We start from the raw sequence: 228,887 nt of genomic DNA, 5'->3' as shown, positions 1-228,887 counted from the left end.
GCGATCCGCTCTGATGGCCTGCTGCGTGCTGGCGACCCCGTTGGCGACAGGGGGCGCCAGGGCGGACGATGTCGAGGAGCTCGCGCCCTTCAAGATGATCCGGTCCCTGCAATATGTGCAGGACTCGGTCGTTCTTGGCGACCATTCCGCAATCGAAATGCAACGCTTCATGCTGGGGGCGATCGACAAGCGCCTGCGCGCGGCCGACGCGACCGTCTTCCGCGACCCGCGCAACGTCGATGCGGCGTTGGTCTATGCCATGAGCGGCGGCAATCCGGAGACGCTGAAGTACCTTTCGGATCATGACGTCGCCGGCAACTTCGATTCCCGCGTCACCGACGCGCTCCGGCAATATCTGGGCGGCAAGGGCGGCCTGATCGTCGAGAACCTGTCCAAGGCCGCGCCCGAATACCGCAGCGCCCGCATCGGTCCCTATCTCTATCTCATCCTCGGCAACGCCACGTCGCAGCAGGATCCGGTGGGTGCGATGAAGTATTATGACTGGGCCCGCCTTGCGGCCCCGGGCACGATCATCGAAGAGGCGGCGCTGCGTCGCTCGGTTTTCCTGGCGGTTCAGGCGGGCGATGCGGACAAGGGATTCCGCTATGCGCTGGCCTATGCCCGCCGCTACCTGACATCCCCCTATGCCAGCCAGTTCGCGGACGTCTTCGTCGAGCTCGCGGTTGCTCATTTCGATGGTGAGGCGCAGGAGCGGATCTCCGAGATTCTCAGTTTCATGGATGCGCCGCGCCAGCGCGAGGTCTTTCTTCGCGTCGCCCGCCGCGCGGCGATTGCCGGCAAGCAGGAGCTTGCGAAGCTTGCCTCGGAACGTGCCGAGGCGCTGGGTGCGGACGGCGCCACACAGCCGAAACTGCTTGCCGGCTTCTATGCCGGCCTGGCTGCGGTGCCCTCCAATGACGTCTTCGCCGCGACGGCAAGCCTGGCGGCGATATCGGATGCGGAGCTTTCGCCGCGCGACCGTGCCTTGCGCGACGCTGCAAAGGCTGTGGCGGATGCCGTCGTCAGACCACCGGCCGATGAAAGCCTCACGCAAGCGTTTGCGTCTAAACCCGACAGACCGGTCGAAGCGGGTGCGTCGGCCGCGAGCGAGGGAACCGGCAGCGGCATGAGCCCCTTCGGAAGCGGGCAGACCACGGCGGCTGAACAGGCGGCTGTGGCGGCTTCCGGCACTGATGAGGCGGGGGATCCGCAGCACGATGGCTTCGTGGCCAAAGGACGATCGAAGATCGAAGAGATCGACGCGCTCCTGAAGGGAGAAAACGAATGAGGGCTCTTGACGACACCCTGCGCATGCCCCCGGCACCGGCCGGCAAGGGAAGCGAGCGAACGGGCGGCAAGGAGCAGGCCGGTGGTGCATCGGCCGGCGCGTTTGAAGATGCCGTGACCAACGCCGGGCGGCAAAAGCCGAATGATCAGCCAGGCGCGGGCAAAGGTTTGAACGACGCCGCTGCCGGCGGCGACGCGGAGGCGGGAGCGTTGATCGACAAGGACAATATAGCCAAGACCGCGGGCAGGGTCGCGACGCGCAGCATCAGCCTCGGGCGCAACGAACAGTTTGACGAGCATGCGTTGCGCGACCATTTCGCAATGGCTGAGCGCGGCGTCGGCGGCAAACGTGCCGCCGACAAGACCGATCCGGCGCAGATGGCCGCCGGGGCTGACGATCTGGCGCAAGCGGCGGTCGATGACGAACTCGCTGAGCGCATTGCCGCGCTTACGAAGGGTCTTGGCAAGGCGTCGGCGGACGACGCCGCTGTCGACGGCGACGTCAACGCCGGTGGCGAAGGCGCGGAAACCCAGCAGCCCCAGACGGCAATGGACGACCTGCTGACGCTGCTTGGCGGCGCGCAGGCGGCGCAGCCTCAGGGCCGGATGGCGGCTGCCCATCAGGCGGCTGGCGTTCAGGGCGAGGGCGCGGCAGCGGTTGCCGGCGGTAGCGAGCATGGCGCGAAAGCCGAGGCGCAGCCGGGCGAGAACGATCCCGATCGGCTCTTCCGTTTCGCCCGGGCCGACGGCAAGGGACAGGCCGTTTCCATGAGCCTCTCGAAGGACGGTGACGCGGCGTTCGAAGCTGCCCGTTCGCAGGCCACTGCCAAGGCTGAAAACGTCACGGTGCTCGAGGCCCGGCGGTATCTCGGCATTTCGGTGAACCCGAATACCACTGCGGTCGCCGATGCGATCGCGGGCGAGGCGACCACCCAGTCGCTGCAGCCGAGCGCCGCACTTGGCCAGCCGGGTTCGTGGACGCAAGCGGGCAAGACGCTCAACACCCTGAAGATCCAGCTCCATCCAATCGAGCTTGGCCTCGTCACGGCCACGCTGCGCCTGAAGGATGACGAGTTGCAGGTCGAGCTGAAGGTCGAGACCGGCGACGCCTTCCGGCAGATGCGCGACGACCAGAACGACCTGGTCAAGGCGCTGCGCGCTCAGGGCTTTGCCGTCGATCAGGTGAACATCGTGTTCAATTCCGGCGGAGACACGTCGTCTGGCGGCGGTTCGCAGCCCCAGACCCAGGCCCAGGCCGGGCAACAGGGTCGGGACCGAGCCGAAGGCAACGGCCAGGGACGGCAGCAGCGACAGGACGACAGCCAGTCTTCGGCGGCGGAAAGGTGGGTTGGCAATGGCGGGACGGACGATGCGGCTGCCGGCACTGAGCGCTCTCGTACTGGCCACGTCTACATGTAGCGCCCTTGCCAGTGCCGACGCGGGCGTCTGCGAACGCGAGATCATCAGCGCGGCGGCAAAGTACGACATCCCGGCCGGGATCCTCTATTCGGTCGGGCTGACCGAAACCGGCCGCAAGGGATCGCTTCAACCCTACGCCATGAACATCGAGGGAAAGGCCTATTTCGGTAGCAGCGAGCAGGATGTTCTGACCCAGTTCGGCAACGCCCGTGCACAGGGTGCCAAGCTCATCGATCTCGGCTGCATGCAGATCAACTATTACTTCCATGGCGAGCATTTCAGCTCGCCGCAGGAGATGCTTGACCCGCGCAAGAACGTCGAGTATGCCGCGCGTTTCCTGGCCAATCTCCATGCCAGGCACGAGACCTGGACGATGGCCGTTGCGCGCTATCACGCAGGCCCGAACAACGACCCGGCGCAGAAAAAATACGTCTGCCGGGTGATCGCGAATCTTGTCGCGACCGGCTACGGCAAGTGGACGCCGAACGCCACGCAGTTTTGCCAATAAGCAACCAATGAGTGTATTAGCGTCGAGTTTGCCGCATTGTGGCGACAATGCGCGGACAATGTGACCGCAAGCGAATTGTCGTAGTCCGTTAACTTTTCCACATTATTTTAGTGTCGATTTGGGATGGGTGCTACTAGATATAGATCAAATCGGCGAAACATGGTTAATCAATTATTAATTCCACCCAGTAACTTCCTCTAGTTGTTCATGAATCCCTCGATTCGTACCTCTCAATCAGTGCGGAGCCATACTGATTCGGAGGCGGGCGAATGATCGTAGTGGTTGATGAAAGAGAGCTGGTGAAGGACGGGTACGCGTCCCTCTTCGGGCGCGAAGGTATTCCCTCGACGGGGTTCGATCCCCGCGAGTTCGGGGAGTGGGTGAATGCGGCTGCTGATTCGGATATCGATGCGGTAGAGGCCTTCCTGATCGGGCAGGGCGACACCACCTTCACGCTGCCGCGGGCCATCCGCGATCGCTCGATGGCGCCTGTCATCGCGATGAGCGACACGCCGTCCCTTGAAAATACGCTTGCACTCTTTGATTGCGGCGTCGACGACGTCGTGCGCAAGCCTATCCACCCCCGCGAAATTCTCGCCCGCGTCGCTGCGATCCGCCGACGTCTGAAGGCGATCGCCAACTTTACCGACATCGGTCCGATCCGCGTCTTTGCCGACGGCCGTGACCCGGAAATCAACGGCGAAGTCTTTGCGCTTCCGCGCCGCGAGCGCCGTATTCTCGAATACTTGGTCGCAAACCGCGGCCGTCGCGTATCCAAGTCGCAGATCTTCAATGCGATCTACGGGATCTTCGACGAGGACGTCGAGGAAAACGTCGTCGAGAGCCACATCAGCAAGCTGCGCAAGAAACTGCGCAAGAAGCTCGGCTTCGACCCGATCGATTCGAAGCGTTTCCTTGGCTACTGCATCGACTGGAACTGAGCGCCACGCCAATGGGCGGGCGCTGAGCCAAGACAGGTTCACGCAAGGCCCGCTTCCTAGTGTCGCCGTAACAAGGAAATGAGGATCCGATATGAGTCTCTATGGCAGCATGAGAACGGGTGTGTCCGGTATGAACGCCCAGTCGAACCGTCTGGGCACCGTCGCCGAAAACATCGCGAACTCCAACACGACCGGCTACAAGCGCGCCTCCACTGAGTTTTCGTCGATGATCCTGCCTTCGGGCGGCGGCAACTACAATTCCGGCGGCGTCGAGACCCAGGTGCGCTACAGCATCTCCCAGCAGGGCGGCTCCAGCTACACGACGTCGGCAAGTGATCTGATGATCAACGGCGGCGGCTTCTTCATCGTCTCGGGCAATGGCGGCCAGAACTTCCTGACGCGCGCCGGCTCCTTCGTGCCGGACAAGAACGGTAACCTCGTCAACACCGCCGGCTACACGCTGATGGGTTACGAGTACAAGGCCGGCGTCGACCCGACCGTTGTCGTCAACGGTTTTGACGGCCTGGTGCCGGTCAAGCTCGCGGACGACGGCGTGGTGGCTTCCGGCTCCACCAAGGGCTCGATGGGCGCAACCCTTCCAGGCAATGCCGCGACCGGCGACCAGCATAAATCGTCGCTTTCCGTCTACGACAGCCAGGGCAACTCGCGCCTTCTCGACTTCACCTATACGAAATCGGCCGGTAACGGCGCGTGGTCCCTGACGATCGTCGATCGTCAAAGCAACACCACCCTGGCAACGCAGAACTTAACGTTCGATGCCGCCGGCAAGCTGACGCCGGCGAACCCGGCACCGCTGTCGACGCTTCCTCTGGGCCCCTTCGCCGGTAGCGGCGCCACGCTCGCCCCGCTGAGCATCGACTTCTCCAAGACGACGCAGGCGGGCGAAAAATTCGAAACCGATGGCGGCACCATCAACGGTAGCAAGCCTTCGAAAATGACGGGCTTCGAGATCGACAAGGAAGGCATCGTCTACGCCAAGTACGGCGACAACCTCGTGCCGAAGTTCCGCATCGCGCTCGCCAACGTGCAGAGCCCGGACAAGCTGCAGCCGGAATCGGGCAACGTCTATACCCAGGGCGCGGATTCCGGTGTCATCGTCACCGGCTTTGCGGGTTCCGGAGCCTTCGGCGACATCAAGTCCAAGGCGCTCGAAAACTCCAACGTCGACATTGCCAATGAGCTCACCTCGATGATCGAGGCGCAGCGCAACTACACGGCAAACTCCAAGGTGTTCCAGACCGCCTCGGACCTGCTTGACGTGCTGGTCAACCTGAAACGGTAATTGAAAGAGATACGGTCCGCGTCATGTCGCTGTCCTCCGCAATATCCATCGCACAGCAGGCCTTCAGCAACACGGCGCAGCAGACCGCGATCGTGTCGAAGAACATCGCGAATGCGGGCAATGCGGATTATTCGCGTCGCCTCGCGCTGCTCGGGAGCACCGGCAGCGGCGCGCAGGTCGTATCCATCTACCGTGCCCAGAACGAGGCGCTGCTCAAGCAGAGCATCGCCAGCATCGGCGAAGCCTCGGGCCAGGCCCGGCTTCGCGATGGACTGGAGCTCCTGAAATCGGCACTCGGCGGGAACAACTACGAGACAGCGCCGTCGAAGCTGCTGTCGGAGTTCCGCACCAGCCTGCAGACCCTGGCGTCGACTCCCGGCAACAAGACGATCGCGGCGTCCGCCGTCACCAGTGCGCAGGATCTCGCCAACTCGCTCAACAAAACCTCCAGGTCGGTTCAGGATCTGCGTGAGGATGCCGACAAGGAAATCGCGCTTGAGGTCGACAAGCTGAACAGCCTGCTCGCGGACTTCGAGAAGGCGAACAACGAGATCAAGGCGTTAACCGCCCAAGGCGAAGACGCCAGCGATGCGCTCGACCAGCGCGACAAGATCCTGAAGCAGGTGTCGGAGATCATCGGCATCTCCACCGTGACCCGCGGCAACAACGACACGGTGATCTTCACCACCGACGGCACGGTGCTCTTCGAGAACAGCGCGCGCAAGGTCACTTTCGCTCCGACCACGGCCTATGACGCCGCAACGGTTGGCAACAAGATTTTCGTCGACGGTGTGCCGATCGCGCCCGGAAGCGGCGCCGACACCACGGCCAAGGGCAAACTCGCGAGCCTTGTGCAGCTGCGCGACGACATTGCACCGAAGTTCCAGTCGCAGCTCGACGAAATCGCGCGCGGCCTGATCGAACTTTTCAAGGAAGGCGATCCCGGCGCGGCGACCCCGATCCCCTACAAGCCCGGCCTGTTTACGACGGATCCGGCTTTGGCGGCGATGCCGGCGACGGGGACAGTCGTTCCCGGCCTGGCGTCGAAGATCACGGTCAATGCGCTGGCCAAGGCCAACCCGCTTCTGTTGCGTGATGGCGGCTTTAACGGCGTGGTATCGAACCCCGGCGGCGCTGGAAATCCCAGCCCCGGCTACACGGGCCTGATCGATGGCTTCATCAACAAGATGGGCGAGAACATGTCGTTCGACCCGTCGACCGGCCTCGACGGCACCAGCAGCCTGCTGAACTTCGCGACCGGGTCGGTCGGCTGGCTCGAGCAGACGCGCAAGATCGCATCGACCGCCGACGACAATAAGAAGGCGATGCTGTCGCGCACCCAGGAGGCGCTCAGCAAGCAGACGGGTGTCAGCATCGACGAAGAGCTGTCGCTGCTGCTCGATCTCGAACAATCCTACAAAGCATCGGCCAAGCTGGTGAGCACCGTGGACGCCATGATGGCGGCCTTGATGGAAGCTGTGAGGTAATCATGAAGACGTCCTACGTTTCTAATCTGGCGATCCAGACCGCCATGCGCATGACGATCGCGCAGAACCAGATGGATTTGCTGAAGGCGACCCAGGAGCAGACGACCGGCCGGCACTATGACGTCGGCCTCACGCTCGGCGCGTCGGCCTCGCGCTCGCTCAACCTTCAGCGCGAGATCGACCGGCTGAACTCGATGAAGAGCACCAACTCCGTCGTGACCCAGCGCCTCTCCGGCTCGCAGGGCGCGCTCGAGACGATGGCGAAGGCGGCCGAGAAGGTGCGCGACACGCTCGTCACCTACAAGGGCAACGATGCCGCAAGCCAGCTGAAGATCCAGAAGACCGAGATCATGGGCGCGCTGCAGACCTTCACCGCGGCCGCCAACACCTCCTTCAATGGCGAGTTCCTGTTCTCGGGCATCAATACCGATGCCAAGCCTTTCGCCGACTACACCGCCACCTCGGCGGCAAAGACGGCTTTCGACACTGCGTTTGCATCGTTCAAGTCGGCCAATGGCATCACCTCCGATGACCAGATCACCGCCGCGCAGATGACGACGTTCATCACCGGACTTGAAGCGAGCTTCATGGATACGACCCCGGGAGGTTACTGGGATACCAACTGGTCGAACGCGTCCAGCCAGAACATGACGAGCCGGATCAGCGCCAGCGAAGTGATCGAAAGCTCGACCAACGCCAATACCAAGGGCTTCCGGATGTTCGCGCTTGCCAGCGTGATCTCCGCCGAACTGATGGACAGGAATATCACGCCCGCAGCGCGCGCCGCCGTCGGCACCGCGGCGCTGGACTACGTCGAGAAGGGCATCGCCGGCCTCAACGGCGAACGCAGCTCGCTCGGCATCGGGGAATCGCGGGTGAAGAAGGCGAACACGTCGATCGACGATCAGCTCAAGCTCATGAAGAGCCATGTGGCTGACCTCGAGGGTATCGACGTCGAGGAAACCGCGACCCGGATCAATACGCTCAAGGTGCAGTTGGAAACGTCCTATACACTAACGTCGCGACTACAGCAGATGAGCTTGCTCAATTTCCTCTAATGTGAGGAGCCGGACAAACATGAAGGATGTCTGAATGTACCAATTTTCCTATGCCGAGATTATGGAGGACGGCGTTGCCGACTCCAAAAATCGAGAACGGCAGGTACTCGATCGCTCGATCGCGCTCATGGAAGCAGCGAAACAGCAGAAAGGGTATTCGAGGGAGGCCATCGAGGCCATCTATTTTACCCGGCGCCTGTGGATCCGTTTCATCGAGGATCTGCGCGCTCCGGAGAACCAGCTGAACGAAGAGCTGCGCGCCAATCTGATTTCGATCGCCATCTGGATACTCAACGAGACGGAGAAGATCCGCAAACGCGAATCCTCCAACTTCCAGGGCATAATTGACATTACCACCATCATCAGGGATGGACTGAAATGAAGAGCACACTGCGTATTTCGCTGAAGTCGGGCGAACGGATTTTTGTAAACGGCGCGGTGCTGCGCGTGGACCGCAAGGTTGCGGTCGAGTTCCTGAACGATGTGACGTTCCTGCTCGAAAACCATGTGCTGCAGCCGGAAGATGCGACGACGCCGCTGAAGCAGCTCTATTTCATCGCGCAGATGATCCTCATCAATCCGGAAGGCGCCGAACAGTCGACCGCGATGTTCCGCAAGTCGGTCGTCATGCTGCTGAACTGCTTCAAGAACGAAGAGGTTCTGGCGGAGCTGAAGCGCGTCGACGGCCTCGTCACCAACGGCCGCGCCTTCGAAGCGCTCAAGGCGATCCGCGGCCTCTACGCCATCGAAGACCGCATTCTCAACACGCAGGAAATCACGCCGGCGACAGTCGAGCAGATTCGCAAGGAGATCGCACCATGGCGGTAAGCGGCGTCAGCAATAACGGCTACACCCCCAACGTTTCCGCACAGGATTCGGGCGGCGACGCCGCGAAGGCATCGCTCAACTACGAAAGCTTCCTGAAGCTGCTTGTCGCCCAGATGAAGAATCAGGACCCGACGCAGCCGATGGATGCGACGCAGCAGATTGCCCAGCTTGCGACGTTCTCGCAGGTGGAGCAGACGATCAAGACCAACAAGAACCTTGAAAGCCTGCTGCAGCGCACGTCGCTGAGCGAAGCCGACGCCGTCATCGGGCGCACCGTCACCAGCGAAGACGGCAAGACCACTGGCGTGGTCAAGGAAGTGAAACTATACTCTGACGGAATCATTGCGGTGCTGGATAACGGCAAGGAGCTTGTTATCGGCCCGGGCGTCAAGGTGAAGTGATAACTCCATGAATGAGGCGGATGCCCTCGATATCGTGCAGGCCGCGATCTGGACCGTGATCGTGGCCTCGGGGCCCGCCGTTCTCGCCGCCATGGTCGTCGGCGTCGTCATCGCCTTCATCCAGGCGCTGACCCAGGTCCAGGAAATGACGCTGACCTTCGTCCCGAAGATTCTCGCCGTCATGATCACGGTCGCCGTGTCCGCGCCCTTTATCGGCGCCCAGATTTCCATCTTCACCGACATCGTCTTCTCGCGCATCCAGTCCGGATTCTGATGCGGCAGCGCCAAGGCTTGTTCTCAAGCTGCGGTGTGAAACCCTCGCGCAAGCTTGGACCGCTATCTCCGTCTCTATAGTGGGGCAGCGCGTGTGAATGCTGCCTTGATCTCATGATGAGACGGAAGAGACATGGCACAACAAGCAGCGCTGATCATCCCGAAAGTGGCACCGAAGGGCCGGGACGTCGGCTTCGCGCTCGGGATCGTGGCGATCCTGTCGATCCTCTTCCTGCCGATCCCGCCGTTCCTCATCGACATGGGACTGGCCTTCTCGATCGCCTTTTCCGTGCTGATCCTGATGGTCTCGCTGTGGATCCAGCGGCCGCTCGAGTTCTCCTCGTTCCCGACCATCCTGCTGATCTCGACCATGGTGCGCCTGGCGTTGAACATCGCCACCACCCGCGTCATTCTTTCGCACGGCCACGAGGGCCACGGCGCTGCCGGCGGCGTCATTTCCGGCTTTGCCAGCCTCGTCATGTCCGGCGATTTCGTCATCGGTCTGATCGTCTTCCTCATCCTCATCACGGTGAACTTCATCGTCATCACCAAGGGCGCGACGCGTATCGCCGAAGTCGGCGCGCGCTTCACCCTCGATGCGATCCCCGGCAAGCAGATGTCGATCGACGCCGACCTGTCGGCGGGCCTGATCGACGAGAAGGAAGCACAGCGCCGCCGGCGTGAGCTCGAAGAGGAAAGCTCCTTCTACGGCGCCATGGACGGTGCCTCGAAGTTCGTACGCGGCGACGCCATCGCCGGCCTGATCATCACCGCGATCAACATCTTCGGCGGCATCATCATCGGTTACCTGCGTCATGGCATGCCGATCGGCGAAGCGGCCGACGTTTTCGTTAAGCTGTCGGTCGGTGACGGCCTCGTTTCGCAGATCCCGGCCCTCATCGTGTCGCTGGCGGCCGGCCTGCTCGTGTCGCGCGGTGGCACCGCCGGCTCGACCGACCAGGCCGTCGTCGGTCAGCTCGGCGGCTACCCGAAGGCGCTGATGGTCGCCTCCGGTCTGATCATTCTGTTGTCCGTGGTCCCGGGCCTTCCGTTCCTGCCGTTTGCCGTTCTCGGCGGCGGCATGGCGTTCCTGAGCTGGCTCGTGCCGCGCCAGATCGAAGCGGCGAACGCTGCCCGGCGCGCGGAGGAAGCCGCGAAAGTCCAGCAGACCAAGGAAGGCGAACAGGACTCCGTCAAGTCGGTGCTGAAGACCGCCGAGATCGAACTGCTTCTCGGCAAGCAGGTCTCGACCCGCCTGCTCGGCGCGCACCAGGAACTGGCCTTCCGCGTCGGCAAGATGCGCCGCAAGTTTGCCGGGCAATACGGCCTGGTCATTCCGGAAATCAAGGTCTCCGACGATATCAGCATCCCGGACAAGGCCTACCATATCCGCATTCACGGCACGACGATTGCGTCCAACACCGTGCGCGTCGGCGAAGTCCTGGTGGTCACCGGCGGCGGCCGCCGGCCGAGCGTGCCCGGCGACGAGATCCGCGAACCCGCCTTCGGCATGCCGGCGGTTTCGATCCTCGAGACCTTCACCGAGGACCTGAAGCGCGAGGGCTTCCACCCCATCGACAACGTCTCCGTGGTGCTGACGCACCTGAGCGAGGTGATCCGCAACAACCTGCCGCACCTGCTTTCCTACAAGGACGTCAAGGTGCTGATCGAGCGGCTTGATCCCGAATACCGCAAGCTTGCCGACGAGATCTGCACCTCGCACATGTCCTATTCCGGCCTGCAGGCCGTGCTGAAGCTGCTGCTGGCCGAGCGCGTCTCGATCCGCAACCTGCATCTGATCCTCGAGGCGGTCGCCGAACTCGCGCCACATGTGCGCAAGACCGAGCAGATCGTCGAGCACGTGCGCGTGCGCATGTCGCAGCAGCTCTGCGGTGACCTCGCCGACAACGGGGTCCTCAGGGTCCTGAGGCTCGGCAACAAGTGGGACATGGTCTTCCATCAGGCGCTCAAGCGCGACGCCAAGGGCGAGGTCGTCGAGTTCGACATCGACCCGCGCCATCTCGAGGAATTCAGCGAACAGGCGACGAAAGTTATCCGTGAACATCTCGATCGCGGCATGCCCTTCGTACTGGTAAGTTCGCCCGAATCCCGTTCTTATGTGCGCATGATCATCGAACGCCTCTTTGCCACCTTGCCCGTGCTCTCGCATGTCGAGCTTGCCAAGGGCCTCGAGATCAAGATCATCGGCTCCATTTCATGATCACCGACCCGGAGGGCACGGTGCTGGCGCTGTTCGCGGCCTTCTGCCGGATCGGCGGCTGCATCATGATCATGCCCGGGTTCTCCAGCGCGCGCGTTCCGATGCAGGTGCGGCTGTTCATCGCCGTGGCGGTTTCCATGGCGATCCTGCCCGTCATGTGGACGGACATCTATCCGCAGGTGACCGGCAAGGGGCACACCTACATCTACCTCATCGCCGCCGAGACGGCCGTCGGCGTGGTCATGGGCCTTGTCGCCCGCTACTACGTCCTTGGACTGCAGTTCGCCGGCACGGTGATCACCACGCTGATGGGCTTTGCCTCGCCGCCCTCGCCGGACGTGATCGAAGACACGCCCGAAAACCAGGTGACCAGCCTGATCAGCTTCGCCGGCCTGATGGTGCTTTTCATGCTGGATTTCCATCACGTGATGATCGAGGCGATCGTGCAATCCTATCGCGCCATGCCGATCGGCACCGCCTTCGACCCGCAAGGGGTGCTGATCACGCTCACGGATTCGCTGGCCCAGACCTTCATGATCATGCTGAGGCTTGCGAGCCCCTTCGTCATCTATGGCCTGCTTTTCAACGTGGCGATCGGCATGGTGAACAAGCTGGCGCCGCAGATCCCGATCTACTTCATCTCGCAGCCCTATCTGATCATGGGCGGCATGTTCCTGCTCTATCTCGGCATCGCCGCCATGCTGCGTCTCTTCGGCGACGGTTTCGCCCCGGTCATGCAGGGAGGATAGCCGCATGAAGACCCGCTCGCAGAAACTCAAGCGCCTGGTCGCGGTCCAGCGTCATCTCGAACAGATGGCGGAGGCCGACTACGTCGAGATGGTGCGGCAGCGCGAAGCCCTGGCCGAGACGATCGATGTCGTCGTCGACGCCATGGGGTCGGCTCATCCGATGCATCGCATGTTTTCCGGCCACTATTCCTCGCAGATCGGGCGGCTCGTGCAGAAGGACCAGATGCTGCACGGTATCCAGCAAACGCACGAGGCGCGCATGCTGAGGGAGCGCGCGAAAGCCGACCGGCTCGAGGAAAACATGAAGGAGGCGCGCCAGTCCGAGGACCGCGAAGAGGCCGACAACTCCATCTACGACCTGATCGATCAACACGTTACGGGCAACGCGCCAGCTTCCGGTAAGCTTGACGGGCGATAGTGCGTCATTGCCGGTCTGCTCCGATGGCGGAGCTGACCCGGTCCGACCAATGCCCAGGCTCGATTTTGAGAGGATTCGTCATGGCCATCTCTCCGCCCAGCGATCTGGTGATGGATGTCGTGCGCGCCGCCGACCCCGCCGAAGTGCAGGAAGCGCAGGCGCGCCTGAAGGCCAACCGTGCCGCGTTCAAGGCGACGAGCCTGGCGGAAAACGGCAATGGCTTTGCTGCCGCCGTCAACGTTCTCAATCTCTCGCCCGAAGGATCGAGCGGGCTCGGCGACATCAACAACCGCGTCGAGCAGAAGAAGATTCCGGAAACCTATCGCAAGTTCGAGGCCATGGTGCTGCAGAACTTCGTGAAGTCGATGCTGCCGACCGACAGCGAGAACGTCTTCGGCAAGGGCAACGCCGGTGACATCTGGAAGAGCATGATGGCCGAACAGATCGGTGACGTGATTTCAAAGAGCGGTGGCATCGGTATCGCCGACCAGCTCGCGGGCGCAGATGCGTCCGAGCGGGTCCAGGCATCGCTCGACGGCAACAGCCTGAACCTCGCCGCAAGCCTCGTGCAGGAATACGAGCGCAAGACGCTGACCGGCTTTACCACCGAAGACGACAAGAACAAGCAAGCCTAATTGGGAGTTGATCCATGGAAGCTTTGGCATCCAATGACGTCCGGATCCAGAACGTGCTCGGCCGCCTGGAAATGATCCTCGACAACGAGAACAGCCGCATCGGCGTCGACCCGGAATTCGATATCAAGACATCGAACGCGCACAAGAGCCGCTGCCTCTACGAACTGACGATGCTGCACCGTGACATGCTGCCGGGCGAATCTTCCTCGGCCTTCTCCTCGCATGCACTTCACCTGCGCGAGAAGCTGTCTGTCAATTCGCAGAAGGTCGAAGCCCATCTCGAGGCGGTTCGCGCCGTCGTCGACCTCCTGAAGACCGCCGCCCAGGATGCCGATGCGGACGGCATCTACTCGGAAGCGCAGTTCCGCTATAGCGATTTTTGATGCTGAAGCTCGTTTTCACCGGGATCTGGGTCTGCGCCGTCACGCTCGGATCGGTCTATTTCTCGATGCAAAGTGCGTCGGCGCCCGCCGTCCCGGACGGCGAGGCCGCCCGGCGCGCATCGGAGCAATATGTTCCCGGTGAGATGATCACCATTCCGGTCATCAGGGATGGTTCCGTTCAGGGTTATTTCCTGACCAAGCTCTCCTTCTCCGCCACCAAGGAGGGGATCAACAATCTCCGCGCGCCGCTGCGCCAGTTGGTCACCGACGAGCTCTATGATCTGCTCGTCGGTTCGAAATTCATCGATATCGCCGACACCGGTACGTTCGACCTGCCCACCTTCAAGACGACGGTGAAGGACGGCCTGAACAAGAAGCTTGGCGAAGAGGTGATTACCGAAGTGCTCGTCGAGCAGCTCGAATACCTGACCAAGGAGGACGTCAAGCGCGTCGCCAACAGTCAGAACGTGCCGCGGCAAAAGCCGGTCCCGATCACCGACAAGAACGGCAATGTCGCCAGCGACAAGCTGCCGGAAGGCGCCGTCAAGGCAAGCAGCTCGCACTGATGAGCATGGCGAAGGGCGACCGGGCGGGTCTCCGCTCGGCCGTATGCCGTCGGCGGGAACGCTCCGTCGTCAGTTCTTCTCAGGGGTGCGGTATTGCTCGTTGACGAGGCCGAGTTCGGCCATCAGTCGGCCGATCGCCACATAGAAGTGGTATAGTCCCGCCGCCGCCAGCCCGCTCTTGTTCCACAGTTCCAGGCCGCGCGGTACCGATGCGCCAAGCAGCGCCAGCGATTTGCCGAAGGTCCTCAGCCGTCCTTTGAAGCTGGGGTCGCGGCGATGTTCGAGCATCGTCGAGATGGCGCCGTTCCGGAGGCTGCGCGCCCTGATCCAGGACGCGCTGGTGCGGCGGGCCGGCACCGTTTCGGCAACCCAGGCGTCTGTCGCCCAGCCGAAGGAAAAGCCTTGCTCCTTGCAGCGGCTGTAGAAATCGGCATCGCCGCCACCGATGAAGTTGAAGGCCGGGTCGAGAAAAGGTCGCGGCATCGCGTCCAGCACCCTTCGCGTGACCAGCACGTTTCCGGAGGAATAGAGGATGGGCACGGGGCCAGTCGCATCATAATGGGGCGTGAAAACCGGGTGACGCTTCCACTTCTGCCCGCCATCGCCCTCGAAGACCGGTAGCTGCGGGCCGCCGATCATGTCGGCGCCCGTCGCCTCCTGTGCCGCGATGAGGCAATCGAGCCATTCCGGCGCCGCCACTTCGTCGTCGTCGATGATCGCGATGGCCTTCAGGTTCGGATAGGTTTCGAGAGCGGTCGACCAGCCGGCATTGTAGGCGTGGCAGTTTCCGCGCTGATGCGCGACGATCACGACGGAGTCCGAAGGATGCCCCAGGAAGAAGTCCTTTGCCGCCGCAGCACCGGCCAGCCCCTCGGCGTCGTTCTCGACGACGACCGTGGCGTAGGAGATGTCAGGCCTCTGGGAAACAATGGTTTTCAGAGTCTTGACGACATGTTCCGGCCTGCGGAACGTCGGCAGCACGACGACGAGTTCGATGTCGCCGGCGTCTTCCAGCTCCGTGCGGAAGTAGACGGAAATGTCCTGGCCGGTCGTCGTCATGGCGAAACCTGTAAGAGCAAAATTGTAGCGCAATACAGCAAATCTTCCTAAACAGATGCTGAACCCTGGCGGCAGATTTTGAAAGGGGTCTTTAAGCGCTCCTTCACCCCATGCTGTTAAAGAAGGCCCAGTTCCATTCATGACGCGTGGCAAAATGCATCTGGTCCTGGTCTCCTCGCTCGTTCCTGTCGCCAGTCCGGCGTCCGGTTTCGACATCGCCAACCGGGCTGTGCTCGACGGCCTGCGTGCGCTCGGTCACCGGGTCAGCGTCGTCGGCTTTCTTCAGCCGGGACACCTGCCTGCGCCCGATTGCGACATGCATTTGCTCGGCGAACTCGAGGTGACCAACGCCAAGGTGGGGACGCTCCAGAAGCTGAGCTGGCTCGCCACCGCCTTCCTCAACCGGACGACGGTCTCGTCAGGCAAGATGCTTGTGGTGCCGGCAAGCCGGATCCAGTCTCTCCTGGAGAGCCTCGCCCCGTTCGATGGCCTCGTGCTCAACTCGGTGCAGTTGCCGGCCGCCTTTCAGCAGGTCTTCCGGCCCTATCCGTCGATCTATGTCGCCCATAATGTCGAGGCGGATTCCGCCTTCGAGAGTGCCGAACGGGCAGGCGGTACGGTCGAGCGCTTCCTGTTTCGGCGCGAAGCGCAATATCTTGAACGCTACGAACAGAAGCTGGCGCAGAATGCGGTCGCCGTCTGGACGTTTGCCGAAGCCGATCGCTTCGGTTTCGGCCGCGCCGTCAGCGATCGGGCCTTCGTGCTGCCGCTGGTGACCGGTTGGGAGGCGGCCGCAGCACCGACCGTCGAGCCTGACCTGCGTCAGGATCTCGGCCTGATCGGGACCTGGAGCTGGCGGCCGAACCGATTGGGGCTCGACTGGTTTCTCGCCGAGGTCGTGCCGCATCTGCCGCAGGACTTCTCGATCGCCGTTGCCGGCCAGATGGACGGCATGCCCGCGGTTTCCCATCCCGGCGTTCGTTTCGTCGGGCGGGTCCCGGACGCCCGCGCCTTCGTTACCGAAAGCGCCGTCATACCGCTCATCAGCCGTGGCGGCACGGGCGTGCAATTGAAGAGCATCGAGACCTTCGAACTCGGTATGCCTTCGGTGGCGACACAGGCGTCGTTGCGCGGCATCGAGGCGCTTCCGGAAAACTGCTCGGCGGCCGAAGATCCGGCGGAGTTTGCGCGCCTGTTGATCGACAAGGTTGCCCGGGTGCGCGGCGGCGACCGCCAGCGTCTCGACGGGGCGCTCTTCCATCGCGCCCAGAAGGCGCGGCTGATGCGGGTCATGCGTAATGTGCTCGCTGGCCTTGGCCACAGCGCGGCAGCCGAGCCACTGTCGGTTCCGCCCGAGCTGAAGCTCCATGACGGGGGGCGATCGTGACCAGGACGGCCGCCGGCGCGAACGCCGCCATTTCCAGGCGCCTTATCCTGGGCATGCCGGTGGTCGATTTCGACTGGGAGAACGCGTTTGCCTTTGCGGCCGACATCCTTTCGCGGCCGGGCGGGCAAACGACCCTCGCATTCCTCAACGCCAACAATGCCAACCTGATGATGCGCGACGGCGCGTACCGCGAGGTCCTCAGCCGGCAAGTCGTCTTTCCCGACGGTCACGGCGTCGATATTGCCTCCTTTCTCTTTTACGGCAGCATGTTTCCCGCCAATCTCAATGGCACCGATTTCGTGCCGGCGCTGCTGACCTTCGTCGAACGGCCGCTGCGCGTCGCGATGATCGGCGCGCGGCCGACGGTGCTGGCGCGCGCGGCCGAAAATTTTCGCAGGCATGCGCCGTGGCACGAGTTTGTTCCCGTTTCGGACGGGTTCTTCGATCGTGACCGCTCCGAGCAGGTGCTCGCCGATCTTCGGGCGCTGGACGCCGACATCCTGCTGGTGGCGATGGGAAGCCCCAGGCAGGAGAAATGGGTCGATGCACATGTCGGGCCGCAGGACGCCCGATTGGTCATAACCGTCGGCGCGCTCTTCGACTTCGTCGCGGAAGCCTTTCCGCGGGCGCCGAAGTTCCTGCGCCGGATGCGGCTGGAATGGTTCTTCCGCCTGGCGGTCGAGCCGCGGCGCATGTGGCGTCGCTATGTCCTCGGAAACCCGCTTTTCCTGTTTCACGTCCTCTGGCACAAGCTGTCGGGGCGGGCGCGGGAAAGCGCCGCCGACACCAGCCTGCGGACGGGAACATCGTGAACGGTCAGACCATGCGCACAGCCATTGTCACAGCGTCCTATTCGAACGACTTCGAACGCTGCCGGCTGATGTGCGAAAGCATGGACCGCCAGCTTCTGGGCGATTGGCGCCACTATCTGCTGGTTGCCGAGTTTGACGTTAAGCTGTTCCGGCAACTGGAAGGCTCGAGGCGCCAGGTGATCAGCGAACGCGATCTTCTGCCCTGGTGGCTGCACCCGGTTACCGATCCGTTGTCCGGCGGTCGCCGCAAGCTGTGGCTCAGCCCCTTCGGACTGCCGCTGCGCGGCTGGCATGCCCAGCAGCTTCGCCGCCTGGCGCTCGCCCGCCACATCGACGAGCCGGCGATGTTCGCGGTCGACTCCGATGTCGTCTTCCTGCGCCCCTTCGATCCCACAAGCCTCTGGCAGGCGGACCGGCTGACGCTCTACCGCAAGGACGGGGCGATCGATCGGCATATGCGCTCCAACCATCTCGAATGGCTCGCCCATTCCGACCGGCTGCTCGGGATCGGCCCGTATACACTGCCGGCCAACGACTACATCAACACGCTGATCGCCTGGCGCACCGATACCTGCCGCAAGCTGCTTGAGCATATCGAGGCGCGGCACGGCAGGAGCTGGATACGGGCCGTCACACGCACGCGCGCCTTTTCCGAATGCACGATCTACGGCCGTTTCGTCGACGAGGTTCTGGGCGGGGAGGGGCATGTTCCCTCCGATGCCGCGCTCTGCCATGTGCTCTGGTTCGAAGACAGCTACCGCCAGGATCTCTCCGGTCTGAGGGCGTTTCTGAAGGATATGGCGCCCCACCAGATCGGCATCGGTGTGCAGTCCTTCGTCGGCCACGACCTCGACGATATCCGCCGGGCGGTGTTTGAACTCGCGGCCTGAGTTAGGCGTTCATCTTTCAGATGACCCGTTCGGTCGGCTTCCTGAGCGCTGAGTAGGTCAGCCCGAACGAGAGCGCGTAGAGGACGAGGAAGATCCCGTTGAGCGCCGGCGCCCAGGTCGCGACGTCGGTCGTCGTCTGCAACAACAGCACCAGCAGACCCACCTTGACGATGCCGGCAATCATGAGGTTGAGCATGCGCCGCACCGTGCGGCCGGTCGCGTAGAGCAGTTCGGAGTGGTACTCGATCAGGTTGCGGAACGAGGGCACGAGCAGGATCATCGCGACGATCGGGGCAGCGGCCGAAACATTGCGCCCGAGGCCATCCGGGAAGACCCATAGGTAGAATGCCATGGCCGCGATGGCTGCGAAGGATGCAAGCGCGACCAGGAGTTCGATCGCCAGCCGGACACGCCAGCGGGCAATCGCCTCGGGTGTTCGCATGATGCGCTGGACAAGCAGGGTGTTGAACGACCGCACGGGCAGCGCCGTCAGGTCTGCGAGCCGCATCAGGATGGCATAGAGGCCCGAGACGGCCGGCCCGCCGATCGCAAGCACGGCGATCTTATCGAATTCCGATTGGATGTAAAAGAGCACTTCGGCACCGGCGACCGACACGGAATCCGCCCACCGCCGGAAGTAGAGCCGGGGCTGCCAGCGCAGGCGAACGCGCGGATAGAACCAGAGGAGTGCGACCGCGAGGCCGAGCGCATTCGCAAGCAGGTAGAAGTAGGACCAGGCCTCAAGTGTACCCCAGGGAAGGAAGGCAAGGAGGAGGGCCGCGCCGGTGCGGATCGCCGTTCCGATCACCACGAGCAGAGCCCCGCGCCCGAAGCGGCCAAGGCCGTTCAGCACGATGACCGCGGTCTCCAGCCCGCGCCAGCAGAGGATTTCGGCAAGCATGAAGGCCGCGAAGGTGCCTGCCGCCATGTCGAGGGAAAAGAGGGCGAGGAAGGTGATCGCGCAGATGATCGCGATCAGCGGCAAAGAAAGTACTGCGCCGACCAGGAAGCCGGCGCTATAGGTGCCGACCAGCAGCGGCTTCACGGTCGCGACGCGATAGAGCGGCGACATGAAGCCGAAAGCAAGCACGCGCGATATCATGATGCCGGCAGCGGATGCCGTTGCGAACAATCCGAAGTCGGCGATCGCGAGCGTGTTGGCGACGGCGATGAAATAGACCAGCGAAAGCACGAGCCGGCCTGCCGAGCCTCCGGTCATCGAGAGGTAGGCGTGGATGAGCGCCCGGTGGCGGAGATAAAGCGCTTTGACGCGATGGGGCACGGCCGACGTTTCCGGTAGCGCGTCTCCTCGTCACTGTCGACGGAAACGCTCTATCTCCTTGATTTCTCACAGTTCCAAGGAAAGGGCCTGCAAAGCGGTCTCCTGGAATTGCGCTCGTCCTTCCGTCATAGGCGGGAAAGCTTAATAAGGCGTGAGATCACGTCGTCCGCGCCCGCGTTTGCAGGGAAGTTAACGATTTGTTTTCCATGTTTCCTTAGGTTGGCTTCACTATTCGGAATTCGCCGTTTCGGCAGCCGCGGGATCAGTCATGTTCAACATCGACGACGAGAAACGCCCGGTTCCGCGTGCATCGTTGCTCGATTTTGCAGCCGACGACGCGCGTGAGCAGGCGCGTGCGCGAGATACGCGCGCCGGTTCGTCCTTGCTCGACCGACTGTCCGGACCCGCAGGGTCAGCCGATCGCGCAGCGACGCGTGGCGAAGGCCGCTTCGAGGGGCAGCAAACATCCGGTGAAACGACGCGGCCGAAAGGCAGGGCTTCGGCTGCACGCGGCCAATCGGGCCTCGACGGCATGCGTGACAAGTTTGCGCGCTGGCTGGCCGATAGACCGCCGGACCGTGCCGCGGCGACAGCTGCGGCCGATTTGCAGGCCGCCGGCGACCGCCCGCTCGTGGACATCAAGACCGTGCTGCGCGCGGTCTGGCAGCTTCGCAAGATCATACTCGCGACCACGGCGCTTGGCGCGGTCGGCGGCGTTCTGCTGGCGCTGTCGACGCCGAGCGTCTTCGTGTCCGAGAGCAAGCTCTATGTCGATCCGCGCGAGGTGCGGCTGACGGACTCCGACCTGTCGAAGCAATCGCTCGCAACCGAAGGCATTCTCGCCCTGCTCGACAGCCAGCTCGAAGTGCTGCGCTCGCGAACGGTCATGGAAAAGGTCGCGGCCAGCCTGGATCTGGAAAACGACGCGGAGTTCGCGGGCAGGACGTCCGGTGGCGATGCGTCCGCGCGCGTCCTGAAGACGATGGGCGAGGCCATTCAGGTCTGGCGCGATCCGAAGACCTTCATCGTCACCGTCGAGGCGAAGACCAGGGATCCCGAGAAATCGGCACTGATCGCCAACCGGCTGGTGGAGACGTTCCTCGGCGAGGAGGCGGCGGCACAATCCGGCTTCTTCCAGAAGACGACCGTTGCGCTCGACGCCCGCATCAAGGAGCTGAAGGCTGAGCTCGACGCGGCCGAAAAAGCCGTCGAAGACTACAAGGCGAGCAACGATATCGTCGGCGCCGGCGGTGAACTGATCGCTGACAAGCAGCTCTTGAGTCTCAGTGACCAGGTCGCTGCCGCGCGCAATCGCATCGCCGAAGCGAAGGCCAAGGCCGAAGCTTCCGGCAAGGTGCAGCTCAACGATGTCCTGACGGGCGCCTATCCGGAGGAAATCAACTCGCTGGCGCTCTCCGAACTGCGCAAGCAATATGCCGCGACCCGGGCGCAGCTGAGCGCCCTCGACGCGAGCCTCGGGCCACGCCACCCGCAGCGCATCGCCGTGCAGCAGGCGCTCGAGGCGTCGCGCTCCGAGATCGCCAACGAGCTGCGCCGGATCGCGGCAGCGGCCGGAACCGAGCTCGACCGCGCCCAGCGAACGGAACAGGATCTGGTGCGGCAACTTGCCGTGCAGAAGGCACGGCAGATCGATAGCTCCGCCGAATTCGTCGAGCTGCGCGAGTTGCAGCGAAAAGCGGCGGCGACCCGCGAAATCTACGAATCCTTCCTGAAACGCGCCGGCGAAACGCGCGAAGAGGAAAAGCTGACCGCGAAGAACATCCGGGTGATCTCCAAGGCCGAGCCGGCGCTGCAGGCAAAGGGCCCCTCCCGCAAGATCATCGTGATTGCCGCCACGATGGCGGGCTTCATTGCCGGCCTTGGCCTCGGCGTGCTGCTCGGCATCTATCGCAGCTTGAACGGATTGTTCCCCGCAGCCGGCAAGGCCGAGGACGATCGGGCGCCCGAGCCGCCGGAACCCGATGGCGGCCCCGAGCCGGCGCGGCGCCAGCCGCCGCAAACGGATCCGGCCTCAGTCAAGCTCGAACTGCCGCCGCAGTTCAGTCCCGCTGCGCACCATGCGCAGTCGCTGAGCGCTGCCTACGCCGTCGCGCGCCGCAGCGTAGCGCCGGAGCCGCACGCGGCCCGACCGGTGTCGCAGGACGCAGACGAGGATGACGCCGACATCGCCAAGGTCCAGGAAGGCCTGCGCGCGCTCAGGTCCCGGGTCGAGCACTATTCCCGCCAGAAGCTCGCGCGTCGCTGATACGACGGGCGGAGAGGCACGCTCCATTCGCGAACGGCTTGTGAGGCTGAGACCTCACGGCTTTCGGCGAAACCACGTTCACCCCTCAGTCTTGAGAGGAAATATCGTCGGGGCACGCGAAACGGCAGCCAACCTCGCCGCCGCCTCTTGCATTTATGCGTTTGGGACAGCATAGGGCGCTTTGAGGCCATCGCCTTTTCCCGGGCGAACTAGAGTGTGCCGCGTGAACAGGAAGCCAGGAGGAACATGCCGTGACGACTGTGATTGATGGCAGGCAGGTCGCTGCTTCGGTGATCGAAAGCGTGAAGGCCGCGACCCGTGCGCTCGAAACGGATGCCGGCGTTCGCACAGGTCTCGCCGTCGTGATCGTCGGCGACGATCCGGCAAGCCATGCCTATGTTTCTTCCAAGAGCAAGATGGCCAAGGAATGCGGCTTCCTGTCGATCCAGCACACGCTGCCGGAGACCACCACGCAGGAGGAGCTTGCCGCACTCGTCGCCGAACTCAACGCCGATCCCTCCATCCACGGCATCCTCGTGCAGTTGCCGCTGCCCAAGCACCTGAACTCCGAGCCGATCATCCAGTCGATCCTGCCGGAAAAGGACGTCGACGGCCTGCACGTCGTCAACGCCGGCAAGCTTGCAACCGGCGATCTCGAAGGCGGTCTCGTTTCCTGCACGCCGGCGGGTGCCATGGTCTTCGTGCGCCAGACCCACGGCGATGATCTTTCGGGTCTCAACGCCGTCGTCATCGGCCGCTCGAACCTGTTTGGCAAGCCGATGTCGGCCCTGCTGCTGGCCGCCAATGCGACGGTCACGACGGCCCATTCGCGCACCAAGGATCTGCCGGCCGTCTGCCGCAATGCCGATATCCTGGTCGCCGCCGTCGGCCGTCCGGAGATGGTGAAGGCCGATTGGGTCAAGCCCGGCGCGACAGTCATCGATGTCGGCATCAACCGGGTGCCGGCGCCGGAAAAGGGCGAGGGCAAATCCAAGCTGGTTGGTGACGTCGCTTTTGCTGAGGCGGCCGCGGTAGCAAGCGTGATCACGCCCGTGCCGGGTGGCGTCGGACCGATGACGATCGCCATGTTGATGGCAAACACGGTAATTGCCGCACACCGCAAGGCCGGCCGCAAGCCGCCGCGCTTCTGATGCCGGCTCGGATCGAATGACGAGACGCGTCGCGATTGCGGCGCGTTTTCATTTTTGCGGGGCCGGCCCGGTCGAGGCGCGCACGATGAGTTCGGCGCGCCAGAGTTCCTGTTCCGGATAGTCGCCGCGTTTCAGGATGCCGCCGATCAGGCGGGTGGCGATGCGGGCGCCGGCGGCCCGAAGCGACGAGCGTGTCGTCGTCAGGGGAACGCTGAAATTCTCGGGCTTCAGCATCGGCAAGACGTCGTCATGGGCGATCAGCGAAATATCCTCGCCGATCTTCAATCCCGCCTGGTTGATGGCCCTGACCGCGCCAAGGGCCAGCACCGTACTTGAACAGAGCACCGCCGTCGGCGGGTCGGCATGCTGCAGGAAGGGCTGCATGCTGCGGTAGCCGTGTTCGTCCGTCATCAGCGAATGCTGGACCAGCGCCTCGTCGAGCGAAAGCCCGTGCTCTGCGAGTGCCCGCACCATGCCCTTCTTCCGCCGAATGGAAAAAGCCAGATATTCCGGGCCGTTGATCAGCGCGATCCGCTGGTGTCCGAGCTGAATGAGCAACCGCGTCGCATCGTAGAAGGCGCTCGTGTTGTCTATGTCGAGGAACGGATAGTCGCGGCTTTCGCCGATTGACCGGCCGTGCACGACGAAGGGGATCGACAGCGACTTCAGCATGGCGATGCGCGGGTCGTTGGCACGCATGTAGGCAAGGAACAGGGCGTCGACATTGCCGCTGGCCGCAAGCCGCCGGAACGTCACCTCCTCGTCCTCGGGCGCGCTCGGATTGAGCACGAAGTGGAAGTCGTGCTTGACCGCCTCTTCCGCGAGCCCCGCCAGGAACTCGCCGAAATGCACGTCGGAATCGATGCCGGGGGCGATCGGCATGACCATGCCGATCGAATAGGCCCTGCCGGTGGCAAGCCGCTGGGCGGCGCGGTTCGGCCTGTAGCCGGTCTCACGCACGGCTTGCAGCACACGCTGGCGGGTCTCTGCGTTGACTTCCGGAAAGCCGTTCAAAGCCCGGCTGACCGTCGTCTGCGACAGTCCGAGCAGTTCCGCAAGTTGCTTGAGATTGACCGCCATGGTCAGGATTCCTCCCAAAGCGCTTTGGATATCCGTATGATTTTTGGTGTTTGGTCCCAGCGCCAAGGGTTTGTGTAGCATCCGTTTTTCGAGCAACAAAGCGGAATTCAACCATTGCGCGGTGCAAAACGTTACCGCAGAGCACAAAAATGTCGCCTGGAGACCAGGTTCCGGGAAAGCTCTTGACTCCGCGCGTGTCGCAATGGTTTGTTAGCGAACTCAAAGCGCTTTGAATTTTTGCGCATTGTCGACTGCCCGGCGGGATCCGGGTTCATCCTGGGAGGAGAAGGACGTGAAGAGATCATTGCTGTTGGGCGTGGCGGCGTTTGCCCTCATGGCGGGCGCTGCCGGTGCTGCGGACCTCAAGTTCAAGCCGGGCGAAGATACGAAATTCAACTGGGCGAGCTTCGAGGAGTTCAAGAAGGGTCACGACCTGAAGGGGCAGACGCTGACGATCTTCGGCCCCTGGCGCGGCGAGGACGAGGCGCTGTTCAAGAGCGTCTATGCCTATTTCATCGAAGCGACGGGCGTCGAGATCAAGTACTCGTCCTCTGAAAACTACGAACAGCAGATCGTCATCGACACTCAGGCCGGCAGTCCCTCCGAAATCTCGATCCTGCCGCAGCCGGGGCTGATCGCCGATCTCGCCTCCAAGGGCTACCTGACGCCGCTCGGCGACGACACCCAGAAGTGGCTGCTCGACAACTACGCCGCCGGCCAGTCCTGGGTCGACCTCTCGACCTACAAGGGCAAGGACGGCAATGCCGCCCTCTATGCCTTCCCGTACAAGATCGACGTGAAGTCGCTCGTCTGGTACTCGCCTGAAAACTTCGAGGACGGCGGCTACGAAGTGCCGAAGACCATGGAAGAGCTGAAGGCGCTGACCGAGAAGATCGCCGCTGACGGCGGCAAGCCCTGGTGCATCGGCCTTGGCTCCGGTGGTGCCACCGGCTGGCCGGCGACCGACTGGGTTGAAGACATGATGCTGCGCACCCAGCCGGCCGATGTCTACGACAAGTGGGTCAAGAACGAGATCCCGTTCACCGACCCGGCCGTCATCGGCGCGCTCGACGAGTTCGGCTGGTTTGCCAAGAACGACAAGTTCGTCGATGGCGGTGCCGCAGCCGTTGCCTCCACCGACTTCCGCGACAGCCCGAAGGGGCTCTTCGCCTCGCCGCCGAAGTGCTACCTGCACCACCAGGCGTCGTTCATCCCGTCCTTCTTCCCGGAGGGAACCGTAATCGGCGAGGACGCAGACTTCTTCTACATGCCGCCTTACGAGAGCAAGAAGGAGCTCGGCAATCCGGTGCTCGGCGCCGGCACGCTGGCGATGATCACCAAGGATACGCCGGCAGCGCGCGCCTTCATCGAATTCCTGAAGACGCCGATTGCGCATGAAGTCTGGATGGCGCAGACGAGCTTCCTGACGCCGTACAAGAGCGTCAACGTCGATACCTACGGCAACCCGCCGCTGAAGAAGCAGGGCGAGATTCTTCTGAACGCTACCACCTTCCGCTTCGATGGTTCCGACCTGATGCCGGGCAAGATCGGTGCCGGCGCGTTCTGGACCGGCATGGTCGATTTCGTCGGCGGCAAGTCGTCGGCCGACGTCGCCGACGGCGTTCAGAAGGCCTGGGACGCCATCAAGTAACAACTGATGGCGGGCGGCAGAAATGCCGCCCGCAGTCGATCCGGGTTCGCGGCCAGCGCGGGACGAGGAAAAGCGTATGGTTTTTTCCGTTCGTTTCCCGCACTGAACCTACGAGGCGCGCGCCCCAATGAGAACGGCGACAATCGCCAGCCCTGCACGGGGACGTGCACCCAAGGGGAGGGACATGTCATGTTTTATCAGCTAGCCGCCGCGGCGGGATTCATGCTGGCGGGGGTGCTCGGCTGTGCCGCCTACTTCTGGGGCACCAGTTTCGTTCTCGACCTGATCTTCCCGTCCAAGGGAAAATCAGGTGCCGTCGCGTCGCGAAACCTGCGCATCACCAATGCCATCCGCCCGTGGCTGTTCCTGGCGCCGGCGCTCTTTGCGCTGGCGACCTACCTCATCTATCCCGTGATCATGTCGCTCTGGTACAGTTTCCACGACCGTGCCGGGCAGAGTTTCGTCGGCGTCAGCAACTATGCCTGGATGGTCAACGACGGCGAGTTCCGCCAGTCGATCTACAACAACTTCCTCTGGCTGCTCGTCGTTCCGGCGCTTGCGACCTTCTTCGGTCTCGTCATAGCCGCGCTGACCGATCGCATCTGGTGGGGCAATATCGCCAAGACGCTGATCTTCATGCCGATGGCGATCTCCTTCGTTGGCGCCGCGGTCATCTGGAAGTTCATCTATGATTTCCGCCCCGAGGGCGCCGAGCAGATCGGCCTTCTGAACGCCATCGTCGTTGCCTTCGGCGGTGCGCCGCAGGCCTGGATCACGCTGCCGTTCTGGAACAATTTCTTCCTGATGGCGATCCTCGTCTGGATCCAGACGGGTTTTGCCATGGTCATCCTGTCGGCGGCGCTTCGCGGCATTCCCGAGGAGACGATCGAGGCCGCCGTCATCGACGGCGCCAATGGATGGCAGATCTTCTTCAAGATCATGGTGCCGCAGATCTGGGGTACGATCGCCGTCGTCTGGACGACGATTACCATCCTCGTTCTGAAGGTCTTCGATATCGTTCTCGCCATGACCAACGGCCAATGGCAGAGCCAGGTGCTCGCCAATCTCATGTTCGACTGGATGTTCCGAGGGGGCGGCGACTTCGGTCGCGGTGCGGCCATCGCCGTCGTCATCATGATCCTCGTCATTCCGATCATGGTCTGGAACATCCGCAATGCGGCCAAGGAAATGAAGGGGCACTGAGATGAATCCAGCGACACGCTCACCCCTCATGTGGGTCGTCCACCTCTCGGTCTTCCTGATCGTCGCGCTCTGGACGCTGCCGACCGCGGGCCTCTTGATCTCGTCGCTGCGCGACAAGGACCAGCTTGCCGTCTCCGGCTGGTGGACGGCGCTTTCGACCTCGTCGCAGAACATCGTCGTTCGTGCTCCAGGCCCCGACGCCCAGGTTGAGCGCGACGGCAAGTTCGTCATTTCCGGCAACCTGCTTGACGGGCAGGCGGGGCAGATCTCCGCCTTCGGTTTTAACAGCCGTGAGCCGACCGCATTCAAGGTAGGCGAAACCGCCGAACTCAACGACGGCGAAAAGCTGACCGTGCAGGCCGACGGCAATTTTGAGATCGTCTCCGACAGGAAGATGGAAGGTTCGCGCGGTCAGCGCGTCTTCGTTACCGCCTCGTCGCCGCCGCGCTTCACCTTCGACAACTATGTCGAGGTTCTGAGTGCCGAGGGTATCGGGCGATCCTTCATCAACTCGCTGACGGTTGCCGTGCCCGCAACGATCATCCCGATCATGATCGCCGCTTTCGCGGCCTACGCGCTCGCCTGGATGCCGTTTCCGGGCCGGGCGATCCTGATCGCCGTCGTCGTCGGCCTTCTCGTCGTGCCGCTGCAGATGTCGCTGATCCCGCTTCTGAAGCTCTATAACGGCGTCGGCGCCTTCTTCGGCGTGCCGGCCAAGACCTATGTCGGCATCTGGCTCGCACATACCGGTTTCGGCCTGCCGCTGGCGATCTATCTGCTTCGCAACTATATGGCCGGCCTGCCGCGCGAAATCATGGAATCTGCCCGCGTCGACGGCGCCAGCGATTTCGATATCTTCGTCAAGATCATCCTGCCGCTGTCCTTCCCGGCACTCGCTTCCTTCGCGATCTTCCAGTTCCTGTGGACCTGGAACGACCTGCTGGTGGCGATCGTGTTCCTGGGGGCCGGGCCCGACGAACTGGTTCTGACGGGCCGGCTCGTCAACCTCTTGGGTTCACGCGGCGGCAACTGGGAAATCCTGACCGCCTCCGCCTTCATCACCATCATCGTTCCGCTGATCGTCTTCTTCAGCCTGCAGCGCTATCTCGTGCGCGGCCTGCTGGCGGGCTCGGTCAAGGGCGGCTGACAACCTGGGACTACTTGAGACAATGAGCATGACCGAAATGAGCACTTCCACCTTGCGGGCCGATCGGGACTGGTGGCGCGGCGCGGTGATCTATCAGATCTATCCGCGCTCCTACCAGGATTCCAACGGCGACGGTATCGGCGACCTCAAGGGCATCGTTGCCCGGTTGCCGCATATCGCCGCTCTCGGTGCCGATGCGATCTGGATTTCGCCGTTCTTCACCTCGCCGATGAAGGACTTCGGTTACGACGTCTCCAACTACAGCGATGTCGACCCGATCTTCGGCAGCCTTGCCGATTTCGATGCCGTCATCGCGGAGGCGCATCGCCTCGGCATCCGGGTGATGATCGACCTCGTTCTGTCGCACACGTCGGACCAGCATCCCTGGTTCGTCGAGAGCCGGTCGAGCCGGACCAATGCCAGGGCCGACTGGTATGTGTGGGCCGACTCCAAACCGGATGGCACCCCGCCCAACAACTGGCTGTCGATCTTCGGCGGCTCGGCCTGGGCCTGGGATCCGACGCGCCTGCAATACTACATGCACAACTTCCTGACCTCGCAGCCGGACCTCAACCTGCACAATCCGGACGTTCAGGACGCGCTGCTCGGGGTCGAGCGCTTCTGGCTGGAGCGTGGGGTCGATGGCTTCCGCCTCGACACCATCAACTTCTACTTCCACGACAAGCAGTTGCGCGACAATCCGGCCCTGGCGCCGGAACGTCGCAACGCCCAGACCGCGCCGGCGGTGAACCCGTACAACTATCAGGAACATCTCTACGACAAGAACCAGCCGGAGAATCTGGAATTCCTGAAGCGCTTCCGTGCGGTCATGGACGAGTTCCCGGCGATTGCTGCGGTCGGCGAGGTTGGCGACAGCCAGCGCGGGCTGGAGATCGCCGGCGAATACACCTCCGGCGGCGACAAGATGCAGATGTGCTACGCTTTCGAATTCCTGGCGCCGGACCCGCTGACGCCGGCGACCGTCGCCGAAGTGCTGCGCAATTTCCAGAAAGCGGCACCCGAAGGCTGGGCCTGCTGGGCCTTTTCCAACCACGACGTCGTGCGTCATGTCAGCCGTTGGGGCCGGGGCGTTGCCGATCGCGACGCCCACGCGAAGCTGCTGGCAAGCCTGCTGATGTCGCTGCGCGGTTCGGTCTGCATCTATCAGGGCGAGGAACTCGCGCTGAGCGAAGCGGAACTGGCCTATGAGGACCTGAAGGATCCCTATGGCATCCAGTTCTGGCCGGACTTCAAGGGACGCGACGGCTGCCGCACGCCGATGGTCTGGGACGCCGGCGCGGTCAATGGCGGCTTCGGCAGCGCCAGGCCCTGGCTTCCGGTGCCGGCCGAACATCTGCAGCGCGCCGTATCGGCGCAGCAGGGGGATCAGGCGTCGGTGCTGGAGCACTACCGCCGCTTCCTGCATTTCCGCAAGGCATATCCGGCCTTCGCCAAGGGCGAGATCGAGTTCCTGGATACGGACGGACAGGTGCTGGCCTTCGTCCGGAGCTACGGCAACGAGAAACTTTTCTGCCTGTTCAACATGAGCGGCGAACGGGCGACGGGCATCCTGCCGAACGAGCCGGTGTCGGCGCTCGAGGGCCACGGTTTTACCGCCGAAGTGAAGGACAGAACGGTCAATCTGCCCGCCTGGGGCGCGTATTTCGCACGGTTGGTCTGATAGGTCGGCCGAACCAAAATGAGAGCAAGAACTGACGGGAAGAACCGAAGGGGAGGGTGCAATGACGGGTCTGCTGCTTAAAGATATCCGCAAATCCTACGGCGCGGTCGATGTCATCCATGGCATCAATCTCGACATCAAGCAGGGCGAGTTCATCGTCTTCGTCGGCCCGTCCGGCTGCGGAAAGTCGACGCTTCTGCGCATGATCGCCGGTCTCGAGGAGATCACCGGCGGCGACATGTTCATCGACGGCGAGCGGGTCAACACCGTGCCGCCGTCGAAGCGCGGCATCGCCATGGTGTTCCAGTCCTACGCGCTCTATCCGCACATGACCGTCTACGACAACATGGCCTTTGGCATGCGGATCGCCAAGGAAAGCAAGGAGGAGATCGATCGCCGCGTGCGCAACGCCGCCGATATCCTCCAGCTCACCAAGTACCTCGATCGCCTGCCAAAGGCGCTGTCCGGCGGCCAGCGCCAGCGCGTCGCCATCGGCCGCGCGATCTGCCGCGACCCCAAGGTCTTCCTGTTCGACGAACCGCTTTCGAACCTCGACGCGGCGCTGCGTGTCGCCACCCGCATCGAGATCGCCAAGCTCAGCGAGCAGATGGCGGACACGACGATGATCTACGTCACCCACGACCAGGTGGAGGCGATGACGCTCGCCGACCGCATCGTCGTGTTGTCGCAGGGCCATATCGAGCAGGTGGGCGCGCCGCTGGAACTCTACGAGCGGCCTGCCAATCTCTTCGTCGCACGCTTCATCGGCTCGCCGGCGATGAACATCATCCCGTCGACGGTGACGGCGACCGGCGCGCAGACGACGGTGAAGCTGACTGGCGGCAAGAGCGTGACCCTCGATATCCCGAGCGACGCAGCGCAAAACGGCAAGACGGCGAGCTTCGGCGTTCGGCCCGAAGACCTGCAAACGACCACCAGCGACGATTTTCTGTTCGAAGGCACGGTCTCGATTGTCGAGGCGCTCGGCGAAGTGACGCTGCTCTATATCGAGGGTCTGGTCGACAAGGAGCCGATCATCGCCAAGATCCCCGGCATCCTGCCGGTTCATCGCGGCGACAAGGTGCGCTTCACCGCCGACAAGGCCAAGCTGCACCTTTTCGACGCCGACGGTCGCACCTATCGCCGCTGACACGAACAGGCCGCTCCAATCGAACCCGCCCCTTAAAATCGGGCGGGTTTTTTCAATGCAACCTGCAGATCAAACCCTCTGTTAAATCTCTGCCGCTAGTCTGTCTCAAAAGGGGATACGGAAAGGCATTTCGATGAGAGGCGCGGCGCCGGTGATGTACCAGCACTTCCTGAACAAGGAAGAGTCCTTCATGTACGACCGGGAAACAAACTTTCCGATGGAGGACACGCGGAACGAGGCACGCATCGAATACACCGAGAAGGGCATGACGCAGCTGAGCTCGCGCCGCTGCGAGATCATCAAGCTTTCGAAGAGCGGCGCGTTGATCAGTATCCTCACGCAATACCAGCTCCCGCAGAATTTCTACCTGGATATCCCGAGTGCGCGCATCCAGATGATCGGCTGCCTCCTGAAGCGGGTGCATGCCAATGATGTCATCGAGGCGCGGTTCCTGCGCATGCTGACTGACCGCGACCTCAATCGCATCTTCGTCTACAGCACCCATCCGAACCACCGCAATCGGACGCTCGACATCTACCGTTGAGCCGTTGCGCCGGGCTTGACGATCCCGCGACGCTCAATGAATGGTTGTGGTCTTCATCAACGGATTCGGACCCGAACCATGCAGCGACCCTATCGGCTTTCCTGCCATTGCGGCGATATCGCCGTCGAAGTCGACGACGAGCTTACCGGTCTCGTCGACTGCAACTGCTCGACCTGCCGGCGCTCCGGCTTCCTGCACTGGAAGGTGGATGCAGCCAAGGTGAAGCTCCTGACCGAGAAGCGACGCCTGTCGAGTTACATCTGGCGCGGGCTCAACGAGGGACATCATTTTTGCCCGACCTGTTCGACGCCGATCATGCGCGGCGGCTACCCGGACAACAAGATCTCGATCAATGCGCGCTGCATCGAGAACATCGACGTCTTCACGCTGGAGATCGAGCGCTACGACGGGCGCAACGACATGTTTCCGGGACCTCTGCCGTAAGCGATTCCCGATCGTTTGAAGACCAAAAGCGCCGTCCCAGTGGGAGCGGCGCTTTTGCATGTCAGTGGAAGAGAACGCTGGCGCCCTGATCGGCAGCGCCTGCAATCGCCCGGAACGGCGCGAACAGCTCGCGACCCATGCCGAATTCGTTATCCGACAGGTCCGCATGCGCCGGCACCCGTGTCTTGAGCGCGATATCTTCGACCAGCACTTCGATCGTGCCGGCAACGGCGTCGATGCGCACGATGTCGCCTTCCTGGATGCGGGCGATCGGGCCGCCGTCCTTGGCTTCGGGCGTCACGTGGATTGCCGCCGGCACCTTGCCGGATGCGCCCGACATGCGGCCGTCCGTCAGGATGGCGACGCGCTGGCCGCGATCCTGGAGGATGCCGAGCACGGTCGTCAGCTTGTGCAGCTCCGGCATGCCGTTGGCCTTCGGTCCCTGGAAGCGCACGACGGCGATGAAGTCGCCCTCGAGCTTGCCGGCCTTGAAGGCCGCATTGAGCTCGGCCTGATCATGGAAGATCTTGGCCGGCGCCTCGATGACATGGCGGTCCGGCTTGACCGCGGAGATCTTGATCACCGCCTTGCCGAGATTGCCGGTCAGCATCTTCAGGCCGCCTGTGTGCTGGAACGGCTGGTCGATGGTCGCAAGCACCTTCGGGTCGGCACTTTCCTTCGGCGTCGGCACGCGTTCGACGTTGCCGTCGGCGCCCAGCCGCACGTCGATCTTGTAGGCGTCGAGCCCTTGGCCAACGACGGTGCGCACGTCGTCGTGCAGCAGGCCGGCGCGAAGCAGCTGGCTGATCAGGAAGCCCATGCCGCCGGCGGCGTGGAAGTGGTTCACGTCGGCGAGCCCGTTCGGATAGACGCGTGCGAGCAGCGGAACGATGTCCGAAAGCTCGGAGATGTCCTGCCAGGTGAGCACGATGCCGGCAGCCCGCGCCATGGCGACGAGGTGCATCGTATGGTTGGTCGAGCCGCCGGTCGCGTGCAGACCGACAACGCCGTTGACGATCGAGCGCTCGTCGATCATTTCGCCCGCCGGGGTGAACTCGTTGCCCATGGCGGTGATCGCGAGCGCTCGCTTCGCCGCCTCCTTGGTCAGCGCGTCGCGCAGCGGCGTGCCCGGATTGATGAAGGAGGCACCGGGCAGGTGGAAACCCATGATCTCCATCAGCATCTGGTTGGAGTTGGCGGTGCCGTAGAAGGTGCAGGTGCCGGGTCCGTGGTAGGACTTGGATTCGGCTTCGAGCAGCTCGTCACGGCCGACCTTGCCTTCGGCGAAGAGCTGGCGCACGCGCGCCTTCTCGTCGTTCGGCAGGCCCGAGGTCATCGGCCCTGCGGGCACGAAGATCGCCGGCAGGTGGCCGAAGGTGAGCGCCGCAATCACCAGGCCCGGCACGATCTTGTCGCAGACGCCGAGATAGACGGTGGAATCGAACATGTTGTGCGACAGGCCGACGCCGGCCGCCATGGCGATCAGGTCGCGGGAAAACAGCGACAGCTCCATGCCCGGCTGCCCCTGCGTGACGCCGTCGCACATGGCCGGCACGCCGCCGGCGACCTGGGCGACGCCACCTGCTTCGCTCGCCGCCTCACGGATCAGCGCCGGATAGGTCTCGAACGGCTGATGCGCCGAAAGCATGTCGTTGTAGGAGGTGATGATGCCGAGATTGGCCACGCGGTCGCCCGCAAGCGCCACCTTCTCGGCGGGGGAACAGACGGCAAAACCGTGTGCGAGGTTGCCGCAGCCGAGCACGCTGCGATGCGGGCCGCTTGAAGCCGCGCGGCGGACGCGGTCGAGATAGGGTTCGCGATGGGGCTTCGAGCGCTCGACGATGCGAGCGGTGATCGCGGCAATGCGGGAATCGGCGGACATGGCAAATCCTGTTCCGGAGCCTTGGAGCTCCTCATCTTCGTCCAGTCATCGATCCGGAACGCGGGCGCGCTTGGGAGAACGCACGTTGCGTCCCGGCATTTCTTAGAAACGCGCGTCCGTTCCGATGGCAACGCCACCGGCCGAACGGGTTTCCAAAAGTTCTATTGGGCCATACGACCCAACATCATTCGATCCAGGGCGTCTGTCCTGCGTTCAACAGGGACGCCTGACGCATCAGGGCGCCCAGTAAATCTCAACTGGCGATGCGGCACGGCGCAGCACCGCCCGGATCGGCATGTCCTTCTCGTCACCGGCTTCTTCGGCCTTGGCGAGTACGGTCTTCTTGCCTTCGCCCTCGATGTGCAGCACCAGGAGCCGCGCATCCTGAAGGCTGGCGAAGGTGAGGGTCAGTCGGGTTTCGCCCGCACCTGCCGCTTCCATCGTGATCACGCCGCGCGGCGTTGCCGGATCGATGGCGCGCGCGAGCTGCGATCCGCCGGGGAAGAACGATGCCGTGTGCCCGTCCGTTCCCATGCCGAGGATCGCCACGTCGAACGGTGCCCCGATCGCTGCCGTTTCACGGCTTGCGATGTCAGCGGCAGCCTCGGCGGACGGGGCGGCATGATAGAGCGGCAGGAACCTGGCCGCAGCCGCCTTGTCCTGAAGCAGGTTGGCGGCAACTAGGCCATGGTTCGACCGGTCGCTTTCCGGGGGCACGAAACGTTCGTCGACGAGCGTCACCGTCACCTTGTCCCAGGCGATGTCTTTCTTGGAGAGCGCCTGGAAGAAGGCCTTGGGCGTCGAACCGCCGGAAACGGCGATGCTCGCAGAACCGCGTGCGGCGATACCGGCGGCAAGAGTCCGGCTGACGGCATCGGCAAGGCCTTCCGCCAATGCCGCGCCATTCTCGAATGTATGAAGCTTGGACGTCATCGGTGCACCTATATCGCATCGTTCCAGGTGCGGCCGTCGCGCTCGATCAGCGCGATCGACTGGCTCGGACCCCAGGTGCCGGCGGTGTAGCCCTGGACCTGCTGCCCGGTTTCCTCCCAGGCCTTCAGGATCGGATCGACCCACTTCCACGCGGCCTCGACCTCGTCGCGGCGCACGAACAGCGTCTGGTTGTTGCGCACGACATCGAAGAGCAGCCGCTCATAGGCGTCCGCATTACGGACCGAAAAGGCCTCGGCAAAGCTCATGTCGAGCGAGACGCTGCGCAGGCGCATGCCGCCCGGACCCGGATCCTTGATCATCAGCGACTGCTTCACGCCTTCGTTCGGCTGCAGGCGGATGACCAGCTGGTTGGCCGAGATGCGGCCGGCATTGTTGTCGAAGATCGAGTGCGGGATCTGCTTGAACGTGATGACGATCTCCGACATGCGGCCGGCAAGGCGCTTGCCGGTGCGGATGTAGAAGGGCACGCCGGCCCAGCGCCAGTTGCTGACTTCGGCCTTGATCGCCACGAAGGTCTCGGTGTTCGAAACGCCGCCTTCGAGTTCCTCGAGATAGCCCTTGACCGGGCCGCCGGCCGAAGCGCCGGCGCGGTACTGGCCGCGTACCGTCACCTGCTCGACGTTGGACGAGGTGATCGGCTTCAGCGCGCGCAGGACCTTCAGCTTCTCGTCGCGCACTGCTTCGGCGTCCATCGAGGTCGGTGCTTCCATGGCGACGAAGCAGACGAGCTGCAGGATGTGGTTCTGCACCATATCGCGCAGCGCACCGGCTTTGTCATAGTAGCCGGCGCGGTTTTCAAGGCCGACGGCTTCCGACACGGTAATCTGCACGTGGTCGATATGGGCGGAGTTCCAAAGCGGCTCGTAGAGCGCATTGGCAAAGCGCAGCGCCATCAGGTTCTGCACCGTCTCCTTGCCGAGATAGTGGTCGATGCGGAAGATCTGCTCTTCGCGGAAGACCTTGCCGATCGTGTCGTTGAGCTCGGTCGCAGACGCGAGGTCGCGGCCGATCGGCTTTTCGACGACGATGCGGGTGTTCTTGGTGATCAGCTTGTGATCGCGGATGCGCTCGGAAATGTCGCCGAAGATGGCCGGGCCGACGGCGAGATAGAAGGCGCGAATGCGCTCCTTGCCGTCTTCGAGGATCTTCTTCAGCGCGTCCCAGCCCTGGTCCGACTTGGCGTCGACGGACACGTAGAACAGGCGCGCGGCGAACTTCGCGACTTCCTCTTCCTTGTACTCGTCGGCCTTCAGATGCTCCTTCAAGGCGTCGACGGCAAACTTGCGATAATCCTCATGGCTGAGCGCTGCGCGCGACGCGCCGATGATGCGGGTCGGCTCCGTGATCTGGCCTTCCAGTTGCCGGTGATAGAGCGCCGGCAACAGCTTGCGCTCCGCAAGATCGCCGGTGCCCCCGAACACCACATAGTCAAATGGTTCGACGGGAATGATCTGGCTGCTCATGGGATATCTCGATCTGTTCAGGTCAGGGGCACATATAATCTAATCGATTTAAAGGCGCTAGAGTGCGATGCAATAAAATGCCATCGCAAGCGTTTTTCAGAACCTGTCGCGTAATGCGTACCAGCTCAGCGCGAGGAAGAGAAGGGCGGAGCGGAATCGCGTGCCGCCCGGAAAGGCCGGAATTTTCAGCGCCTTCAAGAGGTCGAGCTCGGTGTCCTTGCCGAGTGCCAGGTCGGCATAAAGCTTGCCGCAATAGTTGGAGAGCATCACGCCGTGGCCGGAATAGCCGCCGATCGAGGTGACGCCCGGCATGACCTCGCGACAGAAGGGGGTGCGCGGCATGGTGATGCCGACGGAGCCGCCCCAGCCGTGGGTGATCTCGATATTGGCGAGTTCCGGATAGATCTCGCTGATCTGTCGGCGGATATGGGTGGAAATGTCGCGCGGATTGTCGGCCGTATAGGCTTCGCGGCCGCCGAAAAGCAGCCGACCGTCCCGCGACTTGCGGAAGTAGCGCACGACGAAGCGCGAATCGTCGACGGATTCGCCACCGGGAATGATGTTCGGATAGTTGGAAAGCACCGTCGTCGCGCCAATGAAGGAGCGGATCGGCATGACGTGGCTGGCGCTGACCGGCTCCAGATTGCCGATATAGGCATTGCAGGCAACGAGCACGCGGTCGGCGGCAATCGTGCCACGATCGGTGGTGATGATGATCGCACCGCCTTGGCGGTCGATCTTCAGGGCCTTGGTCTGCTCGAAGAGGTTGGCACCGGCGAGTGCCGCCTGCTTCGCAAGGCCCACCAGCAGCTTCATCGGGTGGATATGGCCGGTGCCGGCATCGCGAATGCCGAAATGATAGTGGCTCGACCCGAGCCGGCTTGCCGTTTCCTCGCGCTCCATGAAGGTCAGGTGCGGGTAGCCGAAGCGTGTCGCCATCGCTTCCGCATGGTCGCGATAGTCCTTTTCCAGGCTCTTCTTGTGGCCGACCGAGAGCTGGCCCGGCACGAACTCGATGTCGATCTCATGGGCGCTTGCGAAATCGAGCACGTAGCGCTTGGCATTCTCGGCCATGGTAAACAGCGCCTGCGCCCGCTCATGGCCGAGGCTTTCTTCGCTCTCGTCCGCCCAGGCGCGTTGCCCGGTGCCGAACTGGCCGCCATTGCGGCCAGAGGCGCCGTCGCCGAAGCGGCAGGCGTCGATCACGGTGACATCGACGCCTTGCCTGGCGAGGTTCCATGCGGCCTGCAGCCCGGTATAGCCACCGCCGATGATCGCCACATTGGCTTTGCGCGATCCCGGCATGGCGGGATAGTCCGGTCGATCCGGAACGGTTGCTTCATACCAGGAGTAACCGGGCGAGATCGGGCTTTGCCAGGGCATGGAGAACCTCAGAGGTCAGACGTTGAGAAGCAGGAATTCGCGTTCCCAGGGGCTGATCACCTGCATGAAGGTCTCGAACTCGCCGCGCTTGACGCCGGCATAGATGGCGATGAACTCGGGGCTCAGCACATCTGCAAGCGACGGCGCCGACTCCAGCAGCGAGACGGCTTCGAGCAGGCCGCGCGGCAGGAGGATCTCGCCTTCGTTGGCCGTATCCTCGGTCGGAGCCGTCGGTTCCCGCTGCTCGATGATGCCGAGATAGCCGCAGGCAAGCGAAGCGGCGAGCGCCAGATAGGGGTTGGCGTCCGAGCTCGGCAGCCGGTTTTCGATACGCCGGGCGATCGGCTCCGACACCGGAATGCGGAAGGCGGTCGTGCGGTTGTCGTAGCCCCAGGCGGTGTTGACCGGCGCCGACATGTCGGGCGTCAGTCGTCGATAGGAGTTCACATAGGGCGCCATCATCACCAGCGTGCGCGGCACGTAGTGCTGCATGCCGCCGATGAAGTGGAAGAACTCCTTCGATGCCGAGCCGTCCGGGTTCGAGAACAGGTTGCGGCCGGTGTTGATCTCGACCACCGACTGGTGAATGTGCATCGCCGATCCTGGCTGGCCCTGCATGGGCTTGGCCATGAAGGTGGCATAGATGCCGTGCTTCAGCGCCGCCTCGCGGATCGTGCGCTTGAACAGGAAGACCTGGTCTGCAAGCTCGATCGGATCGCCGTGGCGCAGGTTGATCTCGAGCTGCGCCGGTCCCTCTTCATGGATCAGCGTGTCGATCTCCAGCCCCTGCTTCTCGGAGAAGTGGTAGATGTCGTCGATCAGTTCGTCGAATTCGTTGATCCCGGCGATGGAATAGCCCTGGCCACCGAGGATCGAGCGGCCGGAGCGGCCCTTCGGCGGATGCAGCGGATAGTCCGGATCGTCGTTCTGGGCGACGAGGTAGAACTCGATTTCCGGCGCCACGACCGGCTTCCAGCCCTTCTGCTTGTAGAGGTCGACCACGCGCTTCAGAACGTTGCGCGGCGTGTAGCTGATCTGTTCACCCTGCGAGCCGACGATGTCGCAGATCACCTGCGCCGTCGGATCGGTCTCCCAGGGCACGACCGAAAGGGTCGAGAGGTCGGGCACCAGCTTGATGTCGCTGTCGCGGGAATCGTAGCGGAACTGACCGGTTTCGTCAGGATATTCGCCCGAGATCGTATGGCGATAGACCGCCGAGGGCAGGGCCAGCGAGGTATTGGAAGTGAACTTCGAGGTCGGCATCATCTTGCCGCGGGGAACGCCGGCAAGGTCTGGCGTGATGCACTCGATGTCTTCGATGCCGCGGATCTTGAGCCAGTCCGTGGCTTCCTTCCAGGTCTTCACACCACGGAGGGAGTGGAGGGCGGGGGGTATTTTCGAAGTCTTGCTGATTTTCGTTGTTTGTTGGGCAGCACTTCTCTTGGAGGGCATAAATCACCGGTTTTGGCTTCGGATAGCGCATCATAACCACAGATTGGCAATTGGCTAGATGGGCCTCACCATTGACTTTCTGCTTTGCCACCGGAAAGGAAAGGCAAAGATCTGGGGTGTTCCGTGGCTGAAAAGAAAGATGTGGTCATCATTGGCGCCGGCGCCGCCGGCATGATGTGCGCAATCGAGGCGGGCAAGCGCGGCCGGCGCGTGGCTGTACTCGACCACGCCAAGGCGCCGGGCGAGAAGATCCGCATTTCCGGCGGCGGCCGCTGCAACTTCACCAACATCCATGCGGGGCCGAAGAACTTCCTGTCGGCCAACCCGCATTTCTCAAAGTCGGCGCTGGCGCGCTACACGCCACGCGACTTCCTCGCTCTCGTCGAAAAGCATGGCATTGCCTGGCACGAAAAGACGCTCGGGCAGCTCTTCTGCGACCATTCGGCCAAGGACATCATCAAGATGCTGCTTTCCGAAATGGGCGAGGTGCATGCCGAACTGCGCCTCGAAACGACGATTGAGAGTGTCGAGCGCCACGGCGCGGGTTTTCGGGTGATGACGGGCGAGGGGCCGATCGACGCGCAGTCGCTGGTCGTTGCCAGTGGTGGCAAGTCGATCCCGAAGATGGGGGCGACCGGACTTGCCTATAAGATCGCCGAGCAGTTCGGACTTGGGATGATCGAGACGCGGCCCGGTCTCGTGCCGCTGACCCTCGACCCGGCGCAGCTAGAGACCGTCGGGGAGCTCGCCGGCGTTGCGGCGGATGCGGAGGCGCGGTCCGGCAAGACCGCCTTCCGCGAGGCGGTGCTGATCACCCATCGCGGCCTGAGCGGCCCGGCCATCCTGCAGATCTCGTCCTATTGGCGTGAGGGGCAGGAAATCGTGCTCAGGCTGATGCCCGACATCGACATCGCCGCGATCCTCAAGGAGATGCGCCGCACCCACGGCAAGCAGGCGGTGCAGACGGCGCTCGGCGATATCCTGCCGCGCCGGCTGGCACAATTTTTTGCCGACGGTGCGAAGCTGACGGGGCGCCAGCTTGCCGATCTCTCGGACAAGACCATCAATCAGCTTGCAACCTCGATCCAGGCCTGGACCATCAAGCCCGCCGGATCGGAAGGGTATCGCACCGCCGAAGTTACGCTCGGCGGCGTCGACACCAACGGGCTCGATTCCAGGACGATGCAGGCAAAGGCAGTGCCCGGGCTCTACTTTATCGGCGAATGCGTCGATGTGACCGGGTGGCTCGGCGGCTACAATTTCCAATGGGCCTGGGCATCGGGCTTTGCGGCCGGCCAGGACGCCTGATCTCCCTGCTTTTGGTGTGGCGAGCTTCAGTGATTGTTAATATATCTCGCCGAACCTTTATCCTTGTCGGCACAGCCGGCAGTTGGTGGGATCGGATTGTCGCGTAAACGGAAATAACACTGTTTCCGATTTTTTGACTTTCTTCCGCCGCGGCATGGCTGCAATATAACTGTGACAGGCAATGCTGGTCATCCGGACCGAACGTTGCCGGTCAATGTGACAAGGACAGGATGCCATGAACCAAATCCGCCGCCGTCCCCGCGCCATCGCGATCGCCCGCACCGATGAAAGCCGTCAGCAGAAGGCCCTGCTTACGCGCCTCGCCTTGATTGCATTCTTTGCCGTTGCCGCTCTCGCAGCCCTTCCGGCTCTTTGGTTCTGATTTCAGGGATCGGCCCTCAGCGGCCGTCTCTCGGACGCATCTGACGCGTCCGCGCACGCCTTCGGAATTTCTGCCGTGGGTGCTCGCGCTTATACAAATTTTAATCGTTCAAAACAGATAGTGTGACGATGTGAGTTTCGTCAGGTTCACGTTGCCGAGGAGTGGCGCCGTGGATCCGCAATGATTGCCGACGGACTGGCGGTGTGCGCCGCATGATTTTTCGAAAAACATCAGCCTGTTTGCGCATCGGGTGGCTCTCGATCGTTCGCACATTCACGCCCTGTCGTTGAGTGCGAAGACATAGCGAGCCGTCGGGGGAGGCGAATGCGAGCTGCGAGCCAAGGTGTTTTCCATGTTCATCGATAGAATTCTTGCCCGTTTCAAGATCCAGACGAAGGTGCTCTTTTTCATCCTGCCCTTCGTCGTCAGCATCTGTGCCGTCGGCATCACCGGCCTCTATGCATCCGGCCTGCTTCAGGGACGCATGGAGATTTCCAACAGCGTGTTGCAGACCTTGAGCGGCTTCAAGGATGTCTATGCGGGCATGAACGCCTTCCTGCATTCGACCACTGAAGAAACCCGTGACGCCGTGCAATCGACCATCTCGGCGCAAAAGGACGTGCTCGCCGAGACGGCGGCGCAGGTCGCCGGCCAGAGCGGCCAGGACGAATTGAAGGCTGCGATCGCGGCGACCAGCGACATCGAAGCCCGCATCGGCGGCCTCTGGACGCTGCACGTCGGCGAACAGGATCTGCGCGCGGCGATGACCTCGAACCTGGACGCCCTGCTCATCGAGCGCGCCAAGATCAACGAGGAGTCGAACCGGCTGCAATACGCCGTTCGCAAGAGCGAGAACGCCGCCAAGACCATGCTGCGCGAGGCTGAAAAGCTGATGCGCGCGAGCCGCTTCTTCAACGAATTTGGCACCGAAGTGAGCAAGGCGATCACCGTCGAGGAGAAGCTGAAGGCGGTCAAGGAACGCTTCCCGATGATCGGCCGTACCGAGCGTGACATCTTCCGCCTGCTGCCGAAGGATGAAAAGTCGCTCACCGAGACCATCACCTCGGCTTCGAGCGAGATCGGCGCCATGCTGAAGGCGCCCGCCGGACCGGAAACGCTTGCCGGCATTTCCAAATATGTCGACCGCTTCCGCACTGCGAGCTTCCGCCTGGAGGCGGCTTCCGTTGGCAAGATGCGTGACGCGACGCGGATTTTCGCCGAGCTCGACGAGCAGATCGTCACGACCGAATCCGTGCTGACGGCCACCCGTCGTCTCTCGTCGTCGATCACCGATATCCAGATTTCCGCCGCCACCTTCATGGGGCAGACGAACGAGGGCAACCGCCAGAAGCTGCTCGACAAGTCGCTCGCCGTTCAGCAGAACATGGCGACGCTTCGGGGTGTTGCGAGCGACGGCGCCTCGTTCGACAAGATCGCTGACACGCTGATGCCGATCCTGACCGCAATGAAGAAGGATGCGGCAGCGCTCGTGGAAATCACCGTCAAGCGGACGGCCGACTTCGATGCCGCCGGACAATCGATCAATCAGATCTGGACGGACCTGACCGAGTTTGCCGAACAGCAGAAGGTTGCGGCCGGCACCGAGCGCACCGAGGCGAACCAGATCTCGGTTGCCGCCACCGTTGCCGGCGTCGTCATCGCGCTTCTGGCCGGCATCGCCCTGACGCTGACGTTGAAGAAGCCGATCGGCCAGATCACCGCCGCGATGCGCCGTCTTGCCGATGGCCGCCTCGATACGACGATCGACGGCGACGCTCGTCGCGACGAAATCGGCGACATGGCGCGTGCGCTTGGCGTGTTCAAGGAGAACGCGCTCTCCAAGGTCCGCATCGAGGCGGAAAGCGAAGAGCAGCGCAGCCGCGCCGAACTCGAACGCAGCCGCAACGATCAGGAAAAGCGCGAGCTCGATCGCCAGATCGATCTCGCCGTCAGCGAACTTGCCGCTGGTCTCGGCCGCCTGGCCCAGGGCGACCTGTCGCGCCAGATCGACGTGCCGTTCCACGGTCGCCTCGAACAGTTGCGTCAGGACTTCAACGGTTCGCTTATCCGCCTGCAGGATACGCTGGCTCAGATCCGTGCCAATGCGCAGGCGATCCAGGAGAGCGGCTCCAACATGCATCACGCGGCCGATTCGCTGTCGAAGCGGACCGAGGCCCAGGCCGCCTCGCTCGAAGAGACGGCCGCCGCCGTCGACCAGATCACGGTCACCGTCCGTTCCTCGGCCGAACGCGCCGGCGAAGCCAACCACGCGGTGATCCAGACGAAACGCAGCGCCGACAGTTCGGCGACCGTGGTCACCAATGCGATCGCCGCCATGGGGCGCATCGAGGAGGCCTCGCGCCAGATCGAACAGATCATCGAGGTGATCGACGACATCGCCTTCCAGACCAACCTGCTGGCGCTCAATGCCGGCATCGAGGCGGCGCGCGCAGGTGAGGCCGGCAAGGGTTTTGCCGTCGTCGCCCAGGAAGTGCGTGAACTGGCGCAACGCTCGGCAGAGGCCGCGCGCGAGATCAAGGGGCTCATCAACAAGTCGACGAACGAGGTCAATGCCGGCTCGCACCTGGTCAAGGAAACCGGCGAAGTGCTGGCCTCGATCAGCGCTCAGATCGTCACGGTCAGCCAGCATGTCGAGATGATCGCGACCGCCAGCCGCGACCAGGCCGTGGCGCTCAACGAGGTCAATGGCTCCGTCAACCAGATGGACCAGATGACCCAGCAGAACGCCTCGATGGTGGAAGAGGCGACGGCAACGAGCCGCGCGCTCGCAAACCAGGCTGACACGCTGATGATGCTGGTCGAGCAGTTCCGGCTGGAGCCGGAGGCGGAAGACTACGACAACTACCGGGCAGCCTGAGGCGTCCGGTAGAAGGTTTCGCTGGCGGCAGGCAACGCCGCCAGCCGAAAGCACGGCAACCGGTGCCGTGCGATATAACAAGGGCAGGGGCTAACATTGCACCGCGTGGCCGCAGGGCTTCGCGGTGCTTTTTTTATCGCCGCCGGCATTCGTGATCCGGTGACCTGCAAGCCTGGCGGCAAGCGCAGTGATGCTGCGCTTGAGAAAGCCCGGCGGCTTCGGGTCGAAGTCTGCGTCCCAGCGGCGGTTCTTGAGCGCCAGATCCACTATGAACACCATTGCCATCATTTCCATCGTGATGCTCCTTACTGATGGGCATCACCTCTTTTATGCAGCAAAAGCAGTTTTACATACATCGGATATCGCTCTATGTTTTTCACCTATGAAAGACATGGATTGGGATATCTATCGCTGTTTCATGAGCGTGGCGCGCGCCGGCGGGCTCACCGGAGCGGCACAGGCGCTTGGCTCCAGCCCGGCGACCGTCGGCCGCCGGATGCTGGAGATCGAGGAGCGCACGGGCCGCGCACTGTTTCTGCGCAGCCAGACCGGCTACCAGCTCACCGGCGACGGCGAACTTCTGTTCGAGCAGCTTCAGGAAATGGAATCGGCGGCGCGCCGGGTCGAGAGCTGGCGCCAGGAAGGCGAGGGCGCGACCGTCCGCATCACTGTCGGCACCTGGATCGCCTGGCTGCTGGCGGAGAACTTTCCGGCGCTCTGCACCGAAAGGGATGGTTTCAGCCTGGCGATCACTGTCGGCGAAACGCGCGCCAGCCTCGCCTATCGCGAAACCGATATCGGCATCCGCGCCTTCGAGCCGGAGGAAGCCTATCTGGCGGCAAGTCCGGTAGGCGACGTCGCCTATGCCGCCTATCGTCAAAAGAACGCGCCGCCGGGCGCGAGCGCACGATGGGTGGCCGTCGGCGAGGAGGAGGCGATCTCCGCCTATCTGCGCTGGCCGCACGAGCAGTTGAAAGGGGGCTGGGAGGGGCGGATCGTCGCCACGGTCACGCGGCCGCGCTCATTGCTCGATCTCGCGCGCGCAGGCGCCGGCTGTGCGGTGCTTCCCTGTTTCGTCGGCGATCTCGATCCGCAGCTGGAGCGCGCCGGCGAGGAGATCCCGGCGCTCCGGCACCGGCAATGGATCGTGATGAACAATGAAGATCGGCATCGCAGGGAAATACGAACCGTTGTCGATCGCATGACCCGGTTGCTGCGCAGTCACGTGGATATCTTTGCCGGGAAGCGGCCGCGCCGGAGCTGAGGCCAATGGTCCACGATTGAACCTCGCCGCCGGAGAGCGCCGCCGCCTGGGTCTTTCGTGCGTTTGTGGTCAGCGCATCAGTAGCTTGACGAGCGCCGCCTGCGAATTGACCCGGGTCTTGGCGTAGATGCTCTTGAGTTGCGTCCGGGTCGTCTCGTAGCTGACGCCGTTGGCCTGCGACATTTCCTTCAGCGTCAGGCCGGCGGCGACACCGCAGGCAATGCGGATTTCGGCAGGCGTCAGGCCGTAATTGTCCTTCAGATGGTCGTGCCTGAGATCGCTAATCAGCGAGGTCGCCGGCTCGACCAGAACCGCCACGGTGGGCCCGTCGAGAAGCTCGGTAAAGATGCTGGCGCTGCGTCGAACCAATGTAATCCGGAACGCGCCGTGCTCCGCCGTCCTGACGACGCGAAGCTGCGGCTGCGCCGGAGCGCCGACCGGCGAGGCCAGGAGCTCCAGCGCCGCATTGGTTTCCGGTTCGTCCATGAACAGGCGGCCGTTGACGGTGACCCGAAACGGCGCGCCGTTTGCCGCCATCCGCTCGGCGTTGTGGTTCATCGAGCGGAGGCGCAGATTGTCGCCCACATAGATCACGCCGACGCCGATCGTATCGAGCAGGGTTCGGCCCTCATGCTGCTCGGCCATCATCAGGTCGCGTCGTCGCAGGAAGTCGAAGGCGCGCTTCAGGTGGGGCGCCAGAAGCGTGTATTGATCGGCCGCCTGCTGGTTGAGTTCCCCATCCGTCGACGAGGTGCAGGTCGATAGCAGCAAGGTCCGCGTCGGGCTGCGCACGATGGTCACGCCGACGGTGGTCTCGCAGCCGGTCTGGTCCTTCAGCCAGTCATTGTAGAATTCCGATTTGATCAGCTCCGAGCGCGACACGATATGCTCGCCGGAAAGGCCGCGCCCAACCGGCACGAGCACCGATTTCGGTATCCAGGGATTGATCGCCGCGAAGTGACTGTTGAACTGGTCGATGGCATCAGGCGTAAAGCCGGAGACATAGGGCACGCAGGACGCTGGCGCTGTGAGATCGTGGTAGTGGAGCGCGGAGCGCCCACCGGGCATGGTCGTCGTCAGTCGGTCGAGAAAATCCTGCCAGCCGCAATCGCCAAAGGCGGCGCCGTAGATCAGCTCCGTCAGTTCGGCGGTATCTGCAGGTTTCGACGAACGATACATGCGTGCCTTTGCCTAAGACAGGTGTATCTAATATAGCCAGGCATTACGGATTCGATCAACTTGAAATAGTGACGGCAAGCATCCGTTGCGTGCATTGCCTCGCCCGCAACGCAGAATAGCCGGCATGGAGCCGGCCATTCCAATTTTCCCGCTTTGTCATGAGCAACTTTTGGTTGCTGTTGTACTGATGGCTACAGCCATGCGGCGGGGCGGTCGCGTCGGCAGCAGGATCGCCGCAAGCAACATTGCTGCGAGCATCATGGCCGGCCCTGGGTCACGATGACAGGGATCAAGAGGTCGCCCCAGTTGCCTTCGCCGCCGTGGTGGCGGGCCGAACGGACGAGTTCGACCGAAACGCCGGCATCGACGGCCTTCATCACGGACTGGTTGAGGCGGTGCAGGTCGTTGGCGACCATGCGGATCGCCGCCTGCTGGTCCGGGGTCATCGCCGAAGACTGTTCCTCGGCCCGTTCCTTGACGCGTGTCTGGACTGTCATTGGACTTCTCCTTGAGGTTCGAGGCTGGAGGTGCTTGCGGTTTTCCGCCCGCATCCATTTTCATTTACGAAGGGTCGGCAGGAGCGCAGCGGGCAGGGATTGCCACGCTCCCGCCGGGCTTTCACTCTGCGGCCGGGCGGAACTGATCGTGCTCGGTCGATTCCTTCATGGCGGTTGTCGAGGACTGGCCGCCGGTGATCGCCATCGAGACGGCGTCGAAGTAGCCGGTGCCAACTTCGCGCTGGTGCTTGGTGGCGGTGTAGCCGTTGACCTCGGCGGCGAATTCCGCCTCCTGCAGCTCCGAATAGGCGGCCATCTGCCGTGCCTTGTAGCCGCGCGCCAGTTCGAACATGCCGAAGTTCAGCTGGTGGAAGCCGGCAAGCGTGATGAACTGGAACTTGTAGCCCATCGCGCCCAACTCCCGCTGGAACTTGGCGATCGTCGCGTCGTCGAGGTTCTTTTTCCAGTTGAACGACGGCGAGCAATTGTAGGCGAGCAGCTTGCCCGGATGCGCCTTGTGCACGCCCTCGGCGAACTTGCGGGCCTGTTCCAGGTCCGGCTTCGAGGTTTCGCACCAGATGAGGTCGCAGTGCGGCGCATAGGCGATCGCGCGGGCAATGCAGGGCTCGAGCCCGTTCTTCACCTGGTAGAAGCCTTCCACCGTGCGGCCGGCATCGTAGTCGACGAAGGGGCGATCGCGCTCATCGATATCCGACGTCAGTAGCTTGGCGGCTTCCGCATCGGTGCGGGCGATGACAAGCGTCGGCGTGCCCATGACGTCGGCGGCGAGCCGCGCTGCGTTCAGGTTGCGGATATGGGCCGCGGTCGGGATCAGCACCTTGCCGCCGAGATGGCCGCATTTCTTTTCGGACGCGAGCTGGTCTTCATAGTGGACGCCGGCAGCGCCCGCCTCGATGAAGGCCTTCATGATCTCGAAGGCGTTGAGCGGACCGCCGAAGCCGGCCTCGGCATCGGCGACGATCGGCGCGAACCAGGTGTCGACCGAGAGGCCCTTGCCTTCCGACGTCTCGATCTGGTCGGCGCGCTGCAGGGTGCGGTTGATGCGCTTGGCAAGCTCCGGGGCAGCATTGGCCGGATAGAGCGACTGGTCCGGATACATCGCCGAGGCGGTGTTGGCGTCGGCTGCGACCTGCCAACCGGAGAGGTAGATCGCCTGCAGGCCGGCACGCACCATCTGCATGGCCTGATTGCCCGAGAGTGCGCCGAGCGCGTTGACGAAGTCTTCCTCGTGAATGAGTTTCCACAAGCGGTTCGCACCCATCTCGGCCAGCGAATAGCGGATCTCGACCGACCCGCGCAGCCGCTTCACGGTCTCTGCGGTATAGGGGCGTTCGACGCCATCGAACCGGCCTTGCGGCGCGCTGGGAACGAGCTTGTAAAAATCAGTCATTACTTCCTCCTGGCAAAACAAACCACCCATTCGACTTTTGTCGTATGGCATTTTGTGTTTCGAGTTCATGTGACAGTTTTTACATTGCGCTGCAGTATTCTGCTATTGCAAACAACGAAACGGCGCGATCAAAAGGGTTATCTTGTCTTGTCTTTGACAGATGGACGAAGTAAATTTGTAAAAAATGTAAAGCGCCATGTGTTGTGCGGATTGTAAAGGTAGTTACAAATGGTCGAGAACAAGATCTTCGCCGGTCCGCGGGTCAGGCGCATCCGCAATGGCCTGGCGCTGACGCAGACGGCCATGGCCGAGGCGCTCGGCATCTCGCCGTCCTACCTCAATCTGATCGAGCGCAACCAGCGGCCGCTGACGGTCCAGCTGCTTTTGAAACTCGCCTCGGTCTACAAGGTCGATCTCGATGAATTGCAGGGCGAAACCGGTGGCAGCCTCGCCCAGTTGCGCGAGGTGTTCGCCGATCCGCTGCTGTCGGCCGAACTGCCGGGAGAGCAGGAACTGATCGAGGTGGCGGAAGCCGCGCCCAATGCCGCCGGCGGCGTCGTCAAGCTCTATCGCGCCTATCGCGAGCAGGCAGCGCGCCTCAAGGACCTGGCAGACCTCTTGGCAGGGCAGGGGCACATGGAGGCGCTGTCCGGCGCACGGCTGCCGATGGACGAGGTACGCGAGACCTTCGAGGGGCGGCCGAACTACTTTGCCGGCATCGAGGCGGCGGCGGAAATGTTCCACGAGGCCCTGTCTCCGGGCGACGATCTCATCGGTGCGCTCAAGGCCTGGCTGAAGAAGGACCATGGCCTCGTCGTGCGCAGCCTGCCGGTCCATGCCATGCCGAACCTGCGCCGTCGCTTCGACAGGCACTCCATGCGCCTCTTCGTCTCCGAGCGCCTGTCGCCCTACGACCAGTTGCGCGAGATCGCCATGGAGGCCGTGTCGATTGCCTGCCACGAGGCGATCACGGCCGAACTCGCAGCCTTGCGGCTATCGACTGCGGAAGCGCGCCGCATCGCCCGTTTCGAGCTGGCGCGCTATGGTGCGCATGCGCTGATGATGCCCTATGCCGCTTTCCTCGCCGCCGCGCAGCGGGCAAAATACGACATCGACGTCCTGCGCGCCCGTTTCCAGGTCTCCTTCGAACAGGCTGCCAACCGGCTGACCATGCTGCAACGGCCGGGCGCTCAAGGGTTACCGTTCTTCCTGATGGAGATCGACAGTGCCGGCCACCGGCTGCGGCGGGCGGGTGCTTCGGGTTTCCCGCAGGCGAAGTTCGGCGGCGGCTGCCCGAAGCTCAATATCCATGCCGCCTTTTCGGTGCCGGGCCAGGTTCTGGTCGATCGGGTCGAGATGCCCGATGGTGCTGCATTCCTGACGGTGGCGCGCACGCTGGAGGGGCCGCAGGCGGCATTCCACGAGCGCGTCCGGCGCACGGCCCTGCTGCTTGGCTGCGAGGCATCGCTCGCCGACGAGACCATCTATGGTTCCGCGCTGCCGCCTGCAGTCGCGATCGGTGCTGCCTGTCGGCTCTGCGAGCGTCAGGGCTGTCTGGCGCGGGCCGAGCCGCCCGTCACCCGTCCCCTCGGGCTCGATGAAATGGCGACAGGGCTCAGCGTCTTCGATTTTCAGTAGCTGACGGGATGCTGGTTCGGCAGAAGCGGCGCGTTTGCGGCGAAGCATTCCGCCGGCAGCCCGGTGGTATAGCCGCGGGTGATATGCGCCTTGTCGGCATAGGCCTTCTTGCGCATCAGGATCGCGTGCAGTTCGGGCAGATTGTAGAACGGCACGCCGGGATAGAGATGGTGTTCGAGGTGATAGTTGATGTTGTGGGGGGCGAAGAACAGCTTCTCCCAGGCATGCGGATAGACCGTGCGTGAACTCGTCAGCTCGTCGTTATAGTCCATGCTGCCGAAGTGCTCGGCGACGCTGCGTATATAGAGGAACAGGCAGAAGAAGGTGAGGAACGGCACCACCCAGTAGAGCGCCACTTCCCGCCAGATGCCGAGCAGCGTGAAGACCGCCGCGGCGGCGACGTAGAAGCCGAGGCGCAGCAGCTTGTATTGCAGCGTCGACCGGTCGTTCTTTCCCATGCGCCTGGCCATGTGCAGCATGTCGCGCAGCGAATTGACCGCGACGAGGTAACCGAGCAGTTGGGTGACGCCGCGCGTGACCTTCTGCGGGAAGGTGAATTGCGGCATGCCGAGCTTCGCCCTCCAGTCCGGATCCTCGTCGGTATTGGCATGCTGATGGTGGGCGAGATGGTTCTGGCGGTAGCCGTCGACGGTGGCAAGCACCGGCCAGGCAAGCAGCAGGTCACTCATCCAGTCGCTGAGTTTGCGGTTGCGGATGATGCGGTAGTGCGCGGCCTCATGGATCATGCAGCCGAGCGCATGCATGCGTCCGGCGATCAGCACCACGGCAACCAGATAGACGAGGATATTGTCGAAATACTCGCTGACGGCGATGGCCGCCGCGATCGTTGCCCAGTCGAAAGCGATCGCGGCAAGCGCCTTTCGCGGCTCGAGTACCGACAGGCGCTTCAACTGCTTCGGATCGATCCTGCGGCTTTTCCCGCCGACGACCTGCTCATCCATGACGACACCTGGATACTGATACACAACTGCCGGGAAAATCGCATGGCCGTCATGGTTAATCAACCGTGAATGGCGATCTGTCCACGGGCCGAAACACTGCGATCAGCGATGGCGGCCAGTCGGGTTGGTGGGAGGCTGGCGCCCCGCTTGGTGTCATAAGTGCCCGTTTTTCTTCAACTTGTGAAAATCGCGAGGCAGACGCGACGGCGCGTCACATTGGCATGAAAGCGCTTGAGGTTATCGAGAAAGATGCCTAACCTCCGGCCCTGAGCGAAGCGTATTGCACGGAGTTCCGGCACGCCGGACCCGAAATGAAAACCAAGAGGGGAGTTGTATGTCCAAGCTCATCGTCACAACCCTGGCGGCAGCCGTTCTGGCCGGCTCGACCATGCTGGCCTCGGCGCAGGAGCGCGTGGTTAACGTCTACAACTGGTCGGATTATATCGACAGCAGCATTCTGGAAGACTTCACCAAGGAGACCGGCATCAAGGTCGTCTACGACGTCTTCGATTCCAACGAGATCCTGGAGACGAAGCTGCTTGCGGGCGGCTCCGGTTACGACGTGGTGGTGCCGACCGCAACCTTCCTGCAGCGGCAGATCGCTGCGGGCGTGTTCCAGAAGCTCGACAAGTCGAAGCTGCCGAACCTGTCCAACATGTGGGACGTGATCATGGAGCGTACGGCCAAGTACGATCCGGGCAACGACTACGCCATCGACTATATGTGGGGCACGACCGGCATCGGCTACAACGTCGAGAAGATGAAGGCGATCCTCGGCACCGACGAGAAGCCCAGCTGGGACGTGCTGTTCAAGCCGGAGCTGGCGGCGAAGTTCAAGGATTGCGGCATTCACATCCTCGATTCTCCGACCGACGTCATGCCCTCGGCGCTCGCCTATCTCGGCCTCAACCCGGATAGCCATGAGGCGGCCGATCTCGAAAAGGCGGCTGAGCTCCTGGCAAGCGTGCGCCCCTACGTGCGCAAGTTCCATTCGTCGGAATACATCAACGCGCTTGCCAACGGCGACATCTGCCTGGCGCTCGGCTTCTCCGGCGACGTCTTCCAGGCGCGCGACCGCGCGGCCGAAGCCAAGGCCGGCGTGACCGTCGACTACGCGATCCCGTCCCAGGGCGCCCAGATGTGGTTCGACATGTTCGCGATCCCCGCCGATGCGCAGCACGTCGAGGAGGCGCACGCCTTCCTCAACTACATGATGAAGCCCGAGGTCGTCGCCAAGGCCTCGAACTATGTCTTCTACGCCAACGGCAACAAGGCCTCGCAGCAGTTCCTCGACAAGGCCGTCATGGAAGATACCGCCATCTACCCGACGGACGAGGTGATGCAGAAACTGTTCACGGTGACGCCCTTCGAGGCGAAAGAACAGAGGGTGTTGACCCGACTCTGGACAAAGGTCGTAACCGGCCAGTAAGAGCGGAAAACGAATTGCCCGGACCTCAAAATCCGGGCAATTTTCTTAATGGGCGCCGGGGAAAACAAGAGCGCCTGAACGGCTGTATCATTCGGGGATAGATGATGAAGTCTCTCGGCAGTATCCGGCGGTCCTTTGCCCCTTGGGCGGATCCCGCTTCCAAGCCATTCATTTCCGTCAAGAACGTGACCAAGCGGTTCGGCGACTTCACCGCCGTCGACGACCTTTCGCTGGATATCTACACGCGCGAGTTCTTCGCGCTGCTCGGCGCGTCCGGCTGCGGAAAGTCGACGCTGCTGCGCATGCTCGCCGGTTTTGAACAGCCGACCTCAGGCGAGATCATCCTCGACGGCCAGAGCCTGGCGGGCATTCCGCCCTATCGCCGGCCGGTCAACATGATGTTCCAGTCCTACGCGCTCTTCCCGCACATGACGGTCGAGAACAACATCGCCTTCGGCCTGAAGCAGGACGGCATGCCGAAGGCGGATATCGCTGCGCGCGTCCAGCAGATGCTGAAGCTCGTCAAGCTGGAGAAATTCTCCCAGCGAAAGCCCCACCAGCTGTCCGGCGGCCAGCGCCAGCGTGTCGCGCTCGCCCGCTCGCTTGCCAAGCGGCCGAAGGTGCTTTTGCTCGACGAACCGCTCGGCGCGCTCGACAAGAAGCTGCGCGAGGAGACCCAGTTCGAACTGATGGACCTGCAGCAGGAACTCGGCCTCACCTTCGTCGTCGTCACCCACGACCAGGAGGAGGCGATGACGATGGCCGACCGCATCGCGGTCATGAGCCACGGCAAGGTCATCCAGGTCGCGACTCCCGCTGAAATCTACGAAGCTCCGAATTCCCGTTTCGTCGCGGACTTCATCGGCGACGTCAACATCTTCGAAGGCGCGGTTTCCGGAGCAGAAGGCGGCTATGTGCGCCTCGAAGGCACCAACGGCTTCCCGATCCGCATGGCGTCCCCCGAAACGCCTGCGACAGGCGGCAAGTCCGCCGTCGCCGTCCGTCCGGAAAAGATCCGCGTCAGTCGTCAGCCGCCGGCGCACGCCCCTGTCAACGCGGTCCAGGGCGAGATTTGGGACATCGGCTATCTCGGCGACATGACCGTCTTCCACGTGCGCCTGAAGGACGGACGGGTAATCAAGGCGTCGTCGCTGAATGCGGTGCGCGCCGTCGAGGATCCGCTTGGCTACGACCAGGAGGTCTGGGTTTCCTTCGGCGAAGACGCCGGCGTCGTTCTGAAGGATTGAGACCATGGCACGCGTCGCATCCGCTCTCTTCAGCCGCCTTGTCATCATCATCCCCTATGCCTGGCTGCTGTTCTTCTTCCTCATTCCGTTCTTCATCGTCTTCCGCATCTCCTTGTCACAGACGGCGGTGGCGATGCCACCCTATACGCCGGTCTTCGACCTCTTCGGCGGCCTGTCCGGCATTCTTGAAAAGGCGCGGGAATTCTCCTTCGACAACTATGTCTGGCTGACGGAGGACGTCCTCTACTTCAACGCCTATGTGTCGAGCGTCATCATCGCGGGGGTTTCCACGGTGCTCACGCTGCTGATCGCCTATCCGGTCGCCTACGGCATGGCCAAGGCGCCGAAGACCATCCGCCCGACGCTGTTGATGCTGGTGATCCTGCCGTTCTGGACGAGCTTCCTGATCCGCGTCTACGCCTGGATCGCGATCCTGAAACCCGAAGGGCTGCTCAACCAGTTCCTGATGAGCATCAACGTCATCGACCAGCCGCTGATCATTCTCAACACCAATTGGGCGATCTATATCGGCATCGTCTATTCCTATCTGCCCTTCATGGTGCTGCCGATTTACTCGTCGCTGGAGAAGATGGATCACACGCTGACGGAAGCCGCACTCGATCTCGGCTGCACGCCGTTCACCGCCTTCTGGCGCGTGACCTTCCCGCTGTCGCTTGCGGGCGTGGTCGCCGGCTGCCTGCTGGTCTTCATCCCCGCCGTCGGCGAGTTCGTTATCCCCGACCTGCTCGGCGGCTCGGAAACGCTGATGATCGGCAAGACGCTCTGGAACGAGTTCAACGCCAACCGCGACTGGCCGGTCTCCTCGGCGGTGGCGACGATCCTGCTTTTGATCCTGGTGCTGCCGATCGTCTACTTCCAGAACGCCCAGGCGAAAGCCGACGGCGAGGGGAGGTAACCGATGGGCAACTGGTCGCGCTTCAACATCGCCTCGATCGTGCTCGGCTTCGGCTTCCTCTACCTGCCGATCGTGCTCCTCGTGATCTTTTCCTTCAACGAATCAAAACTCGTCACGGTCTGGGCGGGCTTTTCGACCAAATGGTACACGCAGCTCTGGCACAATCAGGCGCTGCTCGATGCTGCCTGGGTGACGATCCGCGTCGCGCTGATCTCGGCGACCTGCGCCACCGTGCTTGGAACGCTCGCCGCACTGGCGCTCGTCCGCTACACGCGCTTCCGCGGCCGGATGCTCTTCTCCGGCATGGTCTATGCGCCGCTGGTCATGCCCGAGGTCATCACCGGCCTGTCGCTGCTTTTGCTCTTCGTCGCCATCGGGCTCGATCGCGGCTTCTGGACGATCACGCTGGCGCACATCACCTTCACCATGTGCTTCGTCGCCGTCGTCGTGCAGTCGCGGCTCTTGAGCTTCGACCAGTCGATCGAGGAAGCGGCCCTCGACCTCGGCGCCACCCCGGTCAGGACCTTCTTTGCGATCACCCTGCCGGTGATCGCCCCGGCAGTGTTTTCCGGCTGGGTTCTCGCCTTCACCCTGTCGCTGGATGACCTGGTGATTTCGAGCTTCACCACCGGGCCTGGCGCCACCACGCTGCCGATGAAGATCTACAGCCAGGTGCGGCTCGGCGTGACGCCGGAAATCAACGCGATCTGCACGATCCTCATCGGTGTCGTCGCCATCGGCGTGGTCGTTGCCTCGATCGTGACGAAGCAGCGCGAGGCGCAGCGCGAGCGGGACGAACGGGCGGCTTTCGCCCAGTCCTGAGCAGCGCGAAGCGATTCTGTCACCTGTATGAAACGAAAGGCCGGTGTCTCTGACGCCGGCCTTTTTCAGTTGGGTTCGCCGAGAACCGACAAAGGCGAGATCACCGCATTCGGCCAGGAGCCGCCGACGAAGAAGCGCAGCCTTTGTCCTGCGTTCAAGGTGTCGATGTAGGTGCCGGCGAGTGCCAGGCTGCCGCTGCGATAGGGAATGACGCCGTTGACTGAAAGATTGCCGGCTTCGCCGGCGAAGATTGCCCGGTTCAGCCGCGCCGACCCTTCGCCGAAACTGGCTTCGATGTCGGCCGTCTGGAAGGCGAAGTTGCCGTCACTCGCCTGTGTCAGCGAAAAGAACTCGCCGGCCCTGACGAGATTCGCGAAGGTGCTCGCGTCGAAGCCGGACAGGTTGCCATTGGCGAGCGAAAGCCGGATGCGGCCGGAAGCCTCGGCTGCCTGTGCAGCCCAGAACGGATGCTCCGTGGTGAGGTCGAAATTGACGTTGCCCCGACCGGTCGGGACAGGCCCGGTGAAGCCAAGGCCGGCGAGGGCGGCGGAGAGGTCGGCATTCTTCAGCACCAGCTCCAGCTTGCCGCCGCCGGCGAGCCCCTTTTCCGAAGCTTCGAGCCGTCCGCTGAGCCGGCCGTTGGCATAGGTGCTGTCGGCCACGTCGATCGACGCGCGCCCGTGATCGATGATGATGCCGGCGGCGAGGTCTTCCAGCCGCAGCGGGCCCACCAGCGCCTCCTGCGCCGACAGTCGCACATCGGCACGCCAGCCGCGCGCGAAAGCGTCGCTCAGTTGCTGCGTGACTTCGTCGGGCACCAGCGGATCGATGAAGGGCTGCAGCCCGTTGAGATCGATGCGGTCGAAGGCGAGCGTACCCTCGAGGCGGCGCGTATTGTCGAGGGACGTCGAGACGTCGAGGATGCCGGTCGCATTGGCGCCGCCGAGCGTCACATGAAGGTCGTCGAGCTTCAGCGATGCCTTGCCGCTCGTGACGTTGGCGCTGAGGTTGAAGCCGCTGTCCGGAAGCGCGCGCGCGCCCTTGCCCTGATACCATGCGGAAAGGGCCTGCAGCGAGGCCGTCGAAACCTGCAGCCGTCCCGCGGCGGCCGGTGCCGACGAGAGATTGCCGTTGCCTTCGAAAGAGAGATTGAGCGCCGCCGAGGTCAGCGATGTCTTGAGCGCCGTATCGCGGCCGGTCAGCAGGCTCAGCGGTTCGTTGCACTCGAGCGTCCAGGCGACCATCTGCCCGCCAAGGCTGCCCGAAAGCCGGGCGCTGAGCTCTTTGGAGTAAGACGGCCAGGCGATGGTTCCGGATATGCCGGAGAATTCCCGGGTCTGGTTGGTGACGAGGTCGATGACCTGCAGGCGGCCGTTTTCCACCGTGACGTCGCCGAACGGCGTGTCCCTGTCGGCGGCTCGTACATCCGGTGTGGCCAACCAGTGCGGCCGTCGCCAGTTGAGCGTACCGTCCGTGCGCCGCTCGAGCGTGACGACGGGTTCGACCAGCCGGACGTCGCGAAGCGCCGGCGTGCCGTCGATCGCCGAAAGCAGGCTGAAGGTGGCGGTGATGCTGCCGATATGCGCGAGCTTGCGGGACGATCCGTCGGCGGTTTCGATCGTCGCCGAGCGCAGGGTGAGCGTCGGCTCCGGCCAGAAGCTGATTTCGGGATTGCCCGCTATCCGGCTCTTGCCGCCGGACCAGGCATCCAGCATGTGCTCCACGGTCGGGCGCACGTCCGTCGTCGAAATCAGCAAGGGCAGCACGGCGTTGTAGCCGGCAGCAAGCCCGACGCCGATTGCGGCGGGCCAGAGGAAATGGCGGCGCCGCAGCCGCGACAACAGGCGTACGTCGCGCATCATATGCAGAAATTTCCGTCTCATGTCCGCCTGGTCGCCGTCGCTTGGGTCACGTGAGCTTGGATAGGCCTTCGGTCCTCAGAAATCAAATGCGACGGACAGGCAACAGACAGGTAAATGTCGTCCACGCGATGACGGGGCCCCTGCCGCTGCTGTTTATCTTGCGATGCAGCATGGTATAGAGGGCATGGAGCAGGAGTGGAGGAAAACATGCAAGCAGAGCAGCCGTTGTGGGTTCCGGGCCCGGAAATCCTTGCGCACAGCCCCATGGCCGAATTCGTCGCCTGGAGCAGTGAACGCTTCGGCAGGACCTTTGCGGATTATGACGCCTTCCACGCCTGGTCGGTCGCCGAGTGCGGCGACTTCTGGACCGGGGTCTGGGAGCATTGCGGTGTCATCGGTGAGCGCGGCGACGCTGCTCTTGTCAACGGCGACCACATGCTCGATGCCCGGTTCTTCCCCGAGGCGAAGCTGAACTTTGCCGAGAATCTTCTCCGTGAAACCGGGGGCGGCGATGCGCTCGTCTTCCGTGGAGAAGACAAGGTCGACAGTCGGCTGTCGTGGGACGAGCTTCGTGCGCTCGTCTCGCGCCTGCAGCAGGCGCTGAAGGCGCGGGGCATCGGTCCCGGGGATCGCGTCGCCGCGATGATGCCGAACATGCCCGAAACCATCGCATTGATGCTGGCGACCGCCTCGATCGGCGCGATCTGGTCGTCCTGCTCTCCCGATTTCGGCGAACAAGGCGTTCTCGACCGTTTCGGCCAGATCACGCCGAAGCTGTTCGTCGCCTGTGACGGCTACTGGTACAACGGCAAGCGCCAGGATGTCGACGCGAAGGTTCGCGCGGTCTCCAAGGCCCTCGCCGTGCCGGCGCTGATCGTTCCCTATGCCGGCGACAGTGCAGCACTCGCAGCCTCGATCGAGGGGGGCGCGACACTTGAAGACTTCATCGCGCCGTTTTCGGCAACGGCGCTGACTTTCGAGCGCCTGCCCTTCAGCCATCCGCTCTACGTGCTGTTTTCATCAGGCACAACAGGCGTTCCCAAATGCATCGTGCATTCGGCCGGCGGCACCCTGCTGCAGCACCTGAAAGAGCATCGTTTCCACTGTGGCCTGCGCCGCGGCGAGAAGCTCTTCTACTTCACCACCTGCGGCTGGATGATGTGGAACTGGCTGGTATCCGGCCTTGCGGTCGGGGCAACCCTCTGCCTCTTCGACGGTTCGCCCTTTCATCCCGACGGCAACGTGCTCTTCGACTATGCCGCGGCCGAGAAGTTCGCCGTGTTCGGCACCTCGGCGAAGTACATCGACGCGGTGCGCAAGGGCGGTTTCGTCCCGGCCAACACGCATGACCTCTCGACCCTCCGTCTGCTGACCTCGACCGGTTCGCCGCTGTCGCCCGAGGGCTTCTCCTTCGTCTACGAAGGCATCAAGGCGGACGTCCAGCTTGCGTCGATCTCGGGCGGTACCGACATCGTCTCCTGCTTCGTGCTTGGCAACCCGTTGAAGCCCGTCTGGCGCGGCGAGATCCAGGGGCCGGGCCTGGGGCTGGCGATCGACGTCTGGAACGACGAGGGGCAGTCCGTGCGTGGCGAGAAGGGCGAGCTTGTCTGCACCAAGGCCTTCCCGTCGATGCCGGTGATGTTCTGGAACGACCCGGAAGGCGCCAAGTATCGCGCTGCCTATTTCGAGCGCTTCGACAATGTCTGGTGCCACGGCGACTTCGCCGAATGGACCGAACATGGCGGCATCATCATTCACGGGCGTTCGGATGCGACATTGAACCCTGGCGGCGTGCGCATCGGCACGGCGGAGATCTACAATCAGGTCGAGCAGATGGAGGAGGTCGCCGAGGCCCTCTGCATCGGGCAGGACTGGGAAGACGACGTGCGCGTGGTTCTCTTTGTTCGTCTTGCGGCCGGTGTTCAGATGACCGACGACCTGGTCAAGGCGATCAAGAACCGGATCCGCACGGGTGCCTCGCCGCGGCACGTGCCGGCGAAGGTGATCGCGGTTGCCGACATCCCCCGCACGAAGTCCGGCAAGATCGTCGAGCTTGCGGTTCGCGACGTGGTGCATGGCCGTCCGGTCAAGAACAAGGAGGCGCTCGCCAACCCCGAGGCGCTTGATCTTTACGCCGGACTGGATGCCCTTAAAAATTGAGGGTGCGTTAACGGGTTCGCGTGATTGGAATTAACCAAGGCTTCAGACTTGCTGAAAAATCCCTAAAATTGCGGATGTGGCGAGTAAGGTTCTGTTAAGGTTTGGGGGCGCATGGTCATGCCAACTTGAGGCTGATCGATGTTGGATCGGCGTTCGGCAGAGCTGCCGTCGCCGGCATGACTTGGTTCCTTCTCGAGCGATTGTTGGTTTAGCATTCAACTATCGAGGTGGCCTCCCAGCCACCTCTTTTTTATGCCTGCGGCCCGCAGAGGCTCAGGATCGGCGCTCGAGCGATCGGGAAACGAGGATGACCGGGATCATGCCGGCGACGACGATGATCATCGCCGCGACCGAAGCGTCTTCGACCTTTGCCCGAGACGCGTCCTCGTAGACGAGCGTCGCCAGCGTGTTGAAGTTGAAGGGCCTCAGCATGATCGTTGCCGAAAGTTCCTTCATGGTTTCGATGAAGACGAGCAAGGCGGCGGTGAGCACGGCGGGACGCATCATCGGCAGGAGCACGGTGCGCAAGGTCTGCCCGCCGGTGCGGCCAAGCGCGCGCGACGCCATGTCGAGATGCGGCGAAAGCTTCTGGAACCCGGCCTCGAGCGTGCCCTCGGCCATGGTGAGGAAGCGCACGCTGCAGGCATAGATGATCGCAAAACCGGTTCCGGTCATCATCAGGCCGGTGGAGATGCCGAACGTATCGCGCATGCCGGCGTCGATCAGGTTGTCGAGTGCGGCAAGCGGGAAGAGCACGCCGATGGCGAGCACCGTGCCGGGCACGCCGTAGCCGAACGAGGCGAGCCGCCCGGCGATGTCGCTCACCCGCGAGTGCCCGGTGCGGGCAGCATAGGCGAGCACGAAACCGAGCAGAACCGTAACCGTCGCGGCTGCGCCCGAAACCAGCATGCTGTGGAAGAGGGCGCTCAGCAGCCGCGGCTCGATGAACTGGTCGATCCGCTTGAGTGCGAAGTTGCCGAGGATGACGAAGGGAACGGCGAAGCCGGAGAATACGGGCAGCAGGCAGGCGAGCATGGCGGCCCACTTCTTCCAGCCGGTCAGCACAAGCCGTGCGGCGTCATGGACGGCGGATGTCGTTTTCTGGCTGGAGAAGCGCTGGCGCCGCCGCGCGGCGCGCTCGATCATCATCAGGCCGATGACGAATACCAGCATGATGCAGGCGATCTGTGCCGCCCCGGCGAGGCTGCCGCGGTTCAGCCACGTGTCGAAGATCGAGAAGGTGAGCGTCTGCACACCGAGGAATTCGACCGCGCCGATATCGTTCAGCGTCTCCATCGCCACCAGCGTCAGGCCGATCATGATGGCCGGACGCGCCATCGGGATCTGGATACGGAAGAACACCTTCAGCGGCCCGGCGCCGAGCGTGCGGGCGACATCGGCGGCCGCGCGACCCTGCATCAGGAACATCGATCGGCAGGCGAGATAGATGTAGGGATAGAGAACCGAACTCAGCACCAGCACGGCGCCGCCGAGCGAGCGGATATCCGGAAACCAGTAGTCGCGGCTCGTCTTGAAGCCGAAGATGGCACGGATCAGCCCCTGCACCGGCCCGGTAAAGGTGAAGAGCTCGCCGAACGCATAGGCTGCGAGATAGGCGGGGATCGCAAGCGGCAGAACCAGAGCGGCCGACAGCAAGCGCCGCAGCGGGAACTCACAGCTCGCGACCAGCCACGCAGTCAGGATGCCGACGAAGGCGGTCGCGGCACCCGTCAGCGAGATCAGGAGCAGCGTTCGCCCGGTGGCGCGGGGAATGACGTTTTCCATGAGATGCGGCCAGTTGCCGCCGCCGCCCGAGATCGCCAGCCAGGCAATCGCAATGATCGGCATCAGCACGATGGCCGATGTCAATCCGGCCCAGGTCGCCAGCAGGGGATGGGAAAGACCGGTTCCCGCACGCGCATAGCGGCGCTTGATGCTCTGAGATGTGGACTGCAATCGATCGATTCCGCGGCATGACGGCAGGAAATGGCCGATGGCGTCCAGCAAACTGGCCGCCACAAGTCAACATTTCCTTATAACATCCGGCCTCAGTTCGCCAAGACGCGTTGTGACGGGAAGGAGATTTCCACCAGCGTTCCCTCGTTCGGTGCCGAGGTGATCGAGAACTGGGCGCGGTTCGCCTCCGCCATTGCCTTGGTCAGCGGCAGGCCGAGGCCGGTGCCGTCGCCGCGCTTGCGTGCGCCTGATGTCACCTGCCGGAAGGGCTTCATCGCCTGTTCCAGTTCGCCGCGGGTCATGCCGACGCCGGTGTCGCGGATCCGCAGCATGACGCTGCCGTTCGCCTCGTAGGAGGTCGACACGACGATCTGGCCGCCAGACGGCGTGAAGCGGATGGCGTTCGCCAGAATATTGAGTGCGATCTGCTTGATCGAGCGGCCGTCGGCAACGACGTTGGGCACGGCGGCCGACAGCGAGGTGCGGATGATGACGCGCTGGCTGTTGGCCTGCGGCTGCACCAGCGACACGGCCTCAGACACCGCCTCGTTGATCTCGACGGCGCCGAAATCGAGTTCCATCTCGCCGGCCTCGATCTTCGAGATGTCGAGCAGATCGTTGACGATGTCGAGCACATGCCGGCCCGAACGGCCGATGTCGCCGGCATATTCGATGTAGCGTGGGTGGCCGACCGGCCCGAAATGCTCGCTCGCCATCATGTCGGAAAAGCCGATGATGGCGTTGAGCGGCGTGCGGATTTCGTGGCTGACGCGGGCGAGGAATTCGGTCTTGTGGGCGTTTGCCGTCTCCGCCGCGCGCTTGGCGTTGCGAAGCTCCTCTTCCGTGCGCTTCCACTGGGTGATGTCGCGGATCACGGCGCAAAAGCCGTTGGAGGCCGAAAGCCGGCCGATGGTCATGAACAGCGGAATGAAGCCGCCGCTCGCCTCGCGGCCGATCACTTCGCGTCCGTCGTTGAGCACGCTCGCGACGCCGTGGCCGGAAAGCCCGTGCAGATAGTCGATGACAGCCTTCTGGCTTTCATGCGCGAAGAGCGCGGCGAAGGGTTTGCCGCGGATCTCGCCCTCGTCATAATTGAAGAGCGCGCTTGCCGAACGGTTCATGGAGCGGATGTCGCCGTCGTGCCCGAGAATGACGACGCCGTCGGTCGCTGTCTCCAGGATGGATTTGAGCTCGTCGATTTCCGTCTTCAGGCCGTCGACGTCGTCACCGGTGAGTGCCTCGTCGAGCCTGGTCGATGGCATGTTCGCGGCCGACGGCGTCAACGCCAGCATCAGCGCGCTCCGGCCGTCCCAGCGGATCGTGTGCAGGCGCGCGGTGACCGGTCGCATCTGGCCGTCCTTGCGGATCAGCGTCATCGTGCCGTCCGGTTCCTGGTCGGTCGCCTCTTCGCCGTTGGCAAAGAGCGCATCGATGCCACCTTCCCGGACAAAGTCATCGAGGTCGCCATAGCCGGTCAGCCGTAGGAATTCCGGATTGGCATGCAGCAGTTCATCACCGCGATGGACGAGCATGCCGATCGGCAGGCTGTCGAGGATCTCGCCGCTCAAGCCGATATCGGCCGCTTGCGGCTGGAGATCTTCGTTCGCCTGCTCGTCTTTCGCTGCGCTGCCGTCGGTCTCTGCGCTCGTATCTGCCGCGGCGGCCTGTTCTTCGGTCGCCGGCGTCGAGGAGGAGACCGCGTCATGAGCGCCCACCAGGAAGGGCGTGTTCGCATCGCCTGCCGCGTCGCCTTCCTCTGCCGGTGCGGCTTCCGCTGCAGGCTTGCCGAAGTGCTCGCCCAGTTGCCGCGCAATCTCGCGGAACGCCGCCTGTTCGCCACGCGTCAGCGCGGCTGCCGCGCGGTGTTTCTCAAGCTCGACGACCTTGTCGGAGCCAGGGTTCTCAGTGATGTCGACGACCTGCAGCGCAGGGTGCTCCCCCTGAGAGGGATAGTCGGACGTTGCGTCCTGTTCGCCCGCAGCGACGTCGTCGTCGCCTTGGCCCGCGTGCTCGGTGCCGAAAAGAAGCGGCTGGTCCTCGGGCGCGTTGCGATCCGGCGTCGTTGCGGCAGGCTCGGCTTCGGTGTCGGCAGGCCGCTGTTCGAGGGCCTGCTCTTGGTGAGCGGGCAGCGCCTCGATCTCGGGGCCGGTGGAAGAAGCGTGCGTGCCGACTTCCGATGGCGCCGCCTCGGCCTCTCCTTGCGCCTCGGCAACGTCCTCCGCCGGTATGGCGCCGAATGCCAGGCCGTTGGCGTGCTCGTCTTCGATGGCATCGGCAAGGCGGACGATGCCGAAGCCGCGGAAGCCGTCGAACTCGCGGGAGCGCGAGTAGGTGGGCAGGGCGGCCAGATCGACCGGAACCTTGAGGCTTGTGCCTTGAACGGGCCAGAAAATCGTCTTGCCCGACCAGGTGTCGCGGCGCTGCAGCAGCGCGCCGATCTTCTGGTCGGGATCGAGGCCGTAGCGTGTCGCCACTTCGGTAAAGGTGGTGCCGATCACATCGGCGGCACGCGGGCCGACGGCGGTGGCGAATTCTTCGGAGATTTCGCTGAAGCGGCCCTCGGCGTCGATCTTCCAGACGAAGCGGACCGCACGGCCGCCGGGCACGAACGCAAAGTCGGACTGTTCCGCCTGATCCGCGCCGGCGCCGGTCGCCTCGATCGTTTCCTCGTTGTGGGTGGCGTCTTCTGCCGTGGCGGGGGCTGCGGACGTCGGCGCGTGGGCGTTGTCTTCGAGTGTCTCGTCCGCAAGCGCCTGCTTGTCGTCGTCCTGTGCCGGCTCCACGGCCTGCGCCGACGCTTTGATATCCGCATCGCCAACCGCGTCCGGGATATGCGCAGCGGCAACGACCTCCGGTTCCGTCGGCAAGGTGGCCTGATCCGCGGCTAAGCCGGTGTCTGCGTTGTCAACGTCGCCATCGTCCTGCGGCGCGGCATCCGCTTCCGGTGGCTCCGCCTGTTCGAATGTTTCGGCAGGTGCCGCAGCGTCGATCAACGCTTCGGCCGGTTCGACCATGTCCGGTGCGCCGGCGAGTGGTGCCTCCGTGTCCGGCTGCGGATCCTCGGCCGGTGGCAATATCGGCAATGCCTGCGCAGCCGGCGCTTCTTCCTCGTCCGGATCGAGCGTGCCGAGAATGGTCTCGACAGCAAACAGCAGGTGCAAGGACGGGTCGTCGGCGATCTTGCCGACCGCGGCCGGCAGATGTCCCTTCCGGGTGGCGACCGGGCGCTTGATCAGCCAGTCATGGTCTCGGCCGACTGCATCGACGAGCTGCTTGCGCGTCTCGTCCGACATGCCGAGATCGACGAAACCCGGGGAGTGGGCGATGATGCCGCCGCTCCCGTTAAGAACGGCCATGTGCGTGTCCGGTCCGTCGAGACCGGCGATCATGCGCGCGGCGCGATCCTCGAGCGACAGCGGCGCGCCCGAATGCGGCGCGGCGAAAAGTATCGCGTCCTCGTCCGGGCGCACGCGGATCATTTCCACGCTCACGGTGAGCGGCGTGCCGCGGAAGCCCGAAAACTTCCGGATCGAAAGCTGGCGCCGATCGCCGGCGCGCGTAAGCTGCGCTGCCACGGCCTTCAGCTGACGCAGCGAGAGGTCGCCCTGGTTCGGCCCCGCATCGATGAAATCGTAGATCGACCCGGCGCCGAAAAAGGCTGCCCCCTGGTCGTTGGCCCAGAGAATGCGTGCAAAATCCCGCGAAAACAGGATCGCCGCGTCACCGCGGGCAAAATGCTCCCGCACCCGCGCATGCACGGCGATATCGATGAAGGGATACTGTCTCGCGGGCATTGAAGGGGCCTATTGACGGATCGCTTGCGGGTTAACACTCTATTAATACCCGGCGGACCCGCGAGGGTCCAGCGAGGGCCGGAGCTTCGCCACGGCTTTCAGCGCGAAAGGTTAATGCTCCCGAATTTGTGCACTGCACAATTTTATTGCAATGCACAAGCAAGTGGTTTATATAATGCGCATCAACCAACGGCGCCTCTGAAGAGGGCCAGACACCAAGGAGCGCTTTCATGGCTACCAAGAAGACCGACGACGTATTTTCCCTTTCCTCTTTCGACCCGGCGAAGTTCACCGACAGCTTCCGCGACTTCGCGGAAAAGGGTGCCGTCCAGTCGAAGGAAGCCTATGCCAAGATGAAGACCGCTGCCGAAGAGGCAACGAAGACCGTTGAAGCAACGCTCGAAAGCGCCCAGACCGGCACCGTCGAACTCGGTCTCAAGGCCATCGACGCGCTGCGCACCAATGCTGAAAACTCGCTTTCGCACATGGAAGCGCTGCTCGGCGTCAAGTCGCTGTCGGAATTCGTCGAACTGCAGACGAGCTTCGTCCGCAAGCAGGCCGAACTCGCCGTCGAGCAGGCGAAGTCGATGCAGGAAGCCACCAAGAAGGTTGCCGAAAACGTCGCAAAGCCGGGCAAGGATGCTGCCGAAAAGGCGATGTCGTCCTTCAAGAAGGTCTAAGTCAGCCGACTGCGCCGGCTGAACGATGGCGACGGACTGCGGTCGCCTTATTCTGCCAGCTGCGCCGAAATCCAAGAATCCGGATGGCTTGCCATCCGGATTTTTTGCAGGATAATCTCAAGTTTAGGCTTGCAAAGCGGCGGAAGTCTCCGTATGTGAGCCGCCAAGCGACTGATGTCGCTTTATGTGCGGTTGTAGCTCAGTTGGTTAGAGCGCAGGTTTGTGGCACCTGAGGTCGTAGGTTCGATTCCCACCAACCGTACCATTTCTTCCCTATAGATCCGACGCCAAGCCTAGTACGGTGCCTCGCATCGTCAGAACAGCTTTGCCATGGCTCTGAGCGCCACCAAATCCTGTACGCCATTTTGATAAAGTTCGATCAGCCGCGCAGCGAGCGCCGATGCCTCGGGCGACTGGCGCGACAGCTCTCGCTCTCTGAGCGCTTCGGTGAAGACGTCCTCGATCTTCGTGAGTTCACCCGGCAGGATCGGCCGGCCCGGGACAGACAGAAGCATCCTTCCGCACTCCTCCGCTAACAGGAGCGTGAGCCGATTGCGGCTGGCATGGCCGGAGCCATCAGGGCGAGACTCGCAAGCAGCTCTCCTCCCGTGAAGGCAACGTTGCGGCACCTCGTCCGGTTCCTGTCTCGGCGATACCCAATTCGGGCTAGTGTCGGGCAGCCGCCCGGTCCCGGTTCGAATGGACATAGGCCGCATCCGCCGGTAAAATTCCACAGCGGGTTCAAGTAGGGCGTTGCTCCCCATGGCCAAGGAATCCATCACACGGCGGCTTGCCGCCATTCTGGCTGCCGATGTTGTCGGCTACAGCCGGCTGATGGAGCGTGACGAGAAGACCACCTATACGCAGCTCATGTCACGCTGGAGCGAGGTGCTGGAACCGCTCGTCGAAGCCCACCAGGGCCGGGTGTTCAAGCGGACGGGCGATGGCGTGCTGGTCGAGTTTTCGAGCGCCGTCAACGCGGTCGAATGTGCCGCGGCGCTGCAGAAGGCGATGGTCTTGGCCAATGCGGACGTGCCGCCAGGTCAGCAGATCGTGCTGCGCGTCGGCATCAACATGGGCGACATCATGGTTGCCGACAGCGATCTCTATGGTGACGGCGTCAACGTGGCGGCGCGCATAGAAGCGCTCGCCAGACCCGGCGGCGTCGCGATTTCCGATGGCGTGCATGAATATGTGCAGGGCCGTACCGATCTCAACTTCATCGACAGCGGCCACCACGAGGTCAAGAACATCGAACGCCCGGTGCACATCTGGAGCTGGTCGCCGGACGAGTATGCCGACGCGCCGGCGAAGGTCGTTGCCGAGGCCCCGCCGCAGCTGCCTGCCCGGCCGTCGATCGCCGTGCTGCCGTTCGACAACCTGTCCGGCGACCCGGAGCAGGGATATTTTGCCGACGGCATTACCGAGGACATCATCACCGATCTCTCCAAGGTTTCCGGTCTCTTCGTCATCGCCCGCAACTCCTCCTTTGCCTACAAGGGCAAATCACCGGACATCCGCCAGGTCAGCCGTGATCTCGGCGTCCGCTATGTGCTGGAGGGCAGCGTTCGCCGCGCCGCCAATCGCATCCGCATCAACGCCCAGATGATCGACGGCACGACCGGGGGGCATCTCTGGGCCGAGCGCTACGACCGCGGCATCGAGGATATCTTCGAGGTGCAGGACGAGGTGACCCGCACCATCGTGACGGCGCTCAAGGTGAAGCTGACGGCCGGCGAAACGGAGCGGCGCGAGGGCCGCGGCAAGGTCGATCCGGAGGCCTATGACCTCTTGGTGCGGTCGCGCCAGGCGATCCTGCGGTTCGACGCGGTATCGTCGGCGGAGGCGCGCAGCATGCTCGAACGCGCCATCGCCATCGATCCCGGGCTGGCGGCGGCCTATGCCTCGCTCTCCATCGTTTCTCTGACCGACTACATCAACCGGTGGAACGGCGGAACGTTCGACAATGTTTCGCGCGCACTCGAGCTCGCCGAAAAGGCGGTCGCCACCGACGAGAACGAGGCCCATGGCCACCACGCCCTTTCGCTCGCGCTTTGCTGGGGGCGGCGTTATGACGAGGCGGAACGTGCCGCCCAGCACATGCTCCGGCTCGATCCCAATTCTGCTGGCGGTCATACCGCGCTCGGCTCGATCCGCGACTTCCAGAGCCGGTTCGAGGAAGCGCTGCCCTATTACACACGCGCCCACAGGCTCGATCCGCAATTCGATCTCTCGCTGCATTTCCTGGGGCGGACCCTGCTTAATCTCGGGCGCTACGACGAGGCGGAAATCGCCTTCAGGCGTCGGCTGGCGCTGGCCCCACGCTCGGACATGACGCGGTTTTATCTCGCCTGCCTTTACGGCCGCACCGGCCGCGCCGAAGAAGCGCGCCGTTACTGGCACGAGGTCTTCGAGGTCAATCCGAGCTTCTCCATCGATCATTTCAAGCGGGCGATGCCCTACAAGGACCCGGCAGTGCTTGGCCGCCTGATCGACGGCCTGCGCGACGCCGGGATCTCACTTTAGCCACGGTCCGCTAGCCCCACGGCCCTCCCATCCAGTGCGCCATCTCAGATCAAATGAAGATCTGGTGCTCCGCCGTCACCAGTTCCTGCAGGAAGGCGACGACGGTGCGCACGCGCACGAGATCGCGCGCGCTTTCATGATAGGTGGTCCAGTAGGCGCGGCGGATGGTCGTCTCCGGCAGGATGCGCTTGAGTTCGGGCGCGTGGCGGGCAATGTAGTTGTGCAGGATGCCGATGCCGGCGCTGGAGCGCACCGCCTCCGTCTGGCCGGTGGCGCTCGAGATCTCGAAGGACGCATCCCAGCTGCGCATGATCTCGGCGGAGAAGTTCAAGGACGGCGTGAAGATCAGGTCCTCGACATAGCCGATGCGGCGATGTTCCCTCAGATCGTCGATCGTGCGCGGCGTGCCATGCCTTTCGAGATAGTCGGCCGAGGCATAGAGGCCGAGCGTGTAGTCGGTGAGTTTTGAAGACACGAGGCGACCCTGTTCCGGTCGCTCGATGGTGATCGCGATATCGGCCTCCCGCTGCGACAGCGAAAAGGAACGCGGCACGGGCACCAGCTGCAGCTTCAGTTCCGGGTAGCGCGCGGTCAGCCGCCCGAGGCGGGGCGCGAGGAAGGAGACGCCGAAGCCGTCGGGGGCGCCGATGCGCACCGTTCCGGCGATCGCCGTGTCGATCCGGCCGATCTGCGATTGCGCCGCCAGCATCTCCGTTTCCATGCGTTCGGCCGCTGCCAGAAAGATCTCGCCCTCGGCCGTCAGCTCGCAGCCGTTCGGCCGGCGCACGAGCAGCCGCGTCTTCAGGGTTTCTTCGAGCGCCGTCACGCGGCGGCTCAACGTCGCGTGGTTGACCCCCAGCCGCTTCGACGCCGCAAGGATCTGCCCGGTGCGCGCGACCGCGAGAAACATTCTGACATCGTCCCAGTTCATCGTTTCAACCTCGGTCCGCTCGCTTAGGACTTTAATTTTTGCACAACGGTTGCTGAATATCGGAAATTGCTTTGTTGAAATCGTAGTGCGATCATGCCGCCACAATCAAGGTCTGGAGGAACCATCCATGTACGAATTGGGTCATTTCATCGATGGCAAGCGCGTTGCCGGCAAGAGCGGCCGCGTCAGCAACATCTTCAACCCGGCAACCGGCGAAGTGCAGGGCACGGTGGCGCTCGCCAGCGACGCGGAACTTTCTGCAGCCGTCGAAAGCGCCAAGGCGGCGCAGCCGAAGTGGGCGGCCACCAACCCGCAGCGCCGCGCCCGCGTGTTCATGAAGTTCGTCGAGCTCCTGAACGCCAACATGAACGAGCTTGCCGAGATCCTGTCGCGCGAACACGGCAAGACGATCGAAGACGCCAAGGGCGACCTTATCCGCGGTCTCGAAGTCTGCGAATTCGTCATCGGCATTCCGCACCTGCAGAAGAGCGAATTCACCGAAGGTGCCGGCCCCGGCATCGACATGTACTCGATCCGCCAGGCCGTCGGCATCGGCGCCGGCATCACGCCGTTCAACTTCCCGGCCATGATCCCGATGTGGATGTTTGCCCCGGCAATCGCCTGCGGCAACGCCTTCATCCTGAAGCCGTCCGAGCGTGACCCGTCCGTTCCGATCCGCCTTGCCGAACTGATGATCGAAGCCGGTCTGCCGGCGGGCATCCTCAACGTCGTCAACGGCGACAAGGGCGCGGTCGACGCGATCCTGACGCATCCGGATATCGCTGCCGTTTCCTTCGTCGGCTCGACCCCGATCGCCCGCTACGTCTATGGCACGGCGGCGATGAACGGCAAGCGCGCCCAGTGCTTCGGTGGCGCCAAGAACCACATGATCATCATGCCCGACGCCGACATGGATCAAGCCGCCAACGCCCTGATGGGCGCCGGCTACGGCTCGGCCGGCGAACGCTGCATGGCGATCTCGGTAGCCGTTCCGGTCGGTGAGGAAACCGCCAACCGCCTGATCGAGAAGCTGACCCCGATGGTCGAAAGCCTGCGCATCGGCCCCTACACCGACGAGAAGGCCGACATGGGCCCTGTCGTCACCAAGGAAGCCGAGCAGCGCATCAGAAGCCTGATCGACAGCGGTGTCGAGCAGGGCGCGAAACTCGTGGTCGACGGCCGCGACTTCAAGCTCCAGGGCTATGAACAGGGCCACTTCATCGGCGGCTGCCTGTTCGACAATGTCACGCCGGACATGGACATCTACAAGACGGAAATCTTCGGACCGGTTCTCTCGGTCGTTCGCGCCAAGACCTACGAGGAAGCCCTCGACCTGCCGATGAAGCACGAATACGGCAACGGCGTCGCGATCTACACCCGCGACGGGGACGCTGCCCGCGACTTCGCCTCGCGCATCAACATCGGCATGGTCGGCGTCAACGTGCCGATCCCGGTTCCGCTCGCCTACCACTCCTTCGGTGGCTGGAAGTCCTCGTCCTTCGGCGACCTCAACCAGCATGGCACGGACTCGATCAAGTTCTGGACCCGGACGAAGACGATCACCGAGCGCTGGCCCTCGGGCATCAAGGGTGGTGCCGAATTCGTCATACCGACGATGAAGTAACGGGATACGAAATCCTCCCGCCTCGGGGCCTCCTTCGGGAGGCCCTTTTTTGTTGCAATCGGCAACATGGCACCGGGAAGGGGCAGAGCGGTTTAGGGTGACCCTCGACTAGGCCGCCGAGCTGTGCGCCAAAGTCAAACAGAGGTTCCAGGGGCAAGTGTTCGTCCTCATGCCTCCGAAACGAAACCAGCGGGCCGATGGCCCGCTGTTCGCACTCAAGCAATTGTCTTTCGATCAGTCCTGCGGACCGTCGTTGTAGCCGACCTTGTCGACCAGCTCGGAAGCCTTCTTGCGGTTGCCGGCGATGTCGGCGAGCGGCAGTTCGTCCGGCTTGATCGTGCCGAAGGACTTGACGACATCCGACGGCTCGGCGCCCGGCAGGACCGGATACTCGAATACCTGCTCGGCGTAGATCTTCTGGGCTTCGCCTTCCGAGAGGAATTCCATCAGCTTCAGCGCGTTGTCCTTGTTCGGCGAGTTCTTGGCGAGCGCCATGCCGGAGATGTTGACGTGCGTGCCGCGGTCCTTGGCGTTCGGGAAAAGCACCTTGATGGCGGCTGCCCAATCCTTCTGCTCCGGCTCCTTCTCGTTGGTCATCATCAGACCGACATAGTAGGTGTTGCCGAGCGCCAGATCGCATTCGCCGGCGAGGATAGCCTTGGCCTGGTCGCGGTCGCCGCCGTCTGGCTTCTTGGCGAGGTTGTTCTTGAGGCCGGTCAGCCACTTCTCGGCCTCGGCCTCGCCATGGTGGGCGATCATCGAGGCGAACAGGCCGATGTTGTAGGAGTGCTGGCCGTCACGGGTGCAGATCTTGCCCTTCCACTTCGGGTCGGCAAGCTCTTCATAGGTGATGTCGTCCTGGGCGACGCGCTCCTTGGAAGCGTAGACGACGCGGCCGCGGGTGGTGAGACCGAACCAGTTGCCATCAGGATCGCGGAAATGCGCCGGGATATCCTTGTTGATCGTCTCGTTGATAACCGGCTGGGTGACGCCGGCGTCCTTGGCCTCGGTCAGGCGGCTGATGTCGACGGTCAGGATCACGTCGGCCGGCGAGTTGGCGCCTTCGGCCTGGATGCGCTCGACGAGGCCCTTGTCGAGGAAGAGCACATTGGTGGTGATGCCGGTTTCCTTGGTGAAGGCGTCGAGCAGCGGCTTGATCAGGTCGGGCTGCCGGTAGGAGTAGATATTGACCTCACCGTCGGCCCAGGCGGCGGTCGTGGCGAAGAGGGTCGCCGTCAGGGACAGAACGCCCATCGCTGCTCTTGAAACGGACATCGCTTCCTCCATTTTCTTGTTTGAGCTAAGTTAACAAAATCGCTCATCTTTCTGACCCCGACGCCCGAAACAGTCAATCGGGAAACGGTTAACGCTCAACAAGAAGTGATTTTTCAAGCTTTTTGGAATTGTTCCAAACTACGATCCGTCCTATATGAAGAACTCGTGAACCTCTCGAATGCCGGAGTGAATGATGCGCCTGACGAAGCAAACGAACTACGCGGTTCGCATGTTGATGTACTGCGCTGCCAACGGAGAAAAGCTCAGCCGCATCCCCGAAATCGCCAGGGCTTATGGCGTTTCCGAGTTGTTTCTCTTCAAGATCTTGCAGCCGCTGACCAAGGCTGGCCTCGTCGAAACGGTGCGAGGCCGCAACGGCGGCGTGCGTCTGCCCAAGCCCGCCTCGGCGATCACGCTGTTCGACGTCGTCAAGGTAACCGAAGACAGTTTCGCCATGGCGGAATGCTTCGAAGCCGGTGAGATCGAATGCCCGCTCGTCGATAGCTGCGGCCTGAATTCGGCGCTGCGCAAGGCGCTGAATGCTTTCTTCGAAGTGCTGCAGGGCTACACGATCGACGATCTCGTCAAGGCGCGCCCGCAGATCAACTTTCTGCTCGGCCTTGAAGAAACGAAGCGTCCGCAGACGTCGGCTGCCTGACGTTCCCGGCCTTTGCCGCCAGATCGCGCGGCCGGGCCTGGCGGCAGCAGTGCCGCCGGGTGTTACTCCTGAGGCAGATATTCCCGCACTATGAAGTCGATTGCCGTGGCGTCGATTTCGGCCTTGTCGATGCGGAAATCGGCGCCGTACTCCTCCAGATTCTGAAAATAGGCATCGGCGAGCGAAGCCGAGATCACGCCGATGGGCCCGATGTAGCCCTGGTGCCGCAGTGCCGGCACCGTTTCGCGGAAATCCAGTTGCGGCTGCAGACGGTTGTCGAGGAGTATCATCGATACCGGCTTGCCCGAACGCAGGAATGCAAGCGCGTCGTCCATCGTCTGGCAGTAGTGCAGCTCGATATCGATGTTGCTCACCTTGCGGATGAGCGCGCGCAGGATTAGGTTTTCTGCCGGGTCGTCGTCAACAAGCAGGATGTGTGCTTTTCGCGTCATGACCGAATACCCTTGCTGATGGCGGGTGTCCCGTTCGTTGGTCGGGCGATGCTGAAAAACAAGGCCCGCATGTCGGCTTTCATTGGATGATTTGTTCCCGGATCGCCTTTGCCACCATCTGGGTGCGATTGACGACGTCGAGCTTCTTCAGGATCGTTGCGGTGTGCGAGTTCACCGTGTGCTCCGATACCGAAACGATGAGCGCGATCTCGCTTGCGGTCTTGCCGTGCGAGATCCATTTGAGGATTTCGGTTTCGCGCGGCGTCAGTCCCATCCCGGCCTTGTTGGCGAGCGCGATGCGATAGAAATAGTCGAAGGCGGCAATCGCGTCATAGGCAAGCGCCACATGCTCTGCCCGGGCGATATCCTCCCCGTCTCCGAGAAAGAGCACGGCATAGCGAGCGCCTGTCGAGGCCGCATGCACCGGTACGCTGACAAGCAGTTCGAAGCCGAGTTGCACCAGCAGGTTCTGGTTGGCGTCGCAGCCGGGATCGTCAGCCCGCCAGACGGATGAAATCGCCGACCGGTGCAGGGTCTTGTAGAACACGGAGTCGCCGAAGCGGTGGCGCTTGTCGTATTCTTCCGCGAGCCCCGAGGGGAGGTCGTGCAGCACCAGGCGGGTGGACAGCATGCAGGCGTCGTTCTCGTTGCCGAGCTGCAGAATGCCGAAATGGCTGAAGCCGAACCGGAGCGCCAGGGTATGAAAAATGCGGAAGAAATCGACGCGGTTCAGCGCTTTCTCTAGCTCGTCGCGAAGGTCGTATCGCCTGTGATTTTCCAGCAAAGCCGCCACGGAATGGCTATCCCCTTATCGTCGTGCGGCAGTTTATCGCGCCAGCCGCAGCGATCAATCGGCAAACTGCATCGCCGGTATTGCTGACAGGCAGTGTCATGCCCGTCCCTCGGCAATTTCACCGAACGACTGAAAGCTGCAAAAGGCGGCTGCCGGTCCCTCCCAAGGACGACTGGGCACGTCGTATGTCTCCCCCGAGTTTTGTATACATTTTATTGCACAATCCTGTTCGGGATTTCTACCATAGTATCTTGGGATTGACGGAAACCTGTCGAAATCGAATCGCGCGGTCACGCGGCCAATGATCGCGTCTTTCTCCAGACGGGCATTCGCGCGATAATAAGGGCAGGCGCCCGGGTCGAAACTGCGTGGATCAAGGCGCGGGCAGGGCGCGCTGCAATCCCTGCGCAAGCGGCCGGGAAGCCTTGGTTCAAGGGTGTCGCGCCGCATCGATTTGTCAGTCGATTCTAAAACAGTGGACGAATATCCTGGCTCTACCTGCGGACGAATTTTTCGCATAGACAAATTTCTGCGGCGACTTATTGCAATGCGACGCCAAATGTCGTTCCATCCGGCCTTGACCGGGGGGCAACGGCATTCCGCGTCAGGAAAACACGAGAACAAAAACAAATCTGGGAAGCAAAGCTCATGAAAAAGCTCACTACTCTGTTTGCAGCGACGGCGCTTGCCACGCTGATGGCCGGCTCCGCCTGGTCGAAGACGTTCGTTTATTGCTCGGAAGGTTCGCCAGAGGGTTTTGACCCGGGCCTGTACACCGCCGGCACGACCTTCGACGCGGCTGCGCACACGGTCTACAACCGCCTGCTCGAGTTCAAGAAGGGCACGACCGAGGTTGAGCCGGGCCTGGCCGAGAGCTGGACGATCTCCGACGACGGTCTCGAGTACACCTTCAAGCTGCGTCCGGGCGTCAAGTTCCAGACCACCGAGTTCTTCACGCCGAGCCGTGACTTCAACGCCGACGACGTGGTGTTCTCCTATGAGCGTCAGCTGAAGGCCGACAACCCGTGGAACAAGTACATCGCTGGCGCTTCGTGGGAATACGCAGCCGGCATGGGCTTCCCGGAAGTCATCAAGTCGGTCGAGAAGGTTGACGACCTGACCGTCAAGTTCACCCTGACGCGCAAGGAAGCTCCGTTCCTCGCCAACATCGCGATGCCGTTCGCTTCGATCCTGTCGAAGGAATATGCCGACAAGCTGCAGGCTGACGGCAAGATGGTGCAGATGAACCAGATGCCGCTCGGCACCGGTCCGTTCGCTTTCGTCGCCTACCAGCAGGACGCCGTCATCCGCTACAAGGCAAACCCGGACTACTGGGGCGGCAAGCAGAAGATCGACGACCTCGTCTTCGCGATCACGTCTGATGCTTCGGTTCGCTTCCAGAAGCTCCAGGCTGGCGAATGCCACCTGATGCCGTTCCCGAACGCTGCCGACGTTGAAAAGATGAAGGCTGATCCGAACCTGAAGGTTATGGAACAGGCCGGCCTCAACGTTTCCTACCTCGCCTACAACACGACCCAGGCTCCGTTCGACAAGCCGGAAGTCCGCAAGGCGCTGAACAAGGCGATCAACAAGCAGGCAATCGTCGACGCCGTCTTCCAGGGTGCTGCCCAGCCGGCCGTCAACCCGATCCCGCCGACGATGTGGTCCTACAACGACAAGATCGAAGACGACACCTACGAGCCGGAAGTCGCCAAGAAGATGCTCGAGGACGCAGGCGTCAAGGACCTGTCGATGAAGCTCTGGGCGATGCCGGTGTCGCGTCCGTACATGCTGAACGCCCGCCGTGCAGCTGAACTGATGCAGTCGGACTTCGCCAAGATCGGCGTCAAGGTCGAGATCGTGTCCTACGAGTGGGCCGAGTACCTCGACAAGTCCAAGGCCAAGGATCGTGACGGTGCCGTCATCCTCGGCTGGACCGGTGACAACGGCGACCCGGACAACTTCCTCGACACGCTTCTCGGCTGCAACGCTGTCGGCGGCAACAACCGTGCACAGTGGTGCAACCAGGAATTCGACGCCCTCGTGAAGAAGGCGAAGGAGACCTCCGATCCGGCAGAGCGCACCAAGCTCTACGAAGAAGCTCAGGTCGTCTTCAAGCGCGAAGCGCCGTGGGCGACGATCGACCACTCGCTCTCGGTCGTGCCGATGCGCAAGAACGTCGAGGGCTTCGTACAGAGCCCGCTTGGCGATTTTGCCTTCGACGGCGTGGACATCACCGAGTAATTTAGTTAACTGATCCTTAAGGGGGCGTTTGCCAAGGGCAAGCGCCCCTCTTTGCATCCACTATAGCGACCCTGAGTTCCGGCTGGAGCGCAAAAGGTCGCTGTGGCATTTCGACTTGCTGTATGCTTCGCCGACAAGTGGGAAAGCATGCAGTGGTGCCAGCGGCGGGATACAATGCCGCGGCAACATGGCGCGGGGTTTAAAATGTTCCGATTTCTCTTGGGGCGATTGGCTGTCCTGATACCGACGTTCGTCGGCGTCTCCATCATCGCCTTCTCCTTCATTCGCCTGCTTCCGGGCGATCCGGTTGCGCTGCTTTCGGGCGAGCGCGTCATGTCGCCGGAGCGACATGCGGAAATTTCACACGCACTCGGTTTCGACCGGCCGATCGTGGTCCAGTACCTCGATTATCTCTGGGGCGTGCTCCACGGTGACTTCGGCACGTCGATCGTGACCAAGAAGCCGGTGATCGACCAGTTCTTCGAACTGTTCCCGGCAACCGTCGAGCTTTCGCTCTGCGCGATCCTGTTTGCGGTCATCCTCGGCATTCCCGCCGGCGTGATCGCGGCGATCAAGCGCGGTTCGGCCGTCGACCAGGCCATGATGGGAACCGCCCTCGTCGGCTTCTCCATGCCGATCTTCTGGTGGGGCCTGCTGCTGATCATGCTGGTTTCCGGCACGCTGCAGTGGACGCCGGTCTCGGGTCGCATCTCGCTGATGTACTTCTTCCCGCCGGTCACTGGTTTCATGCTGATCGACTCGCTGCTGTCGGGTCAGGCCGGCGCCTTCAAGTCGGCGGTCAGCCACCTGATCCTGCCGACGATCGTGCTCGGGACCATTCCGCTCGCGGTCATCGCGCGCCAGACGCGCTCGGCGATGCTTGAAGTTCTCTCCGAAGATTACGTGCGCACGGCGCGCGCCAAGGGCCTTTCGACCTTCCGGGTCGTCGGCGTCCATGCGCTGCGCAATGCGATGATTCCGGTTGTCACGACGATCGGCCTGCAGGTGGGCGTCATGCTCGCCGGTGCGATCCTGACCGAAACGATCTTCTCCTGGCCGGGTATCGGCAAGTGGATGGTGGATTCGGTGTCGCGTCGCGACTACGCCGTCATCCAGGGCGGCCTCCTGGTCATCGCTGCGGTGATCATGCTGGTCAACCTGATCGTCGACCTGCTCTACGGTCTCATCAATCCGCGCATCCGGCACTAAGGAGGGCGTTATGTCTCAAGCTGCTGCAACAAACGCCGTTTCGACCGATCCGTCCCGCCGGGCGCGACTGGCCGAGTTCTGGTATTACTTCTCCGAGAACCGCGGTGCCGTCATCGGCCTCGTGTTCTTCCTGTTCCTCGTTCTGCTCGCGATCTTCGCGCCGTGGATCGCGCCGCACGATCCCGTCATGCAGTATCGTGACGCGGTCAAGGTTCCGCCGGTCTGGCAGGAGGGCGGTCGTGCCGAATTCCTGCTCGGCACCGATCCGGTCGGCCGCGATATGCTGTCGCGCCTGATCTACGGCACGCGCTTCTCGCTGTTCGTCGGCGTCATCGTCACCACGCTGTCGCTCGTCGGCGGCATCGCGCTCGGCGTCATCGCCGGCTATTTCCGCGGCTGGGTCGATACCGTCATCATGCGCGTGATGGACATCATCCTTGCCTTCCCGTCGCTGCTGCTCGCCCTCGTGCTCGTGGCCGTTCTCGGTCCGGGCCTCGTCAACGCCATGATCGCGATCGCGCTCGTCTTCCAGCCGCATTTCGTGCGCCTGACGCGTGCCGCCGTCATGAGCGAAAAGACTCGTGACTATGTGGTTGCAGCCAAGGTGTCCGGTGCCGGGCATGGTCGTCTGATGTTTAAAACGATCCTGCCCAACTGCATGGCGCCGCTCATCGTCCAGGCGACGCTCTCCTTCTCGAGCGCCATCCTCGACGCTGCCGCCCTCGGCTTCCTCGGCATGGGCGCCCAGCCGCCGACACCGGAATGGGGCACGATGCTCGCCGAAGCCCGCGAGTTCATCAACAGCCACTGGTGGATCGTCACGCTGCCGGGTATCGCGATCCTGATCACGGTGCTGGCGATCAACCTGATGGGTGACGGCCTGCGCGATGCGCTCGATCCCAAGCTGAAGAGGTCCTGATCATGGCGCTTCTCGAAATCGAAAACCTGGTCGTCGAATTCCAGACGGCCTCCGGTCCCTTCCGCGCCGTCAACGGCGTGTCGATGAAGGTGCATGAAGGCGAAGTGCTCGCGATCGTCGGCGAAAGCGGCTCGGGCAAGTCCGTGTCGATGCTGGCCGCCATGGGGCTTCTGCCCTGGACGGCAAAGGTGACGGCCGACAAGCTCACCTTCAACGGCCGCGACCTGCTCGGCATGTCGGCCAACGAGCGGCGCAAGATCGTCGGCAAGGACATTGCCATGATCTTCCAGGAGCCGATCGCCAGCCTCAACCCGTGCTTCACCGTCGGCTTCCAGATCGAGGAAGTGCTGCGTGTGCATATGGGCCTCGACAAGGCCGCGCGTCGCAAGCGCGCGATCGAACTGTTCGAAGCGGTTGGCATCCCCGACCCGGCCGAGCGTCTCGGCCACTACCCGCACCAGATGTCGGGCGGCCAGTGCCAGCGCGTGATGATCGCGATCGCGATCGCCTGCAATCCGAAGCTTCTGATTGCCGACGAGCCGACCACCGCGCTCGACGTGACCATCCAGAAGCAGATCCTCGACCTGTTGATGAAGCTGCAGGCCGAACACAGGATGGGCCTGATCATGATCACGCACAACATGGGCGTGGTTGCGGAAACCGCCGACCGCGTGGTCGTGCAGTACAAGGGCCGCAAGATGGAGGAAGCCGACGTGCTGACGCTCTTCGAAAATCCGAAGAGCAACTACACGCGCGCGCTTCTGGCGGCGCTTCCCGACAACGCAACCGGTGACCGTCTGCCGACGATTTCCGAACTCTTCGTCGACGAAGGAGCGGCCCAATGAGCGTGATCCTCGAAGCGCGCAATCTGGTGCGCGACTACCATATCCCCGGCGGCCTTCTGAAGAAGGCAAAGACGGTTCACGCGCTGAAGGGCGTGAGCTTTTCCGTCGAACAGGGCAAGACGCTGGCGATCGTCGGCGAAAGCGGCTGCGGCAAGTCCACGCTTGGCCGCATCCTCACCCTGATCGATCCGGCGACCTCCGGCGAACTGCTGATCGAGGGCAAGAAGATCGACATCGCCAAGGGCGACATGACGCCCGAGATGCGCCGCAAGGTGCAGATCGTCTTCCAGAACCCCTATGGCTCGCTCAACCCGCGCCAGAAGATCGGCGACATCCTGATGGAACCGTTGGTCATCAACACCGACACCCCGGCCGACGAACGTCGCGACCGGGCGATGACGATGCTGAAGAAGGTCGGTCTCACCGAGCTGCACTTCAATCGTTATCCGCACATGTTCTCGGGCGGCCAGCGCCAGCGTATCGCCATTGCGCGCGCACTGATGCTGAACCCGAAGCTCCTGGTGCTGGACGAGCCGGTCTCGGCGCTCGACCTTTCGGTCCAGGCACAGGTGTTGAACCTGCTGGCTGACCTGCAGGACGAGCTGAAGCTCACCTACGTCTTCATCAGCCACGACCTCTCGGTCGTGCGCTACATCGCCGACGACGTCATGGTGATGTACTTCGGCGAGGCCGTCGAATACGGCAGCCGCGACGAGGTCTTTGCCGATCCGAAGCACAGCTACACCAAGACGCTGTTTGCGGCGACGCCGCGCGCGGATGTCGAGAGCATCAAGGCGCGCCTGGCGAAGAAGAAGCAGGCGGCCTGATCCGCCACCGCTGATTTTTGCTGAAGAAACGGGAGAAGCCGGGCAGTCAATGCCCGGCTTCTTTGACTCGGAGACGTGATGGTGTAGAGGTGTCGCGCCGCCTTCTTTTCTCGCCTCTGGGCGGCGGGCAGCCGCTTTTCGGCCGGACGACCGTTCGGCCCAACCTCAGGAACACGTTCATGGAAATCAAGCGTTTCGAAACCGGCCCCCGTATGAGCCAGGCCGTGGTCTACAACAACACCGTCTACCTTGCCGGCCAGGTCGGCAATGCCGGCGACGATGTCGTAACGCAGACGAAGCAGGCGCTTGCCGAAGTCGACCGTCTTCTGGCGCTCGCCGGCACCGACAAGACCCGCATCCTCTCGGCCACCATCTGGCTCGCCGACATGGCTGACTTCCCGAAGATGAACTCGGTCTGGGACGCCTGGGCTCCGCAGGGCCATACCCCGGCTCGCGCCACCGGCGAAGCCAAGCTCGCAACCCCGGAATACCTCGTCGAGGTCATCGTCGTCGCCGCTGCCGCCTAAGGCTGGCGCCACGGGTTTCCCGCCATCTGCTTTCTGCGCCGCCGGACCTGGTCGTCCGGCGGCGTTTTCGTTTCGTGTTCCACTTCCCTGCGCGGAACCAAACGGCGCTTGGGCCGTTAATTGTCCGATCCAAAGAAACTGGCCAAAACCGGCCGCCACGATTGGGAGGACTGTTATGCTTTACTGGCTGCCCCGGGTGTGCGTCCTTCTTCTAGCGGGAATCGTGATCGGCTTCGGTCTTGTTCCCTACACCGCCGCAGGTGTCGCCCATACCTTGCTCGTCATCATCCTGGGTCTCGGCCTGTTGTCGCTGACCCTGCACGTCTTCCCGCCGGAACACCATTGACCGTGCATGATCATTCACGCGATGCGCCGCAAACCGGGCCGGAGCAGACGGCAGGACGGCCTGACGTGCTGAAGGGAAATATGGACCAAACGCGCACGGCCCTTTCCGAAGGGAAGCGGGGCATGATCGCCGATACGCTGAGGCGGGCCGGTGCCGCCCAGCAGCGCAAGCGCGCAAGGCGGATCGTCGAGGAGGAGGCGGCGGTCGCAACGGCGGCGCCATCGACCGCACCGCGGCGCGACGGCATCGACCTCATGGTCGCCTGGAGCATCATCGGCCTCTTTGCCATTGCCGCATGCGCGGCCATCTACGCCCTGGAAACGATCCTCCTGCCGATCACGCTTGCGATCGTCGTCGGCGTCGTGCTCGGCCGAACGGCTGACGGACTGGCGCGTTATGGCCTGCCGCCGATTTTCGGGGGGCTGCTGCTGGCGATCATTTTCGTCACCGGCCTCTCGTGGCTGGTCAACGCGCTCCTGGGCCCGTTGACGGCGCTCGCCTCCGAGGCGCCGAAGCTTGCCGAAAGCGTGGTGGCGCGGGTGATGCCGTTCATTGACCGGTTCGAGTGGCTGCGTCTGGCCGTCGCCCGCAGCGTCGGCAACGACGCGATTGCCGATACCGTCATGAAGAATGCCGGACCGATGCTTGCCGCCACCGCCGCCGGGTTGACGCCCGCTTTGGTGCAGACCCTGATCTTCCTCGCAGCACTCGGCTTGTTTCTGCTCGGACGGTTGCAACTTCGCAAGGCGGTCATCCTTGCCTTTGCCAGCCGCGAGCGGCGGCTCAGCGCCATTCGCATCATGAACGGCATCGAGGATGCGTTGGCGCGATACTTCTCGATCGCCAGCGTGATCTATTTCTCGCTCGGCCTGGTGACGACGGTGATCGCTTTTGTCGGGGGCTTGGGCATGGCGCCGCTGTGGGGCCTGTTCGCTTTCGTCTCCAGCTTCATTCCCTATCTCGGCGTGACGGCGATGACGCTGAGCCTGCTGGTGGCTGGGCTGATGACGCATGAGGTGCTGTGGTTGGCGTTGGCGCCGGCGGTGGCCTTCTTTGTCGTTCACCTTGCGATGGAGAACCTTGCCATTCCGGCCATCCTCGGCAACGAGCTCGAGGTGAACCCGTTCTTGATCTTCCTGGCGATCGTGTTCTGGACCTGGATGTGGGGGGCGGTCGGCGCCATGCTGGCGCTGCCGCTCTCTCTCATCGTCCTCGCCATCGTCGAGGAAATCAGCGACCAGCCGCCTGAACGTCAGTTGCCCGGATAAGGGGATGTGTTGCCCGGCCTAGCGCCGGGCAGAGCGTGCGTGCTCGTCGAAAAACAGCGCCTGGCTGATCAGCGCCTTCACCATGTCCGGGTTGAAGGGCTTGGTCACGAGGAAGGCCGGCTCCGGCCGCTTGCCGGTCAGGAGCCGCTCCGGGAAGGCGGTGATGAAGATCACCGGCACCGCGGCCTGCGTGAGGATCTCGTTGACGGCGTCGATGCCCGAGCTGCCATCGGCAAGCTGGATGTCGGCCAGAACCATCTTCGGAGAGGTCTTGCGGTAGAGATCGAGCGCCTCGCCGTGGGTGCGGGCGATCCCGGTGACGCGGTGGCCGAGGCTGGTCACCATGTCCTCGATATCGAGCGCGATCAGCGGCTCGTCCTCGATGATCAGGACGTCCGTTGCGACCTGGCGCGAAATGTCCTCCGATGCGAGCGTCAGCAGCTTCGAAAACTCGGCCTGACTCTGGTCCATGACCTCTGCCGCATCGGCGATCGAGAACCCCTCGACCGAGACGAGCAGAAAGGCCTGGCGCGGAGCCGGCGCAATCAGCGACAGATTGGCCGCTGCCTGCTGCTCCCATGCGAACGGCGAGGCGTTTTCGCCGCGGTCGATCGAGATCTTCTCGAACTGCGAGCAGAACAGCTTGTAGAGGCTGATGCGGTCGTTCGAGGCCTCTGGAAACAGGCTGATATCCTCGATCAGGGCCTCGAGAACAGCGGCCACATAACCGTCGCCTGCGGCCTGCGAGCCTGTGACGGCCCGCGCGTAACGGCGCAGAAAGGGCAGGTGGGGCGCAATCCGGGTCGAAAGTGACATCAACGACTTCCTTACGTGCAATGCGATTCGTTTGATTTCTGAGGATAGGGGGTATGTGGCGGAATAGATGGATGTTTTGAACACGTTTTTCGGCTTAGAGCAAATGGGGGCATGTTCGAAACGGTATGTCGGCGACAGGGCTTGCGGCATGTAAAGCCGTGAACGACCGAGGGTAGGGGAAGGCGGCATGGGCGAGGAAGAAAAGCGCGGCGAGGCGGGCAAGCAGCACGGGGACCCTGCCGAAACGCTCGATCTCGGCTGTTCGATCGGCGCCAGCTTGAAGGCGCTCTACCGGTCGCTGGAGCAGGAGCCCGTTCCGGAACTCTTTCTCGATCTTCTTGAAAAACTGGATCAAGCGGAAGCTGCGGCCGAAGGCCCGTCGAAGGGGCGCGGTCCGCTCTGAGGGGAAGCGGGAAGAAACGGGCAGCTGCCCGTTTCTTCATAGGATAGGCCGATCAGCAGGCGGCTTCGTAGCGGCGGCCGTAGCGGTCGCGATAGATGCAGCGGCCCGGCTCGTTGGCGTTGCCGATGAGGGCGCCGGCGACACCGCCGATGGCTGCGCCCACGGCCGCGCCACGGACATTGCCCGTAGCGGCGCCGCCGATGATGGCGCCGCCGGTTGCGCCGATCGCTGCGCCCTTCTCCGTTTGCGTACAAGCGGCGAGGGGGAGGATCAGGCTTGCTACGATAAGTATCTTCTTCATGACGCGTTCCTATCCGAGGGTTGCTTTGTTGAACTGAGAATCAATTTTCGGTGAAATCGATTTGCCCGCGACTGGTCACGAACAGAATGACGACAATGAGGCATAGCCCTTGCTCGATGTCGCGCGATCCTGATCGATCTTCGATGGTTGCCTTAACCGGCGTTTCAGCGCTCGCACTGAACGAGCCCTTGTGGTGTTTCCTTGCCTGGCCAGTCTCTCCTCCGTCGCTCGGCCGCGGTCGCAGCGCTTGTTATCGTTGCGAAAACGACAACGGGACGTTTTTGTTCCATCGCCTGAGCGGTCGGCGTTTCGTGGCCGTGGCGGTTGTGCGTTGTGGATGCCCGCAAGACGCTTTCGACGAACGCAGCTTCCCGACGGACTTCTAGTCGGAGGTGGCAGCGCAAACGCGCAAGTGGGCACCAAGGTTCCCGGAAATATTTCGCACCCGTTCGCGGAACCGCAGATCACGCATTGCCGTTTGCAGTTGGAGTTTGACTGAAAAGGAGCATGCGAATGGAACACATTGCCGCCATCATGGTCCTGGTCGGCTGCATGCAGACGACAGAGGCCTGCCGCGAAGTGCCGGCGCCGACTGTGGCTTTCGAAACCGTAGACGAATGCCGTGAACTGCTCTCGCCCGCGATCGAGGCGACGGCTGAGACCTTCAAGCATGCCTATGGCGCCTGTGCGGAAGTCGACCCGGCCCTGTTCGTGGAAGACGCGACCATCGAGTGGCGGGTGACGGCGCCGGGCCGGTTGAGGGTCGAGGTCAAGGTCGATGATGGCAGCTACACCGTTGCTGCGCGCCACGACAGCGGGGCGAAGGCTCGCAAGTGATTTCACCGGTTGCGCTCAGCGACTGCATCAACAGAAAGGATAGAGAAATGAACTGGGACATTGTTGAAGGCAAATGGCACGAACTGAAGGGCAAGGTGCAGACGCAATGGGGCAAGCTGACCAATGACGATCTCGACGTCATCGACGGTCGCAGGGAGGAACTCGCCGGTCGGATCCAGGCACGATATGGCGTTGCGCGCGATGAAGCGGAGCGGCAGATCGAAGACTGGATGTCCCGTCGCTAGACAGCGCCGGGAAGGAAGGCAGCTCTTCCTTCCTGAACGGCGATACGAAGACAAAAGCCGCGTGGCATGTGCCCGCGGCTTTTGTCTACAACGCGCATTGCGCTTACTTCTTCTTTGCCGCCGCTTCGCGCTTGCGAAGCTCTTCCAGCAAAGACTGGAGCTTGGTGCTTTGTACTTCTCCGTCGGTGTATAGGTCGCGCATCGTCTTCCCGATATGAAGGTTTCTATCGGAGAGATGCGTCCGCTCCCGTCCGGCTTCGATCGCCGTTTTCCAGATATATGCTGTCGGCATCTTCATTTCGACCCTGCGTGTTCCATGGATGGAGAACGTCGGAGTATTGCGAAGGTTCCGGGCATTTCCGGTGCAAACCGTGCCGATTTGGGACTCTTTCGTCTTTCATCGTAAACAGAATATTAATGTCGAGTGGAGCTCTGGAATTCTGCGTTGCGGAATTTGATCGATAACTGGAACAAAGTGAAAGTTCTGGCGTTTGTATTGCAGTGATTTAGGCAAGGAGAATTGCTATGCTATACTACGCGCTTGTCTTCCTCGTTGTGGCAATCATAGCGGGTGTACTTGGGTTCGGGGGGATTGCCGGCACGTCCGCGGGCATCGCGCAGATCCTCTTCTTCCTGTTCCTGGTCTTCCTGGTGATTTCGCTCGTCGCCGGTCTGGTGCGTCGCGGCTGACCAGATTTGGCGATGAACTGATACGAAAGATAGGAAAGTGGGGCGGCGTCGAAGCCGCCCTTGGCGTGTTTGGTGGCGGGGTTGACTTGCTTGCCCTCGGAGGCCCGCTTGGTTATTGATGCCCAATTGTCCTTTTGCCCTGGGGTACCGAACATCATGAAATCGCTGGAACTGCTCGTCGAGCGGATCATCCTGTCCAGCCGCTGGCTCCTCGTCATCTTCTACCTTGGCCTCGTCGCGGCCCTTGCCCTCTACGGCATCTCGTTCGCGTTCAAGCTGCTGAAGATCGCCGGCATGGTCTTCGTCTACGACGATGCCCAGATGATCCTGGCGATGCTCGGCCTGATCGACGCAGCGCTGGTCGCCAGCCTGATCGTGATGGTGATGATTTCCGGTTACGAGAACTTCGTCAGCCGCTTCGACGAAGGCGACGCGGAGGTTTCGTTCCTCGGCAAGCTCGATTCGGGCAGCCTGAAGATCAAGGTTGCGTCGTCGATCGTGGCCATTTCCTCGATCCACCTGCTGCAGATCTTCCTGAATGCGCAGCAATATTCAAGCGAGCAGTTGATGTGGGCGACGATCATACATCTTGCCTTTGTCGTCTCGGCCGTGCTGCTCGGCTATCTCGAGCAGATCATGAATGCGCTGAAGAAGAAATGATGCTTTCGCCGCGGTTCAGGCAGGGCCGCGGCTTGTCTTGATCGAACAACGGGGCACCGCGGATGAAGACTGACGTAGTGGTTCTTGGCGCCGGCATCGTCGGCATTTCCACCGCCATCCATCTTGCCCGGCGCGGCAAATCGGTGGTGCTGCTCGATCGTCGCGGCGCCGGCGAGGAAACCTCCTACGGCAACGCCGGCCTGATCCAGCGCGAAGGCGTCTTTCCCTATGGTTTCCCGCATGATTTCGGCGCGCTCTTCCGCTACGCGCTCAACAACACCATCGACGCCCACTACCATTTCCGCGCCCTTCCGGGCCTGGTGCCGTTCCTCGCGCGCTACTGGTGGCACTCCGGTTTTACCCAGCACCGGCGCATCGCCCAACTCTATGCGCCGCTGATCGAGCATTCGATCAGTGAGCACCAGGACCTCATCGAGGCCTCCGGCGCCGGTGACCTCATCCGCAAGGATGGCTGGACGAAAGTATTCCGCACCGAGAAGGAGCGCGACGCTGCCTACAAGGACGCGGAAAAGCTTTCGGCCGGCTTCGGCGTCAATCACCAGAAGCTTTCGACGAGTGAACTCAAAACGCTGGAGCCGTCGATCAAGGCGGACCTCGTCGGCGGCCTGCGCTGGAGCGATCCCTGGTCGATCCGCGATCCCCACAGCCTCAACAAGGCCTATCTCGCCTACTTCCAGTCGCTGGGCGGCCGGCTCGTTTCCGGCGATGCGGCGACGACGGAGCACGTTCTCGAAGGCCCCGGCTGGCGCGTCGCCACGCCGGAGGGGCCGCTGGAGACCCGCGAAGTGGTCGTGGCGCTCGGCCCCTGGGCCGACACCGTTACCCGCAAGCTCGGCTATCATTTCCCGCTTGCGGTCAAGCGCGGCTACCATATGCACTACGGCATGCAGGAGGGCGCGCAGCTCAACAACTGGGTGCTCGATGCCGAGAAGGGCTATTTCCTGGCGCCGATGTTGCGTGGCATCCGCTTGACGACCGGTGCGGAATTTGCGTGGCGCGACGCGCCGAAGACGCCCGTACAACTGACACGGGCCGAGCGGGTGGCGCGCGAATTCTTCCCGCTTGCCGAACGCCGCGACGAAGAGCCGTGGATGGGCGCGCGCCCCTGCACGCCGGACATGATGCCGCTTATCGGCAAGGCGCCGCGTCACGAGGGCCTGTGGTTTGCCTTCGGCCACGCGCACCATGGCATGACGCTCGGGCCGGTGACCGGCCGGGCGCTGGCGGAAGCCATGACCGGAGAAAAGACGGTCATCGATATCGCGCCCTATCGGCCGGAGCGCTTTCTGGCTTAACGAGGTCGGAGCCATCGCATCACGATGGAAAAACAAGGTCGGAAGCTGCGTTTCCGGCCTTGTTCTCTGCCGGTTCAGGCGTTGGTGCCGCTGTCGATCGTGAATTCGGCGCCGGTGACGCTGCGCCCGTCAGGACCCGCCAGCCAGGCGACGACGCCTGCCACATCGCTTGCCTCGTTGAAGCGCGGGATCGCCATCAGTCCGCGCTGCGGGCCGGCGTGTTCGCCATTGGCCGGGTTCATGTCCGTGTCCGTGGAGCCCGGGTGAACGATGTTGACGGTGATGCCTTTTGGCCCGAGGTCACGCGCCACCGCCTTGGTGAAACCGATCAAGGCGCTCTTGCTCAGCACGTAGAGGCTCATGCCCGGCCAGGGCACGCGGGCGGCGAGATTGCTGCCGATCGAGATCACGCGTCCGCCCTCCGGCATGTGCGCGGCTGCCGCCCGGGTCGCCAGGAACACTGCCTTCACGTTGACGTCGATCGTCCGGTCGAAATCGTCAGCAGTCACTTCGCTCACCGTTCCGGCGTCGAAAACGCCGGCATTGTTGACGAGGATGTCGATGCGGCCGTGTTTCTCCGCGACGGTCTTGACGGCGGCCTCGATCGCTCCCGGATCGCGGTTGTCCGCCTTTATCGCCAGCGCGCTGCCGCCATCCCTCTTGATTTGCGTAACCAGTGCCTCGGCCTTTTCTTTCGACTGGCTGTAGGTCAGCGCCACCGTCGCGCCGTCGGCCGCCAGCCGCTTTGCGATCGCTGCGCCGATGCCGCGGCTGCCGCCCGTCACCAGGGCCACCTTGTCCTTCAAGTTCGTCACTGGGTTTCTCCATATTTGTAGTGATCGATACATATATGGAGAAACGACTTGCTACCTGCTGTCAAGCGATTTATGTATTGATCGATACAAAAAGGATCGACCACGATGAGCCGCGGGCGGCCACGCAACTTCTCCAGGGACGAGGCGCTTGCGAGCGCCATGCAGCTCTTCTGGGACAAGGGTTATGACAACACTTCGCTCTCCGACCTCACCCGGGTCATGGGGCTGAACCCGCCGAGCCTCTACGCGGCCTTCGGCAGCAAGGCGCAGCTCTTCATCGAGGCGGTGGACCTCTACGGTCGCACCGACGGCGCCGGTATCTGGGATGAGCTTGAGACCGTTCCGACCGCAAAGGCGGCGGTGCACGACCTTTTGCGGCGCACGGCCGAGAATTTTACCCGCCGTGGCGCGCCGAGAGGCTGCATGGTGGTCCTGTCGGCACCGCAGATGGCCGGCGGGGATCCGGAAGTTTGCGATGCCTTGAAGCTGCGTCGGCTGGAGAAGCAGGCAGCGCTGGAGCGGCGTTTCGAGCGCGCGGCCGACGAAGGCGACCTGCCTGCCGGCGTCGATTGTGCGGCGATCGCCGCCTACGTCGCCTCTCTGCAGCACGGCATGTCGATAGGGGCGCGCGACGGCGCTACGCGCGAAACCCTGCTCGCGATCGCCGACTGCGCCGCAGCTGGCTGGGATGCGATGATCGCCGCGATCGCACGGCCGCACTGACCGGCGGCTTTCGACGGAACCAACCGACGTTGTTCGCCTGCTGCCGCGATGGGAAGGCCGGAGCAAAGCCTCCGGCCTACGAGAATGACGCCGGTTCCGTTTACTGCGCGGGCTGCGTCATGCCGGGGGTCGTGCCCGGAGTGGAATTCGGGGCGGAACCCTGCGTCTCGGGAGCCTGCGGTGTCGTTTCGGGTGCCGGCTGGGTCGTGGCCCCACCGGCGGGAGCCGTGCCCGTATCGGCGGGCGGCGTGGCCTGGCCCGTCGTGTCGGTCGCAGGCTGGTCGGTGGTCGCCGGCGGGGCTGCCGTGTCGGCGGTGTCGCGGCTGAGTTCGGCCGGCAGCCAGGCGATCAGAGCCAGCACCAGGCCGGCGAGCAGAATGATGACGATCGGCCAGTTGCTGCGCCCGGAGCGGGCCGGCGGCGGAACGTCGCTCATCTGCGTTTGTGTCTGCGGCATAGGCTGCCCGGTCACCGGATCGATCACCGGCTTTTCCTTGAACTCTTCGTGCTGGTTCATTGCGTTCATCCTTTTCCTGGCGTCCTCCTCGCCTCAATGCGACTGCTCCTGAACCTTCCCGGCAGTCGAGGCACCGGATTTCGCGCCGTCGCGATTGGAAGCGACAAGGGCGCCCGGAGGGCGCGTGGCATAGGCATAAACGTATGAGGATTTGCAATGTTCCGGCCGCTGCAACCCAGGGGAAGCCCGCGTGCCGCCGCCGGCTTTACAGCCCCCGCCTTCCACTGCAACAAATAGGTGCGCACGGGAGGATGAACGTCATGACGGATCCGGCATTTCGCATAGGCACCTTTGTTGGCCGCGTCTGGCGGCCGGATGTGGCGGGGCCGTCGCTTGTCGTGCTGCGTGATGGCGCGCTCTATGACATCACTTCCAGGGCGACGCCGACCATGCGCGACCTCCTCGAACTGTCTGATCCGGTCCATCATGCCCTCGCTGCACCGGGTGAACGTCTCCTTCCGCTTGAGGAGATCCTTGCGCAAGAGGCGGACCCGGCGCGTGTCCATCTGATAGCGCCCTGCGATCTCCAGGCGGTGAAAGCCTGCGGCGTGACCTTCGCCCGCTCCATGATCGAGCGGGTGATCGAGGAGCGGGCGGCGGGCGATGCGTCGCGCGCCGAAGCAATTCGCGCCCGTGTCATCGACGTCATCGGCGACAGCCTCCGCAACCTGAAGCCCGGCTCGCCGGAAGCAGCCCGCGTCAAGGCCGCGCTCGTCGAAGAGGGCGTCTGGTCGCAGTATCTGGAAGTCGGCATCGGCCCGGACGCCGAAGTCTTCACCAAGGCGCAGGCGCTTTCGGCGGTTGGCACGGGCGCCGATGTCGGCCTGCACCCGGCTTCGCGCTGGAACAATCCGGAGCCGGAGATCGTGCTTGCAGTTTCGTCCGGCGGCCAGGCAAAAGGCGCCACCCTCGGCAACGACGTCAACCTGCGCGACATCGAGGGGCGCTCGGCGCTGCTTCTCGGCAAGGCCAAGGACAACAACGCCTCCTGCGCCATCGGCCCCTTCATCCGGCTCTTCGACGAGAGCTACACGATCGACGATGTTCGTCGGGCCGAGCTCAGCCTCTTGGTCGAGGGCGAGGACGGCTACCGGCTGGCCGGCCGCAGTTCGATGGCCGAAATCAGCCGCGACCCGCTCGATCTCGTCGCCCAGACGATCGGCCGGCACCATCAATATCCCGACGGCCTGATGCTGTTCATGGGCACGCTCTTTGCGCCCGTCGAGGACCGCGACGAACCCGGCCAGGGCTTCTCCCACAAGCTCGGCGACGAGGTGACGATCGCCAATGCCGAACTCGGCTCGCTGACCAACACCGTCAGGCTCTCGACGGAATGTGCACCCTGGAGTTTTGGCACGGCGGCGCTGATGCGCAATCTGGCGGGGCGGGGGCTGCTGTAGAGCATGCCGCGCAAAAGTGCGCAGTGGTTTTGCGATAAAGACAGGCGCTAAATCAATAACTTAAAGCGCACGGAGCGAATCTGAAAGATCGCGATGCGCTTTAGCGTCGTCAGTCCCTGGCCGGTTGGTCGCCGGGCCTCTAGGGCATATCGCGCATGATCCAGAGCGAGCGGCCGGCGTGAGCAATGTCGGGCACCACTTGCAGGCGCGCATCGTCTTTGAGCCGCTCGGCGTCGATGGCATCGACAAGCAGGACCATGTGGTCGGTTTCGTTTGCGTTCGGCGTGATCCACCAATGCCGATCTTCGCAGCAAAGCCCAGCCTCCGGGTTTTCCTGGAAGTACTCGATCGCATACGCCGCATCTGCTTTTCTCGCGGGCTCGAACATCGGACGTCCTCCGCCTGACCGTTGGGGCATGGCGAACGATTATGCGCCTCTTTTCTCACTTCAGCACCCAGATCGTGCTCCGTGAGGCCTCCCGAATCGCGCTGTCGCCGGCCCAACGAGAACGTCCACGGGACACGCTCGATGCTACGATAGACATGTCGCAGGAAGCGCGCAGTTGCGAGCGTTGGCATCGATCGCGATGACGGCGAACTGAGTTTGCCCGGGCGGAGGACGTTCTGTACTGGCTCTTGTCTTTGAAAAGTTGGTTGGCGAACCGGACATAACTTCAATGGCTTATCGATGCGGTCTTGAAATTCTCTCTGCTTTCCCATCGCAAGCGATCGTGGGCGCTAACTTGCTGATTTCCAGTCTTGGCCGCCTCGTAATCGGTTCGCTTGCATTCTGTCGTCAACCAAGGTGTTGCGGTCTCTGGTCCCCCGGTACGGAGTATTCCGCGAATGACGAAAATTCTCCCGTCTTGGTGGAGCATGCGCTAATATAACTCGCAATCACCGGCACGAACACTGAGGGGGCCAAACGTGCGTGCAGCGCTGTCCTTCATGGGAAAGAGGTCCGGAGACGCAATCGTGATTGGGGAGGAGGGCGCGAACTACAAATACCGCGCTTTCGTCAGTTACTCCTCTTCCGACCGCCCCGCGGCAGACAAACTCCAGAGGTCATTGGAGGCATACAGAATACCTAAACCACTCCGCCGATCGGGCCCCCATCGGAATGAGAGAGTGTCGCCGATCTTTCGGGATCGGTCTGACCTGAAGGCCTCAGCAGATCTTGGCCAAACAATTCGTCAGGCCCTGGAGAACTCGGAGTACCTGATAGTACTCTGCAGTCCCGCAGCCGCCAACTCGAAATGGGTCGACAAGGAGATTTCCTTTTTCAGGGAGCTTGGTCGATCGGACAACATCATAGCGGTGATTGTGCGCGGTGTGGCTGCCGTCAACGATCCTCTGCGTGAGCCGCAGGGAGCTTTTCCAAAGGCCTTGGTCGGCTTACGAAGCGGGGATGGCTCATCGACTGAGCCCTTGGCTGCCGACATCCAGGAGCCGGCTGCGGACGGACGAGGCGGTGACGGTTTCAATCTGGCGAAACTCAAAATTATCGCGACGCTGCTTGGTGTTTCCCTTGCCGAGCTCACGCAAAGACAGGCTGAGGTGGATCGACGTCAACGTCGCGTGGCTCAAGCCGTTGCTGCTGGGATGCTTGTCCTTGCTATTGTCGCGGTTATAGGGGCATGGACTGCGTTGGAACAAAGCCGTACAGCCCAACGACGCCTTCAAGACGCTGTCGAAAGTGCGGCTAGGCAAATAGGGGCCACGGTCCGATACAGAGATCGATACGGCGTGCCGTCAGACGTAATCCAGGAGTTGTTGAGATCTGCGGAGGCAGATTTCGGCAAGCTCATCTCGGAAGAAGACACCTCGCCGATGCTCGCATTTCAACGCGCGCGGCTCAATCTGGAATTCGCCGAGCTGTTCAATCTTATTGGCGATGAGCAATCGCGAACTAAGGTCGCGCCCCTCATCGCGGAAACGGCGACAACCTTGGATCGGTTGGAGCAAAGGTCCCCATCGGCATTGGAATGGATCGGCCTGGCTTCGGCGCCCGATCCAGCGGCAATTGCAACGTTGCGGCTGAAACTGCTCGACGCTCAAGGCCAAGAAAGAACCTATGGGGGAACCCTTAGTGAGGCAGTTGCGTCGGCAGAATCGAGGATTGCCCTGTCTCAGGCATGGTTAGCCAAGGCGGGTGGACTGCCGTGGCTTCGCGAATTGGCCCAAGGGCATTGCCGCTTGGGCGCATATAACTACCAATGGGGGAAGCTCGCAGCTTCCGTGGACGCCTACGAAAAATGTATGGAGACAACCAAGGCGCTCATGCAGAAGAGGCATACCCCATCGGATCGCGCAGATCTGACGGCTGCGCTTTCATCGCTGGCCACGACGCTCGTGGAGATGGATCGCCGTTCCGACGCGCTGTCACGGCAGCAGGAAGCTGCGGAGACTGCAGCCGACTTGATTTCCGCCGAATCCAATAACACCGAATACCAGCGAACCGAACTGGTCACGTTAACAAGGCTCGGCGACATGATCCTGTCGGTGGATATGGATGCCGCCGGATCCCTCGCGCGCTATCAGCAGGCCTTGCTGATTTCTGACCAACTCACAGGATCCGATTCTTCACGACTCGACTGGCAGCGGGACCGCTCCCTCCTGCTGGAGCGATTGGCGAGCGCCCACCTCCGTTTGGCGGATAGCCCAGATACCACGACATCGCGGCAGAATTTGCATCAGGCGGAACAATATGTTCGGGATGCTTTGCACATCGCCGAGCGCCTTCTCAACAATGATCCGCTTAATCAGGAATGGTTGAGAGATCGCAGCGTGCTTGAGGAGCGGCAAGGTCAGATAGCGTTTGCGGCCTACAAGCGCGGCGGCGATACGAGCAAGTTGGAGGAGTCTTCGCGTTGGTACGCCAAAGCGCTTATGGGTCGCCGTACTATCTTCAAGAAGGATCCTGAACGCTCCTTCTACAAACTCGACTTGGCTGTCGTGCTTATCCAGTTCGGCGAAGTAGCAACAGAAGGAAGGGAGAACGAAACGGCGGAACGTTCATTCCGAGAAGCGTTGTTGCTCTTGGAGGAGATGACAAACAACAATGAAGTGCCGCCAATATGGTTGCGCGAAATCGCCAAGGTTCACTCCGCACTTGCGAATCTCTATCAGAGACAGGGAAACATAGCGGACGGTGAGGCGGAAGTCCGGACAGCTATTGAGCTTATACGCGGTCTACGGGAGAGATTTCCCGACATCGGCCAATACATGCGGGATGAAGAAGATCTCCTCGCAAAGCAGAACGAACTGGCGAAGCTGCCAAAATGAGACGTCCAGGTTGGTCGGCTTGGGAAGCGACCCCGTTCACTTTCAGAAGGATATCCGCAATCCGCCTGTGACGCCGTAGTTGTCTACAAGTTCATTCGCTAGTATCGCCCGACCATCAAAGTAAGCTAGTCCGCCGCTGAAGATCTCTGCCACTATGCCTGTGCGGATCTCAAAGAAGTCTCGGTCGGGAGGATTTGTTTTGAAAGTGAATTCAAAGGGATCAGGTCGGCCGTCTTCCACGAATGTGGCCCAAACCGTGCGCTGGTCATTTGCGAATTCATGAATGTAATCCAACTGCAAAAATGGGACTACAATCATAGTATCATACGCAAGAGGTTTCGAGATTGCGAACCCAACCCGCGTTTGGATGGATGAGATATCCTGGTCCCCATAATGCAGGCTAGCACCCGTGATTGGGTGATCCAAGCTGCCGGGCTCTTCCGATTCCGAATAGCTTTCGACTTTCCTCCAATTGGCGCTGAAGGATAGACGGGGGCCTACTACAACGCCATTATATCTCCAATCATACCCGGCATTGATTTCTGTTGAAAGGCCAATAATATTTGGATTCCCACTAATTATTCCGGCCCTCTCTTCTATTGGAACAGGTATCTTAACGTCTGGGGCGATTTCTTTGTCGGTTAAGTTGATTGTGCAGAAGCTGTTGCGGTATTTTAGGCGAGTTTTACTTAATCCAAGTTCGGCATTGATGAAGCCGTCTTGCATTAAAGTGGTTTGATAGAAGATCGATCCCTCAAACTCGTTTGTGTCAATTGAGCCTTCGCTGGGAACGCCGCAGAGATTCTCAAAGTTGCCTGTGAATACCTGCCCCGCCAATAGTCCTTCCCCAAGAATAGTCACGGTCTCTGGGCGGGGAGACGTGCCATTCCCATTCGAATACAATCCTTTAATTCCCACCACACTATCAACCGAGACGTCCCAAATAGCCCCGGCTTCTGCGGTGAAAATATCGACCTTCTTCTGCGGTTCAAATTTAGAGGCAGATTGACGATAGCTTTGATACTCTAATTGTCCAAATATGCTAAAGCTGTCTAAAGGTATGAAACCAATAGCGTTAATTACATCATCATTATCATTGACAAGGCTAAGAAAGGAATTTCCTGACGAAGTTATACTTCCATGATAAAAGTAGTTGGATACAGCGGTATTTTCACTGTCATCTTCCTTGCATTTTGGATCTTTCGCAGGATCACACGGTGCGGTCCGGCGGCGCGTGATGTCGAATTGAGACACAGTTCGGGTCGACTGCAATGACGACAGACTTCCTCCTATTACGGAGCCGCCGGATAGATTGCTGTTATTCGTATTTGGAAAGCAGTGACGGGAAAGATTTGGTCCTATAAGTCCGGTGCGCGCCGGCGCATCTTGATCGTTTCCCTCCAGGATAGTTAGGTCATCGTCGAATGGAACAACGCCAAAGCCGCAATTCGCCGAGCCAGCTCCAAGAAGAGAACTCAGCGCTTCGCTGTAAGTTTCGAAACTTGCGTTTTGGGCGTTCGCTCCGTTAAAAAACAGGACAGAAGTACACAGGACCGTAGTCAGCCGTCTTATCTGCATCACGTCCCCCTCGACGGTTGATGCCAGCAGACGAGTCGGTCGACCTATAGAGCGGACTATTCGCGGTCGCCAATTTCCCCCGCCGAACTCCGCTTGAGGATCACAGTTTTTTGATGAATGGCAATACGGGGGTTGCATTCGCTGAAGAATTTCCAACAGTGGATGCAGAAAAACAACAGATGCTAGTGCACGATCGGGGCGGCCCGATGGGACCCAGGGAGCGAATTTAAGACGTGTTTCGGCGGAAACGGTGCTGAAAGAGGAGCACCGCCGCTAAGGCGGCGGTGGGAGGGTGGATGTTCTGGCGATCTGGCTACATATAGCTGATTTCGTAGTCCCATTCGTCGACCGCCAAACTCGTGGCTGAGCAGAGATCGACCTCCCACAGCGTTACCTCGGATCCGTCAGCGTATTCGATGAGCACGTCGAAGAGGCAATCTCCGTTGACATAATCGAGTGGCTCAACGTACATGTCCTCGCCGGCACCGATGTAATCCTCGAAGAGCAGGTTGTAGCCCCAGGAATCTTCGCCGATATCCGTGATGCGGATGTCGATGATTTCGTTCGAGCCGTAGTTCTGAATCTCGATCCAGCGCTCGTACTCATCCGCATGAGCGGCGGTCGTCGCACCCAGCGCTACGGCGAGTGCCAGGGATGCAGCCTTAACAGCATTCGCAAAGTGGAAGGTGGCAAGCATTTCTATTTTCTCCTCTGTTCGACCGTTTGGCGTTGTGCCTCGGTTCGTGAGGAAAGGTTTGCCATGCATTCATACTTGGTTTTTCGCAACATTGCGCAAAAGCGCGCTGTGCGGGCCCGCACTCGCATCGCCGAAGTGCCGCCGTCGGTGGTCTCCAATAGAATGCGAGCCGCGATCCTACCATTAAATGCGTACTTTCTTTTTTTCGAAAACGCGCACACAATCCAACGTTGTTCAACTCAGGAGGGGGATATGATCAACGCGCGATTTCCGTTCGCTTTGTGTCAAGTTCAGCGACTAAAATCAGTGTTTCTGGCTATTTCCTGCGCCACGCCACTCTGTGTCGCAGCGCCCGTGGGTGCCGCCGGCGAGCCCGAATACGCTGAGGCTGCTCTCGACCGGATCCATCAAGCCTACAAGGCTCCTTACGGCACGGTTCCAAGGGCAAGAAAGGGAAAGGAGCCTGGACGGATCCTTGGCGGCACCCCGGCGAAAGAAGGTGCATGGCCATATCAAGTCGCTCTGCTGGACAGTGCCCTGTTAGATGATAGCAACACATCGCAATATGAGGCGCAATTTTGCGGTGGCTCGCTGATAGCCCCGAACTGGGTTCTTACTGCCGCACATTGCGTGGTTGCAGAGGAAGGCGGCGTGCTTCCAGCCGAAAGCATTACGATACTCGTGGGGGCAACCAAGCTGACAGACGGGGCTAGGCACGAGGTTGCTGCGATCAAGACGCATCCTGAGTACGACCCCGATACGTTGAGCCACGATGCTGCGCTGATTCAGCTTGCCAGACCGGCCGAAACGATCGCGACCAAGGTCCGGTCGGCCGCAGGAAAGTCAAAGGCAACGGTCATAGGGTGGGGGATGATGGAAAACGAATCGTTCCCGTTAGAACTGATGCAAGCGGAAATCAGCATCGTTCCGAACTCTACCTGCAACGTCGGCATTAAAGACCTGCTGAAGCAGGAGGCGGAAAAAGAGGCCGGCCAAGCAGGCGCGCCTGTCGTCATCGACGCAAACGACTTTGCGGATCCCCTTGACGACACGATGGTCTGCGCCGGCGTAGCGAGCGGCAAGCGGGACAGTTGCCAAGGAGACAGTGGTGGTCCGTTGCTTGCTGGAACCGGCCAGGATGCGGTGCAGGTCGGGATTGTTAGCTGGGGCATGGGGCCGTCCGATGCGAACATGCCGTGCGGTCACAAGGGGCTCTACGGCGTGTATACGGACGTCGGAGATCTGGCCGATTGGATAACGGACAACATCAACTAGCGAGAGGACCTATTTTCGCAAGGGTTTTCGCGGCGCACCAGTGAGAGACATGCTACCGAGCAGCCGTCATCTCTATGTCTGCTTGATGATCATCCTGATCCTGGTCCTCGCATGGGCATCGGGCGTGGCTGGTATCTTTCTTTGTTCGCCGGCTCCCTTGCCAGGGGACAGTCTGTGGGCATGGAGAGAATACTTCAGTAACGCTTTTGGCGCTGTCCTTCTAAAAATTGCGCCAACCTGCTTCCTCGGCGGGACTGCAGGTTCGTTCTTCCTACGATTTTCGACAGGCGGTCTCAGCCTCGCTGTTGGTGTCCTTGCAATCTCATTACTGTGGGAAGTTGTTGTTCGGCCAGCAAGGCGCCTTCACTTCGCGAGACGCGGGCCCAGAGGGCTTCTGGTAGGCGCATTGGAGGATGTGCGATCCATCGTGCGTGGGGAAAATCTGCCGACCTACGATCTCGCAATCGTCGCGCCGTCTAAGTCTTCGGCGTGGCATATCGAGAATGCATACCCGTTTGCCGAGGTGACGTATGTGAACGGGTCACGAGAAGCGGGGAACATCGCGGCTAAACTTGGTGTGAGTAGGGCGACATTTGTTGGAGCTGTGTCCAGCCGAGACATGGACAACATTTCGGTGGCGGATCGAGCGTTGGATAAGCCCTTGATCGTAGATCGTCGTGTGCTTCTGCGTATCGAGCAGCCGGTTGTACGTTCTTTGCGCACATCCAGCTTCGTTGAACGTGCGGCTGAGCTACGTGTAGAGCTTGCGGTAGTTGCTCAGTCGGCCGTGAGGGTGCGGCTTGGCGTCAATTGCGCGATGCCTGGACGATACTCTGTCGAAGGAGCGAGATCGTACCACGCGGCCATTTGCGGGGCGGGACCGCTCTTGACGCAGATCGCATATCGTTTGGGGCGGCAGGGTTACAGGATCGATGTAGCTCCCGCGAGGCTGTCCGTCCTGCGTACGAGAAGCGAACCTTCTGCCTCGGCGATGGCACGACTGAAGGCTGCGACGATCGCGGTTGCGATCAATGAGGCCGAAGTGGACGATGATGATGCAGAAGGTTTCGACCGCGTGATAGCCGCGATCGCGGCGTCGGCTCCTCCGCTCTTTTCTGTGCACTGCGCAGGTCCCGTGTCTGGAGAGGCAATGGCGTTGGCGAGGAGATGGGAGAGCGTTCTCTTGAAGCTGCGATTGCCCATACCTCCGATCGTCGTTTATGACGAGTTCGTGACTGATGTCGGCGTGTCGGGAATGATCCGATGCGTGCCCTCGCCAGTGCTTCATGACGTTGCGAAGCTGACGACCACAATCGATCGTCGCGCAATGGCGGCACATGATGCCTATCTTGATGAACTCAAGTCGGTAAGCCCGGAACCTCGAGCAGCCGGTCCCTCGGCGATTGAATGGCGATTGCTGCCAGAGCGGGTCAAAGACGACAACCGAAGTGCCGCCGACCATGCTGATTACAAATTGGCATGTCTCGGAATGCGCGTCGCCGAAGGCCCCTGTTCGGCGCATCAGGATTTCCCTTCTGAGACAGTAGAAGGGTTGTCGGTTTTGGAGCATTCCCGTTGGATGGCTTCCAAGAACATTGACGGATTTAAGCACGGTCCGGTCCGCGACAACACAGCGGGCTTGCATCCCGATATAGTTCCGTTTGAAGAGCTCAGCCTAGAGGCCAAGCAGAAGGACGTGTCGCAGATTGAAAGCCTTTCCAGCCTATTGAGGTCTGCAGGGCAGCATATTGAATATGAGGCGTCGCTCGGTTGCCCGCAGACGACTTCGGTTAGCGCGACCGCTCCTCGGTTCGAGGTTGCGCTGTGCCGAATATTGACTGAAGACGGAATAGCCGACGCAGAGCGTGCAATATTGGAAGGCCATGAGGTCGAGTTGGTCATTTCGCCAAATGGGCGAGACGTTCTCGCCTCGGCCACTCCGCTGGCCGCGAGGCTGTCGCGCCTACTGCGGCGCGCTTATCGGATAACACATGTAAGCTGATCTACCACGCGCTGAATTTGGGCGGAGGGTATACTGCATGTTACGGTTGAGATCTTTACTCTGCTTCTTTTGCTTGCTCACGGCATTTGCCGTGGTCGACCCGGTATCCGGGTCGGACAATGTCGGGTCACCGTCGCCGGAAAAGCTAGAAGAGCGACTCGGCCAAACGAACTCCTTCGCGCTCGTCATTGGGATTTCGGATTTCGACGGAATAGGCTGGAACGACCTGCCATGGGTGGAGGAGGAGGTTAGGCGTGCCACCTTGGCTCTTCAGGCGGCGGGTTTTCAAGTCGAACCAAGGCCGTTCGATGGGCGTATGACGAGGGGCGAGATGATAGAGGCCATTCAGACGTTCGTCGCAGCTCACGACAGACCAGAATACCGGCTTGTCTTATATATAGCTACACACGGCCACGCCTCTCGTGAGGCCGACCCCGATGGCCTCGGGTTCCTGGTGACAAGTGACACGACACCTCTCGGCCCCAGATTCGAGCAAAGCGCATACTCGGTTGGCGAGTTGGCAAGGGCATTGGGCAAGGTAGCAGCCCGACATGTGTTTGTGTTCGTGAACGCGTGTTTCTCGGGAGCCATGATCCCGCTGGCAAATAGAAGCGGCTCGGTTTCCGAGCTTCTTGCCCGCAAGCCGACGGGCTTCACTTCCGAGACCGCGGCCTGGGTGGAGGCTCTCTTGGAAAAGCGCGTCAGGCTCATTCTCACCGCGGGGAGCGACCGACAGACGGTGCCCGACAACAATAACCCCTTCGGAAACTCGTTCGCCGCAGGCCTCTTGGGAGCGGCGGATGACGATGGCGACGGTATGATCATGGGTTTGGAGTTGGCCGCCTATATACGCGCGCACGTGGCTAGGGAAAGCCGTCGGGTGGGGCGGCCGAACGATCCCGTGTTTGCGAATTTGCCATTCGACTTCCGCAATGAACCCAGAATGGAAAGTGACTTTGTCTTCCTGTCGCCTGTTGGCCCGCGGGCGATGGCGACCGACGATACGAGTGCTGCCAACGCTTTGCTTCAGGCGCAGACTCATGCGCTCGTTTCGCGCTCTGCCAATAGCTTCACCGAATGCCCTACGTGTCCGGTAATGGTTGAGTTTGAACACGCACGCCGCCCAATGGCTCTGTCTCGCACGGAAATCTCCATTGACGAGTGGGATGCCTGTTATCGTGAGTTCGGGTGCTCTCGGTACTTTGCAGACCAGGATGGTGGTCAGGGGAACATGCCTGTTCGAGGAGTGACTTGGGAGGATGCGCTCGATTTTCAGCAGTGGCTCGATTCAAAAAAGGCCGGCAAATGTGAACGTTACTTTATTCCAACTGAATCACTCTGGCGCACAGCGGCATTGGTTGAGCCTGATTGGAAGTACTCTTGGGGCAACGAGTTCCTGGAAGGCAGAGCATCATGCTGGGGCTGTGGAGAGGGACAAGACGGTAGGCGCCCGATGCCAGTCGCGTCCTTTCCGGCCAACTCTGGTGGTTTCTACGACATGACGGGGAATGTCTGGGAGTGGGTTCGGCGACCTTCGGACACTTGCGATCGCGACGCTTTCCGACTTCGTGAGGGAGAATGTCCAGTAGGGACCGTAATAGGCGGATCGTTTGCGACCCGTTGGAATCAAGTCGATACGAGCAAGGTCGCTCCGATCCCCCGCACGCGCTCGCCACGCCAAGGGGATCCATCCAGCAGGGCGTACACCCTTGAGACCGTAGGTTTGCGCATGGCCTGTGCCTTGAAGCCGGAATGACGCGGACAACTTCCCGTTCGTCAGCAGGTGCTGGCATCACTTGGAAAAAAAAGGCATGGCTTCCCTGTCCCAAAAGGCCTCTATCATCGCTTCATGCCCTCTCTTTAAGGGAGTGCCCGAGGAGGAGCAGAGAAAGCTGGCCGCGAGCGGACAGCTACATTCGTTGAACGCCGAAGTTGATCAGTGGCTGTTTCGCGTTGGGGACGCATCCGAGAACCTATTCATACTTACCGAACAACGGCCAGCCTCTCGCCGTCCCTTGGTGCAAATACAATTCGGTAGTCTCTCGCAATCCTCGGTTGGCTTTCGGCTCTCCGCGGACGACGTTGTAGGCGACGTGGAGTTCTTGTTAGGAGGCATGTCCAAGGAATTGCCAAGACGCATCACGACAGCGGTGTTGCTGTCCGATGTTACAGTGCTGTCGATTCCTATTCCGGAGCTCTCAGCCGTCGCTGTTGGTTCTCATCTCCTCAGCAGCCGCTTCACCCGCCATACATCTCGGAAGCTTGCCGAAATCATTTCGCGTCAAGCAGACAAAGTGTTTGTTCATCCAGAGGTTCGCTTTGCGAGGAACATCCTTACGCAGCTCGACGATCTCGGCCACGTTGCAGCTAATCGTGGCATATTCGACGAACGTTTGCGGCAAGCCACTTTGGCGAGCAACCTTGGGATGTCGCCCCGTTTGTTGTCGATGTGGTTGGCGGCGTGGGGCTCCCGCGGTTTGGTTAGTACCGTCCCTTTCGCACTGCCTGACGTTGCACGCGTGGAGCTTATCGCGAGCATAATGCCACCAGACTTGGCCGACAAGATTGAACAGGCGATTACTCTTATCGACCGATTGATTGCGGGGGGGCTCTTCCCAAGAGCCTGCCAAATTGCGGGTGACATGCTTGTTTTGTTTCCAGGAAACCCGATTGTTTCCCATCAGCTGGCTCTCGTAAGCGCGCGGCTATCGTCGCTGCAGCAAGCAAGATCGATACTCTCTGCGGCTGGCCTCGAATGGGGAGGATCACTTGCTGACTTGAAGGAGAGGGTGCGAGTCGCGTGGGATAACTCTTATTCGGGTTTGAGCGCAAAAATTGGCGATGCTCTCGAGGACGGAGAGCGGGCGGGGATGGACGCCACTCTCAAGGGGCGCATAAGCGCGCTAGTGACAGATATCGGGGCGCTTCACGCCCGCCTGTTAAAAGACGAAGTGACCAACAGGCGCATGCCGATCCCTCCTTCTGATCTCATTGCTGTTGCGGAAGCGTATCGCCTGGTCCATGAGGTTGGCCCGAATTTCTACTGTGCTGTGAATGCTGCGACGTTCTTCGAGCTGGCGGGTGAGCACAATCAGGCCGAGCGCCTCGCTCACGATGCGTTGAGACAAGCCGCGCGCGCGGGAGATAGTTATTGGGCTCGGGCAAGCCGAGGTGAAGCATCAATTGTACTGGGTGACCTTGAACAGGCAGTCACGTCATTCCAGGCGGCAAGAAGGTCGCCCGATGCGGACTTAGGTAAGATTGGTAGCACACGTCGTCAGCTCTCGCTTATAGCCGGGATCGGCCATAAGGATATGGCGGCTCCGTTGGCCGCTACCGATCCCGGCGCGCCGCTCTTCTTTACGGGGCAGTTGTTCGCTGCTTCCAGGCGCACGGCTCCAGAGCTTGCAGAAGCGGAAGAGCGACTCAGATTTGAACTCACACGCTGGCTATCCGCACAAAGCGTCACCGGCGTCTATTCCGCGTTGGCTTGCGGGTCAGACATTGTTTTCGCGGAGCTCGCGCTCAGTGCCGGAATCCCTTTGCATGTAACGTTGCCGTTCTCCATCGAAGAGTTCCAAGAGCATTCGGTGGCAATCGGGAAGATTGTAGGAGGAACCGATTGGACCGCTAGATACTACCGTTGTCTCGATCGGGCAGCAGACGTTAGAGTGATTTGGGACAAAGCTATCCCTTCCGCAGACAGGAACGCTCATTACTTTCATTGCAACAAGGAAATGATAGGGCAGGTGCTACATGCTGCTGCGCGCCTGTCGACACGACCTGTGATGCTGGCAGTTGCACCTGTGTCAGCCAAGGATGCGTCGGAACTCACCCGCAAGACAATCGCGAACTTCAATGATCTTGGGGGACACGTGGATTGTGTAAGTGCGCCTTTGCTCCCATCTGACTTGGTTCGAAAAAGTGAAAAAGAGCACAATCCCTTTGCGTGTGTTGTCTTTGCGTTCTCGTGCTCAATTCAAGCGAATGAGAGCGCCGCCGAAGCATTTACCCGCTTTTCATTCGCTGTCCGGCGCCTGAAAGATCGACGAATCAGCGGGTACCGCATCGTCCAAGATGCCGGGACTGCGATATCATTGGCCCGCCAACTCGCGCTCGCATTTGGGAGCGAGTCAGTCCGTGCCGTATGCGATCATGGTCCTGTGTTTGCGCGCGGACTGACGGTTAACGAGGATGCGATGCTTCATCTTATGGGAACGGGCGATATCGCGCTTGCGCTTCCAGCCGAGCCATACGCCACAACCAGCTTCGCGATGTCGGCGGTGGCAGCCGGTTACCCCCCCTCGCGATTTGCGCCGATGACCGTCTCGTGGAAGTCGGGCCCGGTCCTAAGGCCGGTGCGAGACTTATACGCCGTAAAGAAATGACCAAGAAGTTGGAAGGCCAGATGGGCTTGAGAATCGGACCGTTTGCTCGCGAGTAGTTAGGTCCACGCTACTACGCCAACCGCGGACAAGCCTTGCGTACCCGGCACGAGAATTGGCTGGGGAACGTGGATTCTCACGTGATTTCAGAGGCTTAGGCAGAATGCCTTGAAATTCCCTATATCTTCCCGCCGCGAGCGACCGTGGATGCCCCGTTTGTGCCCCGGCTTTGGGCATCAGTCAATATGACCGGTGAGCGAGGATTTCTCTGTCGATCTCGCAGATCGGAAAGCGCTCAGATCGCTCGTGTTAAGATTTCCGATCGATGTCCTGACGAAGCTCCGGGATAGCGAGGGCGCTCCGTGTTTTGTCTTGCGAGAAGATCAATTCGGCTTAGTCAAAGTCCCACGGGATAGGGCGATGTTTAGCCAACTTCTGCGGGAAATCCTCGATTGGCGTCTTGCGCAATATTTGAGCAGAAGCGGTGTTCCCAATGAGCCGGCGGAAGCTGTTTGCCGCGTCGCCCGAAACACGAGCGGACAACCTATCTTATTCCTCGCGACGACGTCGGGCGCAGGGCGGCTGCCGGAAGGGCCCCTGCACGTTATCGTAGACGATCAGCCGATGGAGGCTACAGTTGCCAAGATCGCAATTAACGTTGTGCGGAGAGCCGACGATTCATCCAATCGCTTGTCCACCATTCTTCGCGGATGGTTCGGCGACGACGCCGGGCTTCCGGGCAAAGGCGATCGCGTCCGATTCCGATACCAAAGCGATGTCTGGCGCATGGAGCCGATGGGTGTACAGGCCCAGTCACAGGCAGGCCTTTGGCTTTGGGAACGCTATTCGCGCAAGGTTATCCCTCCAGCTTTCGGGCTAACCTTCGATCAGGCGACGTGGAACGCTGGTTTTGTGCCAAAACCGCCTCACATCTTTCTGCTCGTCACCTTGGAGAAGCAGGGGATGATGGACGAGCACCTCTATGCTGATCACTTCACCTCAGCCACGGAATTCTCATGGCAAAGTCAGAATAGGACCAAGCAACAATCGAAGCATGGCGAGACGATCCGTGACCATCAAGCCCTCGGTCTTCACGTCCACTTGCTCGTTCGAAAGACGAAGAAGATCGGACTCAAGCCGGCACCATTCATCTACTGTGGCGAAGTGGATTTCGAAACCTGGAAAGGCGAGATGTCGATTACCGTGACATCGCGACTACGTGAGGCGGTGCCGTCGACGCTTCTGTCACAACTAAAGGGCAGCAACCGAATTGGGTTCACCGCCACGTGATTGAGCATCACCGCGTTTTTGCGGTAGCGGCGAAGAGAACTCAATCGTTCCAATAGTTTGTGGGAGCGGCGTCACCCACGTCTCGTTCGCGATTTGGTCTAGGTCCCCATGGAAAGCGTGTAGCCGCAACGTGTGATGCCGCAATGTTGTAAAATCATAGAAAACCGGGCTTCTACGTTGGGGTCTTCCTGGATTTGGTTCGTGGTCGGGCATTCTTCCCATTGTGCCCACGCAAATTGATTTAGCCTGCGGAAAGATAAAGCCGTGCGCCAGCTTATTGCGCACCGTAACCACTGTTTCATTCAGGTAGCCGAGCCGAGCGTGGAGCTCTGGAGATGTTTTCGAGCCGTGCTTTTTCAAAGCATCTTCCAAACGCTTCACTTTATTCGGGATCGAGTGACTAGTTGAAATTATCTCATAGGCCTCAAAGTCGCGAAGGCCAATTGCATGGCACAGGTTTCGATCTAGTTGTATCTCAACCGCTGCGAGCCACCGAAAGAATAACCCTAGAGATATCATCATCTCTGGACTCTCTTCAAAGAGAGTCTTCTCCATAATTTTCAGCTTCGCCGCATTTGTAGAGAACAAGTCGCTCATAGTCCCTCTTGGCGGTAAACATCTCATCTCTTCGCCATAACGCTACTTGGTCAATCAAACAGATCTCCGGAAAGTTGTAGAGTGGCCTGCCATCAACTCACAAGGACATTGCTATGACGTACCGCCTGCCGCTGGAATGGCTCCAGCCGGTGAAGATGTCGCGCATCATTGCGCACTGGAGTGCCGGAGCCTACCGGGCATCCGATCTCGACAAGGAGCACTATCACTTCATCGTCGAGGGATCGGGAACCGTGGTCCGCGGCGATCACACGATCGCCGACAACGTGAACACGGCTGATGATGACTATGCCGCCCATACCCGTGGCTGCAACGCCGGCGTCTCGCTCGCATGCATGGCCGGCGCCGTCGAAAGCCCGTTCCATGCCGGCAAGTTCCCGATGACGGAAACCTAGTGGCACCGGGCCATGGACGTGATCGCGCACCCTGCCGAGTTCTAAAAAATCCCGGTCACCTCGAAGGCGATCCTTTCCCATGCAGAGGTTCAGCCGAACCTGGGCATCAAGCAAGCCGGGAAGTGGGATTTCACCTGGCTCCCGTTCGCGTCGAACGTCATCGGCGCCAAAGCATGCGGCGACAAGATGCGCGCCGAAGTCAAAGCACGCCTCTAACCCTCTCCAACATCGAAGGAAACCACATGCGTTCTCTGCTTTTCGTAGCAGCGGCGGCTCTTGGGCTGTCCGGCTGCCAGACCACCGGATCGATCGACAGCGCGATCAAGAACAGTATGCCGAAGACCTGCGCGCTGCTCGAAACGGCCCATGCTGCCTTTGTGGCTGCTTCGGCCTCGGGCAACATCAAGGCATCGACCATCGCCAAGGAAGCCGCCGCCTATAACGGCGTGCGCGTCATCTGCGCGGATCCGGGCAGCGTCACTGCGGCAAACGCGCTCGTCGTGGTCGCCACGGCCTATGCAACCATCTCTCTCGCTCTCAAGGAGGCTCAGTAATGGGCGGCGTTTCGAAAGCCATAGCGGCCGCTGCTGGCGGCGCCTAGCCGGTTCGGCCGGTGTTCCCTTCATGCCTGAAGGCACTGGTACGGCTATCTCGCGCTCTACGCGCTCACGATCGGTCTTCCGGCGGTCCTGACCTATGTGGCGCCGAAGAACCAACAGTAAGCATCATCGGGCCGGCTCTCATCCTCGGGGGGCGGCTCCATTTTCAGCACGTGGGCATTGCATACGAGGGGCATGGATGGGGCAGGAGCATGGATACATGGAACTCCTGAAGCGCGCGCAGAAGCTCGAATGGAACCTGAACACTCGGCATGTGCGTCGGCGGCGTCACGATTTGGGTCAATAAGGGCAGGGACATTGAGGAACTTCAGAAATGGCGGAGCGCTATTGAAGCCAGGAGCGAACAGCGATTTCGTTCGCTTGAAGCCGAGGTCAGGAAGATCGACAATCTCGCCTACCGCGTCGCGTCTACAGAGCAGTCGTCGACTTCTACCGCCGTTGCGATCAAGGATCTGCAAACGTTGGTTAGCCAGCAGTCAGGTGACCTGAAGGTGATCAAAGAGATTCTGCAAAGAGTGGAAGGTGGACAGCGGTAGGCGTCGCAGACCGTGGATGACGCCGGCTGTCGCTAATGGGAGCGACAGCCGGCAATACTCGCCCCGATTCAGAGAGCTTTCAGCCTCACCCCAGAAAAGGCAACGTTGAGCTGCCCCGAATGACCGAAGGCCTCAATACGAAATTCGACGTCGTGCTTGTCGCGCTCGTGATCAAATTCAATGCGCACCATCCGGCGATTGGTCAGGAGGTCGCTGAGCCGTATGCGGTCCGCGGCGAGCACATCCCCCGATACAGCAATATCAAATGTCATTTCAGAATCGAGAGAGCCGGCTCGTCCCCAATACTCAAGGTCGAACAGGACCTCGTACCTTCCCCGCGGCAGGCGCTTGTAAGGCCCGAAAACCACATGCCTTCCGATGCCCTCAAACGGGAAAACGATCCGCTCGTCCCTGTTGCTCCCCGCATTTGCCCTGAAATGCTCGGCGGTCAGAAAGATTACGTCACCGGCTGCCATCCTCGCGACGTGTCCTGGGTTCACGATGACACTGCCAGGCTGAGACCGCCTCTTCGCTACGTGCTTGAGCGACGTAGCCAGACGATCCACCGTCGCCGACCGGAAACGATCAATGATCGGGCTCGGGTCGATGCGCGTGCCTTGTTCGACCAGCGCCTGCGCAGCATCCAAAATCTCATTTTGTGAATGCCAGAATATGTTCAGCTTGCTCAGGCCGCACGTCATCAATGGCGTCAATAGATCGGAGCGGCCGTCGATCGCGAGATGAAGGGTCGGCACATTGCGCAAAACGGCGCATACCGTCGCGTGAACCCTTGTCGAGATCAGCATCTCGACACTTCCACACGCCTCGTAGAACTCAGCTACCGTTTGCGGCAACACGAGGTTGGTTATACCCAAGGCTTTCGCCCACTCGACGTCGATGGGCTCCTGGCAAATCACCAGAGCATCCGGGTACCGGGCCAACAGAGATTGATAGAGCTCGCCGAGCTCGAACCTAAGCCGAGACTCTTGCGACTGGTCGAATTTCGTTTCCGGATGGGCGAGCGATACGCCAACTCGATACTTCTTATTGGCGGGCGGAGCTGCCGCGAAATGCGAGGGGCAAAGTCCCAGCGTTGCGTCAAGGCCCAGGAGATCAAGGAAATGCCAGCTTAGCGGATCGCGCGTGACATAGGCCACGTCCGACTGTGCCGCGTAGTACCAGTTATTGTAGTACTCCGAGACCATGTTTGCCGCGATGGACAGCCTATTCACATGCAATGCATAGCCTGTACCGCACCCAACGTTGATGGCCCGAGTCGACGGGAAGCGGTGCGTGAGCATGGCCCACGCCTGATCGTCCATCGAGGCGCAATCCGTTGCAGCGAACTGGGGCATGCCGGCATAGACCAGCAAGTCCGCTTGCTCACTGGGATCAGGTAAGCCAAACCGCTTTCTGTTAATGTAAGTGCGTGTGAATTGGCCCAGATGGTCAACAATTGCATCCACGCCGGCGTGGATCAGGTGATCCCCGACATTCCAATTGTAGCCGTCAAAAGGCTCTTCCCGCAGAACGAATGCTTTTTTCATGTGCCGAGACTCCTTCGATGGCGACGACACAATAGGTTTCAAAGAAACGGGTCAAGCCTGGCGGCATCTCCGTTCGGCAATCAACATGGGGGAAAGATCGCTGATGGCAACAGCAGATTTAAGATGCGTCAAACCCTACGACTTCAGCCACGACTGGAGAGCCAATTTGACGTCGAAGAACGACGGCCCCCAGTAGATCAGGCCGAAAACACAAAGGAGGATGAGCAGGATCCTTATCAGAGCGTAACGCGCGAAGAGCCGATATATGTCACGCAGAATGTAGGCCGGCAGAATGGTGGCTGTAGCGAGCGACATTGAAAGGATAAATAATGGATAGCTTAAATACCGTGCAATCATGAAGCCCATTTGCAAAAGATGATGATTCGGATCAGCTTTCGTTTAGGTTCGGAAGTTTGCACAATTATGACGGGCTTTTGCACCGCCAGATATGTGTGGTTTTTACTGTTCTACAGTTGGCTAAAGCCCCGGCCGGAGAGTTGCCGTCAACGTCGACAGTGTTTCGATGGACTTGCTAACCTGCCAAAGTAGGGCGCGTAAGCTACGCCTGTGAGCGGATTTGCCGATGCGAGCCAAATGAAGTCATGGCTTGACGCTCATATTGTGCAGTTTGCCGATCTCGCCGCAATGACAAGCGATGAAGGCTTTCCAGAAGGGGCGTCCGTCAGATCGGTTCCTCGCAACCCCGATGATCGATACGACGCACTCGGGGGCTCAGCCCGACTGCGTGCGCTTGAGTCGGCGCTCTCTGCGAGCCGCGGCGGCTGGGACGACGATCCCGCCGAACGGGCAAAAGACTGGTTGCAACAACCGGAAAAGGCGGCCCTTATCCTCGGTGATTTCGAGGCTGTAGGAAGCGGCGGAAATGACTTCCCCAGAGTCTCGAACCGTTTCGGTTGGGCACATTCTCCAAGGCCGCGAGAACCTGCCGGCAAGGCACCGCGCGATCTTCGAGACGACGCAACAAGAGTCCTGGCACTTCTGAACCAACTCTCGGTAGAAACGCTGTCGGTCGCGATAGAAGGCATCAGCGCTTGGCTGGACGCGTGGGAAAGGCAGATTGTGGCCGCCCCGTTGGGGCTACCCGTATGGTTGCGGGTTTGGCCAATCGCAGTTGAGGCGACCAATATCAGACCGGAAAAGGACGACGACGCCGATCTCAGCGTCACGGCCCGCTCCATCGACGATGATCGAGAGCCGATGGATCTCGACACGCTCAACACGCCTGCTGGAAAACTTGTCGGTGTGTTCTTGGCGGCATGCCCGACGCTCAGGCCTGGTTCACAGGCATTTGCGGTAGGGATCGATAGAACAGCAAATGCGCGACGCCGTGATTGCCTCAACCGGACGAAGCAGCTTGATTGCACGGCATCGTTTAATCGAGGAGCTGCCGTACTTCCTCCGCGCCGATCCTGACTGGACGCAGCAACATCTGATTGCCCCTCTACTGAACGACGATGGCGCATCGCTCGCGCTCTGGCGTGCTATTGCTCGGCAGGCCCATTTCACCGATGTCTTGAAGATTATCGGCGGCGCGATGGCGGAGCGAGCGACAGATCGCCGGCTCGGGCGGGAAACGCGGCGAAGACTGGTCTTCAGCATCGCGATCGAGTCGCTCCACGCTTTCCGCGAAGGACGCGATCCCGCCGTTCCCAACTCGCGGGTTCAACAAATGTTGCGCACGCTCGACGACGAAGTTCGCGCGTTGGCGGCGAACGCAATCCAACAATTCGTCCGCGAGCTTTCCGAGAAGGCACCTGAGGACGGTCAGCCTGAGGGTGAAGAGCATGAAATACCTGCATCCGCGGCAGCATTATTCCGGTCCGCGGCTGCACCTTTCCTTCGTGACGTATGGCCACAAGAACGCTCCTTGGCAACGCCTAGCGTTAGCGGCGCTCTTGCCGATCTTCCTGCGACCTCAAGAGGGGCGTTCGCCGAGGCCGTCGATACGATCGCGCGCTTCTTGGTGCCATTTGAGTGCTGGTCCATGATGGACTGCGGTCTTTACAGCGAGAACGAAGAGAAAAGGCTCGCGCTCATAGACGATGAACCCAAAGGGAAGGCTTTGCTGCGTTTGCTTGATCTTACCGTCGGAACCTCTGAGGGTGCCGTGGTCCCGCATGATCTAACTGATGCATTGGATCAAACTAAGGAGGTCGCGCCTGTTCTTGTGGATGCACCTGCCTTCCGTCGCCTTTCTACCTCCGCTCGTCGGTAGGCCTGCCCGTATCTTGCAAAGAGCCTAGCTGCTTTCGCTGCTCTACTTCCAGAAGCTGCCAGTCCGCAATCGGCTCCACATCGCTTACGCCATCCGTCTGCAGCTGTGATCCGGAAAACCGTTCCGGTTGCCGTAGGAGGCGTCCAGTTAAGTAATTGAAAATAAACACAAAGGAGAGAGTTGGCTGGGGAACCTGGATTCGAACCAGGACTAACGGAGTCAGAGTCCGTGGGTCTACCGTTAACCTATTCCCCAAAGCCGCCTTCGGGGCGAAGCCCGTCGGGTTGGTTGGCGGGCTTATAAACAAATCAGGGGCCGATGCAAATACCTTTTGCAAAAAAAATCGCGCGGGCTGTGAAAATCGTTGCGGCTGCAGCGATGTGAACTGGCCGGTAACGGTGAAGCCCGTTGTGTGGCGGTGCGTGTGCCGTTCCGCCAACGTATTGTGCACAAGCCGGTTTTCAAAAAAAGTTTGGCGAATGGTGCCCGCGCTGGTACAGTCGCGCCAACGAAAAATCGAGAGAGCGCCTTGAGCGGCCTTAACGGCTTGCGCGGCGCCATGGTTGAAACAAGTGAAAGACCCCGATCACGGCGATACGCCGTCTGAATCCGGGGCGTCGGCAGCAGGCCGCGGTGATGGATCGAAGCTCGGTCCGCGCAACGGCAAGGGCAAGCGCAAACGACGCAAGTCGTCTGCTTCGCCGTCTGCAATTGCCAGCCAGCCCGGCACAGCCGGCTTGGCAGGGCGTCCCGCAGGAGCGAACGAAACGGAGCCGGCGCGCAAGCGCAAGCGGCGGCGGCGTTCGAAATCAGCAAAACAGCAGGCTCAGGCCGGATCCGCGTCGCAGGGCAGCGGCGTTCAGGTGGTCGACCCGACCCTTGGCGAACGCAAGGGCCACAAGCGCAGCAAGAAGGCCAGGCATCGCCGCGGGCTCCAGGGGCGTCCGCTTACGAGCGGCGAGCGCCAGCCAGCGCCGCAGCGCGCAGCCGATGGCGGTGGCAATGCGCGGCAGGCTTCGCCCACCGGCGGCGGCCCGGCGGCTGCACAGCCGCGGCCGGCCAACCGTGGCGATCAGCCGCGCGCCCCCTATGTCGCCGCCAACGAGCCGCCGGCACCGCTCTATGCCGCGCTCGACCTCGGCACCAACAATTGCCGTCTGCTGATCGCGCAGCCGACCCGTCCCGGCCAGTTCCGGGTGGTCGACGCCTTCTCGCGCATCGTTCGCCTCGGCGAAGGGCTCGGCGCCAGCGGCCGGCTGTCGGACGAGGCGATGGAGCGCGCCGTCGAGGCGCTGAAGGTCTGCGCGTTGAAGCTCGGCGCCCGCACGATCCGTCGCAGCCGGCTGATCGCGACCGAGGCCGCGCGTGCCGCTGAAAACGGCGAAACCTTCCTTGAGCGGGTCGCCAGCGAAACTGGTCTCGAGCTCGAGATCATCAACCGCGAGACCGAGGCGCGGCTTGCCGTCTCCGGCTGCTCGTCGCTGGTCGATCGCGAGACGCGTTCGGTCGTGCTTTTCGATATCGGCGGCGGTTCGTCCGAGATTGCCGTCATCCGCATCGGTGATTCGCGTTCGAACCGGCTTGCCAACCACATCACCCATTGGACCTCGCTGCCGGTCGGCGTCGTCACGCTGTCGGAACGCCATGGCGGCCAGCATGTGACGCCGGCAAGCTTCGAGGCGATGGTGCAGGAAGTGGAAGGCATGCTTTCCCGCTTCGACAGCCCGCCGGTGGAAGCGTTGGCGAACGGCACGTCGGGCAGCGGCTTTCACCTGATCGGCACGTCAGGCACGGTGACCACCCTTGCCGGCGTGCATCTCGACCTGCCGCGCTATGATCGCCGCCGCGTCGATGGCCTTTGGCTGACGGATGATGAAGTCTCGGCCATGCAGGCGCGGCTTCTCTCCTGGGATTTCGACGCGCGCGCCGCCAATCCCTGCATCGGGCCTGATCGCGCCGATCTGGTGCTTGCCGGCTGCGCCATTCTCGAAGCGATCCGCCGGCGTTGGCCGTCGACCCGCATGCGGGTCGCCGATCGTGGCCTGCGCGAAGGCCTGCTCACTGATATGATGGCGGACGATGGCGCCTGGCGCCGCTCGCGGCCGCGCCGCCACCAGCGCGGCTCCAATGCCTCCGGCAGCCAGGAAGGAAACAAGCCATGACGAAACCCCCTGTCGGCGGCAACCGCAGCGGCCGCAAGCTTGGCCAGAAGGTCAAGAAGGGCAAGCTCAAGGCGTCCTCCCGCCGCTGGATCGAGCGCCACATCAACGATCCCTACGTGCAGCGTGCCCAGCTCGAGGGCTACCGCGCCCGCGCGGCGTTCAAGCTCCTGGAGATCGACGAGAAGCACAAGATCCTGAACGGTGCGCGCCGCATCATCGACCTTGGGGCTGCCCCCGGCAGCTGGTCGCAGATTGCCGCCAAGGTCACCAATTCGACCGATGCCGATCCGCGCGTCGCGGCGATCGACTTCCTCGAAGTGGATCCGCTCCCGGGCGTGCGCATCCTGCAGATGGATTTTCTCGACCCTGAAGCGCCGGGCAAGCTGAGGGAAGCGATTGGCGGCACGCCTGATCTGGTGATCTCCGACATGGCGGCGCCAACGACGGGCCATCGCCAGACCGATCACCTGCGCACCATGCATCTGTGCGAGGTCGCCGCCTATTTCGCCGTCGACGTGCTTGCCGAGGGCGGGCATTTCCTGGCGAAGACCTTCCAGGGCGGGACCGAGCGGGAGCTGCTCAACATGCTCAAGCAGAATTTCCGCCAGGTCATCCACGTGAAGCCGGCATCGTCACGCGCCGAATCGGTCGAGATGTTCCTGCTCGCCAAGGGCTTCAAGGGACGCCAGAAGACCGGCAGTGAGACGGAAACCGAAGACGAGGCGGCCGAGTAGCATGCTGCTCTATGTCACTGTCGGCAGCAACGATCTGACACGCGCCGGCGCGTTCTACGATGCGGTCATGCCGACGCTTGGCTACCACCGGCAGCGGCAGGATGAGACCGAGATCGGCTATGGTGCTCAGGGCGAGCGCATCCGCTTCTGGGTGGTGACGCCGTTTGATCGCGCGCCCGCTACCTTTGGCAATGGCGTGAGCATCGCGCTTGCGGCCGAAACGCGGGCCGCCGTCGACGCTTTTCATGCGGCAGCCCTTGCCCATGGCGGAACGGACGAAGGCACGCCGGGTCTGCGCCCCTTTCACGCGAATTTTTACGGCGCCTGGGTGCGCGATCACGACGGCAACAAGATCGCCGCCGTCTGCGAGCGACCGGAGTAATCCCGCTCCCGGGCGGCGAATTTCCAGCGATTTCCGAAGGATGAAGCCGCGCTGGCGCTACGCGCCGGGAGCCGGATTGTGCCGATTGGCCGCACCCCTGATCGCCAGCCCAAAACCAATCCCCCATGGACGGCGCATCGTGGTTAATCTGCCATTAACCAGTTGAGTGCAACTCTGGTGGTACTCTCTGGTCCATTAGGACCTCCTAAGGTTTTAAATTCCACCGAGCGCTGGCTGCCGATCGACGATTGGCGACGGGGCGAGCACGTGCTCGGTTGGCCTGCATGTGGAAGTGCCCTGGATGTCGATGATTTCGCTTGCCGTTCGGCTCAGAAGCCGCGCGCATTTTTCTGTAAAGAGGAATGGTGCCGGCAAGCCGGGGGTCATCATCGGCACCAGCGCGGGCCGCAGGAACCAGGCGCGGCAGCGCGTGGGGATCCTGATCGCCGGCTTTGCCGTCGTTTTCCTCGTGGTCGGCGGGCGTCTCGTGCAATACGGTTTTGCCGAACCGGCCGATACCGCATCGATCGGCGGCGGCGGCCATGTCATCGCCTCGCGGCCGGATATCGTCGATCGCAATGGCCACCTGCTGGCGACCGATCTCAACACGATGTCGCTCTATGCCGAGCCGCGCAAGATCGTCGACGCCGACGAGGTCGTCGAGAAGCTCGCGACCGTGATCCCCAATCTCGACTGGCGCGACACGCACCGCAAGCTCCAGTCCGGTTCGGCATTCCAGTGGCTGCGGCGCCAGCTCACCCCGAAGCAGCAGTCGGACATTCTGGCGCTCGGCATTCCCGGCATCGGCTTTCGCCCGGAAAAACGCCGTTTCTATCCCGGCGGTGTCACCGCTTCGCATATTCTCGGTCACGTCAACGTCGACAATCAGGGGCTGGCGGGCATAGAGCGCTATCTAGACCAGCAGGGCTTTGCCGATCTGCGCGCGGTCGGCCTCACCAGCAATGCCTCGCTCGAGCCCGTGCGGCTGTCGATCGATCTGCGCGTGCAGAACATCGTGCGCGAAGTGGTGGCGAACGCGATGACCGCCTATGAGGCCGAAGCGGCCGGCGCGGTGGTTCTCGATGCCGAGACCGGCGAGGTGCTCGCCATGGCATCCGTGCCCGACTACGATCCGAATGAACCCTCGCGAACCTTGCCCGGCGGCGGCGTCGACAAGGAGTACGAAAAGGGCTGGTTCAACCGGATGAGCAACGCCACGTTCGAAATGGGCTCGACCTTCAAGAGCTTCACCCTGGCGATGGGGCTGGATGCGGGCAAGGTCAACCTGAATTCGGTCGTCGACGCCTCGCGACCGATCCGCATGGGCGGCTTCACCATCAAGGATTTCAAGGGTAAGAATCGGCCGCTGTCGATCCCCGAGGTCTTCCAGTTCTCCTCCAACATCGGCACGGCGGCCGTCGCCGACATGGTCGGGATCGAGGGGCACCAGCAGTTCCTGACGAAACTGGGCCTGCTGTCGAAAATGCAGACAGAAATGCCGGGGGTCGCCATCCCGACCCAGCCGCGCACGTGGAAGAAGATCAACTCGGTGACGATCTCCTTCGGGCACGGCGTGGCAACCACGCCGTTGCAGACGGCCGTTGCCGCTGCGGCGCTGATGAATGGCGGACACCTGATCCCCCCGACCTTCCTGCCACGCACGGCGGAGGAGACGACGGTGGTTTCGCAAAGGGTAATCAAGGAAACGACCAGCGCCGACATGCGTTACCTCTACAACTGGAACGGCGTGAAGGGTTCCGGCAGGCGGGCGCAGGTGGAAGGCTTCCATGTCGGCGGCAAGACCGGCACGGCCGACAAGGTCATCAACGGCAAATATGCCAAGGACATCAACTTCAACGCCTTCCTTGCCGCTTTCCCGATGGACAAGCCCAAATACATCGTGCTCTCGATCATCGATGCGCCGAAAACCGGAGAAAATGGCGGGCGGACGGCCGCCGCCAATGCCGCCCCGATGGTCAAGGCGATCATCGGTCGCGCAGCACCCCTTCTCGGGGTGAAGCCGCGGTTCGGGGATCTGGGCGCCGAACAGTGGCTGGCCAACTACTGAGGCAGCCGCACAAGGGTGCGCGACAGCCTTGGGGCGACGAGCAACGACATATCGAGACGTGAAAGAGCGCGCCGCGGCTTAGACGTTTGCGGATCCATTGAAGCTCTTCAAACGGCCTGCCCAGGTGGGCCGGAGCCGTTCGAGCGGACTACTTGCCTGCCGCCGTTTCGACTTCGCGCGCCGGCAGCCGGTGCCCCGAAACGGACGAGCCGGCGTTCTTCGCCATGGTGAGGAACGGGATCGCCGCGATCAGGTTGGCGCCGGCGATGATCATGAAGGCCATGTGGAAGTCGTCGAGCTGCAGCGGCCCGCCGCTGAGCTTGGTCTCGATCTCGAGGATCGCACCGGCGACCGCGACGCCGAGCGCCAGGCTGATCTGCTGCAGCACCGCGCTCATCGAGGTCGCCTTGCTGGCGTCCGCATCGTCGATATCGGCGAAGGACAGAGCGTTGACGCTGGTGAAGAAGAACGACCGTGCGAAACCGGCGATCAAGAGAATGGTGATCAGCACCAGATAGGGCGTCTCCGGCGTGAAGAAGCCGTTGGCAAAGGTGGTGATCGCCGCAATGATCGCAGCGATGATCAGCGTGGTACGGAAGCCGGCAAAGGCCAGGACCCGTCGCGCGTAGAACTTGGTGGTGATCGCGCCGACCGCGCCGATGAAGGTTATGAGGCCGGACTGGAACGGGTTGAGGCCGAAGCCGACCTGCAGCATCAGCGGCATCAGGAAGGGCACCGCGCCGACCGAAATGCGGAAGATCGTGCCGCCGATCGAGGCAGCACGAAAGGCGTTGTCCCGGAAGAGCTTCAGGTCGAGAACCGGCGCCGGATGACGCCGCGCATGGCGAATGTAGAGCAGCGCCGAAACGAGGCCGATCAGGACCGAGGCGATGCCGACGACGGGAGGGAGCGCCGGCAGGCTGATCACCGACAGGCCGAAGACGATGCCGGAGGCGGCGATGCCGCCGAGCACGAACCCGAGCACATCGACGGGCGGCGGATCGAGTGGCTCCATCTTCGGCAGGTAGATGCCGGAGAGGATGTAGCCGGCGATGCCGACCGGCACGTTGATCAGGAAGATCCAGTGCCAGGAGAAATAGGTGGTGATGAAGCCACCGAGCGGCGGTCCTGCCAGCGGCCCGACGAGTGCCGGGATCGTCAGAAGCGCCATCGCCGAGACCAGTTCGCTGCGTGGTGTGCCGCGCACCAGCACCAGGCGGGCGACCGGCGTCATCATCGCGCCACCCATGCCCTGGAGGAAGCGCGAAAAGACGAAGGCGGGCAGGCTGTTGGAGATGGCGCAGAAGATCGATCCGGCAATGAAGACCAGGATCGCCGCGCGAAAAATCTTCTTGGCGCCAAAGCGGTCGGCCATCCAGCCGCTCAATGGGATGAAGATCGCCAGCGCCACCATATAGGCGGTCAGCGCTAGCTTCAGCGTGATCGGCCCGACGCCGATGTCGCGGGCGATGGCCGGCAGCGACGTGGAAATCACGGTCGAATCCATCTGCTCCATGAAAAGAGCGACGGCGAGGATCATCGGGACGATACGGTTCATGAAACGGCGCTTCGAGTCGGTCTGCAATAAGCAGAAGCTAATAATGCCGGTGATGGCTTTTGTCGGGGCGAAACCGGTGATTGCGGATCAAAAGCCTGTGATCCCGGCTGGCCTTTGCTGTCAAGACGCTAGTTCTGGCCCAGTTGCCTTTGCCGGCAACGGATCCAACAGGGAAAAGGGATTGGACCATGCGTGAGATATCGATGAAGCGTCGCACCTTGATGGGGGCGGGCACGCTTGGCGTGCTTGCGGCACCGTCACTGCTGACGGGCGTTGCGGTGGCTGAGGAAAAAATGGAAAACAGGGAAATGAATAGCGCTCCCCCGATCCGATCTCTCAAGCTTGGCGCCTTCAAGGTCGTCGCCATCAACGACGGCACCCGCGTCAGCGACAAGCCGCACGAGACCTATGGCACAAACCAGCCGCAGCAGGCGGTGGCCGAACTGCTGCAGCAGAACTTCCTGCCGACGGATGCCCTGCTCAACAGTTACTCGCCTGTGCTCGTCGATACCGGATCGGACGTCGTGCTCTTCGATACGGGCATGGGCGAGGGCGGCCGGGAAACCGGCGCTGGCCGCCTGCTCGACGGCATCCGCGCCGCCGGCTATTCGGCGGAACAGGTCTCGGTTGTCGTCGTGACCCATATGCATGGCGATCACATCGGCGGCCTCATGGAGGCCGACAAACCGGCCTTCGCCAATGCCCGCTATGTGATGGGCGAAGCCGAATACGCCTTCTGGAAGGATCCCGCACGGGTCGGCACCCCGGCCGAAAACGGTCACAAGGCCGTGCTCGAAAAGGTCGTGCCGCTTGCGGAAAAGACGACCTTCATCGGCGACGGTGCCGAGGTCGTGCCCGGCATCGCGGCCGTCGCCGCCTTCGGCCATTCGCCGGGGCACATGGTGTTTCGCCTGGATTCCGGCGGCAAGGCGATGATGCTGACGGCCGATACCGCCAACCACTACGTGCTGTCGCTGCAACGCCCGGACTGGGAAGTGCGCTTCGACATGGACAAGACGAAAGCTGCGGAAACCCGCCGTCGGGTCTTCGACATGATCGCCAGCGAGCGGCTACCCTTCATCGGCTACCATATGCCGTTCCCGGCCGTCGGTTTCGTCGAGAAACAGGGCGAGGGCTATCGCTTCGTCCCCGTCAGCTATCAGCTCGATATCTGAGCGGTTTCCGGCCCCAAACGTGCGAAATTGCTGCTCTGCAACAAATATCGGCCGAAGGCGGGACATTTCCCGGCTTTGGCTATTTTCATCCTGACATATCCGTGTTACGAGCCCTCGCCAACTTCCAAGACACGCTTTGAAGTCGCCCGGTGGACAAATCGCAGCCCGTCCCCGGGGATTTTCGCTATTTGAAGGGAATTGGCCATGGCGCGCATCATCGAAACGGCAACTGGTCTGGAGGCTCTGACCTTCGACGACGTCCTGCTCCTGCCCGGACATTCCGAAGTCATGCCGGGTCAGACCAACATCGCGACCACCATTGCCCAGGACATCGACCTCAACCTGCCGATCCTCTCTTCGGCAATGGACACGGTCACCGAAGGGCGCCTCGCGATCGCCATGGCGCAGGCCGGCGGCATCGGCGTCATCCACCGCAACCTGACGCCGGCCGAGCAGGCCGAAGAGGTTCGCCAGGTCAAGAAGTTCGAAAGCGGCATGGTCGTCAATCCGGTGACGATCGGCCCCGACGCCAAGCTCGCCGATGCGCTCGGCCTGATGAAGCAGCACGGCATTTCCGGCATCCCGGTCGTCGAGAACGGCGGTGTCGGTGGCCAGAAGCAGGGCCGCCTCGTTGGCATCCTCACCAACCGCGACGTTCGCTTCGCCTCGGATCCGAACCAGAAGATCCACGAGCTCATGACCCATGAGAACCTGGTCACGGTCAAGGAAAGCGTCGACCAGCAGGAAGCCAAGCGTCTGCTGCACGCCCATCGCATCGAAAAGCTGCTCGTCGTCGATGGCGACGGCCGTTGTGTCGGCCTCATCACCGTCAAGGATATCGAGAAGGCACAGCTGAACCCGAACGCCTCCAAGGATGCGCAGGGCCGCCTTCGCGCCGCCGCCGCCATCTCGGTCGGCGATGACGGCTTTGAGCGCGCCGAGCGACTGATCGATGCCGGCGTCGACCTGATCGTCGTCGACACCGCCCATGGTCACTCGCAGCGCGTTCTCGACGCGGTCGCCCGCGTCAAGAAGCTCTCGAACTCGGTTCGCATCATGGCCGGCAACGTCGCGACCGCCTCAGGCACCAAGGCGTTGATCGATGCCGGTGCGGATGCGGTCAAGGTCGGTATCGGCCCGGGCTCGATCTGCACCACGCGCATCGTCGCCGGTGTCGGCGTGCCGCAGCTGGCCGCGATCATGGGCGCCGTCGAAGCTGCCCAGGCGGCCGGCATTCCTGTGATCGCCGATGGCGGCATCAAGTTCTCTGGCGACCTTGCCAAGGCGATCGCTGCCGGCGCTTCGGCCGTCATGATCGGCTCGCTGCTTGCCGGCACCGACGAAAGCCCGGGCGAAGTGTTCCTCTACCAGGGCCGTTCCTTCAAGGCCTATCGCGGCATGGGCTCCGTCGGCGCCATGGCCCGCGGCTCGGCAGACCGCTACTTCCAGGCGGAAGTGCGCGACACGCTGAAGCTGGTTCCCGAAGGCATCGAAGGCCAGGTTCCCTACAAGGGCCCGGTCGCAGGCGTGCTGCACCAGCTCGCCGGCGGCCTCAAGGCCTCCATGGGTTATGTCGGCGGCCCGACGATCAAGGAATATCAGGAGCGCGCCCAGTTCGTGCGCATCTCCGGCGCGGGCCTGCGCGAAAGCCACGCCCACGACGTGACGATCACCCGCGAAAGCCCGAACTATCCGGGCGCACACTGATTGTTAAAATTCGGGGGCGCCGCGTGATCTCGCGGCGCCCTCTGTCATTTCAGGGCGGAAGTTTTCAGACTGAGTGAGTTTTGTAAGGAGTAGCGTGATGACGGGTTTCGAGATTTTCTGGCCGATCGTGGCCCATGTGTTTCTCGTCTTCTGCCTCTACGCTCTTCTCTCCTTCCGCCGCATGAGCCTGGTCAGCGCCGGCAAGGCGCAGGCGGCCCAGTTTCGTGAAAACCGCGACGAGCCGGGCGAAAGCCTGGTGGTGAAGAACAGCATCGCGAACCAGTTCGAGCTGCCGATTCTCTTCCACGTCTGCTGCGTGCTGCTCTACATCACCGAGGCCGACAACATCGTCTCCCTCGCTCTCGCCTGGCTGTTCGTTGCCCTGCGCTATGTGCACGCCTTCGTGCATGTCACCAGCAATCGCCTGCGCTATCGCCGGCCGCTGTTCATGGGCGGCTGCGCGACGCTGTTTGCCATGTGGGTGTGGCTGGCCGTCTGGATGGCGATGAGCTGATCCGGGCTCTTGTGGCCCGCCGTCTGACTCAAATCTGAGACAATTTTCACATCATTCGCCGCTCCTTGATGCGTGTCAAATGCCGTCCATCGCTTTTGGGCGTAGTCTTGCTGCCGTTAGCGTGACCGTGGGCCTCGCAACGAGGCGGCGGTCTTGCGTCGACGTTGGACAACAACGCATCGGAGGACGAGATGACCGCAACGATGAAAGCCGCCGTGGTGCGCGAATTCGGCAAACCGCTGGTGATCGAGAATGTGCCGATCCCGGAGCCGGGCCCCGGCCAGGTGCTGATCAAATACGAGGCGACCGGCGTCTGCCATACGGACCTGCACGCCGCCAACGGCGATTGGCCGGTCAAGCCAAAGCCGCCCTTCATCCCCGGACATGAAGGCGTCGGCTATGTCGCCAGGCTTGGAAGCGGCGTCAAGCGCCTGAAGGAGGGGGATCGCGTCGGGGTGCCGTGGCTGCACACCGCCTGTGGCGGCTGCACGCCTTGCCGCACCGGCTGGGAAACACTCTGCGGCAGTCAGCAGAACACAGGCTATTCCGTCAACGGTACCTTCGCGCAATATGGCCTTGCCGATCCGGATTTCGTCGGCCGCCTGCCGGACAAGCTCGAGTTCGGGCCGGCAGCCCCGATCCTCTGCGCCGGCGTCACCGTCTACAAGGGCTTGAAGGAAACCGAGGTACGCCCGGGCGAATGGGCGCTGATCTCCGGCATCGGCGGCCTCGGCCACATGGCGGTGCAATATGCCAAGGCGATGGGCATGCATGTCGCCGCCGTCGATATCTTCCCGGACAAGCTGGAGCTTGCGCGAAAACTCGGCGCCGACCTCGTCGTCGACGCGCGCGACAAAGACGCGGTGGAACAGGTGCAAAAGGCGACCGGCGGCGTCCATGGCGCGCTGGTGACGGCGGTGGCACCGAAGGCCATGGAGCAGGCATTCAACATGCTGCGCTCCAAGGGGACGATGGCGCTGGTCGGCCTGCCGCCGGGCCAGATGTGCCTGCCGATCTTCGACACCGTGCTGAAGCGCATCACCATCCGCGGCTCGATCGTCGGCACGCGCCAGGATCTGGAGGAATCGCTCGAATTCGCCGGGGAGGGCAAGGTCGCCTCGCATTTCGCCTGGGACAAGATCGAAAACATCAACGCGATCTTCAAGCGCATGGAGGAGGGCAAGATCGACGGCCGCATCGTGCTCGATCTCAACGGCTGACCGCTCAGGAGGAAACACGAAGCGGTAACGCAAGTTTGTCTGTTCGATCCCGCCCGCCGACTTATTCTGTCGCGGGCGGTTCTGTCTGCCGCCGCGGGAGATAGGAACCGAAGGAGGCTGACATGCAGGAGCCGAAGATTACGCAGGCGATGATCGATGCCTATGACGAGTACACGCATCTGACCCTCGATCGCCGTCGTTTCATGGAAAAGCTTACCGGCCTGGCCGGCTCCGCGGCTGCGGCAGCCGCGATCGCGCCGCTGCTGGCCGCCAACGGCGCCCAGGCGGAAATCGTCGCCCCAAGCGATAGCCGCGTCAGCGCCGAGGACATTACCTATCCCGGCGCCGGCGGCGACATGAAGGGCTACCTCGTTCGCCCGGCGGAGGTGAGCGGCAAGCTGCCGGCCGTCATCGTCATTCACGAGAACCGCGGGCTCAATCCGCATATCCGCGACGTTGCCAGGCGGATGGCGCTTGAAGGCTTCCTGGCGCTGGCGCCGGATTTCCTGTCGCCTGCGGGCGGTACGCCGACCGACGAGGACAAGGCGCGCGAGATGATCGGCGCGCTCGATGCGGCCGCAACGACGGCGAATGCCGCTGCGACGGTGGCGTTTCTCGAAGGACATGCGCAATCGACCGGCAAGGTCGGCGCCATCGGTTTCTGCTGGGGCGGCGGTCTCGTCAATCGGCTCGCGGTCGGTTCGCCGGATCTGAAGGCCGGCGTCGCCTATTACGGCGCCCAGCCCAAGGCGGAGGATGTGCCGAAGATCAAGGCCGCCTTACTGCTGCACTATGCCGGGCTCGACGAGCGCATCAATGCCGGTATCGAAGCCTACCAGAAGGCGTTGAAGGACGATGGCAAGGACGCGACCATCTATGTCTATGATGGCGTCAACCATGCTTTCAACAACGACACCTCGGCTGCCCGCTACGACAAGGCGGCCGCCGATCTCGCCTGGGGTCGGACGGTGGAGTTCCTGAAAGCCAAGCTCGCCTAAAGCTTGGTCCTGCTCAGGCCGCCGCCGCCTGAAGGATGTCGTCGGCGCAGCCGCTGATCGCCGCTGCGAGCGCCTCCATGTCGCGCTCGCGCGGGCTGCTGCGCCGCCAGATAAGCCCGATCTCGCGCGCCGGCTCGGGTGCGGCGAAGGGCACGATGCGGATCGAGTTGCGGGCCGCCTCGGTTGCGATCGCGATCTCGGGGATCAGTGTCATGCCCATGCCGTTGGCGACCATCTGCAGGAGCGTCGTCATCGACGTCGCGCCGAACGAGACGAGGCGCCGCTTGCCCGCGGTGCTGCAGACGGCGAGTGCCTGGTCGCGCAGGCAGTGGCCTTCCTCGAGCAGAAGCAACTGCTCGACATCCACCTGGTCTTCGGTCAGCGGCGACATCAGGATGTTTCGCTCGTCGTCCGCCATCGCCATGTAGAAGCGGTCGGAAAAGAGCGGCTTGGTCAAGAGGCCGTCGGTTTCGATCGGCAAGGCGGCGACGACGGCATCGAGCAGGCCCTCGCCGAGATCGGCGACTAGCCTTGATGTCACCCACTCCTTCAATTCGATCTCGATCGCCGGATAGACGCGGCGCAGGTGCGGCACCAGGCGCGGTACGAGATAGGGGGCGAGCGTCGGGATCACACCGATGCGGATCCGCCCTTCGAGCGTGCCGGAACTGGCGCGTGCGCTGAGCTCCAGTTGATCCACTTCGGCGAGGATGGCGCGGGTGCGGGTCAGCACTTCCTCGCCCTTGCGTGTGAGGAAGATGCCGCTGCGGCTGCGCTCCACCAGTTTCACGCCCAGGTGGTTTTCCATTTCCATGATCTGGGCCGAGAGCGCCGGCTGGCTGACATGGACGAGTTCGGCGGCCTTGCCGAAATGGCGAGCGGAGGCAAGCGCCTCGAAATAGCGCATCTGTCGAAGAGTAAGCATGATAGGAAAATCCTATCGATTTTTAATTTTTATGCAATTGGAGATTATCGAAGCGCTGTGGGAAAAACTCCTGCCAAAGCGTTCGGGCTTTGAGCGCCGCACATTTTGCAGCCGGCAGTCGCCGTTGCTGCCGCCGGTCCCATCCGAACGTGAAACCCTTTTGAAGGAGGACGCCATGTCTGATCGCCCCATACTGACGACAAGCGCCGGAGCCCCGGTGCCGGACAACCAGAATTCGCTGACGGCCGGCCCGCGTGGCGGCGTCATGATGCAGGACTACCAGCTTATCGAGAAGCTGTCGCATCAAAACCGCGAGCGCATTCCCGAGCGCGCCGTGCATGCCAAGGGCTGGGGCGCCTATGGCACGCTGAAGATAACCGGCGATATCTCGAAATACACCAGGGCCAAGGTTCTGCAGCCGGGCGCCGAGACCCCGATGCTGGCGCGGTTCTCGACCGTTGCCGGTGAACTGGGCGCTGCTGACGCCGAACGCGACGTGCGCGGCTTTGCGCTGAAGTTCTATACGCCTGAGGGCAACTGGGACCTCGTCGGCAACAACACGCCGATCTTCTTCGTCCGCGATGCCTACAAATTCCCCGACTTCATCCACACCCAGAAGCGCCACCCGAAGACCAACCTGCGTTCGGCGACCGCCATGTGGGATTTCTGGTCGCTGTCGCCGGAAAGCCTGCACCAGGTGACGATCCTGATGTCCGACCGCGGGTGTCCGGTCTCGCCGCTGCACATGAACGGTTATGGCTCGCACACCTTCTCGCTCTGGAACGACGCCGGCGAGCGCTATTGGGTCAAGTTTCATTTCAAGACCCAGCATGGCCACAAGCACCATACGAACGCCGAGGCTGCCGATGTGATCGGCCGGACGCGCGAGAGCTACCAGGAAGCGCTCTATGGCGCGATCGAGGAGGGCAACCATCCGCGCTGGACGCTTCAGGTGCAGATCATGCCCGAGCTCGAGGCGGAAAAGACCCCCTACAATCCCTTCGACGTCACCAAGGTCTGGCCTCATGCGGACTATCCGCCGATCGAGGTCGGCGTGCTGGAACTCAACCGCAATCCGGAGAACTATTTCGCCGAGGTGGAGAATGCCGCCTTTTCGCCGTCCAACATCGTGCCGGGCATCGGTTTTTCCCCGGACAAGATGCTGCAGGCCCGGCTGTTCTCCTATGCCGACGCCCACCGCTATCGGCTCGGCACACACTACGAGCACATCCCGGTCAACCGGCCGAAATGCCCGGTGCATCACTATCACCGCGACGGCCAGATGAACACGTTCGGGGGCATCCAGACGGGCAATCCGGATGCTTACTACGAGCCGAACTCGTTCAACGGTCCGGTCGAGCAGCCCTCCGCGATGGAGCCGCCGCTGCGCATCAGCGGCGACATGGCGCGCTTCGACCACCGCGAGGGCAACGACGACTACAGCCAGCCGCGGGCGCTGTTCAACCTGTTCGACGCCGGCCAGAAGGCGCGGCTGTTTGCCAACATCGCAGCCGCGATGGGCGGTGTGCCGGGGCTGATCGTCGAGCGCCAGCTTGCGCATTTCAAGCTTGTCCATCCGGACTATGAGGCCGGCGTGCGCGCGGCGCTTCGTGCCGCCTACGGCTACGAAGCCGAGGCCGTCAGCACCGCTGCCGAATAGGCAGGGCCGGCGCTTGGGCAGGCGCCGAAAAGAGAAAGGGCCACGTACCTGCGGGTGCGTGGCCCTTTCTTGTGTTCTGCGCGCGCTTTTACCAGCCCGGCAGCATGTGGCTCTGCCTCAGACGCGGATAACGCGGGAAGCCCTTGATGTCGGCCTCGAGGTCGTCGTTGGCACTGATCGGCGTGATGTTGTCGAGGCAGGCGGTAATGTGATTGCTGATCGCATTCGACAGCGACGGCGAAAGCCCCGGCCGCTTCATGATGCCGATCTGCACCGGCGCCAGCGCCGGGAAGCCGTCGGCGAGCGTCAGCACCTTCATGCCAGGCCGAAGCGCCGATTCCGGCAGGACAGAGACGGCCATGCCGGCAAGCACCGCGGCGGCGACGACCGTCGACGACCAGCTGGTGAACAGGATCTGGTACTCGCGTCCGGTGGCGTCGAGTGCGGCGCAGGCGGCCTGCCGCCACAGACAGTCGCGCCGGCCGACGGCAAGCGGGATTGGTGCATTCTCGGGCAGCGGATGGTTGATCGAGCTCACCCAGCAGAGCGGCTCGGTCCGCACGACGTCCGAAGCGCGGGCACGTGGATTGTGCGTCACGAGCGCGATGTCGAGGTCGCCCTTGGCCATCTTCTCCGCAAGGTCGACGGAAGGCTCGCAGACGATGTAGAGTTCGACATTGGGATGCGTCTTGGCGAAACGCATGATGATCTCGGGCATGTAACGGTCGGCATAGTCGTCGGGCGTGCCGATGCGCAATGTGCCTTCGAGGCGATTGTCGTCGAAGGAAGCGATCGCCTCGTTGTTGAGGCGGATCATGCGGCGCGCGAAGTTGAGCAGTCGGTCGCCCTCGACCGTCAGCCGGTTGCCGCGGCCGTCCTTCATGAAGAGCGCCTTGCCGATGCGCTCTTCCAGGCGGCGCATCTGCATGGAAACGGCGGATTGGGTCTTGAAGACCCGGTCGGCCGCCTTGGTGAAGCTGCCCGTGTCGGCGATCGCGACAAAGGTCTGGAGCTGATCGATATCAAGGGGTGCGGACATGGCCGTGATGCATCCATAAGATTGTTTGATGAATATCATTAAAAACATTCGTTGGACTGATCAATAAGGATTTGCGATCAATTGGGGGCAAATTCATCGATCCCCGGCCGGCATTCGCCGGTTTTCCCAACCCCTTTGGCCCGCCCCTGCGTTTGACCTCCCTCGCAGGGGATGGGCCTCTTCGTGCCTGAAAGGAGAATTGTCATGCGCACGACCCAGCCCGCTCTCGACCTCGTTGCAGGAAAGCAGTCCTATGCCTTCCGCGCCGTCGGCGTGACAGGCATGCTGACGTCCGTATGGCAGCAACTCCGCAATCGATACGCGATCGGCCGTCTGAATGACCTGGATGACCGTCAGCTCCTCGACATGGGGCTGAAGAGAGAAGATCTGCGCGAGGCGATCACCTCGCCCTTCTTCGACAATCCGGCGAGTTATCTGACCCGCGCCTCGCGAAACCGCGCGAGCCTCTTCTACAAGGGGACCCGCCACGACTGACCGTTGACGAGTTGGAGCGGGATGAAGGCGGGAAACCGCATCCTCGGCCCGCTTCACGGCGCATCCCGCCGCTTAGGGTGTGCCAGTCGAGCATGATCCGCGAAAGCCTGCCGCCGCCGCGGATCATGCTGCGAATTTCAGAGTTTGGTGCTGCTGACCATCGGGTCGCGCGCCGAAACGTTCCCCGCAGGGTAGAGCCAATAGACCCTGCCGCTTGGCCCGGTGCATGACCAAGACATGTACCGGGCCTTTTTCTTTTCGAAACTTTCAAAGCAACACGCCGACGCCTGCAGGCGCGGACGATCGCCGCATCCGACGCTGGTGCAGAAGGTTATGGCGGGAAGGGCGCGCCTCAGCTCTTCGCGCCGGGGCCGGTCTTGTAGAGGTCGAACAGCGCCTCGACGTTCTTCTGGTATTCCTTCTGCATCTCCAGCCCGGTGTCGAACATGCTGTTCATGACCTGAGAGAACTGGGCCAGCGCCGGATTGTCTGGGGCCGGCTTTTGCGCGCCGGCCGCACCCGCCTGCATCATGTCCTGGAAGGCCTTGACGAAGGGGTTGTCGGCAAAGACGTCTGCCGACTTCGGCTTCTCGTCCTTCTTCGCAGCCATGCCGAAGAAACCCTGCATCGCCTGTGTAAAGGGATTGTCGAACGGGTTCGGCTGCGGTTCCGGCTTCTTGGCAAAGCCGGCGGCCTCCATCCACTGGCGCATGGCCGCAGCCATGGGATTGTTGGCAAAGGCATCGCCCGCGGCTGCAAACTGCCCGGTCGTCTGCTTGAACAGCCCGCCCATCAGCGTATCGGCCATGACAGGCAGCATCTGCTTGTAGATTTCCTGGCTGATACCGGTGATCTGGGCAGCCTGCGCGGCGATCGCACGCGACATTTCCTTCGAGCCGAACAGTTGCCCGAGAACGCCGTTGCCGTCGGCCATGCCCTGCGGCGTGAAGGCCTGGCTCATGTCTTCGAAGTATTTGGCGTAGTTGCCGCTGCCAAGCGCCGTCAGCAAGGCGCCGAAGTCGTAGGGGTTGGCGGTGTTTCGCTTGAAGGCTGCAGAGAAGGCCGGCAGCAGCGCCGCCGTCGCCTTCGTCATCTGCTCCTGGGCGATGCCGAACTGTTGTGCCATCAGCTCGATGGCCTTGCCGTTCTGCGCCTGCGCGAACATATCGAAAAGCGGTGCCATCCCAGTTCCCCTTTATGGACGCGCGGCGCTCTAAGCGACGCATATCCTTGCACTATAACGGGAAATCGGAGACTGGGAACCGCTTTTTGAGAGGGCGCGACAGGCGTCGCGCGCCTATCTCCGCCTTAGTACTGGTATTCGGTGAAGACCGGATCGACCGAGCCGTTCCAGCGACCCTTGTAGAGCGCCAAAAGGTCTTCGGCGAGCGTCGCCTTCTTGGCGAGAACCTCGTCGAGCGGCGCCAGGAACTGGCTCTCGTCGATGCCGTCGCCGTTCAGCCGGTTGCGGCGCTTGAGCCCGCCGCGGGAAATGGCGATGACCTCGCGGGCGATATCATAGAGGTTGCCGGTGCGGAACTTGGTTGCGAGTGCTTCAACCGGCACCTGATCGCGCATGGCGCTGACCTCTTCAAAGGTCCAGTCGCGCGTCAGCGCCTCGGCGGCGTCGAGCGCCTCGCGGTCGTAGAGCAGGCCGACCCAGAAGGCCGGCAGCGCGCAGATCCGCCGCCACGGGCCGCCATCGGCGCCGCGCATTTCGAGGAAGCGCTTCAGGCGCACGTCGGGGAACAGCGTCGAGAGATGGTTGGTCCAGTCGCCCATGTTCGGCTGCCAGTCGGCGATCTCGCCCTTCAGCGCGCCGTTCATGAACTGACGGAAGGTGACATGGGTACAATCGTGATAGTGGCCGTCGCGCACGACGAAATACATCGGCACGTCGAGCGCCCATTCGACGTAGTCGGCAAAGCCGAAATCGGGGCGGAACGCCGATGGCAACAGTCCGGCGCGCTGGTTGTCGGTGTCGCGCCAGATGTCGCCGCGCCAGGACAACAGCCCGTTCGGCTTGCCGTCGGTAAAGGGCGAGCTTGCAAACAGCGCCGTCGAGAGCGGCTGCAGCTTCAGCGACACCTGCATCTTGCGGCGCATGTCCTCTTCCGAGGAGAAGTCGAGGTTCACCTGGATCGTACAGGTGCGGTACATCATGTCGAGGCCCTTGGTGCCGACCTTGGGCATGTAGCGGCTCATGATGCCGTAGCGCGATTTCGGCATGCGCGGCGTCTCGGCAAAGGTCCACTTCGGGCTGCCGCCGATGCCGAGGAAGCGGATGCCGAGCGGTTCTGCGACTTCGCGCAGCACGGCGAGATGCTGGTTCGATTCCCTGCAGGTCTGGTGCAGGTTTTCGAGCGGCGCGCCGGAAAGTTCGAACTGTCCACCGGGTTCCAGCGAGATCGCGCCATTGCCCGACTGTTCGGCAAGGCCGATGATGTTGCCTTCGTCGATGATCGGTTCCCAGCCGCTCTTGGCCGCCATGCCGTTCAGAAGCGCCTGGATGCTCGCCTTGCCGAAATAGGGAACGGGGCTGTTGTCCGCCTTAAAGAAGGCGAACTTTTCGTGCTCCGTGCCGATCCGGAACCGCTCCTCCGGTTTCGAACCTTCTGCCAGGTAGGCGGTCAGGTCAGCGACAGAGGTTACCGGCGTCTGGTCGGTGGTATCTCGGGCCATGAGCGTCTTCTTTTGTTTGGGCGGTTCCCGCAGGTTAGCGGGAGTTGATGGAGGCTGCTTGAACCGTAATCAGGTGCGGTGCAAGTCAATTTCTTTCAAGATCTCATCAAAAAAAGTAGGACGATTGCTTGCTCTGGAGCAAGCACCGTGGAAGTGGGTATCGTCGACCCAACCCTGCCTTGTCTGACGGGCTGTCTTCTTCTAGGGGAGCGCGCGACGCTCAATTTGCCCCTGAGCGACCGGCTATCGCCAGTCGCCGACAGTGGCCTGGATGACCGCCATGGCGGCGACGGCTGCCGTGTCGGCCCTGAGGATGCGGGGCCCGAGCGGAATGGCCGTGACGAAATCGAGACTGCGCAAGAGCGTGCGCTCGGCGTCCGAGAAACCGCCTTCCGGGCCGATCAGCAGCGCGAGCTTCTTTTCCTTGATGCCGGCAAGGATAGGCAGCGGATTCTGGCTGTCGCTGCCTTCGTCGCAGAAGATGATGCGCCGGTCGCTGGACCATGTCGAAAGCACGTCTTCGAGCCGGCGCGGTTCCTGGACATCGGGGATGCCGAGCACGCCGCATTGCTCGGCCGCCTCGATGACGTTGGCACGCACCCGCTCGATGTTGCCGAGCTTGCCCTGGACATGCTGGGTCATGACCGGCTGCAACAGGCCGGCACCCATCTCGACGGCCTTCTGCACCAGATAGTCGAGCCGCCCGACCTTGAGCGGCGCAAAGAGATAGACGAGATCGCAAGGCTGCGGCTGCGGGCGCGTCTGCTCGACGGATGTCAGCACCAGCTTCTTCTTGGTCGCGAAGGAAAGCTCCGCCCGCCACTCGCCGTCGCGTCCGTTGAAGACGAGGATCGAGGCGCCCTCTTCGTAGCGCAACACGTTCACCAGGTAATTGAACTGTTCCTTGCTCGCTTCGTGAGCCAGGCCCGTCTTGAGGGGATGTTCGACAAACAGTCGCTGCATGCGAAAATTGGCGCGCATAGAGGAACCTTCACATGAAAATGCCGGAGAGGATGAAATAGAGCACCGCCGAAAGCGCGGCCGACGCCGGAACGGTGATGACCCAGGCGCCGACGATCGTCAGGAAATGCGAGCGGCGGACGAGGCGGCGGCGACGCACCTCGGCAAAATTCGTTTCAGCCGATTCCATGAAGTCGGTCTGTCCCGTCTTTTGCCGGACGTATTCGAGCCGTCGTTTGGAATTGCGGATGTACCATTCGCGGAAGAAGCCGACGCCGAAGACGGCGCCGACGGCCGTATGCGTCGAACTGATCGGCAGACCGAGCGCCGATGCCAGAAGCACCGTGACGGCCGTGGCGAGCGCCACGCAGAAGGCGCGCATCGGATTGAGCTTGGTGATCTCCTGGCCGACGACGCGGATAAGCTTCGGACCGTAGAGCAGAAGGCCGATCGAAATGCCGAGCGCGCCGATCGCCAGTTCCCAGAGCGGGGCCGGTGACTTTTCCGTCGCGATGACCCCGTCGAGCGCCGAAACGATCGCCGACAACGGGCCGATCGCGTTCGAGACGTCGTTGGCGCCGTGCGCGAAGGAGAGCAGCGCCGCAGCCACGATCAAGGGCAGCCGGAAGAGCTTGCGCAGCGACTGGTTGCGGTTGTCGAGACCCTCCGATTGCCGTTGGATCCACGGCTTCGCCTGCAGATAGACCGCGAAGCCCGCGACGACGCCGGCGGCGAGACCCACGAGCATGGTGATTGCGGCCACTTGCACCAGCGCAATCACGGCGAGGTAGGCGGTGAAGCAGCCGGCGGTCACGCCGAGGATGACCGGCATCCATCGCCTGGCGGCGGCGATCTTGTCCTCGCGATAGATGATGAATTCCTTGAGGAAGGCGAGGAAGGCGGCGGCGATTGCGCCGCCGAGGAGCGGCGAGACCGACCAACTGAGCGTGATCCCGGCAAGCGACCACCATTGGACGCTGGAGAAACCGGCAGCGGCGATGCCCGCGCCGACGATGCCGCCTATGATCGAGTGCGTGGTCGAGACCGGCGCCCCGGAGTAGGTGGCGATGTTGATCCAGGCCGCAGCAGAGGCCAGGGCCGACATCATGATCCACACGATTGCCTGCGGTCCAAGCACGTCTTCGCCATAAACGATGCCCGCTTCGATCGTCAGCGCGACCTGTCGTCCGGCGAGCAAGGCGCCGGCGACCTCGAAGACGGCCGCGATCGTCAGCGCCGTCACCAACGACATCGCCTTGGCGCCGACGGCTGCGCCCACGTTGTTGGTCACGTCGTTGGCGCCGATGTTCATGGCCATGTAGCCGGCGATCGCCGCCGCGGCGATGATGATCGGCGCGCTTGTGGAACTCGTCACGAAGCTCGCGGCGAAAGCCATGCTGAGAAGCAGGAACAGCCCCGCAAGCGCCGGTGCGGCCAAGCTCCGCTTGACATGCTGCGAGGCTTCCTCGGCAAGGCTGAGCTTGTCGAGGTCTTTGTCGATCGTCTGCTTCGCGAGGCGCGCGCGCGGGTTGGCCAATGCCGGTACTCCATTGTCACCACGGCCACTAAGGCCACAGCAACACGCATTCAAGGGGATTTGATGGGCGTCGATGCAGCGCGCGTCGGGAACTTGCCTTCAGCCCACCGATGGCGCCACCGATTGCTTGTCAAGGCTAGCCGTTCACGGCCTTCGGCAGCGCTGCCGAGGAGGTGTTCATGCGTTCGCCGAAGGCAAGGATGAGGTCTTTCAGCGAAGGCTCGTCGACCCGTAAGGCCGCTTCCTTGTAGTCGACCCATTCGAGCTGCCGGCGCCCTTCCTCGGGGAAATGCTTGCAGAGATCGTCGACTTCAAGCGCGTGGACCTGCACCTTGACCGAAATCTTGAGGCCGTGGTCCATGCGCTTCTGATAGAGATAGTAGCCGGCAGTCGCCTTCTGCACATGCCCCTTCACGCCTGCTTCCTCATAGGCTTCGCGCTCCGCCACTTCATGGGCGCGCTTGCCCTGCATCGGCCACCCCTTGGGAATGACCCAGCGGCCGGTATCGCGGCTGGTGATCAGGAGGATCTCGAGGGCCTTGGTCTTCTTGCGGATCCGATAGCAGAGCGCAGCGTACTGCATGCGCGCCGGTCGACGCAGCATCAATTGGACATCGGATGCGAGCCTGTTCAAGAAGTTCAAGGTCGTCTGTGCTCCTCTCGGCGAATCAGTGGCCTCATTTGCTGTGCAGGCCAGTATGGCAGCGTCCTGTAGCGTGTAAATGTCGCGGTCCTGTGGCAGCCGGATATGCAGCCTGCTTTCCGCAGAACTGTGGTCTGGATACGACAGGATATGGTGTTTTCGCGGCAAGTTTGCAAACCGCGCGACAACCGTGCGTTGGTCTCTGATCACAATTGATTGCGGCTTGGAACGGAGCGAGATCACAAGCGCGATTGGGGGAGCCGGCGACGGGCGTGGTGCGTGCGGGACGCAGGCCGCCGCTTCAGCTCGCGCGGTCGCGCTGCTGCATGCGCAGCCGGGCGATGCGGTTCCATTCTCCCGTGCGTTCCGCCTCGCGCGTGGCGGCGGCGACGAAGTCGATATGGCTCTGCGAAGCGGCCTTCGCCTGCGCCGGATCCCTCGCCATGATCGCCTCGTAGATCGCCTCGTGCTGGGCGAGCAGCCGGTCGCGTGCTCCGGGCGCATCGAACACCGAATTGCGATGGAAGAATATGCCCTGCTGCAGCAGCCGGTAGCAGGCGCGTAGCGTGTGCAGCAGAATGATGTTGTGGGCGCTCTCGCCGATCGCCTGGTGCAGTTCGATATCGGCTTCGAGTTCGGAGTCGAAATCGCCGGCGGCGTGCGCTTTGCGCATGCGCTCGATGATGCTCGTCAGCATGTCGCGGTCGTAATCCGTGGCGCGGGTGGCGGCCAGCTCCGCGGTCAGTCCCTCGAGCTCGCGCCGGTATTCGAGATAATCCTGGGTCGCCTTGTGATGGCGGGCGATGAGATCGATCAGCGGCCTGGAGAAGATCTGCCCGACGACGTCGGCGACGAAGGTCCCGCCGCCGTGACGGCTTTCGACGAGGCCGCGCCCCTCGAGTTCCTTCAGCGCCTCGCGCAGGATCGGCCGCGACACGTCGAAACGCTTGGAAAGCTCCCGTTCGCCGGGCAACCGGTCGCCATCGCGCAAGACGCCTTCGAGGATCAGAAGCTCGATCTGCTGCACGACCTCGTCCGCCGTGCGGCTGTGGCTGATGCGGGCGAAAAGGTCGATCTGGTCTTCGGTCACGTCTGGTCTCCAGATCCCGAGGACTTCGGCCGGGGTTCTTCCGAAATCGTCGCGATGGTCGGTTTGCCGGCGGCAAGAGCGGCGGAAACGGGAACGCGGGGCAGCGTCTCTTCCCGTCAAGGGGCGCAATCTAGGCAGGTCGCGCAAAGTGGTCAATTTGATTGTCCACTTGGAGGCGCCCTTGGGGATACGACTGACAAAAGTCAAACTGCGGCAATGCGTCCTTTGATCTTTTGCTCTTTCCGTTGATAAGAAAGTCGTGATGGACGCGTGAGGGGGGCAAGCGCTTCGTGGCAAAGGGTAGTTTTGCATTTCCGGTGGCGCCGATGCGCGCCGTGGCCTTGGGCGAGGTTCATTCGCGCCCCTATGCGCTGGTGACCACGCCGCGGGTGATCTTTCAGCTCGCCTTCCTGACGGACGGCGGCTCGATCGTCGATCATGCCGTGCTGTCGGAACTGACACGCGCCCGCGGCATCGCACCGCCCGGGCGGGACGCCAACCATCACGCCATGCCCTGGGGGCAGGGCACGCTGCGCTGGGAGCGTCACACCGAATTCTCCACCTATTTCTGGGACGCGCCGCCGCCGGAGCAGTTCGGCGGTGAGGTGCCGATCCACCCCTTCGGCGACGGATTCTCTCCGCCGGGCTCGCTGATCTCGGGCATCCGGCTCGAAATCAGGCCGGATACGCCGGAAACCCGCGAGGCGATCAAGCTCTTCGATCCGACCAGCCTCTGTTTCAGCGAGACCAAGAATGGCCAGGCGGTGATCGTCACGGACTTTCGCCAGAACGGCGACGGCCTGACCCAGATCCTGGTGATCGACCGCGGCATGACCGAGGCCGGTACCGGCGCGCTCGTTCAGCGCCTGCTCGACATCGAGACCTACCGGACGCTGGCGATGATGGGCCTGCCGCTTGCGCAGTCGCTGTCGCCGGAAATCCGTCGGACCGAGGACGGCTTGACCGGGATCACCCAGCGCATGAAGGAAAACGTGCGCGAGGAGGCCGACGACATGCTGGCCGAAATCACCCGGCTTGCCGCCGATCTCGAAGCCGGTGCTGCCCTCAGCCTCTATCGTTTCGGCGCCAGCCGCGCCTATTACGGCATCGTCCAGGAGCGCATCCGCACGCTCGCCGAAACGCCGGTGCCGGGCTACGAGACCATCGGCACCTTCCTCGAACGCCGCCTGGCGCCGGCAATGCGCACCTGCCAGTCGGTCGAGGAGCGCCAGGCCAACCTGTCGCGCAAGCTTGCCCGCGCCACTGCGCTCCTTCGAAGCTGGGTCGATGTCGAGCTGGAGCGGCAGAACAGCGCGCTTCTGAACTCGATGGACCGGCGCGCCAAGCTGCAACTGCGCCTGCAGCAGACGGTCGAAGGCCTGTCGGTCGCGGCGATCTCCTACTATGTCGTCGGGCTCTTCGGTTATCTCGCCAAGGCAGTCAGTCATGAGCTGCCGATCGATCCCGGCCTACTGACCGGCCTCGCCGTCCCCTTTGCCGTTGCCGGCGTGTGGCTGATCGTGCGCCGCATCCGCCGTCATCATGAGGAAGGTGAACACAAGTAACCCTGAGCGCGGATATCGTGCCGCCTACTGCTCCCAGTAGGGGATCGGCCCGTAGAGCGCGGCCAGGTAGTCGATGAACAGGCGAACCTTGGCCGGCAGGAACTGGCGGCTCGGATAGACCGCCGAGAGCGTCAGTTGCTTCGAGCCTTCCCATTGCGGCAACACCTGCACCAGCTGGCCGCTGCGCAGTTCCGGGCCGATATCCCAGGTGGATCTGAGCGCAATGCCGGCGCCGGCAATGACGGCGGCGCGCACGATCTCGGAGGAATTGGTGACGAGCGGCCCCTCCGGGTGCCAGACCAGCGCGCCCTCCGGCCCTTCGAGCTTCCAGTTGTCGTTGTTGTGCGCCGGCAGGCAGAGGTGGTTGGCGAGGTCGCCGATCTCCGTCGGCGCTCCGTTGCGGGCAATATAGTCCGGGGAGGCACAAAGCAGCCGGCGCACCGGTGCGAGCTTCCTTGCAACCAGCGACGAATCCGTGAGTTCGCCGATCCGGACCGCCATGTCGAAGCCCTCGGCGACGATGTCGGTGAAATCGTCGGTCAGCACGATGTGCAGCTTCAGGTCCGGATGGTCCTTCATGAACTTCGTCAGGTGCGGAGCGATATGCATGCGGCCGAAGGAGGTGGGCGCCGATATGCGCAGCACCCCCATGGCATGCGACGAGCGGCCCGATGCATAGGCCTCGGCCTCCTCGATCCCGGTCAGAATCCCGAGCACCCGGTCGTAAAACCCCTGGCCGGCTTCCGTCAGCGAGATCTGGCGGGTCGTACGCTGCAGGAGGCGCGTGCCGAGGCGATCTTCGAGCCTCTTGATGCGCTTGGAGATGACTGCTGGGGAAAACCCGAGCACGCGGCCGGCGGCCGACATGCTGCCTGTGGAAACGACCCGTGCAAAAATCTCAAGATCGCCTAAATTCGTCATCAATCGTTGCCATTGTTTCCAAAACGGAAAAGCTCAATAGCATTTGCGAGGGCTCTGTCCTAGTGGTAAAGAAAATGAACCAATCGATGTGCGGCGGGAGGAACTGATGGCGGAGACGATCGGTTTTCTGCAGCCGAAACCAGAGGTTATCGCCCGGCGCCGCGAGATTGTCGCCGACCTCTCGGACCTCTTGCCGGCGGGCTGTCTGATCAGCGACGAGCGCGGGCTGAAGCCGTTCGAGACCGATGCCTTCATCGCCTATCGCCGCATGCCGCTCGCGGTCGCTCTGCCGGAGACGACCGAGCAGGTCGCCGCCCTCCTCAAGTATTGCGGCCGCTACGGCGTTCCGGTCGTGCCGCGCGGCGCCGGTACGTCGCTTTCCGGCGGGGCCATCCCGCAGGAGGATGCGGTCGTCATCGGCCTCTCGAAAATGTCGCGCATCCTCGATGTCGACCTTTTCAACCGCACGGCGACCGTCCAGGCGGGCGTTACCAACCTCAACATATCCGAGGCCGTTTCCGCCGACGGCTTCTTTTACGCGCCCGACCCGAGTTCGCAGCTTGCCTGCACGATCGGCGGCAATATCGGCATGAATTCCGGCGGCGCCCATTGCCTGAAATACGGCGTCACCACCAACAATCTGCTCGGTGTGAAGATGGTGCTCTACGACGGCACCGTCGTCGAACTCGGCGGCAAGGCGCTCGATGCGGCCGGCTACGATCTGCTCGGCCTCGTCTGCGGCTCCGAGGGCCAGCTCGGCATCGTCACCGAGGCGACGGTGCGGCTGATCGCCAAGCCGGAGGGAGCGCGCCCCGTGCTCTTCGGCTTTTCCTCTTCGGAAGCGGCCGGCGCCTGCGTTGCCGACGTCATCGGCTCCGGCATCATCCCCGTCGCGATCGAGTTCATGGACAAGCCGGCGATCGAGATCTGCGAAGCTTTCGCCCATGCCGGCTATCCGCTCGATGTCGAGGCGCTCTTGATCGTCGAGGTCGAAGGCTCCGAACCGGAAATGGATGCGATGCTTGCCAGCATCGTCGCGGTCGCCCGCCGCCATGGGGTGGCGACGATCAAGGAATGCCAGACGGCGATGGAAGCGGCGGCGATCTGGAAGGGCCGGAAATCCGCCTTCGGCGCCACCGGCCGCATCGCCGACTATATCTGCATGGATGGTACCGTGCCGCTCAGCCAGCTGTCGCATGTGCTTGCCCGCACCGGCGAGATCGTCGCGAGCTACGGCCTGCGCGTCGCCAATGTCTTCCACGCCGGCGACGGCAACATGCATCCGCTGATCCTCTACAACATCAACGACCCGGAAGACGCGGCCCGTGCGGAGGCCGCCGGCAACGACATCCTCAAACTCTGCGTCGACGCCGGCGGCTGCCTGACCGGCGAACACGGCGTCGGCATCGAAAAGCGCGACCTCATGCTGCACCAATACAACCAGGTCGACCTCGACCAGCAGATGGCGGCACGCTCAGCCTTCGATCCGCAATGGATCCTGAACCCGTCCAAGGTCTTCCCGCTTGAAGGGCGTCCCGCCGCATGATCGTGCATTTCGAACCGGCCAGTGAAGAGGGGATTGCGACCGTCATTCGCGCAATGGCGGCCGACAGGGCCTCGCTCGCGGTGATCGGCGGCAACACGCGCGCGGGTCTCGGTAATCCCGTTCGCGCCGACCGGGTGCTGTCGACCCGCCGCCTTTCCGGCATCGTCAGCTACAACCCGGCCGAGATGACGATCACCGCGCTTACGGGAACGCCGCTGCGCGAGATCGGCGAGGCGCTCGCCGAAAACCGGCAGATGCTCGCCTTCGAGCCGATGGACCATCGGCCGATTTTCAGCTCATCGGGCGAACCGACGATCGGCGGGGTCTTCGCCGCCAACGTGTCCGGCCCCAGGCGCTACGTCGCCGGCGCCGCGCGCGACAGCCTGCTCGGTGTGCGCTTCGTCAACGGCGGGGGCGAGGCGATCAAGGCTGGCGGCCGGGTGATGAAGAACGTCACCGGCCTCGATCTGGTCAAGCTTTTGGCCGGCTCGCACGGCACGCTCGGCATCCTCACCGAAGTCACCTTTCGCGTCCTGCCGCGGCCGCCGGCGTCCGAGACCATCGTCGTCTCGGGCCTCAACGATGCCGAAGCTGCGGCCGTCATGGCCGAGGCGATGGCGCAAACAGTGGAGGTCTCCGGTGCCGCGCATCTGCCGGAAAGCGTATGCGGCCGGTTCCTCGACGGCGGGCTGCCGGACGGCGCCGCGACGGTCCTCAGGCTCGAAGGGCTGGAGGCATCGGTTGCGTTCAGGGCTGAAAAGCTGATGCAGGCGGTTGGCCGCTTCGGCGCGGTGACGCGGCTCGATGCGCCGCAGACCTCAAGACTTTGGACTGAGATCCGCGACGTCAAACCCTATGCCGACGGCACGAAGAAGCCGCTCTGGCGCGTCTCCGTCGCCCCTTCGCTCGGCCACAAGCTGGTTGCGGCCCTGCGGCTGCAGACCGGCGTCGACGCCTTCTACGATTGGCAGGGCGGCCTCGTCTGGCTGCGCATGGAGGCCGATCCCGAGGCGGAACTCGTGCGCCGCTACATCAAGGTTCTCGGCGGTGGCCACGCGACCCTCGTCAGGGCCGATGACAGCTACCGCCAGGCCATTCCATCGTTTGAACCGCAACCCTTGGCCGTGGCACAGTTGAGCGAGCGCGTCCGCGCGAAGTTCGACCCGCACCGGATCTTCAATCCCGGTCGCATGGCGGCGATTTCCTGAGCGCCTTCGCAAGGGAACAGGAGAGACAAGTATGAGCGACAAAGGTCCGCAGACACCGTTCTCCCGGGAGACCGATCGCTGGCTGGAACCGGGCAAGATCAATGTCCAGGTGATCTATGTCCTTTATCTCGTCGGCTTTGCGGTGGGCATCACGCCGATCATCGGCGTGGTCATGGCCTATCTCAATCGCGGCAAGGGCACGCCCTGGGTCCAGACGCACTATGTCTGGGCGATCCGGACCTTCTGGATATCCTTGCTGTTCCTTTTGATCTCGCTGTTGCTGACGGTGGTGCTGGTCGGCATCCTCGGCTTCATCGCCACCGCCGTCTGGATCGTCGTGCGCTGTGTCGTCGGCCTGCAGAGGGCCGCACGCGAAGAGCCGATCACCAACCCCGAAAGCTGGATGGTCTAGTCCGGCATGCGACCGGAGACCGGAAAGGTCGACGGAAGCCGAAATCAGAATGTGCAATCGACCGAGGCACGGAGCGCCCGGTTCCGCAGGACGAAGAGTGGAGTTCGCATTTGCAGACCAATTTTACCCCCGCGCAGCTCGCCGATCCGCACGTGGCCGAATCCGAGGCTATCCTGCGCAAGTGCGTGCATTGCGGTTTCTGCACCGCGACCTGTCCGACCTATGTGACACTCGGCGACGAACTCGATAGCCCGCGCGGGCGCATCTACCTCATCAAGGACATGCTGGAGAACGGCCGGGCGGCCGACAAGGAAACCGTCACCCACATCGACCGCTGTCTGTCGTGTCTCGCCTGCACCACCACCTGTCCCTCCGGTGTCGACTACATGCACCTCGTCGACCACGCGCGCGTGCATATCGAGAACACCTACCGGCGCCCGTTCAAGGACAGGCTGGCGCGTTCGGTGCTTGCAGCGGTGCTGCCCTATCCCCAGCGCTTCCGCCTGTCGCTGAAGGCGGCCGGGTTGGCGCGGCCACTCGCGGGCCTGATGAAGCGCATGCCGCTGCTGAAAACCTTTGGCGTGATGCTCGATCTGGCGCCAGGCGCCGTGCCTGAGCCTTCCGCTTCGGCTGCGCCCGGCGTTCATTCGCCCAAGGACAAGCGTGTCGGCCGGGTCGCGCTTCTGTCCGGCTGCGCCCAGCCGGTGCTGAAGCCGGGCATCAACGAGGCGACGATCAGGCTTCTGACGCGCTTCGGTATCGAGGTGGTCGTTTCGGCCGGCGAAGGCTGCTGTGGCGCCCTGGTGCATCACATGGGGCGCGAGAACCAGGCGCTCGAAGCCGCCCGCCGCAACGTCGATGCCTGGCTCAAGGTTGCCGACGAGGGCGGGCTCGACGCCATCGTCATCACCGCTTCGGGTTGCGGAACGACGATCAAGGACTATGGCCACATGCTCAGGCTCGACCCGGCCTATGCGGAAAAGGCAGCGCGGGTCTCGGCGCTCGCCAAGGATATCACGGAGTATCTGGCGACCCTCGACCTGCCGGAGCAGGAAGCGCGGGGCATGACGCTCGCCTATCATTCCGCCTGTTCGATGCAGCACGGCCAGAAGATCACGCTCGCGCCAAAGCAGCTCTTGAAGCGCGCCGGCTTCGTCGTGCGCGATCCGGCCGAAGGGCATCTCTGTTGCGGTTCGGCCGGCACCTACAACATCCTGCAGCCGGAAATCTCGGCGAAGCTCAAAGTCCGCAAGGTGAAGAATATCGAGGCGACCAAGCCGGATGCGATTGCGACCGGCAATATCGGCTGCATCACCCAGATCGCCAGCGGCACCAAAATCCCCATCCTGCATACGGTCGAATTGCTCGACTGGGCCTATGGCGGGGCGAAGCCTGACGGCCTCTGAGGCAAAGCAAAAGGCCGGCCACCTTTCGGGAGCCGGCCTTTCACTGGATCGGTATTCCGGCGTACTCAGCCGCCAAAGATCTGGCGGAAGATATCGACGCCGCGATCGTCGAAATAGGTGTCGCCCGCCTTGCTGCCGGGGCCGATGACGATGACCTTGGTGCCGACGTCGGCGCGGTCGTAGAGATGCTCAACGTCCTCGTTCATCATGCGGATGCAGCCCGACGACATGTTCTGGCCGATCGTCCAGGGCTGGTTGGTGCCATGGATACGGAAGATCGTGTCGCGGCCGCCCTTGTAGAGATACATGGCGCGGGCGCCGAGCGGATTGTCGATGCCGCCTTCCTGGGTGATCGGCAGGATGCGGCCCTTGGCTGCTTCGCGGCGGCGCATTTCCGCCGGCGGCGTCCAGGTCGGCCATTCGGCCTTGCGGCCAACCTTGACCACACCCGACCAGCCGAAGCCGTCACGGCCGACGCCGATACCGTAGCGCGTCGCGCGGTTCGGGCCGTCGATGTAGTAGAGAAACTTGTTGTTGGTATCGACGATGATCGTGCCGGGGGCTTCGTCGGTGCGGAAGCGAACCTTGGTGCGCCAGTATTGTTTTGCCGGCTTCTTCGGAGTGGCCACGAGTACAATGTCTGACGACTTAACCTTGGGGCCCGCGACCGGTGCCGGCGTGAAAGCCGAGGCGCTGGCGGCCACAAGAATAGTGCTGGTCGCAATCGCGATTGCGACCACTTTGCTGGCATGACGCTTCATTTACGATTCCCTCTAAACCCTCGTTGCAGGCAGGCTATGCAAAATGCATCGAAGTTCAAGCCCGCGATACAACCGGTAGATCAAACGTGATCACAAAACTTGCCTGTCTTCATGCTGCTGTTGCCTGAAAATCACGCATAGGCAACAGCAACACGGGCGAGGAGAGGGGAATATTCTATGCAGTGCTGCAATTAGATGACGATAACCTTCGTGCCCACTTTCACGCGCTCGTAAAGATCGACAACGTCTTCGTTGCGCATGCGGATGCAGCCGGAGGAGACGGCATAGCCGATCGTCCAGGGCGCGTTGGTGCCGTGGATGCGGTAGAGCGTCGAGCCGAGATACATGGCGCGCGCGCCAAGCGGATTTTCAGGCCCGCCGTCCATGCGCGCCGGCAGGTAATGGCCCTTGGCCGCCTCGCGGGTGATCATCTCCTGCGGCGGCGTCCAGCTCGGCCATTCCGCCTTGCGGGTGACCTTGTGGGCGCCGGCCCATTCGAAACCCGGCTTGCCGACGCCGACGCCGTAGCGCCGTGCCTCGCCGTTGCCGGTCACCAGATAGAGGAAGCGGTTGTTGGTATCGATGACGATCGTGCCCGGCTTTTCCTTGCTCTCATAGGCAACCGTCTGCGGCAGGTACTGCGGGTCGAACTTCGATTTCACCGGTCGCTGGGCGCGCGTGGCATTGGCCGGCTGGATCAGCGGGTTGACGACGCGGCGCTTGAGTTGAGGTTTCGCGACCTGACCCTGCTGATAGTACTGTTTTCGGGTGGCTTGCGGAACCTGCTGCCGGTAGATCACCTGCCGCGTGCGCGCCTGCTGCCCGCCGAGCTGCATCACCCAGGGGGCGGTGAGGTCGGGGCTGACGACGACGGGCGGCCGGTTCTGATACCGGTCCTGCGCTGCGGCTGGGCCGGCCACGAGGCTCAGAAGAGAGGCGGCTATAACAAGAGACTTTTTCAACATCGGACGGACTCGCTACCTTTCGCCGAAAATCACTGAACGGGGCGCGGTCTGCCGGTGAGCGGAGCGCTCAAACGGACGATTTGCGCCTTGGCAATGGCGCGATCGTGTCATTCCGAGGGCGACGGAATGGTAAATGGTGCCTCGTTAAAAGGCGACGGCGCCGATAAAGCTTTGGGTAGGGTTATCCGCGGCTTTAGGAATCTGGTTTGCAAATGGTAAAGGCTGGAAAATGAGCGGCATGGAGCAAAGAAGGCGATGACGGCCAAGGGCATTGTGATCGGTGAGGACGGATTTTTGCGCTGCGCCTGGCAGGGCAATCTCGACGATTATCGTCGCTATCACGACGAGGAATGGGGGCGTCCGGTCACCGACGACCGCCGCCTGTTCGAGAAGATCTGCCTGGAAGGCTTCCAGTCCGGCCTGTCCTGGCTGACGATCCTGCGCAAGCGCGAAGCGTTTCGCGCCGCCTTCGCCGGTTTCGATTTCGACAAGGTCGCGACATTCGGCGAGGCCGATATCGAACGCTGCCTGGCCGATACCGGCATCGTGCGTCATCGCGGCAAGATCGTCTCGACGATCAACAATGCCCGCCGCGCCCAGGAACTGCGGCAGGAATTCGGGTCGCTCGCCAGCTACTTCTGGTCATACGAGCCCGGGACCGCGGAACGCCCCGAGCTTGTGACCTATGAGGCGATCGTCGCCAATCCGACGACGCCGACCTCTACCCGCATTTCCAAGGATCTGAAGAAGCGCGGCTGGACCTTCGTCGGCCCGACGACGATCTACGCCTTCATGCAGGCCATGGGCCTTGTCAACGATCACATCGAAGGCTGCCATTGCCGCGCGATCGTCGAGGACCTGCGGGGCAAGCTTGCAAGGCCCCGCGCTCGCGTTGCCTGATCGGCGCACCCGTCGTCGGTCAGCCGACGGGTGTTTCCCCGCTGCGTGACGTTGCAGGTCAGCCGCCGTTCCTGGCGAGCCATTCCTTCATCGTCCTGATCTCGCCCTCCTGCGCCTTGATGATGGGCAATCATCCCGCGCACGCCCGGCTCACTGGCGCTGCATCAATCTAGGGAAGGGGCGTCTGCGGTTTCAACCCGTCCGCTCAGGCGTCAAGCGCCGGGCGCTCGCGCGGGATGGCGAAAACCCCCTGAAGCGTGTTTTCGCCGGTTGCCGCATCGAGCAGCGACCGCCCGACACAGAAGAGCTGTGCCGCCTTCGAAGCTGGCGGGCGCACGACGGTCGTGAAGCAGAACGACGATGGCGACGCGGTTGCCTGCTCGAGAATATTGAGCACGGTTGCGCGATCTCGTCCGTCATAGGCGCGCACCAGATCGACGATCCCGCAGGAGCGGCTGGAAACGCCAATGAGCAGGGCGGTCCGTTGCCCGAGTTGAAAGACGCCGCTGGCCAGATCGCAACGCCACGCCTCGACGAAATAGTCGCTTTCGTCGAGGTGCTCCATCCAGCTCGAATGCGCCCCGGGATGCCCGGGTTGGATGGCCCCTGAGCCAGGTGTCATGAATCTCAACATGATGACCTCTTCTTGCCGCATGGACACGACATCTCTCTGCCGGAAACCGTCGTAGCGGCAAGGCGGTTCGATACGACTCTTTGTCGTTGGAATGTTCTTGCCGATGCAGTCATTGCATTCGGGACGCGTTGTCGGCCTGCTGTGGCGAAGATAGCCGATCACCGGTGTGACCGGAACGTCGTCGATCGGTCTGGCAATAAACTTTTAGTGATCGCGCCATGTCTAATGCGCCTTATGGTTGAGGTCAAGCCCCTCCCGGCGTGCCGCGATCATATGCGTGGATACTGACGACCCGAAGTCCACCGGTGTCTGGCTCCGGCGCAAAGCTCCTGCGTATGCCCCGGGCGAACGCTTTGCACGGTGCAAACCCTTGCCGCACCTTAACTGATCCGATAGGGAAAGCAGCCAACACGAGACAGTCCGGAATGCTCCCATGACCGAGAAACAGAAGAAACCGCAGAAGCTCAAGGCGCGTCTTCCGCGCGGCTTCGTCGATCGCTCCGCTGCCGATATCCGCGCGACCGACGAAATGATCGGCAAGATCCGGGCGGTCTATGAGCATTATGGTTTCGATCCGGTCGAAACGCCGCTGTTCGAGTATACCGATGCGCTCGGCAAGTTCCTGCCCGACAGCGACCGGCCGAACGAGGGCGTCTTCTCGCTGACGGATGACGACGACCAGTGGATGTCGCTGCGCTACGACCTGACGGCGCCGCTCGCCCGTCACGTCGCCGAGAACTTCAACGAGATCCAGCTGCCGTTCCGCACCTATCGCTCCGGCTACGTCTTCCGCAACGAGAAGCCGGGTCCGGGCCGTTTCCGCCAGTTCATGCAGTTCGACGCCGACACGGTCGGTGCCGCCGGCGTCCAGGCGGATGCCGAAATGTGCATGATGATGGCCGACACGATGGAAGCGCTTGGCATTGCGCGCGGCGACTACGTGATCCGCGTCAACAACCGCAAGGTGCTCGACGGCGTCATGGAGGCGATCGGTCTTGGCGGTGATGACAAGGCCAATGCCCGCCTGACCGTGCTGCGTGCCATCGACAAGCTCGACAAGTTCGGCACCGAGGGTGTGCGGCTCCTGCTCGGCGAAGGCCGCAAGGATGAAAGCGGCGACTTCACCAAGGGCGCGGGCCTCAGCGCCGAACAGATCGACAAGGTCCTCTTCTTCGTCGGCATCAAGGACTATGCGGAAAGCGCAGCCGAACTCGCAGCCCTCGTTGCCGGGACGTCGAAAGGCGGCGAAGGCGTTGAGGAATTGAATACCATCCGTAGCCTCGTCCTGAGCGCCGGCTATGAGGCCGACCGCATCAAGATCGACCCGTCGGTCGTGCGCGGTCTCGAATATTACACCGGCCCGGTCTTCGAGGCCGAGCTGCAATTTGCCGTCACCAACGAGAAGGGCGAAAAGGTCGTCTTCGGTTCGGTCGGCGGCGGTGGGCGCTATGACGGTCTCGTCTCGCGCTTCATGGGCCAGCCGGTACCGGCGACCGGTTTCTCGATCGGCGTTTCCCGCCTGATGACGGCGCTGAAGAACCTCGGCAAGCTCGGTGCTTCGGAAGTCATCGCCCCCGTGGTCGTTTGCGTCATGGACCGCGACATCGAGAGCATGGGCCACTACCAGCGCTTCGTGCAGCAGCTGCGCCATGCCGGCATCCGCGCCGAAATGTACCAGGGCAACAAGAAGAATTTTGGCGACCAGCTGAAATATGCCGACCGCCGCGGCTCGCCGCTCGCCATCATCCAGGGCGGCGACGAACGCGCAGCCGGCCTCGTCCAGATCAAGGACCTGATCGAGGGCAAGCGCCTGTCGGGCGAGATCGAGGACAATGCGGCCTGGCGCGAAGCGCGCGTGGCCCAGGTTTCCGTGCCGACGGCCGACCTGGTCGAGAAGGTGCGCGAGGTGCTGGCGGCGCAGGCCGAGGATCGGGCAAGGGGCTGACGGTCATGGCCCTTATCAACCTGCCTGCCTTTGCCGATGCGCTGCTTGCCGACTTCGAAAGCCTCGGCACGCTGCGGGTCGACACGCCGGTGATCCAGCCGGCCGAGCCGTTTCTCGCCATGGCCGGCGAGGATCTCCGCCGCCGCATCTTCATGACCGAGAGCGAAACCGGCGAGAGCCTCTGCCTGCGGCCCGAATTCACCATTCCGGTCTGTCTCCGCCATATCGAGGCGGTGACCGGCACGCCGAAGCGCTATGCCTATCTCGGCGAGGTTTTCCGCCAGCGTCGCGAAGGCGGCAACGAGTTCTATCAGGCCGGCATCGAGGATCTTGGCGACACCGACACGGCGACAGCCGATGCACGCGCCGTTTCCGACGCGATGCGCATCGTCGCCAACCGCCTTCCCGGCCGGCCCCTGGCTGTGACGCTTGGCGACCAGGCCGTGTTCGAGGCGGTCGTCGGCGCCTGCGGCCTGCCCGCCGGCTGGCAGAAGCGGCTGATCCACGCCTTCGGCGACCAGAAGCATCTGCAGAAGCTCCTGACCGAACTGGCGCATCCGCGAACCGTCGGCGTCTTCGGTCCCGAAGTGGTGCGGCTGTCGATGGACGGCCTGCTCGAGGACGAGGACCGTCTCGTCGCTCATGTCGCCGCAACGATGGAAGCGACCGGCTACTCGACCAACGCCAGCCGTTCGCCTGAGGACATCGCGCGCCGGCTGAAGGAGAAGATGGAACTGGCGAATACGCGGCTCGACCGCAAGACGCTCGATCACGTCGCCGCGTTCCTGGCGCTCGACGTACCGCTTGCCGATGCGCCGGCAGCCCTCTTCGCCTTCGCGCAGAAATCCGGCCTGAAGCTCGACGATGCGCTCACGCGCTTCGATGCCCGTGTGGCCGCCCTTGCAAAGACCGGTGCCGATATCGGCGCGATCCGCTATCGTTCGGCCTTCGGTCGTCCGCTGGACTATTACACTGGCCTCGTCTTCGAGGTGGAGCTTGCCGGCACGCATGCCGTTCTTGCCGGTGGTGGCCGCTTCGATCGGCTGCTGACGCTGCTCGGCGCCCGCGAACATATCCCGGCTGTCGGCTTCTCGCTCTGGCTCGACCGCATCGAAAAGGCGATTGCCTCTGAAGGGGGCGCTCAATGACCATCACCATTGCGCTGCCGTCCAAGGGGCGGATGAAGGATGACGCCTCGGCGATTTTCGAACGTGCCGGTCTGAAGATCGTCGCGGTCGGCAACGACCGCTCCTATCGCGGCCGGGTCGAGGGTGCTGACGATGTGGAGATAGCCTTCCTCTCGGCGTCGGAAATTTCGCGCGAACTCGGCAACGGCTCGATCGATTTCGGTGTTACCGGCGAGGATCTGGTGCGCGAAGGTCTCGCCAATGCCGATGCCCGCGTCGAGTTCTGCGCCCGTCTCGGCTTCGGCCACGCCGATGTCGTCGTCGCTGTTCCGGAAGTTTGGTACGACGTCGACACCATGGCCGACCTCGGCGATGTCGCCGCCGATTTCCGCGCACGCCACGGCCGCCGTCTGGCGATCGCCACCAAGTACTGGCGGCTGACGCAGAACCATTTTTCGGGCAGCCACGGCATCCAGCTCTACCGCATCGTCGAAAGCCTCGGTGCGACCGAAGGTGCGCCGGCTTCGGGCTCTGCCGACATCATCGTCGATATCACCTCGACCGGTTCGACGCTGAAGGCAAACCATCTGAAGATCCTGACCGACGGCGTGATCCTGCGTTCCGAGGCCTGCCTGGTGCGGGCGCGCAAGGCGGCGCATGACGGCGATCCGGTCGTGGCAAGGATCATCGCCGCGATCCGCGGCGTTGTCTGACGCTGCAAACGGGGCAGGGCAGGTATTCGACGACCTGCGGTGTCCATGCGGTTACAAAAATAAAGTAGGGCCCTCAAAAAGCGCGCCCTCCGCTCCTATGTAAGTCCTGCGCGCGGCGTTTCCGCCGTTTCCCGCTGTTCCGTTCCAGGAGACCTTCATGGCCGATCTGTCCGCCTTTCCGATCACCAAGCGCTGGCCGGCGAAAAACCCCGATATCATTCAGCTCTATTCGCTGCCGACGCCCAATGGCGTGAAGGTTTCGATCGCACTCGAAGAATTGGGCCTGCCCTACGAACCGCACCGCATCGCATTCGATACCAATGAACAGAAATCGCCGGAGTTCGTCTCGCTCAACCCGAACGGCCGCATCCCGGCGATCATCGACCCCAACGGTCCGGATGGAAAGCCGATCGGCTTGTTCGAGTCCGGCGCGATCCTCGTCTATCTGGCGGAAAAGACCGGCAAGCTGCTGCCCGCCGATGCCGCCGCGCGATATGAGACGATCGCGTGGGTGATGTTCCAGATGGGCGGCGTTGGCCCGATGTTCGGCCAGTTCGGTCACTTCTTCAAGTTTGCCGCCGACAAGGTCGCCAATAATTCCTATCCCGTCGAGCGCTACCGCGACGAGGCGAAGCGTCTGCTTGGCGTGCTCGAAGCCCGTCTCGAGGGACGGCAATGGCTGATGGGCGACGACTACACGATCGCCGACATCGCCACCTATCCTTGGGTCGAGGGCGCGCGCCGGTTTTATGGCGGCGCCGAGGTTCTGGAATACGAGAGCTTTCCGAACGTGATGGCCTGGGTCGAGCGTGGCCTGTCGCGACCGGCGGCTCTAAAGGGCATGGACGTGCCGCGCAAGGAATAGCAATCCTTGTTGCCCTGTGCCTGAGTTGACGAAGCGCGGGCGCAAGGCTAGGCCTTGTTGTACGGACGAATAAAAGCAGGTGGAAAGCGTGTCGGGAAGGCTTGTTGTTGTCGGTGGCGGTCAGGCCGCCTTTGCTCTGGTTGCGAAGCTGCGCGCGCTGAAGGACGAGCGGCCGATCACCATCGTCGCCTCCGAGGCAAGCCTGCCTTACCAGCGCCCGCCGCTGTCCAAGAAGTATCTGTTGCGCGAGATGAGCCTCGACCGGCTGCTCTACCGGCCGGAAGCCTGGTACGGCGAGCACAATGTCGATATGTGCCTCGAAACGAGCGTGACCGGGCTCGATCGAGCCGGCAAGCGCGTGTCGCTCAGCGACGGCACGTCGCTCGAATATGAGGTGCTTGCCTTTGCCACCGGCGCGACGCCCCGCCGCTTGCCGGCTTCCGTTGGCGGCGACCTTGACGGCGTCTTCGTCGTGCGCGACTTCAAGGATGCCGACCGCCTCGCCGAGGAGATGAAGCCCGGCCGCCGTGCCCTCGTCATCGGCGGCGGCTACATCGGCCTTGAGGCGGCTGCCGTTGCACGCACCTGCGGTCTGGAAGTCACCGTCATCGAGATGGCCGACCGCATCCTGCAGCGGGTTGCCTCCGCTGCGACGTCCGGGCTCGTCAGGGACATTCACCGCGGCCGCGGTGTCGAGATCCGCGAGGGCACCGGTCTCAATCGTCTTGTCGGTGAAAATGGCCGCGTGACCGCCGCGGAGCTTTCGGACGGCTCGACCCTGCCGGTCGACGTCGTCATCGTTGGCATCGGCGTCACCGCCAACGATCGTCTTGCGCACGACGCCGGGCTGGAGACCGCCGGCGGCATCGTCGTTGACGCACACGGCCGCACCTCCGATCCGGCGATCTTCGCCATGGGCGATTGTGCCGTTCTTCCCTTCGAGGACCTGCGCATCCGCTTGGAATCGGTGCAGAATGCCGTCGATCAGGCCGAGGCGGTCGCTGCGATCCTTGCCGGCAGCGACGCGCCCTACGACCCCAAGCCCTGGTTCTGGTCGGACCAGTACGACGTCAAGCTGCAGATCGCCGGCTTCGGGCTTGGACATGACGAAACGATCGTCAGACCCGGCCAGCGCGAAGGCAGCGTGTCGGTCTGGTACTTCCGGCAGGGGCGGCTGGTCGCCGTCGATGCGATCAATGACGCCAAGGCCTATGTCACCGGCAAGAAGCTGCTCGAAACCGGCGTCAATCCCGATCGTGCCGTCATTGCCGACCCGCAATCAGACCTCAAAGCGTTGCTGGCGCAGCCTTAGGCCGCCGAACCACGCCCGGCAGCGCGCGGCCTTCACTGCAACTTGAAGGCGGCGCCGCTTCAAAATTCATTAACGACGAAATCACTGTGTTGCCGGGCAATTGCCCGGCGGAGCGACGATTTATCATTTCCTTAAGTCACCTGACGCCAACACAGGTCGCTTAACTGGAGGCGAGAGGTCTCGTTTCCTGGCGGTTTTTCATTTAGGCGATTGGCGATGTTCAAGGTTCTTACATGCCTGGTGGTAGAGCATAATCCCAGACTGGTGGTTTTGGCAGCGCTTGTCTGCTTCCTTGCGAGCTACGGAGCAGTTACGCTTCTGCAGCGCGCCCGCGGTTCTTCCGGCAAGGCGAAGGCGATCTGGGCGACGGCTGCGGGCATCGCCAGCGGCTTCGGCATCTGGGCGACCCACTTCATCGCCATGCTCGCCTACGACCCCGGCGTCGTCCTCGGTTACCAGATGGACCTCACCGGCCTGTCACTGGCAGTTGCCATCATCCTGACCACGACAGCCCTGTTGATCGCGACCCATGTCCAGGACCGCCTCGGCTGGATCGCCGGCGGGTTCGTTCTCGGCGGCGGCGTTGCCTGCATGCATTTTCTCGGCATGGCGGCGCTCGACGTGCCGGGCAGCATCCGCTGGGATGCGACGCTGGTCGTCACCTCCGTGGTTGCCGGCTCGCTGTTCGATATCGCTGCCCTGCGCACGATCGCCCGCATCGGCAACCCGGTGAAGGCGAAGGTCCTCGCCACCTTGCTGATGACCCTCGGGATCGTCGTGCTGCATTTCACGGCCATGGGCGCAGTAACGATTGAGGCAGACCTGCTCTCGGCGACCGATGGCGGCATGATCCAGCCGCACTTGCTTGCCTTCGTCATCGCCGGAACCGCCTTCTTCCTGCTGTCGATGGTGCTGATCGCCGCCGGCTTCGCTCATCATGCCGAGCTTTCCGCCGCCGCCGCGGAACGCGAGTTCGCCCGCTTCGTGCGCAGCGTCAAGGATTACGCGATCTACATGCTCGACACCGACGGCCGCGTCGCCAGCTGGAACGCCGGCGCCGAGGCCAACAAGGGCTATAGTGCCGAGGAAATCGTCGGCAAGAATTTCGCCTGCTTCTACGCGCCGGAGGACCAGCGCGACGGCGTACCGCAGCGGGCGCTCGAGGTTGCGCTGGCCGATGGCAAGTACGAGAACGAAGGCTGGCGCTACCGCAAGGACGGATCCCGGTTCTGGGCCCATGTGGTGCTCGATCCGTTCATGGACGATGGCGGCAAGCACGCCGGTTTCATCAAGATCGTCAAGGACATCACCAAGGCGAAGCTTGACGCCGACCGCATCGCCGAGGTCAGCAACAACCTCGATGTCGCGCTCGAAAACATGTCGCAGGGTATCTGCCTGTTCGACAGCGGCGATCGGCTGTTGCTGTCGAACCGACGCTGCCGCGAGATCTTCGGCTTCTCCGAGACGCTCGCTGGCCAGGGGCTGACCTTCCGCGAAATCCTCGACATCGTCTTTGCCCGTATTTACGCCGACCCGGAGGTGGCGAGGACCAAGGCCGAGGAGCTCTACCAGAAGCACCGGATCGAAATGGTCGGCAACGGCGGCGGCGATATCGTCGAAAAGCTCGTCAACGGTCGCTCGATCCTGACCAAGCATCGCACGCTGCCCGACGGCGGCTGGGTGAGCACCTATGAGGATATCACCGAGCGTCTGGACACAGAGGAGCAGATTACCTTCCTTGCCCGCCACGACAGCCTGACGGGACTGCCGAACCGGCTGCAGTTCAGCAGCTACCTCGAAGAGGAACTGGACGCGGCCGCCTGGTTCAACCGCAAGGTCGCGGTCATCGGTATCGACCTCAACAAGTTCAAGGAAGTCAACGACCTGCACGGCCATGCCGCCGGCGACTTCGTGCTGGTGACGATCGCCCAGCGCATGAAGGGCCTGCTGCAGGAGGGCGAATTCGTGGCGCGCTTCGGCGGCGACGAATTCGCGGCGGTCAAGCGCTTCGAGGAACTCTCCGAGCTCAACGACTTCCTGCGGCGGATCGAGAAGAGCCTGCACGAGGAAATGCGCTTTGGCGATTTCGAGCTCAAGTCCGGCGGCAGCATGGGTGTCGCGATCTATCCGCAGGATGCGGAGACGGCCGATACGCTGATCAACAATGCCGACCTCGCCATGTACCGGGCGAAGGCTGCGCTCAACCAGACCGTCTGCTTCTACGAGGTGTCGATGGACGAAGCTGCCCGCCAGCGGCGCGCACTTGCCAACGACCTGTGGGATGCGATCGACAAGAAGCAGCTTGCCCTGCACTACCAGGTTCAGAAATCGGTGATGTCCGGGGAGGTTATCGGTTACGAGGTGCTGTTGCGCTGGAGCCACCCCGAACGCGGCATGGTTCCACCCAGCGAGTTCATTCCGCTGGCCGAGGAGTGCGGCGCCATCCTGCCGATTGGCGAATGGGTGCTGCGTGAAGCCTGCCGCGAAGCGGCGGGATGGGAAAACAGCCACAAGATCGCCGTCAATCTCTCGCCGGTTCAGCTTGCCAATGGCGATATCGTCAGCCTGGTGCGGGAAGTGCTTGCCGAGACCGGTCTTGACCCGAACCGGCTGGAGCTGGAAATTACGGAATCGACGATCATCGACGACAAGGAACGGGCGCTGCTGACGCTGCGGCAGATCAAGGAGCTCGGCGTCACGATCGCGATCGACGACTTCGGCACGGGTTACTCCTCGCTCGAAACGCTTCGTTCCTTCCCGTTCGACAAGATCAAGCTCGACAGGAGCTTCATGTGGGAAGTGGAGGGCAGCCCCCAGGCCAAGGCGATCGTGCGCGCCATTCTTGCGCTCGGCCGGAGCCTGTCGGTGCCGGTTCTTGCCGAAGGCGTCGAGACGCAGACGCAGCTCGATATCCTGCAGACGGAGGGCTGCGACGAGGCACAGGGCTATCTGCTCGGTCGCCCGGCGCCGATCGCCGTTCTCTTCACGGGCAAGGACGACGCAGCGGCTGCCTGAGCCTGACGCCCATGGTTCTTCGCCAAGTGGTTCAGTGCAATCGCCCATGGGGCGGTTGCACGGCGGCGATACCTGTCATCGCGATTTCATGCTTGCAGCGGCGGTAACCGTGGGGCTGGCTTTTGGCAGCGGTTCTACTGGCGCAGCAGCGCGCGGCCCGCAACTTCCACGAGGAAGCGTGGAAAGAAAAAGATGCCGGTGATCATGCCGGAATAGCGCTGTTCGAGGCCGGAGGATTCGCCGATGCAGAACAGCGGCTGCTTCTGGCCGGATTCCTCCAGCGCGATCGTCGTCGAAAAACAGAAGGACGAGCAGCTTGTCGCCGCCTGCTCGAACAGTTCGAGCACGTGGTTGCGATCGGCCGGATCATAGCAGCGTACGAAATTCAGAAGGCCGCATTCCCCATCGCGCAAGCCATGGATGGCAGCCGCCTTCTCGCCGAGCCGGAACAGGCCCGTCGACAGGTCGCCGGACCAGCCCTCGGAGACGCAAAACTGCTCCACGAATTCTTGATGCGGAAGGCCGGGATGCGGCTGTCCCGGAGAGCCGAGGGGAACGGAATTTGCTCTGGTGATCTTAAACACGGTCTACCCCAGCAGAGTTCCCGGAGCCGCCTTCGACGCCCCAGGGAAATGCGTCCCAATGTGCAAACTGCGCTCGACATGACCAATACGAGAGCGCACGCCACATGACATGGGTGTCTTCTCAAGTAGAAAGGTCGATAGATAGTAGTGGGTCTCGCCGACGAACTGATTTCGAAGGAGAGTGTCGGCTTAATTTGCGATTAAATACTTTTATTCTTTAGGTATAGTCTCGAAGAAATTCCGGATGCGCAGCGAATACGAAAAAGCCCTGGCGAATGCCCGCCTGCCTTAAGTCTGCCGCCCAGTCTCCCCTCAATCTTCGCTCACTTGGGGCGCTGTTATAGTTCGTTTTTTTTCGACTTCAACGGTTTTTTGAAGTCCGACTACAACCGATGGGTTTTTTCTGCCGGCTGTTCGGCAGATGCTTCACCGGCGGTGAACGGCATTGATAAAAAACAAGAAAGGCGACCCGAGGGCCGCCTTTCCGATCCGGATGGATCTTCTGTTGTGAAAGGCTGACGCCTTTATCACATCATGTCCATGCCGCCCGTTCAGCGCGCCTGACGCGCTGAACCGCTTTAAGTGCATGGGCGAAGCTTTATGGACGATGCTGCGATAAGGCTGACGCCTTTATCACATCATGTCCATGCCGCCCATGCCGCCCATGCCGCCCGGCATGCCAGCCGGAGCGTCCTTCTTCGGCAGTTCGGCGATCATGGCTTCCGTCGTGACGAGGAGGCCAGCAACCGAAGCTGCGTCCTGAAGGGCGGTGCGAACGACCTTGACCGGGTCGACGATACCCATGGCGATCATGTCGCCATATTCGCCGGTCTGGGCGTTGTAGCCGTAGTTGTCTTCGTTCTTGTCGAGGATCTTGCCGACAACGATCGAAGCTTCATCGCCAGCGTTTTCAGCGATCTGGCGGGCCGGAGCCTGCAGAGCGCGGCGAACGATGTTGATGCCGGCTTCCTGGTCTTCGTTGACGCCCTTGACCGAGATCTTGGAGGCCGAACGCAGGAGTGCGGTGCCGCCGCCCGGTACGATGCCTTCCTGAACGGCAGCGCGCGTCGCGTTGAGAGCGTCGTCGATGCGGTCCTTCTTTTCTTTCACTTCGACTTCCGTCGAGCCGCCAACGCGGATCACGGCAACGCCGCCAGCGAGCTTGGCAAGACGTTCCTGCAGCTTTTCGCGGTCGTAGTCGGAGGTGGTTTCTTCGATCTGGGCCTTGATCTGAGCAACGCGGCCTTCGATGTCGCCCTTCTGGCCGGCACCGTCGACGATCGTCGTGTTTTCCTTGGAGATCGAAACCTTCTTCGCACGGCCGAGCATGTCGAGCGTGACGTTTTCGAGCTTGATGCCGAGGTCTTCGGAGATCACCGTGCCGCCCGTCAGGATGGCGATGTCTTCGAGCATGGCCTTGCGGCGGTCGCCGAAGCCCGGAGCCTTGACGGCAGCGATCTTCAGGCCGCCACGCAGCTTGTTGACGACGAGCGTTGCAAGAGCTTCGCCTTCGACGTCTTCCGCGATGATGAGGAGCGGCTTGCCGGTCTGAACGACAGCTTCGAGAACCGGGAGCATGGCCTGGAGGTTCGAGAGCTTCTTCTCGTGGAGGAGAACGAAGACGTCGTCGAGGTCAGCGACCATCTTTTCCGGGTTGGTGACGAAGTAGGGCGACAGGTAGCCGCGGTCGAACTGCATGCCTTCGACGACTTCGAGTTCGGTTTCGGCGGTCTTGGCTTCTTCAACCGTGATGACGCCTTCGTTGCCAACCTTCTGCATCGCTTCTGCGATGTCGAGGCCGATCTGACGCTCGCCGTTGGCCGAGATCGTGCCGACCTGTGCAACTTCTTCCGAGGTGTTGATCTTCTTGGCCTTGGCCTGGAGATCCTTGACGACTTCGGTGACAGCGAGGTCGATACCGCGCTTCAGGTCCATCGGGTTCATGCCGGCAGCAACAGCCTTTGCGCCTTCGCGAACGATCGCCTGGGCAAGAACGGTTGCAGTCGTCGTGCCGTCGCCGGCGATGTCGTTGGTCTTCGAAGCAACTTCGCGGACCATCTGGGCGCCCATGTTTTCGAACTTGTCTTCGAGTTCGATTTCCTTGGCGACCGATACGCCGTCCTTGGTGATGCGCGGAGCGCCGAAGGACTTGTCGATGATGACGTTACGACCCTTCGGGCCGAGCGTGACCTTTACGGCGTCAGCGAGGATGTCGACGCCGCGCAGCATCTTTTCGCGCGCGGTGCGGCCGAACTTGATTTCTTTTGCAGCCATTAGAGAACTCCCGGGCTCATTGCCCATTGGTTGTCATGAAAAGGGGTGGACGACGGCTGGATCAGCCGATGATGCCCATGATGTCGGCTTCCTTCATGATCAGAAGGTCTTCGCCGTTGATCTTGACTTCGGTGCCAGACCACTTGCCGAACAGAACGCGGTCGCCAGCCTTGACGTCGAGAGCAACGACCTTGCCGCTTTCGTCACGGGCGCCCGAACCGACAGCGACGATTTCGCCTTCCTGCGGCTTTTCCTTGGCGGTGTCCGGAATGATGATCCCGCCCTTGGTCTTCTCTTCAGACTCGACGCGGCGAACGACGACGCGGTCGTGCAGCGGGCGGAAGTTGGTGCTTGCCATTAGTCTAATCCCTCGATCAAATGACACTACGGATCGCTGATGGACCCGATGGATGGGTGTTAGCACTCTCTTTTGTCGAGTGCTAGCGATGCCGAGATAAGCTTGGGTATGGGGTGAGTCAAGGATCGGCGCCTAGATTTTTTGCTGACGGCAGTTGCCATGGACGGGCGCAGCAGGCGCGGGCACAGGCAGCCTAGCCCCATTCTTGGCGAAATGTGGGCGATAGCGTCGATGAGTGGCATGGGCGGGATTTTGACGGTTGATAACCACGACAAGGTGCTTCTGCGCGGAGGGCCGCATCTGCAGTGCATTTTTCCTGGTTCTCGACACGGCCGGAATCCTTGGGAGGGTGCGCCTTTTTCGGGAGACGAGACTTGTAATCTCCTGCCTTCCTTGCCATGCAAGCCGGAAACCGTGTTTGCAGGAAGCCAGGATGGCCGCAAGGATCAACAGTTTTCGCGAAATCGCCAAGCGCTACGATGTCGTTCTGTGTGACGTCTGGGGCGTTCTTCACAACGGCGTGCAGGCTTTCGCCTCCGCCTGTGAAGCATTGGCCGAGGCGCGCGCCGCCGGATTGACCGTCGTGCTCATCACCAATTCGCCGCGCCCGAGCCCGATGGTGAAGGTACAGATCCGCAGCCTCGGCGTGCCGGACGAGGCCTATGACCGGATCGTCACCTCCGGCGACGTGACCCGGGCGCTGATCGCTGCCGCCGACAAGAAGATCTTCTTCATCGGCGCCGAGCGTGACCTGCCCCTGCTTGAGGGCCTGGGGACGCAGATCGTTTCCTCCGAGGATGCCGAGACGGTCGTCTGCGCCGGCTTTTATGACGACGAGACCGAAACGCCGGAGCATTACCGCGCAACCCTGACGGGCCTTGCCAGGCGCAAGATTCCGTTCATCTGCGCCAATCCGGATCTCGTCGTCGAGCGTGGCCACCGGCTGATCCCCTGCGCCGGCGCGATTGCCAAGCTCTACGAGGAACTCGGCGGCGAGGCGCGCATCGCCGGCAAGCCCTATATCGCGATCTATCGCGCCGCCTTGGGGGAGGCGAAGGCCGCACGCGGCGCGATCGACCTCACCCGTGTCATCGCCGTCGGCGACGGCATGCCGACGGACGTCAAGGGCGCGCAGGATGCGGGTCTGGACCTGCTCTATATCAGCGCCGGCATCCATGCCCAGGAATACATGAACGAAAGCCGGACCGACGAGGCGAAGCTTGCCGCCTTCCTCAAGAAGGAGGGCGCCTCGCCGAAATACTGGATGCCACGGCTCGCCTGACGGGAAGACGGAGATGACGGTTTTTCATCGCAACGAGACCCGTGATCCGCTTCCGGAGCACTTGCGCGGCGGAGTCGTCGCCATCGGCAATTTCGACGGCGTTCACCGTGGCCATCAGTCGGTCCTCAACCGCGCGCTGGAAGAGGCGAAGTTACGCGGCGTGCCAGCGCTCGTGCTCACCTTCGAGCCGCATCCGCGAACCGTCTTCCGCCCGGACACCCCGGTCTTCCGGTTGACGCCGGCGCCGCTGAAGGCGCGCATCCTCGAAGGCATGGGGTTCGGCGCCGTCATTGAGTATCCGTTCGACCGTACCTTCTCGCAGCTGTCCGCGTCGGATTTCATCCACCGTATCCTGCTCGAGTGGCTGCATGCCTCGCATGTGGTCACCGGCTTCGACTTCCATTTCGGCAAGGGGCGCGAGGGCGGTCCAGCCTTTCTGATGGCCGCGGGCGGCGACAATGGTTTTGGCGTGACGCTCGTCGATGCCTTCCGTGACGAAAACGCGTCCGTGATCTCGTCGAGCTATGTCCGCTCTCTGCTCGGCGAAGGCGACGTCTCGCAGGCGGCCGGCATGCTCGGCTACCGCTACCTCGTCGAAGCGGAGGTGATCGGGGGCAAGAAGCTCGGCCGCGAACTCGGTTTCCCGACGGCCAACATGCGGCTTGCGCCCGAGGTGGAGCTGCGCCCCGGCATCTATGCCGTGCGCTTTCGCCGGCCCGACGGTTCGCTTCATGATGGCGTCGCAAGCTTCGGGCGTCGACCGACGGTCGACAGCGACGGCGAACCGCTGCTCGAGACCTTCGTCTTCGATTTCTCGGGCGATCTCTACGGCGAGGTCTGTGCCGTGACCTTCTTCGGTCACCTGCGCGACGAACTGAAGTTCGACGGCCTCGATGCGCTGGTGGCGCAGATCCGGCAGGACGAGGCGGAGGCCCGCGCGCTGCTTTCCGGCGTCACGCCGCTCGGCGAGATCGACCGCAAGCTCAACTTCGCCTGACAAAAGAATTCGGCGCAGGGGCGGTGGCGGACCTTTTCAAAAGGCGGAAAACGCCTTAAACAACCGGCCACCATGACCCGGCACCGTCGATTGATCATCGATCAGCGAATTATTGGCCCGGCCTTCCGCGTGCTGTGATCAGCCGGAAGGTCCGGGATTTCGGCGTTTCCGACGCCCCAGTCATCTCTCGATACCGAGCCCATCTCGTATGCGCGGCCGTTCGCGCGAAGAAGCGATTGCAAAGACCATGACCGACACCGCTGAAAAGATCGACTATTCCTCGACCCTCTATCTGCCGCAGACGGAATTCCCGATGCGCGCCGGCCTGCCGCAGAAGGAGCCGGAAACGGTGGCCCGCTGGCAGAAGATGGGCCTTTACAAGAAGCTGCGCGCGTCTGCCGCCGGCCGCGACAAGTTCGTGCTGCACGACGGCCCGCCCTATGCCAACGGCAACATCCATATCGGTCACGCGCTGAACAAGATCCTGAAAGACGTCATCAACCGCTCGTTCCAGATGCGCGGCTTCGACGCCAACTATGTGCCCGGCTGGGATTGCCACGGCCTGCCGATCGAGTGGAAGATCGAGGAAAAGTACCGCGAGAAGGGCCAGAACAAGGACGAGGTTCCGGTCAACGAATTCCGTCAGGAATGCCGTGACTTCGCCGCCGGCTGGATCCAGGTCCAGGCCGAGGAGTTCAAACGCCTGGGCATCGAGGGTGACTTCGACAATCCCTACACGACGATGAACTTCCACGCGGAAGCGCGCATCGCCGGCGAACTGATGAAGATCGCCAAGCTCGGCCAGCTCTACCGCGGCTCGAAGCCGGTCATGTGGTCGGTGGTCGAGCGCACGGCGCTTGCCGAAGCCGAAGTCGAATATGCCGACATCGAAAGCGACATGATCTGGGTGAAGTTCCCGGTCACCGAGGGTCCGGACGCGCTTGCCGGTACCTTCGTCGTGATCTGGACGACCACGCCCTGGACCATCCCCGGCAACCGCGCGATCGCCTTCTCGTCGCGTTATGCCTACGGCCTCTACGAAGTGGCGACCGCCGAGAACGACTTCGGCCCGCAGCCGGGCGAGAAGCTGATCTTCGCCAAGCGGCTGGCAGACGAATCCGCGGCCAAGGCCAAGCTTACCTTCAACTTCGTGCGCGACATCGAGGGTGACGAGCTCGCAGCCGTCACCTGCGCCCACCCGCTGCATGGTCTCGGCGGCGGCTACGCCTTCAAGGTGCCGCTGCTCGATGGCGATCACGTCACCGACGATGCCGGCACCGGCTTCGTGCACACGGCACCGAGCCACGGCCGCGAAGACTTTGACGCCTGGATGGACAATGCCCGCGCGCTCGAAGCCCGCGGCATCTCGTCGGCGATCCCGTTCACCGTCGACGACGCCGGCTACTTCACCGCCGACGCCCACGGCTTCGGTCCGGACGCCGAAGGCGGCGCCGGTCGCGTTCTCGACGACAAGGGCAAGAAGGGCGACGCCAATGACCGCGTCATCAAGGCGCTGATCGCCCGCCACGCGCTCTTTGCCCGCGGCCGCTTGAAGCACTCCTATCCGCATTCCTGGCGCTCGAAGAAGCCGGTGATCTTCCGCAACACGCCGCAATGGTTCGTCTACATGGACAAGGCGTTCGGCGACGGCACGACGCTGCGTTCGCGTGCGCTCTCGGCAATCGACGACACCCGCTTCGTGCCGGGTGCCGGCCAGAACCGCCTGCGCGCCATGATCGAGGGGCGTCCGGACTGGGTGCTGTCGCGCCAGCGTGCCTGGGGCGTTCCGATCGCGATCTTTGCCGACGACCAGGGCGAGATCCTGATCGACGAGGCCGTCAATGCCCGCATCCTCGATGCTTTCGAACTGGAAGGCGCTGACGCCTGGTTCGCCGAAGGCGCCAAGGACCGCTTCCTCGGCAACGACCACGACCATGCCAAGTGGCACCAGGTCATGGACATTCTCGACGTGTGGTTCGACAGCGGTTCGACCCATACCTTCACGCTCGAAGACCGTCCGGACCTGAAGTGGCCGGCCGACGTCTATCTCGAAGGTTCGGACCAGCATCGCGGCTGGTTCCATTCCTCGCTGCTCGAAGCCTGCGCGACGCGCGGCCGCGCGCCCTACAACGCCGTTGTCACCCATGGCTTCACCATGGATGAGAAGGGCGAGAAGATGTCGAAGTCCAAGGGCAACACCGTCACCCCGCAAGAGGTGATGAAGGATGCCGGCGCCGACATCCTGCGCCTGTGGGTGATGACGACCGACTATTGGGAAGATCAGCGCCTCGGCAAGACGATCATCCAGACCAACATCGACGCCTATCGCAAGCTGCGCAACACGATCCGCTGGATGCTCGGCACGCTCGCCCACGACAAGGGCGAGGAGATTGCCTATGCCGAGTTGCCGGAACTCGAAAAGCTGATGCTGCACCGTCTGGCCGAGCTCGACCAGATGGTGCGCGAAGGCTACGACGCCTTCGACTTCAAGAAGATCGCCCGCGCGCTGATCGATTTCTCGAACGTCGAGCTCTCGGCCTTCTATTTCGACGTTCGCAAGGATGCGCTCTACTGCGACGCGCCGTCGAGCCTGCGCCGCCGTTCGGCACTTGCGGTCATCCGCAAGCTGTTCGATTGCCTCGTGCTGTGGCTGGCGCCGATGCTGCCCTTCACCACGGAAGAAGCCTGGCTTTCGCGCAAGCCCGACGCGGTCTCGGTGCATCTCGAACAGTTCCCGGCAATCCCGGCGGAGTGGAAGAACGATGCGCTCGAAGCCAAATGGGACAAGATCCGTGCCGTCCGCACCGTCGTCACCGGCGCGCTCGAGATCGAGCGCAAGGACAAGCGCATCGGCTCGTCGCTGGAGGCGGCACCGGTCGTCCACGTCGCCGATCCGGAGCTGTTGAAGGCGCTGGAAGGTCAGGACTTCGCCGAGATCTGCATCACCTCGGCAATCGTCATCGAAACCTCTGAAGGCCCCGCCGATGCGTTCCGCCTGGCTGAGGTCGCCAAGGTCAGCGTCGTGCCGAAACTTGCCGAGGGCCAGAAATGCGCCCGCTCCTGGCGGATCACGACCGATGTCGGTTCCGACCCGCTCTACCCGGACGTGTCGGCCCGCGATGCCGCTGCCTTGCGCGAGCTTGGTTTCAAGGCTTAACGCATTGTTACCGGATGAATTGCACTCCTTGCGTTCATCCGGTAAAACCTGCCCGAAATTTGGCGGATTTCTCCGCCATGGGCGCTTGAGTGGCCGCGCTGACCGGTGGCCGGCTGGAAGGAATTTCATGGAAATGACGCGAGAGTTGCGAGTGTTTGCCAGCGTGGCCGCCATTTTGACGAGCGGCCTGGTGCTTTCCGGCTGCATCGGCGGCCCGACCTACGGCACGGACAAGACCGCCGGCGAACAACTCATGGACGACCTCGGCAGCGTTGCCAGCCTCGGTCCGCCGAAGCGCGATCCGGTCAAGTATCAGCCGCGTCCGGGCCTCGTCCTGCCGCCGTCGGCACAGCAGGCCTCGCTCGTCGAGCCGCAGAAATCGCTCGCCAGCCGCGAGGCCAATCCGGAATGGGTCGAGTCCCCGGAAGAGGTCCGCAACCGCCTGCGCGAAGAGGCCGACGCCAACAAGAACAACCCGAACTATGTTTCGCCTCTCGCCAAGGCAAGCGCCAATGGTCGCCGGCTCTCCGCAAAGGAGCAGCAGGAAGCCTATCGCGAAGGCCGCAAGATCGAGATGGGCGCCTATTCCGACAAGCGCCGGTTCCTCAGCGATCCGCCGCTTGACTACCGCCGCCTTCCCGAGGGTACCGAGACCGATCTCGGCGAGCCGGAGAAGGACAAGGAGCGCCGCCGCAAGAAGGAAGCGCAGATCAAGAATTCCGGCAGCAAGTGGTATTGGCCCTTCTAAGTCCGTTCTCGCCGTTCCATTGAGACGGCGAGACGCCTCTCTCCCTTTGGATCTATGCAGTTCCGGTTGAAAGCGCCTTGGCTTGCTGGACGTGCCTGAGAAGCGCCTGAACCATGACCATCAGCATTCGCGACGCCCGCCCGCAAGACGCCGAAACCATCCTTCGCTTCATCACCGAACTTGCCATCTACGAGAAGGAGCCGGATGCCGTCGAGGCAACGGTCGAGATGCTGCAGGCCTCGCTCTTCGGTCCGGGCGCCATCACCCGCGCGGTGATCTGCGAGAAGGATGGCAAGCCGGCGGGCTTTGCCATGTGGTTCTACAACTATTCCACCTGGCAGGCGCGCAAGGGGCTCTATCTCGAAGACCTCTACGTGACGCCCGACTGCCGCGGCTCCGGCGCCGGCAAGATGCTCTTGAAGCACCTGGCAAAGATTGCCGTCGAGGAAGGCTGCGGCCGCTTCGAATGGAGCGTGCTCGACTGGAACGAGCCGGCGATCCGCGTCTACGAATCCGTCGGCGCCGAGCCGATGTCCGAATGGACGCGCTACCGTCTCTCAGGCGCGGCACTCGAAAGCTTCGCCGCCGACTGACGTAATTTCAGGAAAGCTTGCAACGGTCCATCGGAAGTCGCACCGTTGCAAGACGCCGGGGCGTCTCACCGCTTCCCGGCGAAGAAATCCCGCAAGATCTCGGCAGCTTCCCGTTCGGCGAGGCCCGAATAGACATCGGGCGCATGGTGGCAGGTGGGCGAGCCGAAGAAGCGCACGCCGCTGTCGACCGCGCCGCCCTTCGGGTCATCTGCGCCATAGTAGAGGCGGCGGATGCGCGCGAACGAAATCGCCGCCGCGCACATGGTGCAGGGTTCGAGCGTGACATAAAGGTCGGCGCCCGTCAGCCTTTCGTCGTTGAGCACGGCGGACGCTTCGCGGATTGCAACGATCTCCGCATGCGCGGTCACGTCGTTGAGTTCGCGGGTGCGGTTGCCGGCGCGCGAGATGATCCGGCCGTCGAAAACCACCACGGCGCCGATCGGCACTTCGCCGCGCTCTGCTGCTTTCCGGGCCTCCTCGAGGGCCGCATCCATGAAGCGTGTCGTCTCAGCCATCGCTCAAACAATAATTTCTCTTAACCCACGGGCCGCGACCTGATAGGACAGCCGCAAAAGGCAGGCAACACAAATGACATCCAAAGACAAGCCCACGCGGCCTGGCGGCAAGTCCGCTGGCCGGGACAAGAAACCGCATTTCGCCGAAAAGAAGGGTGCCGCGCCGAAAAAGGCTGCGGGAGCCAAGGCTTTTGGCCCGAAGGATTCGGGCGGCAAGAGCTTCGGCGCCAAGAATTTCGGCTCCAAGCCGTCCGATCCCAAGGCCGGCGCTTCGCGTCCGCCACGGGAGCGTCCGGCTGCGGCCGCGGTCGCGGCCGACGAGCCACAGCGCATCTCGAAGATCCTGGCGCGTGCCGGCGTTGCTTCGCGCCGCGATGTCGAGCGCATGATCATGGAAGGGCGCATCAAGCTCAACGGCGTCATCCTCGATACGCCGGTCGTGAACGCGACGCTTGCCGATGCGATCGAGGTCGATGGCCAGCCGATCCGCGGCATCGAGCGCACGCGCCTCTGGCTCTATCACAAGCCAGCGGGTCTGGTGACCACCAATGCCGATCCCGAGGGACGGCCGACCGTGTTCGAGAACCTGCCGGACGAGCTGCCGCGCGTCCTGTCGATCGGTCGTCTCGACATCAACACCGAAGGCCTGCTGCTGCTTACCAACGACGGTGGCCTGGCACGTGTCCTCGAACTGCCGTCGACCGGCTGGCTGCGCCGCTACCGCGTGCGCGCCCATGGCGAGATTGACCAGGCAGACCTTGATCGGCTGAAGGACGGCATCGCCGTCGACGGCGTGCTCTACGGTGCGATCGAAGCGACGCTCGACCGCGTCCAGGGTTCGAACGTCTGGATCACCATGGGGCTTCGCGAAGGCAAGAACCGAGAGATCAAGAACGTGCTCGGCGCGCTCGGTCTCGACGTCAACCGCCTCATCCGCATCTCCTACGGCCCGTTCCAGCTCGGCGAGCTGCCGGAGGGGCATGTCCAGGAAATCCGCGGTCGCACGCTGCGCGACCAGTTGGGACCGCGCCTGATCGAGGACGCCAAGGCGAATTTCGACGCGCCGCTTTACAACGACCAGGCAGCCACGGGTGCCCGTGACCATCACGAGGACGAGGAGCCCGAGCAGCGCAAGGGCGGCCGCTGGGAAAAGCCCGAGGACAAGCGCGAGCGCGCGCTGTCCCGCCTCGATACCCGTCGTGACGATCGTCGCGATGGCGGCCGCAAGGAAGGCCCGCGTGGCAAGGGCGGTCCGCGCGAGGACCGCGACGCCAAGTTCGAGGACCGGCCGAAGCGTGCGCCGGCACAGCGCGCCCGCACGGCCAATGTCTGGATGGCGCCAGGCGCCCGTCCGCTCGCCGAGAAGAAGCCGAAATCAGCCGACGGCGACGCCACCGAGAAGCCCGCCCGTCGCGAGCGCCCGGAAAGCGCGCCGAAGTCGAAGCGCTATGGCCGCAACAAGGACGGCTTCGCGACGAAGACGACAGGCAAGTTCGACCCGGACCGCAAGGGCGCTTCCAGGGATTTCGGCCGCGACGACAAGCCGGCGCATCCCGTCGTCAAGCGTCGTGACGACGAAGGCGAGTGGATCAGTGCGGCCGAGCCCGTCCGTCGCAGGGATGAAGGCCGCGATGGCGGTTTCGAACGTCGCAGGTCCTTTGACGGCGGCGATCGCAAATCGCGTGATCATGGCGACCGTCCGCCGCGTCGCGAGGGTGGCGATCGTCCGCGTGGCGACCGGCCGGCCCGCAGCGAAGGCAGCGACCGCCGCTTCGACAAGCCGCGCACGCCGCGCGCAGACGGCGACCGTCCGCCACGCCGTGAAGGCGGTGACCGTCCACGCGGCGATCGTCCCGCCCGCGCGGAGGGTGGAGAACGCCGCTTCGACAAGCCGCGCGCACCGCGTGCCGAGGGGGATCGTCCTCAGCGTCGCGAAGGTGGCGACCGCCCGTTCGGCGACAAGCCTCGCGGCAAGTCGTTCGGCGGCAAGCCATCGGGCGGAAAATCCTTCGGTGAGCGTTCCGGTGGTCCGCGCGGCGGCAAGCCCGGTGGCGGCAAACCCGGCGGTGGACGTCCCGGCGGCCCTGGTCGTTCCGGTGGTGGTGGGCGCCCGGCTGGCGGCGGCAAGCCGCGCGGCAGAGGAAACTAAACGGCCGTGCGGATCGTCGGCGGAGAGTTTCGGGGTCGCAGTCTGGCGACCCCCAAGTCCAACGATATCCGGCCGACCACGGACCGGACGCGTGAAAGCCTGTTCAACATCCTGAGCCATTCCTATCCGGAAGCGCTCGATGGCACCCGTATGCTCGACCTCTTTGCCGGCACCGGCGCGGTTGGCATCGAGGCGCTGTCGCGCGGGTGCCGGCAGGCGCTGTTCGTCGAACAGGGCGTCGAGGGCAGGGGACTGCTCCAGACCAACATCGAAACACTCGCGCTTCAGGGTCGTGCGAAGGTCTTCCGCCGCGATGCGACCAGCCTTGGCTCGGTCGGCACGATGGAGCCGTTTCATCTCGTCTTTGCCGACCCGCCCTACGCACAGGGTCTCGGCGAAAAGGCCTTGCAGTCGGCAGCCGCCGGCAACTGGCTGGTCGCCGGCGCCCTGGTGATCCTCGAGGAGCGCGCGGACGTCCAGCCGGCGCCGGCCGCCGTCTTCGAAAACCTCGACGTCAGGGTGTTCGGCGATACGCGCATGCATTTCTATCGGTTCCGCGGAGCCTGACGTCATATTTTCGGTTTGCTTGCACGGATAGGCTTCGCCGGTCCACGCAGTGTCTGTCCCGCTTGAAGGCGGAGGTTATGCCGATGAAGCAGGATTCTTCGATGGCGAATGGCGCGCATAGTGCGCCTAGCCGGCCGACGGTGGCGCTGGCGCTCGGCGGCGGCGGCGCGCGCGGGCTTGCGCATATCCACGTCATCGAGGCGCTGGATGAGCTGGGCATTCGGCCGGTCGTCATCGCGGGCTCGTCGATCGGCGCGATAATGGGCGCCGGCATGGCCGCGGGCTTGCGGGGCGAAGAGATCCGGGCCCACACGCTTTCGACCGTCGGCCACCGGCGCGAAGTGGTCAACCGCCTTTGGCAACTGCGGCCGTCGAGCCTTTCCGAGGCGATGGCGAGCGGTTTCCGCTTCGGCCAGTTCAATGTCGAGCGGGTGCTGAAGGCCTTCCTGCCTGAGGCAATACCGCCGAAATTCTCCGACCTCGAAATCCCGCTGAAGGTCGTCGCCACCGACTACTACGGCCAGACGGAGCATATCTGCGAGAAGGGTGACCTCCGCAAGGCATTGGCGGCCTCTGCAGCCCTGCCGGCAATCTTCACGCCGGTCCGGATCGACGGGCGCGTCATGATCGACGGCGGCATCTACAATCCGATCCCCTTCGATCACCTGCGCGGCCTGGCTGATATCGTCATCGCGGTCGATGTCGTCGGCGGGCCCGACGGTGATGGCAAGACCATCCCGAGCCGCATCGACAGCCTGTTCGGCGCGAGCCAGTTGATGATGCAGTCGATCATTGCCATGAAGCTCAAGGAGGGGGCGCCGGACATCCTGCTGCGCCCCGATGTCGGACGCTACCGGGTGATGGATTTCCTGCGCGCCCAGGACGTGCTGAACGGAACGGTAGCGATCAAGGATCAGCTGAAGCGCGCTCTCGAAGAGCGGATGGCGGCGCCAAGGCTCACGTGAACCTTGGCGGGTGACGGTGCGCCCCTTCGCAGCATGTGAGATCAGGCGCTTTCGCGCTCGTCCTCGGGGAGGCCCGGGAGAATCCGCTCGCCTGTTTCCTGGGAGTGGTCCACCTCGCGCTTCGGCTTGACCAGCGGTTCGGGCCGCACCGGCCTCGAATGCAGCATGTCGCGGCCGGCGGTGATGCCCTCGGCCTCCTGCAGCACGAGGCGGGCCTCGTCGCGCTTGCGGATGTCGTCCATGATCGCGATCGCCTCGTCGTCGCCGACCCCCAGCGCCTCCAGCGTCTTGCGGCCGAAAAGCAGGCCGGACTCGAAGGTCTCGCGCAGTTCGTAGTCGACGCCCTTGGCGCGCAGTTCCAGCGTGTGCAGACGGTCATAGGACCGGGCGTAGATGCGCGCGTTCGGATATTCGGATTGCACGAGGTCTATGATGTGGTCGGTGGTTTCCTTTTTCTGGGTGCAGACGGCGACGATCTTGGCCCGCTCGATGCCGGCGGCGCGCAGCACGTCCAGGCGGTTGCCGTCGCCGAAGTAGATACGGAACCCGAAGGTCGCCGCCTGGCGCACGCGGGCGGCGGAGTGATCGATGATCGTCACGTCGCGGCCGCCGGCAAGCAGGATCTGCGCGGCGATCTGTCCGAAACGGGAAAAGCCGATCATCAGCACGTCGGCGCCGGCGCCCTCGAAGTCCTCGTCGATCTCCTCGTCCAGTTCGTCCTGCTCGCGCATCAGCCTCGGCGCCAGCATCGAGGCAAGCGGCGTCAGCGCCATGGACAGCGTCACGATCGCGACCAGCAGCGAGGCATCGCCGTCCGAAAAGACGCCGGCGGTGGCGGCCGCCGTGAACAGCACGAAGCCGAATTCGCCGCCCTGTGGCAGAAGCAGGCTGATGCGGACCGCGTCGTTGTGCTGCGAGCCGGTGAGCCGGCAAAGCCAGTAGAGGATCAGGCTCTTCGCCGCCATCAGGAGCGGCACGGCGACGATGATCAACTGGTAGCGCTCGACGATGACGCCGAGTTCCAGCGACAGGCCGACGGCCATGAAGAACAGCGCCTGAAGGATACCGCGGAACGGCTCGATATCTGCTTCGAGCTCGTGGCGATAGGACGATTCCGCAAGGAGCACGCCGGCGAGGAAGGCGCCCATGGCCATCGACAGACCGGCAAGCTGCATCATCGTCGCAGCCCCCATGACGACAAGCAGCGCCGCCGCGATCATGACGTCGCGCGCGCCCGTGCGGCCGATGATCTGGAACAGCGGGTTTACCAGATAGCGGCCGGCGGCGAAGAGGACGACGATCGCGGTGGTGGCGATCGCGAAATCCTCGAGCGGCGGCGTCGTATCCTCGGGTGCCTGCGCTGCGAGCAGCGGGATCAGCGCCAGGAGCGGCACGATCGCCAGATCCTGGAGAAGCAGGATCGAGAAGGATCGTTGTCCGTAGCGCGTATTGCGATCATTGCCTTCGTCGAGGATCTGCATGGCAAAGGCGGTCGACGAGAGCGCCAGGCCGAAGCCGGCGATGATGCTGCCGCCCTGGCCGAGGAGCCCGAGGGCATAGATGACGGAAGAAAGCACGATGCCGGTCAACACCACCTGTGCGGTGCCGAGGCCGAAGATATCGCGCCGCATCTGCCAGAGACGCGAGGGTTTCAGTTCGAGCCCGATGATGAACAGAAGGAAGACGACGCCGAGTTCGGAGACGTGCAGGATCTGCTCGCCTTCGGTGATGCTCTGGGCGACGGGACCGATGAGCACGCCGGCCGAGAGATAGCCGAGGATGGTGCCGAGGCCGAGCCGCTTGAAGATCGGGGCGGCCACCACCGCGCCGCCAAGCAGCATCAGCGCTTGAGAATAGATGATCGGTGTCGTTGCCATGCCTCAGGCTTTCACTATTGGGCACCCGGCCCCCGATGAGGGGGCTTTCGAGAGCGGTCATTTGCGGTGTGTGGGCGGGAATCAGGCCAATGCCCTTGATGCCTGCGTCACTGCACAATAAATGGGGCAGGAATGAAAGGCTACATCATGTCAGACACGATCGATTCTGCCGACCTCGAAAAACGCGCCTCCGAACTCGTGGATCTTGCCCGAAAGGCCGGCGCCGATGCGGCGGACGCCGTGGTGGTGCGCGGGCGCTCCCGTTCCGTCTCGGTGCGCCTTGGCAAGGTCGAGGCGACGGAAGCCTCCGAAAGCGACGATTTCTCCCTTCGTGTATTCGTCGGGCGGCGCGTCGCCAGCGTTTCGGCCAATCCCGGTTTTGACCTGAAGCTGCTCGCCGAGCGCGCCGTCGCCATGGCCAAGGCTTCGCCGGAGGATCCCTTCGCATCGCTCGCGGACGCCGACCGGCTGGCGAAATCCTATCCGGATCTCGACCTGTTCGACGCCACGGCGGTTTCCACCGAAACCCTGACGGAGGCAGCGCTTGCTGCGGAAGAGGCAGCGCTTGCGGTCTCGGGTGTCACCAATTCCAGCGGTGCCGGCGCCTCGGCCGGCATGGGCGGCCTGGTGCTTGTCACCTCGCACGGCTTTTCCGGCTCCTATATGGCTACCCGCTTCGGTCGTTCCGTCAGCGCCATTGCCGGCGAAGGCACCAAGATGGAGCGCGACTACGATTACGACAGCCGCCTCTTCTTTGCCGACCTGCGCGACGCCGACGAGATCGGTCGCGTTGCCGGCGAGCGCGCTGTCGCCCGCATCAACCCGCGCCAGGTGCCGACCGCCAAGAACGTCACCGTCGTCTTCGATCCACGCATGGCGCGCGGCTTCGTCGGACATCTGGCCGGCGCCATCAATGGCGCAGCCGTCGCCCGCAAGACGAGTTTCCTGCGCGACATGATGGGCAAGCAGATCCTGAAGCCCGGCCTCTCCGTCACCGACGATCCGCTGATCGTGCGCGGCTCCTCGTCGCGCCCCTTCGACGGCGAAGGGGTCAGCGGCGAGAAGCTGGTGATGGTCGAGGATGGCGTGCTGAACCATTGGTTCCTGTCGACGTCGGCCGCCGCCGAACTCGGGCTTGAAACCAACGGCCGCGGCGTGCGTGGCGGGCCGAGCGTCAGCCCCGCTTCGACGAACCTTGCGCTCGAGCCCGGCGCGATTTCGCGCGAGGATCTGATCCGCAGCATCGGCACCGGCTTCTACGTCACCGAGTTGATCGGCCAGGGCGTCAACATGGTGACCGGCGAATACAGCCGCGGCGCCTCCGGCTTCTGGATCGAGAACGGCGAGCTCACCTTTGCCGTCTCCGAGGTCACGATCGCGTCCAATCTCAAGGACATGTTCATGGCGCTGACGCCGGCAGACGACATCGACCGCAAGTTTGGCGTCGCAGCACCGACGATCGCCATCGAGGGCATGACGCTCGCCGGCATCTGAGGCGGGGGGCACAAGGAACGAGACGAAGCGTGCGGCTTTGCGTCCGCGCTCCGCTTCCGTGGTCATGGGAGCGGCTGAAGAGGTTTCTCAATGTCTGACGAAGCACGATCGATCGCGGATTGGGACGTCGATCTTCAACTGATCAAGACCGCGGCGGTCGCAGCCGGGCAAACCGCACTCGGTTACTTTCGCAAGAGCCCGGATGTCCGCTGGAAGAACGAAGGCCGCTCGCCGGTCAGCGAGGCGGATCTTGCCGCCAACGATGTGCTGAAGACGCGCCTGCTTGCGGCCCGGCCGGGTTACGGCTGGCTGTCGGAGGAAACGGACGACGACCTGAGCCGGATCTCGCGCGAAACGGTTTTCGTCGTCGATCCGATCGATGGTACGCGCGCCTTCATCGCCGGCAAGGAGCTCTGGTGCATCAGCGTCGCCGTCGTACACCGCGGCCAGCCCGTTGCCGGCGTGCTCTATGCCCCGGCGCTCGACGAACTCTTCGAGGCGGTCGCAGGTGGTCGCGCGCTGAAGAACGGTGCCGCGATCTCCGTGCGCGAGGCAAAGCCTGGAGAAACGCTGTATCTCGCCGCGGCCGAAGACACGATCGGCAAGTTCCAGGCGGTCTATCGCAACACCGTCGAACGCGTCCCGCACATCCCGTCGCTTGCCTATCGGTTGGCCATGGTTGCCGACGGGCGGATCGACGGTACGCTGGTGAAGAGGAACTCCCATGACTGGGATCTGGCCGCGACCGACCTCATTCTCGCCCAGGCCGGGGGCGCGCTGGTCGATCTCGACGAACAACCGCTGTTCTACAACCGATCCACTGTTATTCATGGGGTCCTGTGCGCGGCGGCAAGGCCGCTCTTGCCAGGCTTGATCGCCGCGTCGCGGTCGATGGAGCCCCATTGACCTTTGGGGCCGAATGCCTCAAATCAACGCCCACACCCAACAAGAATAAATGGAAGTCCGATGGCTCACGACACCGAGAAGAAACAACGTCTGCATCTCGTCTTCGGCGGCGAACTCACGACGCTGACGGACGTGCATTTCCGCGACCTGGACAAACTCGATATCGTCGGCATCTACCCGGACTACGAAAGCGCCCTCGTTGCCTGGAAATCCAAGGCGCAGATGACCGTCGACAACGCGCACATGCGTTATTTCATCGTCCACATGCACCGTCTGCTGGACCCGGAAAACGGCTGATGCCGATGAGGTCGGGATGCGCGGTACTTACCCGCATGCCAGTCGCCCTTAAGTCTCTCCAGGCCGGAATGGCTGGGGAAGGTGGCATGTCATGAGCAGCTTTCGCGCGCGCCTGGCGCTCTCCAGCTATCGCTGGATCGGCTCGGCCATCTATCCTCTCGTCTGGTCCTACCTTGCCATTCGCGCCGCGAAGGGCAAGGAGGATCCCGCGCGCCGTCGCGAACGCTACGGCCATGCCAGTGAGCCGCGGCCGCAGGGGCCTCTCGTCTGGTTCCACGCCGCAAGCGTTGGCGAGACCAACGCCGTCATCCCGATGATCAAGGAAATCAGGCGGCGCGGCATCCACGTCGTCCTGACGACAGGGACGATGACCTCGGCGCGGGTCGTCGCCGAGCGCCTGGGATCGACGGTCATCCACCAATATGTCCCGCTCGATTTCAAACCGGCCGTCAGCCGGTTCCTGAACTACTGGGAGCCGGATCTGGCGATCATCGCCGAATCCGAAATCTGGCCGATGACCATCCTGGAACTCGGTCGTCGCCATATCCCGCAGGTTCTGGTGAACGGGCGCATGTCCGACCGGACCTTCGCGCGTTGGAAGCGCCGGCCGGCGCTGGCCGACGCGCTGTTCGAAAACCTCGCGCTCGTCATTGCCCAATCGGACGTCGATGCCGAACGGTTCCGCACCCTCGGCGCGCTGCCGGTCATGGTGTCGGGCAACCTCAAGGTCGATACCGACGCGCCGCCGCACGATCCGCAGGCGCTGAAGGAGTATCGCCAGCAGATCGGCGCCCGCAAGACCTGGGCGGCGATCTCGACCTTCGACGGAGAAGAGGCCGCCGCCGGCGTCGTGCACCGTGCTCTCAAGGAGCGTACCGGCCTTCTGACGATCATCGTTCCGCGCCATCCCGATCGCGGCGACGCCATCGAGGCGGCGCTGACGGCCAAGGGACTGAAGGTCGCCCGGCGCACGCGCCGCGATCCGCTGACACCAGACGTCGATATCTTCCTCGGCGACACGATTGGCGAGATGGGCCTCTATCTTCGCCTGACCGAGGTTGCCTTTGTCGGCCGGTCGCTGTTTGCCGAAGGCGGTCAGAACCCGCTGGAGCCGGCGATGCTCGGCTGTGCGATCCTGTCGGGCGGCAACGTCCAGAATTTTCGCGAGACCTACCAGACGCTGGCCAAGAACGGCAGCGCCAAGATCGTGCGCGATGTCGAGATGCTGGCCAAGGGCGTCAACTATCTGCTCGCCAACGACGACATGCGTCGCTCGATGATCGATGCCGGCCTTGAAACCGTGCAAGAGATGCGCGGCGCCCTGTCGGCGACGATGAAGGGGCTCGAGCCCTACATCAATCCGCTCATCGTCAAGGCGCGTCTCAACCCGCCGACCGACAACTGATCCAGCAGGAGACGAAGCCCCGTCATGACCGCAGCCAAAGCCATCGCCGGCATCCTGTTCGACAAGGATGGAACCCTGCTCGACTACGCAAAGAGCTGGGTGCCGGTGAACTACGAACTGGCGCGGATCGCGGCAAAGGGTGATGAGGCCCTGGCCCGCAGGCTGCTTGCGGCCGGCGGCATGGATGCCGACACCGGCCACGTGCTGCCCGACAGCCTGCTTGCCGCCGGCAACACGGTGGAGATCGCGACCGGCTTTGTTGGCGCGGGTGCGCCCTTCACGATCGCCGAATTGACGACCCTGTTCGACGGCCTGTTTGCGCGCTCGGCGGAGTATGCCGTTCCGGTGACCGACCTCAGCACCTTTTTTGCGGGGCTGCACGCCAAGGGCTACCGTCTCGGCGTCGCCTCCAGCGACAACGAGCGTTCGATCCGCGAAACGGCGAAGCGTTTCGGCTTCGATGGCTACCTGCACTATGTGGCGGGCTATGACAGCGGCTACGGCGTCAAGCCGGAGCCGGGCATGGTGCTCGGCTTTTGCGCGGCGACCGGCCTTGACCCGCAGCAGGTGGTGGTCGTCGGCGACAACAATCACGATATGCACATGGGGCGCAATGCCGGGGTCGGCATGACGGTGGCGGTGCTGACGGGCACCGGCTCGCGCCAGTCGCTTGCGGCCGCCTCGGACCATTGCCTCTCCGATATCACCGAGCTCGAGGCCGTCCTCTAGGGATTTTGCCTCAGCGCTCGCTGTCGACAGCGGCCAAGCTCGGCGTTGGCTTGCCCGGGACATCTCCATAGCTTGCGTTTTTTTCCGTTCTGACGTTTTTTGTCGCAATCCGTCGGCTTGGGCCGGCGAACAAACCGTCCCTCCCGGAAAAGGAAGGACCTGAGCGGCCGGGAGGCCACGGAACGAAGATGGTATCGGAAGCGCCGCCATTCTGGTGGACCAAGGCGGATTGGCGTGCGCGCGCGTTGTGGCCGTTCTCATGGGTTTACGGACGGATTGCCGGCATGCGCATGGATCGCGCGCAGCGGGCCTCGGTGCCGGTCCCGGTCATCTGCATCGGCAACTTCACCGTCGGCGGCGCCGGCAAGACGCCGACGGCCATCGCGCTTGCCCGCGTCATCCGCGAGAAGGGGCTGAAGCCCGGTTTCCTGAGCCGCGGTTATGGCGGCTCGCTCGACGTGACGACCGTCGTCGACCTGGAACATCACCGCGCCCGCGATGTCGGCGACGAACCGTTGCTGCTGGCGAAGGAGGCCCTGACCGTCGTCTGCCGCCGCCGCGTAGACGGTGCCCGGCGGTTGGTGAAGGAGGGCGTCGACATCATCATCATGGACGACGGCTTCCAGAGCGCGCGACTTGCCTTCGACTTCGCGCTGCTGGTGATCGATTCCCGCCGCGGCATCGGCAACGGCTATCTGGTGCCGGCGGGCCCGGTGCGGGCGCCGTTGTCGAACCAGCTTCGCCACGCCACGGCCTTGCTCAAGATCGGCGACGGCACCGAGGCCGACGCCCTGATCCGGCGTGCCGCCCGCGCCGGCAAGCAGATCTACGAAGCGGAGGTCGAAAGACGCGACGACGGATCGCTCGATGGCGTCAAGGTGCTTGCCTGGGCGGGCATTGCCGATCCCGAGAAGTTCTATCGCACCGTCCGGGAGACGGGCGCTGTGGTCGCGGAAACCCGCAGTTTTCCCGACCATCACCATTTCTCCGAGGACGAAATCGCCGATCTGCTCGATCGGGCGGCGGCTCTCGGCGCGAGGCTCGTCACCACCTCCAAGGATCTGGTTCGTCTCGAGCCCGGCCACGGCCGGGCCGCCGAGCTCGCCGCAGCGAGCAGGGTGATCGAGATCGACGTGCGCTTCGACGACCCGATGGCACCGAAAAAGATCATCGAGACGGCGCTTGCCGCGGCGCGTGCCCGCAAGCTGCGCGAAGGCGCGGCTAAGTAACGGCGCCTTGTGGGCCGTGGCGCTGGGCGCGCGATGCCGGCGTTCGGGCTTGGTTAGCGGCGCTGGTTGGGTAGCGCGCCTGCGCGTTTTTCCGCCTCGAGCGAGGCCTCCGCGTCGACATACGGTTCCTGCCGGGCGACGCTCCAGTAACGCAGCTCATCGACGGGGATGGTGTTGCCGGTCATCGCGCAGATTACGTGCGAGCCCGCAAGCACGATCTGAAAGTCGCCGTCGAGATAACGGATCTTCGCTTCGCGCGAAGCGCTTCCTTCAAACCGGTTCATCATGCTCGGCGCCTATTTCCGTCTTCGTGGATGGTTCTCTGGTCTAGCTCGCCATCCGGGAAAATGCCAGTCGCATTTCGCCGGATGGCGGAAGATCAGCTCCGGCCGAACAGCCGTTCGATATCGGAGAGCTTGAGTTCGATATAGGTCGGCCGGCCGTGATTGCACTGGCCGGAGCCGGGCGTCGCTTCCATTTGCCTCAGAAGCGCGTTCATCTCCTCGGTGCGCATGCGCCGGCCCGAGCGCACCGATCCGTGGCAGGCCATGGTGGCGGCAAGATATTCGAGCCGGCTCGTCAGCCCGCTGGCGGTATCCCATTCGGCAAGCTCGTCGGCGAGTTGGCGCACCAGCCCGACGGCATCCATCTCGCCGAGCATCGCCGGTGTTTCGCGCACGGCGATCGCGCCGGGACCGAAGCGCTCGATCGCCAGGCCCAGGCGGGAAAACTCCGCCGCATGCGCCATCAGCCGGTCGCAGTCGTCCTCGGGAAGGTCGACGATTTCAGGGATCAGCAGCGCTTGGGCGGCAACTGGCCGCGAATGCAGCGCCGTGCGCATCGCCTCAAAGACCAGTCGCTCGTGGGCGGCATGCTGGTCGACGATGACGAGGCCGTCGTCGGTCTGGGCGACGATATAGTTTTCGTGCAGCTGCGCGCGAACGGCGCCGAGCGGAAAGGATTGCGGCGCAGCCGGTTGCGGGGTCTCTTGTGCCGGTACGGGCGTCTCCCGCTCGAACGGGGTGGCGATGCGCGCCGAAGGGGCGGAAAACGCCGCAAAGCTCGCCTGCGGCGGTTCGCCGAGATGGCGCAGCATGGCGTCGAACTGTACCGGCCGCGAAGGGGAGGTCTCCGCGCTCCAGGGCTGCGGGCGATAATCGCCGGAGCGGAACGCCTGCATCATGCCGCGCGCGCCCGTGGTTGCGGCCCGGTCGCCTTCCCGTGTCAAGGCTTGGCGGATTGCGCCGATGATCAGCCCGCGGATGAGGCCGGGGTCGCGGAAGCGCACGTCGGACTTGGCCGGATGCACGTTGACGTCGACGAGCGCGGGGTCGAGCGTGATCGACAGCACGGCGACCGGATAACGGCCGCTCGGGATCGTTTCGGAATAGGCGGCCCGGATCGCCGACAGCAGCATTTTGTCCTGCACCGGACGGCCGTTGACGAAGATGTACTGCTGCAGCGAGTTGCCGCGATTGTAGGTCGGCACCCCGGCAAAACCGGTCAGTTCGACGTCTTCCCGCGCCGCGTCGATCTCGATCGCATTGTCGCGGAAATCCTTGCCGAGCACTTGCGCCATGCGCGCCAGCCGGTCGTCGCCGGTCGCCGGGAATTCGAGCGTCGAGCGGTCGCTTCCGGAAAGCACGAAGCGAACTGCCGGGAAGGCGATCGCCATGCGGCGCACGACTTCGGAGATCGCCGCCGCTTCCGCCTTCTCGGTCTTCATGAATTTCAGTCGGGCAGGGGTGGCGAAAAAGAGGTCGCGCACTTCGACGACGGTGCCGGTATTGGCCGGCGACGGGCGGACCACCTCGGTCTTGCCGCCGGTGACCGCGATGACCGCGCCCTCGCTGGCGCCGGCCGTGCGCGTCGTGATCGACAGCCGGGCGACCGAGCCGATCGACGGCAGCGCCTCGCCGCGGAAGCCGAGGGTACGGATGTCGAACAGGCTGTGGTCGAGCTTCGACGTGCAGTGCCGACGAACGGCAAGCTCGAGGTCACCAGGCGTCATGCCCGAACCGTTGTCGGTGACGCGCAGCAGCGTCTTGCCGCCGCCGGCGGTCGCGATCTCGATGCGGGTCGCGCCAGCGTCGAGCGCATTCTCGATCAGCTCCTTGGCGGCGCTGGCGGGGCGTTCGATCACTTCGCCGGCGGCGATCTGGTTGATGAGGGTTTCTGAAAGCTGCTTGATGGCCATGGCCCATTTTCCGGGATTCGCCGAGGAAACGGAAGGGGGAACGGTATCTCGTCCCCGATCACGCGCGCATGCGGCCATCGCCCTTGAAAAAGGAGCAAGGGTTTAATCGGCCCTTAACACTCTGCTGCGATTTTCCACAACAACCTGAATGATCACGGGTTTTGTCTTTTGAGCCTTGCGGCGTAGCTGGACGCCGCACTCCCACCGCTCGAAGAGACGCCTGCCAAGGCCTCCCCAGCATGTCCCGAAATGAAACCGCCGCTGCAACGCCGCGCGTCCAGTTCAGACGCGGCAGGCCGTTGCGGCACTTTGAATGGCTGCCTGTTCCTCCAGATCGACGGCGATCCAGGGACGCAGGCGGTAGGCGAGTGAGGACAGTGCTATGAGCGATGGGGCGCCGAGCGGCGCGGACATCAACAGGGTCATTCTTGAGTCGAGCTGCGACGCGCTCGGCATGGCTGTGCTTGTCTGCAGCCGGGACGATACCATTCTCTTTGCCAGCCGCACGATGCTGCAATATTTTCCGGTGCCGGCAGAAGCCTTGATGCCGGGCACGCGGCTGAGAGACTTTCTCGGCGCCGTCTATGATACCGGTGTACGCCCTGGCACCGTTCCGGAGAGCAGCCGCCGGCGCACCAACCGCGAGGAATGGATCGCCGAGCACATGGCGCTGCACTGGCGCGAGCGTTACGAGAGCGTCGAGCGCGCCGGCCGCACACGCTGGGTTTCGATGCGCAAGCGGCGACTGTCGAGCGGCATGGGCATCCTGTCGATCAGCGACGTCTCCGATCAGAAGAAGCGTGACGAACAGCTCCAGACGGACCTTGAACGGGTCGAATTGACCGAGCAGATCCTCGACGCCCAGCCCAATCCCATCTGCGTCAAGGACCGCAACCTCAATTACATCGCGGTCAACAAGGCCTTCTGCCTGATCCATGACCTAGCGCAGGATGCCATCCTCGGCCGGTCGGCCTGGGATCTGGTCGAAAGCGAGCTGGCGGAGCGGTTCGAACAGTCCGACCGCATGGTGCTCGATACGGGCAAGCCGCATTCGCAGGCCGAGCACATCGTGCGCGCCGATGGCAGCGATCTCTGGGTGCTGACCCGCAAGTACCGCGTCGGCATGCCCGGCCGCCATTTCGTCGTGACCTGCATGAACGACGTGACCGATATCGCCGTCTGGTATCAAAACGGCGAGGCGCCCCAGGCCGCCGCCAGCCTGCAGATCCGTGACTACAGCATCTTCGCTGCGGCGCAGAATTTCTACGATCCCTTCCGGGCGCTGAATGTCCAGCAGCTCGTCGAGGCGGGGTCGATGATCGAAACCTTGCCCGCGCGCGGCCTTCGGGTCCTTCTCGCGACGGACGATCGAGAGCTGGAGGAGCGGCTTGTCGCCCGGCTGCGTGGGTCCGGGCTCGACGCCTGTGCCGTTCGCGATGCCGACGAACTGCACGCTTTCTGCGTCGCCGTCGACGAGGCGGGGCTGAAGCTCGATATCCTGTTGCTCGACACGGCCTTTCCGGAAAGGCAGAAGATCGCCGCCGCCTGGCGCGACAGTCCGATCCTGCCGGTATCCGCCGACCACGACGGCGCCGCGGTGCTTGCGGAAGTCTTCCGTGTCTGCTCCGAGCGAGCGGGTGTCGCGCCGCAACCGGAATGGTCGCTGTCGTTCGAGGCCGAGGAGATCGCACCGCCGCCGCCGGCGCCGCAGGTCGATGTGCTTGTCGCCGAGGACAACCAGATCAACCAGTTCGTCTTCAGCCAGATTCTCGAAGGGCTCGGCGTTTCCCACCGGATCGCCGCCAACGGTCGGGAGGCCGTCGAACTCTGGCACGAACTGCAACCGGCCCTTGTGCTGATGGATGTGTCGATGCCGGTCATGAACGGCTTTGACGCCACCGTTGCGATCCGGGCGGCCGAGAAGGGGCGCGGACAGAAAACACCGATCATCGGGGTGACTGCCCAGGCTTTGGACATCGACCTGCAGCAATGCAAGGCGTCCGGCATGGACGACCATATCATGAAGCCGGTGAGCCCCGACATGATCGAGGCGGTGTTGCGGAAATTCATGCCCGTGAAGGCAATACGAACGGCAGGTTGAGTGAAAAGCGTGTCAACTCGCTAGAATTGGGGAGGCTAATGGCAAATCTTGGAGCGGCGCGATATCGGATTGTTAACCGCCGATTGCGATCGTCTGCGCCGAATTGCCGTTAAAGTGTAGAGCCCCATCCGTATGCATCGCATCCACCTCGCTGCCCAGGCCCCGGTCGTGTCGGAAAGGCACAGCCGGTTTGCGCCGTGGTGCGGGCTGGCGCCGGCGACAAGGGCTGTCGGCCGCTCTTTCTGCCTGGTGCATGGGGGATGGCGATGATGACAGCGGAAACGCCCTACCACCGCATTGGCCGCGAGGTACCCGCCGTCCGGGGCGATGTCGATCCGCTGACCGGGCTCGGCAACGCCCGTTGCCTGCGCAAGAGCGTGCTCGATCTTGCCGAGGAACGGGCCAGCGACCCGGCCCCGTTCACCATCGGCCTTGCCAATATCGACGGTTTCAAGCCGATTAATGACCTGTTCGGGCCGGAGGCAGGCGACGAGATCCTCTGCCAGGTGGCGTATCGCCTGAAAGCCTGCGCGCCCGAAGGCGCCACGATCACCCGTTTCGACAGCGATGAATTTGCCTTCGTCCTGCCGCTCATCTTCGAGCGCAAGGGTGCGGAAAAGATCGGGCAGATGCTGAAGGAGGTGCTTTCGGCCCCCTTCGATCTCGGCGACCGCCACGTTCGCCTTTCCGCCTCCTTCGGCTTCGCCGTCTATCCCTTCGCGGGCGAGGTGTTCGAGGATCTCCTGAAAAGCGCCGATACCGCACTCTATCGTTCGAAGCGCCGCGGCCGCGGGCAGATCACCGTCTATTCGCAGGAGATCGCCCAGGAGATGAAGCGCGCGACGCAGCTCGAACAGGCGCTGCGCAACGCCATCATCGCCAACGAGGTCGACGTGCACTTCCAGCCGATCGTCGACCTGCGCAACGACGCGGTCGTCGGTTTCGAGGCCCTGGCGCGCTGGTGCGATGCCGATCTCGGCTATGTCTCGCCGGCGGTATTCGTGCCGCTCGCCGAAGAGCGCGGCTTCATCGATTCGCTCGCCGAGGTGCTGCTGCGCAAGGCGGCCCATGCGGCGCTCTCCTGGCCGAAGGAGCTGTTCCTCTCCTTCAATCTCTCCTCGGCGCAGCTCATGGACCCGACGACCAGCCGGCGCCTGCTGGCGATCATCAGCCAGATCGGCCTCGACCCGCGGCGCCTGGAGCTGGAGATCACCGAGACCGCCGTGATGGCCGACGCGGATATCGCCCAGAAGATCGTCGCGGAACTGCGCGCCGCCGGCGTTCGCGTCTCGCTCGACGATTTTGGCACCGGCCAGTCCAGCCTCGGGCGCCTGCGCGACTTCTCCTTCGACAAGGTCAAGATCGATCGCGCCTTCGTCTCGCGTATCTCCGCCGATCGTGCCTCCGAGCACATCATCAAGGCGATCGTGTCGATGTGCGAGGGCCTTGAGCTCGAGGTCGTCGCCGAAGGCATCGAGGACTTCTCCGAGGCCTTGAAATTAAAGGCGCTCGGCTGTGGCCTGGGCCAGGGCTATTTCTACGGAAAGCCCGCCGATGCGGTGGCGACAATGCGCTATCTCGCCGATCGCTACCGCGATCTCCCCGCCCAGGCCTGACCCGGGTTAACCCTCGGTTCCAGACAGTGCGGCGCGGTCGCGCCGACCCTCGTCCAGCAGCCAGTCACGCACCCTCTTGGCCTGCGCATTCAGTTCGCGCGATCGCGGCCAGACGACGTAGAAGGCAAGCCCCGTCTTCAGCACGTGTCCGGCGACCGGAACCAGCGCGCCAGAGCGGATCTGCGGATAGATCAGGTGCTCCCAGCCGAGCGCCACGCCTTCGCCTGAAAGCACCGCCTGGATCACCAGGACATAGTCGTTGATCGAGAGCCGCCGCCCCTGTTCGGATAGGCAAGGCCGGCGCTTGAAAACCATTCGGTCCAGTCGCAGGCGCGGCGAACCGGTTCTTCCAGATGGATGAGATTGTGCCCCAGCAGGTCGGCGGCCGTCTTCGGCAGGCCGTGCCGCTCGATATAGGCGGGCGTGGCGACCGCGTTGACCACCTCGTCGGCGAGGAGGGCGGCATGGTAGCGTGGCCAATGGCCAGGGTCGCCGCCGCGAATGCCGAGCGGGATCGGTTCTTCCTCGAGATCGAGGTCGCGCACGCTGGTCTGGATCCTGAGATCGATTTCCGGCAGGTCCTCGCGCATGCGGTTGAGGCGGGGCAGCATCCACATCGAGGCAAAGGCGGTCGATGCCGCAAGCGTGACATTGGTTTCGCGGCCCTTGGCGCGGATGTCCTCCGCCGACTTCTGGATGCGCGACAGGCCGACGGACACGTCGGCATGGAATTTCTCACCCGCCTCAGTCAGTTCCACGGCCCGGTGTACGCGATGAAACAGCGGCACGCCCAGCTGCTCCTCGAGACCGCGCACGGCGTAGGAGACTGCAGCCTGGGTCATGCCGAGCTCGTTGGCAGCGCGGGTGAAGTTCTGGTGTCGGCCCGCGGCCTCGAAGACGATGAGGCTTGCGGCGGACGGGAGCAGGCGGCGCAGGTTTTCCATAAATCACGCTTATAGCATGGATCGAATTTTTCCAGCGTTACAGTGGAATTTTTCGCCCATAGCATCATCTGAGATGATGGGAGGATATGGGCATGGATACGGAATTGGCAACGGACCAGGCGGCGCCGAGACGGACGCGCGGCACACGGTCGAACCGGCGCGAGGGCGCAGGACGCAGCCTCGGTGTTCCCTACATCACCAGAAACATTCCGACCTACGATATCCTCGGCGAGGAAAGCCTGCTTCGGATCGAAGCGGTCGCCGATCGAATCCTTGCCGAAGTCGGCATCGAGTTTCGCGACGACCCGGTTTCTCTCGATCACTGGCGAAGGGCTGGCGCGAAGGTCGACGGCGTCCGGGTGACCTTTGAGCCGGGCATGCTGAAGGAGATCGTCGCCTCGGCGCCGCGGCAGTTTACCCAGCATGCCCGCAATCCGACCCGCAATGTCGAGATCGGCGGCAACAACGTCGTCTTCTCGCCGGCCTATGGCTCGCCCTTCGTCATGGACCTCGACAAGGGCCGGCGCTACGGCACGATCGAGGACTTCCGCAACCTGATCAAGCTGGCGCAGTCGAGCCCTTGGCTGCACCATTCCGGCGGCACGATCTGCGAGCCGGTCGACGTGCCGGTCAACAAGCGCCACCTCGACATGGTCTACAGCCACATCAAATATTCCGACCGCGCCTTCATGGGTTCGATCACGGCGGAAGAGCGTGCCGAAGATTCGATCGAGATGGCGCGCATTCTTTTTGGCCGCGATTTGGTCGACCGGAACTGCGTCATCCTCGGCAATGTCAACGTCAACTCGCCGCTCGTCTGGGATGGGACGATGACGAAGTCGCTGCGCGCCTATGCGCGGGCAAACCAGGCGGCCGTCATCGTGCCCTTCATCCTCGGCGGCGCCATGGGGCCGGTCACCAATGCCGGCGCCATTGCCCAGTCCTATGCCGAGACGCTGGCCGGCTGTGCGCTGACCCAGCTCGAACGCAAGGGGGCGCCGGTCATCTTCGGCAACTTCCTGTCGTCGATGTCGCTGCGCTCGGGCTCGCCGACCTTCGGCACGCCGGAGCCGGCGATCGGCAGCATGGTCGTCGGCCAGCTTGCGCGCCGGCTCGGCCTGCCGCTGCGCTGTGCCGGCAATTTCTCCAATTCGAAGCTGCCGGATGCACAGGCGATGCAGGAAGGCGCGATGTCGATGCTGTCGGCGGTGCATTGCGGCGCCAATTTCATCCTGCATTCGGCCGGCTTCGTCGATGGGTTGCTCGCCATGTCCTATGAGAAGTTCGTGATGGACACGGACTTCTGCGGCGCGCTGCATTCCTATCTTGCCGGTGTCGTCGTCGACGACAATACGCTGGCCATGGACGCCTTCCTGCAGGTCGGTCCCGGCAGCCATTTCCTCGGCTGCGACCACACGATGCGCAACTACCAGACCGCCTTCTGGGACACCGCGCTCTCCGACAACGAGCCCTTCGAGAAATGGGTCGAAGAGGGCGAGACGGACATGGCGACGCGCGCCAACCGCGCCTGGAAGAAGACGCTTGCCGAATACGAAGCGCCGCCTTTGGACGTGGCGATCGACGAGGCCCTGGTCGACTATGTCACGCGCCGCAAGGAGAGCATGGCCGATGCCTGGTACTGATCGGGGCCGTCGCCAGCCGCAACATTCATGCGGGCATCTATGATGCCCTGCGCTATGGCGCGCTCGTCTGAAGACGCCAAGAGCGGCGGTGTCTACCGCCGCTCCCTGCGCACTCAGCAAAACCTGATACCGATCACTGCTGCGGCTGAACCGGTGCCGTACCGGTCGAAGAGGTCGTCGACGTGTCAACCGGCTGGTTGGCGTTCTGCTCGGCGATCTTCTGCGACTTGGTCTTGAATTGCGGAGCCGCCTTCAGCGTGTCGACCGTCTCTGTCGTCGTCAGCTTGAGCGCATCCGTGTTCGGCTGCTCGGCGATCGTGATGCGATCGAACGGAACGGCCACGTCCTTCTCGCCGAGACCCAGGAAGCCACCGACACCGATGACCGCCGCTTCGACACCGCCATCCTTCTTGATGATCAGGTCGTTGATCTCGCCGATGCTTTCGTCGCCCGCGTTATAGACGCTCTGTCCGATATAGGTGCTGGCGGCGATCTGGTCGCTTGCCTGCTCGGTCAGATAGGTCACGTCGGACTTCGCAACGTCGGCAGGCGCTTCACCGGCAGCCGGAGGGGTCATCGTCTGGGCTTCAGTTGCCGGAGCCTCGGTCGTCGGGGCCGGCTGCATCGTTTGCGGCTGATCCATCGGCTTGGTTGCATCCTGCGCGTAAGCGACCGGGGCGACAGCAAGACCCGCGAGAAGCGCGCCAGCCGCGACGGTTGTTACGAGTTTCTTGGTCATGTCAAACTGCCTTTCCTTGACATTTTCGATCAAGGCACGGGCCTGGCTTTTGCCAGTTTTCGCCGCGCCCGGTGATGCCAAGTCAACGCCCGGGCGTCGAAACAGTTCCGGAAAAAATAGTCAAATCGTCTGTTCCTCGTACCTGCGCACGTTCAACAGCGGGCCGCGCTGAAAAAATTCGGCGGTAGATTTGTTCCTTCCGGCGGAATTGGCTTTTTATTCTCAGGGTGGTTATTTTAGTAATTTATAATCATCTCCTGTTCGTTCATGGATTCTTGATTGTTCTTACCGATACTTGCGGGAGGGACAGGAACAGCGTTCAGCTTCTTTCATCCTGTTACCCGGGATGTTTCATGATGGTATTTCCGCAGCGGTTTCTCTCCGTTTCCTTTCTGTCTGCACTCGCGCTGGCCGGTCTCGTCTTCATCGAGCGCAATCTTTTCGGCGTTCGTTATTTCTCCGAACGGGTGCCGGAGGTGGCGCTCTATAACCTGTGGCATGCCTTGGTTGCGCTGAGCCTCTCGCTTGCGGCAGTTCAGGGACTTACCCGCGATGTGGCCGGCTTGGGCGCGCCGGTGCTGCGATTGGCATCGCGCCGTGAACTCTGGGTCTGTGCGGCGACATGGACACTTGCGACCTCGATGGCCTTGGCATTCTTGCTCGACCCGCTTGGCTTCAGCCTCCTTGCGCGCGAAGACGGCCTGGTCGAATGGCTGTCGGCGCTGCTGATCTTCGCGGCGAGCGGATTTTTTGCTGCAGTGTCGGTTGGCCAGATCAGGGCCGCTCGCTCAGGCGAAGGGCGTGCAGCCTGGATTGCGGCGGGCTTTGCAGCACTTCTCGCCTTCGTCTTCTTCGTGATCGGCATGGAGGAGATATCCTGGATGCAGCGGGTCTTTGGTATCGCCACGCCGGATGGCCTGCTCGCGCTCAACAAGCAGCAGGAACTGAACCTGCACAACATCTCCACCGGCCTTTCCGAATTGCTCTATTACACCGGCAGCTTCTTCCTGCTGACGCTTGCGCCCTTCATCTGGCTCTATCTTCGCAAGAGCATCAGCCTCGGCAGGCTCGATGCCTTCGCGCCAAGTGTGCTGGTGCTGGTGGCGAGCGCCCCGATGGCCGCCTTCAACAGCGACAACTGGAGCATGCTGCCGACGCAGATGATGGTGATGATGACCGTGATCATATTGCTGGTGATCGCGGACATGGCGCTGAGGGCAGGGCATTGGCGCGAGTTCATCGTGCTGACCGCCGGCGCCATTGTGATCGTCGCCATCCAGCAGCTGTTTGTCCTCAAGGCACCGTCGCTCGTGCGCCTTTGGGACCCGACCGAGTACAAGGAGCTTTTCATTGCGCTCGGTCTTGCCATCTACGGCTTCGAGACCTGGGCACGGCTGCGTTCGCGCGCCACGAACCGCTCGTCAGGGCCCGCATTCGGCTCCCGTCCGTTGCCCAAATAAGAATACCCCGCCGGAGCGGCGGGGTATCAAACAGGTCTGATCGGAAGCTCCTGCAGAACCGTCAGTGGCTTTCGCGCAGCACTTCGCTGCCGCTGCCGCCGACGAGGAAGTCGAGGTCCGCGCCCTTGTCGGCCTGGAGCACCGTGTCCTGGTAGAGCTTGTAGTAGCCGCGGGTCCATTTCTGCGGCGGCGCCTGCCAGGCGGCCATGCGCGTCGCAAATTCTTCCTCGCTGATCATCAGGTTGAGTTCGCCCTTCATCGCGTCGAGGCGGATGCGATCGCCGGTCTTGACGATCGCGAGCGGCCCGCCGGCATTCGATTCCGGGCTGACATGCAGCACCACGGTGCCGAAGGCCGTACCCGACATGCGGGCGTCGGACACGCGCACCATGTCGCGCACGCCCTTTTCGACGAGGCGCCGCGGGATCGGCATGTTGCCGACTTCGGCCATGCCCGGGTAGCCCTTGGGGCCGCAGCCCTTGAGCACCAGGATCGTGTCTTCCGTCACCGGCAGGTCCGGATCGTCGATCTTCGCCTTCAATTCCTCGATCGTCTCGAAGACATAGGCCGGCCCTTCGTGCACCAGCAGATGCTCGCTGGCCGCCGACGGCTTGATGACGGCGCCGTTCGGCGCAAGATTGCCCTTGAGCACGCGGATCCCGGCGGCAGCTCGCAAAGGATTGTCGAGCGGACGAATGACGTCGTCGTTGTAGACCTCGGCATCTTCCCAGTATTTGCTGATCGGCACGCCAAAGACCGTCGGCGCATCGGCATGCAGCAGGTGCTGGATGCGGTTCATCACCGCTGGCAGGCCGCCGGCATAGGCAAGATCCTCGATCAGATACTTGCCCGACGGCATACAGTTGACGATGCACGGCACCTGGCCGCCGACCCTGTCGAAATCCTCGAGACAGAGATCGACGCCGGCACGGCCGGCAATCGCCAGCATGTGCACGACCGCGTTGGTCGAGCCGCCGACGGCGGCGTTGGCGATGATGCCGTTCTCGAAGTTCTTCCTGGTCAGCACTTTCGACAGGCGCAGGTCTTCATGCACCATCTCGACGATGCGTTTACCCGTCATGTGCGACAGCGCCATGCGGCGGGCATCGACGGCCGGAAGGGCCGCGTTGGTCGGCAGCGACAGGCCCATGGCTTCGACGATCGAGGCCATGGTGGTGGCGGTGCCCATGGTCATGCACACACCCGGCGAGCGCGACATGCCGCTTTCGGCCGCCATGAATTCCTGCATGCTCATGTCACCGGCACGCACGGCCTCGGAGAATTTCCAGACATCCGTGCCGGAGCCGATATCCTTGCCCTTCCATTTGCCGTTCAGCATCGGGCCGGAGGAGACGACGATCGTCGGCAGGTCGACGGAGGCAGCACCCATCAGCTGACCGGGCGTGGTCTTGTCGCAGCCGCCGAGCAGAACGACGCCGTCGATACCGTAGGCGCGGATCGCCTCTTCGACATCCATGGCGAGCAGATTGCGAAACAGCATAGCGGTCGGGCGCATCTGTGTCTCGCCAAGCGAGGACACCGGGAACTCGACCGGAAAACCGCCGGCCTCCCAGACGCCACGCTTCACGCCCTCTGCCAGAATGCGCAGGTGGCTGTTGCAGGGCGTCAGCTCCGACCAGGTGTTACAGATTCCGATGATCGGACGGCCGTCGAAAACGTGGTCCGGAAATCCCTGATTCTTCATCCAGGAGCGGTGGATGAACCCATCCTTGTCGGTGCCGCCGTACCAGTGACGGCTGCGCAGTTCTTTCTTCTTGTCGCTCATGCGAGCTTCCTCCTCACCATGCGATCAAACGCGTGGCTGAATTGTATGACTTTTTATTGACGCTTCGCCAAGCCGTTTCCGTTCAGAGACGGAAAGACGGTTCAAACCGGCCCTTGACGCTGATGCCGAGGTCGAAGGTCTTGCCGGCATGGGGGTCTGCGGCGCGGGCGGCGTCATCCAGGTCCTGCCAGGCGGACGTCACCAGCATGCGGTCGGCTTTCGGCCCGATAAAGGCCGTGCAGCTCGGCTGCGTCGTCGGCATGGCGTAGCGTGCGATTCGCGCGCCGTCGGGCCCGTAGACGTCGACCGTGCCGCTGCCCCAGCGGGCGTTCCAGATCAGTCCGTCGGCGTCGCACACCGAACCGTCGATGCCGCCAGCTTCGCCACTGCCGTCGACGAGCAGGCTCGGTTCGCCCTTCGGCAGGCCGGTCTCGGCATCGATGTCGACGCGCATCAGGTGGTTGATGTCGGTGTCGACGAAATAGGCGATGGTTCCATCCGGCGAGAAGCAGATGCTGTTGGGAATGGTGACCTTGTCGTAGAGCTTCGTCACCCTGGTACCGGCCACGTGATAGATCGCGCCGGCGCCCTTCTCGGCGCTGCGGCCCATCGTGCCGATCCAGAGCGACCCGGACGCATGAACGCGGCCATCGTTCGAGCGATTGCCAGGGTTGTTCTCGAGCGTGGTGAGCAGGCTGAAGGCGCCGGTCTGCGTGTCCCTGACAAACAGCCCCTGGTCGGTCGCGATCAACTGCCGGGCCGGGTCGATGACGGCGAGAACGCTGCCGAGGAAAGGCAGGGCGTGCACGCTCTTGCGACCGCTTTCAAGGTGCAGTTCATGCAGTTCCTGGCCCTTGATGTTGAACCACCAGGCGGTGCCGGTGGCCGGGTCATAGGTCGGACCTTCGCCGAGGATCGACGTCGCTTCGCAAAGAATGCTGCCGGAAAAGGGGATGGAATCGCTCATCAGCGTGCTCCGTAGACGGCGTCGTAGGCCTTGATGGTGGTAACGGCGCGTTCGCGGACGTCAGTGGCGCTCATGCCGGGCTTGTAGAGGCTCGAGCCGAGGCCGAAGCTGCGGATGCCGGCCTTGGCGTAGTCGCCGAAATTCGCATCGGAGACCCCGCCGACGGCGGCGATTTCCAGCTCGGGCGGCAGGATCGCGCGGATCGCGGTGATGCCCGACGGGCCGAGCACGCTTGCCGGGAAGAACTTGAGGCCGGTGGCGCCGGCTGCCGCGGCCGAAAGCGCCTCGGTCGGGGTAAGCACGCCGGGCATGGTGACCATGCCCTTCTTGGCAGCCAGCGAAATCACCGCCGGCTCCACGTTCGGGCTCACCATCAGGCGGCCGCCGACATCGGCGAGTTGTTCCACCTGCGCCGTCGTCAGCACCGTGCCGGCGCCGATCAGGCAACCCTCGGGCGCCATTTTCACGGCGGTTTCGATCGAGCGGAACGGATCGGGGGAGTTCAGCGGGATCTCGATCGCGGTGATGCCGGTTTCGATCAGCGCGCCGACGACGCCTTCGGTTTCCGCCGGCTTGAGGCCACGCAGGATCGCGATCAGCGGATATTTCATCGGCGGGAAGGGGATACGGTTCATGGAGGTGTCTTTCGTTCAGAGGGGCCAGATCGCCAGGGCGGCGGTCGAAAGGCCGGAGCGGACGGCGGTGTCGGCGTCGACGACCTGAAGCGGACAGTCGAGGCTTTCGAGCGCGGCTTGATAGAGCGTGCCGAGTGATCCGGAGGCGACGAGGCAGATGCTGTCGATCGTTTTGGCTGAAGCCAGCGCCCCGGCGATCTCGAGCCCGATCAGCGTGCCCGAAAGCAACGCCTTGGCGTCGGTCGCGCTCGCCCCGTGCAGCAGCTGCCCCGAGCGCGCACCGAAGATCAGGCTGGTGGCCAGCGCCGGATTGGTGCGTGCCTCCGCCACAGCCGCCGCAAAGACGGGATGATCGCCGGAAAAAGCGTGCGCGTCGGCGATCGAATGGCTGAGGATCGAGTGCTTGGAGATCACATCGAACAGTTCACCGGTCATGAAGGTGGAAAAGCCGCCGACGGCGCCGTCTTCGAGCCGCACCCATTTGCTGTGCGTTCCCGGCATGCAGACGAGATGCCGGCCGCGGCCGAGGTCGCCGGCGGCGCCGAGCAATTGCGTTTCCTCGCCGCGCATGACGTCCGGGTGGCGTTTGTCCCGTTGCGCGAGACCCGGCAGGATACGGATGTCACGATCGAGATCCGGCACCGCCACGGCATGGGAGGCGATATCGGCGAGCGCGGCCGGCGTATCGAGATAGCCGGCCTCGACCCAGCCCTGCTTGGCGCCGGCCATGCCGCAGATGATGGCGGGCAGATGACTTGGCGCATCGACGGCTGCCAGGTGTTTTTCGAGAATCGCGTGGAAGCCGGCCTTGTTCGCCGTCGTCATGCCTTCGCCGCTTCGGCACTCGGCGAGCACCGAGCCATCCTCGCCGACGATCCACAGCCGGAAGCTCGTCGTTCCCCAGTCGACCGCGGCATAATAGGCTGCCGTCATCACAGTGCGCCTCCATCGATAATCATTGTTTGCGCGGTCATGCCCGACGAGCATTCCGACGCGAGGTACAGGCAGGGGCCGACGAGATCGTCGGCGGTGAGGCTGCGCTTGAGGCATTGCCGTTGCTGCATGCCGGCGATTGCCGCGTCGCTCAGCCACAGGCGTTTCTGCCGTTCGGTGACGATCATGCCGGGCAGGATCGCGTTGACGCGGATGTTGTCGGGGCCGAGCTTTCCGGCGAGCGATTTGGTCAGGCCGACAATCCCGGCCTTCGCCGTCGCATAGGCCGGAATTTCGGCCATGTTGAGCAGGTAGGCGATCGACGAGAAATTGATGATCGACCCGCCGCCCGCCTGCCGCATATGCGGCGCAACCGCCTGGCTCATGAAGAAGAAATGCCTGAGGTTGACCGCCTGGCTCTCGTCCCAACTCTCTTCGGTTACGCTTTCGAGCGGCTGGCGATCGTCGCGCGCCGCGTTGTTGACGAGCACGTGGATCCCGCCGAGCGCGGTCGCCGCCGTTTGGGCGGCTATTCTTACCGCCTCGATATCGCGCAAATCGGCCGGAACATAGAGCGGCGCGGCGTCTGCCTTGGCGGCCAGCCTCTCGACGAGTTCGAGGCCTGCCCGTTCGTCAATGTCGACGAATGCCACTCGTGCGCCTTGGTCGGCGAAAGCCTCGACCAGGGTTGCGCCGATGCCGGAACCGCCGCCCGTTATCAGCACCGAGCGGTCCTTCAGATCATGAAACTGTGCCTTGGGCACCGGCATCTTGCTGTATTCCCCGTCAGGCCGTGTGGTGAATAGTTGTTCCAATATTTGGAACTTGATTTTATTATATGGAATTATCGCGTCGAAGCGTCTACCTTGTCAAGGTCGTGCGCCCAATCGCGCGACGACTGTCGGAAACAAGCGAGCGACGATGACCAGTGAAGCGGCAGGCGGAGTGGATGAGATGCGTGCGGAGGCGGGAACGGGCACGCTCGGCAAGGCGATGGCGGTGCTGGAAGCGGTCGTTACCGCCGATGGGCCGCAACGCTTTACCGATATTCTCGCCCGGTCCGGTCAGCCGCGCGGAACGCTGCACCGGTTGCTGAGCCATCTCGTCGAGGAAGGTCTGCTCGTGCAGCGCCGCGACCTTTCCTACGAGCCCGGCCTGCGGCTGCTGACGCTCGCCTACCGTTCCTGGTCTGCCAACCGTTTTCGCGACATTGCCGAGCCCCATCTCAGGCGCCTGCACGATCTGACGGGCGAGACCGTGCACCTTGGCATCCTGCGCGAAACCGAGATCGTCTATGTCGACAAGGTCGAGAGCCGCCAGACGGTGCGCATGAGCTCGCAGATCGGCAAGGCATCGCCGGCCTATTGCACCGGCATCGGCAAGGCGGCGCTGTCGTTGCTGGGACCGGCGGAACTGGAACGTCTCCTCGCCCGAACCGAGTTCCACGTCTTCACGCCGCACACCCATCGCTCGGCCGCCACCTTGCTGGCGGAGATCGAAGAGATCCGGCGCGACGGGCATGCCTTCGACCGCGAAGAGCACGAAACCGAGATCCGCTGCGTTGCAGCACCTATCCTCATCCCCGGCAGCGAACTGGCGGCCGGCCTGTCGGTAACCGGGCCCGCCTATCGCGTGACGATGGAGCAATTGTCGGCCTGGGCCGCAGCGGTGCGGGCGGCGGCCCGAGCGGTTGGCGAGGATGCGGCGATCCGTCTCGGACCCGGTCGCGGTGGACCTTGAATTCACTTTACGGTAAATTAGAAACATCGACTGGACGTGACGCGTCTCGCTCGATAGCTTTTAATATATCAGACTCAGGTTCGTGGATGGTCTTAGTCTGGTTCGGTTTTGGTATTGGTATAAATTTTTGACGTGATCTTCATGCGGCGTCAGCGGCCGGTTCCCGCATGGAACCGGATGTGGAGAAGGGCGGAAGATGATTGATTTCAGCGCGAATTTGTCGGCGTTGGCGCTTCCTGATGGACGCACCATCCGTGGGCCGATCTGTTGCGAGGAGGACCTCCGGCGCGTGATCGCCCAGGTGGCGGATGCCTATGGCTTCCGCGGCTTCCTGGTGCTTGCCATTCCGGAAACCGATAGCAACAGCCTGTCGGGCAATGCGCTGATGACGAACTACCCGGCCGCCTTTCTCAAGGGCTATGACAGTGCCGGCCTGATCAACGGCAGCCCGGTGATCCAGCGCCTCAGGCGCAGCACCATCCCCTTCACCTACGATGCGCACCAGCTCGCGCGCCGCCGGTCCGACGGCAAGGGCGATGCGGCGATCTGTGTGTTCGAGCAGGCGAACATGCCGCGGGGCCTCTATCTGCCGGTGCACGATGCGGGTGGTCACCGCGCCGCGATCGCCTTTGGCGGCGACCGCCCCGTGGTTTCCGGTGACGAGCTTCAGGAGCTCAACCTCTGGGCCGGCGTGCTCTACAGCAAGTACATGGAAGTCCGTGAGCGCGACAGGCGTGGCGCGGGAAGCCTCTCACGCCGCGAGGTCGAGTGCCTGCGCTGGGCGGCGGCCGGCAAGACCACCAGCGAGATGGCAAAGATTCTGGCGCTGTCCGAATATACGGTCAACCACTACCTCAACCGGGCAACGCGCAAGCTGGATTCGGTCAATCGCGTTCAGACCGTCGCAAAAGCCGTGCGCGCCGGGTTGATTAACTGATCGCCGGCACGCGTCGTGCGCGAGGCTGATGGTCGAATTGGCCGCAAAGAGGGGAAATACACAGACTTTTGGGTCGAGGCGGCAGGGAATTTCGATCATCTGTTGGCATTGGCAGGCCGCTCGGTCTATTTGATACGTGATGAATGCCATGGAACGCGCGAATGCAGGATACGATGACGACCGGGATGACTGACGCAGATCTGCCCCGGGGCGGCGATTTCGCGTCCGAGATCGCAAAGCTTGAGACCCAGTTTGATATCATCCGCTATATGCGGCGGATCACGCAGGTCTTTGGCTTCAAGACGTTTCTGATCTGCTCGATCCCCTCGATCGACGTGGAGCGCCTTGCTGCGAGCACTGTCATCTCCAACATGCCGGCTGAACTGCTGAACAAGTACGACAGCCTGTCGATGCTGCGCTTCAGCACCGGCGTGCGCCGGCTGCGCGAGACGACGACGCCGTTCCAGGTCACGCTCGCGGACTGGGAAGGTGAGGGCGGCAAGCCGGAATCGGCTGCCGAATACATCGCGATGCTGCGCGAGAACGGTATCTTCCAGGCAAGCTATTTCCCGGTCCACGATGCCGAGGGCGGCCGCGGCGCGGTCATTCTGATGGGCCCGCTGGTCGAGTTGCCGATGACTGTCACCATGGAACTGCAGATGATTGCAATCCATGTCTACAATCGTCTGGCTGAAATCGGCTCCGTTTGGAAGAGCAGTGGCGCCGCACTTTCCGAGCGCGAGATCCAATGTTTGAGTTGGACCGCTGCGGGAAAGACCAGCGCCGAGATCGCCGGCATCCTCGGGCTCTCCGAACATACGGTCAACCACTACCTCAACCACGTGACCAAGAAGCTCGACGCCGTGAACCGCACCCAGGCGGTCGTGAAGGCGATGAAGAAGGGCTACATCAGCTAGCCCTCTCGCGCCGAAGGGCCGCTTGCCGCTTCCGACGCGCCCTGTCTCCTTTGCGATCACGATTTCTGCCGCTATCGCCGCGTCAGTGTTCCAATCTCTGCGAGATCTCGCCTGCCGTCGGGGGCGACATGCTTCATCCTTGGACGGTTTGCAGACGGTTGCCCAGAATCTGGGCAGTTGCTCCGAGCGCTTCGGATGCCGTGAATTCTGCCATCTATCTGAAACTAATAGGTATTGTTGTCGGACATGAATCTGGCACGCATCCTGCATTTCTACTGGCATGTCCAGAGGGGACTAAAAAGAAGACAGCGCCCACGAAGGTCGCGACCGAAAGGGCCACTGCCCGCCTGAAAGGTGATCCCGGATGTACGGACACCAAGGGCGGGCGGTGGCCCTTGCTTTTTGCGTTATGTCGCATTGGCGAAGCGCCTGGCCTCGACTATCTAAGGGATAACAAAAGAATGAGAGGGCGCGATGCCGGAAGTCACGAAAGAAGTGGTGCTTGAAAAGCTGCGCACGGTGCGTGGTCCGGGCATGGAGGGCAACATCGTCGACCTCGGCCTTGTGTCCGACGTCTTCATCTCCGACGGAAAGGCCTATTTCTCGATCACCGTTCCGGCCGAACGCGCCAAGGAACTGGAGCCGATGCGGGCTGCAGCCGAGCGCGTGGTGCGCGACATTCCCGGGATCACGGCGGCGATGGTCGCCCTGACGGCCGACCGCAAGGCGGCGCCCGCCAGCGCGCCGGTGCAGCGCCCGCAGCCGCAGGCACCGTCCCATGCAGGCCACGCCCATGCCCCGCGTCCGGCCGGCGGACCGCCGGCCAAGGCCGGCATCCCCGGCGTCGGTGCGATTATCGCCGTTGCCTCGGGCAAGGGCGGTGTCGGCAAGTCGACCACCTCGGTCAATCTGGCGCTGGCGCTCAAGGCAAACGGCCTGAAGGTCGGTCTGCTCGACGCCGATATCTACGGTCCCTCGATGCCGCGGCTCCTGAAGATCTCGGGAAGGCCGCAGCAGATCGAGGGCCGGCTCATCCGCCCGATGGAAAATTACGGTCTCAAGGTCATGTCCATGGGCTTCCTCGTCGATGAGGAAGTGGCGATGATCTGGCGCGGACCGATGATCCAGTCGGCGCTTCTGCAGATGCTGCGCGAGGTTGCCTGGGGCGATCTCGACGTTCTCGTCGTCGACATGCCGCCCGGCACCGGCGACGCCCAGCTCACCATGGCCCAGCAGGTGCCGCTTGCCGGTGCCGTCATCGTCTCGACGCCGCAGGACCTGGCGCTGATCGATGCGCGCAAGGGGCTTGCCATGTTCCGCAAGGTGGAAGTCCCGGTGCTCGGTATCGTCGAGAACATGAGCTACTTCATCGCGCCCGACACCGGAAAACGCTACGACATCTTCGGCCATGGCGGCGCCCGCAAGGAGGCAGAGCGCATCGGCGTGCCGTTCCTCGGCGAAGTGCCGCTGACCATGGGAATTCGCGAGACATCGGACGCCGGGACGCCGCTGGTCGCGTCCGACCCGGCCGGCGAGGTCGCGCGTGTCTATCGCGATATCGCGACCAAGGTCTGGGAACAGGTTTCCGCGACGCGAGAGGACAAGAGCCGCGCCGCGCCGAACATCGTCTTCGAGTAGTTCCTCCCGAAGCGGCTCTGCCCGGCTGTCGGGCACGATTCGTTTTGCCCTTGATTCGGTTTTGATTTAAGCAAGCATGGGATAGGGTGGCGTCGAAACGGCGGCGCATGCCCGCGTGCCGGATTGCAAGGGGGCATTGATTTTGCGTTTGCGTTGCGCCATATGCCTTGCCGCACTTGCGAAGGTGCCCAACTTGACGCCCTCTCGCCGGAGATTTTGGCCTCCCGCGATGACTGAGTTGAAGACTTTGTCCTGACTGGCGGAACGTTCGATCCGATGGATCTCTATTGTGGGTATTTTGTGGCGCACGACCTTTCGCTTTCGCTGATCGGCACCCCGCATCGTTCCGTGGATCGGGATCGGTGCGCGGACGAAATGCATAAGCAAACCGACGTGTTGCAGCCGCCTTTGCGTGTCCTGGAAGGCGCGCGCTGCGCCGAGGCGTGCATGGCGAGGGCGGTTGCATGATCACCGGCTATTGCGCCGATGGCACGGCCGTCATCCTGACGCCGACCGAGCCGCCGGAGACGTTGCGTCCCGACATCATCTGGCTGGATCTGGTCGAGCCGAGCAAGGCGGAAGACCTGATGATGGAGACGCTGCTTGGCATCTCCATCCCGACGCGCGACGACCTCAAGGATATCGAGCCTTCGAGCCGTCTCTACATCGAGGAGAACGCCGTGTTCATGACGGCGTCGCTGGTCTTCCGTTCGGACACGGAAATACCCGGCCTGACGGATGTCGGCTTCATCCTGTCGGGCGACCGGCTCGTGACCATCCGCTATGCCGAGCCGCGGTCCTTTGCGCTGTTCAAGGCGTCGATGCATCGCTTCCCCGGAAACTGCCGCGACGGCGCGGTGGTTCTGACGCGGCTCCTGGAAACGATCGCCGACCGCACCGCCGAAATTCTCGAAGAGGCCGTGACGAAGATCGACGATCTGTCGATCGCCGTCTTCGGCGACAAGGCGGCCGGCAAGCGCCGCCCGCCGCACTATCTCGAGGCGCGCCTGCGCGACGTCGCCGGGCATCATCGTCTGGTCGCCAAGACCCGCGACAGCCTAGCCTCGCTCTCGCGCCTGCTGACATTTGTCTACACGGTGCCTCAGGTGCAGGACGACAAGGAAACGCGCGAGCTCTGCCGCTCGATCTCGCGCGACATCCAGTCGCTGTCCGAGCATGCCGGCTTCATTTCCGGCAACATTACCTTCCTGCTCGATGCATCGCTCGGCCTCATCAATGTCGAGCAGAACGCGATCATCAAGATCTTCTCGATCGCGTCGGTCGTGCTCCTGCCGCCGACGCTGGTCGCCTCGGTCTACGGCATGAACTTTCGCGTCATGCCGGAGTTGGAATGGCAGTTCGGCTATCCCTGGGCGATCGCGGCAATGGTGATATCGGCTGTGATCCCCTTTTTCTTTTTCCGCTGGAAAGGCTGGCTTTGACCGCCAGTAGGTTTGCATGACCCAATCGCATGCCCCTTCCACCCACGAGCCGAAGGATCTGCGCCGGCTGCTGGTCCTCGGGCTTGGCTCGATCGGTGTCGTCTATGGCGATATCGGCACCAGCCCGCTCTATGCCTTCCGCGAAGCGCTGCGCCCGGTTTCCCATGACGGTGTGACCGACGCGGAGATCATCGGTCTGATCTCGCTGATGATCTGGACGCTGACGATCATCGTCACGATCAAGTACGTGCTGTTCCTGTTGCGCGCCGACAACCAGGGGGAAGGCGGCACACTGTCGCTGCTTGCCCTGTTGATGAAGTCCGCCAACGGCCACGCCTCCATTCTCTTCTTCATGGGCATCGCCGGTGCGGCACTCTTCATCGGCGACGCGATGATCACGCCGGCCCTGTCGGTTCTTTCCGCGGTCGAAGGTCTGAAGCTGGTGACGCCGGCGCTGTCGGAATATGTCGTGCCGATCGCGGTGGTCATCCTGCTGATGCTGTTCGCCGTGCAATCCAAGGGCACAGCCGCGGTCTCCAACTTCTTCGGGCCGATCACGCTCGTCTGGTTCCTGGTGATGGGCGGCATCGGTTTCGTGCACATCGCCGACGACATGTCGATCTTCAAGGCCTTCAATCCCTACTATGCCGTGAGCTTCATGCTGAACGAAGGCTATGTCGGGATCATCGTGCTCGGCGCCGTCTTCCTGACGGTGACGGGGGCCGAGGCCCTCTATGCCGATCTTGGCCATTTCGGTCGCCGCCCGATCCAGTGGGCCTGGTTCCTGATCGTCTTTCCGGCGCTGACGCTCAACTATCTCGGGCAGGGCGCCTTCGTGTTGAAGAACCCGGAGGCCATGTCCGACCCGTTCTTCCTGATGTTCCCGAAATGGGCGCTGTTGCCTGTGGTCATCCTGGCGACGGCGGCCACCATCATCGCCAGCCAGGCGGTGATAACCGGCGCCTTCTCGCTGACGCGCCAGGCGATCCACCTCGGCTTCCTGCCACGCATGGCGATCTTCCATACGTCCGAAACCCATACGGGGCAGATCTATCTGCCGAACGTCAACACGCTTCTGATGTTCGGCGTCATGGCGCTGGTCTTCGTCTTCGGCTCGTCCGAATCGCTTGCCACCGCCTATGGCATCTCGGTGACCGGCGCGATGGTGGTGACGACAGTGCTTTCCTTCGAGTTTCTGCGCATGCGCTGGAACTGGTCGGCGCTGGCAGCGGCCGCCGTGCTGCTGCCGCTTTTCGCGCTTGAGTTCATCTTCCTCGGCGCCAACATGCTGAAGATCCACGATGGCGGTTATGTTCCGGTGCTGATTGCCGCCACCTTCATCATCATCATGTGGACCTGGCGGCGCGGCACCGAGATCCTGCACGCCAAGACGCGCCACATCGACATTCCGCTTGCAAGCTTCATCAAGTCGATCGAGCGCAAGAGCGAGCATGCGCCGGTGGCCGTGCCTGGCACTGCCGTGTTCCTGACGAGCGATCCGGAATCGACGCCGGCCGCGCTGCTCCACAACATCAAACATAACCACGTGCTGCACAATCAGAACTTCATCTTGACGATCCGCACGGCCAATACGCCGAAGGTGCCGAAGTCGGAACGGGTGAGCATGCAGCCGCTGTCGGACCGCTTTACATTGCTGGAAATACGCTTCGGCTTCATGGAAACGCAGAACGTCTCGCAGGCGCTCGGCCTCTTCCGCAAGTCGGGCCTGAAGTTTGACATCATGTCGACCTCCTTCTATCTCGGCCGCCGCAAGCTCGTGCCCGACGCCGAAAGCGGCATGCCGCACTGGCAGGACCGCTTGTTCATCGCCCTTGCCAATGCGGCGATCGACCCTTCGGACTACTTCCGCCTGCCGACCAACCGTGTGGTCGAACTCGGCTCGCACGTCATCATCTGACGCTCGCCCGGTGCCCAGCCGGGGCGGCGTGGAGCCCTGACACGCAGACGACCAAGCCGCCTTCTGATGGAGGCGGCTTCGTTGTCTTGTGGGGTGCCCGCCTTTCAGCGGTCGTGCATTAACCAAACATCAAGGTTAATGCTTCATTTTCAAAGCACGAACGAAGCGGTCCCGGCGAAGTGTCCGGCTGCTTGATTGTCTAATCTTCCCGCGCGGAATTCTCGACGCTGGCGCATCGCCGGCGCGGGCGAAGCCGTGCCGCCTGTTAGCGTTGCGTGGAGTCGGTTGGTGCGTAAGAGTCGGAACCTGCGTCGAAAGTCTCGCCTGAACCCGTCCGCCTTTATGGCGCCTGCGATCATCGGTCTTGCGCTCTATCTCGGCTTTCCCTCCGCTGCGGCCTATGCCGACCTTGCGACCTTCCTCTCCGGCATCAACCGCGGCGGCGAACGCTGGCGCATGTATATGACGCCGTCGCCGGCGGGCTCGATCCACGAAGCCGAGATGGTGTTTGTCGACCCGGTCACCACGGGCGCGCTTGACGGCGGCGCCGGTGTCACCATGCCCGACGGCAGCCGCGTCGCGCTGACGGCCGAAGCCAAACATTCGGGCACGCCGGATGAAGACCGCGTCAACCGTCATGCCAAGAAGGGGCGCGTCGTTGCCGTGACCCCCGTGACGCCGCCGAAGGACTTCTCCGCCGGCTCGATCCTGCAGCGCACGAGCTCCCTGATGGAGCCCAGCCTGGGGGAGGGGGAGAAGATGGTCTTCGCCAAGCCCCGCATCGAGGGCAAGGAGATCGAGATCGCCACCGCCTTCTACCGCAAGAAGCCACCAAAGACCGAGCCCGGCGTCTCGCCCATGCTGGCCAAGCTCGTTACCAACGATCGCCCCGACATTCTTGCGACTGCTTACGTCCGGCCCGAGCCGGACTATGCGCGTGAATCGCCCTTCGATTCGATTCTTCGTGAAGACAAGAACGCCGGCCGCTTCATTCCCGAGATCGCGCCGGACGATCACGCCTGGGCTGCAACTGCATTGCCGGGGACGGTTTTCACCAAGGAAGAGCAGACCTGCCTTGCCGAGGGCATTTATTTCGAGGCGCGCAGCGAACCGCTCAAAGGACAGGCCGCCGTCGCCCAGGTGATTCTCAATCGCGTGCGCAATCCCACCTATCCGAAGACCATCTGCGGCGTCGTCTATCAGAACAAGGCCTGGCGCAACCGTTGCCAGTTTTCCTTTGCCTGCGACATGATCCGCGACCTTATCTATTCCCGTTCGCACTGGAAGACCGCCAAGGAAGTCGCGATGGCCGTCACCGCCGGCAAGGTCTGGCTGCCGGAAGTGGGCTCTGCCACCCACTACCATGCGACCTACGTCAATCCGCCGTGGGCAAAGACGATGAAGCGGGTCGGCAAGATCGGCATGCACATCTTCTACCGCACCTATGGCGGCGGCTGGAGCTGATCGGCGCTTGGACGCGATTCCGCCGTCTTTGATGCCTGTGGGCAGAAGGGGAGATTCCCGCCGCTCTCCGGCAGGAATCCTGCGACGACCGTGTCGCAGATCGGTCGATGCGGCCTTAATTCATTGAATTTAATGGAAAATATTGTCCACGATCAAGCGCCCTGCATGCCTTGACTATGCGGGAGCCTAAAACTATGTTGCGCGCGACTTCAAATGGGGCCGAAACGTGGCTTGTGCGAAGGCCTATTGTATGACCGAAATCGCGGTCTGAGACCCGACAAGGACGACAAGGGAGTAGCCACGTGGCGGAGAAACCTGAAGACAGTCTGGAAGCGCGGCTGAAACAGCTCGGCGACAAGATTGAGGCCAAGAGGCCCAATGCGCCTGATGCAGCGGAAGCCAGGGCCGCCGAAAGCCGTAAGGGCTATGCGGCGGCGATGAAGCTCTCGAGCGAGTTCATCGCCGGCATCGTTGTCGGGGCGTTTATGGGCTATCTTTTGGACCACTTTGCGGGTACAGGGCCGTGGGGCATGATCGTCTTCTTGCTTCTCGGGTTCTGCGCTGGCGTGCTGAATGTGCTGCGCTCGGCCGGTATGGTGGCGACACCGGAAGCCGGAAGAGGCGGTTCTGGGAATGACAAGAAGGACGGAGACGCCCGCTGAGGCGTCGCCCCGAAGACAACGGTTTCCGCTCTCGGGCGGATAGAACGAAAGAGAAGCGCGGTGTCAAACGATCCGACCCACCAGTTCCTGGTCAATAAGATTGTCCCGATCGAGATTGGCGGAATGGACTTTTCCTTCACCAATGCGTCGCTGTTCATGGTTGCGACCGTTGGTGTTGCCGCAGGCTTTCTTTATCTGACGACGTCGCAGCGCGGTCTGATCCCGACCCGCATGCAGTCGGTCTCCGAAATGTCCTACGAGTTCATCGCCTCGATGCTGCGCGAAGGTGCGGGCAGCGGCGGCATGAAGTTCTTCCCGATGGTGTTCTCGCTGTTCATGTTCATCCTGACGGCGAACCTGCTCGGCATGATGCCCTACTTCTTCACGGTCACCAGCCAGATCATCGTCACCTTCGCGCTGGCGCTGTTCGTCATCGGTACCGTCGTTCTCTACGGTTTCTATAAGCATGGCTTCGGCTTCCTGAAGCTCTTCGTGCCGCATGGCGTTCCCGGCGTGCTTTTGCCGCTCGTCGTCGCGATCGAAGTCATCTCGTTCCTTTCCCGTCCCATCAGCCTCTCGGTCCGTCTCTTCGCCAACATGCTGGCCGGCCACATCACGCTGAAGGTCTTCGCAGGCTTCGTCACGTCGCTGAGCGCCCTTGGCGCGATCGGCATCGGTGGCGCCATCCTGCCGCTCATCATGACCGTCGCCATTACCGGTCTTGAGTTCCTCGTCTGCTTCCTCCAGGCCTATGTCTTCGCGGTACTGACTTGCATGTACCTCAACGACGCTGTCCATCCCGGAAGCCACTAAGGAATAACAGTCGCTTGCTTCCGGCCGGCCCTCCGCCGGAAGCGCAATCCTAAGCCGCAACACCATTCGAAGGAGTTCAAACATGGAAGCGGAAGCAGCAAAGTACATCGGCGCAGGTCTCGCTTGCCTCGGCATGGCCGGCACGGCTCTCGGCCTCGGCAACATCTTCGGCAGCTACCTCTCCGGCGCGCTGCGTAACCCGTCGGCTGCTGACGGCCAGTTCGGCCGCCTCGTATTCGGCTTCGCCGTTACGGAAGCTCTGGGCATCTTCTCGCTGCTCGTAGCCCTGCTCCTCCTCTTCGCCGTCTAATATCGGCTGGAGTTTCGGCCGCGGCCCGTCAAAAGGTCGCGGCCGAGCATATTCTTGAGTGCACCTGGAGGTGAGCATGTTTGTGACCGCGGCCTATGCCCAGCAGTCAACCACCACTGAAGGCGCCGAAGCACACGATGCCGCTGCGGCCGGTGAGGTGCACACCGAAACGGGTGTGGCCCACGAAGGCGAGGCTGGCTCCGGCGTGTTCCCGCCCTTCGACTCGACCCATTTCGCATCGCAGCTGCTCTGGCTCGCGATCACGTTCGGCCTCTTCTATCTCCTGATGTCGAAGGTCATCATTCCGCGCATCGGCGGAATTCTGGAAACCCGTCACGATCGGATCGCTCAGGATCTCGATGAAGCGTCCCGCCTCAAGGGCGAAGCCGACGCGGCCATCGCTTCCTACGAGCAGGACCTGGCAGCCGCCAAGTCCAAGGGTCACAAGATCGCCGACGACGCCCGCGAATCCGCAAAGGCCAAGGCCAATGCTGACCGCACCGCCGTCGAAGCCGACCTTGCCAAGAAGATCTCGGCTGCGGAAGACCGCATCGCCGACATCAAGGCAAAGGCACTGGCCGACGTCGGCGCCATCGCTGAGGAAACCGCAACCGCTGTCGTCAAGCAGCTGATCGGCGGAACTGTCACCAAGGCCGAGATCACCGCTGCCGTCAAGGCATCGGCTGGCAACTGAGGAGCACTGAGCTATGCATCTTGATGCAACTTTCTATGCCTTCGTTGGCCTGATCCTGTTCTTCGTCCTGATTGCCTATCTCAAGGTTCCGGGCATGGTCGGCAAGGCGCTCGACGCCCGCGCCGAAAAGATCAGCAACGAGCTGACCGAAGCCAAGCGTCTGCGCGAAGAGGCACAGGGCCTCGTCGCCGAGTACCAGCGCAAGCGCAAGGATGCCGAAGCGGAAGCTGCCGGTATCGTCGCTGCCGCTCAGCGCGAAGCCGAGATGCTGACCGCCGAAGCCAAGCAGAAGACCGAGGAATACGTCGCTCGTCGCACGGCTCTTTCGGAACAGAAGATCAAGCAGGCCGAAAGCGACGCCATCAACGCCGTGCGTTCTGCAGCCGTCGATCTCGCGATTGCCGCTGCCGAGAAGGTCGTTGCCGCCAAGGCTGATGCCGGCGCCCAGAGCGATCTGTTCAAGAAGGCGCTTGGCGAGGTCAAGGCGCGCCTGAACTAAGCGTTCGGACATCCCGATTGAAAAGCCCTGCCTCGGTGGGGCTTTTTTTATGCCTGTGTACTGGCGTCGCTTTGTCCGGAACCCGTGTGTCGCGCCCGTTCCAGCCGGAGATATCGGCACACTTACGCTTGCTTCGGAACGCGGCCGGACAGCGTGATGAAACGCGGGCGAGCCGCCAGGGCAAGGCCGTATCTATTATGCGCGAACGGCCGCCGCACGGCCTTGCGAGGCTACGCAGCGTATCGGTCTCGGCGGGCGTGCAGGGTTCTCAGCGGTGTTGCGCTAACGACCGGCGGAGCGGCAAAATTCAAGCGCGGCAGCGAAACTGAAGGTTTGCGGCGTTTCAGCGCCGTGTGTCGGAACCGGACCCGCCGGACCGCAGATGGCCGCGCGATGGCCTCGGAGGCTATTGGTCCTGGCGCAGGGGCCGGAAGCTCATGCGGTGCAGGGGGCAGGGGCCGTGAGTCTCGATGGCGCGGCGGTGGGTCACCGTCGCATAGCCGGCATGGAGTGCGAAGCCGTAGCCGGGATGCGCGAGATCGGCGCGGGCCATCATGCGGTCGCGGGTGACCTTGGCGACAATCGATGCAGCGGCAATCGACAGGGACCGCGCATCGCCCTTCACCACAGCCTTGGCGTGGCAGGAGAGGCCGGGCGGCACGTCACGGCCATCGACGAGCACGAAACGCGCAGTCGAGGGCAGGCCGGCGACCGCGCGCCGCATCGCCTCGAGGCTCGCCTTGCGGATGTCGGTGGCATCGATCGTGCCGGCCGAGGCCGAGGCGATCGACACGGCGGAAGTGGCGAGGATTTCTTCGAACAGTTTTTCGCGCGCCTGAGCCGTCAGCTTCTTGCTGTCGTCGAGGCCTGCGGGGATGGCGTCCGGATCGAGAATGACGGCGGCGGCGACCACCGGTCCCGCGAGCGGCCCACGGCCGGCCTCATCGGCTCCGGCGACCGGCCAGAAACCGTCCCGCTTGGCCGAAAGCTCGAAACTGAAATCGGGCGCTTCGATGATATCGGGAAAAAGGGGAGAATCGGACGATCTGCGAGACATAAGTCTCATTCGCATGATCGACCGATTCTCTTCAAGCCCCCAGGTCCGAGTGCGGCGGCGGACGGGGGATCACCGGGGCCCACGGCGGGTAAGGGGGCACCGGAACTGCTATGCGATCTCAGGCCCCGGCTTTGGCCTGCCTGAGAGGGCGGGGCGGTCATGTCGTGCCCCGCACCGATTACGAACGTCACGGTGGCAGAGCAAGGACGACCGGAAGGCCTTCAAAGAAGCGAGAGCTGCACCCCCGTTCCGAGCGGCGGCACAAAGAGATCGTCGCGCAACTGCCGACGTGTCGGGTTGAAGCCGAGGCGCTTCACCGCCAGGTCGAAGCGGCGACCGATCTGCCATGCATAGGGGCCGGCGCCCTTCATGCGCTTGCCGAATTCGGCGTCATAGTCCTTGCCACCCCGCATGGAGCGGATGAGGGACATCACGTGCCGGTATCGGTCGGGGTAATTGCGCAGCAACCAGTCGCGGAAGAGCGGGCTGACCTCGAGCGGCAGCCGCAAGAGGACATAGCTTGCTTCGGTCGCCCCGGCCGTCCTTGCGGCTTCGAGCACGCGTTCGATCTCGTGATCGTTCAGTGCCGGAATGATTGGGGAAACGAGAACGCCGGACGGAATGCCGGCCTCGGAAAGCATCTGTATCGCCTCCAGCCGCTTGGTCGGGGTCGACGCCCGCGGCTCCATGGTCCGTGCCAGCTTCCGGTCGAGCGTCGTGACGGAGATGCCGACGCGCACCAGTCCCTTTTCGGCCATCGGCGCGAGAATATCGATGTCGCGGGTAACCATGGCCGACTTGGTGACGATCATGACCGGATGGTTGGCATCCCGCAGCACCTCGAGGATCTGGCGCATGATGCGCCACTCCTTCTCGATCGGCTGATAGGGATCCGTGTTGGTGCCGATGGCAATCGGCCTGACCTTATAGTCTTGCCGCGCCAGTTCGCGCTCCAGAAGCCGCGGCGCGTCCGGCTTGGCAAAGAGCTTCGCCTCGAAGTCGAGCCCCGCCGACAGGCCCATATAGGCGTGTGTGGGGCGGGCGAAGCAATAGATGCAGCCGTGCTCGCATCCGCGATAGGGATTGATGGAGCGATCGAAAGAGATGTCGGGGGATTCGTTCCGCGTGATCACCGTGCGCGGCTTCTCGACCTGAACCTCGGTCTTGAACGGCGGCAGGTCCTCCAGGCTTTCCCAGCCATCGTCGAACGTCTCGCGGCTGCGCGGCTCGAACCGGCCGGACATGTTGATCCCGGCGCCGCGTCCCCGTCGGCGATCGACGTCAATCCTGAGGCCCGAAGCGCTCATCATCGCTTCGGCCACATCTGCCGTATTGGCGGGCGCAAGCGCACCCTGCCTGATCTGAGACAGCTCGGTCATTGGAATCTCCCCGGAATCAGATCTTTGATCCCGTTTTGTTCTGATTATTTTCCTATCGCGAATGCTGGAACAATTCAAGAACAAAAATGGAGTTTCGAGTTTGGTGCTGACGGTACTGCTAAGGCTGGTGACCGGGATGTAGCAATTGCGGTGGCGATGGGTTACGAGAAACCATGCTCACGATCATCATGGAAACCCGCGACAACGAAGCCGAGCTGGCCCAGACGCTTTCTGTGCTGGTCGCCGGCGCCGTGGAGGGGCTCGTCAGCGATGTGATCATCCTCGATCACGGTTCCAAGGACGGTTCGTCCGACGTCGCCGACGCGGCGGGGTGCCGTTTCTGCCGGGATTGGGATCTCGCTGACGTCGTCGGATCGGCGCGGGGCGAATGGCTGATGTTGCTGGAGCCGGGTGCCCGCCCGATCGGACGGTGGATCGATGAACTGGCCGAATATGTGTCTCTGAACAGGGAACCGGCACGCTTCTCCCATTCGAGACTGCACCGCAGGCCTTTCTTCAGCCGGCTGGCGCGGCGCGGAAAGCCGCTGGAAACAGGCTTTCTCCTGCGCAAGCATGATGCGCTTGCGGCCGCCCGCGGCAAGACGGAGCTCGACGCCATGACGAATGTCCGGTCCGTCCGCAAGCTTTCGACCGAGCTTGTTCCGGCCTGGGTCGCGATCGAGGCCAGGCGCTGACGCCGGTTCTCGCGCGCAAAATTAAAGGTGCCAGTCCCGGGGGGACGGCACCTCCAAGCGCCTCTCAAATGACCTTGTTTGGCAGATTTCTATCCGGGCAGCATTCTGGCTGCACGTCGTATCCAACATTTCATTCCGCCTGGGGGACAGAGGCGGAAGCGTCTTGCGGCGCGAGGAGTGGAACGTGCGGCGGTCGCCCCTCGCTGTGTCAACGATTGAGAAACTAGCGAGAGGTGAAGCGACCGTCAGTTACTAAGGTAACAGGCCAGCCGTGCCGGAACGGTCCATGCTCTTCAGCCGCGTTTCAGGTGCTCGTCGAGCCGCGGCATGATCTCCACGAAATTGCACGGCATATGCCTGTAGTCGAGCTGCTGCTTGAGGATGCCGTCCCAGGCATCGCGGCAGGCGCCGGGCGAACCGGGAAGGACGAAGATGAAGGTGGCGTTGGCAACGCCGCCGGTCGCGCGCGACTGGATCGTCGAGGTGCCGATCTTCTCGTAGGAGATACGATGGAAGACTTCGGAAAACCCGTCCATCCGCTTCTCGAAGAGCGGCTCCAGCGCCTCGGGCGTCACATCCCGTCCGGTGAAGCCCGTTCCGCCCGTCGTGATCACCACGTCGATGGCATCCTCGAGCGTCCAGGCCTTCACCTGGTCGTAGATCTTCGTCCGGTCATCGTGAACGATCGCGCGCGCCTCCAGGCGGTGGCCGGCGTCGCGCACCCGCGCTTCCAGCGTGTCGCCCGACTTGTCGTCGGCGAGCGTGCGGGTGTCGGAGACCGTGAGGATGGCGATCCCGACCGGAATGAAGGAACGCTTTTCGTCGATGCCGGCCATGTTATTTCCCTCTGCCCACCGTCCTGCAGGCAAGAACGTACCATCCGGGGTGGGCGTCCGAAAGAGCACGCGCTGTCGCAGCCGCGGCCGCGTCGCTGTCGAAAAGGCCGAAGCACGTGGCGCCCGAGCCCGACATGCGCGTGAGTGCCGATCCGGCTTGCGTCAGCGCCTGGCAGACCTCGCCGATCACGGGTTCAAGCCCCTCCGCTGGCGGCTGCAGATCGTTGCGCATCGTCGCGATCGCGGACATCCACTCGGCCGCGCTATCGGCATGCACGGGGGCAACAAGCGCTGGGTTGGTCTTGTTGGCGAGGGTCCGGAACACGACCGGCGTCGAGACCGCCACCAGCGGATTGACCAGCACGATCGGCAGGGCAGGGAAATCCTCAAGCGGCGCGATGTCCTCGCCGATCCCCTTGGCGAGCAGTGGCATGCCGGCAAGGCACATCGGCACGTCCGCCCCGAGCCGCAAGGCGATGGCGCCAAGGCGGGAAGGCTCGATCCTGGCGTCCCAGAGATCGACAAGCCCGAGAAGCGTTGCGGCAGCATCGGCTGATCCGCCGCCTATGCCCGAAGCAAGGGGGAGGTTCTTTTCGAGATGCAGATGGACGGGGCCGGCCGCTCTGGGGTTGAGCGTCCGCAGTTCGTGGCGAAGCAGGTCTCGCGCCTTCAGAACCAGGTTGCCGCCCTGCACGCCGGCATCCATGGGCAACTCGGTGGAGAAAGGCCCAGACACCGTGAAGCGATCCGCATCCGCCGGTGAGAAACCGACGCGATCGCCGCGATCGGCAAAGGTGACGAGGCTTTCGAGGAGATGATGGCCGTCGGCCCGCTGGCCGACGACGTGAAGCGCCAGATTGATCTTGGCGGGGGCCACGCGCGTCAGCGCGAAGCCCGCGATGTCGCCTTCCGACATGGAGCGATCAGGACTTCTTGTCCGGCGCCGGCGCTTCCGGAGTCACCTTCTTCGGCGCGGTTTCCTTGGCGTCGGCCGAGGCCGGAACCGTTTCTTTCAGCGGCGGCAGGCCGTTTTCGATCTTCGCCTTGATCTTCGGGATCTCGGCTTCCTCGGGCTTCAGCTCAAGCGTCTGCGTCCATTGGAACACGGCCTCGAGCTTGCGCCCGACGCGCCAGTAGGCGTCGCCGAGGTGATCGTTGATCGTCGGATCGCCGGCCATCAGTTCGGCCGCCTTTTCGAGTTCGACCACCGCGTCGTCGAAGCGGTTCATGCGGAAATAGGCCCAGCCGAGGGAATCGACGATGTAGCCGTCATCCGGCTTCAGCTCGACGGCCTTGCGGATCATCTCCAGGCCTTCGTCGAGGTTGATGTTCATGTCGACCCAGGAATAGCCGAGATAGTTCAGCACCTGCGGCTGGTCCGGATTGAGTTCCAGCGCCTTGCGGAAATTCGGCTCGGCCTTGTCCCACAGCTTCTGGCGCTCGTACGCAATGCCGCGCTGGAAGAACACGGTCCAGTCGCTGCGCTTCGGCACGGGGCCGATCTGGTCGACCGCCCGGTCGTAGAGCTCGCCCATCTCCTTGTAGTCCTTGGCGTCGGAAAGCACGCTGCCATAGGCGAGATAGTTGCGGATGTTCTTCGGATCGACGTCGATCAGCGCCTTCAGGTGCTTCTTTGCTTCATCGACCTTGCCGATGCTGGCGAGACTGAGGCCGAGCTGCAGTTCCGAAACGCGCCGCATCGGTGATGTCTCGGGAATGGCCTTGTAGAGTTCGATCGCCTCGTTCGGCTTTTTCAGGTTTTCGGCGATGCCGCCGAGCATGACCAGGATATCGGCGCTGTCAGGGTCGAGCCGGCGCGCGGTCTGCAGATAGAGCGAGACGATATCCTCGGCGCCGTCGCGGTTGAGTGCCGCGCCGATCGAGAAGAGCACGGCCGCGGCACCCTGGGTGGCGTTCTTGACCTGCTGTTCCTGCGGAACACCGTTCTCGATCTCGGTCCTCAGCGCCTGCAGCGGCGTGTAGTTGTTGACCATGTTTTCGCCGACGGCGACGGTGTCGAGGGCCTTCTGCTTGTTGCCTTCGCGCGCCTCGAAACGGGCGAGCGCTTCCACCGCGCGCATGAAGGTGTCGGGGGCGGCACTTCCGCCTTCGCGGTCGAGGATGGCATCGTTGAGCCTAGTACGCGCCGTCTGCTTGTCACCCGCGGCAACGGCGATTGCGCCGGCATGGTAATTCTTGAACACGCGGAACCATTCGGGGCCGTCAAGCTCCTTGATCTGCGCCAGAGCTTCCTTCGACTTGCCCTGGCCGAACTTCGCCCAGGCCGAAAGCAGGCCGTTCATCAGCCGGTCGAGATCGTTCGGTCCCTGGTAGTTCAGAAGCTTCTGCGCATTGCGATACTCGCGCTTGCGGATGGCTTCGATTGCGCGAATGACCGTTGTGATGCGCTCGACGGCCGGGTCGGACTTCAGCTGCTCGGCAATCTTCGCGCCTTCGTCGAACTGGCCGGCCATCAGCAGCGTGATCATCAGCCGCTGCTTGACGTCGTTGTTGTTGGGCTCGAACTGAAGCGCGATCCGGTAGAGTTCGGTGGCGGAAGCGAAATCGCGATCCGTATCGGCGGTGCGGGCAGCGAGAAAGGCGCCGGAAAAGGTGTTGACCGACTTGATGTCGAACGGTTCGGTTTCCTCGACGGCTGCGGCCTTCTCCTCGGCAAAGGCCTGGTGACCGCCGCTGACTGCAGCGAGAGCCAGCAGTGCTGCGCCGCTGAGGAGGCGGAGAATCGTCTTTTGCCGCATGTCAAACCTTTCGCGCCGATCGCTCGGCTTTCGCACCACTAAGGGTTGTTTCGGAGTCAGCCACAGATAGCCCAGCGCAACTCTTGAGGAACAGAATGGCTTTTTTGGCGCAACGCGGCAAGAAAATCCTATCGTCCGCTCTGGCTCGCCCGATGCCCCGTCAGCTGACGCGATCGATGCAGAAGTCGATGACTTCGGTCAGCGCCGATTTCCAGGGAGACGCCGGCAGCGGCGCCAGCGCATCGCGGGCGATCGTGCCGTAGTGCTGGGCGCGTGCGATCGTGTCGCTGAGGCCGCCATAGCGCTTGATCAGACCCAGAGCCTTGTCGAGGTTCTGATCGCTGCTGTCGCCGCCTTCGATCGCCTCGCGCCAGAAGGCACGGTCCTCCGCCGTGCCGCGACGGTAGGAGAGGATCACCGGCAGGGTGATCTTGCCTTCGCGGAAATCGTCGCCGACATTCTTGCCGAGGTCGCTCGACGAGCCACCGTAGTCGAGCACGTCGTCGACGAGCTGGAAGGCGAGGCCGAGGTTCATGCCGTAGGATTTCAGCGCGTTGCGATCGGACTTGCTGGTCTGGGCGACGATCGGCCCGACTTCGGCGGCAGCGGCAAAAAGCGCTGCGGTCTTGGCGCGGATGACCTGGAGGTAATCGTCCTCGGTCGTTTCCATGTTCTTGGCGACGGAAAGCTGCAGCACTTCGCCTTCGGCAATGACCGAAGCGGCGGTCGACAGCACGTCGAGCGCATCGAGCGAGCCGACGTCGACCATCATGCGGAAGGCCTGGCCGAGCAAGAAGTCGCCGACCAGAACGCTCGCCTGGTTGCCCCAGATCGTGCGTGCGGTGGACTTGCCGCGGCGAAGGTCGCTTTCGTCGACGACGTCGTCATGGAGAAGCGTGGCGGTGTGCATGAACTCGACGCTGGTCGCGAGCTTCACGTGGGCGTCGCCCTCGTAGCCGAACATCGAGGCGGAGGCGAGCGTCAGCATCGGACGCAGGCGCTTGCCGCCCGAAGAAATCAGGTGGTTGGCGACTTCGGGAATCATCTGAACGTCGGAGCCGGCCTTCGACAGGATGAGCTGGTTGACGCGCTCCATGTCCGACGCAGTCAGGTCGACGAGCGGCTTTACGGACGCCTGTTTGTTTTTGCTGTCTTCCAGCGGTATCACTACGCCCACACCGGGACTCCTGTTTTCATTGTCGCTTTCGACAATAGGAAGGGGTGTCCCGTGCGGCAAGAGGCGAATTGTCCCGCTTGCTGAAATAGGACAGGAAAAACCGCCGGATGAAGGAATTGATCCGTACCAACGATGCCGTCGTGCTCTCCTTCGCCGAGAGCCTGATGAAGGATGCCGGTATCGCAAGCCTCATCGCCGACCAGGGGATGAGCATTCTCGAAGGTTCGCTTGGCCTCTTGCCCCGTCGGTTTCTGGTCGCCGAGGAAGACGCGGATGCGGCGCGCCGGATCCTGATCGATGCCGGGCTCGAGGCGGAGTTGCGACCTTGAGCGCGGAGCCGATGCCGGCTGCGGCGACCGAGACCGTCGACGCCTTTCATCGCGGCAGGTTCCACGTCGTCCAGCCGCTTGGCCAGGGTCACCGCTCCGGCATGGACGCCATGCTTCTGGCATCGCTCGTGGCATCGGATCGTCCCTGCCGGGTCGCCGATCTCGGCGCCGGGGCGGGCGCTGCCGGCATGGCCGTTGCCTCGCGCATGGAGGGCGCGGAAGTGGTGCTGGTGGAGCGTTCGCCAGTCATGGCGGAATACGCCCGCCGCAGCCTGGCGCTCGCCGACAATGCCCGCTTTGCCCAGCGAGTCTCGGTCATCGAGGCCGACGTTTCGCTCGCCGGCAAGGCGCGCGTCGCGGCCGGCCTCGCCGATGACAGCTTCGACCACGTGATCATGAACCCGCCCTTCAACGATGCCTCCGACCGCAAGACGCCGGATAGCCTCAAAGCCGAGGCACATGCGATGAGCGACGGGCTGTTCGAAGTCTGGGTGAAGACATCAGGCGCGATCATGAAGCCGGGCGGGCAGCTGTCGCTGATTGCCCGGCCGGAATCGATCGCCGAGATCATCGCCGCCTGCGGCCGCCGTTTCGGCGGCATCGAGGTGACGGCGCTGCATCCGCGGGTCGGTGAAAACGCCGTGCGCATCCTGGTGACGGCGATCAAGCAGAGCCGCAAGCGGCTGGTGCTGCGCGCGCCGCTCGTCATGCACGAGGAGGGACATCGCTTCGCCGACCATGTCGACGACCTCAACAATGGTCGCGCCGTCTATCGCCGCCGCTGATTTACCGTATGCGGCATTGCGTTCGCCGCATCAGTGCATACATGGCATGGAAGAACCCTTGGCGGGTGATCCGAACAGGTGCGGCGAAGCATATTGCTTTCGCCGATGAGGCGAGGTCACGTCTATGATTTCCGGTTGTTCCGGCCCAAGATCGTGGACATGGCCCAGCAGGCAGGAGTTGAAATGAAGGCATTCCTGAGACGGTTGTTGCCGAAGCGTTTTCGCAAGGAAGGCGTGACGATCCCCGTCGTCCGGCTCCACGGCGCGATCATGGCCGGTGGCGGTCAGTTCCGGCCAGCACTCAACCTGGCCTCGGCGGCACCGCTTCTCGAAAAGGCCTTTGCGATAAAGGAAGCGCCCGCTGTGGCGATTTCCGTCAATTCGCCTGGCGGCTCGCCGGTACAGTCGCGGCTGATCTATCAGCGCATCCGCGATCTCGCCCTTGAGAAGAAGAAGCGCGTGCTGATCTTCGTCGAGGACGTTGCGGCATCCGGCGGCTACATGATCGCGCTTGCCGGTGACGAGATCATCGCCGACCCGACCTCGATCGTCGGCTCGATCGGCGTTGTCTCGGGCGGGTTCGGCTTTCCGGAACTCCTGAAGAAGATCGGCGTCGAGCGGCGTGTCTATACCGCCGGCGAAAACAAGGTGATGCTCGATCCGTTCCAGCCGGAAAAGGAGGGTGACATCGCCTTCCTGAAGAACCTGCAGCTCGACATCCACGACACCTTCATCCAGATGGTCAAGGCGCGTCGCGGGCAGTTGCTCGCCGACGATCCCGACATCTTCTCCGGGCTTTTCTGGACGGGCCGGCGTGGGCTGGAGCTGGGTCTGATCGACGGTCTTGGGGACCTGCGCGGCGAGGTGAAGAAGCGCTATGGCGAGAAGGCGCGCCTCGAACTCATCCAGCCGGTGCGCAGCCTTTTCGGTCGCCGGCAGACAGGTGCTGCCGTTGCCGGCGCAATCGCCGCGCCGTTGGCGGCTTCCGCAGCGGCGGGACTTGCCGAAGCCATCGAGGAAAGGGCATTGTGGGCGCGGTTCGGGCTTTGATGCCTGCCCGGCCTGAAATGTCCTTGGAGGGAAAATGCCGCAACTCATCCTGCTCCTGATCGCAGGTTTTGTCTTCTGGCTCGGCTACCGCAAATTTGTGGCGGATGCCCGGAAGCTGACGCGCCAGCGCGAACAGGCTCGCCGCGAGGAGCGGACCGGGGCCCAGGGAACATTGGTGCAGGACCCAGAAACCGGCGAATACAGGTTGAAGCGTGATGGCGAGTAGGGGCGGTCGGCGCGCAGAAGGCGACAGTCGGTCTATTTGCCCACCCGCTGCCGTAGCGCTTGACCCTCGTCATCAGGCGTGGCACCTGTCCGGCTCATTTTTTGGAAGATATCCGGACGCGATCCATGACCACTCTGCCTGATCATATGAACCCGAAGCGCTCGTTTCAGGCTCTGATCCTGACACTGCACAACTATTGGGCCGACAAGGGTTGTGCCGTTCTGCAGCCCTACGACATGGAAGTGGGCGCCGGCACGTTCCATCCGGCGACGACCTTGCGTGCTCTCGGGCCGCGTCCTTGGCGCGCGGCCTACGTGCAGCCGTCGCGTCGCCCGACCGATGGCCGCTACGGCGAAAACCCGAACCGCCTGCAGCATTACTATCAGTACCAGGTGATCCTGAAGCCGAACCCGTCGAACCTGCAGGAGCTCTATCTCGGCTCGCTCGAGGCGATCGGCCTCGACCCGCTGCTGCACGATATCCGTTTCGTCGAGGACGACTGGGAAAGCCCGACGCTCGGCGCCTGGGGGCTCGGCTGGGAATGCTGGTGCGACGGCATGGAAGTGTCGCAGTTCACGTACTTCCAGCAGGTCTGCGGTATCGAATGCTCGCCGGTTTCGGGCGAACTGACCTATGGTCTCGAGCGTCTTGCCATGTATGTGCAGGGCGTCGACAACGTCTACGACCTGAACTTCAACGGCCGCGAGGGCGCCGAGAAGATCAGCTATGGCGACGTCTTCCTGCAGGCCGAACAGGAATACTCGCGCTACAATTTCGAATACGCCAACACCGCGATGCTGCATCAGCACTTCATCGACGCGGAAGCGGAGTGCCAGGCGCTGCTGGCAGCCGGCGCACCGGGTGATGAGAGCAACAACCATCTGCACAAGTGCGTCTTCCCCGCCTATGACCAGTGCATCAAGGCGAGCCATGTGTTCAACCTGCTCGATGCCCGCGGGGTGATCTCGGTCACCGAGCGCCAGAGCTACATCCTGCGCGTGCGTACGCTGGCGAAAGCCTGCGGCGAAGCCTTCCTCCTGACCGACGCCGGCGGCGCGAACCTCAACCGGGACGCCGCTTGAGGGTGGAACCGTCCGACCTCGTCGTTCACATCAACGGCTGGCCGGGCTCCGGCAAGCTCACAATCGCGCGCCATCTGGCCGAAAGGCTCGGCGCGCGGCTCGCCGACAACCACACGCTGATCAATCCGGCAGAAGCGCTGTTTGCGCGCGGCGACCCGCTCTATCGCTCGCTGCGGTCTGCAGTGCGTAAAAGCGTGTTCGAACATCTCGCAAAGGCGCCGGCTGAACAATCCTTCGTCTTTACCGACGCGCTCTCGGACGATGCCGCCGATGCGCGCGCCTTCGAGGACTGCGCCGCGCTCGCCCGACAGCGCGGTGCGCGCTTCATTGCGGTCGTGATCGACTGTGATATCGAGGAAAATCTGAAGCGTCTCACACGCGCCGGTCGCAGCAAGCTGCACAAGCTGACCGACCCCGAAGTTCTCCTGGGATTGCGTCGCGCCCACAGGCTGCTGCGCGGCAACGGCGATCTTCTGGTCGAGATCGACGTGACGACACTCGGTGCGGATGAGGCGGCAGAAGCGATCATGTCAGCGATTGCCATTCCCGCTGTCAGATGATCCGGGTGGCGCTGATATCGTTCTTGCAGAACGGTTTCATCGTCGGGTAGGCACCGGTATAGACTTGACCGGAATAGGTCTGCAGGGCGCGGCGAACACCGGTCGGCCGTTCGGGCGAATGGGCGCTCGCATAGGCAACGAAGAGCGCCGTAAAGGCGATCACGTTGATGAGAGTTGCGAGCGTTTTCATGGTCTTCACTTCGGTTCCGGGTTGTTCGATGAAGCGACTATCGCCGATCGCCGCCGGGCTCGCCGTTACCATTGGAACAGGAATCGAGAGGTTTTCGTCTGATCGGGCGCTGATGCGGTGAACAGTGTGTTCACGCTGCAAATGGCAATTGGGGAGCAATGCGTTTCTCGGCCCGAATGCTGCAGAAAGCGCTATGAAGCTGAGAAGCGAATGCTAATCTCTGCGCGAGTTTTTTGGAGGGTGCCCTATGATCGGTCTGGCAATCGCCGTTGTGGTGATCCTGTATCTGGTTTTCGTCTATAACGGTCTCGTCAAGGCGCGGCAGATCGCTGAGGAGGCCTGGTCGGGCATCGACGTGCAGTTGAAGCGCCGCGCGGATCTGATCCCGAACCTGATCGAGACCGTGAAGGGCTACGCCGCGCACGAAAAGTCGACGCTGGAAGAAGTGATTGCCATGCGCAACCGCGCGCAGGCGGTGCCGGCGGGCGACGTCGAGGGCCGTGCCCAGGCGGAAGGCGCGCTCTCCCAGGCGCTCGGCAAGCTGTTTGCGCTGGCGGAAGCCTATCCGGACCTGAAGGCCAACGAGAATTTTGCCGAGCTGCAGCGCTCGCTGGAAACGATCGAAGGCGAGATTCAGATGTCGCGCCGCTATTACAACGGCGCTGCCCGTGACTTGAACGTCAAGGTCGAGAGCTTCCCCTCGAACCTCATTGCCAACGCCTTCCGCTTCGTAAAGGCCGGCTACTTCGAAATCACCAATGAAGCCGACCGCGCGGTGCCGCAGGTCAAGTTCTGACTATCCACGCAAAGGCGTCCCCGAACATTCCTCGCCGCGGGATCCCGCCGCGGCGCCATTCGCATCAAGAGACCTATCCGATGACCACCGATAGCATGAAGAAGCTGACCATCCTGCCGACCGACCATCCGCTCAACGGCCATGTCCGCCCGCCGGGCTCGAAGTCGATCACCAACCGCGCGCTGCTTCTGGCCGGCCTTGCAAAGGGCACGAGCCGGCTGACCGGCGCCTTGAAGAGCGACGACACGCGCTATATGGCGGAAGCGCTACGCGCGATGGGCGTCGAGGTCAGCGAACCTGACGATACGACCTTCGTCGTCACCAGCACCGGCAAGCTCAACCCGCCTGCCGCGCCCCTGTTCCTCGGCAACGCCGGAACTGCGACGCGCTTCCTGACGGCCGCCGCCGCCCTTGTTGACGGCACGGTCGTCGTCGATGGCGACCAGCATATGCGCAAGCGGCCGATCAAGCCGCTGGTGGAAGCGCTCGGCACGCTCGGCGTCGAAGTCTCCTCCGAGACCGGCTGCCCGCCGGTCACCGTCAAAGGCACGGGCGGTTTCCCGGCCGGTCGCGTCGTCATCGATGCCGGCCTTTCGAGCCAGTACGTCTCGGCCCTCCTGATGGCGGCTCCCGGCGCCAAGGGACCGGTCAGCATCGAACTTGCCGGCGACGAGATCGGCGCGCGCGGCTATATCGACCTGACGGTTGCCGCCATGCGCGCCTTCGGTGCAGAGGTGGAGCAGGTGAGCCCGTCCGTCTGGAAAGTCGCGCCGACCGGTTACCGTGCAGCCGACTATGTCATCGAGCCGGACGCTTCGGCAGCCACCTATCTCTGGGCGGCGGAAGTGCTGACCGGTGGTGCCATCGATCTCGGCGTTCCGGCGACCACCTTCTCGCAGCCGGATGCGCGGGCGCACGCTGTGATCGCAAGCTTCCCGAATTTGCCTGATGTCATCGACGGTTCGCAGATGCAGGACGCGATCCCGACGATCGCCGTGCTTGCGGCCTTCAACAACACGCCGGTGCGCTTCGTCGGTCTCGCAAACCTGCGCGTCAAGGAATGCGACCGCGTGCGTGCGCTGTCGCTCGGTCTGACGGCGATCCGGCCGGGCCTTGCACATGAGGAAGGCGACGACCTGATTGTCTCGTCCGATCCCGGGCTTGCTGGCCAGACGCTGCCGGCCTCGATCGACACTTTCGCCGACCATCGTATTGCCATGAGCTTTGCGCTTGCGGGTCTCAAGATCCACGGCATCTCGATCGAGGATCCCGGCTGCGTCGCCAAGACCTATCCGGCCTATTGGGACGCGCTCGCCTCGCTCGGCGTCGAATTCACCGGCGACCGGCCCTAGCGCCCGCCGCCGCGCCTTGAGCCTCAACGACAGGAAAGCCTGAACCGCATGGTCCGTCTCGCTGCCGCATTTGCCTTCCTGGTCTTTTTGCTGGCAACGGCGAGCGTCGGGCGGGCGGAGGAGGTCTTCTCCGCCTACCGCTCCGTCATCGACGTCGCCAAGGACGGCACGATGACGGTGACGGAGACGATCACGGCGACGGTCGAGGGCAACAAGATCCGCCGCGGCATCTATCGCGACATGCCCTTGACCTTCACCGATGCGAAGGGCAAGCGGAGCAAGGTCGACTTCAAGCTCCTTTCGGTCGAGCGCGACGGCGAGGAGGAACCCTACCGCACCGAGACGATCAGCGGCGGCATCCGCATCTACACCGGCTCGGCCGAGGTTTTCCTGGAGCCCGGCGAACATACCTTCCAGTTCACCTACGAGACCGGCAGGCAGATCCGTTTCTTCGACGATCACGACGAACTCTACTGGAACGTCACCGGTACCGAATGGGATTTCCCGATCGGCGAGGCGAGCGCGACGGTGACGCTACCGGAGGGCGTGCGGGCCGAAGCGCTGGATTTCTTCACCGGCAGCTATGGCGCGACCGGTAAGGACGCCCGGGCGTCGCGGGATGGCCGCGAGATCTTCTTTGCCACCACCCGCCGCCTCGGCCCGCGCGAGGGGCTGACCATCGCCATCAAGATGCCGAAGGGCAGCATCGACAGCCCGTCCTCCAGCCAGGAGAATGCCTGGTGGCTGCGCGACCATCTGGCGCTCGTGATCGCCGGTGCCGGACTGGCGGTCGTCCTTCTCTATTACAGCCAGGCCTGGCTCAGGGTCGGCCGTGATCCGGACCGCGGCGTCATGGTGCCGCGCTGGGATCCACCGGAGGGCATCTCGCCGGCGCTGGTCAATTATATCGACAACAAGGGCTTTTCCGGCGAGGGCTGGACGGCGCTTTCGGCGGCGGCCCTCAATCTGGCCGTCAAGGGTCACGTGGTGCTGGAAGACCTGAAGAACGCCATCGTCATTGCCGCAACCGGCAAGAGGGGTGACGAGAAGCTGCCGACCGGGGAGGCGGCGGTGATGAAGGCGGTCAATGCTAGCGGCGGCAAGCTGACCATCGATCGTGCCCACGGCACCCGGGTGCAGGCGACCGGCGCCGATTTCCGCAGCGCCATGGAGCGCGAGCATCGCGGCAAGTACTACCACGCCAACAGCGGTTATATTGTCGCCGGCGTCGTGCTGTCGGTGCTGGCGGTTGCGGCGGTCTTCCTGTTCGGCGATCTCAGCGAGGACAGCCTGCCGCTGGCGATCGTTCCCGTCTTCATCGCCTTCTTCGTGTCGATCCTCGCCGTGTCCTTCGGCAAGTCGCTGCGGCGCGAGAGGAGCCTGATGAGCCGCATCATGTCGATCGTGGTCGTCGCCTTCATCGGCTTCGTCGCCTTCACGATCTTCTCCACCATTCTTGCCGCCGTCTTCTATTCGGCAGCCGAGACCGATGAACTGCCCTTGCTCTTCGTCATCGGCGCGATCGTTCTCGTCAACGTGCTGTTCTTCTTCCTGATGGGCGCGCCGACGCCGCTCGGAACGCGGATGATGGATGGCATCGATGGGCTCAGGCAATACATGACGCTCGCCGAGAAGGACCGGATGAACATGCAGGGCGCCCCCGAAATGTCGCCCCGGCATTTCGAGACGTTGCTGCCCTATGCGGTGGCACTCGGCGTCGAGAAGCCCTGGACTGCGACCTTCGATCGCTGGCTGCTGGCAGCCGCTGCCGGGGCCGCTGCGGCCGCCGCCTATCAGCCGGGCTGGTATCAGGGCGACGGTTTCGGTTCCAGTACCTTCGGCGATCGCATCGGCGGCTTCGCCGGGTCCATGGCCGATACGATGACCTCGTCGCTGCCGCCCCCACCCAAATCGTCCTCGTCGGGCTTTTCCTCCGGCGGCGGCTTCTCCGGTGGCGGCGGTGGTGGCGGTGGTGGCGGCGGCTGGTAAATCCGCCTCGCACTTGCCCTTGGAAAACCAAATTCATCGCGGCGCTTGGTGACAATCTTGCCAGAGATTGCTAAGTCCGCCGCAACCGTCAGGAACAGAAAAAGTCACTCCCATGCCCGATCTTCTTATCGAACTCCGCTCCGAGGAAATTCCTGCCCGCCTGCAGCGCAAGGCGGCCGGCGACCTCAAGAAGCTGCTGACCGATGCCCTGGTCGAAGCGGGCCTGACCTATGAGGGTGCGCGCGAATACTGGACGCCGCGCCGGCTGACGCTCGATATTCGCGGCCTCAACGCCCGCTCCGCCGACATTCGCGAAGAGCGCAAGGGCCCGCGCACCGACGCCAACGAGAAGGCGATCGAAGGCTTCCTGCGCGGCGCCGGCCTTTCCTCGATCAGCGAGGCACACGTCCATAGCGACCCGAAGAAGGGCGATTTCTATGTCGCCCACATCGTCAAGCCGGGCCGCCCCGCCGAAGAGATCATCGCCGAGGCGATGCCCGAGATCATCCGCAACTTCCCCTGGCCGAAGCCGATGCGCTCTGGCGCCGCATCCGCCAAGCCAGGCGCGCTGCGCTGGGTCCGCCCGCTGCAGTCGATCGTCTGCACCTTCGGCTCGGAAACCGAGGAAACCCATGTGATCCCGTTCGAAGTCGACGGCATCGTCGCCTCAAACGTCACTTATGGTCACCGCTTCCACGCGCCGGAAGCGATCACGGTCCGTCGCTTTGCCGACTACGCCGAGAAGCTCGAAAAGGCGAAGGTCGTGCTCGACGGCGAGCGCCGCAAGGAGATGATCCTTGCGGATGCGCGCAATGTCGCCTTCGCCAACGGTCTCGAGCTGGTCGAGGACGAAGGCCTGCTTGAAGAGGTCTCCGGCCTCGTCGAGTGGCCGCAGGTGCTGATGGGCAGCTTCGAGGACGCCTATCTCGAAATTCCCTCGGAAATCATCCGGTTGACGATCAAGACCAACCAGAAGTGCTTCGTCACCCGCGCGCCGGGCGCAGACACGCTCTCCAACAAGTTCATCCTGGTCTCGAACATCGAGGCGAAGGATGGCGGCAAGGAAATCGTGCACGGCAACGGCAAGGTCGTGCGTGCCCGCCTTTCGGACGCCGCGCATTTCTGGCACCGCGACCAGGGCAACCTGCCGGACCTCGAAACGCTGGAAGCCTCGGCCAGGAAGTTCGATCTCGATCTGAAGAAGCCGCTCGACCAGCGTATGGCCAAGCTTGACGCGCTGAACGTGACCTTCCATGCCAAGCTTGGCACGCAGGGCGAACGTGTCGCCCGCATCCGGGCGCTGGCTGCCGAACTCGCCAAGGTCACCGGCGCCGACGCCAAGCTCGTCGACCGCGCCGTCGTGCTCGCGAAGGCGGACCTTCGGACCGAAGCCGTCGGCGAATTCCCGGAGCTTCAGGGCATCATGGGGCACAAATATGCGCTGCTTCAGGGTGAAAAGGATTCTGTCGCGACCGCAATCGAAGACCACTGGAAGCCGAACGGCCCCTCCGACCGCGCGCCAACCGATCCGGTGGCGGTCACCGTCGCGCTTGCCGACAAGCTCGACACGCTCGTCGGCTTCTGGGCGATCGACGAAAAGCCGACCGGCTCGAAGGACCCTTACGCGCTGCGCCGTGCCGCACTCGGCGTCATCCGCCTGATCCTGGAAGGCAAGGCGCGCCTGGCGCTGCTGCCCGCTTTCGAAACGGCGCTCGTGACCCTTCGCGCGCAGAAGCCGGAACTGTCGGCCGACGTTTCCGTCGATCTGCTCTCCTTCTTCCATGACCGCCTCAAGGTCTATCTGCGCGATCTCGGCGCCCGCCACGATTTGATCGACGCGGTGCTGACGCCGGATTCGGATGATCTTCTGATGATCGCCCGCCGCGTCGAGGCGCTGACCGCCTTCATCACCGACGAGGAAGGCCGCAATCTCTTGGCCGGCACCAAGCGCGCGACGCAGATCCTGGCAGCCGAAGAGAAGAAGGGCACGACCGTCGCCGACGCCGTCGATGCCGGCCTCTTCCGTCTCGATGCCGAAAAGACGCTGCACCAGGCCGTCGAAGCCGGTTCGGGCGAGGCGCGCGAGGCGATCGCCAAGGAGGACTTCCGTTCGGCCATGGAAGCTCTGGCAAAGCTGCGCCAGCCGGTCGACCAGTTCTTCAACGACGTGCTGGTCAATGACGACGATGCGGCGATCCGGGCCAACCGCCTGGCGTTGCTGGGTCTCATCCGCTCGGCCACCGGCACCGTCGCCGACTTCTCCAAGATCGCCGGCTAAGCTGAGTTGCCTGCCGCCGGCTCGCTGGCGGCAGTTGCTCTCGCACAAACGTTCAAGCTCGCTGCGAGTTGGCGCCCTATATGCTGTCTCCATCATCAAGATGGAGACAGCCGATGAACATCGCGACGAAGACCTACAAGCCGATCAATTTCACTGAAAAGCTCGCGCTCTTCAGCGATCAGTGGCAGCCGCGCGTCATTGCCGAGCTCAACGACTACCAGTTCAAGATCGTGCGCATCGAGGGCGACTTCATCTGGCACGACCACCAGGATACCGACGAGGCCTTCATCGTCATTGAAGGCACGTTGCGGATCGATTTTCGCGACGGGTCCGTGACGCTCGGCCCCGGCGAAATGTACGTCGTGCCGAAGGGCGTCGAGCACAAGCCCTATGCCGAGCGCGAGGTGAAGATGCTGTTGATCGAGCCGCGCGGCACGCTCAACACCGGCCACGAGGGCGGTGAGCGAACCGCCGCAAACGATCGCTGGATCTGAGGTTTTGGGCCAGCGATCCCCATGATCGCGCTTGCTCACTGGCATGGCACCGGAGTAGAGGGAGACATGCCCGCAAAAATCCTCGTCAGCGCCTGTCTCATGGGCCACGCCGTCCGCTATGATGGCCAGTCGAAACCGCTTGTTCACCCGGCGATCGACCGCTGGCGGGCCGAAGGCCGCCTCGTGACCATCTGTCCGGAAATGTCGGCAGGCATGCCGGTGCCGCGGCCGCCGGCCGAAATCGCCGCCGGCGCCGGCGGCAAGGACGTGCTGGCCGGCAACGCAAGGGTGGTGGAGATCAACGGCCGCGACGTGACCGGCGATTTCGTGCAGGCGGCGGAAAACGCGCTTTCGCTCGCAAGGGAGGCCGCCTGCCACTTCGCGCTGCTGATCGATGGCAGCCCGTCCTGCGGATCCGGTTTCGTCTATGACGGCAGCTTTTCCGGCGCGCGCCATCCGGGGGAGGGCGTCACGGCCGCGTTGCTCGCCGCCAACGGCATCGAGGTCTATTCGGACAGGCAGATCGACGCACTGATCGCGCGGATCGAAGAGTTGGAAGGCCCGCAATAAAAGATTACGCCCCTGCTTCTCTCAGGGGCGTAATCTCTCGCTATGCAGCGAAACGCCCGTCAGCCTTTAGATGCAGGGGACGGCTGAGCGGGGCAGGGAACTTTCCCGATAGGTACTCAGTTTAGCCGAAGTTCGAGCGCGGCCGGATCAAAATCCTGTGAGCCCTCGTCGGCGGCCGGCGAAGCCGCCATGGAGGCGCCGATCGGGGTTACCGCGGCGGTCTTTGCGGTCTGATCGATGGAAAGAAACTCCGGCTTGGAAGCCTGCGGGTTCTGGTCGTTCGCGATGTTCGAGACCGTTACGGTTGCCGCGTCGTCCGGTGCCGCTGCGGCCGACTGGATTTTCTCTTGCGACGGCCTGCTGACGAAGACGACCGGCGAGCCCCCGAGCCAGGCTTCGGTGCGCACCATCTTCGTCTCGCCGTTGATTTTCTTGAACTCGACCGTTTGGTCGCCCGCCGCGATCGTGGGGACGACATAGGTCACTTTCTTTCTCGACTGCAGCGGCGGGCAGCCGGCGCAGGAGACCAAGGAGACACTGGCATTGTCGGTCGTTCCGGACGCGATCGCTTCGATCGACGACGCCGCCGCGTTGCCTGCGGCAAGCCCAAGCACGGTGGTGATCAGCAACAGGCGCATCGTTTTTCTCCCGGATCGTTACCGGCAAGAATATGCGCGCTCCCTTACTTTCCCGTCAGGAGAATTGGTAAAAATAGAATGATCCGCGAACTACCGGTTTCCGGTCACGCCTTCTCGCGTGCGACCGCGCGCCAGCCGATATCGTGCCGGTAGAAGCCGTTATCCCAGGCGACCGCGGAAACGGCGGCATAGGCCCCATCCTTGGCGGCGCCGGCGCTTGCTCCCGTTGCGGTGATGTTGAGCACGCGGCCACCGGTTGCGACCAGGCCTCCGTCCTTCATCGCTGTACCGGCATGAAACACCTTGGTGGTGGCCGAGGCTGTGGGAAGCGCCTGAATTGGCGTGTTCTTGGCATAGCTGCCCGGATAGCCCTTGGAGGCCATCACGACGGTCAGCGCCGTTTCGTCGCGCCACTCTATGGCCATGCCGGCGAGCGTGCCGGTCGCCGCGGCGTAGAGCAGCGGCAGAAGGTCGCTCTTCATCCGCATCATCAGCACCTGGCATTCCGGGTCGCCGAAGCGGACGTTGTATTCGATGAGTTCCGGCCCCTTGGCGGTGATCATCAGCCCGGCAAAGAAGACGCCGGAGAAGGGATGGCCGCTTTCCGCCATGCCGCGCATGGTCGGCTCGATGATTTCCTTCATCGTGCGCTCGATCATCTCTGACGTCATCACCGGGGCCGGCGAGTAGGCGCCCATGCCGCCGGTGTTCGGTCCGGTGTCGCCGTCGCCGACGCGCTTGTGGTCCTGGGCGGACGCGAGAGCCAGCGCCGTCTTGCCGTCCGAGAGGCAGAAGAAGCTTGCTTCCTCGCCATCGAGATAGGCCTCCACCACCACTTCGGCGCCAGCAGCGCCAAAGGCGCCGGCAAAGCAATCCTCGACGGCGGCGAGCGCCTCGTCGAGCGTCATGGCGACGGTGACACCCTTGCCGGCGGCGAGGCCGTCGGCCTTGATGACGATCGGCGCACCCTGCGCGCGCACATAGGCCTTGGCGCTCTTAGCATCGGTGAAGCGGCCATAGGCACCGGTCGGAATGTGGTAGCGGGCGCAGAGATCCTTGGTGAAGCCCTTGGAGCCTTCGAGCTGGGCGGCGGCGGCCGAGGGGCCGAAGACGGCGATGCCGGCTGCCCGCAGGACGTCGGCGAGGCCTGCGACCAGCGGTCCCTCAGGGCCGACCACGACGAAATCGATCTTTTTCTTCAGGCAGAATTCGGCGACGGCCGCATGGTCGTCGGTGTCGAGGGCGACGATTTCAGCTTCCTCGGCGATACCGGGATTGCCCGGCGCGGCGTAGAGCTTCGTCAGTTTCGGCGACTGTGCGATCTTCCATGCAAGGGCGTGTTCGCGCCCACCCGAACCGATCAGAAGAACCTTCATTTGAGCCCCCGATATCCCGAAAATGTTGCGCTGCGGTTAGGACGGCAGGGCGGCAAGGTCAAGGGAAAACGGGAGTTGAGGTGGCGATTCTCGCAATCGCCACCATTCAGGCGATGGCCTGACGGCCGTGATGATCGTCCTGTCCGTCGTCGTGCGCGTAGCGGGCGGTGCGCGTCAGCGCCCAGATTGCCAGATCCTCGATCGGCAGCGGCTTGCTGATGAGGTAGCCCTGGAACAGATCGCAGCCGGCGGCCGTCAGCATGGAGAGCTTCTCCGGCGTGTCGATGCCCTCTCCGACGACCGCGACGTCCTTGGCGTGGCAGAGCGCAATCAGCGCCTTCAACACCGGCAGCGACTGCGACGCGGTGAGGTTCGACACCAGCGCCCGGTCGAGCTTGATGGTGTCGGCCGTGTACTCGATGATCTGCTGCACGGACGTGTACCCGGCGCCGAAATCGTCGATCGAAAGGCGGAAGCCGTTCTGGCGCAGCGCATCGATGTTGCGACGAAGCTGGTCGCTGAACTTGACGGCGAAGGTTTCGGTGAGTTCGATCTCGATCGATCGCGCCTCGAGGCCGTGCCGCGCGAGGCAATCGGCGAAATGGTCGGCGATCGCCTTGGAATGCAGTTCGGCCGAGGAAATGTTGATGGCGAGCACCGTTTCCGGGCCGAACAGGGCTTTCAATTGGCGGCAATCGGACATCGCCTTGTTGATCACCCACCAATCGATCTTGGTGAACAGCCCCGAGCTTTCGGCGATCGGCACGAATTCGTCCGGGGTGACGTTGCCAAGCACCGGCGAGTACCAGCGCAGCAACGCCTCGCAGCCGGTGACCCGGCCCTCGGTATCGACCATTGGCATGTAGACGAGATGGAACTGCTCGTCCGGATCGAGCGAACGCAGTTCGTCCTGGATCTGGCGCAGCCGCGTGCGCTTGTCGTGAAGCGCGCGCGAGTAGCGGGCCGAACGGTTCTTCCCGCTGGTCTTGGCCTGATACATCGCGGCATCGGCGTTCGAGATCAGTTCGGCGAGGTTGGTGGCGTCATCAGGGCAGATTGCAGCCCCGATGCTGGCCGTCACCGGATAGCGCTTGTCCGACACTTCGAAGCCATCCTCGAACAGCGAAAGAATGGCTGCCGAAATCTCCCGGACCGTCCCGTCGCCCGGCCGCGAGCGCACCAGCACGGCAAACTCGTCGCCCGAGAGGCGGGCGAGGATGGCCGGCTTCTGGCCGCGCCGTTCGGTGATCGCGTCGACCCGCTCGGCGATACGGGTCGCCAGTGTCTTCAGGAGTTCGTCGCCGATCTCGTGGCCGTGCTTGTCGTTGACGAACTTGAAGTTGTCGATGTCGATGAACAGCAGGCTGCATTTCTCGCCGGCCGCGATCGCCTCGCGCACGACGCCGGCGGCAAGCGCATTGAAGTGGCCGCGGTTGCTGATCCCGGTCAGCGTATCGGTCCAGGAGCTGCGCTGCACGAGCTTCAGCGATTGCACCGACTGGCGGTGCAGTTCGCGAATGTTTTCGGTGAGCCGCCCGATTTCGCCCTTTTCTTCCATGTCGCGGATTTCATCGCGCGCGCCCACCATGACCGCCATCACATTGGCGTCGAGCGTGGCGATCGGATCGGTGATGAAACGGCGGATCAGCATGATGATCAGCCAGATCGAGAACAGGCTCATGGCGACGGCGCCGAGCGCCAGCAGGAACTTCTGCCGCGCCATCAGCGCGTCGAAATGCTCGCTCGAAACGGTCAGCGTCGCGTAGAGCGATGGCCCGAGATGCACGCTTGCCGAAAGGTCGTCGGTAATCGCCTGCGGCCAGGGCTGCAGAACGATGTCGGAGCCGTATTCCTTCTTCAGCGCCTGCTGCATGTCGAGGAAACGATCGGGCTGGATCGCGACCTGAACGAGCAGGGCGCTCGATTTCTTGCTCGGCAGCGGCCGGGTAAAGGCGATGGGATCGAGGAAGAAGGAATAGACGATGCGCGGTCTCTGGCCGGCTTCGTAGAGATAGGTCCAGTCAGCGAGTTTGTCTTCCCGGATCAGCCGGCGGGCGAGGTTGAGCTGAGCCTCGTCGATCTCGGCGAACGGATCCCAGCTGTTTTCGAAGTAGTATTCCGACTTGAGTTCCGAACTCAGAAGTGCCAGCGAAACGTAGCCCGTCGGATCGTCGAGCAGCGACTTGACGCTTTCCTGCAGCCGGACGCCGAGCGCATTGGCCCGGTAACTCGAATCGGTTTCGGAAACGTACTGGCGCAGCGAATTGCCGTTCAAGAGCGCATTGAGAAAGCCTTTGCTGCGGCCGATCTCGTTCTGGAAGACAGCGGCCGCATGTTCAAGTCGTTGCGACAGCTTGGCATGTTCGAGCGCGCGAATGGAGCGGCTCTGCGTGACGTGGACCGAGACGGCCGCCAGCAGATAGCCGGCAAGCACCACGGGAAAGATCAGGATGAGCGCGCGTTTGCCGAGGTTCACTGGAAATTCGCCAATGTGCTGATGATGCGCCGGCGCAGCTGCACCGACTCTGTGGACAGTTCCTGTTGATACTGGCTCTTGGCCAGAATGTCGGGCGAGGGATAGATTGCCGGATCGGAGCGGACAGCTTCCGGCAGCAGTGCATGGGCCGCCCGGCTTGCCGTCGGCATGTTGAGTGCGAGCGCGTTGGCGGCCGCACTTCCCGGCGAGCCGAGATAGTCGAGCAACGCCAGCGCCCGATCCTTGTTTTGCGAATTGGCGACGACGGACATGCAGTCGAGCCAGGAAAGCGTGCCCTCCTTGGGCACGGCGTAGCGCCACACGCCCGGCGTTCCGGCCTTGTCGTTCAGGACATGCTGGTCGCCGCTATAGCCGAGCGCCATGTAGATGTCCTTGC

At 62.8% G+C, this 228,887-nt stretch carries 204 protein-coding genes, 2 tRNA genes and 1 pseudogene (2 of these 207 only partly in view); 137 read left to right on the top strand and 70 right to left on the bottom strand.

What is annotated here, in order from left to right; genetic code table 11:
- From motC to C1A35_RS14430, 17 genes are all read left to right on the top strand, one after another.
- On the top strand, positions 1-1,288 hold the 3' portion of the coding sequence (gene motC, locus C1A35_RS14510; RefSeq protein ID WP_104664989.1) for a chemotaxis protein MotC. The gene continues 14 nt to the left of window position 1, outside the view; 1,288 of the gene's 1,302 nt are visible here — the last part of the coding sequence; its start codon lies beyond the left edge, outside the window; the stop codon is at positions 1,286-1,288.
- Positions 1,285-2,706 (top strand): flagellar hook-length control protein FliK, encoded by a 1,422-nt coding sequence (fliK, locus tag C1A35_RS14505; protein ID WP_104664988.1) that lies wholly within the window; start codon positions 1,285-1,287, stop codon positions 2,704-2,706. Before motC ends, fliK begins: the two co-directional genes overlap by 4 nt.
- Positions 2,657-3,214, top strand: a complete 558-nt coding sequence (locus C1A35_RS14500) for a transglycosylase SLT domain-containing protein (RefSeq protein WP_199772939.1) — start codon at positions 2,657-2,659, stop codon at positions 3,212-3,214. Before fliK ends, C1A35_RS14500 begins: the two co-directional genes overlap by 50 nt.
- Positions 3,215-3,483: 269 nt before the next feature.
- Positions 3,484-4,155, top strand: a complete 672-nt coding sequence (rem, locus tag C1A35_RS14495; protein ID WP_077962345.1) for a transcriptional activator Rem — start codon at positions 3,484-3,486, stop codon at positions 4,153-4,155.
- Positions 4,156-4,246: 91 nt separating this feature from the next.
- Positions 4,247-5,458: a flagellar hook protein FlgE gene (locus C1A35_RS14490; protein WP_104664986.1), complete on the top strand. Its 1,212-nt coding sequence runs from the start codon at positions 4,247-4,249 to the stop codon at positions 5,456-5,458.
- A 23-nt stretch (positions 5,459-5,481) separates the two neighbouring features.
- The gene (gene flgK / locus C1A35_RS14485; protein ID WP_104664985.1) at positions 5,482-6,945 is read left to right on the top strand and encodes a flagellar hook-associated protein FlgK; all 1,464 of its coding nucleotides are present in this window, start codon (positions 5,482-5,484) and stop codon (positions 6,943-6,945) included.
- A 2-nt stretch (positions 6,946-6,947) separates the two neighbouring features.
- The gene (locus C1A35_RS14480; protein ID WP_104664984.1) at positions 6,948-8,003 is read left to right on the top strand and encodes a flagellar hook-associated family protein; all 1,056 of its coding nucleotides are present in this window, start codon (positions 6,948-6,950) and stop codon (positions 8,001-8,003) included.
- Positions 8,004-8,037: 34 nt separating this feature from the next.
- Positions 8,038-8,385: a flagellar biosynthesis regulator FlaF gene (gene flaF, locus C1A35_RS14475; RefSeq protein WP_034800744.1), complete on the top strand. Its 348-nt coding sequence runs from the start codon at positions 8,038-8,040 to the stop codon at positions 8,383-8,385.
- Positions 8,382-8,831, top strand: a complete 450-nt coding sequence (gene flbT / locus C1A35_RS14470; protein WP_104664983.1) for a flagellar biosynthesis repressor FlbT — start codon at positions 8,382-8,384, stop codon at positions 8,829-8,831. The genes flaF and flbT overlap by 4 nt, the downstream gene beginning before the upstream one ends.
- Positions 8,822-9,232, top strand: coding sequence for a flagellar hook assembly protein FlgD (gene flgD, locus C1A35_RS14465; RefSeq protein ID WP_034800748.1), 411 nt, complete (start codon positions 8,822-8,824; stop codon positions 9,230-9,232). Before flbT ends, flgD begins: the two co-directional genes overlap by 10 nt.
- 7 nt (positions 9,233-9,239) lie before the next feature.
- The gene (gene fliQ / locus C1A35_RS14460; RefSeq protein WP_065783014.1) at positions 9,240-9,506 is read left to right on the top strand and encodes a flagellar biosynthesis protein FliQ; all 267 of its coding nucleotides are present in this window, start codon (positions 9,240-9,242) and stop codon (positions 9,504-9,506) included.
- Positions 9,507-9,638: 132 nt separating this feature from the next.
- Positions 9,639-11,726, top strand: coding sequence for a flagellar biosynthesis protein FlhA (flhA, locus tag C1A35_RS14455; protein WP_077962339.1), 2,088 nt, complete (start codon positions 9,639-9,641; stop codon positions 11,724-11,726).
- Complete coding sequence (gene fliR / locus C1A35_RS14450; RefSeq protein ID WP_104664982.1) at positions 11,723-12,475, top strand: flagellar biosynthetic protein FliR; 753 nt, start codon at positions 11,723-11,725, stop codon at positions 12,473-12,475. Before flhA ends, fliR begins: the two co-directional genes overlap by 4 nt.
- 4 nt (positions 12,476-12,479) lie before the next feature.
- Complete coding sequence (locus tag C1A35_RS14445) at positions 12,480-12,893, top strand: hypothetical protein (protein WP_077962337.1); 414 nt, start codon at positions 12,480-12,482, stop codon at positions 12,891-12,893.
- A gap of 80 nt (positions 12,894-12,973) precedes the next feature.
- Positions 12,974-13,528 carry a rod-binding protein gene (locus tag C1A35_RS14440; RefSeq protein ID WP_104664981.1) on the top strand — a complete coding sequence of 185 codons (555 nt, stop codon included), beginning with the start codon at positions 12,974-12,976 and terminating at the stop codon, positions 13,526-13,528.
- Between the two features lie 14 nt (positions 13,529-13,542).
- Positions 13,543-13,911, top strand: coding sequence for a hypothetical protein (locus C1A35_RS14435; RefSeq protein ID WP_104664980.1), 369 nt, complete (start codon positions 13,543-13,545; stop codon positions 13,909-13,911).
- Positions 13,911-14,477, top strand: coding sequence for a hypothetical protein (locus C1A35_RS14430; RefSeq protein ID WP_104664979.1), 567 nt, complete (start codon positions 13,911-13,913; stop codon positions 14,475-14,477). The genes C1A35_RS14435 and C1A35_RS14430 overlap by 1 nt, the downstream gene beginning before the upstream one ends.
- 69 nt (positions 14,478-14,546) lie before the next feature.
- Here C1A35_RS14430 and C1A35_RS14425 read toward each other — a convergent pair whose 3' ends face one another.
- Positions 14,547-15,536 carry a glycosyltransferase family 2 protein gene (locus C1A35_RS14425; RefSeq protein WP_104665074.1) on the bottom strand — a complete coding sequence of 330 codons (990 nt, stop codon included), beginning with the start codon at positions 15,534-15,536 and terminating at the stop codon, positions 14,547-14,549.
- A gap of 139 nt (positions 15,537-15,675) precedes the next feature.
- Between C1A35_RS14425 and C1A35_RS14420 the strand changes: the two genes are divergently transcribed.
- The 3 genes from C1A35_RS14420 to C1A35_RS14410 are packed head-to-tail and all read left to right on the top strand — an operon-like array spanning position 15,676 to position 18,625.
- Positions 15,676-16,923 carry a glycosyltransferase family 4 protein gene (locus C1A35_RS14420; protein ID WP_234822866.1) on the top strand — a complete coding sequence of 416 codons (1,248 nt, stop codon included), beginning with the start codon at positions 15,676-15,678 and terminating at the stop codon, positions 16,921-16,923.
- Entirely contained in the window at positions 16,920-17,735 is an 816-nt protein-coding gene (locus C1A35_RS14415; protein ID WP_234822865.1) for a WecB/TagA/CpsF family glycosyltransferase, read from the top strand. The genes C1A35_RS14420 and C1A35_RS14415 overlap by 4 nt, the downstream gene beginning before the upstream one ends.
- A gap of 11 nt (positions 17,736-17,746) precedes the next feature.
- Positions 17,747-18,625: a DUF6492 family protein gene (locus C1A35_RS14410; protein WP_104665072.1), complete on the top strand. Its 879-nt coding sequence runs from the start codon at positions 17,747-17,749 to the stop codon at positions 18,623-18,625.
- A 16-nt stretch (positions 18,626-18,641) separates the two neighbouring features.
- Here the strand turns inward: C1A35_RS14410 and C1A35_RS14405 are convergent, their stop codons facing one another.
- Positions 18,642-19,907, bottom strand: a complete 1,266-nt coding sequence (locus C1A35_RS14405; protein ID WP_104664977.1) for a lipopolysaccharide biosynthesis protein — start codon at positions 19,905-19,907, stop codon at positions 18,642-18,644.
- A 268-nt stretch (positions 19,908-20,175) separates the two neighbouring features.
- On the opposite strand from C1A35_RS14405, the gene C1A35_RS14400 reads away from it, so the two are divergent.
- Together C1A35_RS14400 and folD are read left to right on the top strand one after the other, a co-directional pair.
- The gene (locus tag C1A35_RS14400) at positions 20,176-22,173 is read left to right on the top strand and encodes a GumC family protein (protein WP_104664976.1); all 1,998 of its coding nucleotides are present in this window, start codon (positions 20,176-20,178) and stop codon (positions 22,171-22,173) included.
- A gap of 251 nt (positions 22,174-22,424) precedes the next feature.
- Positions 22,425-23,324, top strand: coding sequence for a bifunctional methylenetetrahydrofolate dehydrogenase/methenyltetrahydrofolate cyclohydrolase FolD (gene folD / locus C1A35_RS14395; RefSeq protein WP_104664975.1), 900 nt, complete (start codon positions 22,425-22,427; stop codon positions 23,322-23,324).
- A gap of 48 nt (positions 23,325-23,372) precedes the next feature.
- On the opposite strand, the gene C1A35_RS14390 is transcribed toward folD, so the two are convergent.
- Positions 23,373-24,404 carry a substrate-binding domain-containing protein gene (locus C1A35_RS14390; RefSeq protein WP_104664974.1) on the bottom strand — a complete coding sequence of 344 codons (1,032 nt, stop codon included), beginning with the start codon at positions 24,402-24,404 and terminating at the stop codon, positions 23,373-23,375.
- A 292-nt stretch (positions 24,405-24,696) separates the two neighbouring features.
- Between C1A35_RS14390 and C1A35_RS14385 the strand changes: the two genes are divergently transcribed.
- The 7 genes from C1A35_RS14385 (at position 24,697) to C1A35_RS14355 (ending at position 32,224) form a co-directional block, all read left to right on the top strand.
- Positions 24,697-26,055 (top strand): ABC transporter substrate-binding protein, encoded by a 1,359-nt coding sequence (locus C1A35_RS14385; RefSeq protein ID WP_104664973.1) that lies wholly within the window; start codon positions 24,697-24,699, stop codon positions 26,053-26,055.
- Positions 26,056-26,244: 189 nt separating this feature from the next.
- The gene (locus tag C1A35_RS14380) at positions 26,245-27,258 is read left to right on the top strand and encodes a carbohydrate ABC transporter permease (protein ID WP_104664972.1); all 1,014 of its coding nucleotides are present in this window, start codon (positions 26,245-26,247) and stop codon (positions 27,256-27,258) included.
- Position 27,259: 1 nt separating this feature from the next.
- Positions 27,260-28,405: a carbohydrate ABC transporter permease gene (locus tag C1A35_RS14375; protein ID WP_104664971.1), complete on the top strand. Its 1,146-nt coding sequence runs from the start codon at positions 27,260-27,262 to the stop codon at positions 28,403-28,405.
- Between the two features lie 28 nt (positions 28,406-28,433).
- Positions 28,434-30,086 (top strand): beta-galactosidase BglA, encoded by a 1,653-nt coding sequence (gene bglA, locus C1A35_RS14370; RefSeq protein WP_440271524.1) that lies wholly within the window; start codon positions 28,434-28,436, stop codon positions 30,084-30,086.
- Positions 30,087-30,147: 61 nt separating this feature from the next.
- A complete protein-coding gene (locus C1A35_RS14365; RefSeq protein ID WP_104664969.1) occupies positions 30,148-31,236 on the top strand; it encodes an ABC transporter ATP-binding protein in 1,089 nt (362 codons plus the stop codon).
- A 133-nt stretch (positions 31,237-31,369) separates the two neighbouring features.
- Positions 31,370-31,780, top strand: coding sequence for a hypothetical protein (locus C1A35_RS14360; protein ID WP_104664968.1), 411 nt, complete (start codon positions 31,370-31,372; stop codon positions 31,778-31,780).
- A 78-nt stretch (positions 31,781-31,858) separates the two neighbouring features.
- Positions 31,859-32,224: a GFA family protein gene (locus C1A35_RS14355; protein WP_104664967.1), complete on the top strand. Its 366-nt coding sequence runs from the start codon at positions 31,859-31,861 to the stop codon at positions 32,222-32,224.
- A 61-nt stretch (positions 32,225-32,285) separates the two neighbouring features.
- On the opposite strand, the gene edd is transcribed toward C1A35_RS14355, so the two are convergent.
- The 5 genes from edd to C1A35_RS14330 all read right to left on the bottom strand — a co-directional run bounded on the left by edd (position 32,286) and on the right by C1A35_RS14330 (position 39,358).
- Entirely contained in the window at positions 32,286-34,106 is a 1,821-nt protein-coding gene (gene edd, locus C1A35_RS14350) for a phosphogluconate dehydratase (RefSeq protein WP_104664966.1), read from the bottom strand.
- A gap of 234 nt (positions 34,107-34,340) precedes the next feature.
- A complete protein-coding gene (pgl, locus tag C1A35_RS14345) occupies positions 34,341-35,039 on the bottom strand; it encodes a 6-phosphogluconolactonase (RefSeq protein ID WP_104664965.1) in 699 nt (232 codons plus the stop codon).
- An 8-nt stretch (positions 35,040-35,047) separates the two neighbouring features.
- A complete protein-coding gene (zwf, locus tag C1A35_RS14340) occupies positions 35,048-36,523 on the bottom strand; it encodes a glucose-6-phosphate dehydrogenase (RefSeq protein ID WP_104664964.1) in 1,476 nt (491 codons plus the stop codon).
- Between the two features lie 96 nt (positions 36,524-36,619).
- Positions 36,620-37,906, bottom strand: coding sequence for an NAD(P)/FAD-dependent oxidoreductase (locus tag C1A35_RS14335; protein ID WP_104664963.1), 1,287 nt, complete (start codon positions 37,904-37,906; stop codon positions 36,620-36,622).
- 15 nt (positions 37,907-37,921) lie between these two features.
- Entirely contained in the window at positions 37,922-39,358 is a 1,437-nt protein-coding gene (locus C1A35_RS14330; RefSeq protein WP_104664962.1) for a glutamine synthetase family protein, read from the bottom strand.
- Between the two features lie 123 nt (positions 39,359-39,481).
- Here C1A35_RS14330 and C1A35_RS14325 point away from each other — a divergent pair, with 123 nt between their 5' ends.
- The 3 genes from C1A35_RS14325 to C1A35_RS14320 all read left to right on the top strand — a co-directional run bounded on the left by C1A35_RS14325 (position 39,482) and on the right by C1A35_RS14320 (position 43,926).
- Complete coding sequence (locus C1A35_RS14325) at positions 39,482-40,666, top strand: NAD(P)/FAD-dependent oxidoreductase (RefSeq protein WP_104664961.1); 1,185 nt, start codon at positions 39,482-39,484, stop codon at positions 40,664-40,666.
- 235 nt (positions 40,667-40,901) lie between these two features.
- A complete protein-coding gene (locus C1A35_RS36385) occupies positions 40,902-41,048 on the top strand; it encodes a hypothetical protein (RefSeq protein WP_199772934.1) in 147 nt (48 codons plus the stop codon).
- A gap of 352 nt (positions 41,049-41,400) precedes the next feature.
- On the top strand, positions 41,401-43,926 hold the full coding sequence (locus C1A35_RS14320; RefSeq protein ID WP_104664960.1) for a methyl-accepting chemotaxis protein: 2,526 nt from the start codon (positions 41,401-41,403) through the stop codon (positions 43,924-43,926).
- Between the two features lie 90 nt (positions 43,927-44,016).
- Here C1A35_RS14320 and C1A35_RS14315 read toward each other — a convergent pair whose 3' ends face one another.
- Positions 44,017-44,220: a hypothetical protein gene (locus C1A35_RS14315; RefSeq protein ID WP_104664959.1), complete on the bottom strand. Its 204-nt coding sequence runs from the start codon at positions 44,218-44,220 to the stop codon at positions 44,017-44,019.
- Positions 44,221-44,308: 88 nt separating this feature from the next.
- On the opposite strand from C1A35_RS14315, the gene C1A35_RS14310 reads away from it, so the two are divergent.
- On the top strand, positions 44,309-45,190 hold the full coding sequence (locus tag C1A35_RS14310; RefSeq protein WP_104664958.1) for a LysR family transcriptional regulator: 882 nt from the start codon (positions 44,309-44,311) through the stop codon (positions 45,188-45,190).
- A 69-nt stretch (positions 45,191-45,259) separates the two neighbouring features.
- Here C1A35_RS14310 and C1A35_RS14305 read toward each other — a convergent pair whose 3' ends face one another.
- The 3 genes from C1A35_RS14305 to aceA all read right to left on the bottom strand — a co-directional run bounded on the left by C1A35_RS14305 (position 45,260) and on the right by aceA (position 48,277).
- Positions 45,260-46,369 carry a helix-turn-helix transcriptional regulator gene (locus C1A35_RS14305; protein ID WP_104664957.1) on the bottom strand — a complete coding sequence of 370 codons (1,110 nt, stop codon included), beginning with the start codon at positions 46,367-46,369 and terminating at the stop codon, positions 45,260-45,262.
- A gap of 257 nt (positions 46,370-46,626) precedes the next feature.
- Positions 46,627-46,866, bottom strand: a complete 240-nt coding sequence (locus C1A35_RS14300) for an SMc00767 family acetate metabolism repressor (protein ID WP_034800815.1) — start codon at positions 46,864-46,866, stop codon at positions 46,627-46,629.
- A gap of 121 nt (positions 46,867-46,987) precedes the next feature.
- A complete protein-coding gene (gene aceA / locus C1A35_RS14295) occupies positions 46,988-48,277 on the bottom strand; it encodes an isocitrate lyase (RefSeq protein WP_104664956.1) in 1,290 nt (429 codons plus the stop codon).
- 228 nt (positions 48,278-48,505) lie between these two features.
- Between aceA and C1A35_RS14290 the strand changes: the two genes are divergently transcribed.
- Positions 48,506-49,915: a helix-turn-helix domain-containing protein gene (locus C1A35_RS14290; RefSeq protein WP_104664955.1), complete on the top strand. Its 1,410-nt coding sequence runs from the start codon at positions 48,506-48,508 to the stop codon at positions 49,913-49,915.
- Here C1A35_RS14290 and C1A35_RS14285 read toward each other — a convergent pair.
- Positions 49,909-50,877 (bottom strand): fatty acid desaturase family protein, encoded by a 969-nt coding sequence (locus C1A35_RS14285; RefSeq protein ID WP_104664954.1) that lies wholly within the window; start codon positions 50,875-50,877, stop codon positions 49,909-49,911. The two genes, C1A35_RS14290 and C1A35_RS14285, sit on opposite strands and share 7 nt — an antisense overlap.
- A gap of 334 nt (positions 50,878-51,211) precedes the next feature.
- On the opposite strand from C1A35_RS14285, the gene C1A35_RS14280 reads away from it, so the two are divergent.
- The 4 genes from C1A35_RS14280 (at position 51,212) to C1A35_RS14265 (ending at position 55,291) form a co-directional block, all read left to right on the top strand.
- A complete protein-coding gene (locus tag C1A35_RS14280) occupies positions 51,212-52,306 on the top strand; it encodes a polyamine ABC transporter substrate-binding protein (RefSeq protein ID WP_104664953.1) in 1,095 nt (364 codons plus the stop codon).
- Positions 52,307-52,410: 104 nt separating this feature from the next.
- Positions 52,411-53,553 (top strand): ABC transporter ATP-binding protein, encoded by a 1,143-nt coding sequence (locus tag C1A35_RS14275; protein WP_199772938.1) that lies wholly within the window; start codon positions 52,411-52,413, stop codon positions 53,551-53,553.
- A gap of 4 nt (positions 53,554-53,557) precedes the next feature.
- Positions 53,558-54,469 (top strand): ABC transporter permease subunit, encoded by a 912-nt coding sequence (locus C1A35_RS14270; RefSeq protein ID WP_104664951.1) that lies wholly within the window; start codon positions 53,558-53,560, stop codon positions 54,467-54,469.
- Between the two features lie 3 nt (positions 54,470-54,472).
- On the top strand, positions 54,473-55,291 hold the full coding sequence (locus C1A35_RS14265; RefSeq protein WP_077962306.1) for an ABC transporter permease subunit: 819 nt from the start codon (positions 54,473-54,475) through the stop codon (positions 55,289-55,291).
- A 65-nt stretch (positions 55,292-55,356) separates the two neighbouring features.
- Here C1A35_RS14265 and C1A35_RS14260 read toward each other — a convergent pair whose 3' ends face one another.
- Positions 55,357-57,174, bottom strand: a complete 1,818-nt coding sequence (locus C1A35_RS14260; protein WP_104664950.1) for an AsmA family protein — start codon at positions 57,172-57,174, stop codon at positions 55,357-55,359.
- A gap of 186 nt (positions 57,175-57,360) precedes the next feature.
- On the opposite strand from C1A35_RS14260, the gene C1A35_RS14255 reads away from it, so the two are divergent.
- Positions 57,361-59,313 carry an acetoacetate--CoA ligase gene (locus C1A35_RS14255; RefSeq protein ID WP_104664949.1) on the top strand — a complete coding sequence of 651 codons (1,953 nt, stop codon included), beginning with the start codon at positions 57,361-57,363 and terminating at the stop codon, positions 59,311-59,313.
- Positions 59,314-59,586: 273 nt separating this feature from the next.
- On the opposite strand, the gene C1A35_RS14250 is transcribed toward C1A35_RS14255, so the two are convergent.
- Both C1A35_RS14250 and C1A35_RS14245 read right to left on the bottom strand, forming a co-directional pair.
- The gene (locus tag C1A35_RS14250; RefSeq protein ID WP_104665071.1) at positions 59,587-61,269 is read right to left on the bottom strand and encodes an ABC transporter permease; all 1,683 of its coding nucleotides are present in this window, start codon (positions 61,267-61,269) and stop codon (positions 59,587-59,589) included.
- A 92-nt stretch (positions 61,270-61,361) separates the two neighbouring features.
- Positions 61,362-65,063 carry a PAS domain S-box protein gene (locus tag C1A35_RS14245; RefSeq protein WP_104664948.1) on the bottom strand — a complete coding sequence of 1,234 codons (3,702 nt, stop codon included), beginning with the start codon at positions 65,061-65,063 and terminating at the stop codon, positions 61,362-61,364.
- A 230-nt stretch (positions 65,064-65,293) separates the two neighbouring features.
- Here C1A35_RS14245 and C1A35_RS14240 point away from each other — a divergent pair, with 230 nt between their 5' ends.
- Together C1A35_RS14240 and C1A35_RS14235 are read left to right on the top strand one after the other, a co-directional pair.
- Positions 65,294-65,743 (top strand): phasin, encoded by a 450-nt coding sequence (locus tag C1A35_RS14240; RefSeq protein WP_104664947.1) that lies wholly within the window; start codon positions 65,294-65,296, stop codon positions 65,741-65,743.
- 188 nt (positions 65,744-65,931) lie between these two features.
- Positions 65,932-66,008 (top strand) — tRNA-His (locus C1A35_RS14235).
- Positions 66,009-66,057: 49 nt separating this feature from the next.
- Here C1A35_RS14235 and C1A35_RS14230 read toward each other — a convergent pair.
- Positions 66,058-66,258 carry a hypothetical protein gene (locus C1A35_RS14230; RefSeq protein WP_104664946.1) on the bottom strand — a complete coding sequence of 67 codons (201 nt, stop codon included), beginning with the start codon at positions 66,256-66,258 and terminating at the stop codon, positions 66,058-66,060.
- A gap of 247 nt (positions 66,259-66,505) precedes the next feature.
- On the opposite strand from C1A35_RS14230, the gene C1A35_RS14225 reads away from it, so the two are divergent.
- Entirely contained in the window at positions 66,506-68,269 is a 1,764-nt protein-coding gene (locus tag C1A35_RS14225; RefSeq protein WP_104664945.1) for an adenylate/guanylate cyclase domain-containing protein, read from the top strand.
- Between the two features lie 49 nt (positions 68,270-68,318).
- Here C1A35_RS14225 and C1A35_RS14220 read toward each other — a convergent pair whose 3' ends face one another.
- Positions 68,319-69,200 carry a LysR family transcriptional regulator gene (locus tag C1A35_RS14220; RefSeq protein WP_104664944.1) on the bottom strand — a complete coding sequence of 294 codons (882 nt, stop codon included), beginning with the start codon at positions 69,198-69,200 and terminating at the stop codon, positions 68,319-68,321.
- 127 nt (positions 69,201-69,327) lie between these two features.
- Here C1A35_RS14220 and C1A35_RS14215 point away from each other — a divergent pair, with 127 nt between their 5' ends.
- On the top strand, positions 69,328-70,824 hold the full coding sequence (locus tag C1A35_RS14215; protein WP_104664943.1) for a CoA-acylating methylmalonate-semialdehyde dehydrogenase: 1,497 nt from the start codon (positions 69,328-69,330) through the stop codon (positions 70,822-70,824).
- 234 nt (positions 70,825-71,058) lie between these two features.
- On the opposite strand, the gene C1A35_RS14210 is transcribed toward C1A35_RS14215, so the two are convergent.
- Positions 71,059-72,099 (bottom strand): Fe(3+) ABC transporter substrate-binding protein, encoded by a 1,041-nt coding sequence (locus C1A35_RS14210; protein WP_104664942.1) that lies wholly within the window; start codon positions 72,097-72,099, stop codon positions 71,059-71,061.
- 193 nt (positions 72,100-72,292) lie between these two features.
- Here C1A35_RS14210 and rirA point away from each other — a divergent pair, with 193 nt between their 5' ends.
- Entirely contained in the window at positions 72,293-72,757 is a 465-nt protein-coding gene (gene rirA / locus C1A35_RS14205; RefSeq protein ID WP_034801384.1) for an iron-responsive transcriptional regulator RirA, read from the top strand.
- Positions 72,758-72,819: 62 nt separating this feature from the next.
- On the opposite strand, the gene C1A35_RS14200 is transcribed toward rirA, so the two are convergent.
- Positions 72,820-73,209, bottom strand: coding sequence for a response regulator (locus tag C1A35_RS14200; protein WP_104664941.1), 390 nt, complete (start codon positions 73,207-73,209; stop codon positions 72,820-72,822).
- Positions 73,210-73,288: 79 nt separating this feature from the next.
- Positions 73,289-74,002, bottom strand: a complete 714-nt coding sequence (locus tag C1A35_RS14195) for a helix-turn-helix transcriptional regulator (protein ID WP_158665073.1) — start codon at positions 74,000-74,002, stop codon at positions 73,289-73,291.
- Between the two features lie 648 nt (positions 74,003-74,650).
- Between C1A35_RS14195 and C1A35_RS14190 the strand changes: the two genes are divergently transcribed.
- The 8 genes from C1A35_RS14190 (at position 74,651) to C1A35_RS14160 (ending at position 82,187) form a co-directional block, all read left to right on the top strand.
- Complete coding sequence (locus tag C1A35_RS14190; protein ID WP_104664939.1) at positions 74,651-76,246, top strand: ABC transporter substrate-binding protein; 1,596 nt, start codon at positions 74,651-74,653, stop codon at positions 76,244-76,246.
- Positions 76,247-76,450: 204 nt separating this feature from the next.
- Positions 76,451-77,455 (top strand): ABC transporter permease subunit, encoded by a 1,005-nt coding sequence (locus C1A35_RS14185; protein ID WP_104664938.1) that lies wholly within the window; start codon positions 76,451-76,453, stop codon positions 77,453-77,455.
- 10 nt (positions 77,456-77,465) lie between these two features.
- Positions 77,466-78,374: an ABC transporter permease subunit gene (locus C1A35_RS14180; protein WP_104664937.1), complete on the top strand. Its 909-nt coding sequence runs from the start codon at positions 77,466-77,468 to the stop codon at positions 78,372-78,374.
- A gap of 2 nt (positions 78,375-78,376) precedes the next feature.
- The gene (locus C1A35_RS14175) at positions 78,377-79,219 is read left to right on the top strand and encodes an ABC transporter ATP-binding protein (RefSeq protein ID WP_104664936.1); all 843 of its coding nucleotides are present in this window, start codon (positions 78,377-78,379) and stop codon (positions 79,217-79,219) included.
- The gene (locus tag C1A35_RS14170; RefSeq protein WP_104664935.1) at positions 79,216-80,046 is read left to right on the top strand and encodes an ABC transporter ATP-binding protein; all 831 of its coding nucleotides are present in this window, start codon (positions 79,216-79,218) and stop codon (positions 80,044-80,046) included. The genes C1A35_RS14175 and C1A35_RS14170 overlap by 4 nt, the downstream gene beginning before the upstream one ends.
- A 179-nt stretch (positions 80,047-80,225) precedes the next feature.
- Positions 80,226-80,573 (top strand): RidA family protein, encoded by a 348-nt coding sequence (locus C1A35_RS14165; RefSeq protein WP_060516475.1) that lies wholly within the window; start codon positions 80,226-80,228, stop codon positions 80,571-80,573.
- Between the two features lie 175 nt (positions 80,574-80,748).
- A complete protein-coding gene (locus tag C1A35_RS36380) occupies positions 80,749-80,919 on the top strand; it encodes a hypothetical protein (protein ID WP_199772933.1) in 171 nt (56 codons plus the stop codon).
- Positions 80,920-81,056: 137 nt separating this feature from the next.
- Positions 81,057-82,187 carry an AI-2E family transporter gene (locus tag C1A35_RS14160; protein ID WP_440271525.1) on the top strand — a complete coding sequence of 377 codons (1,131 nt, stop codon included), beginning with the start codon at positions 81,057-81,059 and terminating at the stop codon, positions 82,185-82,187.
- Between the two features lie 18 nt (positions 82,188-82,205).
- On the opposite strand, the gene C1A35_RS14155 is transcribed toward C1A35_RS14160, so the two are convergent.
- Positions 82,206-83,003 carry a response regulator gene (locus tag C1A35_RS14155; RefSeq protein ID WP_104664934.1) on the bottom strand — a complete coding sequence of 266 codons (798 nt, stop codon included), beginning with the start codon at positions 83,001-83,003 and terminating at the stop codon, positions 82,206-82,208.
- A gap of 187 nt (positions 83,004-83,190) precedes the next feature.
- Between C1A35_RS14155 and C1A35_RS36720 the strand changes: the two genes are divergently transcribed.
- Positions 83,191-83,406 (top strand): NepR family anti-sigma factor, encoded by a 216-nt coding sequence (locus C1A35_RS36720; RefSeq protein ID WP_104664933.1) that lies wholly within the window; start codon positions 83,191-83,193, stop codon positions 83,404-83,406.
- Positions 83,407-83,458: 52 nt separating this feature from the next.
- Here the strand turns inward: C1A35_RS36720 and C1A35_RS14145 are convergent, their stop codons facing one another.
- The gene (locus tag C1A35_RS14145; RefSeq protein ID WP_065775524.1) at positions 83,459-83,707 is read right to left on the bottom strand and encodes a glycine zipper domain-containing protein; all 249 of its coding nucleotides are present in this window, start codon (positions 83,705-83,707) and stop codon (positions 83,459-83,461) included.
- A gap of 513 nt (positions 83,708-84,220) precedes the next feature.
- On the opposite strand from C1A35_RS14145, the gene C1A35_RS14140 reads away from it, so the two are divergent.
- On the top strand, positions 84,221-84,544 hold the full coding sequence (locus C1A35_RS14140) for a hypothetical protein (RefSeq protein WP_104664932.1): 324 nt from the start codon (positions 84,221-84,223) through the stop codon (positions 84,542-84,544).
- A 47-nt stretch (positions 84,545-84,591) separates the two neighbouring features.
- A complete protein-coding gene (locus C1A35_RS14135; protein WP_104664931.1) occupies positions 84,592-84,789 on the top strand; it encodes a CsbD family protein in 198 nt (65 codons plus the stop codon).
- A 103-nt stretch (positions 84,790-84,892) separates the two neighbouring features.
- On the opposite strand, the gene C1A35_RS14130 is transcribed toward C1A35_RS14135, so the two are convergent.
- Positions 84,893-85,087: a hypothetical protein gene (locus C1A35_RS14130; RefSeq protein ID WP_104664930.1), complete on the bottom strand. Its 195-nt coding sequence runs from the start codon at positions 85,085-85,087 to the stop codon at positions 84,893-84,895.
- Between the two features lie 227 nt (positions 85,088-85,314).
- Between C1A35_RS14130 and C1A35_RS14125 the strand changes: the two genes are divergently transcribed.
- From C1A35_RS14125 to C1A35_RS14115, 3 genes are all read left to right on the top strand, one after another.
- Complete coding sequence (locus C1A35_RS14125; protein ID WP_034800864.1) at positions 85,315-85,479, top strand: DUF1328 domain-containing protein; 165 nt, start codon at positions 85,315-85,317, stop codon at positions 85,477-85,479.
- 156 nt (positions 85,480-85,635) lie between these two features.
- Positions 85,636-86,139: a TIGR00645 family protein gene (locus tag C1A35_RS14120; RefSeq protein WP_104664929.1), complete on the top strand. Its 504-nt coding sequence runs from the start codon at positions 85,636-85,638 to the stop codon at positions 86,137-86,139.
- A 62-nt stretch (positions 86,140-86,201) separates the two neighbouring features.
- A complete protein-coding gene (locus tag C1A35_RS14115) occupies positions 86,202-87,455 on the top strand; it encodes an NAD(P)/FAD-dependent oxidoreductase (protein WP_104664928.1) in 1,254 nt (417 codons plus the stop codon).
- A 74-nt stretch (positions 87,456-87,529) separates the two neighbouring features.
- Here the strand turns inward: C1A35_RS14115 and C1A35_RS14110 are convergent, their stop codons facing one another.
- Positions 87,530-88,303 carry an SDR family NAD(P)-dependent oxidoreductase gene (locus C1A35_RS14110; RefSeq protein WP_104664927.1) on the bottom strand — a complete coding sequence of 258 codons (774 nt, stop codon included), beginning with the start codon at positions 88,301-88,303 and terminating at the stop codon, positions 87,530-87,532.
- A 72-nt stretch (positions 88,304-88,375) separates the two neighbouring features.
- Between C1A35_RS14110 and C1A35_RS14105 the strand changes: the two genes are divergently transcribed.
- Positions 88,376-88,993: a TetR/AcrR family transcriptional regulator gene (locus C1A35_RS14105; RefSeq protein ID WP_104664926.1), complete on the top strand. Its 618-nt coding sequence runs from the start codon at positions 88,376-88,378 to the stop codon at positions 88,991-88,993.
- A 100-nt stretch (positions 88,994-89,093) separates the two neighbouring features.
- Here C1A35_RS14105 and C1A35_RS14100 read toward each other — a convergent pair whose 3' ends face one another.
- Positions 89,094-89,519, bottom strand: coding sequence for a hypothetical protein (locus tag C1A35_RS14100; protein WP_199772932.1), 426 nt, complete (start codon positions 89,517-89,519; stop codon positions 89,094-89,096).
- Between the two features lie 242 nt (positions 89,520-89,761).
- On the opposite strand from C1A35_RS14100, the gene C1A35_RS14095 reads away from it, so the two are divergent.
- Positions 89,762-90,910, top strand: a complete 1,149-nt coding sequence (locus C1A35_RS14095; protein ID WP_104664925.1) for a fumarylacetoacetate hydrolase family protein — start codon at positions 89,762-89,764, stop codon at positions 90,908-90,910.
- Between the two features lie 139 nt (positions 90,911-91,049).
- Here C1A35_RS14095 and C1A35_RS14090 read toward each other — a convergent pair whose 3' ends face one another.
- Positions 91,050-91,298, bottom strand: coding sequence for a hypothetical protein (locus C1A35_RS14090; RefSeq protein WP_104664924.1), 249 nt, complete (start codon positions 91,296-91,298; stop codon positions 91,050-91,052).
- Positions 91,299-91,858: 560 nt separating this feature from the next.
- On the opposite strand from C1A35_RS14090, the gene C1A35_RS14085 reads away from it, so the two are divergent.
- Positions 91,859-94,195, top strand: coding sequence for a toll/interleukin-1 receptor domain-containing protein (locus C1A35_RS14085; RefSeq protein WP_104664923.1), 2,337 nt, complete (start codon positions 91,859-91,861; stop codon positions 94,193-94,195).
- Between the two features lie 42 nt (positions 94,196-94,237).
- Here the strand turns inward: C1A35_RS14085 and C1A35_RS14080 are convergent, their stop codons facing one another.
- On the bottom strand, positions 94,238-95,773 hold the full coding sequence (locus C1A35_RS14080; RefSeq protein ID WP_158665071.1) for an autotransporter outer membrane beta-barrel domain-containing protein: 1,536 nt from the start codon (positions 95,771-95,773) through the stop codon (positions 94,238-94,240).
- 313 nt (positions 95,774-96,086) lie between these two features.
- Positions 96,087-96,470 (bottom strand): hypothetical protein, encoded by a 384-nt coding sequence (locus C1A35_RS35960; protein WP_158665070.1) that lies wholly within the window; start codon positions 96,468-96,470, stop codon positions 96,087-96,089.
- A gap of 252 nt (positions 96,471-96,722) precedes the next feature.
- Here C1A35_RS35960 and C1A35_RS14075 point away from each other — a divergent pair, with 252 nt between their 5' ends.
- From C1A35_RS14075 to C1A35_RS14055, 5 genes are all read left to right on the top strand, one after another.
- Positions 96,723-97,745 (top strand): S1 family peptidase, encoded by a 1,023-nt coding sequence (locus C1A35_RS14075; protein WP_158665069.1) that lies wholly within the window; start codon positions 96,723-96,725, stop codon positions 97,743-97,745.
- Between the two features lie 991 nt (positions 97,746-98,736).
- The gene (locus C1A35_RS35955; protein ID WP_158665068.1) at positions 98,737-99,747 is read left to right on the top strand and encodes a RyR domain-containing protein; all 1,011 of its coding nucleotides are present in this window, start codon (positions 98,737-98,739) and stop codon (positions 99,745-99,747) included.
- Between the two features lie 37 nt (positions 99,748-99,784).
- Positions 99,785-101,503, top strand: coding sequence for an SUMF1/EgtB/PvdO family nonheme iron enzyme (locus tag C1A35_RS14065; RefSeq protein ID WP_104664919.1), 1,719 nt, complete (start codon positions 99,785-99,787; stop codon positions 101,501-101,503).
- A 55-nt stretch (positions 101,504-101,558) separates the two neighbouring features.
- On the top strand, positions 101,559-104,135 hold the full coding sequence (locus tag C1A35_RS14060) for a Crp/Fnr family transcriptional regulator (RefSeq protein ID WP_104664918.1): 2,577 nt from the start codon (positions 101,559-101,561) through the stop codon (positions 104,133-104,135).
- Positions 104,136-104,552: 417 nt separating this feature from the next.
- Positions 104,553-105,422: a DUF3427 domain-containing protein gene (locus C1A35_RS14055; RefSeq protein WP_158665067.1), complete on the top strand. Its 870-nt coding sequence runs from the start codon at positions 104,553-104,555 to the stop codon at positions 105,420-105,422.
- Here C1A35_RS14055 and C1A35_RS35950 read toward each other — a convergent pair.
- Positions 105,384-106,019, bottom strand: coding sequence for a hypothetical protein (locus C1A35_RS35950; protein WP_158665066.1), 636 nt, complete (start codon positions 106,017-106,019; stop codon positions 105,384-105,386). The genes C1A35_RS14055 and C1A35_RS35950 overlap by 39 nt on opposite strands.
- Positions 106,020-106,132: 113 nt before the next feature.
- On the opposite strand from C1A35_RS35950, the gene C1A35_RS14050 reads away from it, so the two are divergent.
- The 3 genes from C1A35_RS14050 (at position 106,133) to C1A35_RS14040 (ending at position 107,588) form a co-directional block, all read left to right on the top strand.
- Positions 106,133-106,432 (top strand): hypothetical protein, encoded by a 300-nt coding sequence (locus C1A35_RS14050; protein WP_104664916.1) that lies wholly within the window; start codon positions 106,133-106,135, stop codon positions 106,430-106,432.
- 242 nt (positions 106,433-106,674) lie between these two features.
- Positions 106,675-106,986, top strand: a complete 312-nt coding sequence (locus C1A35_RS14045) for a cell wall anchor protein (protein ID WP_104664915.1) — start codon at positions 106,675-106,677, stop codon at positions 106,984-106,986.
- 317 nt (positions 106,987-107,303) lie between these two features.
- The gene (locus tag C1A35_RS14040) at positions 107,304-107,588 is read left to right on the top strand and encodes a hypothetical protein (RefSeq protein ID WP_104664914.1); all 285 of its coding nucleotides are present in this window, start codon (positions 107,304-107,306) and stop codon (positions 107,586-107,588) included.
- Positions 107,589-107,656: 68 nt separating this feature from the next.
- Here C1A35_RS14040 and C1A35_RS14035 read toward each other — a convergent pair whose 3' ends face one another.
- Positions 107,657-109,135 carry a polysaccharide pyruvyl transferase family protein gene (locus C1A35_RS14035; protein WP_104664913.1) on the bottom strand — a complete coding sequence of 493 codons (1,479 nt, stop codon included), beginning with the start codon at positions 109,133-109,135 and terminating at the stop codon, positions 107,657-107,659.
- Between the two features lie 594 nt (positions 109,136-109,729).
- On the opposite strand from C1A35_RS14035, the gene C1A35_RS35945 reads away from it, so the two are divergent.
- Positions 109,730-110,569: a hypothetical protein gene (locus C1A35_RS35945; protein ID WP_158665065.1), complete on the top strand. Its 840-nt coding sequence runs from the start codon at positions 109,730-109,732 to the stop codon at positions 110,567-110,569.
- Positions 110,472-111,371, top strand: coding sequence for a hypothetical protein (locus C1A35_RS14025; RefSeq protein WP_104664911.1), 900 nt, complete (start codon positions 110,472-110,474; stop codon positions 111,369-111,371). Before C1A35_RS35945 ends, C1A35_RS14025 begins: the two co-directional genes overlap by 98 nt.
- A 181-nt stretch (positions 111,372-111,552) precedes the next feature.
- On the opposite strand, the gene C1A35_RS14020 is transcribed toward C1A35_RS14025, so the two are convergent.
- A tRNA-Gln gene (locus tag C1A35_RS14020) sits at positions 111,553-111,626 on the bottom strand.
- Positions 111,627-111,943: 317 nt separating this feature from the next.
- On the opposite strand from C1A35_RS14020, the gene C1A35_RS14015 reads away from it, so the two are divergent.
- From C1A35_RS14015 to C1A35_RS14000, 4 genes are all read left to right on the top strand, one after another.
- Positions 111,944-113,533, top strand: coding sequence for a Ppx/GppA phosphatase family protein (locus C1A35_RS14015; protein WP_104664910.1), 1,590 nt, complete (start codon positions 111,944-111,946; stop codon positions 113,531-113,533).
- Complete coding sequence (locus C1A35_RS14010; protein ID WP_104664909.1) at positions 113,530-114,267, top strand: RlmE family RNA methyltransferase; 738 nt, start codon at positions 113,530-113,532, stop codon at positions 114,265-114,267. The genes C1A35_RS14015 and C1A35_RS14010 overlap by 4 nt, the downstream gene beginning before the upstream one ends.
- Before the next feature lies 1 nt (position 114,268).
- On the top strand, positions 114,269-114,649 hold the full coding sequence (locus C1A35_RS14005; protein WP_104664908.1) for a VOC family protein: 381 nt from the start codon (positions 114,269-114,271) through the stop codon (positions 114,647-114,649).
- 301 nt (positions 114,650-114,950) lie between these two features.
- Positions 114,951-116,717 (top strand): peptidoglycan D,D-transpeptidase FtsI family protein, encoded by a 1,767-nt coding sequence (locus C1A35_RS14000; protein ID WP_199772930.1) that lies wholly within the window; start codon positions 114,951-114,953, stop codon positions 116,715-116,717.
- A 148-nt stretch (positions 116,718-116,865) separates the two neighbouring features.
- On the opposite strand, the gene C1A35_RS13995 is transcribed toward C1A35_RS14000, so the two are convergent.
- The gene (locus C1A35_RS13995; RefSeq protein WP_104665067.1) at positions 116,866-118,275 is read right to left on the bottom strand and encodes a DHA2 family efflux MFS transporter permease subunit; all 1,410 of its coding nucleotides are present in this window, start codon (positions 118,273-118,275) and stop codon (positions 116,866-116,868) included.
- A gap of 188 nt (positions 118,276-118,463) precedes the next feature.
- On the opposite strand from C1A35_RS13995, the gene C1A35_RS13990 reads away from it, so the two are divergent.
- The 5 genes from C1A35_RS13990 to C1A35_RS13970 all read left to right on the top strand — a co-directional run bounded on the left by C1A35_RS13990 (position 118,464) and on the right by C1A35_RS13970 (position 123,889).
- A complete protein-coding gene (locus tag C1A35_RS13990; protein WP_104664907.1) occupies positions 118,464-119,450 on the top strand; it encodes an MBL fold metallo-hydrolase in 987 nt (328 codons plus the stop codon).
- 204 nt (positions 119,451-119,654) lie between these two features.
- Complete coding sequence (guaB, locus tag C1A35_RS13985; protein WP_104664906.1) at positions 119,655-121,157, top strand: IMP dehydrogenase; 1,503 nt, start codon at positions 119,655-119,657, stop codon at positions 121,155-121,157.
- Between the two features lie 97 nt (positions 121,158-121,254).
- Positions 121,255-121,671 (top strand): MAPEG family protein, encoded by a 417-nt coding sequence (locus tag C1A35_RS13980; RefSeq protein ID WP_104664905.1) that lies wholly within the window; start codon positions 121,255-121,257, stop codon positions 121,669-121,671.
- A 191-nt stretch (positions 121,672-121,862) separates the two neighbouring features.
- Positions 121,863-122,891 carry an alcohol dehydrogenase AdhP gene (gene adhP, locus C1A35_RS13975; protein ID WP_104664904.1) on the top strand — a complete coding sequence of 343 codons (1,029 nt, stop codon included), beginning with the start codon at positions 121,863-121,865 and terminating at the stop codon, positions 122,889-122,891.
- Positions 122,892-123,013: 122 nt separating this feature from the next.
- Positions 123,014-123,889, top strand: a complete 876-nt coding sequence (locus C1A35_RS13970) for a dienelactone hydrolase family protein (protein ID WP_104664903.1) — start codon at positions 123,014-123,016, stop codon at positions 123,887-123,889.
- A gap of 13 nt (positions 123,890-123,902) precedes the next feature.
- Here C1A35_RS13970 and C1A35_RS13965 read toward each other — a convergent pair whose 3' ends face one another.
- On the bottom strand, positions 123,903-124,814 hold the full coding sequence (locus C1A35_RS13965; RefSeq protein WP_104664902.1) for a hydrogen peroxide-inducible genes activator: 912 nt from the start codon (positions 124,812-124,814) through the stop codon (positions 123,903-123,905).
- A gap of 175 nt (positions 124,815-124,989) precedes the next feature.
- Here C1A35_RS13965 and katA point away from each other — a divergent pair, with 175 nt between their 5' ends.
- Entirely contained in the window at positions 124,990-126,474 is a 1,485-nt protein-coding gene (katA, locus tag C1A35_RS13960; RefSeq protein ID WP_104665066.1) for a catalase KatA, read from the top strand.
- Positions 126,475-126,562: 88 nt separating this feature from the next.
- Here the strand turns inward: katA and C1A35_RS13955 are convergent, their stop codons facing one another.
- Entirely contained in the window at positions 126,563-127,513 is a 951-nt protein-coding gene (locus C1A35_RS13955) for a LysR substrate-binding domain-containing protein (protein ID WP_043618309.1), read from the bottom strand.
- A gap of 204 nt (positions 127,514-127,717) precedes the next feature.
- Here C1A35_RS13955 and C1A35_RS13950 point away from each other — a divergent pair, with 204 nt between their 5' ends.
- Positions 127,718-128,008, top strand: coding sequence for a DUF1127 domain-containing protein (locus tag C1A35_RS13950; protein WP_104664901.1), 291 nt, complete (start codon positions 127,718-127,720; stop codon positions 128,006-128,008).
- A 352-nt stretch (positions 128,009-128,360) separates the two neighbouring features.
- Here C1A35_RS13950 and C1A35_RS13945 read toward each other — a convergent pair whose 3' ends face one another.
- The 6 genes from C1A35_RS13945 to C1A35_RS13920 all read right to left on the bottom strand — a co-directional run bounded on the left by C1A35_RS13945 (position 128,361) and on the right by C1A35_RS13920 (position 134,920).
- Entirely contained in the window at positions 128,361-129,191 is an 831-nt protein-coding gene (locus C1A35_RS13945) for a DUF937 domain-containing protein (RefSeq protein ID WP_104664900.1), read from the bottom strand.
- Positions 129,192-129,316: 125 nt separating this feature from the next.
- Positions 129,317-130,690, bottom strand: coding sequence for a glutamate--cysteine ligase (locus C1A35_RS13940; RefSeq protein WP_104664899.1), 1,374 nt, complete (start codon positions 130,688-130,690; stop codon positions 129,317-129,319).
- A 243-nt stretch (positions 130,691-130,933) separates the two neighbouring features.
- Positions 130,934-131,671, bottom strand: a complete 738-nt coding sequence (locus C1A35_RS13935; protein WP_104664898.1) for a 16S rRNA (uracil(1498)-N(3))-methyltransferase — start codon at positions 131,669-131,671, stop codon at positions 130,934-130,936.
- A 10-nt stretch (positions 131,672-131,681) separates the two neighbouring features.
- Positions 131,682-133,187 carry an inorganic phosphate transporter gene (locus C1A35_RS13930; protein ID WP_104664897.1) on the bottom strand — a complete coding sequence of 502 codons (1,506 nt, stop codon included), beginning with the start codon at positions 133,185-133,187 and terminating at the stop codon, positions 131,682-131,684.
- A gap of 136 nt (positions 133,188-133,323) precedes the next feature.
- Positions 133,324-133,830 (bottom strand): NUDIX hydrolase, encoded by a 507-nt coding sequence (locus C1A35_RS13925; RefSeq protein ID WP_104664896.1) that lies wholly within the window; start codon positions 133,828-133,830, stop codon positions 133,324-133,326.
- Positions 133,831-134,131: 301 nt separating this feature from the next.
- Positions 134,132-134,920: a FadR/GntR family transcriptional regulator gene (locus C1A35_RS13920; RefSeq protein WP_104664895.1), complete on the bottom strand. Its 789-nt coding sequence runs from the start codon at positions 134,918-134,920 to the stop codon at positions 134,132-134,134.
- Positions 134,921-135,246: 326 nt separating this feature from the next.
- Here C1A35_RS13920 and C1A35_RS13915 point away from each other — a divergent pair, with 326 nt between their 5' ends.
- Complete coding sequence (locus tag C1A35_RS13915) at positions 135,247-136,485, top strand: DUF3422 family protein (protein ID WP_440271523.1); 1,239 nt, start codon at positions 135,247-135,249, stop codon at positions 136,483-136,485.
- Between the two features lie 24 nt (positions 136,486-136,509).
- Here the strand turns inward: C1A35_RS13915 and C1A35_RS13910 are convergent, their stop codons facing one another.
- Complete coding sequence (locus tag C1A35_RS13910; RefSeq protein ID WP_104664893.1) at positions 136,510-137,406, bottom strand: LysR family transcriptional regulator; 897 nt, start codon at positions 137,404-137,406, stop codon at positions 136,510-136,512.
- Between the two features lie 106 nt (positions 137,407-137,512).
- Here C1A35_RS13910 and C1A35_RS13905 point away from each other — a divergent pair, with 106 nt between their 5' ends.
- The 4 genes from C1A35_RS13905 to glcF all read left to right on the top strand — a co-directional run bounded on the left by C1A35_RS13905 (position 137,513) and on the right by glcF (position 141,978).
- A complete protein-coding gene (locus C1A35_RS13905; protein ID WP_104664892.1) occupies positions 137,513-138,952 on the top strand; it encodes an FAD-binding oxidoreductase in 1,440 nt (479 codons plus the stop codon).
- Positions 138,949-140,160, top strand: a complete 1,212-nt coding sequence (gene glcE / locus C1A35_RS13900; protein WP_104664891.1) for a glycolate oxidase subunit GlcE — start codon at positions 138,949-138,951, stop codon at positions 140,158-140,160. Before C1A35_RS13905 ends, glcE begins: the two co-directional genes overlap by 4 nt.
- Positions 140,161-140,191: 31 nt before the next feature.
- Positions 140,192-140,572 (top strand): DUF4870 family protein, encoded by a 381-nt coding sequence (locus C1A35_RS13895; RefSeq protein ID WP_104664890.1) that lies wholly within the window; start codon positions 140,192-140,194, stop codon positions 140,570-140,572.
- 110 nt (positions 140,573-140,682) lie between these two features.
- The gene (glcF, locus tag C1A35_RS13890; protein ID WP_104664889.1) at positions 140,683-141,978 is read left to right on the top strand and encodes a glycolate oxidase subunit GlcF; all 1,296 of its coding nucleotides are present in this window, start codon (positions 140,683-140,685) and stop codon (positions 141,976-141,978) included.
- Positions 141,979-142,043: 65 nt separating this feature from the next.
- On the opposite strand, the gene C1A35_RS13885 is transcribed toward glcF, so the two are convergent.
- Together C1A35_RS13885 and C1A35_RS13880 are read right to left on the bottom strand one after the other, a co-directional pair.
- A complete protein-coding gene (locus C1A35_RS13885; RefSeq protein ID WP_104664888.1) occupies positions 142,044-142,739 on the bottom strand; it encodes a L,D-transpeptidase in 696 nt (231 codons plus the stop codon).
- Positions 142,740-142,930: 191 nt separating this feature from the next.
- On the bottom strand, positions 142,931-143,704 hold the full coding sequence (locus tag C1A35_RS13880; protein ID WP_104664887.1) for a L,D-transpeptidase: 774 nt from the start codon (positions 143,702-143,704) through the stop codon (positions 142,931-142,933).
- Positions 143,705-143,959: 255 nt separating this feature from the next.
- Between C1A35_RS13880 and C1A35_RS13875 the strand changes: the two genes are divergently transcribed.
- Positions 143,960-144,604: a DNA-3-methyladenine glycosylase I gene (locus C1A35_RS13875; protein ID WP_104664886.1), complete on the top strand. Its 645-nt coding sequence runs from the start codon at positions 143,960-143,962 to the stop codon at positions 144,602-144,604.
- Positions 144,605-144,809: 205 nt separating this feature from the next.
- Here C1A35_RS13875 and C1A35_RS13870 read toward each other — a convergent pair whose 3' ends face one another.
- On the bottom strand, positions 144,810-145,238 hold the full coding sequence (locus C1A35_RS13870; protein WP_104665065.1) for a hypothetical protein: 429 nt from the start codon (positions 145,236-145,238) through the stop codon (positions 144,810-144,812).
- 433 nt (positions 145,239-145,671) lie between these two features.
- Here C1A35_RS13870 and hisS point away from each other — a divergent pair, with 433 nt between their 5' ends.
- The 6 genes from hisS (at position 145,672) to C1A35_RS13840 (ending at position 154,215) form a co-directional block, all read left to right on the top strand.
- A complete protein-coding gene (hisS, locus tag C1A35_RS13865; RefSeq protein WP_104664885.1) occupies positions 145,672-147,183 on the top strand; it encodes a histidine--tRNA ligase in 1,512 nt (503 codons plus the stop codon).
- A 5-nt stretch (positions 147,184-147,188) separates the two neighbouring features.
- Positions 147,189-148,331 (top strand): ATP phosphoribosyltransferase regulatory subunit, encoded by a 1,143-nt coding sequence (locus C1A35_RS13860; RefSeq protein WP_104664884.1) that lies wholly within the window; start codon positions 147,189-147,191, stop codon positions 148,329-148,331.
- Positions 148,328-149,023, top strand: coding sequence for an ATP phosphoribosyltransferase (hisG, locus tag C1A35_RS13855; protein ID WP_104664883.1), 696 nt, complete (start codon positions 148,328-148,330; stop codon positions 149,021-149,023). Before C1A35_RS13860 ends, hisG begins: the two co-directional genes overlap by 4 nt.
- Before the next feature lie 157 nt (positions 149,024-149,180).
- Positions 149,181-149,888: a glutathione binding-like protein gene (locus C1A35_RS13850; protein ID WP_104664882.1), complete on the top strand. Its 708-nt coding sequence runs from the start codon at positions 149,181-149,183 to the stop codon at positions 149,886-149,888.
- Between the two features lie 88 nt (positions 149,889-149,976).
- Positions 149,977-151,200, top strand: a complete 1,224-nt coding sequence (locus C1A35_RS13845) for an NAD(P)/FAD-dependent oxidoreductase (protein ID WP_104664881.1) — start codon at positions 149,977-149,979, stop codon at positions 151,198-151,200.
- A gap of 216 nt (positions 151,201-151,416) precedes the next feature.
- The gene (locus C1A35_RS13840; protein ID WP_104664880.1) at positions 151,417-154,215 is read left to right on the top strand and encodes a bifunctional diguanylate cyclase/phosphodiesterase; all 2,799 of its coding nucleotides are present in this window, start codon (positions 151,417-151,419) and stop codon (positions 154,213-154,215) included.
- A 134-nt stretch (positions 154,216-154,349) separates the two neighbouring features.
- On the opposite strand, the gene C1A35_RS13835 is transcribed toward C1A35_RS13840, so the two are convergent.
- From C1A35_RS13835 to groES, 3 genes are all read right to left on the bottom strand, one after another.
- Positions 154,350-154,799 (bottom strand): hypothetical protein, encoded by a 450-nt coding sequence (locus C1A35_RS13835; protein WP_104664879.1) that lies wholly within the window; start codon positions 154,797-154,799, stop codon positions 154,350-154,352.
- Positions 154,800-155,432: 633 nt separating this feature from the next.
- Positions 155,433-157,073 carry a chaperonin GroEL gene (gene groL / locus C1A35_RS13830; protein WP_104664878.1) on the bottom strand — a complete coding sequence of 547 codons (1,641 nt, stop codon included), beginning with the start codon at positions 157,071-157,073 and terminating at the stop codon, positions 155,433-155,435.
- Between the two features lie 61 nt (positions 157,074-157,134).
- Positions 157,135-157,431: a co-chaperone GroES gene (gene groES, locus C1A35_RS13825; RefSeq protein ID WP_004675403.1), complete on the bottom strand. Its 297-nt coding sequence runs from the start codon at positions 157,429-157,431 to the stop codon at positions 157,135-157,137.
- Between the two features lie 433 nt (positions 157,432-157,864).
- Between groES and C1A35_RS13820 the strand changes: the two genes are divergently transcribed.
- The 5 genes from C1A35_RS13820 (at position 157,865) to C1A35_RS13800 (ending at position 164,208) form a co-directional block, all read left to right on the top strand.
- Positions 157,865-158,713 carry a TIGR01459 family HAD-type hydrolase gene (locus C1A35_RS13820; RefSeq protein WP_104664877.1) on the top strand — a complete coding sequence of 283 codons (849 nt, stop codon included), beginning with the start codon at positions 157,865-157,867 and terminating at the stop codon, positions 158,711-158,713.
- Between the two features lie 13 nt (positions 158,714-158,726).
- Positions 158,727-159,710, top strand: a complete 984-nt coding sequence (locus tag C1A35_RS13815; protein WP_104664876.1) for a bifunctional riboflavin kinase/FAD synthetase — start codon at positions 158,727-158,729, stop codon at positions 159,708-159,710.
- A gap of 247 nt (positions 159,711-159,957) precedes the next feature.
- Positions 159,958-162,867 (top strand): isoleucine--tRNA ligase, encoded by a 2,910-nt coding sequence (gene ileS, locus C1A35_RS13810; RefSeq protein WP_104665064.1) that lies wholly within the window; start codon positions 159,958-159,960, stop codon positions 162,865-162,867.
- Positions 162,868-162,994: 127 nt separating this feature from the next.
- Entirely contained in the window at positions 162,995-163,615 is a 621-nt protein-coding gene (locus tag C1A35_RS13805) for a hypothetical protein (RefSeq protein WP_104664875.1), read from the top strand.
- 113 nt (positions 163,616-163,728) lie between these two features.
- A complete protein-coding gene (locus tag C1A35_RS13800; protein WP_104664874.1) occupies positions 163,729-164,208 on the top strand; it encodes a GNAT family N-acetyltransferase in 480 nt (159 codons plus the stop codon).
- Positions 164,209-164,273: 65 nt separating this feature from the next.
- Here the strand turns inward: C1A35_RS13800 and C1A35_RS13795 are convergent, their stop codons facing one another.
- Positions 164,274-164,723, bottom strand: coding sequence for a nucleoside deaminase (locus C1A35_RS13795; protein ID WP_104664873.1), 450 nt, complete (start codon positions 164,721-164,723; stop codon positions 164,274-164,276).
- A gap of 73 nt (positions 164,724-164,796) precedes the next feature.
- Between C1A35_RS13795 and C1A35_RS13790 the strand changes: the two genes are divergently transcribed.
- The 3 genes from C1A35_RS13790 to C1A35_RS13780 all read left to right on the top strand — a co-directional run bounded on the left by C1A35_RS13790 (position 164,797) and on the right by C1A35_RS13780 (position 168,404).
- The gene (locus C1A35_RS13790; protein WP_104664872.1) at positions 164,797-166,872 is read left to right on the top strand and encodes a pseudouridine synthase; all 2,076 of its coding nucleotides are present in this window, start codon (positions 164,797-164,799) and stop codon (positions 166,870-166,872) included.
- A 6-nt stretch (positions 166,873-166,878) separates the two neighbouring features.
- A complete protein-coding gene (rsmD, locus tag C1A35_RS13785; RefSeq protein ID WP_104664871.1) occupies positions 166,879-167,439 on the top strand; it encodes a 16S rRNA (guanine(966)-N(2))-methyltransferase RsmD in 561 nt (186 codons plus the stop codon).
- Between the two features lie 83 nt (positions 167,440-167,522).
- Positions 167,523-168,404: a patatin-like phospholipase family protein gene (locus C1A35_RS13780; RefSeq protein ID WP_104665063.1), complete on the top strand. Its 882-nt coding sequence runs from the start codon at positions 167,523-167,525 to the stop codon at positions 168,402-168,404.
- A 41-nt stretch (positions 168,405-168,445) separates the two neighbouring features.
- Here C1A35_RS13780 and C1A35_RS13775 read toward each other — a convergent pair whose 3' ends face one another.
- Positions 168,446-170,281, bottom strand: a complete 1,836-nt coding sequence (locus tag C1A35_RS13775; RefSeq protein ID WP_104664870.1) for a monovalent cation:proton antiporter-2 (CPA2) family protein — start codon at positions 170,279-170,281, stop codon at positions 168,446-168,448.
- 147 nt (positions 170,282-170,428) lie between these two features.
- Here C1A35_RS13775 and C1A35_RS13770 point away from each other — a divergent pair, with 147 nt between their 5' ends.
- The 6 genes from C1A35_RS13770 to lpxK all read left to right on the top strand — a co-directional run bounded on the left by C1A35_RS13770 (position 170,429) and on the right by lpxK (position 176,341).
- Positions 170,429-171,775 (top strand): TldD/PmbA family protein, encoded by a 1,347-nt coding sequence (locus C1A35_RS13770; protein ID WP_104665062.1) that lies wholly within the window; start codon positions 170,429-170,431, stop codon positions 171,773-171,775.
- 90 nt (positions 171,776-171,865) lie between these two features.
- Positions 171,866-172,681 (top strand): 3'(2'),5'-bisphosphate nucleotidase CysQ, encoded by an 816-nt coding sequence (locus C1A35_RS13765; RefSeq protein ID WP_104664869.1) that lies wholly within the window; start codon positions 171,866-171,868, stop codon positions 172,679-172,681.
- A 60-nt stretch (positions 172,682-172,741) separates the two neighbouring features.
- The gene (locus C1A35_RS13760) at positions 172,742-172,978 is read left to right on the top strand and encodes a DUF4170 domain-containing protein (RefSeq protein WP_104664868.1); all 237 of its coding nucleotides are present in this window, start codon (positions 172,742-172,744) and stop codon (positions 172,976-172,978) included.
- Positions 172,979-173,069: 91 nt separating this feature from the next.
- Complete coding sequence (waaA, locus tag C1A35_RS13755) at positions 173,070-174,383, top strand: lipid IV(A) 3-deoxy-D-manno-octulosonic acid transferase (protein ID WP_104664867.1); 1,314 nt, start codon at positions 173,070-173,072, stop codon at positions 174,381-174,383.
- A gap of 24 nt (positions 174,384-174,407) precedes the next feature.
- Entirely contained in the window at positions 174,408-175,112 is a 705-nt protein-coding gene (locus tag C1A35_RS13750) for an HAD family hydrolase (protein WP_104664866.1), read from the top strand.
- 188 nt (positions 175,113-175,300) lie between these two features.
- A complete protein-coding gene (gene lpxK / locus C1A35_RS13745) occupies positions 175,301-176,341 on the top strand; it encodes a tetraacyldisaccharide 4'-kinase (RefSeq protein WP_104664865.1) in 1,041 nt (346 codons plus the stop codon).
- A gap of 53 nt (positions 176,342-176,394) precedes the next feature.
- Here lpxK and C1A35_RS13740 read toward each other — a convergent pair whose 3' ends face one another.
- Together C1A35_RS13740 and mutL are read right to left on the bottom strand one after the other, a co-directional pair.
- Complete coding sequence (locus C1A35_RS13740; RefSeq protein WP_077962229.1) at positions 176,395-176,628, bottom strand: DUF2093 domain-containing protein; 234 nt, start codon at positions 176,626-176,628, stop codon at positions 176,395-176,397.
- 92 nt (positions 176,629-176,720) lie between these two features.
- Positions 176,721-178,538: a DNA mismatch repair endonuclease MutL gene (mutL, locus tag C1A35_RS13735; RefSeq protein WP_104664864.1), complete on the bottom strand. Its 1,818-nt coding sequence runs from the start codon at positions 178,536-178,538 to the stop codon at positions 176,721-176,723.
- 382 nt (positions 178,539-178,920) lie between these two features.
- Between mutL and C1A35_RS13730 the strand changes: the two genes are divergently transcribed.
- Positions 178,921-180,639, top strand: coding sequence for a response regulator (locus C1A35_RS13730; RefSeq protein ID WP_104664863.1), 1,719 nt, complete (start codon positions 178,921-178,923; stop codon positions 180,637-180,639).
- 269 nt (positions 180,640-180,908) lie between these two features.
- On the top strand, positions 180,909-182,255 hold the full coding sequence (locus C1A35_RS13725) for a putative bifunctional diguanylate cyclase/phosphodiesterase (RefSeq protein WP_234822871.1): 1,347 nt from the start codon (positions 180,909-180,911) through the stop codon (positions 182,253-182,255).
- 6 nt (positions 182,256-182,261) lie between these two features.
- Here the strand turns inward: C1A35_RS13725 and C1A35_RS13720 are convergent.
- Positions 182,262-183,199: pseudogene (locus C1A35_RS13720) on the bottom strand (LysR substrate-binding domain-containing protein).
- A 92-nt stretch (positions 183,200-183,291) separates the two neighbouring features.
- Between C1A35_RS13720 and C1A35_RS13715 the strand changes: the two are divergent.
- A complete protein-coding gene (locus C1A35_RS13715) occupies positions 183,292-184,842 on the top strand; it encodes a trimethylamine methyltransferase family protein (RefSeq protein ID WP_104664862.1) in 1,551 nt (516 codons plus the stop codon).
- Positions 184,843-184,975: 133 nt separating this feature from the next.
- On the opposite strand, the gene C1A35_RS13710 is transcribed toward C1A35_RS13715, so the two are convergent.
- Entirely contained in the window at positions 184,976-185,581 is a 606-nt protein-coding gene (locus C1A35_RS13710; protein WP_104665060.1) for a PRC-barrel domain-containing protein, read from the bottom strand.
- Between the two features lie 353 nt (positions 185,582-185,934).
- On the opposite strand from C1A35_RS13710, the gene C1A35_RS13705 reads away from it, so the two are divergent.
- Positions 185,935-187,041, top strand: a complete 1,107-nt coding sequence (locus C1A35_RS13705; RefSeq protein WP_104664861.1) for a hypothetical protein — start codon at positions 185,935-185,937, stop codon at positions 187,039-187,041.
- Positions 187,042-187,102: 61 nt separating this feature from the next.
- On the opposite strand, the gene C1A35_RS13700 is transcribed toward C1A35_RS13705, so the two are convergent.
- The 5 genes from C1A35_RS13700 to C1A35_RS13680 form a co-directional block, all read right to left on the bottom strand.
- On the bottom strand, positions 187,103-188,827 hold the full coding sequence (locus C1A35_RS13700) for an IlvD/Edd family dehydratase (RefSeq protein WP_104664860.1): 1,725 nt from the start codon (positions 188,825-188,827) through the stop codon (positions 187,103-187,105).
- Between the two features lie 82 nt (positions 188,828-188,909).
- Complete coding sequence (locus tag C1A35_RS13695) at positions 188,910-189,794, bottom strand: SMP-30/gluconolactonase/LRE family protein (RefSeq protein ID WP_104664859.1); 885 nt, start codon at positions 189,792-189,794, stop codon at positions 188,910-188,912.
- Positions 189,794-190,429: a 2-dehydro-3-deoxy-6-phosphogalactonate aldolase gene (locus C1A35_RS13690; protein WP_104664858.1), complete on the bottom strand. Its 636-nt coding sequence runs from the start codon at positions 190,427-190,429 to the stop codon at positions 189,794-189,796. Before C1A35_RS13690 ends, C1A35_RS13695 begins: the two co-directional genes overlap by 1 nt.
- 15 nt (positions 190,430-190,444) lie before the next feature.
- Positions 190,445-191,365 (bottom strand): 2-dehydro-3-deoxygalactonokinase, encoded by a 921-nt coding sequence (locus C1A35_RS13685; protein WP_199772929.1) that lies wholly within the window; start codon positions 191,363-191,365, stop codon positions 190,445-190,447.
- Positions 191,362-192,132, bottom strand: a complete 771-nt coding sequence (locus C1A35_RS13680; RefSeq protein ID WP_104664856.1) for an SDR family NAD(P)-dependent oxidoreductase — start codon at positions 192,130-192,132, stop codon at positions 191,362-191,364. Before C1A35_RS13680 ends, C1A35_RS13685 begins: the two co-directional genes overlap by 4 nt.
- Positions 192,133-192,283: 151 nt before the next feature.
- Here C1A35_RS13680 and C1A35_RS13675 point away from each other — a divergent pair, with 151 nt between their 5' ends.
- The 12 genes from C1A35_RS13675 (at position 192,284) to C1A35_RS13615 (ending at position 204,396) form a co-directional block, all read left to right on the top strand.
- Positions 192,284-193,102 (top strand): IclR family transcriptional regulator, encoded by an 819-nt coding sequence (locus tag C1A35_RS13675; protein WP_199772928.1) that lies wholly within the window; start codon positions 192,284-192,286, stop codon positions 193,100-193,102.
- A gap of 196 nt (positions 193,103-193,298) precedes the next feature.
- Positions 193,299-194,039 carry a LuxR family transcriptional regulator gene (locus C1A35_RS13670; protein WP_104664855.1) on the top strand — a complete coding sequence of 247 codons (741 nt, stop codon included), beginning with the start codon at positions 193,299-193,301 and terminating at the stop codon, positions 194,037-194,039.
- Between the two features lie 143 nt (positions 194,040-194,182).
- Positions 194,183-194,956, top strand: a complete 774-nt coding sequence (locus tag C1A35_RS13665) for a LuxR family transcriptional regulator (RefSeq protein WP_104664854.1) — start codon at positions 194,183-194,185, stop codon at positions 194,954-194,956.
- Positions 194,957-195,430: 474 nt separating this feature from the next.
- Positions 195,431-196,594 carry an Mrp/NBP35 family ATP-binding protein gene (locus C1A35_RS13660; RefSeq protein WP_104664853.1) on the top strand — a complete coding sequence of 388 codons (1,164 nt, stop codon included), beginning with the start codon at positions 195,431-195,433 and terminating at the stop codon, positions 196,592-196,594.
- A gap of 464 nt (positions 196,595-197,058) precedes the next feature.
- Positions 197,059-198,036: a magnesium transporter CorA family protein gene (locus C1A35_RS13650; protein ID WP_104664851.1), complete on the top strand. Its 978-nt coding sequence runs from the start codon at positions 197,059-197,061 to the stop codon at positions 198,034-198,036.
- Positions 198,037-198,052: 16 nt separating this feature from the next.
- Positions 198,053-199,954, top strand: a complete 1,902-nt coding sequence (locus C1A35_RS13645) for a potassium transporter Kup (protein WP_104664850.1) — start codon at positions 198,053-198,055, stop codon at positions 199,952-199,954.
- Between the two features lie 342 nt (positions 199,955-200,296).
- Entirely contained in the window at positions 200,297-201,418 is a 1,122-nt protein-coding gene (locus tag C1A35_RS13640; protein ID WP_104664849.1) for a cell wall hydrolase, read from the top strand.
- A 302-nt stretch (positions 201,419-201,720) separates the two neighbouring features.
- Entirely contained in the window at positions 201,721-202,080 is a 360-nt protein-coding gene (locus C1A35_RS13635; RefSeq protein WP_104664848.1) for an AtpZ/AtpI family protein, read from the top strand.
- Positions 202,081-202,140: 60 nt separating this feature from the next.
- Positions 202,141-202,893 (top strand): F0F1 ATP synthase subunit A, encoded by a 753-nt coding sequence (locus C1A35_RS13630; protein ID WP_104664847.1) that lies wholly within the window; start codon positions 202,141-202,143, stop codon positions 202,891-202,893.
- An 82-nt stretch (positions 202,894-202,975) separates the two neighbouring features.
- On the top strand, positions 202,976-203,203 hold the full coding sequence (locus C1A35_RS13625) for a F0F1 ATP synthase subunit C (protein WP_025426100.1): 228 nt from the start codon (positions 202,976-202,978) through the stop codon (positions 203,201-203,203).
- A 76-nt stretch (positions 203,204-203,279) separates the two neighbouring features.
- Complete coding sequence (locus tag C1A35_RS13620) at positions 203,280-203,897, top strand: F0F1 ATP synthase subunit B (RefSeq protein ID WP_077962209.1); 618 nt, start codon at positions 203,280-203,282, stop codon at positions 203,895-203,897.
- Positions 203,898-203,910: 13 nt separating this feature from the next.
- Positions 203,911-204,396, top strand: a complete 486-nt coding sequence (locus tag C1A35_RS13615) for a F0F1 ATP synthase subunit B (RefSeq protein ID WP_104664846.1) — start codon at positions 203,911-203,913, stop codon at positions 204,394-204,396.
- A gap of 406 nt (positions 204,397-204,802) precedes the next feature.
- Here C1A35_RS13615 and C1A35_RS13610 read toward each other — a convergent pair whose 3' ends face one another.
- Together C1A35_RS13610 and C1A35_RS13605 are read right to left on the bottom strand one after the other, a co-directional pair.
- Positions 204,803-205,453 carry a ribonuclease HII gene (locus C1A35_RS13610; RefSeq protein ID WP_104664845.1) on the bottom strand — a complete coding sequence of 217 codons (651 nt, stop codon included), beginning with the start codon at positions 205,451-205,453 and terminating at the stop codon, positions 204,803-204,805.
- A 221-nt stretch (positions 205,454-205,674) separates the two neighbouring features.
- Positions 205,675-206,832, bottom strand: coding sequence for a PA0069 family radical SAM protein (locus tag C1A35_RS13605; RefSeq protein ID WP_104664844.1), 1,158 nt, complete (start codon positions 206,830-206,832; stop codon positions 205,675-205,677).
- A gap of 173 nt (positions 206,833-207,005) precedes the next feature.
- Between C1A35_RS13605 and C1A35_RS13600 the strand changes: the two genes are divergently transcribed.
- A complete protein-coding gene (locus tag C1A35_RS13600) occupies positions 207,006-207,527 on the top strand; it encodes a glycosyl transferase (protein WP_104664843.1) in 522 nt (173 codons plus the stop codon).
- A 293-nt stretch (positions 207,528-207,820) separates the two neighbouring features.
- On the opposite strand, the gene moaB is transcribed toward C1A35_RS13600, so the two are convergent.
- From moaB to C1A35_RS13580, 4 genes are all read right to left on the bottom strand, one after another.
- Positions 207,821-208,363, bottom strand: coding sequence for a molybdenum cofactor biosynthesis protein B (gene moaB, locus C1A35_RS13595; RefSeq protein WP_104664842.1), 543 nt, complete (start codon positions 208,361-208,363; stop codon positions 207,821-207,823).
- A gap of 1 nt (position 208,364) precedes the next feature.
- Positions 208,365-209,279: a 4-(cytidine 5'-diphospho)-2-C-methyl-D-erythritol kinase gene (locus C1A35_RS13590; protein WP_104664841.1), complete on the bottom strand. Its 915-nt coding sequence runs from the start codon at positions 209,277-209,279 to the stop codon at positions 208,365-208,367.
- Between the two features lie 7 nt (positions 209,280-209,286).
- On the bottom strand, positions 209,287-211,122 hold the full coding sequence (locus C1A35_RS13585; RefSeq protein WP_104664840.1) for a tetratricopeptide repeat protein: 1,836 nt from the start codon (positions 211,120-211,122) through the stop codon (positions 209,287-209,289).
- 160 nt (positions 211,123-211,282) lie between these two features.
- Positions 211,283-212,299: a polyprenyl synthetase family protein gene (locus C1A35_RS13580; RefSeq protein ID WP_104664839.1), complete on the bottom strand. Its 1,017-nt coding sequence runs from the start codon at positions 212,297-212,299 to the stop codon at positions 211,283-211,285.
- 107 nt (positions 212,300-212,406) lie between these two features.
- On the opposite strand from C1A35_RS13580, the gene C1A35_RS13575 reads away from it, so the two are divergent.
- From C1A35_RS13575 to C1A35_RS13550, 6 genes are all read left to right on the top strand, one after another.
- Positions 212,407-212,628: a putative signal transducing protein gene (locus tag C1A35_RS13575; protein WP_034801069.1), complete on the top strand. Its 222-nt coding sequence runs from the start codon at positions 212,407-212,409 to the stop codon at positions 212,626-212,628.
- A gap of 11 nt (positions 212,629-212,639) precedes the next feature.
- Positions 212,640-213,413: a tRNA1(Val) (adenine(37)-N6)-methyltransferase gene (locus C1A35_RS13570; protein WP_104665058.1), complete on the top strand. Its 774-nt coding sequence runs from the start codon at positions 212,640-212,642 to the stop codon at positions 213,411-213,413.
- Positions 213,414-213,596: 183 nt separating this feature from the next.
- A complete protein-coding gene (locus C1A35_RS13565; RefSeq protein WP_104665057.1) occupies positions 213,597-214,463 on the top strand; it encodes a S49 family peptidase in 867 nt (288 codons plus the stop codon).
- Between the two features lie 34 nt (positions 214,464-214,497).
- Positions 214,498-214,689, top strand: a complete 192-nt coding sequence (locus C1A35_RS13560; protein WP_104664838.1) for a hypothetical protein — start codon at positions 214,498-214,500, stop codon at positions 214,687-214,689.
- Positions 214,690-214,814: 125 nt separating this feature from the next.
- On the top strand, positions 214,815-215,771 hold the full coding sequence (locus C1A35_RS13555; protein ID WP_104664837.1) for a glycine--tRNA ligase subunit alpha: 957 nt from the start codon (positions 214,815-214,817) through the stop codon (positions 215,769-215,771).
- Positions 215,772-215,773: 2 nt separating this feature from the next.
- Positions 215,774-216,331, top strand: coding sequence for an AAA family ATPase (locus C1A35_RS13550; RefSeq protein WP_234822870.1), 558 nt, complete (start codon positions 215,774-215,776; stop codon positions 216,329-216,331).
- On the opposite strand, the gene C1A35_RS13545 is transcribed toward C1A35_RS13550, so the two are convergent.
- Entirely contained in the window at positions 216,324-216,521 is a 198-nt protein-coding gene (locus tag C1A35_RS13545; RefSeq protein WP_104665056.1) for a hypothetical protein, read from the bottom strand. The genes C1A35_RS13550 and C1A35_RS13545 overlap by 8 nt on opposite strands.
- Before the next feature lie 247 nt (positions 216,522-216,768).
- On the opposite strand from C1A35_RS13545, the gene C1A35_RS13540 reads away from it, so the two are divergent.
- The 6 genes from C1A35_RS13540 (at position 216,769) to C1A35_RS13515 (ending at position 224,000) form a co-directional block, all read left to right on the top strand.
- Positions 216,769-217,317: a LemA family protein gene (locus C1A35_RS13540; protein ID WP_057250782.1), complete on the top strand. Its 549-nt coding sequence runs from the start codon at positions 216,769-216,771 to the stop codon at positions 217,315-217,317.
- A gap of 80 nt (positions 217,318-217,397) precedes the next feature.
- Positions 217,398-218,669, top strand: coding sequence for a 3-phosphoshikimate 1-carboxyvinyltransferase (locus C1A35_RS13535; RefSeq protein ID WP_104664835.1), 1,272 nt, complete (start codon positions 217,398-217,400; stop codon positions 218,667-218,669).
- 48 nt (positions 218,670-218,717) lie between these two features.
- Complete coding sequence (locus C1A35_RS13530; RefSeq protein ID WP_104664834.1) at positions 218,718-220,658, top strand: DUF2207 domain-containing protein; 1,941 nt, start codon at positions 218,718-218,720, stop codon at positions 220,656-220,658.
- Between the two features lie 112 nt (positions 220,659-220,770).
- A complete protein-coding gene (gene glyS / locus C1A35_RS13525; protein WP_104664833.1) occupies positions 220,771-222,936 on the top strand; it encodes a glycine--tRNA ligase subunit beta in 2,166 nt (721 codons plus the stop codon).
- A 113-nt stretch (positions 222,937-223,049) separates the two neighbouring features.
- On the top strand, positions 223,050-223,430 hold the full coding sequence (locus C1A35_RS13520) for a cupin domain-containing protein (RefSeq protein WP_104664832.1): 381 nt from the start codon (positions 223,050-223,052) through the stop codon (positions 223,428-223,430).
- A 66-nt stretch (positions 223,431-223,496) separates the two neighbouring features.
- Entirely contained in the window at positions 223,497-224,000 is a 504-nt protein-coding gene (locus C1A35_RS13515; protein WP_104664831.1) for a DUF523 domain-containing protein, read from the top strand.
- 116 nt (positions 224,001-224,116) lie between these two features.
- Here the strand turns inward: C1A35_RS13515 and C1A35_RS13510 are convergent, their stop codons facing one another.
- The 4 genes from C1A35_RS13510 to C1A35_RS13495 form a co-directional block, all read right to left on the bottom strand.
- On the bottom strand, positions 224,117-224,638 hold the full coding sequence (locus tag C1A35_RS13510) for a plant virulence effector HPE1-like domain-containing protein (RefSeq protein WP_104664830.1): 522 nt from the start codon (positions 224,636-224,638) through the stop codon (positions 224,117-224,119).
- Between the two features lie 104 nt (positions 224,639-224,742).
- Positions 224,743-226,014, bottom strand: a complete 1,272-nt coding sequence (gene purD / locus C1A35_RS13505) for a phosphoribosylamine--glycine ligase (RefSeq protein ID WP_104664829.1) — start codon at positions 226,012-226,014, stop codon at positions 224,743-224,745.
- A 106-nt stretch (positions 226,015-226,120) separates the two neighbouring features.
- Positions 226,121-228,490 carry a putative bifunctional diguanylate cyclase/phosphodiesterase gene (locus tag C1A35_RS13500; protein WP_104664828.1) on the bottom strand — a complete coding sequence of 790 codons (2,370 nt, stop codon included), beginning with the start codon at positions 228,488-228,490 and terminating at the stop codon, positions 226,121-226,123.
- On the bottom strand, positions 228,487-228,887 hold the 3' end of the coding sequence (locus tag C1A35_RS13495) for an ABC transporter substrate-binding protein (protein ID WP_104664827.1). The gene runs 640 nt beyond the window's last position; 401 of the gene's 1,041 nt are visible here — the last part of the coding sequence; its start codon lies off the right edge, out of view; the stop codon is at positions 228,487-228,489. The genes C1A35_RS13500 and C1A35_RS13495 overlap by 4 nt, the downstream gene beginning before the upstream one ends.

The sequence above is a fragment of the Ensifer adhaerens genome, assembly GCF_002940685.1.
Taxonomy (GTDB): Bacteria; Pseudomonadota; Alphaproteobacteria; order Rhizobiales; family Rhizobiaceae; genus Ensifer; species Ensifer adhaerens_E.
This window is presented reverse-complemented; position numbering and strand designations above follow the sequence as displayed.

Excerpts from the sequence above, each read along its gene's own strand:
- fliK (WP_104664988.1), top strand. The coding sequence starts at position 1,285 with ATGAGGGCTCTTGACGACACCCTGCGCATGCCCCCGGCACCGGCCGGC.
- C1A35_RS14500 (WP_199772939.1), top strand. The coding sequence starts at position 2,657 with ATGCGGCTGCCGGCACTGAGCGCTCTCGTACTGGCCACGTCTACATGT.
- rem (WP_077962345.1), top strand. The coding sequence starts at position 3,484 with ATGATCGTAGTGGTTGATGAAAGAGAGCTGGTGAAGGACGGGTACGCG.
- C1A35_RS14490 (WP_104664986.1), top strand. The coding sequence starts at position 4,247 with ATGAGTCTCTATGGCAGCATGAGAACGGGTGTGTCCGGTATGAACGCC.
- flgK (WP_104664985.1), top strand. The coding sequence starts at position 5,482 with ATGTCGCTGTCCTCCGCAATATCCATCGCACAGCAGGCCTTCAGCAAC.
- C1A35_RS14480 (WP_104664984.1), top strand. The coding sequence starts at position 6,948 with ATGAAGACGTCCTACGTTTCTAATCTGGCGATCCAGACCGCCATGCGC.
- flaF (WP_034800744.1), top strand. The coding sequence starts at position 8,038 with ATGTACCAATTTTCCTATGCCGAGATTATGGAGGACGGCGTTGCCGAC.
- flbT (WP_104664983.1), top strand. The coding sequence starts at position 8,382 with ATGAAGAGCACACTGCGTATTTCGCTGAAGTCGGGCGAACGGATTTTT.
- flgD (WP_034800748.1), top strand. The coding sequence starts at position 8,822 with ATGGCGGTAAGCGGCGTCAGCAATAACGGCTACACCCCCAACGTTTCC.
- fliQ (WP_065783014.1), top strand. The coding sequence starts at position 9,240 with ATGAATGAGGCGGATGCCCTCGATATCGTGCAGGCCGCGATCTGGACC.
- flhA (WP_077962339.1), top strand. The coding sequence starts at position 9,639 with ATGGCACAACAAGCAGCGCTGATCATCCCGAAAGTGGCACCGAAGGGC.
- fliR (WP_104664982.1), top strand. The coding sequence starts at position 11,723 with ATGATCACCGACCCGGAGGGCACGGTGCTGGCGCTGTTCGCGGCCTTC.
- C1A35_RS14445 (WP_077962337.1), top strand. The coding sequence starts at position 12,480 with ATGAAGACCCGCTCGCAGAAACTCAAGCGCCTGGTCGCGGTCCAGCGT.
- C1A35_RS14440 (WP_104664981.1), top strand. The coding sequence starts at position 12,974 with ATGGCCATCTCTCCGCCCAGCGATCTGGTGATGGATGTCGTGCGCGCC.
- C1A35_RS14435 (WP_104664980.1), top strand. The coding sequence starts at position 13,543 with ATGGAAGCTTTGGCATCCAATGACGTCCGGATCCAGAACGTGCTCGGC.
- C1A35_RS14430 (WP_104664979.1), top strand. The coding sequence starts at position 13,911 with ATGCTGAAGCTCGTTTTCACCGGGATCTGGGTCTGCGCCGTCACGCTC.
- C1A35_RS14425 (WP_104665074.1), bottom strand. The coding sequence starts at position 15,536 with ATGACGACGACCGGCCAGGACATTTCCGTCTACTTCCGCACGGAGCTG.
- C1A35_RS14420 (WP_234822866.1), top strand. The coding sequence starts at position 15,676 with ATGACGCGTGGCAAAATGCATCTGGTCCTGGTCTCCTCGCTCGTTCCT.
- C1A35_RS14410 (WP_104665072.1), top strand. The coding sequence starts at position 17,747 with ATGCGCACAGCCATTGTCACAGCGTCCTATTCGAACGACTTCGAACGC.
- C1A35_RS14400 (WP_104664976.1), top strand. The coding sequence starts at position 20,176 with ATGTTCAACATCGACGACGAGAAACGCCCGGTTCCGCGTGCATCGTTG.
- C1A35_RS14390 (WP_104664974.1), bottom strand. The coding sequence starts at position 24,404 with ATGGCGGTCAATCTCAAGCAACTTGCGGAACTGCTCGGACTGTCGCAG.
- C1A35_RS14380 (WP_104664972.1), top strand. The coding sequence starts at position 26,245 with ATGTTTTATCAGCTAGCCGCCGCGGCGGGATTCATGCTGGCGGGGGTG.
- C1A35_RS14375 (WP_104664971.1), top strand. The coding sequence starts at position 27,260 with ATGAATCCAGCGACACGCTCACCCCTCATGTGGGTCGTCCACCTCTCG.
- bglA (WP_440271524.1), top strand. The coding sequence starts at position 28,434 with ATGACCGAAATGAGCACTTCCACCTTGCGGGCCGATCGGGACTGGTGG.
- C1A35_RS14365 (WP_104664969.1), top strand. The coding sequence starts at position 30,148 with ATGACGGGTCTGCTGCTTAAAGATATCCGCAAATCCTACGGCGCGGTC.
- C1A35_RS14360 (WP_104664968.1), top strand. The coding sequence starts at position 31,370 with ATGAGAGGCGCGGCGCCGGTGATGTACCAGCACTTCCTGAACAAGGAA.
- C1A35_RS14355 (WP_104664967.1), top strand. The coding sequence starts at position 31,859 with ATGCAGCGACCCTATCGGCTTTCCTGCCATTGCGGCGATATCGCCGTC.
- edd (WP_104664966.1), bottom strand. The coding sequence starts at position 34,106 with ATGTCCGCCGATTCCCGCATTGCCGCGATCACCGCTCGCATCGTCGAG.
- pgl (WP_104664965.1), bottom strand. The coding sequence starts at position 35,039 with ATGACGTCCAAGCTTCATACATTCGAGAATGGCGCGGCATTGGCGGAA.
- zwf (WP_104664964.1), bottom strand. The coding sequence starts at position 36,523 with ATGAGCAGCCAGATCATTCCCGTCGAACCATTTGACTATGTGGTGTTC.
- C1A35_RS14335 (WP_104664963.1), bottom strand. The coding sequence starts at position 37,906 with ATGCCCTGGCAAAGCCCGATCTCGCCCGGTTACTCCTGGTATGAAGCA.
- C1A35_RS14330 (WP_104664962.1), bottom strand. The coding sequence starts at position 39,358 with ATGCCCTCCAAGAGAAGTGCTGCCCAACAAACAACGAAAATCAGCAAG.
- C1A35_RS36385 (WP_199772934.1), top strand. The coding sequence starts at position 40,902 with ATGAACCAAATCCGCCGCCGTCCCCGCGCCATCGCGATCGCCCGCACC.
- C1A35_RS14320 (WP_104664960.1), top strand. The coding sequence starts at position 41,401 with ATGTTCATCGATAGAATTCTTGCCCGTTTCAAGATCCAGACGAAGGTG.
- C1A35_RS14315 (WP_104664959.1), bottom strand. The coding sequence starts at position 44,220 with ATGGAAATGATGGCAATGGTGTTCATAGTGGATCTGGCGCTCAAGAAC.
- C1A35_RS14310 (WP_104664958.1), top strand. The coding sequence starts at position 44,309 with ATGAAAGACATGGATTGGGATATCTATCGCTGTTTCATGAGCGTGGCG.
- C1A35_RS14305 (WP_104664957.1), bottom strand. The coding sequence starts at position 46,369 with ATGTATCGTTCGTCGAAACCTGCAGATACCGCCGAACTGACGGAGCTG.
- C1A35_RS14300 (WP_034800815.1), bottom strand. The coding sequence starts at position 46,866 with ATGACAGTCCAGACACGCGTCAAGGAACGGGCCGAGGAACAGTCTTCG.
- aceA (WP_104664956.1), bottom strand. The coding sequence starts at position 48,277 with ATGACTGATTTTTACAAGCTCGTTCCCAGCGCGCCGCAAGGCCGGTTC.
- C1A35_RS14290 (WP_104664955.1), top strand. The coding sequence starts at position 48,506 with ATGGTCGAGAACAAGATCTTCGCCGGTCCGCGGGTCAGGCGCATCCGC.
- C1A35_RS14285 (WP_104664954.1), bottom strand. The coding sequence starts at position 50,877 with ATGGATGAGCAGGTCGTCGGCGGGAAAAGCCGCAGGATCGATCCGAAG.
- C1A35_RS14280 (WP_104664953.1), top strand. The coding sequence starts at position 51,212 with ATGTCCAAGCTCATCGTCACAACCCTGGCGGCAGCCGTTCTGGCCGGC.
- C1A35_RS14275 (WP_199772938.1), top strand. The coding sequence starts at position 52,411 with ATGAAGTCTCTCGGCAGTATCCGGCGGTCCTTTGCCCCTTGGGCGGAT.
- C1A35_RS14270 (WP_104664951.1), top strand. The coding sequence starts at position 53,558 with ATGGCACGCGTCGCATCCGCTCTCTTCAGCCGCCTTGTCATCATCATC.
- C1A35_RS14265 (WP_077962306.1), top strand. The coding sequence starts at position 54,473 with ATGGGCAACTGGTCGCGCTTCAACATCGCCTCGATCGTGCTCGGCTTC.
- C1A35_RS14260 (WP_104664950.1), bottom strand. The coding sequence starts at position 57,174 with ATGAGACGGAAATTTCTGCATATGATGCGCGACGTACGCCTGTTGTCG.
- C1A35_RS14255 (WP_104664949.1), top strand. The coding sequence starts at position 57,361 with ATGCAAGCAGAGCAGCCGTTGTGGGTTCCGGGCCCGGAAATCCTTGCG.
- C1A35_RS14245 (WP_104664948.1), bottom strand. The coding sequence starts at position 65,063 with ATGCCCGCGAGACAGTATCCCTTCATCGATATCGCCGTGCATGCGCGG.
- C1A35_RS14240 (WP_104664947.1), top strand. The coding sequence starts at position 65,294 with ATGGCTACCAAGAAGACCGACGACGTATTTTCCCTTTCCTCTTTCGAC.
- C1A35_RS14230 (WP_104664946.1), bottom strand. The coding sequence starts at position 66,258 with ATGCTTCTGTCTGTCCCGGGCCGGCCGATCCTGCCGGGTGAACTCACG.
- C1A35_RS14225 (WP_104664945.1), top strand. The coding sequence starts at position 66,506 with ATGGCCAAGGAATCCATCACACGGCGGCTTGCCGCCATTCTGGCTGCC.
- C1A35_RS14220 (WP_104664944.1), bottom strand. The coding sequence starts at position 69,200 with ATGAACTGGGACGATGTCAGAATGTTTCTCGCGGTCGCGCGCACCGGG.
- C1A35_RS14215 (WP_104664943.1), top strand. The coding sequence starts at position 69,328 with ATGTACGAATTGGGTCATTTCATCGATGGCAAGCGCGTTGCCGGCAAG.
- C1A35_RS14210 (WP_104664942.1), bottom strand. The coding sequence starts at position 72,099 with ATGTCCGTTTCAAGAGCAGCGATGGGCGTTCTGTCCCTGACGGCGACC.
- rirA (WP_034801384.1), top strand. The coding sequence starts at position 72,293 with ATGCGCCTGACGAAGCAAACGAACTACGCGGTTCGCATGTTGATGTAC.
- C1A35_RS14200 (WP_104664941.1), bottom strand. The coding sequence starts at position 73,209 with ATGACGCGAAAAGCACACATCCTGCTTGTTGACGACGACCCGGCAGAA.
- C1A35_RS14190 (WP_104664939.1), top strand. The coding sequence starts at position 74,651 with ATGAAAAAGCTCACTACTCTGTTTGCAGCGACGGCGCTTGCCACGCTG.
- C1A35_RS14185 (WP_104664938.1), top strand. The coding sequence starts at position 76,451 with ATGTTCCGATTTCTCTTGGGGCGATTGGCTGTCCTGATACCGACGTTC.
- C1A35_RS14180 (WP_104664937.1), top strand. The coding sequence starts at position 77,466 with ATGTCTCAAGCTGCTGCAACAAACGCCGTTTCGACCGATCCGTCCCGC.
- C1A35_RS14175 (WP_104664936.1), top strand. The coding sequence starts at position 78,377 with ATGGCGCTTCTCGAAATCGAAAACCTGGTCGTCGAATTCCAGACGGCC.
- C1A35_RS14170 (WP_104664935.1), top strand. The coding sequence starts at position 79,216 with ATGAGCGTGATCCTCGAAGCGCGCAATCTGGTGCGCGACTACCATATC.
- C1A35_RS14165 (WP_060516475.1), top strand. The coding sequence starts at position 80,226 with ATGGAAATCAAGCGTTTCGAAACCGGCCCCCGTATGAGCCAGGCCGTG.
- C1A35_RS36380 (WP_199772933.1), top strand. The coding sequence starts at position 80,749 with ATGCTTTACTGGCTGCCCCGGGTGTGCGTCCTTCTTCTAGCGGGAATC.
- C1A35_RS14155 (WP_104664934.1), bottom strand. The coding sequence starts at position 83,003 with ATGTCACTTTCGACCCGGATTGCGCCCCACCTGCCCTTTCTGCGCCGT.
- C1A35_RS36720 (WP_104664933.1), top strand. The coding sequence starts at position 83,191 with ATGGGCGAGGAAGAAAAGCGCGGCGAGGCGGGCAAGCAGCACGGGGAC.
- C1A35_RS14145 (WP_065775524.1), bottom strand. The coding sequence starts at position 83,707 with ATGAAGAAGATACTTATCGTAGCAAGCCTGATCCTCCCCCTCGCCGCT.
- C1A35_RS14140 (WP_104664932.1), top strand. The coding sequence starts at position 84,221 with ATGGAACACATTGCCGCCATCATGGTCCTGGTCGGCTGCATGCAGACG.
- C1A35_RS14135 (WP_104664931.1), top strand. The coding sequence starts at position 84,592 with ATGAACTGGGACATTGTTGAAGGCAAATGGCACGAACTGAAGGGCAAG.
- C1A35_RS14130 (WP_104664930.1), bottom strand. The coding sequence starts at position 85,087 with ATGAAGATGCCGACAGCATATATCTGGAAAACGGCGATCGAAGCCGGA.
- C1A35_RS14125 (WP_034800864.1), top strand. The coding sequence starts at position 85,315 with ATGCTATACTACGCGCTTGTCTTCCTCGTTGTGGCAATCATAGCGGGT.
- C1A35_RS14120 (WP_104664929.1), top strand. The coding sequence starts at position 85,636 with ATGAAATCGCTGGAACTGCTCGTCGAGCGGATCATCCTGTCCAGCCGC.
- C1A35_RS14115 (WP_104664928.1), top strand. The coding sequence starts at position 86,202 with ATGAAGACTGACGTAGTGGTTCTTGGCGCCGGCATCGTCGGCATTTCC.
- C1A35_RS14110 (WP_104664927.1), bottom strand. The coding sequence starts at position 88,303 with ATGTATCGATCACTACAAATATGGAGAAACCCAGTGACGAACTTGAAG.
- C1A35_RS14105 (WP_104664926.1), top strand. The coding sequence starts at position 88,376 with ATGAGCCGCGGGCGGCCACGCAACTTCTCCAGGGACGAGGCGCTTGCG.
- C1A35_RS14100 (WP_199772932.1), bottom strand. The coding sequence starts at position 89,519 with ATGAACGCAATGAACCAGCACGAAGAGTTCAAGGAAAAGCCGGTGATC.
- C1A35_RS14095 (WP_104664925.1), top strand. The coding sequence starts at position 89,762 with ATGAACGTCATGACGGATCCGGCATTTCGCATAGGCACCTTTGTTGGC.
- C1A35_RS14090 (WP_104664924.1), bottom strand. The coding sequence starts at position 91,298 with ATGTTCGAGCCCGCGAGAAAAGCAGATGCGGCGTATGCGATCGAGTAC.
- C1A35_RS14085 (WP_104664923.1), top strand. The coding sequence starts at position 91,859 with ATGGGAAAGAGGTCCGGAGACGCAATCGTGATTGGGGAGGAGGGCGCG.
- C1A35_RS14080 (WP_158665071.1), bottom strand. The coding sequence starts at position 95,773 with ATGCAGATAAGACGGCTGACTACGGTCCTGTGTACTTCTGTCCTGTTT.
- C1A35_RS35960 (WP_158665070.1), bottom strand. The coding sequence starts at position 96,470 with ATGCTTGCCACCTTCCACTTTGCGAATGCTGTTAAGGCTGCATCCCTG.
- C1A35_RS14075 (WP_158665069.1), top strand. The coding sequence starts at position 96,723 with ATGATCAACGCGCGATTTCCGTTCGCTTTGTGTCAAGTTCAGCGACTA.
- C1A35_RS35955 (WP_158665068.1), top strand. The coding sequence starts at position 98,737 with ATGGCACGACTGAAGGCTGCGACGATCGCGGTTGCGATCAATGAGGCC.
- C1A35_RS14065 (WP_104664919.1), top strand. The coding sequence starts at position 99,785 with ATGTTACGGTTGAGATCTTTACTCTGCTTCTTTTGCTTGCTCACGGCA.
- C1A35_RS14060 (WP_104664918.1), top strand. The coding sequence starts at position 101,559 with ATGGCTTCCCTGTCCCAAAAGGCCTCTATCATCGCTTCATGCCCTCTC.
- C1A35_RS14055 (WP_158665067.1), top strand. The coding sequence starts at position 104,553 with ATGTTTAGCCAACTTCTGCGGGAAATCCTCGATTGGCGTCTTGCGCAA.
- C1A35_RS35950 (WP_158665066.1), bottom strand. The coding sequence starts at position 106,019 with ATGAGCGACTTGTTCTCTACAAATGCGGCGAAGCTGAAAATTATGGAG.
- C1A35_RS14050 (WP_104664916.1), top strand. The coding sequence starts at position 106,133 with ATGACGTACCGCCTGCCGCTGGAATGGCTCCAGCCGGTGAAGATGTCG.
- C1A35_RS14045 (WP_104664915.1), top strand. The coding sequence starts at position 106,675 with ATGCGTTCTCTGCTTTTCGTAGCAGCGGCGGCTCTTGGGCTGTCCGGC.
- C1A35_RS14040 (WP_104664914.1), top strand. The coding sequence starts at position 107,304 with ATGTGCGTCGGCGGCGTCACGATTTGGGTCAATAAGGGCAGGGACATT.
- C1A35_RS14035 (WP_104664913.1), bottom strand. The coding sequence starts at position 109,135 with ATGAAAAAAGCATTCGTTCTGCGGGAAGAGCCTTTTGACGGCTACAAT.
- C1A35_RS35945 (WP_158665065.1), top strand. The coding sequence starts at position 109,730 with ATGAAGTCATGGCTTGACGCTCATATTGTGCAGTTTGCCGATCTCGCC.
- C1A35_RS14025 (WP_104664911.1), top strand. The coding sequence starts at position 110,472 with ATGCGCGACGCCGTGATTGCCTCAACCGGACGAAGCAGCTTGATTGCA.
- C1A35_RS14010 (WP_104664909.1), top strand. The coding sequence starts at position 113,530 with ATGACGAAACCCCCTGTCGGCGGCAACCGCAGCGGCCGCAAGCTTGGC.
- C1A35_RS14005 (WP_104664908.1), top strand. The coding sequence starts at position 114,269 with ATGCTGCTCTATGTCACTGTCGGCAGCAACGATCTGACACGCGCCGGC.
- C1A35_RS14000 (WP_199772930.1), top strand. The coding sequence starts at position 114,951 with ATGTCGATGATTTCGCTTGCCGTTCGGCTCAGAAGCCGCGCGCATTTT.
- C1A35_RS13995 (WP_104665067.1), bottom strand. The coding sequence starts at position 118,275 with ATGAACCGTATCGTCCCGATGATCCTCGCCGTCGCTCTTTTCATGGAG.
- C1A35_RS13990 (WP_104664907.1), top strand. The coding sequence starts at position 118,464 with ATGCGTGAGATATCGATGAAGCGTCGCACCTTGATGGGGGCGGGCACG.
- guaB (WP_104664906.1), top strand. The coding sequence starts at position 119,655 with ATGGCGCGCATCATCGAAACGGCAACTGGTCTGGAGGCTCTGACCTTC.
- C1A35_RS13980 (WP_104664905.1), top strand. The coding sequence starts at position 121,255 with ATGACGGGTTTCGAGATTTTCTGGCCGATCGTGGCCCATGTGTTTCTC.
- adhP (WP_104664904.1), top strand. The coding sequence starts at position 121,863 with ATGACCGCAACGATGAAAGCCGCCGTGGTGCGCGAATTCGGCAAACCG.
- C1A35_RS13970 (WP_104664903.1), top strand. The coding sequence starts at position 123,014 with ATGCAGGAGCCGAAGATTACGCAGGCGATGATCGATGCCTATGACGAG.
- C1A35_RS13965 (WP_104664902.1), bottom strand. The coding sequence starts at position 124,814 with ATGCTTACTCTTCGACAGATGCGCTATTTCGAGGCGCTTGCCTCCGCT.
- katA (WP_104665066.1), top strand. The coding sequence starts at position 124,990 with ATGTCTGATCGCCCCATACTGACGACAAGCGCCGGAGCCCCGGTGCCG.
- C1A35_RS13955 (WP_043618309.1), bottom strand. The coding sequence starts at position 127,513 with ATGTCCGCACCCCTTGATATCGATCAGCTCCAGACCTTTGTCGCGATC.
- C1A35_RS13950 (WP_104664901.1), top strand. The coding sequence starts at position 127,718 with ATGCGCACGACCCAGCCCGCTCTCGACCTCGTTGCAGGAAAGCAGTCC.
- C1A35_RS13945 (WP_104664900.1), bottom strand. The coding sequence starts at position 129,191 with ATGGCACCGCTTTTCGATATGTTCGCGCAGGCGCAGAACGGCAAGGCC.
- C1A35_RS13940 (WP_104664899.1), bottom strand. The coding sequence starts at position 130,690 with ATGGCCCGAGATACCACCGACCAGACGCCGGTAACCTCTGTCGCTGAC.
- C1A35_RS13935 (WP_104664898.1), bottom strand. The coding sequence starts at position 131,671 with ATGCGCGCCAATTTTCGCATGCAGCGACTGTTTGTCGAACATCCCCTC.
- C1A35_RS13915 (WP_440271523.1), top strand. The coding sequence starts at position 135,247 with ATGCGCGCCGTGGCCTTGGGCGAGGTTCATTCGCGCCCCTATGCGCTG.
- C1A35_RS13910 (WP_104664893.1), bottom strand. The coding sequence starts at position 137,406 with ATGACGAATTTAGGCGATCTTGAGATTTTTGCACGGGTCGTTTCCACA.
- C1A35_RS13905 (WP_104664892.1), top strand. The coding sequence starts at position 137,513 with ATGGCGGAGACGATCGGTTTTCTGCAGCCGAAACCAGAGGTTATCGCC.
- glcE (WP_104664891.1), top strand. The coding sequence starts at position 138,949 with ATGATCGTGCATTTCGAACCGGCCAGTGAAGAGGGGATTGCGACCGTC.
- C1A35_RS13895 (WP_104664890.1), top strand. The coding sequence starts at position 140,192 with ATGAGCGACAAAGGTCCGCAGACACCGTTCTCCCGGGAGACCGATCGC.
- C1A35_RS13885 (WP_104664888.1), bottom strand. The coding sequence starts at position 142,739 with ATGAAGCGTCATGCCAGCAAAGTGGTCGCAATCGCGATTGCGACCAGC.
- C1A35_RS13880 (WP_104664887.1), bottom strand. The coding sequence starts at position 143,704 with ATGTTGAAAAAGTCTCTTGTTATAGCCGCCTCTCTTCTGAGCCTCGTG.
- C1A35_RS13875 (WP_104664886.1), top strand. The coding sequence starts at position 143,960 with ATGACGGCCAAGGGCATTGTGATCGGTGAGGACGGATTTTTGCGCTGC.
- C1A35_RS13870 (WP_104665065.1), bottom strand. The coding sequence starts at position 145,238 with ATGTTGAGATTCATGACACCTGGCTCAGGGGCCATCCAACCCGGGCAT.
- hisS (WP_104664885.1), top strand. The coding sequence starts at position 145,672 with ATGACCGAGAAACAGAAGAAACCGCAGAAGCTCAAGGCGCGTCTTCCG.
- C1A35_RS13860 (WP_104664884.1), top strand. The coding sequence starts at position 147,189 with ATGGCCCTTATCAACCTGCCTGCCTTTGCCGATGCGCTGCTTGCCGAC.
- hisG (WP_104664883.1), top strand. The coding sequence starts at position 148,328 with ATGACCATCACCATTGCGCTGCCGTCCAAGGGGCGGATGAAGGATGAC.
- C1A35_RS13850 (WP_104664882.1), top strand. The coding sequence starts at position 149,181 with ATGGCCGATCTGTCCGCCTTTCCGATCACCAAGCGCTGGCCGGCGAAA.
- C1A35_RS13840 (WP_104664880.1), top strand. The coding sequence starts at position 151,417 with ATGTTCAAGGTTCTTACATGCCTGGTGGTAGAGCATAATCCCAGACTG.
- groL (WP_104664878.1), bottom strand. The coding sequence starts at position 157,073 with ATGGCTGCAAAAGAAATCAAGTTCGGCCGCACCGCGCGCGAAAAGATG.
- groES (WP_004675403.1), bottom strand. The coding sequence starts at position 157,431 with ATGGCAAGCACCAACTTCCGCCCGCTGCACGACCGCGTCGTCGTTCGC.
- C1A35_RS13820 (WP_104664877.1), top strand. The coding sequence starts at position 157,865 with ATGGCCGCAAGGATCAACAGTTTTCGCGAAATCGCCAAGCGCTACGAT.
- C1A35_RS13815 (WP_104664876.1), top strand. The coding sequence starts at position 158,727 with ATGACGGTTTTTCATCGCAACGAGACCCGTGATCCGCTTCCGGAGCAC.
- ileS (WP_104665064.1), top strand. The coding sequence starts at position 159,958 with ATGACCGACACCGCTGAAAAGATCGACTATTCCTCGACCCTCTATCTG.
- C1A35_RS13805 (WP_104664875.1), top strand. The coding sequence starts at position 162,995 with ATGGAAATGACGCGAGAGTTGCGAGTGTTTGCCAGCGTGGCCGCCATT.
- C1A35_RS13800 (WP_104664874.1), top strand. The coding sequence starts at position 163,729 with ATGACCATCAGCATTCGCGACGCCCGCCCGCAAGACGCCGAAACCATC.
- C1A35_RS13795 (WP_104664873.1), bottom strand. The coding sequence starts at position 164,723 with ATGGCTGAGACGACACGCTTCATGGATGCGGCCCTCGAGGAGGCCCGG.
- C1A35_RS13790 (WP_104664872.1), top strand. The coding sequence starts at position 164,797 with ATGACATCCAAAGACAAGCCCACGCGGCCTGGCGGCAAGTCCGCTGGC.
- C1A35_RS13780 (WP_104665063.1), top strand. The coding sequence starts at position 167,523 with ATGAAGCAGGATTCTTCGATGGCGAATGGCGCGCATAGTGCGCCTAGC.
- C1A35_RS13775 (WP_104664870.1), bottom strand. The coding sequence starts at position 170,281 with ATGGCAACGACACCGATCATCTATTCTCAAGCGCTGATGCTGCTTGGC.
- C1A35_RS13770 (WP_104665062.1), top strand. The coding sequence starts at position 170,429 with ATGTCAGACACGATCGATTCTGCCGACCTCGAAAAACGCGCCTCCGAA.
- C1A35_RS13765 (WP_104664869.1), top strand. The coding sequence starts at position 171,866 with ATGTCTGACGAAGCACGATCGATCGCGGATTGGGACGTCGATCTTCAA.
- C1A35_RS13760 (WP_104664868.1), top strand. The coding sequence starts at position 172,742 with ATGGCTCACGACACCGAGAAGAAACAACGTCTGCATCTCGTCTTCGGC.
- waaA (WP_104664867.1), top strand. The coding sequence starts at position 173,070 with ATGAGCAGCTTTCGCGCGCGCCTGGCGCTCTCCAGCTATCGCTGGATC.
- C1A35_RS13750 (WP_104664866.1), top strand. The coding sequence starts at position 174,408 with ATGACCGCAGCCAAAGCCATCGCCGGCATCCTGTTCGACAAGGATGGA.
- lpxK (WP_104664865.1), top strand. The coding sequence starts at position 175,301 with ATGGTATCGGAAGCGCCGCCATTCTGGTGGACCAAGGCGGATTGGCGT.
- C1A35_RS13740 (WP_077962229.1), bottom strand. The coding sequence starts at position 176,628 with ATGATGAACCGGTTTGAAGGAAGCGCTTCGCGCGAAGCGAAGATCCGT.
- mutL (WP_104664864.1), bottom strand. The coding sequence starts at position 178,538 with ATGGCCATCAAGCAGCTTTCAGAAACCCTCATCAACCAGATCGCCGCC.
- C1A35_RS13730 (WP_104664863.1), top strand. The coding sequence starts at position 178,921 with ATGAGCGATGGGGCGCCGAGCGGCGCGGACATCAACAGGGTCATTCTT.
- C1A35_RS13725 (WP_234822871.1), top strand. The coding sequence starts at position 180,909 with ATGACAGCGGAAACGCCCTACCACCGCATTGGCCGCGAGGTACCCGCC.
- C1A35_RS13715 (WP_104664862.1), top strand. The coding sequence starts at position 183,292 with ATGGATACGGAATTGGCAACGGACCAGGCGGCGCCGAGACGGACGCGC.
- C1A35_RS13710 (WP_104665060.1), bottom strand. The coding sequence starts at position 185,581 with ATGACCAAGAAACTCGTAACAACCGTCGCGGCTGGCGCGCTTCTCGCG.
- C1A35_RS13705 (WP_104664861.1), top strand. The coding sequence starts at position 185,935 with ATGATGGTATTTCCGCAGCGGTTTCTCTCCGTTTCCTTTCTGTCTGCA.
- C1A35_RS13700 (WP_104664860.1), bottom strand. The coding sequence starts at position 188,827 with ATGAGCGACAAGAAGAAAGAACTGCGCAGCCGTCACTGGTACGGCGGC.
- C1A35_RS13695 (WP_104664859.1), bottom strand. The coding sequence starts at position 189,794 with ATGAGCGATTCCATCCCCTTTTCCGGCAGCATTCTTTGCGAAGCGACG.
- C1A35_RS13690 (WP_104664858.1), bottom strand. The coding sequence starts at position 190,429 with ATGAACCGTATCCCCTTCCCGCCGATGAAATATCCGCTGATCGCGATC.
- C1A35_RS13680 (WP_104664856.1), bottom strand. The coding sequence starts at position 192,132 with ATGCCGGTGCCCAAGGCACAGTTTCATGATCTGAAGGACCGCTCGGTG.
- C1A35_RS13675 (WP_199772928.1), top strand. The coding sequence starts at position 192,284 with ATGACCAGTGAAGCGGCAGGCGGAGTGGATGAGATGCGTGCGGAGGCG.
- C1A35_RS13670 (WP_104664855.1), top strand. The coding sequence starts at position 193,299 with ATGATTGATTTCAGCGCGAATTTGTCGGCGTTGGCGCTTCCTGATGGA.
- C1A35_RS13665 (WP_104664854.1), top strand. The coding sequence starts at position 194,183 with ATGCCATGGAACGCGCGAATGCAGGATACGATGACGACCGGGATGACT.
- C1A35_RS13660 (WP_104664853.1), top strand. The coding sequence starts at position 195,431 with ATGCCGGAAGTCACGAAAGAAGTGGTGCTTGAAAAGCTGCGCACGGTG.
- C1A35_RS13650 (WP_104664851.1), top strand. The coding sequence starts at position 197,059 with ATGATCACCGGCTATTGCGCCGATGGCACGGCCGTCATCCTGACGCCG.
- C1A35_RS13645 (WP_104664850.1), top strand. The coding sequence starts at position 198,053 with ATGACCCAATCGCATGCCCCTTCCACCCACGAGCCGAAGGATCTGCGC.
- C1A35_RS13640 (WP_104664849.1), top strand. The coding sequence starts at position 200,297 with ATGGCGCCTGCGATCATCGGTCTTGCGCTCTATCTCGGCTTTCCCTCC.
- C1A35_RS13625 (WP_025426100.1), top strand. The coding sequence starts at position 202,976 with ATGGAAGCGGAAGCAGCAAAGTACATCGGCGCAGGTCTCGCTTGCCTC.
- C1A35_RS13620 (WP_077962209.1), top strand. The coding sequence starts at position 203,280 with ATGTTTGTGACCGCGGCCTATGCCCAGCAGTCAACCACCACTGAAGGC.
- C1A35_RS13615 (WP_104664846.1), top strand. The coding sequence starts at position 203,911 with ATGCATCTTGATGCAACTTTCTATGCCTTCGTTGGCCTGATCCTGTTC.
- C1A35_RS13610 (WP_104664845.1), bottom strand. The coding sequence starts at position 205,453 with ATGTCTCGCAGATCGTCCGATTCTCCCCTTTTTCCCGATATCATCGAA.
- C1A35_RS13605 (WP_104664844.1), bottom strand. The coding sequence starts at position 206,832 with ATGACCGAGCTGTCTCAGATCAGGCAGGGTGCGCTTGCGCCCGCCAAT.
- C1A35_RS13600 (WP_104664843.1), top strand. The coding sequence starts at position 207,006 with ATGCTCACGATCATCATGGAAACCCGCGACAACGAAGCCGAGCTGGCC.
- moaB (WP_104664842.1), bottom strand. The coding sequence starts at position 208,363 with ATGGCCGGCATCGACGAAAAGCGTTCCTTCATTCCGGTCGGGATCGCC.
- C1A35_RS13590 (WP_104664841.1), bottom strand. The coding sequence starts at position 209,279 with ATGTCGGAAGGCGACATCGCGGGCTTCGCGCTGACGCGCGTGGCCCCC.
- C1A35_RS13585 (WP_104664840.1), bottom strand. The coding sequence starts at position 211,122 with ATGCGGCAAAAGACGATTCTCCGCCTCCTCAGCGGCGCAGCACTGCTG.
- C1A35_RS13575 (WP_034801069.1), top strand. The coding sequence starts at position 212,407 with ATGAAGGAATTGATCCGTACCAACGATGCCGTCGTGCTCTCCTTCGCC.
- C1A35_RS13570 (WP_104665058.1), top strand. The coding sequence starts at position 212,640 with ATGCCGGCTGCGGCGACCGAGACCGTCGACGCCTTTCATCGCGGCAGG.
- C1A35_RS13565 (WP_104665057.1), top strand. The coding sequence starts at position 213,597 with ATGAAGGCATTCCTGAGACGGTTGTTGCCGAAGCGTTTTCGCAAGGAA.
- C1A35_RS13560 (WP_104664838.1), top strand. The coding sequence starts at position 214,498 with ATGCCGCAACTCATCCTGCTCCTGATCGCAGGTTTTGTCTTCTGGCTC.
- C1A35_RS13555 (WP_104664837.1), top strand. The coding sequence starts at position 214,815 with ATGACCACTCTGCCTGATCATATGAACCCGAAGCGCTCGTTTCAGGCT.
- C1A35_RS13545 (WP_104665056.1), bottom strand. The coding sequence starts at position 216,521 with ATGAAAACGCTCGCAACTCTCATCAACGTGATCGCCTTTACGGCGCTC.
- C1A35_RS13540 (WP_057250782.1), top strand. The coding sequence starts at position 216,769 with ATGATCGGTCTGGCAATCGCCGTTGTGGTGATCCTGTATCTGGTTTTC.
- C1A35_RS13535 (WP_104664835.1), top strand. The coding sequence starts at position 217,398 with ATGACCACCGATAGCATGAAGAAGCTGACCATCCTGCCGACCGACCAT.
- C1A35_RS13530 (WP_104664834.1), top strand. The coding sequence starts at position 218,718 with ATGGTCCGTCTCGCTGCCGCATTTGCCTTCCTGGTCTTTTTGCTGGCA.
- glyS (WP_104664833.1), top strand. The coding sequence starts at position 220,771 with ATGCCCGATCTTCTTATCGAACTCCGCTCCGAGGAAATTCCTGCCCGC.
- C1A35_RS13520 (WP_104664832.1), top strand. The coding sequence starts at position 223,050 with ATGAACATCGCGACGAAGACCTACAAGCCGATCAATTTCACTGAAAAG.
- C1A35_RS13515 (WP_104664831.1), top strand. The coding sequence starts at position 223,497 with ATGCCCGCAAAAATCCTCGTCAGCGCCTGTCTCATGGGCCACGCCGTC.
- C1A35_RS13510 (WP_104664830.1), bottom strand. The coding sequence starts at position 224,638 with ATGCGCCTGTTGCTGATCACCACCGTGCTTGGGCTTGCCGCAGGCAAC.
- purD (WP_104664829.1), bottom strand. The coding sequence starts at position 226,014 with ATGAAGGTTCTTCTGATCGGTTCGGGTGGGCGCGAACACGCCCTTGCA.